The sequence below is a fragment of the Rhizobium sp. BT-226 genome, from assembly GCF_025847085.2.
In the GTDB taxonomy this organism is placed as follows: Bacteria; Pseudomonadota; Alphaproteobacteria; order Rhizobiales; family Rhizobiaceae; genus Rhizobium; species Rhizobium sophorae.
This window is the reverse complement of record NZ_JAOYTI010000001.1, coordinates 1,061,171-1,283,362: the sequence shown is the minus strand read 5'-3', so window position 1 is coordinate 1,283,362 and position 222,192 is coordinate 1,061,171. Positions and strand designations below refer to the sequence as shown.

The window sequence follows — 222,192 nt, the reverse complement described above, 5'->3', positions numbered from 1 at the left end:
GCCGGATCGGACGGAGCCATGGCCTCGGGAAAGGTCAGGCTCAGCGTTCCAGCACCACTCGGCCTCTATCTCAGCGAGCGGCTCGGCGATCTTCTTGCCGCCCATCCGAAGCTCTCGGTCGAACTTATCTTCAGGGAGCTGGGCTCGGATATGATCGAGGAGCGCCTGGATCTCGAAGTGCGCTTGGGCCAGGTCGCCGACAGCAGCCTCGTCTGCCGACGGATCGGCTGGACGACCGCCTTCCTCGTTGCAGCTCCCGCCTATCTCGCGCGCAGGGCGGCTCCCCGCGCACCGAAGGAGATCAAGGATCATGAATGCCTGTGCTACAACAGGGCAGGCGAGGCCAATACCTGGTCCTTCTCGAACGGTTCGGAAGACATATCGGTCCGGATCTCACCGCGGCTGACCGCCTGCAATGCGGTCGCCATTCACCGGGCTGCCCTTGCCGGAGCGGGTCTTGCGGTGCTTTCGCACATCATCGCGATGCCCGATATCGCCGCCGGCCGGCTGGTCCCCGTGATGAAGGATTTCCAGCCGAGCCGGCTGCCGGTTACCGTCGTCTATCCCTCGCGGCGCAACATGCCGCTGCGCGTCAAGACGGTTCTGGATTTTCTCACCGAGGCTATGGGGCAGGACCCGTCGATGTGCGCCAGCGGCGCGGACCGGCAGTGGAACTGATGATCGTCCGGCCGGGCGATTTGCGGTTTTCCGCCTTGCCTAAAGCCCGCGAATCCTGCCAAGTCCTGCGATCATGCAATTTGCGCCGCAACAAGATGAAGCCCTGAAGGCTGTTTCGAAATGGCTGAAGGAAGGGCGCTCGCCGCTCTTTCGCCTGTTTGGCTATGCCGGAACGGGAAAGACGACGCTTGCCAAGCATTTTGCCGAAAATGTCGATGGCGACGTGCTGTTTGCCGCCTTCACCGGCAAGGCGGCACAGGTGCTGCGCTCGCGGGGCGCCTCCAACGCCCGGACGATCCATTCGCTGATCTACCGGCCGCGCGGCGAGGAGGCGGTGGAAGACGAGGAAACAGGCAAGACCTCGATCGCGCCGATGTTTTCGATCAACCGGCAAAGCCCGGTCGCGAAGGCGGCGCTGATCATCGTCGACGAATGCTCGATGGTGGACGAGGCTCTCGGCAAGGACCTGATGAGCTTCGGCACGCCGATCCTGGTGCTCGGCGATCCCGGCCAGCTGCCGCCGGTCACAGGCGGCGGCTACTTCACCAATCAGGATCCGGACTATCTGCTCACCGATATCCACCGCCAGGCGCGCGACAATCCGATCATCAAGCTCGCCATGCAGGTGCGCGAAGGCAATGAGGTGATGTACGGCGATTACGGCACGGCCAAGGTGATCTCGAAGAACGAGGTGACGCAGCAGCTGGTGCTCGATGCCGATCAGGTGCTCGTCGGCACCAACCGCACGCGGCGGCGCTACAATCAGCGCCTGCGGGAGTTGAAAGGCTTCAATGCCGATTATCCGCAGACCGGCGACAAGCTCGTCTGCCTCAGGAACGATCCGGCCAAAGGCTTGCTCAACGGCTCGCTCTGGCAGGTGATGACCTCGTCGAAGGAAACGACGAAGCCCGGCATCAATCTTCTCGTCCGTCCCGAAGACGATGACATGGACCGGGGGGCTGCCAAGATCAAGCTGCTGAAACAGGCCTTCGAGGATGTCGAGGGTGAGATCCCCTGGAACACCCGCAAACGCTACGACGAGTTCGACTATGGCTATGCGCTCACCGTTCACAAGGCGCAGGGTTCGCAATGGAACGATGTCGTGCTCTTCGACGAGAGCTGGGCGTTTCGCGATACCCGGGAACGCTGGCTCTATACCGCGATCACGCGCGCGGCGGAGACGCTGACGATCGTCCGCTAATCCCAGTCGCACCCGCGGCCCGGTCGCATTCGCGGTCTGGAGTGGTAAGGAAGAAACGGTGGCGGCCGTGTCTTAGGCGGATGGTACTAAGCCTGCACGATGCCGAGCAGAACCGCCTTGGCGATGGCCTGGAAGCGGTTGTTGGCGCGGAATTTCAAGATGATTCCGGCTTCGAGATCCTTGGTCTCGTCATGTTTCAGGTCGAGTGCCCGGGCGATGCGTTGTGTGGAATAGCCTTCCGCCATCAGTTCCAGGCAACGCCGTTCCTGCGGGGTCAGGCTGGCGCTGTCCTGATTGTCGTTCAACGGCGGCTCTTCGATGCTGCCGTCGAAATCCAGGAGGTCGCCGACCTGCTGGAGCTGGCGGTGCAGCGTCGACATCTCGGCCGTCAGTTCGCGCTTGCGCACCTGCAGGGCCTCGCGGAACATCGCCTCGGCCGATTCCTGCGAATCGGCGTTGCGGAGTTCGTCCATCAGTTCCTGGATGACGGCGATCGGCATGCCGGTTTCGCGGCAGACTGTAATGACGGCCATGCGCATCACGTCGTCCTGGCCGTAGACCCGCATCAGGCCGATACGGTTGGCTGAAATCAACCCTTTCTCTTCATAGAAATGCAGTGTCCTGTGCGTAACGCCGAATGCGTTTGCCATATCGGCAATGGGCACCGGACCGTCCGGTAGATCCGGCGGCAGCGCGGCCGAAGGCAGAAACCGGTATTTCGACCGGGCCTCCGAAGCGATACCGGCGGTGGCAAACAGGCGTTTGGAACCGTCTGGCATGAACCCTCCTGGGGCATGTTGTTGCACCTCATGCGGTTTTGCCAGTTGCTTCCCATGCGCGGCGAGTGGGGTTTCCTCTAGGCGTTCTTCTCAGTGGGAAAGAAGCAGTACGCGGCGTACTCTATGCGATACGATGTCCACGTTATGCGTGAACGATCTTTTTTATAAGTGCTAAAAATAATCTCTTTTAAATGGGATAGCAACTTTACCGGCATATTTTGCCGGGGTTCTTGGGTGTGTTGCACAAAAACATGTGCTGCACTGCGGGATCTCGCGGTCCTCTTTAAAGGTGACGGGATTTACTATCTGCGGTACGCGTGCTGCAAATGCTCAGCGTAATTTCGGCGCTCATCAGCGATTGGCATCGCACCCATTTGTGAATCTCGTTGGCCATCGCCGAGCACTTGGCTTAAAAGCATGGCCTCCCATTTCCGTGACCGATGGATCTCGCCATGCCCGCCAAGCTCTCCGTGAACCTCAACGCCGTCGCCATGCTGCGCAACCGGCGCGACCTGCCCTGGCCGAGCGTCGAAGCGCTCGGGCGTATCGCGCTGAAATCCGGTGCGAGCGGCTTGACAGTGCATCCGCGCCCCGACCAGCGCCACATCCGCTTTTCCGACCTGCCGGTGATCCGCAACCTGATCGACGACGAATTCCCCAAGGCCGAGTTTAATATCGAGGGTTATCCGACCGAGGAATTCTTCGAACTCTGCGCCGGGGCGGCCCCCGAGCAGGTGACGCTGGTGCCTGACGATCCCGCCCAGGCGACCTCCGATCACGGCTGGGATTTCCGCAAGCACCAGGCGTTCCTGACCGATGCCGTCGCGCGGTTGAAGACGATGGGATGCCGGGTGTCGCTGTTTGCCGATGGTGACGGGGACGCACAGGCGGTTGAGATCGCCAAGGCGGTCGGCGCCGACCGGATCGAGCTCTATACCGGTCCCTATGGTGGCTGCTTCGACGCGCCGGAGCGGGCCGCCCCGATCCTCGAAGCGCTCGGACGGACGGCCGATGCAGCCCTTGCAATTGGCCTCGCCGTCAATGCCGGCCATGATCTGACAGTGGAAAACCTGCCGGCGCTGGTGAAGCGCATTCCCGCTCTTGCCGAGGTTTCGATCGGTCACGGGCTGACCGCCGATGCGCTGGAATACGGCATGGCGGAAACCGTGCGGCGCTTCTGCCGGGCCTGCGGGCAGACGGTTTGAGGGGGCGTTGCCTTCAAGACTGGAAGCGGGTTCTTACGCTTCTGACTGTGAGTCACACAGCACGTCTGAAAGGAAGAGTCTCCCGCGCCCAAAGACTTGGGCGCGCTGGATTCCTGTGACAGGCACAGGAATGAGGGTGGGAGAGGTAGCGCTTCCCATAACCTTTGTCTCAATGCAGACGGGAAATCTTGGCGAAGGCGCTCAATTCATCCTCCCTCATTTCTGTGCCTGTCACGGGAATCCAGCCACGGCGCGTCGGCGCCGTGAATGACTCATCTGACGTGATCAGAGATCCAGAATCGGAGTATGCTGCATCCCCGCGGCAAACGCAGGAATGCAGCATACAGGCTCAATGGCCTCCGGCATTGCCTGAAGCCGTCAAAGCAGCTCTGTGCTCCGCGAAGAAATCCTTCAGCGGCTGCGGTTGTTTGCCGGTCAGCTTGGTGAAATCTTCGGTAATGATGGCGAATTTGCCGGCGCGAGTGTTGGCGTCGGCCGACACCAGCATGTCGGCGACGAAACCGGGAAGGCCGGCGCCGCGGATGCCCTGGCCGAGCTGTTCGTCATTGACGTCGACCACTTCGAGCGGCTTGCCGGCGACATCCGAGACGATGGCGGCGATCTGCCTGTTGGTCAGCTGTTGCGCGCCGGTCAGCGTATAGGTGGCGCTCTCGGAGGTGCCGGAGGCAAGGGCCGCGGCGATCGCCAGCGCGCAGTCATTGCGCGAAATGGTCGAGATCTTGCCGTCGCCGGTGGCGCTGTACCATTTGCCGCCCTGGAGATTGTGCGGCATGCCGTGCAGATAGTTGTCGTGATACCAGGCGTCACGAATGATCGTATAGGCGATGCCGCTGGCCTTGATGGCGTTTTCGCTGCCGAGGTGGTCGGGCGCGAAGGTGACGAGCGAATCGTCGGGCGCCGGCATCGAGGTATAGGCGATGTGCTTGACGCCTGACTTGACGGCGGCCGCAACGGCGCCTTTGTGCTGGGCGAGACGCTTGCCGGGAGTGTCGAGCGCGTCGGTGCTGATGATCAGCAAGCGGTCGACGCCGGCGAAAGCCTTCTCCAAGCCGGCGACGTCATCGAAATCGGCCTTGCGGGTAACGACGCCCTTCTTCTCGAGATCGGAAAGCTTTTCGGGGCTGCGCGTCGCTGCAACGATGTTGCCGGGGGCGACCTTGTAGGTCTCGATGAGGTGATGGATGACACGCTTGCCGAGCTGCCCGGCAGCGCCGGTGACCAGGATGATTTCGCTCATACGTCGTTTCCTTCTGTGCTGTATTGGCTGTGTTGTGCCGGTGGTCTCAAAAAGAGAGTAACACTAGAATAGGAATTGACTTGGCGGTGTAAAGGAGGCAGTTTTTCGGCTCTACGTTACCAAAAGGGAACCAGCAGATGAGCGGTGCGGTCGTCAGTCTGAAGAACAGGATGCCGGGCGCGCGGCGCGAGATCGATCTCGCCGGTCTCGATTTCGGCAATTGCCCGGTCAGAGACATGATGCAGCAGATTGGCGGCAAATGGTCGACGCTGCTGCTCGAGGTTCTGGCGGCCGAGCCCCATCGATTCGGCGAGCTGCGGCGTATGCTCCCCGATATCTCGCAGCGCATGCTGACGCAGACGCTGCGCGATCTGCAGAGGGACGGGTACATCCATCGCGAGGTCTTCCCGACCAAGCCGCCGAGCGTCGAATATTCGATGACCGAACTTGGACGTTCGCTCTACCAGCCGCTGTCGCAGCTTCTGAACTGGGCGGAAGCGAACCATGATGCCGTTCGCGCCGCCCGTTCGCGATTCGATTCCGCCGATAGTTAGGCTTCCTTGCCGCGCTCTTCCGTGAGGAAAAGCAGGAAGGCCAGCGCTGGAAGGGCGAAGCCGATCCAGGCGGTCATCGTCCAGCCGCCGGTCGCATAGGCCCAGCCGCCGACGGCCGAGCCGAGTGCGCCACCGGAAAAGAAGGTGGCCATGAACAGGCCGTTGAGCCGGCTGCGATGTTCCGGGTTCAAGCCATAGATGGCGCGCTGGCCGCAGACGAGATTGGTCGTCACCCCGAAATCGAGCATGATCGCGGCTACCGTCAGCAGGATCAAGGCGGCGAGCGAGCCATCGCTTGCGAAATGGCTGATCAAGAAGGACGCCATGCCGAGCAGCATGGCAAGCGTCGAGGCGATCCTCGTCATGCCGCGATCGGCAAGCCGGCCGGCGATCGGCGAGGCGACGGCGCCTGAAGCACCGGCAAGCGCGAAGAGGGCGATGCCGTTCTGCGTCAGGCCGAAGGCCGGGCTCGCGAGCAGCAGAGGCGTCGTCGTCCAGAACAGGCTGAAGGCGCCGAACATGCCTGCCTGATAGAGGGCGCGGCGCTGCAGCACCCGCGAGGTCAGCGCCAGCTGGGCCATAGAGGCGAGCAACTCGCTATAGCGCAGCTTCGTCTTCGGCAGGCGGACCGGCAGGTTGGCGCGCAGGACGACGGCGAGCACAATCATCAGCCCCGCGGTAACGTAGTAGACGACGTGCCAGGAAGAGGCTTCGGCGACGAAACTTGCGAAGGGGCGCGCCAGCATGATGCCGCAGAGCAGGCCGCTCATGACGTTGCCGACGACCTGGCCGCGCGTTGCATCGGGCGCCATGTTGGCGGCGAAGGGAACCAGGACCTGAACTGCGACCGAGGAAAGGCCGATAGAGAGCGAGGCGACGAGGAAGGCCGTGGGTGTCGAGGACAGCGCCGCGCCGATGAGCGCAACGGCCGAGACGGCGATCAGCATCAGCACCAGACGGCGGTTTTCGGTGAGGTCGCCGAGCGGCACGATCAGCAGCAGGCCGAGGCCGTAGCCGATCTGCGTCAGCGTGACGATCAGGCCGGTGGCGGCAGGCGTGAAGCCGAGATCGGCACTGATCGGGCCGGCAAGCGGCTGGCCGTAATAGAGATTGGCGGCCACCAACCCGCAGGCGGCAGCAAAAAGGAAGGTGAGCCAGGGGGATAGCGCCCGGGGAATGGACTCATCCGGCGTGGTGGCTGAAATGCTCATCGGAAGCTCCGGTCTTCAAGATTGAAAGGATTGAATGCAAAAATGCTAGCTGCGGCCACCCGATCCTTGACCGAATGCCGGTATTTCTCTCGTCCACGGTGTGGACTGTTCAAGTCACGAGCTTCATCGCGGCTTCGGCTGCGGCGACCATCTCCAGCCTGCTGCGTCCTGTCTTGCCAATCACGCGCAAGCCCTTGGTAAAGCAGAGAAAGGTAAGGGCGGCGGCATCAGGGTCCACCGTCGTCGGGACGGTGCCGTCGGCCTGGCCGATGCGGATGAGACCAGCCATCAGCTTTTCGTCTGCGGCGAAGGCAGTTGCAACGTGGGTGGCCGTTTCGTCGTCGAGCAGGGCGAAATCATTGGCGCCGCCGACGACGAGGCAGCCCTTACGACCAGCATCGCCATGGGATAGTTCCGTATAATACATCACCATCTGGAAGACTTTGTCGCGGCCTGTTTCCGCCGACGCAATCATCGCTTCGAGACGCCGCCGGCCGAGTTGGCGATAACGACCAAAAGCGGCGAGGAAGACGCCGCGCTTGTCCTTGAACGCCTTGTAGATACTGCCAGAGGCGAGGTCCATTGCCTCGGTCAGATCGCTGATCGACGTAGCGTGGTAGCCGCGTTCGGAAAAGACCCGTAGGGCCGAATCCAATGCGGCGTCCATATCGAACTCGCGCGGACGACCACGGCTGCGGGTTTTTTCATCTGATACGAGGCTGTCAACGGTCATGGCGCCTAATTAGGGAACGAACGTTTCCAAATCAAGTGAAATTTCTGCGGCGCAGCAAATTCAGAGATCGAGCACCCAGTTCTGGCCGTTCGCCTCGGGGCCGAACATGCGATGTCTCTCCTCGGAGACAAGACGGAAGCCCGCCTTGACGTAGATGGCGCGGGCGGTCTCCAGCATATCGTTGGTCCAGAGCGAGAGTTCGCGGTAGCCTTTCTCCCTGGAGAAGCGGATGCATTCGTCGACCAGCAGCTTGCCGAGCCCGAGGCCGCGGGCTGCCTTGTCGACATAGAGCAGGCGGAGCTTGGCGATGCCGTCGCCGCCATCGGTGACGAGGACGGAGCCGACATTGACGCCGCCGCGTTCGGCGATCCAGCAATATTCCTTGGCCGGGTCGAAGTTGGCGAGGAATTTTCCGGCGACCTCGGCGACCAGCGCCTCGAAGCGCAGATCCCAGCCATATTCTTCTGCGTAGAAGCGGCCCTGGCTCTGAACGATCCAGCCGATATCTCCGGCGCGGTGGGCGCGGATGATGGCCGGTGCGGGCTTTGCCGTGGGGTCGAGGAGGGCGCGGATGGTGTGCATCGCGGAGACCGCTGCCTCCGGCTCGCTGCTGGCAAGATTGTCGAACCGGGCGGCGATCTGCGCATTGGCGCGCCGGCCGAGTTCTTCGAACTGCTCTCGTCCCCGATCGGTGACAATGATGACCTGGCTGCGCAGGTCGGCTGGATCGGGGCTGGTTTCGATCAGCCCCTCGGCGCGGAAACGCTTGAGGATGCGGCTGAGATAAGCGGCGTCGAGATGCAGGTCGCGGGCTAACGCCACGGCGCTGACACCGTCATGCGAGCCGATCTCGAAGAGGACGCGGGCATCCGTCAGCGTGAACGAGGTGTCGAGATAGGCCTTGTTCAGCAGGCCGAGAAAGTTCGTATAGAAGCGGTTGAAATCGCGAGCGGTTTCGATAAGGGCGATATCGGTCATGATGATCTCCAAATGGAGATCCTGGTCAGACTGCTGACGAACCGTGCTCTTCACTCGGCGTCATCCTCGGCCTTGTGCCGAGGATCTGCTGCGCCCGTTGCAGATGCTCGGGACGAGCCCGAGCATGACGAAAGAGGTGTTGGCCGACTTTGTCAGCAGTCCGGCAAAGATCTCCAGATGGAGATCTTGTCCTGCATTTAGTGGACTGAGTCAACTAACATGGCAATATCAGGCGGCTTCCTCTTCTGCTGCCTCATCCATTCCCAGCGCGAAATCGACCGCCGCGCGCGCATGGATCGCGGTGGTGTCGAAGCCCGGCAACGGTAGATGGTCCGGATCGAGGATCAGGCAGATTTCGGTGCAGCCGAGGATGATGCTGTCGGCGCCGTTCTCGACGGCGCGAGCGATGACATCGAACAGTTTTTGACGCGAACTGTCGAGCACCTTGCCGGCGCAGAGTTCGTTGAAGATGATGTCGTGCACGGTCGTGCGGTCGCCAGCATCGGGCACCATGATATCGAGGCCAAGGCTCTTCATACGGTCGCTGTAGAAGCCGTGTTCCATCGTGTAGCGGGTCGCAAGCAGCAGCGGGCGCTTGTAACCGGCCGCATGCAGCGATTTCGCCGTCTCATCGATGATGTGGATCAGTGGCACGGAGATCTTGTCTGCAACCTTGCCGGCGATCAGATGCATGGTGTTGGTGCAGATGAGGATGCAGCCGGCGCCGGCAATCTGCAGGCGCAGAGCCACATCGGCGAGGCGGTGGGCAGCCATATCCCAGTCGCCGGCCTTCTGAAGGGCGACGATCTCCTCGAAGTTGATCGAATGCAGGATGAGTTCCGCCGAGGCGAGGCCACCCTTGCGGTCACGCACCATCTCGTTGACGAGGCGGTAGTAGACCGCCGAACTTTCGAAACTCATGCCGCCGATCAGGCCGATCGTTTCCATCTCTTCATGCTCTCCATGCTTCTGAACTTTCGAAAATGATGCCGCACTCTCGACGCGGCGTGTTTGCTTTGTTTGTCTCTCTCGTCATCTATGTGATGGAATTTTGCGCCATTTTATGAAATCATGCAAAAAATAGGCGAGAGGTAGATGTTCGACACATGCTTGATGATCGCGACAGACGCATTCTGGACATGCTGCAAAAGGATGCGGGCATATCCGTGACCGATCTCGCCGAGCGCGTGGCGCTTTCGATATCGGCCTGCTCGCGGCGAATCCAGCGGCTGGAGGAGAGCGGCCATATCGCCCGGCGCATCGTCGTGCTCGACCGGGAAAAGATGGGCGTGCCGACGACAGTTTTCGCGCTGGTCAAGACGGCGCACCATTCCGACGAATGGACGGAAAGCTTCCGCAGGATCATCAGTGACATTCCCGAGATCGTCGAGGCGCACCGTTTGACCGGCAATCACGACTATATCCTGAAGATCGTGCTGCCGCGGGTCGAGCACTACGACGTGATCTACAAGCAGATCGTCCGCAAGATCGAGCTTTTCGATGTTTCAGCGTCGATCTCGATGGAGCATCTGAAGGGCGGCACGGCGATCCCCGTCGGATATGCCGATTGAGCAAGCTCCACCGACCGGGATGCAGGGGAGCTATGCCGAAACGGCAGTTGCAACCTTCGCGGCGAAGGCCACATTGGCTTTGAGCGAAATGGCGCAAAGGGGTAGGTCATGAGCGATCATCATGTCGTCGTTGTCGGCGGCGGTTTCGGCGGGCTGCAGCTCGTCAACGGGTTGAAGGGGGCGGGCGTCAAGATCACGCTGGTCGACCGGCGCAATCACCATCTCTTCCAGCCGCTGCTCTATCAGGTGGCGACCACCATTCTTTCCACCTCGGAGATCGCCTGGCCGATCCGCCGCCTTTATGCCGACCGGCCTGACGTGACGGTGCTGCTCGGCGAGGTCACGGGCGTCGACAGCGGTGCGAAGACTGTTTCCTTACGCAACGGCATGACTCTTGGTTACGATACGCTGGTGTTGGCGACCGGAGCGACGCATGCCTATTTCGGCCATGACGAATGGGAGCCGGTGGCGCCCGGCCTGAAGACGTTGGAGGACGCGACGACGATCCGCCGGCGCGTGCTGCTCGCCTTCGAGAAGGCGGAGATGGAGGCCGATCCTGCCGTGCGCGATGCGCTGTTGACCTTCACCATCGTCGGGGCCGGGCCGACCGGTGTCGAGCTGGCCGGCATCATTGCCGAACTTGCGCATTTCACGCTGCCCAAGGAATTCCGCAACATCGATACGCGCAAGACCCGCGTCGTGCTGGTCGAGGCTGGCCCGCGGGTGCTGCCGACCTTCGCCGAAGAGCTTTCGGCCTATGCGCAGAAGGCGCTGGAGAAACTCGGGGTCGAGATCCATCTGGGCCAACCGGTGACCGAGTGCAACGCCGACGGCGTGAAGATCGGCGAGACCTTCGTTCCCAGCCGGACGATCGTTTGGGCAGCCGGAGTCACCGCCTCGCCGGCGGCGCGGTGGCTTGGTGTTGCAGCCGACCGGGCAGGGCGCGTCGTGGTCGAGAAGGATCTGAGCGCGCCTGGTCTGCCCGACGTCTTCGTCGTCGGCGATACCGCCTCCGTCATGCGCGAGGACGGCAAGCCGGTGCCCGGCATTGCGCCCGCCGCCAAGCAGCAGGGCGGTTACGTCGCCAAGGTCATCCGCGCCCGCATATCCGGCAAACCCGCGCCGGCGCCCTTCCGCTACTGGCATCAGGGCAGCCTGGCGACGATCGGCAAGAGTGCTGCGATCATCGATTTCGGCCGGATCAAACTGAAGGGCTGGATCGCCTGGTGGATCTGGGGCCTTGCCCATATCTACTTCCTGATCGGCACCCGCTCGCGCTTCTCCGTCGCCTGGAGCTGGCTGTGGATCTATCTGAGCGGCCAGCACAGTGCCCGGCTGATTACGCAGAAGGAGACGATGCGGGAGGAGGGGTAGGCTCCTTTTCGGTCAAGCCAGAGGACCGAAATGACGCAAGAGCATGCCGTGTAAGCCCCCTCTGGCCTGCCGGCCATCTCCCCCACAGGTGGGGAGATTTGCTAGACGCAATGGTTTCCCCAAACAATCAGCGCCCAGCGCAGCGAAACGATAGATGGGCAGGAAGCGTGCGCCACTTGTAGTCTCCCCATCTGTGGGGGAGATGCCCGGCAGGGCAGAGGGGGCCACGGCACGCCGGTCCAGGAAACCAGCCATGAGCGCGCCCACGCTTTAACGCCATACGCCCGCTTGACATATCTCCACACTCACCCTTAGCATTCCGCCCGCGTCTCCTAACCACCGGGAGTTACGCATCCAGCTGTCCTGTCATCAGGTAGAGGTTCCAATGCGCCGATTCACTTCTCACGAAAATCACATTCGAAATTCTGAGATGTTGGTGGTTCATGCGCACTTTGAATCTGAGCATCCTCGCCCATGTGGATGCAGGCAAGACTAGCCTTACCGAAAGATTGCTTTTTGATGCCGGCGTTATCGACAAGCTCGGCAGCGTCGATACCGGCAATACACAAACGGACACTCTCGAACTCGAACGGCAACGCGGCATCACGATCAGAGCCGCCGTGGTGTCGTTCACGATCGGCGACAGGATCGTCAATCTGATCGACACGCCCGGTCACCCGGATTTCATCGCCGAGGTCGAGCGGGTGCTCGGATTGCTGGATGCCGCGGTCGTCGTCGTTTCGGCGGTCGAAGGCGTACAGGCCCAAACGCGGGTGCTGGTGCGGGCGCTGCGGCGGCTTGGCGTTCCCTTCATCTTCTTCATCAACAAGGTCGATCGTCTCGGCGCGCAATATCAGGACGTACTGAAGGCTCTTGCCAGCCAATTGCTCGTTCGCCCCATCGCCATGTCTTCCGTGATCGATGCCGGCAGCAGGCTTGCCAGGGTCGAGGCGTTGGCTCCCGGATGCGAACCGCTTTTCACGCCGCTCTGCGAAGCACTCGCGGAGAATGACGAGGCGCTGCTGGACGATTACGTCTTGACGCCCGATCGCCTGACGGCGGATAGGCTTGAGTGCTGCCTGACCGATCAGATCGCCAGCGGTCTGGTGCATCCTGTCTTTGCAGGTGCGGCAACGACCGGCGTCGGCGTGCCGGCCCTGACATCGGCCATTGCGACGATATTGCCCGGCCGGCGCCTCGATCCGGACGGGCCGATTGCCGGAACAATCTTCAAGATCGAACGCGGCTGGGGCGGTGAAAAGCTGGCCTATATGTATATGACGTCAGGCACGGTCCGGCTGCGGCAATATCTGGATTTGCCCAAAGGCCCGCATAGAGTGACCGCGATCGAGGTTTTCGAGGCCGGCAGGGTTCATGGCGCGGCGAGCTTCCGCGCCGGGCAGATCGCGCGCGTAAGCGGCCTTGCCGGCGCGCGCATCGGCGATGCGGTGGGCGGCGACCTGCTCGCGGGCGGCCGGCCGCAGTTTGCCCCGCCCAGCCTCGAAACCCGCGTCCTTGCCCGGCGGCCCTCCGACAAGGCGGCGCTCTGGCTGGCGCTGAACCAGATGGCCGAACAGGACCCGTTGATCAATCTGCGCCGGAACGACGATGCCGACGAAATCTTCGTATCGCTCTATGGCGAGGTGCAGAAGGAGGTTGTCCAATCGACCCTGCTGACGGATTTTGGTCTCGAGGCTGGGTTCGAGGAAAGCACGGTTATCTTAGTGGAAAGGCTTGCGGGAACCGGGGAAGGGCTGCAGATCCTCTTCAAGGAGCCCAATCCGTTTCTCGCCACCGTCGGTCTACGGGTCGAACCGCGTAGAGAAGGGGCAGGCAACAGCTTTGCACTTGAAGTGGACGTGGGCCAGATGCCCGCCAGCTTTTACAGGGCGGTCGAAGAAACCGTGTTCGAGACGCTGAAGCAGGGCGTTTTCGGCTGGCAGGTCATCGATTGCCACGTGGCGATGACGGCAGCCCGGCACAGCTCGCCTGCAAGCACCGCCGCCGATTTCCGCCAGTTGACGCCTTGGGTGCTGGCAGATGCGCTGTCGGCCGCGCAAACCGTCCTATGCGAACCGATCGACCGCTTTCATCTCGAAGCGCCCGCGGAGAGCTTGAGCGGCTTGCTGACCCTGCTTGCGAAATCCGCCGCGACGACGACGGATTCGGCGATCGTCGATGGCGTCGCTCGGCTCGAAGGCACTATGGCGTCTCAGATGATCCAGAGCGTCCAGCAGCAATTGCCGGGCCTGACGAGCGGGGCGGGGACCATGGAAACCGCTTTCGATCATTATGCCCCGGCCGCCGGCCCGCCGCGCTTGCGTGGGCGTTCGGGGCCTGATCCGTTCAATGGTGCGGAATATCTGTTGCGTCTGCGGGGGAGTGTGTGAAGGGTGCGATGGGTGCCCGCAGAGCACGGGTATGCCGTGTGGTTACCCCCTCTGCCCGGCAGGGCAGAGGGGGTGCCACACGGAACGCCGGTACCGGATTCAGCTGTCGCGCGGCCGCACCTCAGCATGAGGGCGTGTGGAGAATGCCGGTATCAAAAAAGGCGGCCCTTGCGAGCCGCCTTCCATTTCCTCAAGCCGCCAGCGAGGCGATGTCGATAACGAAGCGGTAGCGGACGTCGCTTTTCAGGACGCGTTCATAGGCTTCGTTGACCTGCTGGATGTTGATCTTCTCGATCTCGGAGACGATGTTGTGCTCGCCGCAGAAGTCGAGCATTTCCTGGGTTTCCTTGATCGAGCCGATCATCGAGCCGGAAATGCTCTTGCGGCCGGGGATGACCGAGAACGCATGCACGGGGATCGGGTTTTCCGGGGCGCCAACCACCACGAATGAACCATCCACCTTCAGGAGGCCGAGATAGGCATTCCAGTCGATCTCGGCGCTGACTGTGCAGATGATCAGGTCGAAAGAGCCGGCGAGCTTCGTGAAGGTTTCGGGGTCGTTGGTGGCGTAGTATTCCTTGGCGCCGAGCTTCAGCCCATCTTCCTTCTTGGAAAGGCTCTGGGACAGAACGGTGATATCGGCGCCCATGGCGGCGCCAAGCTTGACGCCCATATGGCCGAGACCGCCCATGCCGACGATCGCGACCTTCTTGCCGGGACCGGCATTCCAGTGGCGCAGCGGCGAGTAGAGCGTGATGCCGGCGCAGAGCAGCGGCGCGGAGGCATCGAGCGGCAGATTGTCCGGAATGGACATAACATAGCCTTCCCTAACCACGATCGAGTCGGAATAGCCGCCCTGGGTGCGTGTCTTGCGGTCGGCTTCGAAGTCGTTGTAGGTGCCGGCGAGCCCGGGCATATACTGTTCCCGATCGAGGTCTCGCTCGGCGCAGCCGATGCAGGAATCGACGAAGCAGCCGACGCCGACGCGATCGCCGACCTTGAATTTGGTCACATCGGAACCGACAGCCGAGACGATGCCGGCGATCTCATGGCCCGGCACGATCGGATAGACGGCGTTCTTCCATTCGTTGCGGACAGTATGGATGTCCGAATGGCAGATGCCGGCAAACTTGATGTCGATAACGACGTCATCGGGGTTCGGGTTGCGGCGTTCGAAGGTGAAAGGGGTCAGCGGCTTGGAAGCGTCGGTCGCGGCGTAGCCTCTTGCAATAGGCATGGGAACCATCCTTTTCGATTGTGGTGGGGGTTGAAAGAGATGGTGGACTATCGCCCGGAACTGCGTCAGAGGGTTAGAGCGATCCTCTCAGCTTTTTGCACGATCCTGCAAAAGTGAGGCGCAGGCCTGTTTGCGAAATGGCCAAGGCACTCTAGATAAGAGCGGTATCGCCGGCGTCAGACAGTTGACAGAAAGAGTTGCCGCATGACTTTGCCCTTCAGCCCCTATCAGGAAATTGTCGATATCGCGATGCGCTTCGCGGCTGGTGACGGCGAGTTTACGACTGATATCGGCAATCTTCACATCAGCCGTCGGTCCAAGCCCAGCGATCCGCTGCACAGCAGCTACCGGCCCTGTTTTGCCTTTGTGCTGCAGGGGGCCAAGAGCCTGCGCCTCGGCACGGAACTTATCAGCTACGGGACCGGGGACTATCTGCTGACCTCGCTCGACCTGCCGGTCGCCTGGCGCGTCACGGAGGCAAGCCCTGAGATTCCGCATCTCTGCCTGGGGCTGGCAATCGACTCGGAAAAGCTGCTGGAGTTGCTCAGCCGCATCGATATTCCGCGCCCGGCCGCCCATACCGACGGGCAGCGCGGGATGGCGGTGAACGTCGCTCCGCCGGAGCTTCTGGATGCCGCCGTCCGCCTGCTGCGCTTGCTCGATCGTCCAGGCGACATTCCGGCGATGGCGCCGCTGATCGAGCAGGAAATCCTCTATCGGGTGCTGACTGGGCCGGATGGCGCGCGGCTGATCAACATCGCCACAGCCGACAGCCACAGCAACAGGATCGCCCGCGCCGTTGCCTGGCTGAAGGAGAATTACGCGCGGCCGCTGCGAATCGAAGATCTTGCCGAGCGCGTCAATATGAGCGTGTCATCCTTCCACCATCACTTCAAGTCGGTCACGGCGATGACGCCCGTTCAATATCAGAAGCAGCTTCGCCTGCACGAGGCGCGCCGGCTGATGCTGGTCGAGCGGCTCGACGCCGGCACGGCCGGCCATCGCGTCGGTTATCAGAGCCCGTCGCAGTTCAGCCGCGAATACAGCCGACTCTACGGCGCTTCGCCGGCCCGCGATGTCGACGGCGTGCGCGAGATGATCGCGGCGGAATAGCGCTGAGGACGCCAGCGATGCCGGCCGGCCATTAAAGGATGTTTGACCTTTCCGGGCTAGGCTGGCGCCAAACATCAAGCAGGCACCGACGTCAGCATGACGCAAGCACCGTTACTTTCAATCGTCGCGCCTTGTCACAACGAGGAGGAGGGGCTGCGTGAGTTCTGCCGCCGCGCCGCTGCTGCAGCGCAGAGTGTCACTGGTGATGCTTTCGAACTCATTCTCGTCGATGACGGCTCATCCGACCGCACCTGGGAGATTATTTCGGATCTGGCGGCTCATATACCGCAGGTGCTCGGTGTTCGTCTTCTGCGCAATCACGGCCACCAGCTGGCAGCGACGGCGGGTCTTTCCGCGTCGCGGGGCGAGCGCGTGCTTTTGATCGATGCCGATCTTCAGGATCCGCCCGAGCTGCTTTTGATGATGATGCCGATCATGGAGCGCGGCGCCGACGTCGTCTACGGTCAGCGTACGCGCCGTCAGGGCGAAAGCTGGTTCAAGCTGGCCTCCGCTTCGCTTTTCTACCGCGCTTTGTCCAAGCTCGCTTCCGTAACCATTCCGCGCGATACCGGCGATTTCCGGCTGATGCGCCGGCGCGTCGTCGATATCCTGCTGGCGATGCCGGAGCGCGATCGCTTCATCCGCGGCATGGTCAGCTGGATCGGTGGCAGGCAGGTGGCGCTCCCCTACGAGCGTGACGCCCGTTTTGCCGGCACGACGAAATATCCTCTGCGAAAGATGATCAATTTCGCTCTCGATGCGATCACCAGCTTCTCGACGACGCCGCTGCGCATCAGCACATGGCTTGGCATGATGAGCGCGGGTGTCGCGATCGCGTTGCTCGTCTACACCTTCATTCGCTGGCTGCAAAGCGAGACGGTGACCGGCTGGTCGTCGATCATGGCCGCGGTCAGCGCCTTCAGCGCTATCCAGCTGATCTGCATCGGCATCATCGGCGAGTATCTCGGCCGTCTGGTACAGGAGAGCAAGAAGCGGCCAATGTTCATGGTCGAGACGATCGTGCGCGGCAGTGAACAGGCAGAATTGTCGATCGCTTTCTCGGAGATGAGCGCCAGCGACAAGCGCGCCGCGCTGGGTGCGGCCTTTGCATCCGAAGAGCCGCCGCGCTCGCAAAAGAACAGCCGGATCGGATAATGGACCGGATTGCCGCGCCTGCTGTGGCCGCAGCCGGGCCTGAGGAATCGATCGCCAGGCAGGATTCCACCGTTGCGATCGTCGCTTTCGTCGGGCTTGCCGCGGCTTTGGTTCTCCTGTTTCCCTTTCCGCCGGTTCTCGATTACGCCAATCACTACGCCCGTATCTGGCTCCTTTCGGGCGGGATCGGCGAGCAGCCGTTTCCTGAGATCTATGCAGTCGATTGGAACCGCACCTTCACCAATGTCGGGATCGACGTTCTGGCCACCTGGCTGGGGCCGCTCGTCGGTGCCGACAGGCTTGCGCGGGCTTTGCTTTTCCTGGCGATCCTGCTGCCGCCGCTCGGGGCAATCGGCCTGCACCGCGCGCTTTTCGGCGGCCGTCACCATTGGCAGACCGCCATGCTGTCGCTTAGCTGGTGCGCCACCATGATCGGCGGCTTCATCAACTTCCAGATCGGCCTCGGCATGGCGCTCGCCTTCGCCTGCGTCGATCTGCAGCTGCAGCGCAGAAATCCCGCCCTGGTCTTTGCCTGGCGGCTCGCCGCCGCGCTGCTGCTGACGGTGATGCATCTCTTCGCGCTTGGCTTCTATATAGCGATTGTCTGCGGCCTCGAATTTTCCTGGCGCATCGATATCGTGCGATCGAAGGCGGCTCTGATCAGGCTCGCCGGCCGGTTGGCGCTGGCGCTCGGCGCCTGCGTCCTGCCGCCGCTCGCGCTCTATCTCCATACGGCGGCTTTGCCCAACGCCGGCGGCGACGGCCTTGGCCTTGCCTGGAACGACGGCATCGTCCTGATCGTCCTGAATCTGCTCTCCGCCATCACGACTTATGTGCCGGTGGTGGATGTCGTGCTGGTTCTGCCGTTGATCCTCATCTCCACGCGTGCCGTCCGCGCCGGTGACATCCGCATCCATGCGGGGCTTGCCGTCGCCGCCTGCGGCCTGCTGCTTCTGTCTTGTGTTTCGCCTCGCCACATGCTCGGCACCGGATGGATCAGTTGGCGCTTTCCGATCATGACTGCGCTCGTCGCCATGGCGATGGTGTGCCCCTTCGCCAATCTCACGCGCCGGCAGGTGCTGTTGCTGGCGCTCGTCATCAATCTTGCGGTCTTCGGCCGTACCGGCTGGGTCGGCTGGAACTGGTGGCTCGCACAGAAGGACGTTGCTGCCGTCGAAACTGTGCTCAAGAAAGTGCCGCCCAGTGCGGCCGTGCTGCCTCTTGGACATGAGCCTGAGACAGTGAGCGACCTTGCCCACTCCAACCGGCATTTCGCCTGGGGACTGGACACCTTTCGGCATCTGCCGACGCTTGCCGTGCCCTTCTCGCATGCTTTCGTGCCGACGCTCTTCACGGCAATAGGCAAGCAGCCGCTATCCGTTCTGTCGCCATGGTCCGAGATCGCGGTTCCCGAGGGCAATCTGCTGTCGATCGGCGTGCTTTCATGCCCGGCAATGATGCAGGAATATAGAAACTTTACGCCTTACCTGTCGGATTGGCGCAGACGTTTCGATTTCGTCCTCGTCGCCAATGCCGATATCCCCGACCGCTATGTCGACACCTTGATGCCGGCGGGCCTGACGCTGCTCGAAGATGCGGGTTTCGCAAAGCTTTACGCAATCGACAAGGCGATGCCGGCGGAGCCTCTCTCAATCCCCATCGGCTGCGCCAGGGCGTCGTAGGTCGGGGCTCTTCGTGGACCGATTTGCCTCTGGACGATTGGGTCATGATTGGGGCCGCCATCCGGCTTTCGGGTGAGGCGCTAGTCAGCCGGGGAATTTAAGCGCCTTGTCGGCACGGCATTTGGCGAGCTTTAGCTGGCGGAAGGAGAGGATGCGGGTGATGCGGTCCTTGCCATCCGTTTCCACATTCATGCAGGCGCATGCATAGCCGTAATTGCCGTTGGTTCTGACATAGTCATGTTCGGAGATGTCGGAGATCAGCTCCATGCCTTCCACTTCGCCGGCATCGTCGCCCTGGGTCATGATCGTCCAGGTGTTCTCCGCGTCCTCCAGCCACCAGTTGGCGGGCGTCGGATTCTCGATTCCAGCCGCAGCGCGTTTCGGCGGCCCGCGCATTGGCTGCGACGACAAGAGCTGCGATCATGACCGCGGCGGCTATCCGGTATCTCATTGCCTTTTCCCCTCGACAAACATCAGTTGTTGATCGCGATGATCGCCCAATGGCTCGCCTCGCAGGCGTTGTCCTCGCAGATCGCGCCCATCCAGACGGCGCCGCCGGCCAGCATGACGCCGTCGCTGTTGACGAATAGATCCTCGTATTGCTGGCGTCCTACGGCGCGGCGCGTTTCCGGCGTCACGAGATCATCGAAATTGTCGATGAAATCCTCAGCGCTCTCGACGTCGTAGCTCTCGCCATTGGCCTTGACCGTCAGCGGGTATTCGGCAAGGCCGGCGATGGTCTCGGCTTCGCCCGAGCGCATCGCCTTGACAAGCTGGCGCAGCGGCCGGTCGAAGCTTGCGGCATCGCCGTGCAGTTCCTCGATGCGGTTATAGACGTCGCTGTCGGACTGCGCGAGAGCGCTTGAGCCGGCAAGGAGAATTGCTCCGAGCAGGAGAAGATCTGCAGAAAGGCGTGACATCGAAGCCTCCGGGCAAATGGCGTAGCGCGACATTATGCGATCGCCGAGGATTCGCGCCTATCCAATTCTGGTCTTTCATCGCGGTTTCACGTATTAAAAAAATCTATCCAGGCTTCTTGACGACCTGATCGGTTTATCGCATAAACCTCACGAACCGTACCGTACGGTACGTATATGGGAGCTATGATCGTGTCCGTCGATACCGCAGAGCCGAGCGAATTTTCGCCGCGCCAGAACGCCGTTCTGGAGCAGGCGCTGCAGTTGCTCGTCGATGGCGGCGAGAAGGCGCTAACGACTTCGGGCGTGGCGCGTGCTGCCAATTGTTCGAAGGAAAGCCTCTACAAATGGTTCGGCGATCGCGACGGGCTACTATCGGCGATGATCGCCTATCAGGCGAGCAAGGTGCGTACCTTCGAGCGCAACGGCGAGCGGCTGACGGCGGCGAGCCTGCATGACCATGTGGTCATTTTCGCGCGTGACCTGCTGGAGGTGCTCGCCGGCGACGTCTCGCTGGCGCTCAACCGGCTGGCGATCGGGCAGTCGAACCGCGACGGCTCGAAACTCGGCAAGCTGCTGCTCGAGCGCGGCCGTCGCCAGATCGACCGGCGCGCCATGGCGCTGATCGACGCCGGCAAAAGGGCAGGGCTCCTGCGTTTTGCCGATGCCGACGAGGCTTATCACACGCTTTACGGCCTTGTTGTCTCCGACCTGCATGTGCGCATGCTGCTCGGCGAACCAGGCCTCAAGGATACCGCACGCCAGGCGGAGAGGGCGGTCACCGCCTTCCTCAGGCTTTATGGCACGGACAAGGTTCTGGCGGAGATGCCGGTTCTCGGCTGATTCCGCTTTAATGACAGTCAACAAGACAAGCAAAGGGAAGGAACTTCAAATGCGCGTCTATTACGATCGTGATGCCGATCTCAACCTCATCAAGGCCAAGAAGGTCGCCGTCATCGGCTATGGTTCGCAGGGCCGTGCCCATGCGCTGAACCTCAAGGACAGCGGCGCCCAGAACGTCGTCATCGCACTCAAGGCCGGTTCGCCGACCGTCAAGAAGGCCGAAGCCGATGGCTTCAAGGTCATGACGGTTGCCGAAGCTGCCGCCTGGGCGGACCTGATGATGATGGCGACCCCGGACGAACTGCAGGCCGACATCTACAAGGCCGACATCGCCGGCAACATCCGCGATGGCGCCGCCATCGCCTTCGCTCACGGCCTCAACGTTCATTTCGGCCTCATCGAGCCGAAGGCTTCGGTCGACGTCGTCATGATCGCACCGAAGGGCCCGGGCCACACGGTTCGCGGCGAATACCAGAAGGGCGGCGGCGTTCCCTGCCTCGTTGCCGTTCACCAGAACGCTTCCGGCAATGCGCTTGAACTCGCTCTCTCCTACGCCTGCGGCGTCGGCGGCGGCCGTTCGGGCATCATCGAAACCAACTTCCGCGAAGAGTGCGAAACCGACCTCTTCGGCGAACAGGTCGTTCTCTGCGGCGGTCTCGTCGAGCTCATCCGCGCCGGTTTCGAAACGCTCACCGAAGCCGGTTACGCGCCTGAGATGGCTTATTTCGAGTGCCTGCACGAAGTGAAGCTCATCGTCGACCTGATTTATGAAGGCGGCATCGCCAACATGAACTACTCGATCTCCAACACGGCCGAGTGGGGCGAATATGTCTCCGGTCCGCGCATCATCACTGCCGAGACCAAGGCCGAGATGAAGCGCGTCCTCAAGGACATCCAGACCGGCAAATTCACGTCCGATTGGATGCAGGAATACCGCGCCGGCGGCTCGCGCTTCAAGGGCATCCGCCGCCTGAACGACAGCCACCCGATCGAAGAAGTCGGCGCCAAGCTGCGCGGCATGATGCCCTGGATCGGCAAGAACAAGCTGGTCGACAAGTCGGTCAACTAAGCGGTTCTGGTGAAACAAAACTGGGAGGCCGGAGTGAATGCTCCGGCCTCTTTTGCTATTGTTGCTTCGGTTGTCGAAGCTGGCATTCGCGCTTTGTCCAGCATTTCTGAAATATTGATCCCATCTTCGCTGGACGCGAAGCGGAGCAAATTCTCGCTGCTCTCAAATCCGCGCTATTGCGGGCGATAGATGCGGCCAACTGTCGTTATCGAACTTGCCCTATACCGGCCTAACGCCGCTTGTGCGATCGTCGTCCAACGCCGCTGCTATCGGCGACTGTTTTCGGCCTTGAACGGACAAAATGGTAGACCTCAAGGGAGTGTGTCCCACCTTCCAAAACCTTGAAATGCACCAACGGCTAGTTGAAGGAAGACATGATTTTTCGCTTTTATATCACCAGAATTACACAAGGTAGCGCCACCTTCATCCGCAAGCGCTGACGGCGGAGGAAAGCGTGCTGATGTGCAACATTTCGCGACGAGTGGTATACTGAAGCTCTGATCGGTGCCGATTAAGCCGCCTTGCTGGATGAGCCTTCTTATAACTTTTCTTCAGGTTGTTGAATAATTTTTCTGCTATCGGCCAGAGCTAGCGATGAGTTAGTTCTTCCACATGACCACGCCCTGCACTATATCTTCTTCGAAGCAGAGGATGGGCACTGATTTGGAAAAGTTCTCTTGGATAGTCGAGCGCTCTGAGGCGTTGAGACCCAATTTCGATGTCCCCGTGCTCGAAACAGAAGATTTTGTTGTGTTGCCATCACTGGGCAGTTTGGTCGCAGGTTGGGTTTTAATCATCCCAAGACGGGCCATGCCAAATCTTTCGATGTTATCCCCGCGTGAACAGAGGGAGCTTACAGCACTGGAGGAGCGGCTGACCCAGGCTTTAACGCCGTTTGGAGGCAAGCTGTATGCTTTCGAACACGGCGGGCCATATGGAAGCGTTGTGAATTGCGGCGTAGACCAGGCACATTTGCATCTTGTCCCGCTGCAGTTTGATCTTTTCGCTGAGGCTCTGTCCTCAAAAGAGATTGAGTGGCAGACTCTGCCGCGATTTAGTTCGATTGTACCGGAGCCTCAGAGCGACGAATACCTTTCTGTCGCGAGCTTATACGATGGTCGAGTCGCGTTTGGCCGCCCAATAATGCCTCAATCGCAATGGTTCCGAAAGCTTATTGCTCAGACGCTTAATGTCGGTACGTGGGACTATAAGTCTTTTCCAGAAATCCCGGTGATTCATCAGACAGCGCATGTGTTGTCTGGGGCTGCGAATGACAGATAGCGCTTCGGGCGATTTGAAGCGTGATCCTGACGACGGACGCGACAAAGGCGAGTGGGTTAGTAGATACCCATTGGCTGCGTGGTTCCAGATCTTTGTCGAATTGATTTATCTCCTCGTCCTGTTAGTCGCACTAAGCAGCGCGCTTCTTTATATTGGTGTGTGCATTACCAACGCGGACAGAAAATCATCCTTTGTATCAATGTCATTGTTTGCGCTGGTTGTTCACCGCGAGATGTTGCAATGGGTCATTGTGACTATCGCTGGCGGCATCGGCGGCGTAGTTTTTGACTTGAAGTGGCTTTACCACTCTGTCGCACGAGGGCTCTGGACTAGAGATCGCGGGCTTTGGCGGCTGCTTGTGCCGATGATATCCGCAGTAGTTTCGGTATTCTTAGCATTTATTATAGTATCGGGACTTCTTCCTTTTTTCAAAAGCGAAGCGTTCCGAACGACCTATTTTGCCTTAGGGTTTGGCTTCATCTTCGGCTATTTTTCTGACAATGTTATCGCCGCGCTGCAGAATTTTGCACAGAAAAATATCGGCACCACAAACACAGAGCCCAGGCCTCACGATTAAATGCTTGAGACACCCTCCGACAGAGCCACAGGGATCGGCAGAGAGTACGAGAGATTTCAAGCTCATTGTCGGGAATTTGGGGCTAAGTCAGCCGGGTTGGCAATTGTTCCTGCTGCGTGGACACCACCATATATAAGCATTTGTTCTGCATTATATGAACTGTGGAAACAGAACAAATCATCAATCTCTCTTGACACGCTGAAATCTGGATTAAAAATTTGGATGGAGGACGCCCGAAAGGGCCTATGCGATGGTTTTATTGTTCGATCAAGCGGTGTGAACGAGCATATGTCAGATCGCGGTCAGTTCAAGTCAATTGAAATACCTATTAACGCGGATTCCGACCAAGTAATCGCCTCCGCCTACGAAATCTTTGAACACGCTGAATCCCGCGGCGCCGAACAAGCAGTGGCCATTGTCCTACAGGTTTTCCTTAAACCTGACGGCGCTGGGCACCTTTCAAACGAGATAAGGTTAACGCCAACACGAAATCAGTGGGTGTATGAAGCTGCGCTTCCAGCCTGGGCCGCTCCAAAAGGCCTAAATTCCAAGTTCGCGCCCCGCCCCGATCCTCATGCACCGCTTCGCGTGAGAGGCGTGGTAGCCCATGCAACAATGCGCTCAGTCGGCCAATGGATCAACGAAACCGTCGCTCCTCGTGCTCACGTGGAGTGGATTATCTCGAGAAAGCAGTTTTGGATAGTGCAGCTCGATCTTGAGTGGCATCAACTTGATACGGGTGTCGATCCAACGGTATTCAGAAAGGCGGCAAATCGAAGCTTGATCGATTGGGATGCGGCTCGCGTCTTCGAACACCATATCGTCGGAACAAAGACCCGGTGGAAGAAACTTCAAAATCTAGAAGAATTCGATTTCGATGGGGAAAGCAGCCCCAGGCTTTATCTTGCAACAGCGGATCGGGTGGACGCGGCTCTAAATTCAAATCCCATCGAGTTGGTAAAGGAAATCGACGCGCTCTCAGCGGGTAAGTGCGTCGTGCGAATGGAAGTTGTTTCAAAGAAAATCTCATCGTTCAATCTTCCGCGAACCGACACAGTAAATGGAACCCGTGCAATATCGTGGCTCCGAGAACGTATCGAACGGTATCGGAACGATGTTGATAGCCTAGAAGACATTGCGTTTATTCTTCACGCATTTTTGCCCGCGTTCGCGGGCGTCTGGGCGTATGCCAACCCCGGTGAGCCAATTGCGTTCGTTGATGCGCTGTGGGGTCTTCCCGACGGTCTTCAAGTTCTTCCGCATGACTCTTATCAAGTAGATGTGCATCATAGTGTAGTATCTGCGAAACGAATACGATACAAACCTCGTTTCCTCTGCGAAATGGATGATGGAACTTGGCGCTATGTCGACGTCCTGCGTTCTAAGAGTCGATCCTCCACCTTGAGTGATAAGGATGCCATTGAAATAGGTATACGGACTTCGGCTATAGCTTCTAAGCTTAACCAGCGGGCTCAGATTATGTGGTTTGCAGGGGTCGATTCGGAATATGGCGTCGGTCGGAACTTACCCTGGTTCAGAGCGCGGGAAACTGTCGATCCAGCACCGCGTCAGGCCACGAAATTTCCCTTATACAAGGTCTCCAATTTCAATGATTTGAAAAATATTCCAAATACTCCCGTGACGTTAAATCTTAATCCGGAAGCCGAGCTAATTCGTCAGGACAATTTCTTGGACGCTGTCATCGAAAAGGCAAGCGAACGGCGGCTACCTGTAGAAATTCATGGATCGACTCTGAGTCACACTTACTACCGCCTCTTTAATGCTGGCGTAGCAGTTAATCCCCCATCGTTCGGCGAGTATTCCAGAACACGCCGTCGCAAAGTATTCGGAAAGCTAGTGCGGGATAAAATTCCCGATCGAATCAGAGTTGGCGGCGAACTGGTTAAGCAAGCCTATCTGCCTAAATCGGAACTTTCGACTGCCTTGCTCGGCAAATTTATGGAAGAAGTGCGAGAACTCCATCTGGCAAATGGATCGATCAATGTTGCCGAAGAGCTCTCTGATATAGCGGAGATTTTGCGATCGTACGCCGCCAATGCCGGCATTGATTGGGAGGCAGTCGAAGAAGCGCGAGACAATAAAGCAAAGTCCAGAGGGAGCTTCACCGAACGTCGCGTCCTGATTGAGACGTCTTTTTCTAAGCCGAGAGCTCCAGTTGACCAACGGCAAGAAATCAGTCTTCAAGAAATGGAAACTCCTTACTCTGTTGGCAAAAACGGGGTAGTTTTCCCTTTTTGGTCTCTTTTTAGCACATTCTCAAGTGCTCGAGTTAATACTGACGACGGCGATATATTTGTTTCCGTACGGCTTGAGGCTCGCGGCCTTCTATTTACAGTCGAGCAAATCAGGAGAGTCGAGCCTACGGAGGAGCAATTAAGTCTCTTCTAATAAAGGTGTCAGTTGCTAAACCAATTCGCAGCCATCGCGTCAGCCGAAATTGGAGTCCCTCCCTTAGTTCACAGTCGACTGCATTGCGCGCGCCTATGCAAGCCCGGCGAGGAAGGCATCGAGCTGCTGCTTCGGCAGGCTGCGTGCCCGCTTGGCGTTTGTCTCATAGAAGGCGGAGGTGCAGTCAAGAGGCATGCTGTTCGGCCGATCGCGGGCGTCGGTTGGATTGAAGATGTCTTTCAGGAAGCCGGTCGGCGTCGATGATGTCAATGACGACAATCCCTTCCGATGTCACCCGGTAGAAGGCGACGTGGCGCATGTGGAGGAGGCGGCGGAGGCCAGCGCCGAGTTCGTCGCACTCTTCTCCCATGGAGGGAGCATGCGAAAGAAGCACGAAAATCCTGTCCCAGTCGAGAAGATAGGCGTCTGCCTGCGCCTCGCCGAAATTGAGGCAAGCATATTCGTCGATGCCTGATAGCACGGAGTACGCGGTTCGGGTCAGCCTATAGGTGGTTGTCACGCAGCTTTGCCTTCGTTTCCGACAGGATGTCGGGAATGCGTCGCTCGCTCGGGCCGCTTTCCTCAGCCTGTCTCAGAATGTTGCGCAGTTCCTCGTCGTCAAGTTTATGATGGAGCTGATCCTTCAGAATAAGCTCCGCCAGGAATGCGCCGGCACTGCTGTATCTGCCGCTTGCGACACGGTTTTCGACGTATTCCGCCAGATGATCCGGAAGCGAGATCGTCATTTTCGCCATTGGATTCGGTGCCGCCTGCATATGCCGGTTTTCAGCCATTCCAGATGCCAGATTATCATTTCCCAGTTTGTGATAGAAGCGTTGTGCCGCGCCGTCGAGGGCTTGGGTCACATGCGGATCAGTCTTTTTATCGATATGGATGACGCGTTCGAGATCCTTGAAATGGGCGTCGCAGGTCAGGATATCGGCAGCATGGCGTTCCGCGGTCGCAGAAATGATCGCGTCGGTGGTGGCGCGTTTATGGGCTGCCGCGACGAGGGCAATAGATCGCCAGTCCGGCGGCTTTGCGGGCGATGCGAAGAGCGGCGCCCCCCACCATGTCGGTGTTGACGCCGCCGTTGCGTGAAACGTCTGGAGTTCAGGCCGGGACAAGGCGCGTCCAGCCGCGCTCATCGTTCGTTACGCCTTTCTGCAGGCTGACGAGCTGCTGGCGCAGTTCGCTGGTCAATTTGCCGGTCTGTCCGTCTCCGACCAGAAACTCGCCGCCGGCATGTCGAACCAGGCCGATGCCCGCCAGGACCGCAGCAGTGCCGCAAGCGAAGGCTTCGACGAGCTTGCCGCTGGCAGCGTCGGCCTGCCATTCCGCGAAGGAGTAGGGACGCTGCTCGACGCGCAAGCCCTTTTCTCCAGCGAGCACGATCACCGAGGCCCGGGTGATGCCCGGCAGGATCGTGCCGCCAAGAGGCGGGGTCACCACCGATCCATCATTCATCACGAAGAAGACGTTCATGCCGCCGAGTTCCTCGACCCAGCGATGCTCTGCTGCGTCCAGGAAGACGACTTGATCGCAATCCTTCTTCGCGGCTTCCGCTTGCGCCACGAGGCTGGCTGCGTAGTTTCCGCCGCATTTTGCAGCACCGGTGCCGCCGGCGGCGGCACGGGTGTATTCGGTCTCGACCCATAGGGAGACCGCCTTCGCACCGCCTTTGAAGTAGGCGCCGACCGGAGAGGCGATGATGCAGAAGACATATTCCTGAGCCGGACGAACGCCCAGGAATGCTTCGTTGGCGAACATGAAGGGGCGCAGGTAGAGGCTGGCGTCGCCGGATGGAATCCAGGCCTTGTCAACGCGGACCAGCTCTTCGACCGCCTTCAGGAAGAGTTCTTCGGGCACAGGAGGCATAGCCATGCGGGTCGCCGACTGCGCGAAGCGGCGGGCGTTCTCTTCTGGCCGAAAGAGCAAAATCCGGCCATCGTCTGCCTTGTAGGCTTTCATGCCTTCGAAGATTTCCTGAGCGTAGTGCAGCACAGCGCTCGCAGGATCGAGCTCCAGAGGACGCCTCGGCGTAACCTTCGCATCGTGCCAGCCCTTGTCGGCAGTCCATCGTGCCAGGACCATATGATCGGTGAAGACCTTGCCGAAGCCGGGCGTCTCCAGCGCTTGGATGCGGTCGGCGTCGGAGACGGGAGACTTGTGCAATTCGATTTTGATTTCAGGAACGGTCGTCGTCGCGGTCATTGCTGGCACCTTGATAGTAAATTGAATAGTGGCGGCGACACTACTGCCGCCGGACCGGTCTTGGAAAGGTCTGAATCAGCCGGTTTCGGCATCGATCAGAGGAATAATCGCTTGGAGTGGCTGACGTCGAGCAGCAAATTCGGGATCGAGCGTCTTCGATATGGGATGGCGTCTACACTTGTCATCATGACAAGAAAATAGGTCAGCATTATTGACATAATTTCCGCCGCATGGTTTGTCGACGGTATAGAAAATACGAGGAAACCCCATGCTGAACTGGGACACCATGTTTGCGTCGCGCTCGTCGCGCATGCGCGCATCCGAGATTCGCGAACTCTTGAAGCTTCTCGACCGGCCCGACATTATCTCTTTCGCCGGCGGCATTCCGGATCCGGCGCTCTTTCCCGATCAGGAATTCAAGCAGGCCTATGCCGATATCTTCGACGGCGCCGCTGTCAACGCGGCGCTGCAATATTCGGTCAGCGAGGGCTACAAACCGCTGCGCGAATGGCTGGTCGGGCAGATGGCGACTCTCGGCATCCCCTGTGACCTCGACAATGTTTTCATCGTGTCCGGCTCGCAGCAGGGCCTCGATTATCTCGGCAAGCTCTTTCTGTCGCCTGGTGATACCGCGCTCGTGACGTGGCCGACCTATCTTGGCGCGCTGCAGGCCTTCAACGCCTATGAACCGGCCTACGACCAGCTGACGCCGAACGGCAACCGGACGCCCGAGTCCTACCGCGCGTCCGCTTCCGCTGCCGGCGGCAAGGTGAAGTTCGCCTATCTCTCCGCAGACTTTTCCAACCCGACCGGCGAGACCGTCGATCTTGACGGCCGCAACAAGGTGCTGGCGCTCGCCGAAGATCTCGACATCGCCGTCATCGAGGATGCGGCCTACCAGTCGCTGCGTTACGACGGCGAGCCGATTCCGCCGATCCTGGCGCTCGAAATCGCCGAGAAGGGCCATATCAACGATACGCGCACGATCTATTGCGGCAGCTTCTCGAAGACGCTGGCGCCCGGCCTTCGCGTCGGCTTCATCGTCGCCAATGCGTCCGTCATCCGCAAGCTGGTGCTGATGAAGCAGGCGGCCGACCTGCATTCTTCGACGATCAACCAGATGGCGATATCAGATGTCGCCGAGCGCGGCTTCGACGCGCAGGTCGCCAAGATCAAGGCTGCCTACATCAAGCGTCGCGACTGCATGCTGGCCGCCCTCGACAAATACATGCCTGAAGGCACCAGCTGGACGAAGCCGGAGGGCGGCATGTTCATCTGGATCACGCTGCCGGAGGGCATGGACGGCGCCAAGCTGCTGGCGAAATCGCTCGAAACCGCCAAGGTCGCCTTCGTGCCCGGCAAGGCGTTTTTCGCCGATGGTTCCGGCGCCAACACCTTCCGCGTCAGCTTCTCCTGCGCCAACGAGCAGATGATAGAGGATGGCATCGGCCGCCTGAGCGCGCTGATCTCGGCCGAAATCGGCGGCTGACTCCAGCCGCCCGGCTGACGGATCAAGGGCAGGGCGCCGATCAGAAGATTGTCGTCCAGCCTTCGTTCGCCGTCTCGCTCTTGCCGTAGCCGACCCGATCAGCAACGGCGCCGTCGGTATTGCGCAGAATGATGTCACCGCCCCGGTTGGCAAGCTGCGGGCCGCCGGCTGCGGCATCGAGCGCTATGGTGCGCAGCTCGCCTGCGCTCAGCGATCCCGACAGCGTCTGGGTCCTGCCGTTTTCGTCCTCCAGCTTCCAGCCTTCGAGCGATGCCTCCATGTCGGAGCGGTTGATGATCGTTACCGTTTCGGCCTCGGTGCCGCCTTCGCCGTTGACCGGGTTGATCAGCGCGGCGACGATGCGCAGCGACGAGGCGACGATCGGCTGCGGCCGGCGTGTGCCTTCGCCGCGGCCCTGGCCGCCACGGCTGTCGGAAACCGGATGGCCGGTCGCTGCATCGGTATTCCAGTTCTGCGACTGAAAGCAGAGGAAGATCGCCGCCCATTCGTCGGTATCGTTGAAATGGACGAGCAGCGCGCCGTCCTGGTTCGGCCCGTTGGTGGCCTTGAAGCTGCCGCCATCGCCCTGGTTCATGTGGATGTCGTGGATGCCGTTGCCCGGCTCGAAATCGAAATATTGGTCGGGCTTATTGTGCTCGGGGCCCCAGGCCTCGCCGAAGGCATAGAAATGGATGTCGGAATCGGCAATGCCTTCCTCGACGATCGGCTCGATGAATTCCCTGAGATCGTTCTTCGGGCCGGAGAGCTGGAAGGGCGCGACATTCATGTCCTCGCGCTCGATCAGCCCGCCGCGGACGTAGTCGATCGCAAGCTCCGGACGGTCCTTGCGGATGTCGGTCAGGCCCATCGGCAGGGCTTCGAGCGCGTCCGTCAGTGCCGGATGCTTGAAATCGACGATGTTGGCATAGAGCAGATCGTGCGGCGACATCTTCGAGCGGACATTCAGCGCGATCCGGTAGCTGACGCCGTCCGCCTCGATGCGGATCTCGATATGGGGATCGTTGTCGTCGTCGAGGGCGAGTGCGCTCGCCGTGCCCTTCAGGACCTTGTAATTCTTCAGCATGGAGAACCTCGCGGGGTGGCGGGATCTGACGGTAACACGGCGAAAGTGCATCTTTTGTGACGGCTAAAGTATGGCGCGATCTTTCAGATTCGCCTGCCACACTTTAGGTCTTTGATTTGAGCATGTCGTGGTCGCAAAACCGCTGCACACTTTTGCGCGACATGCTTTGTCTTTCGCCGTGCAATGCTTGATCCGCTATCGCCTATTGCTGCAGATGCGGACCGAAAAGCTCGAGATCGGCTTCACCAAGCCTGTCGCTAACCGTGTTCAACTGGTGCCAATAGGGATAGATCACCGGCGGCAGGCTGACCGCGTCGAGGCGCTTACGCTCCTCGCCCGTGAGTTTCAGCTCGGCGGCGGCGATGTTGTCGCGGAACTGGGCTTCGGTGCGACCGCCGATGATGACCGAGGTCACCGCCTTGCGGCCGATCAGCCAGGCGAGCGCCACCTGTGCGGCCGAGACGCCGCGTTCCTCACCGATCGCGACCAGCGTCTCGACGATATTCCAGAGGCGGTTCTCGTCGCGGATCGGCGGTTCGGTCCAGCCGGCGAACTGGCGCGTACCTTCGGGCGCTGCCTGGTTGCGGCGATGCTTGCCGGAGAGCAGACCGCCGGCGAGCGGGCTCCAGACCAGCACGCCGAGACCCTGGTCGATCGAGATCGGCAGCAGTTCATATTCGGCGTCGCGGGCTTCCAGCGTATAGTGGATCTGCTGGCTGACAAAGCGCTGGTACCTGTGCTCGTTGGCGATGCCAAGCGCCTTCATGATGTGCCAGCCGGAATAATTCGAGCAGCCGACATAACGCACCTTGCCCTGCCTGATCAGGGTGTCGAGGGCTTCCATCGTCTCTTCCAGCGGCGTCTGGCCGTCCCATTCATGTACTTGGTAAAGGTCGATGACATCGGTCTTCAGGCGCTTGAGGCTCGCCTCGCATTCGCGGATCAGGTGGTAGCGCGACAGACCCTGGTCGTTCGGGCCGTCGCCCATACTTAAGCGGGCCTTGGTGGCGAGCAACACGCCTTGCGGCCGCTTGCCGGAGAGCACGTCACCGATGATGTTTTCGCATTCGCCTGATGAATAGGCATTGGCGGTGTCAATCAGGTTGATGCCGGCATCGATGCACATATCGATCATTTTTTTCGCCTCGGTGATGCCGAGATCGCCGACCATCTTCGCCCAACCGACGCCGCCGAAGGTCATCGTGCCCATGGTCAATGTCGAAATCTTCAGGCCGGAACGGCCAAGCAGACGATATTCCATTGAAACTCCTCCTTTAAACGAGGCTGACGTACCTCAACGCTCAGAGATGGCAATGGCGGCGCGTTCACGGCTGCGTGAGACTTAGCAAGATTCTGAGCGCCGGCATCTTCCGGCCATGCGGCGGCTATGGCCGATCACGAGCCGAGCGGCAGATCGTACAATATGTCATCGGCTTGTCGACGGAAATCGTCCTGGCAGTCGACGCCTGGAGGCCACGTTAGCTCTCCTGCTTGTCCTTCTTGTGAATATTGTCACGAAGCGAAGCGATTGTGTTTCGAATCTTGCTGACAGCCTCGGCGTCGAGACCGACAGCCTTGCCGATGCAGTCGAACACATGGGAGGCACGGCTCTTGAGGGCCAGTCCCTTCTCCGTCAGGCGCAAGAGCACCTGGCGCTCATCGGCGGGATTTCGGTTGCGGGTGACGAGGCCGACATTTTCCAGCCGCTTCAGCAACGGAGTGAGGGTGCTGGAGTCCAGAAAAAGCGTCTCGCCGAGATCCTTCACCGTGCGGTCGTCCCGCGCCCACAAGGCGGTCATGACAAGGAATTGCGGATAGGTGAGTTCCAGCTCGTCGAGCAGGGGACGGTAAAGCTGGTTAAAGGCGTGGCTTGCCGAATAGATCGAAAAGCAAAGCATTTCATCGATCTTGGGCACGTCAGCGAGATCATTTGATGTGATGTCTTTCATGACGCTCTCCTTTCACCCCAATATAATTTGTGCGCGATCTGTTTGCAAGCTATTGACTCGGCAGCCGAGACGGCCTAGTTAGATTGTGTACAAAGAAATCGCGGACAAATTATATACCAAACACGGAAAACTGCAGAGGTTTGCTGCGTCAACAGATGCGCAAGCAGGTGAAGTCCCTTGTGGCTCCCAATTCGGCTCCTTTGAAACTCAACCGACGAAAGGAAATGACAAATGTTCAAGTTTGCTGCCGCTGTCGCCCTGGCGGGCGCTCTTCTTTCCGGTGCTGCCGTTGCCCAGCCGGCCAAGCCGACCGTGGTCCTCGTCCATGGCGCTTTTGCCGATTCATCTAGCTGGAACGGCGTCGTCGAAATCCTGCGCAAGGATGGCTTTTCTGTCGTGGCAGCCGCTAATCCGCTGCGCAGCGTTTCCAACGACGCTGGCTATGTCTCCGACGTGGTCGGCAGCATTGCCGGCCCTGTGGTCCTTGTCGGTCACTCCTATGGCGGCCAGGTCATTTCGACCGCGGCCAACGGCCACGACAACGTCAGGTCGCTGGTCTATGTCGCGGCCTTCGCCCCTGATGCAGGGGAATCGGTTGCCGATCTTGCCGGCAAGTTTCCGGGCGGCACGCTGAGCGGAGCGCTGGCGGCCCCGGTAAAGCTCAGCACCGGCGGTGTCGATCTCTATATCGACCAGGCGAAGTTCCATGATCAGTTCGCCAGCGACGTGCCGGCCGAGCAGGCGGCCCTGATGGCGGCTGCCCAACGTCCGGTCACCGAGGCTGCCCTGACCGAAAAATCCGGCGAGCCCGCCTGGAAGAGGTTGCCGTCGTGGTTTGTCTACGGCACCGGCGACAAGAACATCCCGGCCGCAGCCCTTGGCTTCATGGCCGAGCGGGCAGGCTCCAAGCGGACCGTGGTGGTCGATGGCGCTTCCCACGTCGTGATGGTGTCGCATCCCGAGAAGGTGGCGGAACTGATCGAAGAGGCTGCAAAGTAATATTCGATCCGAGGGGCGTGGCCCGGATGCTGTGAGCCTGATCATTCGGCTTGAAAATGCCGCCGTCGTTAAAGCCGGGCTCAGCCCGTTCCATTCGATGCCGACACAGCAGCCCTGGAGTGGTTACGACTGCTCGATGACAAAGCAGTGGTGCAGGGCTTGGACTAACCGACGCGCCCTGTCACATCTCTGTCAACGATCCCTAATAAGGGAGGGTGACGCAATTCCGAGGACCCCTCCCCATGAAAACGATCGTTTCCGCCGCAGCCCTTCTCGCCGCGAGCCTCTTTGCCATTCCGGCTTTTGCTGCAAACCTGGTTCTCTATACCAGCCAGCCGAACGAAGACGCGCAGGCGACGGTCGATGGCTTCATGGCCGCCAATCCCGATATCAAGGTCGACTGGGTGCGTGACGGCACGCCGAAGATCATCGCCAAGCTGCAGGCCGAGATCCAGGCCGGCAACCCGGTCGCCGACCTTCTCCTCATCGCCGACGTGGTGACGCTGGAGCGCCTCAAGGAAGAGGGCAAGCTGCTCGCCTACAAGTCGCCGGAGGCCGCAGGGTACGACGCCACCCTTTACGACGCCGACGGCTACTATTACTCGACCAAGCTGATTACCACGGGCATCATGTACAACACCTCGGCGGCGATGAAGCCGACGAGCTGGAAGGACCTGACCAAGCCGGAAGCCAAGGGCCTCGTCACCATGCCGAGCCCGCTTGCCTCGGGTGCGGCCCTCATCCACGCCCAGACGCTTGCCGCTGTTCCCGGCCTTGGCTGGGATTTCTACAAGTCGCTGCAGGCTAACGGCGCGATCGCCGCCGGCGGCAACGGCGCCGTGCTGAAGTCGGTCGCCTCAGGCGAAAAGGCCTACGGCGTGGTCGTCGACTACCTGCCGATCCGCGAGAAGGCCAAGGGCGCTCCCGTCGAATTCGTCTTCCCGAGCGAAGGCGTGTCCGCCGTCACCGAGCCGGTCGGCATCCTCGCCAGCAGCAAAAATGCCGATGCCGCCAAGAAGTTCGTCGATTACGTGCTCTCCGAAAAGGGCCAGGAAGGCTTCCTGAAGCTCGGCTACATCCCGGCCCGCAACGGCATGAAGCTGCCGGAAGGCTTTCCGGCGCGCGACACCATCAAGGTCCTGCCGATCAAGGCGGCCGAAGCATTGAAGAATACCGACCAGGATCTCAAGACCTTCTCGGGCATCTACGGCTCGAACTGATCCTTTCATGCACGGATACATCAAAACCGGAAACAGCCAGCCCGCCTGGCTGTTTCCTTTTGTCGTCATCATCGTCCTGATCCTCAGCGTGCTGCCGCTCGCCCGCCTCGCCATGGTCGGAATAGCGGCCTTCGCCGATGGCGGCGTGATCACGGTTTTGAGCGAGAGGTCGCTGTGGTCGGCGACCTATTACACGATCGTCACCGCCATTCTGGGCACGATTATCTCGCTCGCTATCGGCTGCCTCTTCGCCTTCCTGCTGACGCTGACCGATATTCGCGCCAAGGGGCCGCTGAGCTTCTTCTTCGTGCTGCCGATGATGATCCCGCCGCAGGTAACGGCGCTGGCCTGGGTGCAGATGTCCGGCCCCTCCAGCCCGCTGTTGAAGGCGCTGCACATCGCCCCGCCACTCGGCTCGCCGCAGCCGCTCTATTCGGTGGGCGGCATCGCGCTGCTTTATGGCGTCCAGCATGCGCCGCTGGTCTATCTGGCGCTTAGAGCCGGGCTGATGACGCTGCCGCGCGACGGCGTAGAGGCAGCACGGCTTTCCGGCGCCTTCAGCTTGCGGGTATTCCGCGACATCATCCTGCCGCTGTCGCTGCCCGGCATCATCGCTGGTGCGGCGATCTCCTTCGTCTCCTGCACCGGCAATTTCGGCATTCCGGCCATTCTCGGCATTCCGGCCTCGATCTTCACGCTGCCGACGCTGATCTTCACCAAGTTTTCCGCTTTCACCAGCCGCACCTTCGGTGATGTCGCCGTGCTCTCGGCGATCATCGCCATCATCTCGGTCGTCGGGCTGATGATCCAGGACCGGGCGCTGCGCGGCCGCGACTACCGCGTCATCGGGTTATCTGGGGTGAGTGCGGCCTTCGAGCTCGGCGCCTGGCGCCTTGCTTTCACATCGCTCGTCTGGGCGATTCTGTTCTTCATGCTGGCCGCACCTTTCTTCGCGCTTGTCGCCGGCGCGCTGGTGCCGGCCTATGGCGTGCCGCTCACTTTCAAGACGATGTCGCTGCATGCCTTTGAGGAGATCCTGTTCCGGCAGGCGGTGACGCGCACCGCCTTTATCAATTCGCTGTCGCTCGCCGGCGCGACTGCGCTTTGCCTCCTCGTTATAACGGTGCTCGCAGCCTACACGCTGACGCGGCGCAAGGATGCGGCTTCCCGCATCGTCTCCAGCCTGATCGAGATACCCTATTCGCTGCCCGGCATCGTCATGGCGGTTTGCTTCATCCTGGTGTTCGCAGCACCGATCCCGTTCCTGCACGTCTCGCTCTACGGCACGATCTGGATCATCCTGATCGCCTATTTCTCCTCCTTCTTCGCCGTCAGCCTGAAACCCGTGGTCAGCGCATTCCACCAGCTCGATCCGGCTCTGGAAGAGGCCGCACGGCTTTCCGGCGCCGGCTTCTTCCGCCGGCTTGCCGATATCATCGTGCCGCTGATTGCGCCGGCCGCCGGCGCCTCCGTCATCCTCGTCTTCCTGATCGCCTGCAACGAGCTGACGATCTCGGCGCTGCTCTGGTCGGCCGGCACCCAGACGCTCGGCGTCGCCATCTACAATCTCGATGACAGCGGCAGCTCGGACCTTGCTTCGGCGCTCTCGGTGCTCGTCGTGCTCATGGTCGTCGTGCTGATGCTGCTGCTCGAACTTCTGGCCAAACGACTGCCGAAAGGAGTGGTCCCATGGCGAGGCTGATCCTCAACCAGCTCGGCAAGGATTTCGGCACCGGGCGCGCGGCCGTCAGCGGTTTTTCGCTCGACGTGCGCGAGGGCGGCTTCCTGGCGTTGCTCGGGCCTTCCGGTTGCGGCAAGACGACAGTGCTGCGGATGATCGCCGGTTTCGAGACGCCGAGCGACGGCTCGATCCATCTCGGCGAGAGATTGCTTGCCGATGCCGCGCAGTCGCTGCCGCCGGAAAAGCGCAACATGGCGATGGTCTTTCAGTCCTACGCGCTGTGGCCGCATATGAGTGTTGCCGACAATGTCGGCTATCCTCTCAAAGTGCGCGGTATCTCGGGCGACGCCTACCGGGCGAAGGTGCGCGACGCGCTCGGCACCGTCCGGCTCGCCGACTACGCCGAACGACGCCCGGCCGATCTCTCCGGCGGCCAGCGCCAGCGCGTGGCGCTTGCCCGCTGCCTGGTGACATCGCCTGACGTGGTGCTGCTTGACGAGCCCCTTGCCAATCTCGACCGGCACCTGAAACAGGAAATGGAGGAGACTTTTCGCGAGTTCCACCAGCGCTCGGGCGCGACGATGATCTATGTCACCCACGACCAGAGCGAGGCGATGGCGCTCGCGACCGACGTCGCCGTCATGTCGGAAGGGCGGCTGCTGCAGGTGGCGCCGCCGGCCGAGATCTACGCGCGGCCGGAGGGGCGCATCGTCGGCGGGCTGATCGGGCGGGGTACGATCGTGACGCTGCCGCGTGCTGCTGGTGACAACAGGGCCTTTGACTGGCAGGCGCTGGAGCCGATGTTTGCCGGTGCCGCCGTTAGTACTGCCGACGACGACCGGATGGATGTCCTCGTTCGGCCGGAGGATGTCATCGTCTCTTGCGAGAATATTGCTGCCGGCGCTGGGATCGCGGCGACGGTCGAGTCCGTTCTCTTCGAGGGCGAGCGTTATGCGCTGAAGCTTATCCTCGCCGGCAGTCAGGTGCTGCGGGCCTATTCCCGCTTTCCCGTCCGGACGGGTGACAGCCTCAGGCTATCGGTGCGCGCGGCGTGGCGGCTTTGAGACACCGCGCCACGCCAGTGTCATTCGCTCTCCGAAAATTGCCAGCGGATGACACGGCAGTTGCCGGTTTGCTTTCTGCAGCTGCGGATCGCCTGGCGCTGGGCCTCGCGGCCATCATAAGCCCAGCCGGAGCCCCAGCCGCTGCGATGGCCGACGGCCACCGCGCCGCAGCCGTTTCGGAACCAGATAGCGATGCGACAATCGTTGGCGCTGCTGTCGCAATTGCGCCGGGCAACGGTTTCGGCGTCGCCGCGATTGTCATAAGCATAGGACCAGCCGATGGCGCGGGTCGACGGCGAGTAGGCAATGGCGCCGTAGGTGTCGGCAAGGGCCGCGCCGGCGAGGGACGTCAGAACCGCAAACGATGCAAGAACCCGCTTCATGAAATGCCCCCGCGCCGGAACGACGATTGTCCTCTACGGAGAACTATCCGAGGCTTGCGGCGGAATGTCTGCGGCCCAAGTCACAAGCAATCGCCTCTGGGGCTCCAAGAGGAGTGATTATTCGCATATTTCTTGGCCTGCCATCTTTTCCCGCGGCTATTGCCGGATAAGGTACTGTCCGCAACCGGATCCTTCCCATGTCGCTTCGCCTCGCCACCTTCAATGTCGAAAATCTTCTCACCCGTTTCGATTTCACCGGCTTCCGAAACCAGCTGCGCCAGGATCGCGTCATCAAGCTTTTCCAAGTGTCGAGCGAGGGTGTGTACCAGCAGCTCGAGCAGGCGCGGGTGATCGCTGCAACCGATGACACGCGGCAGATGTCGGCCCTTGCGATCGCCGACGCTGACGCCGATATCCTCTGCCTTCAGGAAATCGACAGCATGGCTGCCCTTCAGGCCTTCGAATACGGTTATCTCTTCCGCATGGTCGGAAACGGCTACCGGCAGAAATACCTGGTCGAGGGCAATGACAGCCGCGGCATTGATGTTGCCGTGCTGATGCGCGAGGAAACGCGCGACGGCCAGAAGATCGAACTCAGGGATATTAGAAGCCATGCGATGACGACCTATCGCGATCTCGATCTGTTCAATGAGGAGCTGGCGCTCACCAACCGCATCGACGACAAGATCTTCAAGCGCGACTGTCTGGAGCTCGACCTTCTGGTCGGCGGACGGCCGTTTTCGCTCTACGTCGTGCATTTCAAGTCGATGGGCAATCCGCGCGACGGGCTGGACGGGCGGCAATCGACGATGCCGATCCGCCGAGCCGAGGCGCGCGCCGTGCGCCGCATCATCGAGGATCGCTTCGGTGCGGAGCAAGCCGGTACGAAGAGCTTCGCCATCTGCGGAGACATGAACGATTATCAGGAGCGTGTCGATGTCATCGGCCGCCGGGGCACCGGTTATCGCTTCGAACATCAGACCGAGACCGAAAGCGCGCTCGACGTTTTCAGTAGCGACGGCTTTGCCGAAAATGTCGTGCGCCGCCGCGAACCCCTCGACCGCTGGACGCTCTATCACGCGCGCGGGCCGCAGGAGCAGTGGCTTTGCCAACTCGACTATCTCTGGCTTTCGCCAGCACTTGCCGCCCATAATGCCGGCCGCCTGCCCGAAATCATCCGCAGCGGCCAGCCCTACCGCACCATCTTCCCGCCGGGGCAGGAGGTGGAGCGTTATCCGCGCACCGGCTGGGACAGGCCGAAGGCGTCCGATCACTGCCCCGTCGTCATGACACTGGATCTCCCTTGAGAGCGAACATGAAAACCAATTTGAACGTGAATTTTCCGAACAGCGATTTTTCCGATGATTTCGCCGGCTGGCCGCCTGAGGCCACCGTCTTCCCGATCGCCGGCGTCGATCTGCGCGTCCTGCCCGGAACCCATCCCTTCGTCCTTGCCGAGGAAGCGGCGATCCGCGAGAACTGGGCCAAGGAAACGGCCGCCAACCCGGCGCTCTTCGATGGGCGCCTGGTGTTCCAGCAGCAGATATCGCTCGGTGAAGACGGGATTTCGGGCGAGGGTTACGTCACTCCCTTTTCCGCTTTCATGTGGTGGCGCCGCCAGCCGCAGCGCCAGGGCGGCTTGCACATCTTCGCCTATCCGGTGCTCGAAAGCGCCGATGGGGCGTTGGTGGCGATCCGCATGGGCGCCCATACCGCCAATCCCGGCCAGGTCTATTTCGCCGCCGGTTCGCTGGAGCCGGAGGATATCGTCGACGGGCGTTGCGACATCGAGGCCAATATGCGCCGCGAGGTCCATGAGGAAACCGGATTGGATCTGGCCCACGCGGTGGCGGGGCAGGGGCTCTACGCCAGTTATTCCAGGCGCACGGTAACGCTCATGCGGCTCTTCCGCTTCGACATGACGGCGGACGAGATGGTGAAGCGGATCGAGGCCCATATGCTGGTCGCCGAGGACAAGGAGATCGCCGGCGCGGTGGCGATCCGCTCGGCCGATGCCTCGGCCCATCCCTATAATGTCGCCATGCTGCCGGTGATTGAGTGGTATTTCGGCAAAGGTGGTGTGTGAGGGATAGAGGTCAAGATACCATGGGGTGAGCCTCTCGAACGCACCGTGTCCGGATTCCTGAGCGCCGGCGTGCCGTGGGACACCCCCCTCTGCCCTGCCGGGCATCTCCCCCACAGGTGGGGAGATCGGCTGGGCGCAGAGGTTTCCCCAAACAACTAAAGTATCGTGATTGTCGCTGCCTTCAGAGAGGGAGCAATGGTCAAGCCTCTTGCCAATCTCCACCCTTGTGGGGGAGATGCCCGGCAGGGCAGAGGGGGGTGCCACACGGCGTGCCCTCTCTATTCCTGTGACAGCCGCGCGTTCGCACACGCTCCAACGCCGCTCTCCCGAAAAACAAAATCGATTTTCATTAACGATCACGCATAAATCCGAGACTACCGGCGTCTCCTGCCGGGGATGGGTTGTTCTTAGCGGACTTAGCGCCTTGCACTCGCTCGCGTGGTCGGGCAGGTTGGCGGCGCGATGACGATTCAAGGAGGCCGATGTGGCGCGAAGCTACAGCGTCTATGACGTGTTCACTGATCGAAAGCTTGCGGGCAATCCGCTGGCGGTGATCTTCGACGGAGACGATCTCAGCGACGAGGCGATGCAGGCGATCACCCGGGAGATCAATCTCTCCGAGACCGTCTTCGTGCAGCCTTCGACCAATCCAGCCTATGCGGCACGGCTGAGGATATTCACGCCGGGGCGCGAGCTGCCCTTTGCCGGCCATCCGACGGTCGGCACGGCGGTGGCGCTGGCCGAACGGGCGCATGGTGATGCGACGCGCGATCTCGTCTCGGTGCTTGAGGAGAATGTCGGGCCGGTGCGCTGCGCGGTGCGGCTGAGAGAGGGAGAGGCGAGCTTTGCCGAATTCGACCTGCCGCGCAAATCGCAGCCGGCCACCATGCCGCTCGATAAGCTCGGCATCGCCGATGCGCTATCGCTGAAGGTGACCGAGATCGGCTTCGAAAATCACGTCCCGTCGATCTGGAGCGCCGGCGTTCCCTTCCTGCTCATTCCGGTGCACGACGTCGGAGCCACGCAGCGGGTGGAATTCGATCCGCAACTGTGGGAAAAAATCGTGCCCTTCGTCGATGGCGCGCTTGCCTCGGCCTATGTGTACTGCCGTGGCGGCGTCAACCACGTGGCGAAGTTCCATGCGCGCATGTTCGCAAGCGGCATGGGTATCGTCGAAGACCCGGCTACCGGCTCGGCGGCGGCCGCACTCTCCGGCGCGATCCACCATTTCGACCGGCTGACGGACGGGCATCATCCGATCATGATCGAGCAGGGGGTCGAGATGGGCCGGCCGTCCTTCATCCACCTGCATATCGATGTCGACGGCGGGGCGATCTCCAACGCCCGGATCGGCGGCCAGGCTGTGCGGCTGGCCAGCGGCACGCTCGACCTTTGATTTGATCAGCGCTAGGGACGCTCTATCACTTTGAATCCGCGCATAATCCTCTCCGAAAATTGATTCCGACTTTCGGGGTTATGCGCTGCATTTCAGCCATGCCGAAAAATCTTCGCGATTAACCAAAGAAATTTCGCCGATGCGCTGGACAAGCCTGCCGATCCTGTTTATACGCCCCGTCACACCGCGCAGCCAAGCGCGAACGGGTGATTAGCTCAGTTGGTAGAGCAGCTGACTCTTAATCAGCGGGTCGTAGGTTCGAGCCCTACATCACCCACCAAATCTCTTGAAAAATTGATGTTTTCGAATTCAGGCCGGATTTTCCGGCCTGCCGAAAACTATTCCGGAGCGGGCGGAATGGTTCAGGTCCTCGCAGACCTAGCCGCGTCGATCCTCGCGCTCTATTTCCTCTCTCGTAAATGGAAGGGGTCCATGAGAAGCATCATTTTTGCCGTCGCCTTGTCTCTCCCGTTGCCGGTCTTTGCCGCAGGCCCGATCGAGGTCAAAGCAGGCGATCACAGCTGCGGCGAGCTTGCCCAGATCATCCGTCAGAATAAAAAGGTTTTTGTCCGCATCGGTTTCGGTGGCCGCAGCTTCCGCTATCCGCCGGCCCAATGCAGCATGGGCGAAAAGCGCACCACGACCAGTTTTCGCGATGCCGAGGGAAAGCAGTGCATTCTCGATTATGCCTGCGTCTTTGACCCTGCGTCGCCTTATAATTTTCCCTAGCGCATTTTGCTTTGTGCGTCCGAAAGGGCGCATGGCGTTCTTGGCGCTTCCTGTTGACACAGGGATCGAGCGGGAAGTGCATGCGGCTGTGCTCAGACGTACAGTTCACAGGGTTCCCGCACTGGCGGCACGCGGTGCGATGCTCTAACTTCGCTCTCTCACATTCAGGAGTTTCCATGAAAAGCGTTGTTCTGGCCGTCGCACTGTTGTTTCCGTCCGTCGCTCTTGCCGTCGAGGCGGTGGAGGTCAATGCCAGGGATCACAGTTGCGAAGAGCTTGCGCAGATCATCCGCAAGGACAAGGCGGTTTTCGTACGCATGGGCTTTGGCGGCCGCAGCTTCCGCTATCCGCCGGCGAGGTGCAATCTCGGCGACAAGTACGACACCGCAAGAGTAAGGGATGCCAATGGCAAGCTTTGCCTCCTCGACTACGAGTGCGTGTACGATCCACAGTCCTTCTATAACAGGATCCCGAAATAATATCCCGATCCCGGCGTTTCCAATAGGGTCAAGAAAAAAGGCCGGGCGAAACTCGCACCGACCTTCCTCGATCAGTCTCGATAACGGCTGCCAGTACATCCGTGGTCAGCCGTTAGAGACAGATATGATATCCCTTAAGTAGGGTTTGCTTAAAATTCTTCAAGATCTCGCGGCAGAAAGGAAGCCGGCTGGGCCGGCTTCTTTCGGCCGAACAGCGGTTACTGCTGGGCAGGGGCAGCCGGCGGAGTGGCCGGTGCGGGTGCCGGTGCAGGCGTTGCGCTGTTGTCAGTCGGAGCGATCGGCTTGGCCGGCGCCGGCTCTGATTGGGTTGTGGAGGCTGTCGTGTCCGGGGATGTGCCGGGGGTGCTCCACTGCGAATAGGCGAATGCAGCGACAGCGATCACGGCCAATGCAGCGACCCAGACAACCCAGGTATTATTGCTGCGCGCGCTCGGCGTGGTGCGCAGATCCAGATTTGGGTTCAGCGGGCGGTTCGGGTCGTTGGCATTATTGGGGTCGTACGTCATGGTACTTTCTCCTCTTTCGGTGACAGAAGAATGCGGAAGCGGGCATTTTGTTCCGTTCTGGGCCGAAGCGCTTGTGCTGATTGGCTTTTCCTACGCATTATTCTCGCTTTACTGGCGCTCCGTGCATTCGCGGCTTTGCCGTTCACCCCTCATCTGCCGGGGGCGACCGGCAGAGACCCGGTGGTAGAGCTGCCGGGTGATCGGGTGCGTTCGTGGATGGCAGGCCGCCGGTGGACGGCAAGCCGCCATGGCGCAAGGCGCTTGACACCACGGGGTCTGTTTGCGAATGATTTCTGCATGGGGTCGCGATCACCCCACGAGGCGTCATGCTGAAGAATCGCGTCCAGTAAAACCGATCAACGGAGGGACGCGTCATGCCGTCATTTCTCGAAATTTCCCCTGACAAGCTCAATCGCCTTATCGGAACCCCCGGTGCGCCTTGCATTATAGACGTTCGCACCGAGGAGGATTTCGCGCTCGATCCCCGTCTGGTGCCTAGCTCGATCCGGCGGGGTCACGCCGAGGTCGGGTCCTGGGCGGGCAGCATCGATGCCGATGCCGTCGTCGTGGTCTGCCAGAAGGGCGCCAAGCTCAGCCATGGCGTCGCCGCCTACCTGCGCCATGCCGGGATCGACGCCGAGAGTCTCGAAGGCGGCTTCGAAGCCTGGGTCGCGGCGGGACCTGTCGTGCCCGAGGAGAAGCTGCCGCGCCGCGACGTGGAGGGACGCACCGTCTGGGTGACGCGGGCGCGACCGAAGATCGACCGCATCGCCTGTCCCTGGCTGATCCGGCGCTTCGTCGATCCGAGCGCCGTATTCCTGTTCGTGCCGGCGCCTGAGGTTTTAGCCGTCAGCGAGCGCTTCGGGGCGGTGCCCTTCGATATCGATGACGTGTTCTGGAGCCATCGCGGCGAACTCTGCACCTTTGATGTCATGGTCGAGGAGTTCGGGCTGGCATCGGAGCCGCTCCTGCGCCTGGCGCGGATCGTCAGGGCGGCGGATACAGCAAGGCTCGATCTCGCGCCCGAGGCGGCAGGCCTGCTGGCCGCCTCGCTCGGCCTCTCCAGGATGTATTCCGACGATCTGGAACAGCTCGAGGCCGGGATGCTTCTCTACGACGCCTTCTTCCGCTGGTGCCGCGATGCGACCGAGGAAACCCACAACTGGCCCGCGCCGAAGAAGAGGGCATGAGATGGTCGAGATGACGGATAATGCGCCCGACGGCAAAATGGCGGAGGAAGACGCGGGAGAGGGGCATCATCACGGCGTCTCGTTTGGCGAGGCCTTCAGGGTGTGGCTGCGCGTCGCCGCCCTGAGCTTCGGCGGCCCCGCCGGCCAGATTGCCGTCATGCACCGGATCATCGTCGACGAGAAGCGATGGATCGGTGAGCATCGTTTTCTGCATGCGCTGAATTATTGCATGCTGCTTCCCGGACCCGAGGCGCAGCAGCTCGCCATCTATATCGGCTGGCTGATGCATCGGACAGTGGGCGGTCTCGTCGCCGGCCTGCTCTTCGTACTGCCTGGGTTCCTGTCGATCCTCGGTCTTAGCTATATCTACGCGGCTTACGGCAATGTCGGCATCGTCGCCGGCCTGTTCTTCGGGCTGAAGGCGGCGGTGCTTGCCGTCGTCGTGCAGGCCGTCATCCGCATCGGCGGCCGTGCGCTCAAGAATCGCGTCATGGTCGGTATCGCGGCTGCGGCCTTCATCGCCATCTTCTTTCTCCATGTGCCGTTCCCGCTGATCGTGCTCGCGGCCGGCATTGCCGGCTTCCTCGGCGGCAGGTTCGGGCTTGCCGCCTTTCAGACGGGTGGCGGCCATAAGGCCGGAAGCGGCCCGGTGCTGTCGGATGCCGAGTCGGCGCTCGGCGAAGGCGTACCGGTGCATGCGCGCCCGAATCTCGCCTGGTCGCTACGCATCTCGGCCGTGCTGCTTGCCCTCTGGCTTGCTCCGCTGGCAGTGCTCTATGCAACCTTCGGTGCTGACAACGTTTTTACCGAAATCGGCCTTTTCTTCAGCAAAATGGCGGTCGTCACCTTCGGCGGGGCCTATGCAGTGCTCGCCTATGTCGCACAGGAGGCCGTGCAGCATTTCGGCTGGCTGAAACCCGGCGAGATGCTGGATGGTCTCGGCATGGCCGAGACGACGCCCGGGCCGCTGATCATGGTCGTCCAGTTCGTCGGCTTCATGGGCGCTTACCGCGATCCGGGAGCGTTGAACCCCATGCTTGCTGCAACCCTTGCGGCGATATTGACGAGCTGGGTCACCTTCGTGCCCTGTTTCCTCTGGATCTTCCTTGGCGCGCCGTTCATCGAAAAACTGCGCGGCAACATTGCGCTCGCCGGCGCGATGTCGGCCATAACAGCGGCGGTGGTCGGGGTTATCCTCAACCTCGCTATCTGGTTTGCCCTGCACACGCTGTTTGCCGAGGTTGCGACCGTCCAGCTTGGCGGCTTGCGGCTCGATATCCCGGTGCTGCAATCGGCCGTGCCGGCAGCAATGGCGCTGTCTGCCGCTGCGGCGATAGCGATCTTCCGCTTCAAGGCTTCCGTGATCGCGACGCTGCTAGCCTGCGCAGCCGCGGGAATGCTCTGGACGCTGGCGGTGAATTAGGCCTCTGCCCCATCCGCAGGAATGCGTGTCGCAAGCATCTTGTCGATACGCATGCCGTCCATGTCGAGAACTTCGAAGCGCCAGTTGTCGAAGACGAAGGTTTCGCCGGCTTCGGGTATGTGCTGGAGTTGATGCAGCGCGAAGCCCGCCAGCGTATGGAAATCGGCATCCGGACGATCGCGCAGGCCGAGCCGTTCGAAGGCGTCGAAGGCCGGCATCATCGCATCGATCAGGAGCGATCCGTCTTCCCTGACGACGATATCGGGTTCTTCGTTGGATCCCGGCAGGTCGCCGGCGATGGCTTCGAGCAGGTCGGTCTGGGTGACGATGCCTTCGAGGCTGCCATATTCGTCGATGACGATGGCGAGGCGAACGGGTGAGGCCTTGAAACTATCGAGCACGCGGACGACCGAGGTCCCCTCATGCAGCACCAACGGCTGCTTCATCACCTCCATCGGCCGGATCTTGCCGCCGTCGAGAACCTGGTCGAGAAGGTCCTTCTTCAACACCATGCCGATCGGCTCGTCGATCGAGCCGCGGGCGACCAGCAATTGCTCATGGCTGCATTCGCGGATGGTCTTCAGGATTTCGGCCTCGCTGTCGTCGGCATCGAACCATTCGATATCGAGACGCGGGGTCATGATGTCGGAGATCGGTCTGTCGCCGATGTTGAACACCCGCTCGACGAGCTGCTGCTGCACCTGGTTGAGAAGGCCGGCCTCCTGGCTCTCGGCGACCAGCAGCTTGAGCTCCTGCGGCGAATGGAACGACGATTCGCCGGTTCCGGCGCGAAGACCGACGCCCCGCAGCACCATGTTGCCCATGCCGTTCAGGACAAAGATCGCCGGCTTGAACAACACCAGGAACAGACCGAGCGGACGCACTACGGCAAGCGAAGTGGCCTCGCTACGCTGAAGCGCCAGGCTCTTCGGCGCGAGCTCGCCGAGCACGATATGCAGGGCTGTGATGATGACGAAGGCGATGACGACGGCAACAGTATGCGCGCCCGCCGTCGCCCATTGCCCGGGCAGCCAGGACAGCAGCGGCTCGATCAGGTGGGCAAGCGCTGGTTCTCCAACCCAGCCGAGGGCGAGCGACGAGATGGTGATGCCGAGCTGGGTGGCTGCAAGGTTGGAGTCGAGATTGTCGACGGCGCGCTGAAGTGCCGAGGCGTTCATGCGGCCTGCCGCAGCGAGTTCGGCGACGCGGCTACGCCTGACCGACACCAGGGCGAATTCGGCGGCAACGAAGAAGCCATTGGCGGCGACGAGAAGAAACACGGCTAGTATCCCAACATAGTCGGAGAGCCCGCCGGCGGAATCGGACATGTTTTCCCTGCCTTCGAATTGATGGGAATCCGAAACTACACGCTCGCACACCGGTGGCAAGGCGTTCCGGCTAGTCCTGGGGCGAGAGATGCCGAAGCCGGGCTGCCGTAATCGAAATACTGCGTCGATTTGCGATACTGGCCGAAAAATGCGTGGCAAACCGCGGGACCGGGATCATGCGTGCGGTTCACCGATGCGAAGCGTAAAACGCTTGGTGAACCGCATGACCGACGCCGCCCCATTCACCTCTTGGGCGCTTCGAAGAGTTCGATCGGGTTTCCGGCCGGATCATCGAGCAGGATCTGCTTGCCGCCGATGCCCTGCACGATCTCGTTGCGGAAGCGCGCACCGGCCTGGCGCAGCGTGGTGACTTTCGCCTCCAGGTCTCCGACCTCAATCTGGATACGATTCCATCCGCCAGGCTCCGGCTTTCGCCCGTCGGGCATTGCTTGAGATGCTCCGCCCGGTCCCGTCATGCCGCTGACGAACAGACGAAAACCGTCCCTGGTCAGGATGGCGAAACTCGGTGCGGGACGAAGCGCGACGGAGAAGCCGAGATGTCTTGTGTAGAATTCCACCGCGGCGTCGACGTCGTCGACGATGTAGCGCATGCTGATACCGGGCATGTTTTCCTCCATTGTGGTCTTCGTTGTCTCGATCTGATCGTCCCCTCGCGGGACATGCAGAATTCTCCTGTTCCCAAGATCGAAACTCGATTATGCGCCCGTTTCAATTTTTTTTATGTATCTCGTTATGCCAAACCGCTGAGCACCTTTAGGCGAGACTAGATCGAATCGAGAGCATGCCGCCTGCCGCCAGCAGTAGGACAACCCTCCACGGCCGCACCTTCTAGGCGATTAGCAGCAGAGGCCGAAGGGATTCAGAGGACGAAGCCAACCGGCCGCGCCAAAACCTCGATCACCGTGTATGAGTTTAATCTAAAGTATAAGCTTGGACCCGTAGCTATTGGATTCCATTACAAAAGTTTAATTTATACTTCAGTTTCGGTTCATCTTTTCGGCCCTAGTTTGGTTACGCGCCCAACACGAGGAACCCCACATGAAAAAGATTTTTGCAGCTCTTCTTTCCGCCTCCTTCCTTCTGTCCCCGATGGTTGTTTCCCAGGCCAGCGCCGACGATCATCGCCGTCCGCCTGTCGTCGTGCATAAGAAGGTGGTGGTCAAAAAGACGGTCGTCCGGTCGCATTGGAAGAGGGGATACCGCGTCAATGCCAGCGAACGTCGCCGGTTCTCCGATGTCAACGACTACCGCCGCTACCGGCTGGCGCCCCCGCCGCGCGGTTATCGCTGGGTGCGGGCCGATAACGACTACCTGCTGATCGGCGTCACCAGCGGCACCATCTCCAGCATTATTGCCGGTCGCTGATCGGTCGATAAATCAGGAAGGGCGGCTTCGGCCGCCTTTTTGACTATGGGAGGGCGCGCAGCCGTTTCGCGCCCTTCCTCCTCTTCTTGAACTGGCGGCGGTTATGACCCGCTTCAGGGTTGCCTGCGTGACGGCATGACCCGTTCAGCAATGATGCCGAGAAAACCTCTTGGTCTTCCGACTTCAGCGTCGGTATCCTCCTCATGCGTAAGCGGATGAAGCCCTTCGATCGGCGGCAGTGGTTCGCATTCGGTACAGACGCAGAGAGTGCGTTTGATTGCCTTCGCCTTCATGCCGCCTGCCTGTTCCAGCTGGCGAAAGGATCGGGCAGATCGCGCCAGCGCTCGGGCGCGAAGGCCTCTGTCCTGATAAGACAGGCGTCGAGTTCCTTTCTGATCCAGGCTTCGTCCATGGGATCGGCGCCGATGAAGACGATTTCCTGGCGGCGGTCGCCCCAGACGGGGTCGAGATAGGGGCCGATGGCGCGCATGAAGGCCGGTTCCTCAGGCCATTGTTCGCGGGGTACGGCTGCCCACCAGAGACCCATCTTGCCAGTGCGCACGATCGCGCCCGCCTGGCTGATCTCGCCGACATGATGCGGGCGGGTCGCCAGCCAGAAGAAGCCCTTGGCGCGCACCACGCCCGGCCAGCTTCGGTCGAGGAAGGCCTGCAGCTTTGCCGGGTGGAAGGGCCGCTTCTCGCGATAGACGAAGGAGCGAATGCCATATTCCTCAGTCTCCGGCACGTGATCGCGGAAGCCGTGCAGCTCCTTGTACCAGAGCGGATGGGTCTCGGCCTTGTCGATATCGAAGCGGCCGGTGCCGAGCACGTCTTTCAGGGCGACCTTGCCGAAATCCGCCTCGATCAGCTTTGCATCCGGGTTGAGGCCGGTGATGATCTTGCGCGCGGCGTCGCGCTCATCATTGGTTGCCGTGCCGATTTTGTTCAGCACCACGACGTCGGCGAATTCGATCTGCTCGACCAGCAGGTCGACGATGGTTCTGTTGTCGCCGTCGCCGGCCGTTTCTCCGCGGTCGGCGAGGAAATCGGCTGAGGCGTAGTCGGAAAGCAGGTTGGCGGCGTCGACAACGGTCGCCATGGTGTCGAGCCTTGCGACGTCGGAAAGGCTTTGGCCGTTCTCGTCGCGGAATTCGAAGGTGGTGGCGACGGGCAGGGGCTCTGCGATGCCTGTGGATTCGATCAAGAGGTAATCGAAGCGGCCCTGATCGGCGAGCTGGCGGACCTCCTTCAACAGGTCGTCGCGCAGCGTGCAGCAGATGCAGCCATTGGTCATCTCGACCAGCTGCTCCTCGGTGCGCGAGAGATTGGCGCCGCCGTCGCGCACCAGCGTGGCGTCGATATTCACTTCGCTCATGTCGTTGACGATGACGGCGACACGCAGGCCCTCGCGATTGGCGAGGACGTGGTTGAGCAGCGTCGTCTTGCCGGCGCCGAGAAAGCCTGAAAGCACCGTGACCGGAAGCCTGTTGTCCATGGGAACCTCATTGCTATTAATGTTATATCATTACATATGGAGTGCCGAAAAAAGGCGGAACGGGGTCATCCGCCTCTTTCCGCCTCAGCTCTCTCCGCGAGACCGCGCGGCAATCATGCGCCGGAGAGGCAAGCCTTCATGCTGTCGGCGATGCCGCGCATGAGGGTGAAGTAGAGATCGGGGCCGGCCTTCAGCGTCGCCGCTTCCGGGTCGAGCACGCCTGACTTGGCTTTCGTGCCTTCGGTGACGACTTTGACGAGGCGCGGCTCGAACTGCGGTTCGGCAAAGACGCAGGTTGCGCCGAGTTCGCCGACCTTGCGGTGGATTTCAGAGACGCGCTCGGCGCCGGGAATAGTTTCCGGACTGACGGTGATCGAGCCGGCGACGCGGATGCCGTAGCGGTGCTCGAAATATTGGTAGGCGTCATGGAAGACAACGAAGGGCTTGTCCTTGACGGGGGCGACGGTGGCGGCAATCTCCTTGTCCAGCGCCGTCAGCCTATCATCAAGCGCCTTGGCATTGGCCTGGTAGGTCAGGGCATTGGCGGGATCGGCGGCGACCAGCGTCGTGGTGATTACCGCGGCCATCGCCTTCGCATTCATCGGATCGAGCCAGAGGTGCGTGTCGAAGGCGCCGTGCCCGTGGTCATGTTCTTCATGATCATCATGATGGGCGTGGCCATCATCATGTCCGGGTTTGGCGGCATCGTGATCATGATCATGATCATCGGCGGAGGCGCTGTCGTGGTCGGCGTCGTCATGCGGCTCGAAGGCGCCGCCTTCGCGGAAGGGCAGCCTGGTCAGATCAGGCGCCTTGTCGAGCTCGACGACGCTGGCGTTCGAGCCTAGCGCCTCGAGCGGCTTTTCCAGGAAAGCCTCCAGGTTCGGGCCGACCCAGAAGACGACCTTCGCCTCCTGCAGGGCACGCGCGTTCGATGGCTTCATGCTGTAAGTATGCGGGGAGGCGGCGCCATCGACGATCAATTCAGGTTCGCCGACACCCTGCATGATCGCCGAAACCAGCGAATGGATCGGCTTGATCGAGGTGACGACGACGGGCGCATCGGCTGCCTGCATGGCGCCGGAAAAGAGCAGGGTGGGGATCGCCAGGACCGGGATTGCGAGGGCCGGCATTCTGAGGGCCAAGATTTTGAGGGCGGGCCCCAAGGCGCGTTTCATCAATATGCTCCGCTTGAATTGCAGTCGTTATGTTATTACATCAATTGCGTTATGCTATAACGTGTGCAATAGCAGGACGCAACAGCACTTTCGGAAAATTTGATGCTCTCTCCCGCAAAGACCTCCGCTGGTATCAGGGCCGAACCGCTGGTTTCGCTTGAAGATGTCGGCATTCTGCGCAACGGCCGCTGGCTGGTGCGCGGCGTCGATTTTTCCGTCGCGCGCGGCGAGATCGTCACGCTGATCGGGCCGAACGGCTCGGGCAAATCGACCAGCGCCAAGGCGGCGATCGGTGTGTTGAAGCCCGACGAGGGCAGGGTGGAGCGCAGGGCCGGCCTCAAGGTCGGCTATGTCCCGCAGAAGCTGTCGATCGACTGGACCCTGCCGCTTTCGGTGCGCCGGCTGATGACGCTGACCGGCCCGCTGCCGGAGCGCGACATGCTCTCGGCGCTCGAATCCGCCGGCATCGCTCACATGCTCGATGCCGAAGTGCAGCATCTTTCCGGTGGCGAATTCCAGCGGGCGCTGATGGCCCGGGCGATTGCCCGCAAGCCGGATCTGCTAGTGCTCGACGAGCCGGTGCAGGGTGTCGATTTCTCCGGCGAGATCGCCCTCTACGACCTCATCAAGTCGATCCGCAATGCGACGGGCTGCGGCATCCTGCTGATCTCGCACGACCTGCATGTCGTCATGGCCGAAACCGATACGGTCATCTGCCTCAACGGACATGTCTGCTGCCGCGGCACGCCTGAATCCGTCAGCCGCAGCCCGGAATATGTGCGCCTGTTCGGCAGCCGGGCGGCGCAGACGCTGGCCGTCTACAGCCATCACCACGATCATACGCATCTGCCGGACGGTCGGGTGCAACATGCTGACGGCACGGTGACCGATCATTGCCACCCCGACGACGGCCATCACGCGCATGAGCATGGGCATGCCGGTCATGAACATGGTCACGATCACACCGACCATGCCCATCCGCACGCGCATGTAGCGGGAGAGCGCCATGTTTGACGATTTCTTCGTGCGTGCCATCCTTGCCGGCGTCGGCCTGGCGGTGACGACGGGGCCGCTCGGCTGCTTCATCATCTGGCGGCGCATGGCTTATTTCGGCGATACGATCGCCCATTCGGCGCTGCTCGGCGTCGCATTGTCGCTGCTCTTCGAACTCAACCTGACACTGGCTGTCTTCGCCGTCGCCGCCCTCGTGTCGGTGCTGCTGCTCTTCCTGCAGAAACGCCAGGCGCTGTCGGCCGATGCGCTGCTCGGCATTCTCTCGCATGCCACACTCGCGATCGGCCTCGTCATGGTCGCCTTCATGAGCTGGGTGCGGATCGATCTCATCGCCTTCCTGTTCGGCGATATCCTTGCCGTTTCCACCACCGATATCGCGCTGATCTGGGGCGGCGGGCTGTTCGTGCTCGTGGCAATGGCCTGGCTCTGGCGGCCGCTCTTGGCTGCGACCGTCAATGCCGAGCTCGCCGAGGCCGAGGGGCTGAAGCCGGAGCGGGCGCGGCTGTTCTTCATGCTGCTGATGGCCGTCGTCATCGCCATTGCCATGAAGATCGTCGGCATCATGCTGATTACCTCGCTGCTGATCATTCCGGCGGCTGCGGCCCGGCGCTTCTCGCCGACGCCGGAGATCATGGCGGTGCTCGCCTCGCTGATCGGGGCGGCGGCCGTCGTCGGCGGGCTGTTCGGCTCGCTCACCTACGACACGCCCTCCGGCCCCTCGATCGTCGTCGCGGCACTGATCCTCTTCATTCTCAGCCTGCTTCCCGTCAGGCGCCACCGCGCGGTCATGCAAGGACAAGGCTCATGACGACACCGCAATTGACCAAGAACCAGTCGCTGGTCTTCGACGTGCTCGAAAAGGCCGAAGGGCCGCTCAGCGCCTATACCATCCTCGACAAGCTGCGCGACCACGGTTTTCGCGCGCCGCTGCAGGTCTACCGGGCGCTGGAGAAGCTGCTCGAATATGGCGTGGTGCACCGGCTCGAAAGCATCAACTCCTTCGTCGCCTGCGCCCATCCGGGCGACGACTGCCACAGCCACGGCATCGTCGCCTTCGCGATCTGCGAAAGCTGCGGCCAGGTGACGGAGTTCCACGACCACGAGGTCGACCACCGGCTGATGGAATGGGTGCGCGGGCAGAAGTTCAAGCCTGAAAAGACGACGATCGAGATCCGCGGATTGTGCGAGGCCTGCGCGGCGTAAGCTTCCTCGCATTCGCTAGACGATCGCCTCGCGCTCACCGAAAGGAGTGTCGTCATCAAAGTCGTGGGTGCCGATTTGGTTGTTCCGCCTTTTCTTCGGCGTCTTCCAGTTCTTACGATATTGCATTCCGCTATCTTTACCTGAGAATCCAAGCCAGGGGCGATCGCGTGACGAAAACAGAACTCGCGGAGATATACCGCGGCTACATCGCCTGCTTGAACAGACAGGACTGGCCCAATCTCGGGCAGTTCGTCGGCGACGATGCGGCTCATAACGGCCGGCGGCTCGGGCTGTCGGGTTACGTCGCCATGCTCGAGCAGGACTTCGATGAGATTCCCGATCTCTATTTCAAGGTGCTGATGCTGCTTTGCGATCCGCCATACATCGCCTGCCGGCTCGGCTTCGATTGCAGGCCGAAGGCAAAATTCCTCGGCCTCGATGTGAAGGGCAGGCGCCTTTCCTTCACCGAGAACGTCATTTACGAATTTCGCGGCGGTAAGATCGTCGAGGTCTGGTCGGTCATCGATAAGGCGGCGATCGAGTCCCAGCTTGCGGGCTCGAATTGATCGCGCGGATCAGATGATGGCGACGCGCTCGCCGAAGGGCGTATCGTCGTCGAAATTGCGGGTGCCGATTCGATCGCTTTCGCCTGACAAGACCGGCTGTTCCGCCTGTTCGCCGGCCTCTTCGCCGTCGTCCGATGTCGCATGCCCGTGCCGCTTTTGCGGGTGCTCCTCTTCTTCGACGATCAGATCCGCGTGCGGGATGAGACCGCTTGCGGATTCCTTCTCTATGGCCTTCTTCACCACCAGTTGATCGGCGGTGATCTGCGACTGGCGGGCGGCGACCCAGGCATTGTCGGGTTCGGAGCCGATCGAGGTGCTGGTGCCGACCTTGGTGGGTTCGGACGCGGCGGTGGCGGAGATGGGGTTGATCGCATCGACCATGAGATTCTCCTGCTGGAACAGGATGATTTTAGGCCGGATCGGTCTAAACCTGAATCCTGTTCTAAATTAAATAGTTAGAGCATGATGTTATCCGAAAACGGCTTACAGTTTTCGGCATCATGCTCATGGCGAAGCGGCGAACCAGCCGCCCGCTTCCCGGGATGAAAACGGCGCGGTCTTCGGGCCAATCAGGGAGACATATCGAGCCCGCGCCGAAAAACACAAGGGGACATTGACGTGACTGCCACCTCGGACAATGACGAAATCGGTAGCAGGTTGCGGAAAATTCGACGAAGAATTGTGTGCACAAGTGGGTGCTCGGCGCGTGGTTAATGTAAGAATCGGAAACACTTTGTGACTAAGTGTCTCCAAAAGCAGCGTTTTTTGACTTGCTGCGCGCGAAGACATGACGGATATTGTTTAAACGTTGAGGAAGCCGTCATGATCAGAATGATTGAAAACCCTGCCGAACTGGCTGGCGAAGATATCACCGGCAAATATATTCTCCGGAGGCTGAACTATCACTGGTTCGCCTACGGCAAGGCGGCTATCGTAACCGCCTGCAAGGGAACGATCCTGCATCTCGAGCGGGAAGAGACGGTCTATTCCGAGCGTTGGGGACGTCGCGCCTATACGGGCACCGGCAGACGTTATCCCGGCGGCATCTGTCCCATTTCTGCGGTCGCCTGCGTTTGCGACACGCCAGACGACGTCAACGCCGTCATTCAGCTGGATGTCGAAGCGCAGGACGAATTCTATCAGCTGATCGCAAAGGCCGAAGCCAGGGTTCAGGCTCTTGCCTCCTCTTCACGAAACAGCCAGTTTCTCGAAGCCGCCGAGTAAGGCTGCTCCTTTCCGAAACCCGCCTGAGCCGTCATTGCGGTGGCGCCGGCATGGCGCTGTCGCTCGGATCGCTCTATGCTCCAGGCGTGTGGTGAGCAGCACTAGGCAGGCGCCCAGCTACCCGCCCCGTCCTTCGAGGCTCCGGCCTTTGGCTTCCGCGCATCAGGATGAAGGCTGATCGGCGTGCCATACCGCGAAGACGACGATGTGCTTTGCCGCTAGGAAGGTTACCGGCGCGCCTTGCCGCGGCACCTCCCGTCGAACCGGGCTGCAACCTCTCTCCAGCCTCATCCTGAGGCGCCCCGAAGGGGCCTCGAAGGGCGGGGCTGGCCGCCACCTCTGAGTCGCCGGCGTCACCCGATCTGCCGGAGATCACGGGCGAAGCGTTGCCAGTTGGTGATGTAGCTCTCGGCCGAGCGGCGGATGGCTTCGACCGCCGCTTCGTCGAGCTGGCGCACGACCCGGGCAGGCGCCCCGACGATCAGCGAATTGTCAGGGAATTGCTTCCCCTCCGTCACCAGCGCATTGGCGCCGACGAGGCAGTTGTTGCCGATCTTCGCACCGTTCAGGATGGTGGCGCCCATGCCGATCAGCGTGTTGTTGCCGATGGTGCAGCCGTGAAGGATGGCATGGTGGCCGATGGTGCAGCCTTTGCCGATCGTCAGCGGGAAGCCCATGTCCGTATGGGCCATCACGCCTTCCTGGATGTTGGTGCCTTCGCCGACGCTGATCTTCTCGTTGTCGCCGCGCAGCACGGCGCCGAACCAGATGCCGACATTCTCGCCAAGCTCGATCTGGCCGATGATGTTGGCATCCGGGGCGATCCAATAGAGGCCGGCGGCGGGCAGTTTCGGCGTCGATCCGCCAAGCGCGTAGACGGGCATCGCTTCCTCCTCAGACGACCTCGACCGATAGGGTGGCGACGCCGTCGATGCCGCAATTGATGCGATCGCCCCTGGCCACCGCGCCGACGCCGGCGGGCGTGCCCGTCATGATGATATCGCCGGGTGCGAGAGTGAAGAGCTTCGACAGTTCGGCGATGATCTCCGGTACCTTCCAGATCATCTGGTTGAGATCGCCGTCCTGCACACGCTTGCCGTTCTGTTCCAGCCAGATCTTGCCTCCAGCGGGGTGGCCGAGGCGGCTTGCCGGAACGATCGGCGAGATAGGGGCGGAATGTTCGAAGGCTTTGCCGACCTCCCAGGGACGGCCAAGCTTCTTTGCCTCGCCCTGGAGGTCGCGGCGGGTGAAATCGATGCCGACGGCGTAGCCGTAGACGCAGTCGAGCGCGTCCGCTGCCTCGATGTTTGCGCCGCCTGATTTCAGCGCCAGCACGCATTCGACCTCGTAATGCACGTCGTTCGACAGCGACGGATAGGGAAAGGCCTTGCCCGCCGGCAGCAGGTTGTCGGCATTCTTCTGGAAGAAGAAGGGCGGCTCGCGACTGGGATCATGGCCCATCTCGATCGCATGGTCGGCATAGTTGCGCCCGACGCAATAGACGCGGCGCACCGGAAAACGCTCGGCGCTGCCGTCCACCGGCAGCAGTACCGGTGCTGGACGCGGAATGACGGTGGCGGGATGGGGCATTGGCGGGTTCTTCCTGTTTCGAGTCTTGCTTTGCGGGTCATATTAGACGGAAATCGGCGCGTCGGGGAAGCGTCCTTGGCCGGCGCATTGACGCTATCACTATCCAGCGGTAGCGTTACCGCCATGAGCAGGACTTTTGCAGTTTCGACGACGTCTACGACCACCGCATCGCGGTGGGTGGTAGACGCGTGAACTGAATTCCGTTCATTGCTGTTGAAGCCAACCCGCCGGATACGAGCGGGTTTTTTGTTACCGCTCGTCTCCCGTATTCGAGGACGAGATCGTGGACGACATCCAGAAACATGTTCTTGCGGAGCGGGCGCTGGCCGTCGCCCGCCACTGCATCGCCAGCCGCTATCCCGGGGGCCGCATTCGCCTATGTCGCCGGCTCCATCATGCGGGGCGAAGGCACCACTTTTTCGGATATCGATCTGGTCGTCGTGTTCTCGTCGCTCGAAAGAGCATGGCGGGAGTCGTTCACCGCGGATGGTTTTCCAGTCGAGGCCTTCGTCCACGATCCGCAGACGCTGGCGCATTATCTCCATCAGGACGCAGACAGCGGCTATCCCATTATGGCCAACATGGTCGCGACGGGCTGTATAGTGGGATCGGATATCGACAGCGCAGGTGTCATACAGGCAAAGGCGGCAAGCATGCTGGCGACGGGGCCGAAACCTCTTGCCGGCGAAAGCTACGACATGCCGCGCTATCAAGTCACCGATCTTGCTGACGATCTGCGCGGCGATCGCCCGCCCGCAGAAGTCGCCGCCATCGCCGCACTTCTATACCAGAAGCTCGCGGACCTGATCCTGATCGGACGCGGCGCCTGGACCGGCCGCGGCAAGTGGGCGCCGCGTCTTTTGAAGAAGCTCGACGCGCATTGGCAGCCGAATTCGACGCGGCGTTCGCGCTGGCGGGGCAGGGCGACGGCGCCCAATTCCTGGCTTTGGCCGACCGGGAGCTTGGCTTGCATGGCGGCCGTTATTTCGAGGGGTATAGGCAGAACGCGCCGCTGGAAGCGCGCCGCCTGGAATAATTGGTATCGGTCACGTTGCCGCGTTTTGAAAATTGGACGGAAGATGCTTGAGAACGAATTCAAAGGTGCCTTGCAGTCTGCCGTGAGGCGCACCGCCAGATTGCGCCTCAGGCCTCCTGTGGATGGGGATGCCGATTTCCTGACCCGACTTTTTTCGCGGTCGGAATTGGTCGCACACCGACCGGTGCCTCGTCCAGACTCGCCGGAGGAAAGTGCAGCGCGGCTTGCGCGCGATATCGGGCATTGGAAAGATCACGGGTTCGGGCGTTGGGCGGTCGAGTCAAACGGTGTGCTGATGGGGTTCGGCGGTGTGACCGTTTCCAAAGAATTCGACGGCCTCAACCTTTCATATCATCTGCAACCTGAAAGCTGGGGGCATGGCTATGCCACGGAATTGGTCAGGGAGTCCCTGACATTTGCCTTCGATGATCTGCAGGCGGATCGGGTGATCGGATTGGTTCGCACCGCCAACGCCGCTTCAAGACGCATTCTCGAAAAATGTGGCTTCGTCTTCGAGCGCGAGGTGATGTTGCACGGAGCGCCGACCAACATGTACGCCACCGGCAGTTTCCGGACTTAAGCGGCAAGCGCCAATCGCATCGGCACAAGCTTCACGCTCGCGAGGTCATCCAGACACCCACCAATGTCACTGCCAGTCCGATGAACATCGTTGCCGTCAACGGCTCGGAAAACAAGGCCCAGGCCCATAACATGGTGACGGGTGGGCTAAGGTAGATCGCGGCGCTGACCTGCGCCACCGGGAACAGTCGAAGACTGGTGTAATAGACCGAATAGGCGGTAAAGGTTGCGATCAGCACGAGCCATGTCATGCCAATGGCGAAATCGACGGTCTTCGGCGGGATCATGTTGCCCTGCATGACGGCGCAGAACGAAAACAAGGCCGAGCCGGTCAGGGTCTGGATGCAAAGGCTCTGATGGACAGGCATATGCTCCTCGCGCCGCCGTCTGTAGAGAACGGAGGCGAGGGCGAAAACCAGCATCGAGCCGGCCGTCAGCCCATAGGCCCAGAGCGGGGCCTCGCCGAAGCTGAGGCTTTCGAGCGAAACGAGCAGAACGCCCGCCACGGCAATCGCCGTTCCCAGCCATTGTCGCCGCGTCAGCCGCTCGCCGAGGAGAGGTTGCGACAGGCAGGCAATCGCCAGCGGCAAGAGGTCGGCAATCAGCGCGACCAGCCCCGTCGGCACGCGCTGCTCGATGGCGAGAGCGAATCCACCGAGATAGAGGAAGACCGACATCACGCCGAACAGCATTTGCCCCAGCACACTGCGCAGATGCATCCTCGGCCCGATGGTCAGCGCGAAGGGCAGCAGTATCAGTCCCGACAGAAGGGTGCGCCAGAACAAGACCAGGATGATGCTCGCCTCCTCGCTGGCATAGCGGATGCCGACGAAACCGGAACTCCAGCTGATCACCAGAAGCGTCGCCAGCGCGGGCCAGAGGAGAGGGTGTCGTCGCGGCTCGAGCAGAGCGATAGTTTGATCTGTCATGGCATACTCATTTCGATAACGATCTGCTCCGGCATAAATCAGGCAAGCCGCTATCACACATGACAAATTTCGATCATGACATGACAGAGCTATCGCATTATCGATGATGACTTGTCAGGCCGGCCAGCTCCATGCATAGGTTTTGCGACACAGTGAGCAGAGGGCGCCTCCGTGACCGAACTCAACAGCCGACGATTGGAAATAGACGCGTTGCGGGTCCTGTGGTCCGTTCGCCGTCACGGTGGAGTCACCCGCGCCGCCGAGGCGCTCGGTCTGTCGCAATCGGCCGTCAGCCATAAGATCAAGCGGCTCGAGGTCAGCCTTGATTGCGACTTGCTCAGCCGCAAGTCAGGCGCGGCCATGTTCACCGCGGCCGGCGAGGACTTGCTCGATTATGCCGAGCGTATCCTTGGCCTTCATGACGAAGCGCTTCTCAGCCTGACGAAAACGCCGCTCGCAGGGCGCATCGCGCTGGGGCTGACCGAGGACACGACCTGCACGGACCTTGCCCGCATATTGGGCCGGTTTCGTCATCTCCATCCCAATGTCGCGGTGCGCACCAAGGTCAGAATGAGTCTGGTCCTCAGGGCGATGCTGGAGCGGGGAGAGCTCGACGCTGCGATCGTCCAGATCTTTGCCCATGAGGTCCGCCCGACCGATATCGTCCTTTTCCGGGAGCAGCTCTACTGGGTGAAGCATGCTGACTTGCCTCTGCCGCCGAGTGGTCCCATTCCATTCCTGTCTTTCGACGACGAATGCTTCTATCGCCAATGGGCACTCGATATCGGCCAGGATGACGACACGCTTCTCGAGACGGTGTTTGAATGCGCCAGCGCCGCGGGAATCGTCTCGGCGGTCACCTCAGCCTTGGGTGTGGCGCTTCTGAACGGGCGCCACCTGCGCCCCGCGATGGATATCATCACCAACCGCCTGCCCACGCCTCCCGCCCTGGCCTATGTGGTGCGTCGGGCCCGTAAGGCGCGAAATCCTGCGCTCGATACGCTGGTCGCCGAAATCGAAAATGAAGTCAGTCGTTACGGCGGCCTGACCTTGGCGAGCTGATTTGCCGCATTAGGACGGAGAGCCGCCGGTGGCATTCGCTCTCTGAAAATGATGGTTATTCCTCACTGGACTCGGCCAACGCATCCCGCATGATCGCGTAATAGCCGGCAAGCTCGGGGATATCGACGGCCAGCCTGTCGAAGGCGGGGTCGGATGGCGCAAGCGTGCCGGCGTATTTCGCCTCGAGCAAGGCCCGATGGGCGGCAAGGGCTTCGGCTTCGGCCTTGTGCACGACGGTATAGACAGGTGAGGGGACGGTGCGGCCCTTGACGATGATGCGGTCGAGTTCGACGACGATGTAGGTCTCAGTGACCAGCCTTGCGGTCTCCTCGCCGAGCAATAGCGCCACGCCATAATTCTTCGAGGCGCCTTCAAGACGCGAGGCGAGGTTGACGCTGTCGCCGAGGCAGGAATAGTCGAAGCGGCGGGTCGAGCCCATATTGCCGACGATGCATTCGCCGGTGTTGATGCCGACGCCCATCTTCAACACATGCGGCCTGACGCCGCGCATCGCCGCCTCTCGCTCCAGCTCGCGGTTAAGACTCGATATCGCCGCCTGCATGGCAAGCGAGGCTTTGACGGCGTGCAGGGCATGGTCGGCATCGTCGAGCGGCGCGTTCCAGAAGGCCATGATGCAATCGCCCATATATTTGTCGATCGTCCCGCCATGATCCATCACCACGTCGGAAAGCGGCGTCAGCAAGCGGTTGATCAGGCCGGTCAGCTGCTCCGGATCGTCCTTCAGCGTTTCGGCGATGGTGGTGAAGCCACGTACGTCTGAGAACAGCACCGAGAGGGTGCGCCGCTCGCCGCCGAGCTTCAGTTGCGAGGGATCGCTCGACAGGCGCTTGACGAGATCGGGCGAGATATATTGGGCAAAGGCGCGGGTGATTTGGCGCTTGTTGCGGCGCTCCTCGGCAAAATCGAAGGCGGCCTGGCCGAAGACGACAGAGATATAGGCGACCGTCGGGCCAAGCGGCGAGACGAAGATATGGGCTAGCCGCATACCGGCGGCACTGACGGCGGCGAAGGCAAGGAGGGCCGCCGCGCTCGTCACGATCGTCAGCCATCCCGTCGAGCGCCAGACGGTGGTGGCGGCCAGCAGCACCGATATCAGGATGCAGGCAGCAACCGTCGGCAGCCGGGCTTCGGCGATCGACAGGCCGCTGCGGATATTGTCGTAGATCGTCGCCTGGATCTCGACGCCGGAGACGAGCTTGCCGGTATGAACGGTGTAGGGCGTCGCAAAAGCATCGACGCCACCCTTGTCGATCGCCGGCGCATTCTGCAGGCTGAGGCCGACCAGCACGACACGGTCCTTGAAATAATCCGGCGGCAGCAGGTTCTTCGGGTCGAGCGCCTGGTAGTAGGAGACGGTGGGATAGCTGCGGGCCGGGCCGAAGGACTGGATGAGCCGGCCGGCGGGCAAAGCCTCGGGGGCCACGCCGGCGACCTTGGCCAGCATGGCGGCAAAGCCGTCCTCATAGCCCGGAATGCGCCGGAAGGTGCCGTCGCCGCTGAGTTCGACGGAGGCGATGCCAGTCACGGCACCTGCCTCGGTCAGCTGCGGCAGCGGTGTCGCACGGATCAGTTGCGAGGCCTGCGGCGTCTCGATCAACGTCTCGTCGCCGGCCAGGACGACATCCGGGCCGACGGCCCTGACGATCGCCGCGTCATTATCGGGGTTCGAGGGCTCGGCCATGATGATGTCGAGGCCGATGACGCGGGCGCCGGCGGCGCGCAGCTGGCTGATGAGCTCGGCATGCAGGCTGCGCGGCCAGGGCCATTGCGCGTTGATATCGGCAAGCGAGGGTTCGTCGATCGCGACGATGACGGGTCCGCCGGGTGGCGGACGGGGATCGTCGACGGTCGAAAGATAGTCGAAGCTTCGGAGCTCCAGAAGTGACCAGGCGGGCAGGCGCGACAGCAGCGAGATGGCGATCAGCGTCGTCAGCGACAGCACTAGGAGCCTGAGATGGCGGCTCCTGATCTGCCTGGCCTGCCGAGACTTGTCCCGCACCCGCATCAGAAACGGACTTTGAGCGTGCCCTTGAAGGCGCGGCCCCAGCCGGGCACACCGGGGGTGATCTCGAAGTCCTCGTCGAGCAGGTTATAGGCGGCCGCCTCCAGCTCGACGCGCTTGTCGAACGGTTCCCAGACCAGATGGGCGTCGAGGCTCCAGTAATCGTCCAGTTTCGTGCCGAACCGATCGCCGTCACGCTCGCCGATGTAATTGGCGGCCACCGTCGCCTTGACCTTGGCTTCGTTGACCCAGGTCAGCGCAATCTGCCCTGAATTCTGCGGTATAAAGGGAAGGGGGCCGCCGTAGATCGGCTCAAGCGGATCCCTGTTTTCCGAATCCATATAGGCGTAGGTGGCCGAAAGACCGAAACCATGGCCGAGCGCGACGTTGGCAGTGACGGCAGCACGATCGATGCTGCTGCGCGAGATCGGCAGGCTGGTATCGGAAGGAAGCGAGATCAGCGGCATATTGACCGAGAAATCGTGCAACTCCTGATGCTGATACTCGACCGAAGTGAAGAAGCGGTCGGTCCATTCGGCATCCCACTGCAGCGCGACCGTATCCGTATAGCCTCGCGGATTGGTAGAAAACTGGTTGGCCTGCAGCCCGAGTACGCCGATCGGGGCAAGGGTCGGCACGGTGGTATCAAAACTTTGACGCATGAAGGCGGCACGCAGCCAGTGGTTTTGAACCGGCGCCCAGGCGACGCCGAAGCGTGGCTCCAGCCGGCTGATATCGATGCCGTCGCCCTCCAGACGTGTGACGAACAAGGCGTATTCGCCCTTGAGGTCCGGCGTGATCTCATGCAGCACATCGACATAGGCACGGCCGATATTGACGGTGTTGCTGGTGGTGGTCGGACCTTCGATGATTTCCGGGATGAGCGGAACGCGGGGAACGAGTTCATGAAGGCGAGAGGAGGTGGTCGTGCTTACATCGATCCAGCCGCCTTCGATACCATACCGCCAAGTCAGCGGCCCACTGCCGATGGAATGGCTGAGAGCCCCGATATAGGTTTTGGAGGAAGTGTCCTCGCTCCCGCTCAGGACAGGAATAATGTCCGGGTCGGGCAGGGGTAAAATCGGGGCATCGTCGACTTGAAGAAAAGTTGCCGTTCGCGACTTGGTCTCCGAATAGAGAACTGCACCGTTCAATATGTTTTCATAGGCAAAGGTGTGGCTCCAGCCGAGGCCAGCATTGGTTACCTCGTTGTCGACATCGCGGCCGACATATTCGGGCAATACCGTCGTCCTGATCGGAATGCCTGCCAAGTTGAACAGATCCGTCAGCGTCGTGCCCTGCGTCTCAGCGCTCAGTGTTCCATCATTCTTGCCGTGGTTGACGAAGGCTACCACGCGATCATCAGGCGTGACTGTTGCCGTCAGATAACCGTTGGCGCTCAGCAGCTTGTTATCCGTCTGGACTCCGCCGAAATCCCGGTAGTCGCGGTCGAGGGCCAGCTCTTCCCAGGTCAAGTTGCCATAGAAGCTGATCGGGATCGTCTCGTTGGAATAACCCTGGATATCGGCCTCGCCGATCCGCCTCGTATGCCCGTCGACGCTGTTGATACCGCCGCCGAGCGAACCTTCTATGAAGGGTACATCGAAGAGCGATGCCGAGCGCGAACGGCCAGAGAGCATGTGCGGAGAGATCAGCAAGCCCTGGATAAAGGATGAGTAGCTCGACGCGTTGCCGCGGTTTTGGATGATATTGTCGTCGCTAAAGTTGGTTGCGTTGACGAAAGGAAAGATGCTGCCCTTGATCGACTGGTCGATATAGCCGCTGCCTTTGAAGGGATCGAAAACCGCATCGCCGTAATAGCGGCCCCAGGCATCCAGACCCTGCAGGCGGAAGGCGTCGTTCAGCGTCGAGCCGGCGCTCGCATTGGCGCCGAGGCCGCTGTAATCGCCGCCGCGGGCGCGCGAGCGGCGCAGGAATTCCTGCGCGTTGCGGATCGCCCCATCCGAATCGTAATCGTCGATATCGATCGCGGTGCGGAAGGACGAGATGACGGGATCGTCGTCATCGAGACGGTCGGCGTTGTCGAGCGCCTGCTCGGAAGGGAGCCGGTCGCCCTTTTCGTAATGGGCGGCTGCGAGCATGAACTGCGATTGCGAATGCGCGGGATTGGCAGTGCTGGCGGCGAGCAGATCCGCCAGCGCCTTGTCCTTTTCGCCGATTTGCAGGTAGTAGCGGCCGCGGGCAAGCAGGGCGTGATCGAAGGAGGGGTCGAGAGCGATCGCGGTGTCGATTTCACGCTTGGCTTCCTTCATGCGCCCCTGGTCGAGATAGAGGATCGCGAGGTTCGAGCGCAGCAGCGGGTCCTGCGGATCGAGCTCGATCGCCTTCTTGAATGCCTTTTCCGCTTCGCCATTGGCATCGCGCGAACTCTGTAGAAGACCGAGCGAATTCAGCGTGCCCGATGCGCCGGGGGCGAGCGCGATGGCGCGGTTCAGGTCCGCGAGCGCGCCGTTGATATCGCTTTCATAGCTTGCCTTGTAACCCGCACGGGCGGAGAGCGCCATCGGATGATCAGGGTCGAGCGACAGCGAGCGTTCTATCGCTTCCTTCATCTGCTCACGGTCGCCGGTGAGCTCCGCCAACTGGGCGCGGACCGCCGGCAGGGTCGGATCATCGGGATAGCGCTGCTCCGCTTTCTTGATGATCTCGAGCGCTGCGCGCGGGTTTTTCAGGAAGCCTGTCGTATAGGCCTCCATGATCGCGCCATAGGGGCCAGTGGTGTTGGCCGGCGGCTGTTCGGCATGGGCGGGGTCTGCCAGCGAACGGGCGAAATAGCCGCCATATTGGGCCATGTTGCGGCGTGTGGGGTCGAGATGCGGCAGGGCCTTCTGGAAGAGCTTGGCGGCATCGCCATAACGCTTTTCCGAGCCGGCGATAGTGGCGTCGATCAGATCGACGCGCGCCTGCTGGGCTGTCGTCAGTTTGCGGTCGCGGACTTTCTTCAGCGTTGCGGCTGCGGCCTGGCGTCCGTCGAAGGCGCTTTGCACTTCGGCAAGTTCCAGCCAATCTTCGGTGGTGCGGCGCTCCGGCGGCAACGCCAACAGGCGGCGGCGCTCCGTCGCCATGCGGTCGGCCCGCAGCGGCGACGTCGGCATCAGGTCGAAGCCGTCTCGCAGGTCCAGATAGAAGAGCATCTGTTCGCGGTCATCGGGATTGACGCTGATGATCTTGGTCGGTGCCTGGCCGATGGTGGCGACCGCCCCTTCGCCCTCGTTCACCTCGACGCTGCCCTGCGGATTGCTGAGCGCCACGCGGCCTTCGAGCACAATCATCGAAGTCTTGTTGCCCTCGACCGTCATGGTCCAGTCGGTGCCGCGGATGGCGGCTGCGGCGGCCGGTGTTTCCACTGTCAGGCCCTGGCCGCCACGCTCGGCGCGTGCCCAGATGGTGCCGGATTGGAGATTGAGCACGGTATCGCCGCCGGCCGCCATCTTCTTCACCTGCAGCGAGGAATTCCTGCCGAGGCGGACCTGAGTGTGGTCGGAAAAGACGATGGCGAGCTGGCCGTTGGCATTGGTGCGCAGCACGTCGCCGGTCAGGAGATCCTGATTGATGTCGACGACACGCCAGTTCGACACGTCGATGAAGCGGACTTCCTCGCCGATCTTGCGTGCGATGACAGAGCCGGCGACCGGCGTAGCGCGCGGCACGGGATCGGCCATTGCCGGCAGCCCGAAACCGGGCACCGCAAACGCCAGCACCATCCCGATGCGACAGATGTTACTTGAATAACCCCGCATGTCCTCGACCCCATACCCCGCTTCCCCTTTGTCCGTGTAGAGTGGAAAAGTCAAGCATGTTGCACACGTGTTCTTGCTTTCGTTCCAAAGTGTACTATCAGGGATACACTTTAGGGGTGGAGTATTCACGTGAGCGAATTCGAAAATGCGACCGAGGTTATGCTGAGCAAGCCCTCAAGCGGCGATATCGGTGCCGAGTACTTCGATCATATCAAGAAAATCAACGACATATTTTATGATCAGATCAAGATATCGGACCAGAAGGCTGCCTATATCTTTACTTTCATGCTCGCCTTTCTGGTGAGTTCCAGCGAGGTGAGGGCAGTCTTCAGCCTGGCGCGGTATACCGGCGGCACCCCGGGCAGCATGCTGTTCTCCGGCCTGCTTGCCGCAGCCTCGGTCTTCTCCATCCTGTCGGCCATCCTCGTCGTGCTGCCGCGGCGTTTCGGCACTTCCACCTCGCTCTTTTGGGGCGCATGGCCCGATCATCGCGACATGTTCTTCGAGGCCGCCCTTCGCCGCGACGAGCGCTACCTCTTCGATCAGTACCTCGAAAACGCCAACACCCTTTCCGCCATCGCCCGCAGCAAATATCGCTGCGTCACCTTTGCGTTCCGGGGACTGATGGTAAGCGTGATCGCCTATGTGCTGTTGCTGGTGGCGGTGTGAGGGAGTAAGCGGCGAAGCCAGCGAATGCGCTAAGCGCAGGCGGCCAAGAATGCAGGGCGCGCCAAGGCGCGCCCGCCTGTTCAATCTTCGATTTCGAGAACGAGCTCGAGCTCGATCGGCACGCCTAACGGCAGGCTGGACACGCCGAGGACGATTCGGCCGGAGAGTTTGTCTTCGCCGAAGACCTGGAGCAGCATTTCGGATGCCCCGTCGGCGACCTTTGGGTGGTCGCGAAAATCGCCTTCGGTGGCGATGTAGACGCCGAGCTTGACGACCTTCGCCACCCTGTCCAACGAACCGAGATATTCCCTGGCGGCCGCAAGGGCGCTAAGAGTCGCTGTCTCGGCGGCCTTCCTGCTGTCTTCGGCCGTCAGCGCGCCGCCGACGCGGCCGACATAGCGGGGCTTGCGGTCGACGACCGGCAGCATGCCGCTGAGGAAGACCAGCTTGCCGGTTCTGACCGCCTCGACATACGCGCCCAAGGGCGTCGGCGGTGGGGGAAGGGCGATGCCGAGGTCCTGCAGCCGCCGTTCCGCGCCGGCTGCCTGCGCTTTCCGATGGTCTACCATTTGCCCAGATGTGCGCCGCCGTCGACGTGCAGCACCTCCCCGGTTACACGCGGCGCTTCGGTGAGGAAGACGACCGCATCGGCGATCTCCTCGACGTTGGAAATGCCTGCCATCGGCGACAGTGTCTTCAGGAAGTCCTTCGGATTGTCCTTGTGCAATGGCGTGTCCACCACACCGGGAGCGACGATATTGAAGCGAATTGCCTCGTCCGCATATTCCATCGCCAGGTTCTTGGAGATGGCGTTGATGCCACCCTTTGTCATCATTGAGACTGAGGCGGAGAAACCGGCGATCGGATGATCGGTCAAGGGGGTGGTGACACTGACGACGCTGCCGCCCGTTTTCTGAGCCAGCATCTGCCTGACGACCTGTTGGGTCAGGTGGATGAAGCCTTCGAGATTGGTCGAGGACAATTTCTGGAAGTCGGCCATCGTGAACTCGACGAACGGCTTGGCCAGAAAAATGCCGGCATTGTTGACGAGCGCGTCGATCGAGCCGAAGCGATCGATTGCGGTCCTTGCCACCCGCGCCGCGGTTTCGGCATCGCCGATGTCGCCATCGACGAGCGCCAGCCTGTCCGAGGCGTCAAAAGCCTCCGAGGCACTGACCTGGCGCGAGGTGGCGACGACATTATAGCCGCGCTGGATGAAGGCGTTGACGAGGCCGGCTCCGATACCCTGGGAGGCGCCCGTGACGATGACTGTTTTTCTCGTAGTCATGTTGAACTCCATAGATCTGGTTCGGGCAACGCGGGCCTTGCTGCTGCAAGGCGGGGGTCGCTCGAGATGGGGCTGCTGCGAATGCGCCTCCATCGGGTTGTGGTTGTTTTCGCAAGGTGAATATGGCGAAAACTCCATTCCCCGATTAGATGGAAATATCTGGATTCTCTTTTGCATCCATGCAAAAATACGCGCATGGCCGATCTGAACGACATCGCTGTTTTCGTGAAGGTAGCGCAGTATGGCAGCTTCAGCCGTGCTGCCCGCTCCCTCGGCATGCCGGTATCGACCGTCAGCCGGAAGGTGACGTCGCTGGAGGAGCAGCTCGGCGTGACGCTCATGCAGCGGACAACCCGCAAGCTGAGCTTGACCGCGCAGGGCCGGGCCTATTACGACAGGTGCAGCGAACCGCTCGCCCATCTCCTCGACGCCGAGCAAGCGCTCACCGAGACACAGAGAAAACCGGAAGGTCTGCTGAAGATCTCGGTGCCTGTCATCTTCGGGCAGGAGGTCTTCTACGAATTCATCTCATCCTTCCTGAAGACCTATCCCAATATCCAGGTCGATCTCTTCGTCACCAACCTGTTTCTCGATCTGATCGCCGAGAATGTCGATCTCGCCATCCGCTTCGGCGAACTCAAGGATTCCTCCATCGTGGCGCAGAGGCTCGGAAAGAGCGTGCGTTATCTGGTTGCCGCGCCGGACTATCTGAAGGGCAGGGCGCTTCCCTCAAAGCCGGAAGACTTGAGGGACCATCACTGCGTACTCTTGAACGGCCGCAACGGCGAGGCGGAATGGCATCTCGTCAGCGGCCGCAAATCGGTCGGCGTGCATGTCTCCGGGTCAATATCGAGCCGGGATTTCGACGCGGTCAGCGCTTTCACTTATCGCGGACACGGGATCGGATTGTTGCCCTCGACCTATTGCGACGAGCAGATCAGAAAAGGCGAACTCATCCGCCTGCTGCCGGACTGGTCGTCCGAGGAAATTTTCGTCCATACCGTCTATCCCACCCGCCGCTTCCTGCCCCTGCGCCTGCAGGTCTTTCTCGACGCGCTGAAGGCATGGAAAAGCCCCCTGTGGCTTCCCTTACACTGAGAACACCGGCTCTGCGCCACCAAGAGAGCCGGCGTCAGATGGATGCAAAAAGCAGCGTTGGGACGTGTCCTTCGAGGCTTCGCTTGCGGGCTACGCGCCGCAGGATGAGAGGCGTTGAAGGGTGCCGCGGTTGCCCTTCACGTCGCCTGAGCCAAGCCATCACCGAAAATTGAAGCTGCGCGGGTGGCGTGACGTCCTGCGTTGGTCAAGCTGTGCTAGAGTTCGCAGGCTTGGATGGCGCGGGGATTTGCCGATGCTGACGACGCTTGCGGTGCTCATGGGTCTTTCTGCCGTCGTTCCGGCCGCCGGAGCCGGCGCAAACGAGGTCGACGTGACGCTGGTGCTTGCCGTCGACACCTCGCGGTCGATGGACTTCGAGGAGATCGGCATCCAGCGCGAGGGTTATGTCGAAGCGCTCAAGCACAAGGAATTCATCGACGCGGTGAAGGGCGGGCTGACCGGGCGCATCGCCATCAGCTATTTCGAATGGGCGGGCTATGTCGTCCAGGATTCCGTGATCGACTGGCAGGTGATCGAGACGGAAGAGGATGCGATTGCTTTTGCCGATAAACTCGAAGCCCGGCCGATTGCCACGCAGCGGCGCACATCGATCTCCACCGCGATCGCCCAGGGCACCAGCATGATCATCGCCAGCCCCTTTCAGGGCCGGCGCGAGGTGATCGATGTTTCCGGCGACGGCCCGAACAATTCCGGCAATCCCGTGACGCCCGCCCGCGACAGGGCGGTGGAAGCCGGCATGATCATCAACGGCCTCGCCATCATGCTGCGGCCTTCCGATGCGCCTGACGGGCTCGACAAATATTACGCCGATTGCGTGATCGGCGGTCCCGGCGCCTTCGTGCTGCCGGTGCGTAAGATCGAGGATTTCGCCGTCGCCGTGCGCCGCAAGCTGGTGCTGGAGATCAGCGGCATTTCCCCGCCGGCGACGGTGCAGAAAACAGCCGGCGCCGAGACGGGTACCGACTGCCTGATCGGTGAGAAGCAATGGCGGGACATCTTCGACCGTTGATGCCAGAACAGGATGATTTTAGGCCGGGTCGGCCTAGAATCTCAATCCTGTCCTGAATTACATAGTTAGAGCATGATGTCGTCCGAAAACCGCGCACACTTTTCGGCATCATGCTCTACCGGGTCAACGCGCCGAAGTTATATCAGTCAGTATCTGGTAAGCGGCAGAGACGCGGTCGTCGTTGGGATAGTTTTTGTTGGCCAGAATGACGATGCCGAGCCGCTCTTTCGGGATGAATGCGACATATGCGCCGAAACCATTCGTGGAACCGGTTTTATTGATCCACACATCGTCGCGCGGTTCCATCGCCGGCGTCAGTTGCTTGGCGGATATGGTCTTGAGCATGGCGCCGGAATTGTTGTCCATCAACGTCGTCAACGTCGCGGGATAGGAATACTGTTCCCAAATAAGGTCTTGGGTCATCGCGCCGACGTCGACGTATCCCTTGTGCGTATTCGTGATCGCCCGCTGCAGCTTATCGTCCAGCTCGACCAGACCCATGTTCGCGTCGATGAACCGGATCATGTCGCTTGCTGTGGATTTCACTCCATAGGCCTCGGACGAAAGAATGGCAGGTGTCATCCGAGCCGGCTCACCGGTTCGCTTGTAGCCTTGGGCATAGTCGACCATCCGCGATTTCGGCACATCAATAAACGTGCTTTTCAATCCCAGGGAGGGAAACAATTGGTCTTCCATAAGAGCTGCGAAATCTTTGCCCATGCTTTTTGCCGTTATATATCCGAGCGCGCCGATGCTTGGATTGGCGTATGTTCGGTGCGTTCCGGCGGCATATGATGGTTTCCAGCTTGCGAGATACTCCATCAGCTGCTTTTCGGTTTTGACTTCGTCGGGAAATTGCAACGGAAATCCGCCAGCCGTATGGGTGCCCAAATCCTTCAGCACGATATCGCCGAACGGCTTTCCCTTCATCGACGGAAGATATTTGCTTGCCTTGTCCGACAGCGAGAGTCGGCCGGTCACGTCCGCGTAGGAAGTGAGGGTGACTGTAAAGGTTTTGCTGATCGATCCCAGTTCGAACATGGTCACCGGGGTGACGGGCCTGCCTGTCTCCTTCGACTCGACGCCGTAGTTGAAAATGTGGTCCTCTCCGTCAACGGCGATGGCAACGGCCATGCCCGGAATGCCGTATTTATCCATGATCGGCTTTACCGCTGCGTCAGAGATGGCTTTCAGTTTCAGTTCGTCAGCCGCAAAGCCACTTGTGGAAATGCATGTCGAGACCAATGCGGCCGATAGAATTCCTATCCAATCACGCGTCATTTCTTCATCCTCTAAAAGCAGCTTCATCAGCGCAAAGGCGCATGAGGACGGCATTTAATGGCACTGTTTTACGGCAGCAAACGATGATATCTCGGAGGAGATCCAAGAAAATCTAGGGCTAAGATGGTTCGGCAATTCCTCCCTTTAAATGGCTTGAGAGCCTTCGAAGCATCGGCAAGACATCTCAGCTTCACCCGGGCCGCGATCGAGCTTTGCGTTACTCAGGCCGCTGTAAGCCAACAGGTCAAAAGCCTGGAGAAACGATTGGGGGCTGCCCTTTTTCAGCGTCTCCCAAGAGGCTTGAAAATTACTGCAGAAGGCGAGGCTCTTTTGCCGACCCTGACCAATTCCTTCGATCAGATGGCGATCACGCTGGACCGGATTGAAGCCGGGCAGGTTCGGGAATTGCTGTTCCTGGGTGTGGTCGGGACGTTTGCCGTCGGCTGGTTGTTGCCAAGGCTTTCGGATTTTCAACAGCAGCACCCGTTTATCGATGTGCGCGTTTCGACAAACAATAATCGCGTCGATATGGCGGCCGAGGGACTGGACTTTGCCATTCGCTTCGGCAGCGGTTCCTGGCACGGCACAGAGGCGCTGCGTCTGTTCGACGCTCCGCTCTCTCCTTTGTGCACGCCCAAATTGGCCGAGCGTTTGAGGTCGCCTGCAGACCTGGTCGAGGCGACGCTTTTGCGGAGCTACAGGGCGGACGAATGGAGCACCTGGTTTGCGGCAGCGAACGTTCCTCCGGCGGCGCAGATAAACGCAGGTATCGTCTTCGACTCTTCCCTCGCCATGATGGAGGCGGCCCTGCAAGGACTGGGGATCGCTCTGGCGCCGCCGTCGATGTTTTTCAGACATCTATCCTCGGGGGCAATAAGACAACCTTTTCCTACGACCATATCGTTGGGGAGCTATTGGCTAACCCGACTGCAATCGAGGCCGCCAACAGCGGCCATGCTCGCATTTTCCGATTGGATAACGTCGCAGATGTCTTCCGCATCGCAATGACGGCTTCCGGCGAGCCTGGGAACTCCTCCGTCATGCTCCACCGCTACGCCACACAGATGCCCGGCACGGCGACCTTCTGGAAGAGATGCGGGGAGGCGACCGCCGAGGACGGATAGGCCGAGAGCTTCGCCCGAAACTCCGGATGCGAGAATGCCGCCCGGAAGTCGGCGGTCGATTCCCAGACGGCATAATTGAGATAAGCAGGGCTTTCACCGATGGCGCGGTGCATCTGGGTCGAGATAAAGCCCGGCTGCCGTTTCATGAAGGCCGCATCGGCCTGCCAGGTATCAAGGAAGGCTTGCTCATCGGCCTTGTCGAGCGTGAAGAGGTTGATGAGGATGATCGCGGAGGCATCGATCGCGATTTGGCGATCGATTGGGAAGGCAGGGTCCATCGGGCGCATGAGCGACATGGTCGACTCCATCTGGTTTGGTTACATGATGTCAATCTGGTGATACGGATATATTCACTTTGACACTATGATGTCAATATAGCTATATGGTGACAAATGGATGAACTTCAACGGACCCCGGCCGGAACAGCCTTGACCGACCTTATTCTGGATCTCTTCCGGCTCAACAACCGGATGATCAACGCGGGCGACAAGCTCGTCGACGGGCTCGGCCTAACCAGCGCCCGCTGGCATGTGCTTGGCACCGTCGTCACAGCAGGCCGGCCACAGCCGGTCGCTTGGTTGGCGCGCGACATGGGGGCCAATCGCCAGAACGTCCAGCGCATCGTCAACGATCTGGAGAAGGAAGGACTTCTGGCGTTCCAGCCCAACCCGCACCACCGACGGGCACAGCTCGTCGTGCTGACGGACAAGGGGGAACAGGCATACGAAACCGCCATGCGTCTGCAGGCCCCCTGGGTCGACATGCTCGCGGAAGGGCTTCAGGTCGAGGATCTCAAAACCACGCATGCCGTCATGAAGGCGCTGCGCAGCAAACTGGAAGGACATGGAGATGTTGAAGAGCAGGCCTGATCGCTATGGCGCAATAGCGGTCTCGATCCACTGGCTGAGTGCGGTTCTGATCCTGGCGCTGCTCGGCTCCGGCTTCCGGGCTGCCAATGCCATGGACGCCGCGACCAAGGCCGGGCTGTTGCGTTTCCACATTCCGATGGCCGTCGTCGTCCTGCTTCTCACGGCTCTTCGCATTGTCTGGTGGTGGCGTTTCGATCGCAAGCCTGCGCCGGCGCAGGCATTGCCTCGCTGGCAGGAGCGCCTGGCAGGCTTTGTCCACGTCGCCTTCTACATTTTCATTCTCGGCATGGTCGCCAGCGGTATCGGGATGATGATCCTCAGTGGCGCTGCTCCCGCCATCTTCGGGGCAGCCGGCGCCACGCTGCCTGATTTTACCGCCTATCCGCCGCGTGGCCCGCATGGGTTCGGCGCCTTCCTGCTTGTCGGCCTGCTGGTCTTCCATGCCGGTGCCGCGCTCTATCACCAGTTCGTCCGCGGCGATCACCTGTTGCGGCGGATGTGGTATGGCGGCTGAGATCCCGGCACCGTCGATCTCCAGTGGCTCGATGTCTGATGTCTGGCTTCTCGAAGATCTTTCGGACGGCCATGTTCGGGCCTGGCTCAGGAGACGCAGATCGCCAAGCCGAGCCGGCAAGGAGCTGGCCAGTGCCACGTCCAATTCGCTGATCAACGGTCAGCGGGACCGGCTCGACGGTTGGTGACCGCCGTGCACCAAGAAGGCGCGATGAAGCGCCGCGCCGATGCCGCCGAGACGCTTCTCAAATGATGTCACCGTCTGCGTGATGCCGCCGCCCTTGCCTACAAGGGCAGCTGCTTGCCGGCCTGTTCACTGACCATGTATTCGGCGTACCAGTCCGGCCAGTTCTCGTCGTGTTTGCCGCCGTTTCGCTTCTCGTGTTCGCCGTGCGCGGTCGCCGCACGGCGCATGGCTGACGCAAGATCGGTTGAGTTGGCGAATGTCGTCCCGTCGGCGTCGATGCGTCCTGGCAGGCGCGTGGTGACTTCCTGGAACAGCCAGCCGTTGCCATCGGGATCCTTGAAGGAGGCAAAAGAGCGGTAGCTGCGGTGATCGGGATCGCGGCCGGCAATGCGGAGCCGCCCGAACAGATAGGGTTCGTCCTTGCCGGCATAGACGCCGGCCGCGTCATGGAACACTTCGCTGACCTCGACGCCGCGGGCGATGAGATCGCGGCGGGCGGCCTCGATGTCGGAGACGATAAGATAGAGCCCCTGGGCGGAGCCGGGGGCTGCGGCGGTGACGTTCTTGCCGAAGATGATCGCGCAGCCGGAGCCGGGCGGGGTAAACTGGATCACACGGAAATCGGCATCATTGGCGAAGTCGGCGTCGAGCCGCCAGCCCAGGCCGTCGTAAAAACGTTTGGCGCGGTCGACGTCGGAAACGGGGATGACGACCACCTCGAGCTTGGTGTCGACGGGCCGTGTATTCGGGGTCTCAATGGGGGTTTCACTGCGCATTGCATTGCTCATCTTCAGCTCCTTGGGGTTTTGGATGCGTTAAGAATGGCGATACATGTCACCGCCAGTGGACCACAGCGCGGTGAGGGCGTCGAATCAATTATTCTATCGGTATTGAGTGGTCGACGGCGGGTTGACCCCGCCGTCTTCATCGGCTGTTGTTCTTCTGCTCGTCGAGCCGCTTTCACGCAGCGAGAGCGGCGCGGGTTTTGCCGATCGTCAAAGCCGCCTTTGCAGCCTCGCGCCCTTTCTCGACGAAATGTGCGCGGTAGATCTGTTTGTGGTGCTCGGTTTCTTGATACTGATGCGGCGTCAGCGAAACCGACAGCACCGGCACACCGGTATCCATGCCGGCGCGCATCAGCCCATCGACGACAGCCTGGGCGACGAATTCGTGACGGTAGATTCCGCCGTCGACGACGAAGGCGGCGGCAACGACAGCGGCATAGCGCCCGGTTGCCGCAAGATCGCGCGACAGCAGCGGCATCTCGAATGCGCCGGGAACATCGAACACATCGATCTGCTCGGGCGGAATAAGCTGATGGAACCCATCAAGGGCGCGGTCGACGATGTCGGCATGCCAGCTGGCTTTGACGAAGGCATAGCGGGTGGGTGTCACGGTAATCTCCTTTGGCGAACAGACACATCACCCAAGGCGATCACGAACGTCCCCGACAGCCGCAAGGGCGGCAGGAACGCACGTTCTCTTTCATCCGGACTATGACCGTCGGCTCAGGCATCTCACCTGATCTGCTGACCCTTCCGAAGAAGGCGCTCGCGGGCTCGCAATCTAAATTGCATACCGCCGGTAGGGACTTGCACCCCGCCCTGAGAACGGCGCGAACAATAGGGGGAAGGTGACGGGCTGGCAATAGGCCGAAATGCTTCGCGGCCAATGCAGGATCGGGGTCCCGACGCGGCGATTTCGTGTGTTGGTCGATCGCGACGGGCAAGCCCTCTTGCGGAGGATGGGCTTGCGCCTACATGCTGTGCGTGAGGACATTCACGTCAGAATAGCACGGCAGGACAGGCTGCGCCGTCTCCACCGGAGACGGGCAGGGCCGTGGAAACCACGGGAGAGTGAGATGCAAGACCCATTCGTCGTCCACCGTGAGGCGCATATCGCGGCGCCGCCGGCCGCGGTGTTCGCGTTGATGACCGACCCGGAAAAGATCCTGCGTTGGATGGGAACGGAGGCGCAGGTCGAGCCGCAGCCAGGCGGGCTCTATCTCGTCAACGTTACCGGCGCCCGCTTTGCGCGCGGCTCGTTTCGAGAGGTGGTGCCGGTTCATCGCCTTGCCTACAGCTTCGGCTGGGACGGCAGCGAGGTGGTGCCGCCGGGGTCGAGCCTGGTCGAGATCGATCTGATCGAACAGGGAGGCGGAACGCTGCTGCGGCTCACCCATAGCGGCCTGCCGAGCGCCGAGCAATGCGCCGGCCATGCGGAGGGCTGGGCACATTATCTCGGACGGCTGACCGAGGTCGCCGCCGGTCGCGATCCGGGTCCCGATCCTTTTTACGGCAGGACATGAACAATTTTTGCGGGCGGCGGGGCGGCTCTGAAGCGCTTGCCGTTGCGACAACAGCGGTCGGCGAGCGTTCGGACCGGCCGTGCGGAAGCGCTTCTTTTTCTCCCGCAAACATGAACGCGCAGTTCATCTCCAGTTCAATTTGGCGGTCATAAGGTATGGACGGCTGGATTGAAATGGAGTTCTCGATGAAGGCACTTTCTATCGCGGCTGCCTTGCTCGCTGGCAGCCTCTCGTTCGGCACAGCGCAGGCGATGCCGATTGGGACAATCAATGTCCAGAGCAATATCACAAAGGTCGACTACGCCTGCGGTCGCGGCTGGCATCTGACGCGCTGGGGCGAATGCCGGCGAAACTGGCGCCGCCCACCGCCGGTAGCTTTCTACGGTGGTCCGCCTCGCTGGGGCTGGGAGCGGCGTCACCGGGATTGGGATGGCCCGCGCTGGCGCCATGAGAGGCGCTGGGATCGCGACCGCCGTTGGCGGGATGATTACTAAACGTCTCGCTTAAAGCGCGTCGCGTCAAACCGGCGTCATGCGACGCGCTTTAAGTCTTTGATTTATGCATGTCGTTGTCCCAAAACCGCTGCACACTTTGGGCGACATGCATTAGATGGAGATGGACGAAGGCCGGAGCGATTTTCGCCCGGCCTTTTCTGATGAAACGCTTCGCCGACGCTGCCTGGCAACGTTCTCCGGATTGGTCCGATATGCTCAAATCTTGCTGACGAGCCAGTACTTGTCGTCGATCAGTTCTTCGAGCTCTATGGGATCCTTGACGCCGAATTCGAACCATTCGACGAGTTCCTTCGCCTTACGGCTGCTCTCGTCCGCCGTCAGCTCGACCTGATATCTTTCGCACCATCGCCGAAGGATCGACGTCAGCAGCGTCATGTCATTCCCATCCAGCGGATCTTTCGGCCAGAATATCGTACCCATCGCACCCCTCAATCACACGATGACGAACGACCTTATAATGGAATCAAAGCGGCGCAAGTTTAAAGTGTCCATTTTTCGTTTTCCACCGCGGTGAATGGTTTTCGACAGGGGCGTGCTGTCAATGTCGGGCGTCTGCGGGCGGACGCGCTCGAGACAACAGGCTGATCGATGGAAATGTCCTGACGAATGCCTCGAGAGGCGTCCTGACGGACGTGCGGGATGTCGGTTTGTCGACAACCCGGGGATGTCCTTGCGGCTGCACCGCAGGGCGTGCCATGATCACGGTATGGATTTGCCATCTCCCCTTGCCTGGCTGGTTGACGAGGCCGGAGCCTCGCCCGGTCCCGAACGGTTTCTGGCCGAACTCGGGCGCCGGCTGCTGGCCGACGGCCTGCCGCTTTCCGGCGGCACGTTGACGCTTTCGGTGCCACATCCGATCATTGCGCGGCGCACCTGGTTGTGGCGGGCCGAGACCGGTGCTGTCATCGAGGCGCTGGCCTTTGCCGCAGCTCCGCAGAGCAAGGCCGGGCGCGACTGGCTGACCGCGCTCGGGCCGGTATGGGAGGAGCGAAGAGGGCCTTCGCAGGATAGTCCTATGCTCGGCTGGGCGGGTATCGACAACGGGGCAGGGGCCGGCGGATTCGCTCCGGCCGAAGCCGACCGGCTGCGCGAGGTCGCGCGTTTTGCCGCCGCACCGCTCGCAGCGCTCGCGGCGCGGGAGGCGCGGGCAGCCCTGCTCGAAGCCTATCTCGGCCGGCGTAGTGCCGCCCGGGTGCAAGCCGGCGAGCTTGCCCGCGGCACCGGCGAGACCATCCGTGCCGCTCTTCTCTGCGCCGATCTGCGCGATTTCACCGCGCTTTCGGAGGTGACCGAGCCGCATGCGATGATCGCCACATTGGACGCTTGGTTCGATCGTGTGGCAGGCGCCGTGCACGCCTTCGGCGGCGAGGTGCTGAAATTCATGGGCGACGGTGTGTTGGCGATCTTTCCGGTCATGGGCGCTTCCGACGATGCGGGAAGGGTGGGCCACGGAGACCGGGAAGCCTGCGAGGCAGCCCTCAGGGCGGTTGCTGCCAGCCGTGCCGGCATGGCCCATCTCGACCAGATACGCCAGGCGCAGGGGCTGGCGCCGCTGCCCTTCGGCGCGGCGCTGCATTTCGGCGAGATCCTATGGGGCAATATCGGCGCAGCCGACCGGCTGGACTTTACCGCCATCGGCCCCGCCGTCAATCTCGTCAGCCGGCTGGAAGGACTTTGCAAGCCGCTCGGCCGAAGCGTGCTGATCTCGGGCGCGGTTGCAGCGAATACGGCGACGGCCCTGATGCCGCTCGGAGAGCACAGCTTGCGCGGCATTGCCCAGCCTTGCGCGGTCTTCACCCAGCCGGAAAATTGAGCCGCAAGGCAGACCGGGTGCCGCGTATGGGGCGTTTTCCTGCCGGCCGCAACTTTGTCCAATCCCGGAAGCGTGCAAGAGAATCATGATTGTGAAACTCCGCTTTTTTGGCTAAAGCCTGTCCGCACATTGGACGGGAGGTTTCACGCATGGCTCGATACGCACGCACATTTTTCTCTGCTCTGGGGCTGTCTGCAATTCTGATGGCAGGGGCCGCTCAGGCCGAAGAGGGCAAAAAAGTCTCGATCGTTGACGACCGCGGCGTCACCGTCGAAGTCCCGGCGCAGCCGCAGCGCATTGCCTCGATTTCCTATTTCGCCGATGACGTCGCCCTGGCGCTCGGCATCAAGCCGGTCGCAAGCACCTACATGACGGCGCGTCGCGAGCCAGACTTCCTGCTTGGTCTGACCTCTGAGATGAAGCAAATCGGCCAGCGCGCCAAGCCCAATCTCGAGCTTCTCTCCGAGGCGAAGCCGGATCTTATCATCGCGATCCGCCGTTATACGGTCGGCAACGCGGCGCAGCTACAGAACATCGCCCCCTATGTCGCTTACAATATGGAACTGCTCGAAGAGAGCTACGGCGAAACCGCCGCACTTTCGAAGCTGCTCGGCAAGCCTGAACGCGGCGAGCAGCTGAATACCGATTTCCGCAAGCATCTTGCAGAATTTGCCGCAAAGGCGCCGAAGGATATTCATCCGCGCTTCATGATCATGTGGGGCGGCGCAACGCCTTTCGCCTTTCACACGGAAAACACGTCGGCCTCGATCGTGGCGGCGATTGGCGGCGACAATATTCCTGGGCCGAAGACCCCGGGCGGCGAGTTCGGTATCGATCTCAGCCTCGAAACCATGCTGGAGAAGGACCCCGAGGTCATCTTTGTCTATGATTCCGGCCCGGATCGCCCGCATGAGAGCAATCCTATCTGGTCGCAGCTGTCGGCGGTCAAGAACAACCGGGTCTTCTATGTCGGCGACCAGTGGGTCGAGACCAATGGCCCGATTGCCCGCGAGATCGTTCTGCGCGAGGCGGCACATTATCTCTATCCCGACACGTTCCCGGCCGTTGATGTGAGGGCGGAAGCTGCCAAGTTGATTCCCGCCGAACTGCAGAATTAAGCTCAGGACAAGACCTGTGATGGGCCCCCGGCAATCGACTCTGGCTATAGGGCTCATCGTCGCCGCCTCCACGCTGGCGGTGATGTTTGGGTTACTGGTCGGTGCAAAGCCGCTTTCGATCGAGACTGCGGTCCGCGTGCTTCTGGTGCCTGACGGGAAAATCGAATCCATTCTGGTCTGGACGCTACGCCTGCCGCGCAGCCTGACGGCGGCAGCCGGCGGGGCGGGGCTCGCCGTCTCCGGCTACGTGCTGCAGACGTTGACGCGCAATCCTCTTGCCGACCCCGGCATCACCGGCGTGACATCGGGGGCGGTTGCGCCGATCGTCTGCTGTTTCGTGTTCGTCCCCTGGCTGTCGCCTGCCTATTATCCCTTCATCGGTCTTGCCGGCGGGCTTGCGGCTGCCTCGGTGACATTCTGGGTGTCGCGCGGCGGGCGGGGGCGGCCCTTGCAGCTTGCGCTCGGTGGCGTCAGCATCTCGCTCTTCCTCGGAGCGATCACCACCTATGTGCTGCTGCTGACCGGCCCGCAATCGGCATCGCTGCTCTTCTGGCTTGCGGGCGGCTTCCAAGGGCGCACCTGGTCGCACCTCTTCTACATGCTGCCCTGGACGATTGCCGGTGTCGTCGGTGCGCTCGTTTTCCGGCGCGTGATCGGCATGTTCATGCTGAGCGACCATGCGGCCGCCGGCATGGGGCTGCAGCTCAGCCTGTGGAAACCGCTCATCCTTGTTCTCGCTGTCATCCCGGTCGCGGGCGTGGCGCCTATCGCCGGGCCGATCGCTTTCGTGGGCCTTGCCGCTCCGCATATCGCCCGGCTCATCAAGCCTCGGGGCATCGGGTGGGAGATCGGATTATCCGCCGCCCTCGGTGCGCTGATCGTCACGGTCGCCGACGTTGTTGCCCGCAGCGTCGCCATTCCGCGCGAGCTGCCGGTTGGCATCATCACCGCGCTGCTTGGCGGTCCCGTCTTCATTTACCTCGTCCAGCGCGGACAGCTGACCCTTGCAGGTGAGACGCGATGAGCGCCCCGGCCTCCATGCCGGCTGCTTCCGCGGCTCTATGGATGTTTCCGGCGCTCGCTGCGTTGGCGATTCTGTCGCTTGCCGCCGCGATCTTCCTCGGTGTCGCCGACATTCCTCTGGGGGATGTCGCGGCCCTGCTGACGGGCGGTGGCTCATCCGAAGCGCGTTCCATTATCCTTGATATCCGGCTGCCGCGCATTGTCACCGGCATTCTGGCCGGCATTCATTTTTCGCTGGCGGGATATCTGCTGCAGACCATCACCCGCAATCCGCTTGCCGATCCGTCGTTGATGGGCGTGTCGCAGGGGGCGACGCTGTCGGTGACGATCTTCCTGCTGTTCACCGTCTATGTCTTCCAGCCCGGTTCGAACACGCTGGCCGAACTCCCGGTCGCTTGGCTGCCGGCTGCGGGCCTTGCCGGCGGTCTGCTCGCCGGCGGCGTCATCTATCTGCTTGCCTTTCGTCTCGGCTTGAGTGCCCTGCGCATCACGCTCTGCGGCGTGGCGGTCGGCGCGGTGCTGCATGCGTTGGCGACCGGCCTCATCGCGGGATGGGGGTCGGCCCGCATCGAGATCATTCTCGAATGGCTTTCGGGCAGCCTTTACGCCCGCAGCTGGGATCACGCGTTCTTCCTGCTGCCGTTCACGATCGCCGGACTGGCCATGTTGCCGGTCATCTACCGTCCGCTGATGCTGCTGCAGTTCGATGCGCCCGTCGCCCGGTCCTTCGGGCTTTCCTATCGCAGGCAGTTTTCGGTCGTTCTGATCGTTTCCTGCGTGCTTGCGGCGAGCGCCGTCGGTGCCGTGGGTCCGGTCGTCTTCGTCGGTCTCATCGTGCCGCATCTCGCCCGCTTCCTGGCGGGAAGGAATTTCATCCTGTCGCTTGCCCTGACGATCGTGCTCGGCGCCATCATCGTCACGCTCGGCGATCTCGCCGGCCGGCTGCTGGGGCAGGCGGAGGAAATCCCGATCGGGGTGGTCACTGCTGTTTTCGGCGTGCCGCTTCTGCTCGCGCTGCTGCGCAAAACCATGTGAGGCCGAAAATGCCATTGTCCTGCTCCGACCTGTCGGTGATGTACGGCCAACGAAAGGCTCTCAGCAGCTTCAGGCTTTCGCTTGAAAAGGGCGAGATACGGGCGCTGATCGGCCCGAACGGCTCGGGCAAGAGCACGGCGCTGCATGCGCTGGCAGGTCTGATCAAACCGGCGAAGGGCAAGGCGTCGCTGGACGGCGTTGCAGTCGCCTCGATGTCGCGCCGCATGCTGGCGAGAAGGCTCGCCTTCCTGCCGCAACAGCCAACCGCACCCGACGAGATGACCGTCGCCCAGCTCGCACGGCAAGGCCGCTATCCGCATGTCGGCCTGTTCCGCTCCTATGACAGTGGCGATGAGAAGGCGATCGAATGGGCGCTCGAAAGCACCGGACTTACAGGACTTGCCGATCGCAGCCTTCGGGAACTGTCCGGGGGCGAGCGGCAAAGGGCATGGATATCAGCCGCCCTTGCGCAGGAAGCGGAGATCCTGTTGCTCGATGAGCCGACGTCCTTCCTCGATATCGGCTACCAGGTCGAAGTGCTTGACCTGGTGCATCGTCTGAGCCGGGAAAAGGGCGTCACCGTCGTCATGGCGATCCACGATATCAACCAGGCAATCGCCGTCAGCGACCGCATCTCGCTGCTCGAAAAGGGGCAGCTCAGATTTGACGGCGCGCCGCGCGAACTCGCCGAAGGCGACCTCGTTCAGGAAATCTTCCGCGTCAGGGGCCGTTTCGTCCAGGTCTCGCCCGATAGCCCGCCGCATTTCGATGTCGAGCTGACGAGGCTTCAGCGGGCTGACGCCAGCCCTAGAGCCTTTCCGGGTTAGATTGAAGCATTCTGTTGGCTCAAACGGAGTCGGATGGTCGACCGGCCGGCGCGCGTCGTAGCCCGGCTCTACGGCCAAGCCGGCCGGTCGATCAGGCGGCCCGTTTCAGAGCCAACCCGAAGGGCCGGGCATCTTTCCGCCAGGATCAGAGGCGATCGGCTCGGACGTACCAAGGGGTATGCCCATCGCCAATCGCCTCTGCCCTGACGAAAACCTGCTACGGCAGAATGCTGCAATCTAACCCGGAAAGGCTCTAGCGCTTTACCAGCCTGAAGACGATCTTCGTCTGGGTATAGTAAGTCAGCGCATCGGCGAAGTTCGGCGTCCATCCGTCCGCGACGAAGGGGATGAAGCCGTCATATTCGAGCTTGCGGGCCGAAACCTGAAAGCCCGCCTTTTCGAAGGCGCGGCCATAATCGGTGATCGATCGATCCTGAACGACAGTGTTCGTACGGTTGGCGACGAGGGCGCGCCATTTTGGCCAGAGCGGGTTGTCGGTATGGCATCCCGTCACCGCATAATAGACGCCGCCTGATTTCAGCGCCCGCAAGATATCGGCGGCGTGGGCGTCGATATCGGGAACGAGGTAGATGACCTCGTGGCTGATGGCCAGATCGAATTCCTCAGCCCAGCCTTCCAGCCGGCCTCCGATCTGGTGCTGGATCGGCAGGTTGCCTTTCAGCGTCTCGGCCTTGGCGACGGAGGTTTCGGCGATATCGATGCCGAGCGCCTTGCGGAACGGACGTATCGCATAGAGGTGCCGCAGCAGGCGCCCTGATTGCAGCCGAAATCAAGCACGCTCTTGTCGGTGAGGTCCCGCTCGGGGATGAGCTCGATCAGGTGGCGCCAGATGGGTGCATGCCCATCGGCCATCCTGTCTTCGGCATCGGGATCGATATACCAGGTGTCGATGTTTTTCTGCGCTTCCTCAGCCATCCTCTTGCCCCTCGCGTCATGCCGATCACGGTGAGGGTCTTAAAATGCGTGGTCATGCTTGGCTAGATCAGAAGCCGGTTTTCGAGCGCCTTCCACAGCCGTCAAATTTTTTGCAAAGAAAAGTTTGCAAAGATATGTTTGCGATTATATGCTTCGCGCATGAAACATCCCCACACCAAACTCGCAGATGCCGCCGGTGCCCGCACCGTTAGCCGGGTCGTGCCCGAGCCGACCGCGCTGAAGGCGCTGGCGCATCCTGTCCGACTGCGCATGCTCGGCATGCTCAGGATCGATGGGCCTGCCACGGCGACGCAGCTTGCCGGGCGGCTCGGCCTGAACAGCGGCGCGACGAGCTATCATCTGCGCCAGCTTGCCCATTACGGCTTCATCGAGGAGGCGCCGCATGCTTCGCGGCGCGACCGCTGGTGGCGCGCCAGCCATGAGCTGACCTCGGTGCCGCCGAGTGAAGCCGAAGGGGAGGCGCTCGATCTCGACATCGCCTTCAACCAGGCCGCACTCTCGCTGCAGGTCGGCCAGATGCAGCAGGCGCTGGAGGAATATGCCGAGCTGCCGGCCGAATGGCGCAAGGCGACGGCTGCCGACGACATCATCATCCCGATGACGGCGGCACAGGCCGAGGCCCTGACGAAACGGCTGCGCGACATCATCCTGGAGGCCATGCGGGCGGCCCCGTCGCTCGGGGAGGCGGCGTCGCAGGAATCCGGCATGGTTCCCTTCTATGTCATGTTGCACGCCTTTCCCTATCCGGGCCGCGTTCCGCATCGCGAAGGGGAGGATAAGCAATGAGACGGCGCGGGCCGTTCCTGGCGCTCGCGGCTGCCGAGACATTCTCGCTCTCCGGCACGCGGCTTTCGACGATCGCAATTCCCTGGCTGGTGCTGAGCACGACGGGCAGCCCGGTGCTGACAGGCCTGACGGCAATGATGGAGATGCTGCCCTGTGTCATCGCCAAGGCGCTCGGCGGACCGCTGATCGACCGCGCCGGTGCCAAGAGCATCGCCATCATCTGCGACACCGCCTCGGTGCTCGTGGTCGCTCTGGTGCCGCTTCTCGATCTCTTCGGCATGCTCGGCATGCCGGTGCTGCTGCCGCTCGTCTTTGCCATGGGCGTGCTGCGCGGCCCCTCGGATGCGGCCAAGCAGGCGATGGTTCCCGATATCGCCACACTCGCCAATGTACCACTCGAACGAGTGACCGGCGTTGCGAGCGCCATCGAGCGGCTGGCCTCGACGGCGGGTGCGGCCGGCGCCGGTGCTTTGATCGGGCTGGTCGGCCCCGGCCAGGCGCTGCTCGTCAATGCCGCGACCTTCGCCGCGGCCGCGCTGATCGTTGCCGCGGGCATACCCGGGACGCGACGCACGCCTGCGCCCGAGACTCGACCGGTCGAACGGGCTTCCTATATCGAGGATCTGCGCGAAGGCTGGCGCTTTCTGCGAGGCGATGCCGTGCTCGTCAGTATCGTCGCCATGGTGGCGGTTACCAATCTCTTCGACCAGGCCTATCATGCCGTGCTGCTGCCGGTGTGGACAAAAGATGCCGGCCATGGCCCGGAGCTGCTCGGTGCGATGTTCGCCGCCTTCGCCGGCGCCTCGATCGCAGGCGCGGCGATTGCCGCGGCGATCGGCGAGCGCATGCCGCGATTGATGGTCTATACGGTGGCCTTCCTCCTGACCGGTTTTCCGCGCTTTCTCGTTCCGGCGCTGGACGCGCCCATCGGCCTCGTCTTTGCGACGCTCGCCATCGCAGGATTCGCGTCGGGCTTCCTCAACCCGATCCTGTCGGCCGTCATCTTCGAGCGCATCCCCAAGCCGCTGACTGGTCGCGTTACCGCATTGAACACCGCCCTCTGCTTCGCCCTCATCCCTTTCGGCGGCCTCGCCGGCGGCGCGCTGATCAGTACGCTCGGCCTTGCCGCGGCGCTGTTCCTGATGGGGATTGCCTATCTCGCGGCAACGCTTGCGCCGCTGGCACTGAAGAGCTTTCGCGGGTTTGACAGGGGCCTCGCCTGAAGCGTCCAGCTCTAGCCGCGCCCAAGCTCCTCGACCATCAGATCGATGAAGCGGCGGACACGCGGTTCCAGCAGGCGCTTGTCGCGATAGAGCGTGACGATCTTTGCGTCGTCGGTTTCGAGGTCGGCCAGGATCTGCCGGAGGCGGCCGGCAGCGAGATCGTCGGCGACGAGAAAATCGGGAAGCAGCGCGATGCCCAGTCCCGCCAGGGCGGCGTCGCGGATCGCCTCTCCGCTGTCGAGCCTCAGGCGGCTACGGCCCTGCGCCTTGATCCAGGAACCGCCTTCCCCGCGAAAGCGCCAGCCCTGCCTTTGATTGCGGCCGGCGAAGATCAGGCAGTCATGGACCGCGAGATCGTCGATGCCGCGCGGCTCGCCGCGCTCAGTGAGGTAGGACGGCGAGGCGCAGAGCCGCGCCTTATAGGTGGCGATCACGCGCGAGACCAGGCGGGTGTCCGACACCGTTGCCGTCGCGCCGATCCGGATCGCCAGATCGAAGCCTTCCTCGATGATGTCGGCCGGGCGATCGGTGAAGCTCACTTCGACCTGGATGTCGGGCCAGGCCCGAAGATATTTTTCAAGCAAAGGCAGCACGACGAGCCGCCCGAAGGCATCGGGAACGGTAAGCCTGAGAACGCCTCGCGGCGTGCTGTTCTGCCCCGCCACGCTCGCCTCCGCCTCGTCGACCGATGCCAGAATCTGCAGCCCGCGTTCGTAGAACATCCGGCCTTCGTCGGTCAGGCTCAACGTCCTCGTCGTGCGGTTGAGCAAACGCGCGCCGAGCCGGTCTTCAAGACGGATGACGGCCTTTCCTGCCGCCGAACGGGACAGGCCCATGGCCTGGCCGCCGGCGATAAAGCTTCCGGTATCGACGACGGCCATGAAGATCAGAATATCGTTCAGGTTCGTACGCGGCATCAGGCAACTCGAGCGGTTCGGCTACAGCCATAAGTCGGTCAGTCATGGGATCGATTCAAGGTTCCGACCATCAACGTCCAACGCGGCAGTAAGGTTCGACCGCTTCGCTTCTGTGTCGACATCCATTCGTCAAACAACCTGCTGTAGCAGCCATCGCACCGGATCGCCGGTCAACAAGGGTGGCCGGGGCACGACAAACAGGCAGGAAACGGACATGGCCGCCAATGCCGGCTCACGCGCGGCCGGCATCGACGTCAGACGATCCGGGTTCTGCCGAATAGGCCCTGGAAAGCCGGACTACAGCATATCGCCGAGACTCCAATGGTTATTCCATCGGACGTCGATCTCGTCGTCGACATTCTGATATCTTATGTCGGTGGAGAGGCGCAGCCGCCGGCTGCGGTCCTGGTTGGTGGTCGAGGCGTGGATCATGTAGGGCGAGTGGAGCACCACGTCGCCGGCCTCATAATCGGCGGCGAGCCAGCGGGTGTCGAAGCGCTCCGCCATATCGGGCAGATCCTTCGAGATCCAGCCGCCTTCCGCCATGTGGCGGTTATAGGCGCTGATCCGCTCTTCCGCAGAAAGATCGCCGCTTGCGGCCCGGAACTCGGCCTCCATCCTGACGCCCAGCGCGTGCGAGCCTTCGAGATAGACCAGGCCGCCCATCTCGGTGGGGATGTCGCCGATCGGAATCCAGGCCGTCACCAGGCGGCTGGTGCCGCCGCGGAGATAGACGAGATCGTAGTGAGCCGGTGTGGCCATCGGCGTTCCCGGCTGGACGAAACGCATGATCTTGCGCTTGTGGAGATAGGAGATGCCCTGCAGCAAATCGTCCATGAAGCGGGTGAGTGGCGGTTGCGCGCAGAAGCCTTCATAGGCGGCGGAGCGGACGAGCGACATCAGGCGCCTGTCCGCCAGGCTTTTGTCGAAGCCACCGGCAGACGCCAAGCCCAGCGAAAAATCGCTTCCGGGCTCGACCAACCCGGTTTCGGCGAGGCGTTCGAAGACCCAGCGGCGGAAATCGATCACATCGGCCCGCGGCAGAAGGCCTTTCAGCCAGACATAACCATCATCCTGATAGCGGCGCCGGATGGCATCGATGCCGATGCCGGGATCGGTCGGCGCGAGCCAACCGATCCGCTCCGCGGGCAAGGTTCTGCCATTTGCGGCAAGAGGAAATTCCATCTTGCGAGATTGTATGACCTCCGCAGCAATTGACATTTCACTCCTCCGTCGCTTGAGTTGACTTGTCATCAATTACCTGATCCGGCATGCCAACCGACATAGAGAAAATTCATAGCTGGACTTTTCGCTCACCATGAGAGACGCCGAGGCCGTCTATAGAACGCCGCTCGGCGCGGCCGGCGGACTGGCAGTCACCGGCAGCGGCAGGCAGCATGCCCGCCGTGCGGTGACGGATCGGAAACTACCGAGTTTTGCCGTCGTGCTGGTGGAGCGCGGGCAGGGTTGGCTGGAAACCGCCGCCACCGGCCGCATGAGCCTGACCGGACCTGCACTGTTCTGGCTGTTTCCCAACCGCGTGCATTCCTATGGCCCCGACGAAGACGGCTGGGACGAGCGCTGGGCGCTTTTCGAAGGGTCGTTCACGCGGGACTTCGTGAGGCTGAGGATCATCGCGGAGCGACATCCCGTCGTGGCCCTGCACCATCTCGACGAGGTGGTGCGGCTCTTCGGCAAGCTTCACGCCGATCTGCTTGACGACACCAACCTCGGGCAGGCGTCGGCGGCATTGATGCTGCATCGCATCGTCATATCAGCCGCCAGACAGGCAAGCGGCGCGGCTGATCGACGCCAGGAAAGGCGGGACATGGCCGACATTGTGGAAACGCTACGGCGGCGGGCGATGCAACCGTTGGACCTCGCAGCCTTTGCCGCCGAGCACGGCATGTCTCCGGCCACGCTGCGCAGGCGGTTCACGCTCGAGACCGGACTGCCTCCCAAGGCATTTCAGCTTCGGGCGCGCATGGACCATGCCAAACAACTATTGGCAACCACCGACGAAAAGATCGAAACGGTGGCTGCCATGATCGGCCTGGATGACCCGTTTTATTTTTCGCGTGTCTTTCACGAACGAGAGGGCTGCAGTCCTCGCGAATTCCGTGCGAGATATCCGCAGGTTTGAGAGCCGACAACCGTGGCCGGGGCGTCAGCGCCAGCCGAACGCCGAGGCAATTTGGGTCAGGATCGCTTCGATGAGTCTTCTCGTCGATGAAACCGATCTTGTCACCCTCGTCATTGCCGTGCCGAAATAGGCACGGTCGCGGTCGTCGACCAGCGCGAAGATGGCGGCTGACCCAGGAGCCCGGCTGCCGTATCCCGTGTTCACGAAGTCATGTATGATGACGGAGGGTTGGAGACGGTCTTTGATCGCCTAGGAAAAATTTTCGCCGCACCATTAAGTGCAGGCCCGATACCGGGTGGAAGGTTTCGTTGTCCGATCCGTGAACGTCCGGCTTCGCTCTATCGCGGAGGTTCCGGACCGGGAGGGGAAAATGACTTCCAGCGCATCGAATGTCGATCTTGCGCCGTCGAGACCGTCCATTGTCCATGCGGCGGTTCAACTGGGACTGGTCGCCCTTCTGGTCTATGTCTGTGCCAGGATCATATTGCCGTTCGTGGGCATTCTGCTTTGGTCGGTGATCCTGGCGGTCATGCTTCATCCCTTGCATCGGCGCCTGTCCGGCCGGATCGGCAATCGCTGGTCGGCATTTCTCATCGGGATTGTCGGCGTTGCCGTCGTGCTGGTGCCCATGTTCGTCGTGGTCACATCGCTTGGGTCTTCCATTTATTGGCTTGTTTCCGGCTTGCAGAACCACAGCTTGACAATTCCGCCGCCTCCGACGTGGCTTGCCGACCTGCCGGTGGTCGGAACGAAGCTCTCGGAGAGCTGGTCGCTCACTGTCGCCAACTTGCCCCAGGCACTGCGTCAATATGGTGAGATGCTGAGCAAGCCCGCCGCGTGGCTTGCATCTTTCGCTGGAGGCCTGGCCGCCGGTGGGCTGTCCTTCGTTCTTTCCATCACGATCGCTGCCGTGCTTGTCGCTTATGCCAGGGGGGCTGCGGCATTCGCCCTCAGTCTGCTGGAGCTCGTCACCAACAGCAAGGCGCGGGGTGCCCGGCTCATCCATCTGACTGCCACAACGATCCGGGGCGTGGCGGTCGGCGTCGTCGGCGTGGCGGTGATCCAGTCGATGCTCGTTGGCGTCGGCTTCTTCGCCATCGGCGTTCCGGCGGCCGGCGCTCTGACGCTCGTCACGTTTCTCCTGGCAGTCGTACAGATACCGCCGCTGCTGCTGACGCTGCCCGTCATGGCTTATGTCTTTGCCACGGAAGCGACAACACCGGCAATCATCTTCGCCATATGGTCCTTGGTCGCCGGGCTGAGCGACAATTTGCTCAAACCACTGATGCTCGGCCGTGGATCGGATGTGCCGATGCCGGTCATTTTGGTCGGCGTCATCGGAGGGATGCTGGCCGACGGCCTTCTCGGCATATTTGTCGGCCCCGTGCTGCTGGCCGTCGGCTACGTGTTGCTGATGGAATGGCTGCAGCAGCGCTCGCTCGAGGACGGACGCCAGATCGAAGGTCCGGCCCCATGATTACAGTTATCGGTCTCGGCCTGCTTGCGATGTCGATCTGCCTCGCACTCCAGGCGTTGGCTTCAGTGTTGGCCGTGCGTTATTTTGTTTACGCTCGCGCACAGCCCATCGGCCGAAAGCCCAGGCGGATGATCTTCCTGCAATTTTCGGTTCTGATGATCGTGCTCATGCTGGGCAATATCTTCCAGGTCGCTTTTTGGGCACTGCTCTATCGTGTGCTCGGTGCCTTCGAGGACTTCGAAACGGCAATGTATTTTTCGGGCGTCACCTTCACGTCGCTTGGTTATGGCGACGTGGTGCTTGACGGCCGTATCCGGCTGCTTGGGCCGCTGCAGGCAGCCAATGGGCTCATGATGTTCGGGATCACAACGGCCCTGTTTTTCTCGGCTATCCAGCACGCCACGGGGAAACTGACAGCGACAAATCGAACCGCGCATGAGCCCTAATGCAGGTCGCCTAAAAGTGTGCAGCGGTTTTGGGACAACGACATGCAGAAAAATAAAGATCTAAAGCGCGTCGCATGAATCCGGTCGAACGCGACGCGCTTTAGAGTGCTGGAGCCTTGCCGACGAAGACGGCTTGCCCGGGACATTAGCGCCAACCCATCGCAGGCGCGACATGGGTCAGGATCGCTTCTATGACATGGGCGTTGTATTCGACGCCGAGCTGGTTGGGGACGGTCAGCAGCAGCGTGTCGGCCTCGGCGATCGCCTCGTCTTCGGCGAGCTGCTTGATCAGGGCATCGGGTTCGGCGGCATAGCTGCGACCGAAGATCGCCCGGGTTTTCTCGTCGATGAAGCCGATCTTGTCGCCCTCGTCGTTGCCGTAGCCGAAATAGGCGCGGTCGCGGTCGTCGACCAGCGCGAAGATGCTGCGGCTGACTGAGACGCGCGGCTGGCGCGTGTGGCCGGCTTCCTTCCAGGCCGCGCGGTATGCCCGGATCTGGTCGGCCTGCTGGACATGGAACGGCTCGCCCGTCTCATCGTCCTTCAGCGTCGAACTCTGCAGGTTCATGCCGAGCTTGGCCGCCCAGACGGCGGTGGCATTCGAGCTCGCGCCCCACCAGATGCGCTCGAGCAGGCCCTCGGAATGCGGCTCGAGGCGCAAGAGGCCGGGCGGATTGGGAAACATCGGCCGCGGGTTCGGCTTGGCAAACCCGTCGCCGCGCAGCACTTCGAGGAAGACTTCGGCATGGTGGCGGGCCATGTCGGCGTCGCTTTGGCCTTCGGGTGGGGCGTAGCCGAAATGGCGCCAGCCATCGATCACCTGTTCGGGCGAACCGCGGCTGATGCCGAGCTGCAGGCGGCCGCCGGCAATGAGGTCGGCGGCACCGGCATCCTCGGCCATATAAAGCGGGTTCTCGTAGCGCATATCGATGACGGCAGTGCCGATCTCGATCCGGTTGGTTCTAGCACCGACGGCTGATAGCAGCGGGAAGGGTGCGGCCAGCTGTCGGGCGAAATGATGCACGCGAAAATACGCCCCGTCAGCCCCGAGCTCCTCGGCCGCCACCGCAAGCTCGATCGACTGCAGCAGCGCATCGCCGGCGGAGCGTGTCTGCGACTGGGGTGAGGGCGTCCAGTGCCCGAACGAGAGGAAACCGATCTTCTTCATGCTGATGCCGCACCTTGATCCGTTGTGTCTGGGGTTGATGGGTCATGGCATAATTTCGGCCCGAAAGACAATCGGAACCGGATGAGTTCGGCGTATCACTTCTGCGGCATTGGCCTGCCATCCGCCGCTATAACCGACAGAGAGATTGTTACGCCGCGCTAAACCCCTGACATAAACGCGTGTTACAGCCCCCGCCGGCTGCGGCGTGAGCATGGAGTTTTGATGGACCAGCGCAGGGGCTCCTCCTTCGAGGAAATCGACGTCGTAGCAAATTACCGGTATCGTCCGCCTTATCCCGATGCCGTCTTTCGAAAGCTTCTGGCGATCGCTCCGCGGTCGGAGCATCTGCCGGATATCGGTTGCGGGCCGGGGAAAATCTCCCGCCCGCTGTCAAGTTCGTTTGGGAGTGTCACGGCGGTCGATCCTTCCGTGCATATGATTGCGCTGGGCAGATCGCTGCCGGGCGGCGGGGCTGAGAATATCCGCTGGATCGAAAGTTTCGCCGAGGATTTCCCGACCGATGGCCAACGCTTCGATCTGACTGTCGCAGCAGCCAGTATTCACTGGATGGATCATGCCAGGCTGTTTCCGCATCTTCTGGCGAATGCCGCGCCAGGCCATGTCATGGCGGTGGTTTCCGGCGACGACCCGTTCGAGCCTGCTTGGCAATCGGATTGGCATTCATTCCTGGGGAAGTGGGTTCCTGAGGTGACCGGCCAGCCTTTCGATCACGGCAGACGGTCCGAGGGCATGCGCAGCTACCAGAGCTATCTTGACCCGCATGGCAGCGAGGACTTCATATCGAAGCATCCCTTCGAGCAATGCGTCCAGGATTTCGTATCCTGCCAGCATTCGCGCGACACCTTCGCACCTTCGAAACTCGGCGATCGTATCGCAACCTTCGACGCGGAACTCTCTGAATTGCTACGCGCCTATTCGAATCATGATCGGTTGAGCTTTGTCGTACGCACCAGGATTGTCTGGGGCGAAATCAAGCTGATCTGACAAGAGAAGATGTTTGGATTGGGCGTACGGCTTGCTCCCTCTTCTCCCCAGCGGGGAGAAGGTGGCCCGAAGGGTCGGATGAGGGGGGCCGCACGGCACGCCAGTCATTATTGCCCTTCGCTTACGCTCCGCGCATTCACGGCTTCGCCGCTCACCCCTCATCGCCTCGCTATCGCTCCGGCACTTCTCCCCGCTGGGTAGAAGAGATTCGTCGCAGTGCTGCGCCCTCTCTCATCCCCGGTCGCGGGCCATGTGTGAGGCCTGCGACCGGATTCTAATCGGCGTCCCTAACGCGCAGCCTGAAACGCCACCTGGCCGTTGTTCAGGAAGCACGTCTTGTCGAACAGTTTCAAGTCGAGCGGGTTCGGCAATCTGATATCGGCGATATCAGGCAGGGGCTTTTGCGATCGCTCGTAGGATCGGTCGATCTGGGAGATGAAAACCACGATCAGGCCGCGCTCGCGGGCGAAAGCCTTTAGAGTGCGGACCTGGACGGAGAGTTCGGGGTTCTCCCGCTTCTGGTCGAGCAGCTGAAGATAGTCGATGACGACGAGCGTGCCGCGCGGTGCGGACGCCAGTCTCTCGGCGATGTAGGCGGAGCTGATAGCGTCGGAGCCGTCGAATTCGAACAGACGCTCGAATTGCGCCCGGTCGACGCCGATGGCGCGGAAGCGATCGACAATATCCTCCTCCGTATATTCCAGCGAGAAGAACACACCGGGACGGCCTGATTTCATCGCCTCGACGGCGAGTTCGAGGCCCATCAGGGTCTTGCCGTGACCGGGCCGGGCGCCGACGAGCAGGAGATCGCCAGGCAGCAATTGCTGAAACAGCTTGCCGGCGGGTGCTTCCGCCGCTGCTTTTGCCGCAAGCAGGCTCCAGCCGCTGTAGCCTTCGTCCTGGGCCATGCGGTCGAGTGCCTGGTGCAGCGGTATGCCCTCGGCGCGCGACAACGCCTTGGCTTTACGTTTGAGGTGATAAATAGGCGCAGACATCTTCATTCACAAACCTCCTATTGCGAGCGGTTTCCGCAATCCCTCCTTATGCAAGATGCTCGAACAGTCGGTTCGGTTTCAGGTGGCCCCGCATGAAATCTGCTTTCCCGGTGGAGGGAGGAGGCGTGGGCTGCGCCAGAATCAGATCATAGCGCAGGACCGGCCGGGCGAAAATCGCCTGCGTCGAGTGAGGGCGAAAAACTGTGCTTCCCGCCCACCGCCGCTTGCTCATCGATTTCCTCAAGCAAAAGCAGAGGGAATTGCCGTAAGCGGCTGGGCGGGAGTCGGTTTCGGATGCCGAGGAAGCGGCGGGTTCAATAGTAGGCCGATTTGAACGGGGTCACTGCGGCACCCATGGCCGAGGCGTCGCTTGCGATTTCGGAGATGACAAGCTTCGGGCGGGGGCGCGGCACGCCGTAGCGGGGGCGGTCGTAGATCTCGGTCCGGTCGATCAGCATCTGCGCCAGAGCGTAAGGGACCTGACCGCCGAAGATGATCGCCTGCGGGTCGTAGATCGCCCAGATCGCATTGATGAGGCGGTTATAGGCCGGCGTCACTTCATCAACCCATTCTGTCACTCCCGGCCATTTCGGATCGAAATGCTTGCGCATATAGCTGATCGAGGGAACGTCGACGCCGTTGCGGTTGAGTTTTTCGATCAGGTACTGCAAGGCCGGCCGGCGTTTGTTTTCCTCGGCGTCGTAGATGCCTGAGAATTCGCCGGCATTGCCGATGCCGTTATGCAGCAGTTCGCCGTTGGTGATCAGGCCGCCGCCGAAGCCGTAATTGAAGCTGAGATAGGCGAAGTGCTTCATGTAACGGCCGACGCCGAACATGGATTCGGCGATGGCTCCCGTCTTGGCGCCGTTGTGCACCCAGACCGGCTTGTTGAAAAATTCCGACAACAGCGGCCCGAGCTCGATCAGCGACCATTCATGCAGCGGCAGCGGCGCATTGAAGCGTGTGCCGCTGACGTGAAAGCCGGCAATGGCAAAGCCGATGCCGAAGAAGGCCTCTTCGGAAAGATTGTTCGCCCTCTGGTGTTCGATCAGCTGCTCGCGAACGAGGTCGAGCGCCTGGGCCATGGTGCGTTCGCGTAGGGCGATGCTGCTTTCGGCCAGCACATTGCCCGATATATCCATCAGGCAGATGCCGATCACGTCGGTGTTGACAGAGATGCCGCAGGAATAGGCGTAGCGGCCGTCGAGCCTTAGCGTCGGGCTCGGCTGGCCGCGGCCGGCGCCGGGCTTCGGCGAGCCGAAGGAAACGATGCCGCGCTCCTCCAGCTGGTCGATGATGCGGTAGACGGATTGCTGGGTGAGATTGGTGTGGGCGGTGACTTCCGACCGGGAAAGGCCGGGATTGCGCCAGATCAGCTTCAGCAGGTCGCGCTCGTTCGAGGAGACGACGCCGCCGCCTTCGCGCAGGAAGTGCGGCGCGATCAGCGGCTCCGGAAAATAGGCCATATCAAACACCTCCTTCGTCAAAAAATTACTATCGAGGTGTAGTAATTATTGTTGTATTCCTGGCCACTTAGCTCATTCACCCTATAGCAGCAGCATCGTTCCGCGACAAGTGTCTTGTAGGCGTCACTAAATTGTTACACGCTGCTTGTAATAAAGTTCCGTCACGGTGCCGGGCATGAACCCGGCTATCAAAACAGGCGAGGGCAAGATGAAGATTTCCATTCTGGCGGCTGCGGCCGCGCTGATGGCGGGCGCGTGTTCTGCGCAGGCCGCCAATATCGAATTCTGGTACGGCAATACCGGCGCCGCCGAAAAGGCGATCCAGGATCAGTGCGCCGCTTTCAATGCCGCGCAATCTGCGCATCACGTCACCTGCGTCGGCCAGGGCAGCTATGAAGTGTCGATGCAGAAGGCGATCGCCGCCTTCCGCGCCCATAACCATCCCGTCCTCATCCAGTTTTTCGATGCCGGCACGCTCGACCTGATGCTGTCGGATGCCGTCGTGCCGGTCCAGGATGTGCTGCCGGACGTCAAGTGGGACAATTACATCGCCGGCGCACGCGCCTATTACGAAACATCAGGCGGCAAGCTTTTCGCGCAGCCCTATAATTCCTCGACGCTGCTCTTCTACACCAACAAGACCGAGCTTGAGAAAGCCGGCGTCACCACGACGCCAACGACCTGGGAAGAGGTCATCGAGGCCGCCCGCAAGCTGAAGGCTGCAGGTCATGAATGCCCCTTCACCACCGACGGCGATACATGGCGCGTGCTCGAGCAGTTTTCCGCCCGCCACGGCCTGCCGATCGCCTCAAAGCATAACGGCTTTGACGGCCTTGACGGCGAATATGTGTTCAACACCACCTTCGCCGCCAAGCATCTGCAGAACCTTGTGGATTGGCGCAAGGAAGGGCTCGTCAAGCTCAATGCCGATACCAAGGCCGGCAACTTCACCGCCGCCTTCAACACCGGCGAATGCGCGATGATGGAGAATTCTTCGGGTTCCTATACCGCCTCGGCCAAGGCTTTCGAAGGCAAGTACGAGATCACCGTCGGCCTGGCGCCGATGTACAAGGGCTATGAGCGCCACAACACGCTTGTCGGCGGCGCCTCGATCTACATCATGAAGGATCACGATAAGGCCGAAGTCGAAGGCGCCAAGGCCTTTCTCGACTTCGTGCGCCGTCCCGAGCAGCAGATGTTTCTGACCGCCGCCACCGGCTACGTCCCCGTCACCAACGACGTGATGGATGCGATCGCCAAGAGCGGCGAGGCGAATTCGCCGAAATATGCGACGGCCGCCCTCGGCATCCAATCGATGAACCAGCCGCGCACGCCGGATACGCGCGGCATCCGCCTCGGCTTCTACGTGCAGTTCCGCCAGGTGTTCATGGAAGAAACCCAGAAGGCATTCGCCGGTGGTGAGACCATGCAGGTGGCGCTCGACAATGCCAAGAAACGCGGCGACGAGCTGCTGCGCCGCTTCGAGCAGACCTACAAGGGCGTGAAGCTGCAGTGATCCCGACATCCCACGCACGGGTGTGCGCCCCAAGCGCTCCCGTGCGTCAGGCACGGGGCATACGCCCGTGCCGGTCTTCCAATGCAGGGTTTTCCATGACGTCGGAATCTTCTCTCTTCAGCCATCGCTGGCTGCCGCTTCTGCTGGTGGCGCCGCTCATGCTGCTGATCGCGCTCTTTTTCTACGTGCCGGTTTTTCAGGCCTTCTACTGGTCGTTCTTCCTCGAGCGCCCGTTCGGCGGCGGCTCGATGTTCGTCGGCTGGGATAATTTCGCGCGGGTACTCGCAGATCCCGAATTCTGGGAGGCCGGCTGGCGCACAATCATCTTCATGGTCACGGCATCCACGCTTGCGGTGCTGATCCCGCTGATCCTTGCGCTCGCGGCCGACCGGAAGATCCGCCTGGCGCTGCCGGCGCGCAACGTGCTGATCTGGCCGAAGGGGGTGGCGGGCGCTTCGATCGGCGTCGTCTTCGCCTTCATCTTCAATCCCTTCGTCGGCATGCTGGCGCCGCTCAACAGCGCTTTTCCCGGCATATGGGCGCCTGGCATCGACGGCACGGATGCCTTCATCACGCTGATTGCAGCCCATGTCTGGGGCGGCATCCCGTTCAATTTCGTCATCCTGCTCGCCGGCCTGCAATCCATCCCGAAGACCATGCAGCAGGCAGCGGCGATGGATGGGGCAGGGCCGTGGCGGCGCATCTTCGATGTGCAACTGCCCCTCATTATGCCGCAACTCTTCCTGACGCTGGTGCTCGAATTCACCGAAAGCGTTACCTCGGCCTTCGCGCTGATCGATACGATCACCGATGGCGGCCCGGGCGGGGCGACGACGCTGCTTGTCTACAAGATCTACACCGACGGCTTCAGCGGATACGACCTCTCCGGCGCCTCGACCCAGACGGCGATCCTGATGGTCTTCGTCGTCCTTCTCACCGCCGCCCAGTTCCTGCTGCTTGGCCGGCGCATCAACTACGAGCGGTGACCCATGATCGAAAACGCACGTTCCCTCAACATCGCAGCCAGCCTCGTCCTTATCGTCGGCATCGTCTATATCCTCGGGCCGCTCTATCTGACGCTCGCCACCGCCTCGCAATCCTACGAATTCATGCTGCGTAACGGGCTTGCCTGGTATCCCGGCGACCAGCTCCTTTCCAACATGGCGCGGGTCTTCACCGAGACATCAATCCCGGTCCAGATGCTCAACAGTCTGGTGGTCGCCTCTGGCGATGCACTCGCGACCTGCGTCCTGTCTTTCCTGTCGGCCTATGCCATCGTCTATTTCCGCGTCCGCTGGGCGGGCGTGGCTTTTGCGCTGATCCTCGCGACCATCATGTTGCCGATCGAGATCCGCGTCATTACCACCTACCAAGTGGCGTCGAATGTGTTTTCGCCGGTCAATGCGCTGCTTGATGTCACCGGGCTTAACGGCTTGATAACAGGAGTCTTCGGCGCGCCGGTCCATCTCGAATTGAGCGTGCTGAACACGCATTTCGGCCTGATCGCGCCGCTTGTGGCGCATGGCACCGGCACTTTCCTGTTCCGCCAGTTCTTCCTCACGCTGCCCAAGGATCTGTTCAAGGCGGCGCGGATGGATGGGGCAGGGCCGATCCGCTTCCTCTTCGACATCCTGCTGCCGCTGTCGCGCACCAGTTTCGCCGCGCTCTTCATACTGACCTTCCTCGGCGGCTGGACGCAATATCTCTGGCCGCTGGTCGCCGCCTCGACGCCCGATATGCAGACCGCCGTCGTCGGCCTGGCGCGGCTCGTTCCAGATGCCGAAGGAGAAATCCCCGATTTCCCGATGATCATGGCCGGCGCCGTCATCATCTCCATCATTCCGCTGGCGATGATCGCGCTCCTGCAGCGCTACCTCGTCCAGGGCCTGGTTCTCACGGAGAAATAGCCATGAACGCCATCGACATGGCCATCCGCGCCGCTGCGGCAAACATCACGCTCTCAGGCGTCAGCAAGGCCTATGACGCCGAGACCGTCGTCATTCCGCCGATGGATGTCGAGCTCAGGGCCGGCGAATTCACCGTCGTGCTCGGTCCCTCCGGCTGCGGCAAGTCCACGCTGTTGCAGATGATCGCCGGGCTGGAGCGGGTGAGCGGCGGCACAATCGTCATCGGCGGCCGGCAGGTGCAGGATCTGGAGCCGAAACATCGCGGCTGCGCCATGGTGTTCCAGAACTATGCGCTCTATCCGCATATGAGCGTCTTCGACAACATCGCCTACAGCCTCAAGGTATCAGGCATGCAGAAGGCCGAGCGCATCGAGCGGGTCGGGGCGGTGGCGAAGATGCTCGGCCTTTCCGATTATCTCGGCCGCAAGCCCGGGCATCTCTCCGGCGGCCAGCGCCAGCGCGTCGCGATCGGCCGCGCCATCGTGCGCGAACCCGGCGTGCTTCTATTCGACGAGCCGCTTTCCAACCTCGACGCCCAACTCAGGCACGACATGCGCGTCGAACTGGCCGATCTGCACCGGCGCATCGGCGCCACCACCGTCTTCGTCACCCATGACCAGGTGGAGGCGATGACGCTTGCTGATCGCATCCTCATTCTCAACAAGGGCCGGATCGAACAATTCGACACGCCGAAGGCGATCTATCACCATCCGGCCTCGGTCTTCGTCGCCAGATTCATCGGCGCACCGCCGATGAACATCCTGCCGGTCACCGGCGACGGCGCCGTCCTCCGGCTCGCCGACGGGCAGGTGGTGGCGCAAGCGCGGCTCACCGGCGCCTATCAGCTCGGCATCCGCCCCGAGGATATTCTGATCGACGGCGGGGCCAACGGACATGTGGTCACGTCAGCTTTGCGTTTTCGCGAGGATCTCGGCTCGCATTCGATCCTGGCAGCCGAGCTCGGCGGCTCGGTAGTCAGGATCGCCACGCCCTTCGGCGCTGAAATACCGGATCATAGCCAACTCTTTCTCAATCTCCCTGCCTCCCGCCTGCATCTCTTCGATGCGGAGAGCGGCAAGGCCATGCCAGGCGCATTCGGCGCAAACTAAAGGACATCCCCATGAAATATATCGACCACATTGCCGACCCGTCGCGCCCCTGCGCCATTGTCGCCCATCGGGGTGCCTGGCATCAGGCTCCCGAAAACAGCCTTGCCGCGATCGAGAATGCGATTGCCGGCGGCTATGACATCGTCGAGGTGGATATCCGCCAGAGCGCCGATGGCGTGCTGTTCATCCTGCACGACGACACGCTCGAACGCATGGGCGGCATCGACCGCGTCCCCAAGGAGATGACGATCGCCGAGATCACCAGCCTGCGGCTGCGCATGGCCGATGGCGGGCCGGACCAGCCGTTCACGACGCAGACCATTCCAACGCTGGAACAGGTGCTCGAAACCGTGCGTGGCCGCATCTTCGTCGATCTCGATCTCAAGGACCTCGAGATGATGAGCATCGTCGCCGCCAAGGTCAAAGAGATGGGCATGGCCGATCAGGTCGATCTCAAGGCTCGCGCCGACACGCCGGAGGCGCTGGCTTGGCTCGCCAGGCAGTCCGGCATCGACGGCATTCCGTTCATGGGCCAGGCGTTCTTCAGGCTCGGGAGCGCCGAAGAGACCGCCAAGGCAGTCATCGCGGCGCGCCCCTTCATGTGCGAAGCCAAATTCGATGAGTTGGAGACGTTGGCCGGCCAGCACGAGCGCCTGCGCAACGCCGGAATCTCGCTTTGGGTCAACACGCTCGATCCGGTCTCCTGCTGCGGCCTGACCGACAGTGCGGCACTTGAAGATCCCGATGCGATCTGGGGGCGGATGATGGCGGCCGGCATCAGCGTCATCCAGACCGACCAGCCGGCGGCGCTCAAGGCCTATATCGAGGCGCGCCGCGGATGAGGAATGTGTCGGACGACATATTCTCCGCCGTGATGGAGGATATGCGCCGGGCGGCGGAGGCAGAGATCCTGCCCCGCTTCCTCGGCGTCACCGCCGAGGGTATTCGCACCAAGACGGCGCCCGACGATCTGGTGACCGATGCCGATCTCGGCGCCGAGCGGCGGCTCACCGAAGCGCTGTCGGCGCACTTTCCCGAGGCGCTGCTGGTCGGCGAGGAAGCGGTTTCGGCCGATCCCGCCATTTTGACGCGGCTTGGCGACGCCGATCTCGCCATCATCATCGATCCTGTCGACGGCACCTGGAATTTTGCCCACGGCCTGCCGCTGTTCGGCATGATCGTGGCGATCGTCTCCGGCGGCGAGACGGTGGCCGGGCTGATCCACTATCCCGTGACGGGCGATTTCCTTGCCGCACGGCCGGGGCAGGGCGCTTGGCATATCGCCCGTGATGGCACCAGGACCCGGCTCAGCGTCGCGCCGCCAGGGCCGATCGGGGAAATGCACGGCTTCGTGCCGCTGCATATGTTCCCCGCCGAGGCGCAGCCGGTCTACGCTCGGAGCCTGTTGCACTTTTCCCGCACCACCACATGGCGCTGCTCGGCCTATGAATACCGGGCGGTGGCATCAGGGGCGATGAGCTTTTCGCTCAACGCCGAGCTCAAACCCTGGGACCACGCCGCCGGCGTGCTGATCCATCACGAAGCTGGCGGCTACGGGGCATTGCTCAGCGGCGAAGCCTATCGTCCTGCGATGGCCAGGGGCCGGCTGCTGCTGGCGCCGGATGTGGAAAGCTGGGAGGCGATCCGGCGGGGTTTTGTCGAGGGGTGATAGCTCGGCGCGCTGGCGGAAAGTCTGGCAAGGGCACTCACTCAAAGCAGACGAGCCGCAAGACACTACCCCTCACCTAACGGGGCGGGGGACTTGCCATGCGACACGTGAATGGAAGGAGCGAGGTCACGGCAGGCGGATGAGGGATTTTATTTTGTGCCGATAGCGGTCGCTCGAACGTCGTAACGACTAGCGGAAACCTGAGCGGATTAGTATCGTCGCTTAGCGGCGTTACGCCACTCGCATGACAGGGTGATCGTATCAAGGCGCTTCACTACTCGCCAGAGGCGGCATGAAAATCATAGATAATACAACGACGTCCCGTGCAATCGGCTGTATTCTCGGTCAACTGGCAGGAGATGCGCTTGGCTCCCTGGTGGAGTTTCAGGCACCCCAAGAAATACGCCAGAAGTATCCCCATGGCGTTCGCGAAATTCATGATGGCGGCACATGGAACACCATTGCCGGTCAGCCAACTGATGACTCCGAGATGGCGCTGGCTTTGGCCAGATCGATTGTCGCGGAAGGCGCATACGTTCAAGACGCTGCCCGAAGGGCCTATGAAGACTGGCTAGCATCCAAGCCTTTCGACATTGGCCGGACGGTATATAATGGAATTCGCTACGAGCCTGACCACCAAAGCCAAGCCAACCGTGCGCTCATGCGCGTGTCACCTCTCGGCATTTTTGGATCTCAGTTTCCAACCGAACAGGTCGGTTTGTGGGCGGAACAGGACGCCATCATCACACATCCGAACCTCGTGTGCCGGCAGATCAACAATCTCTTCGCTCGCGCGCTATCGTACGCAATTGCCGAAGGCCCGACGCCTCGAGATGTTTATCAGACGATCAGAAAATGGTCCGATGAACTTGGTGTTGATCACAGCATTCGTGATGCAATCGCCGCCGCCGAAAAGGAACCGCCAAAGGACTTCGTGAATCAGCAAGGCTGGGTCCTGACCGCGTTTCAGAATGCCATTTTTCAATTGCTGCATTCGAATTCCTTGGAGGACGGCGTAGTGAGCACCGTCTCAAATGGTGGCGATACCGATACGAACGCAGCGATTGCCGGAGCTCTGCTCGGTGCGATTCATGGAGAGTGTGCAATTCCCAGGCGATGGCGTGAATCGATACTTTCCTGCCGACCATACGAGGGAAACCCAAAGGTCGCGCATCCAAGGCCTGAACTATATTGGCCGGTTGATTGCATCGAGCTGGCCAGCCAGTTGTTGAAGAGAGCTGGCTAGCAATGCTGACCCATCCGCGGATCGGCTCCTCGACGGCCGATGCGGCGATCAATATGTGAACTCAAGCCAAAGGCGAGGCAATTGCCGTAAGTGCCGGGAAATGAGTCGGATTTTCTGTCGGCAGTATTGAGATCCGCCGCACGATCCGGACTTCACCTGGCCCCCGACAGGCGCTAAAAATTAAGCATGCGCTACACGTTCGCCATAGGAGATATCCACGGCTGTATCGATCCGCTGAACAGGATGATCGATCGGATCGAGGCTTATGCGTCTGAAGGGACCGTCGTCTTCGTTGGCGACTATATTGATCGCGGGCCTGACAGCAAAAGCGTCCTCGACCGGATCATCGCCGGTCCATCGGACCCGTGGAGATGGATCTGCCTGAAAGGCAATCATGAGGATATGATGGTCGCTGCCTATGCCGACGGTCAGAGCAGAGCCGTGTGGCTCGGCAACGGCGGGCTGGAGACCGAAATATCCTATGGCGGCAGAGTTCAGCCCCAGCATTTGCAATGGGCGGCTGGTCGTTCGCTCATGCATGTCGACCGGCATCGCATCTTCGTCCATGCCGGCGTCGATCCGGCGTTTCCGCTGGAACAGCAGAGCGAGGACGATCTTCTCTGGCTACGGTTCCCTCCCGGTTGGTCCAGCGACTATTGGGGCAAGCATCTGGTCCACGGCCACACGCCGTCGCTGTCCAACCCGGTGACAACAGGAAACCGCACCAACATCGACAGCGGCTGCGTCTTCGGCGGCAAGCTCTCCTGCGCGGTCTTCGACGACGGTGTTGCCGGCGGGCCGATCGACTTTATCGAGGTGAGGGCATGAACTTGGTCGCTTTGGTAAGGGGGTAAGGCCGGACGCGGTTGAGCGGAAGTGAGGCTTGCTCCCTCTTCTCCCCGCTGGGGAGAAGAGATACCGGCGCCGTCGCGGCGCGTGATCGGTGGCTTATGCCCGCCAGCCGGCGGCGAGCCGTAGCCAGGGCGCCAGGTGGAAGCCGCTCATCAGCAGGTACATCGGCACCATTCCGCCCATCGCGAAGGTATCCGGCGTCGTCGTGCAGATCATGTCGGCGCTGCCAGTGGTGGCCGTCAGCAGCGCCATGACCGCGAATGTCGGGGCGGCGGCGAGCGACAGCCAGTTGGCGCTGTGGGCGGCGATCCGGCCGCCCGGGCTTGCCATGCCACTGCTCGGCTTAGCAGCTGATCCGTCTGCTGAGGCGGCCAGCGAGAGCCATTCGGCGGCGTTGAGAGCGGCGTTGCCGTCGCCTCGCTCTGGAGTGTGGGCGGAGAGCAGCATCGGCGTCATTCCTTGCCGTAGCGATCGTGATGGCGCCACCAGATGCCGGTTTCGTTGCGGCCCTTGGGTGCGCGGTCGAGCCATTGATACATGCCCCATAACCCGTCCAGCCCGCGCGCATAGCTGGAATAGCTGTGGTAGACGGCGCCGTCGATAAGCTCGAAGGCGCTGACGCCCGGCCGGTCGCGGGTATAGGTGGGAACGTCGGTGCCGGTCATGGCGGCGATCTGAGCGATCGGGGCTTCGCTGTCGCGGGGCTGCCACTCCTGGACAGTCCTGCCTGGGAGCGGTTCGGGAGCGGGCGGTTCGCGGCGGTAATTATAGTCTACCTCGCCCTGGTGCTGCTGCTCGGCAGAGAACCAGACGCTGAAATCGCCGTTGAAGTCGCTGCCGAAGGAGGAGGCCCAGGGAAAGCTCCAGTCCATCCGCCGCTTGAACGCTTCGAGCTTTGCGAGCGGCGCGCGCGAGACCGCCCAAAAGGCGACATCGTGGTTTTCAAGATGGACGAAAAAGCCGTTGAAACCGTCGGCGATCGACGAGCAGGACGGGCATCCCGCTGTATAATCCGGCCCGAACATGAAGTGATAGACGAGAAGCTGTGAGCGGCCGCCGAAGAGATCCTTTAGCGAGATGTTGCCGTCGTCGGTGTCGAAGCGGTATTGCTTGTCGATCCTGACACGCGGCAATTGCTGGCGCTTGATCGCCAGCGCGTCGCTCTGCCGGGTCAGTTCCTTCTCCTCTTCGAGCAGATCGAGCCTTGCTGCCAGCCACTGCTGGCGTGTTGCGTTCAGCTGTGCCGTCATGGGTCTTCTCCTTTGCCTGTCTCTCGTCGTAGCATCCGGCGCAGGCTTGCTTGCCGGTCGACGACAAATCTAAGGCCGAGTGGGGAAATGGCGGGAGTGACAAGTGTGACGGGATTTGAATGGACTCGCTGATCACGGCGGCGGCGCGAGCGCTGGCAACAGGCGATGCGCTCGGCGCGCTGAAGCGGGTGGCGCTGCGCGACGATGCGCCCGCGCTGGCGCTGCGTGGCATTGCGATGGCGCAGCTCGGTGATCTGGTCCGTGCCAAGGCGCTGTTGAAGAGTGCGGCGCGTGCTTTCGGCCCAAGGGAGGCGATGGCGCGAGCCCGCTGCGTAGTCGCCGAGGCCGAGATCGCGCTGGTCTCGCGCGATCTCACCTGGCCGCCCAAGGCGCTGGAGGCGGCGCGCAAGGTGCTCGAAGCGCATGGCGACAGGGTCAATGCCGCCCATGCCAGGAATGTCGAGCTTCGCCGGTTGGTGCTGATCGGCCGGCTCGACGAGGCTGAGCGGGCGCTGGAAACACTTGACCCGACGCCGCTGCCGCCGGCGGCAAGGGCTGCCCATGAGCTGGTGGTTGCGGGCATCGCGATCCGGCGCCTGCAGACGAAAGCGGCGCGAGCGGCGCTTGACCGGGCGAGACAGGCGGCGCGCGAGGCCGACATGCCGGTGCTGACGGCGGAGGTGGAGAATGCCGCCCGCGTGCTCAGCGCGCCGGTGGCGCGGCTGATCTCGCGCTGGCGGGAAAGCCCGCTGCTGCTCGAGGAGGTGGAAGAGCTGCTTGGTTCGGGCACGCTCGTCGTCGATGCCTGCCGCCATGTCGTGCGCGACGATCAGCTTTCGGTGTCGCTGGCAACGCGGCCGGTGCTTTTCACGCTCGCCCGGACGCTTGCCGAAGCTTGGCCGGGGGATATGGCCAGGGGTACGCTCATCGCGCGCGCCTTCCGCGGCAAACATGCCGATGAATCGCATCGTGCCCGGCTACGCGTCGAGATCGGCCGGCTGCGTGCCGAGCTGCGGGCGCTCGCCGAGGTCTCGGCGACGAAACGCGGCTTTGCGCTTTCGCCGCGCCGTGCCGGAGAGATCGCCGTGCTGGCGCCGTTGGTCGAAGGACAGCATGGGGCGGTGCTCGCCTTTCTCGCCGATGGCGAGGCGTGGTCGAGTTCGGCGCTGGCGATCGCGCTCGGCGCCAGCCCGCGCACCGTGCAGCGGGCACTGGATTCACTTGCGGAGGAGGGCAAGGTGCAATCCTTCGGTCGCGGGCGGGCGCGGCGCTGGATGAGCCCGCCGCTTCCCGGTTTCCCGACGATCTTGTTACTCCCGGGACCTCTGCCAAGCGACTAGTATGGCCTGACTGACGAAGATGGCCCTGGTCAACGGGCAAACAGGATGGAAGAGATGAAAAAATCGGCTGCGACGATCATCCGTGAATATGGACCCTTTCCCGGCGCCGAGCGCGTCAACGGCGTCACCTTCGATGGTGAGCATGTCTGGTTCGCCTCCGGCGACAGGCTGAACGCGCTCGATCCTGCAAGCGGCGAGGTGGTGCGCTCGATCGAGGTTGCGTCCCATGCCGGTACGGCTTTCGATGGAGAGTTCCTCTATCAGATCGCCGAGGATGTCATTCACAAGATCGACCCGAAGTCCGGTCGTATCCTTTCCACCATCCCGGCGCCCGGCAATGGCGGCGATTCCGGCCTTGCCTGGGCCGAAGGCTCGCTCTGGGTCGGCCAGCACCGCGGCCGCAGGATCCATCAGATCGACCCGGAAACTGGCAAGATCCTCCGCACGATCGAATCCAACCGCGTCGTGACAGGCGTCACCTGGGTCGACGGCCAGCTTTGGCACGGAACCTGGGAGGGCGATGACAGCGACGTCAGACGCATCGACCCCGAAACCGGCGAGGTCCTGGAGCGGCTGGAGATGCCCGAGGGCACCGGCGTCTCCGGCCTCGAATCCGACGGTGCCGACTGCTTCTTTTGCGGTGGCGGCGCCAGCGGCAAGGTCCGCGCGATCAGCCGGCCGAAGTGAGCGCCCGCGCCACCGGGGTGAGCGCGATGCGCCACTGTGGTGAGGCCCGGTCCCGCAAAGCGGGCCGAACGCCCTGAGCTATGCGAAGGGCCGGGAGAGGCAAAAAGGAGACAAGGCGAGTTGTCGATGCGGCGTGGGCAGCGGGCGGCCAGCCGCTGCAGGGAAAGCAAGTGCTGCGATGTTTCGGCTACCGTCAGTCGGATGGCCGATCCACGGCTTTGCCTTCATGGCCATTTTCAGCGCCCAAAGACCATCATAATTCCTTAACATTCGTCAATTGTAATCGCGATTTAGTTGCGGATTCGACAAAACGTGTTTTAAATCAATCTAAAAGAGCATTTTTGTGAGGCGGCATTATGCGGGCGGGCGATGTGTTTCATAGGACCAGCCAGCAGAAGCGCCTGTCAGCGATCTGCCTGGCGGCACTGAGCCTTGGCTGCTCGTTCGCAGCGCCCACTTCAAGAAGCGCGGGAAAGCATCGGGAGTTCAAAGGGCGGCACCTTGTCCTCCTGACAGCATGTGGGGTGGTGCTTATGGCCCTATCCGCCGGAACGGCCTCGGCCCAAAATTGGATCGGAGCAACAAGCAGTGACTGGACTGACGGGAGCAATTGGGCGGGCGGTATAGCTCCCAGTGCCGGTACAACCGTCAATCAGTACGATTGGCGTACCGTCCTAGGGGCCTGCCATCCTCGGTGTCACTGGGCCGGTCAGCGTCTCGGTAGGGGCAACACAAGTCGGCCAAGGGGGACCAGCGCACGGCATTTTGACGATACAGAATAGCAGCACCCTGACAAGCACGGGCTCGTCGCGGCTCGCAGCTGCGGCTGGGACCACCGGCATCGTCACCGTCACCGGCCCAGGATCGCAGTGGAACATACCCGCGGGGACTTTTTTTGTTGGTTTTTCGGGTACTGGCACACTCAACATTGAGAACGGCGGGCAAGTTACGGCGGGAGGGGGCACGACCTTGGGCAACCTCGCTGCAGGGTCCGGCACGCTCAACATCACAGCCGGTGGCACATTGCAGACCCTATCCTTGCGGGGCGGCTCCGGCGCGAGCCAGGCCAATTTCAACAATGGCATCCTGCGCGCTACCGCCGCTAACGCGACCTTCATCAACGGATTTTCCGGCAGCGAGCTCAATCTGCTCGCCGGCGGGCTGACACTCGATACCAACGGCTTCACCGTAGGCACCGACGCCGCGTCCGGGTTCACCGGCGTCGGTGGCCTGACCGTCACCGGTGGCGGTGTCTTCAGCCTGCTGGCGAGCAGCATTTATACCGGCGAGACGCAGATCGATTTCGGCAGCAGCCTCGCCCTTTCCGGCGCCGGCGCCGTCGCCAATTCCAGCCGGGTTGTCGCCGACGGCGCTCTTGACGTTTCCGGGGCAGCAGCCCCGACCATCCAGAGCCTGGCCGGCAGCGGCACCGTGCTGCTCGGGCCCCAAACCCTGACGATCGCTAATGCCAACGACACCTTCGCGGGCGTGATCGGCGGCACGGGTGGGCTGACCGTCACCGGCGGCAGCCAGACGCTTTCGGGCGTCAACACCTATACTGGCGCCACGACGGTGAGCGGCGGCCGGCTCGCCGTCAATGGCTCGATCGCCAGCCCGGTCACGACATCGGGCGTCGGTATTCTCGGCGGCACCGGCACGATCTTCGGCGATGTGACCAATGCCGGCGTGGTGGCGCCGGGCAATTCCATCGGCACGCTGACGATATCAGGTAACTATATTGGCAGCGGCGGCACTCTGGAGATCGAGAGCGTGCTCGGCGACGATACTTCCGCGACCGACCGCCTCGTCGTCACCGGCAACACATCAGGCACCACCGATGTTAAGGTGACCAACCTCGGGGGCGGTGGCGGACAAACCGTCGAAGGCATCAAGATCGTCGATGTCGGCGGTACGTCGGCCGGCACCTTCTCGCTGCTCGGCGACTATGTGTTCGAGGGCGATCAGGCCGTGGTCGGCGGCGCCTATGCCTATCGACTTTACCAAGGTGGCGTCAGCACGCCTGCCGATGGCGACTGGTATCTGCGCTCAGCCATTATCGATGCCGCAGGCACCGCGACCGGGCCGCTATACGCGCCGAGCGTGCCGCTCTACGAGGCCTATGCCGGCGTGCTGCAGAACCTCAACGAATTCGGCACGCTGCGCCAGCGCACCGGCGGCCGCGAAGTGGACGGTGGCCAATCCGCCGCCCAGAACGACCCTTCCAAGGCGATCTGGACCCGCATCGACGGGACGCATTCGCATTTCGAACCGGAGACTTCGACGACGGGCACCGAATATGACGTCGACAGCTGGACGCTGCAGGCGGGCGTCGACGGAATGCTGCACGAAAGCGGGGCAGGCATGCTGATCGGCGGGCTCAGCTTTCATGTCGATACGGCCTCGGCAGACGTCTCTTCGCGCTTCGGCAAGGGCGACATCGACACCACAGGCTACGGCTTCGACGGCACCTTGACCTGGTACGGCAACAGCGGCTTCTACATCGATACGCAGGCTGGCGTGACCTGGTACAGCAGTGATCTCAAATCCTCGACGCTTCACACCACGCTTGCAGACGACAATGACGGCTTCGGCTATGGGTTCAGCGTCGAAGCCGGCCAGAGGATCGCGCTGACCAACCAGTGGTCGCTGACGCCGCAGGCGCAGCTTGCTTATTCCTCCGTGCGTTTCGATGACTTCACCGATGCCTATGGCGCCGCCACATCGCTCGACGACGGCGACAGCCTGACCGGCCGTCTCGGCATCTCAGCCGATTATGACAGCGACTGGAAGGATGGCTACGGAAAGATCAGTCGCTCGAAGCTCTACGGCATCGCCAATCTCTATTATGACTTCCTCGACGGCTCGGATATCGATGTCTCGGGGACCAAGCTTATCAGTGAGAACCAGGCGCTCTGGGCCGGCCTTGGCATGGGCGGCTCGCTCAGCTGGGCGGACGACCGTTATGCCGTCAACGGCGAAGCCTTTGCCCGCACCAGCCTCAAGGATTTTGGCGACAGCAACGCCGTCGGCGCCAAGGTTGGGTTCAGCGTGAAGTGGTAGCGGGATGGCTACCGGAGGGCCTAGGTTGGAAGTCGACATCAAGGGGCAGGTTGTCAGAATTTCCATCGAGCGAGCAATTGATTTCATCATGTAACGATCTACTTTCGCGGCAGTGTCGACGCTTCGGTGTCGGTCGAGGGCTGTACGCAAAGCCGGTGCAACTGTGGGGGAGAGACCTTGAAACATCTGCGCACGACGCTCGGGCCCAAGAGCAAATCCGAACTTGGGATGATCCTCCCGCACGAGCACGTCTTCGTCGACCTCAGGACGCCCGACCAACCCGGTTATGCCGAAGCTAAGATCGAAGACGTCGTTCGGCTGATGGCCCCCGAGATCGAGCGGATCAAAAAGCTCGGGGTGACGGCACTGGTCGAATGTTCGACGGGCGGCGTCGGACGCCGTGCGGATATCGATCTTGCCGTGTCACTTGCGACGGATTTTCCGATCGTCGTTCCCACCGGCAATTACCGCGAGCCCTGGATCCCCGAATGGGTCCGCCATGCTTCCGAGAAGGAGCTGGAGGCGTGGATGCTTCGCGAGCTGACGGAGCAGATCGACGAGACCGGGTTCCAGGCAGGCTGGATCAAGCTCAGTGCCGGCGATGATGGGATGACGGCGCTCGAGACGAAAATCCTGCGGGCAGCCGCGCGCGCGGCGGCGCAGACAGACGCCGTCATCGGCAGTCATACGATCATGGGACGGGTGGTCATGGATCAGCTCGATGTCATCGAGGCGGAAGGCTATCGGGCCGACAGGTTCATCTCGATCCACACGCAGGAAGAAAAGGACTTCGGCTATAATGTCGCCGTTGCCGATCGGGGCGCCTGGATCGAGTATGACCATGTCGGCCGGGCCGGGGACAACGAGGTGGCGGAGCTGGTGATCAAGGCGCTGGATGCTGGCTGCGGCGACCGCCTGTTGCTAAGCCATGACCGGGGCTGGTTCGATCCGGCGCTGCCGATGGGCGGGACACCCAAGCCTTACACCCATCTTTCCACGGTCTTGCTGCCCGAGTTGAAACGGCGGGGCATAGATGACGGCACACTGGTGCGCCTGACCCACGACAATCCGTTCGAGGCTTTCGCCCGATAGGGAAGTGGCCGGGCACGATCCGATATCATCTACCCCAATTGGCTTGTCTCTGTTACTAGACGCACATCGATCTTGCGACATGTTCGTCGATGGCGGAAATGATCTCTTCCCAATCTCCGGGATGAAGTTCGTGGCCGCCACCTTCGATCTTCACGAACTTCGCATCTTTCACAGTCCGCGCCAGTGTCTCTCCGTGCGTCGGCGGAAAGACCGGATCAGCGGTGCCGTGAAGGACGAGAAGCGGCACGTTCATCTCGTCGAGCCGGCCCCGCCATGTCTCGCCGATCTCAAAGAGGACGCTGTGGTTGGTGGCGCTCAGATAGCCTCCGGAGCGGTCGAAGTCCCGTTCGAGGAAGGCTCGAGTTCCGGCTTCGTCGAATGGACGTGCCATTCCGGCGGTCAGGCGCAAATCCTCGACCAGGTACGCGACCGCGTCCGCCCGGTCCGACCAGTCCGCCTCCACGGCCATATGTTCCAGCCAGGCCTCGCCGCTCGGAGGGAAATGGGATGTGTCCACACCGACAGGCGAGGTACTGATCGCCGTTAGGGAAAGCACGCGTTCCGGGCTCTTCAGTGCGGCCACCTGCCCGACCATGCCGCCGAGGGAAAAGCCGACGATATGAGCGTTCGGGATTCCGTAACCGTCGAGCACGCGGAAGACGTCATCGGCGGCGTCCTCGAAAGTGTAGCCGGGCCGACCGGGCGGATATTTGGTCGAAAGGCCGGCATCGCGCTGGTCGTAGCGGATCACGAAGCGACCCGGTTCGGCGAGCCGGCGGCAGAATTCCTCCGGCCACCACAGCATCGACGCCATTCCGCCCATGATCAGAAGTAACGGCGGGTGGTTCGGATTGCCGAAGCTCTGCGTCGCGAGCTCGACCCCGTCCGTGCGGATCATCAGCGCACTCATGCCAGGCCCTCGCGGTGCAGCGCGGCTTGCACCGCCGGCCGTTGTTCGATCCGTGCGATGTATTCGCCTAGCGGCTCGGGCAGAGTGAATCCGAGTTGAGCTGCGCCCCACGCGAGTTGGAAAAGATAGGCATCGGCGACCGTGAAGGTCTCTGCGAACAGATAGCCCCGCTCAAGTCGGCCGGCGACGAAGCCGAACCAGTGCACTATTTGCTGGCCCGTCGGCTCCCTGACTTCCTCCGGAAGCGATAGATAGGTGGGAAAGCGCTTGTGAATCTCGGTCGCGATAAAGCTCAGCATCTCGAGCAGGCGGACGCGGCCCAGATGACCCCGCGGTGCAAGCTCCGGTGCGCGGTCGGCGATCCAAGCCAGGATGGCAACATTTTCGGTCAGCACCTCACCATCGTCGAACATAAGGGCGGGCACGTAGCCCGTCGGATTGATGTCCATGTATCGGCCGCCCCCTTCAATCAGCTTCGTCTCTAGGTCGACCTTGACCAGGTCGAATTGAATTCCAGCCTCCAACATGGCGATGTGGTCCGCCAAGCTGGAGAATCCGGGCGCAGAGTAAAGTTTCATCCAACCGTTCCTTCCTTCGTTTCATCTGCCCATGGTCCAAGAAGAGGTGGTCAGGCGGTTACCCGATCAGATGTCCTCTTCATGTCCGCATCTGTGGCTAAGGTGGGGGGTGCCGCATCGGGCATATTGAGTAGGACCGGTTTGAAATGCACGTCCGGGGGCAGAAAAATCCAGTCGAACCGACTGAGTGCGTCTAGTCGGCGGCGCTCTGCATCAACCGCAACTCTGCCTTTGGAAGGCCAGCCTGCTGGTGTTTACTAACCGTCGGGATCGGGCAGCCTGCTGCCGGTTGTACACATGGGATGATTATGGCTTCATCTCTGCAATCTCGAATTCCAGATATCGGAGCATTTTGTGTCGACTTGCCGTAAAAGGGCGCGGTTTTCGGGCAGAACCGCAGAACTCAATTCCATGGAAAGCGCTTTCCGAGATGTCTGGCGGTCGGCAATGTTGCACTCTTCTCGGGGCGGAAGCAGGCGGCGGAAAAAGCCGGCCGGTCGACGAGTTCGCCGACCGACTCTCAGGCCGGGCCTTGATCCTAAAAGGTGGGTGCATTGAGCAACGGGAATCGGCCTTACCTTACGCGCCTATTACAGCTCTATTGCATGAATTGGTTCGTCTGCTGGAGCTTTTCAGAAATCGACGGCGATACCAGAATCTATCAGAAGCCGCGCTCATCGAACAGAAGCGCCATGCTGATCGCATCGATGAACCGGCCATCGATGCGCGCCGCACGCCGGACGATGCCTTCGCGGGCAAATCCCATCTTTTCGTAGAGAGCGATAGCACGGGCGTTGTCTTCGTAAACATCGAGTTCAACCCTGGCGAAACCGCCTTTCCGTGCGGCTCTCAATGTCGTCTCGATGAGCCTTCGTCCGAGACCCTTGCCCCGATAGGCGGGAAGGATCCCCATTCCGAGGTTTCCGCGATGGGCGTGCGACGGGAAAAAATGCCGGCTGATGTCGCACCAACCGACGACCTGGTTCTGCGCGACGGCACCGAATTGCGGATTGCCCTTCGCAATCATGCCCATCACGAACTCACGCGTTTGCGGCAGGGGAGTTGCTTCCAGCATGGACAGGTATTTTTTCTCCCGCGCGACCACGTCGAGCGCATGATGAAAGCTGTCGATATGGGCGGCAGCGATCGGCTCGATCCTGATGCCTGACGTATCCGACGATGCTGCTGCATCCATGTGCTTCTCCTTCAAGGTCGCGAAATGCCTATAGGAGACATGCCGCAGACCCGCACGGGAGCGCATAATTCACGGTCCGTCAACCTTTGCGTGTCAATTTCCAGGTAAGGGGCGCCATCAAAAGGTTGCAGGTGTTGAAGGTCAGGCTCACATCCCACATTACGTTCGTCTTGGTAACGCTCACCTGCGCTGCGGCTGTGTTGCTGTGCGGATTTGCATGGCTCGCGGCGGTGAAGGTCGATGATCTCTCGTTGCGCCGGCAGGCCGACTTCGTCGGCCAAGGATTGGAAGAGCAGATCGCGGCACTTCCCCGGGAGCAGGAAAGCGTCACCAAATGGGATGACGCCTTCCTTTATGCCAAGCAACGGAACCATGAATGGCTGCTCGACAATGTCGGGCGGTGGACGAGCCGGTATTTCGGGCACGACAGGACCTATATCTTCGACGATACCAATCGCCTGATGTTTGCGTTCCGCGACGGCGCGGATGCCATGCCGCCGCGGCTCGGTGACGACGACGGCCGAGACGTGACCGCTCTCGCCGGTGAGATGCGCGCCGTTCTCGTTGAGCGGGCTGCAAAGCCCAGCGCCGAAGCGCTCGGTCAACTGGCCGCGGTTCGGACGATCATAATCGGCAACAGACCGGCGATAGCAAGCGTGCGTCCCATTCTGCCGAGCTCGGCCAGGATGCAGATCGAGGCGGGCCAGGAGTTCATCGCCATCTCGGTCAAGTTCCTCGATGGAAAGGCTGCCGAAAGCATCGCCCATTATGCGCGGCTCGAAGGCCTACATTTCGCGCCTTCGAAAAGTGAAGACGAACGGGCGCAAGTGCCTGTGTCGTCCCATGACGGCGGCACGATCGGCTATCTCGTGTGGCCGCCTATCCTGCCGGGATTCATGCTGCTTCGGCAGATTGCGCCGGCGGGGCTCGGCTGCCTGGCGCTGTTGATCGCCGTCGTTTTCTGGCTCGGACGAGGTCTGCATCGCACTTCGCTGACCCTGCTGGATAGCCAGGCGCAGCTCACCCATCACCGCAACCATCTGGAAGAGATGGTGGCCGATCGAACGGCCGAGATCGAAAGGCAGAGAGAGGAACTGGACCGCCTGCTGGTGCACGAACGCCAGGTGAATGCGCTCCAGCGCCAGTTCGTCGCCATGGCTTCGCACGAGTTTCGCACGCCGCTCGCCATCATCGACGCCGCCGCCCAGCGGCTTTGCCGCTCGACGACCAACGTCAGCGGCGATTACGTTCACGAAAAAGCCGGCGTGATCCGAAGCGCCGTCGTGCGCATGGTCGATCTGATGGAGAGCATCCTCGCCAGCGGTCGGCTCGAAACCGGACAGATCACACTGAAGCGCAGCGAAGGCGATCTGAAAGCCCTGCTCGTCACCTGCTGCGACAGGCAGCGCCATCTCAGCCGCACGCATGTGTTCCATCTCGATCTCGAGCCCATACCGGATGTATTGACGTTCGACCGCAGCGCGATGGAACAGGTCTTCACCAACCTGGTTTCGAACGCCGTCAAATATTCGCCCAACGCGCCTGACATTCATGTTCGCGCCCGGGTCGACGAGAAGACGGTGGAGATCGCCATCTCCGACAGCGGCATCGGCATGGATGCGGAGGATCTGCCGAAGCTGTTCCAGCCCTATTACCGCGCCCGCAGCGCGACGGGCATTGCCGGAACCGGCATCGGCCTCAACGTCGTCAAGCAGGTCGTCGAACTGCATGGCGGCACCGTCGAGGTGACGAGCGAGCTCGGCAAAGGCACAACATTCACCATTCTTCTGCCAATAGAGTTTCTGTTGTCGGATCAACAAGTCGCAGCTTAAGGAAGAGCTCATGGTTACAGTCCTGTGCATAGAAGACGAAGTCGAGATCCGGAACCTCCTCGTCGAAGAATTGAGCGAAGCCGGCTACAAGACGCTCGAGGCCTCGAACGGCGCCGAGGGACTGGAAGTGATCCTGTCGAAATGGCCCGATATCGTCATCAGCGACATTTCGATGCCTGTGATGGACGGGCACCAGCTTCTGGCGGAAATACAGATCAATCACCCGGAGCTTTCCAACATTCCGTTCATCCTGTTGACGGCGCTGACCGACCGGGAAAACACGCTGGCCGGCCTGCGTGGCGGAGCGGCGGATTATCTGACGAAGCCGCTCGACTTCGATCTGCTGCTCGCCAAGCTCGAAGGCTGCGTGACGCGCCTTGCCAACGACAAGGCGGTTCACCGGTCATTCTGACGTTTGACGGTGGGACGTGCGTGCGGGCTGCGCGACATATCCCCGTTCCACGCCTTGCGCGATTTTGCCATTGCCGGTTCAGCCGGCAATGGTTTTCCTGATGGAAGACGATCTTTCAGCAGATGGTTGTTCTCAATGGGCCGGCATCGAAGATCGCGCAATGGCGCTGCGGCCGCATTCCTATTCGAGAAGCCGGTAGACCCCGTGCTCCGTGTGGCCGGCCGATCGTTCCTCCGGCTCAAGCCGTTCTGCGAAGGGCGTAGGCGCTTTGCTGCGCGGTCTCGTTCAGATTGAACTGCCTGATCAACTGGCGAAGCGTGGCGCCTTCGTCGGCAAGCGATGCGGAAGCGGCGCTTGCCTCCTCGACCATGGCGGCGTTTTGCTGCGTGGTCTGGTCGAGACTGTTGACTGCCGTATTGATTTCCGCCAGCCCGACGGATTGTTCCCGGGCGGAGACGGCGATTGCCTCGACATGGTGGTTCATGGCAACGATCAGCTCGCCGATGGTTTTCAACGCTTCGCCGGTTTTCGAGACCAGTCCGACGCCGGCCGCGACTTCTCCCGCCGATGCCTGGATCAGCGTTTTGATTTCCTTGGCCGCCTGCGCGGAGCGCTGTGCCAGTTCGCGGACCTCCTGGGCCACCACGGCAAATCCCTTGCCTGCCTCGCCGGCGCGCGCGGCCTCGACACCGGCATTGAGGGCCAAGAGATTGGTCTGGAACGCGATCTCGTCGATCACGCCGATGATGTTGGAAATCTGGCTGGAGGATTGCTCGATCCGGCTCATAGCCCGGACCGCCTGGCTGACGATCTCACCTGATGTCGTCGCACCGGCGTTCGCCTGCGCGGCCACCTCGCGCGCTTCCTCGGCGCGCTTGGAGGCGGATGCGACATTGGCTGTGATTTCATCGAGAGCAGCGGCTGTCTGTTCCAGTGCCGCTGCTTGTTGTTCGGTTCGTTTCGCCAGGTCGTTTGCGCTATTGGCGATTTCATTCGAGCCGCCGTCGATACTGACGGCTGATCCCGCCACTTTGGCGAGGGTCTGGCAGAGCTTTGCCACGGCGCCGTTGAAATCCCGGCGCAGGCCCTCGAAATCCGCATCGAAAGGCTCGCTGATCTGAACGGTGAGATCGCCGCCGGCAAGTTGTTTCAGGCTCTCTGCCAATCCATTGGTGGCTTGTGCCATGGCCGCAGCCCGCGCGCGCTCGGTTTGCTCGCGGCGCTGCCGCTCGGATTCCGTCAGCGCCCGGTTCGTTTCGATATTTTCATCGGCTCTGATCTTGGCAAGCGCCGTCTGCCGAAAGACCTCCACCGCGCCCGCCATCGCGCCGATTTCGTCCGTGCGGCTGGAATAGGGGATCTGCGTGCTGGTGTCGCCGGCGGCCAGGCCGGTCATCGATTGCGTGATCTTCTTGATCGGACGCGAGATCTGGATTGCTACATAGGAGATCGCGCCCGCGACGACCGCAAACACCAATGCCGTCAATGCCCAGGTCGTCCAGAGAATGTTCGAGTAGGTCGATTGGCTGCTTTCGTAGGACGCCTCGGAGCCATTGACGTTGATCGTCAGCAATTCATCGGCCAGCTCTTCCGCGCGGTCGACGAATGGCTCCATGTCGGAATAGAAGATCACCTTGGCGGCATCGTTGTCGTTCTTGCGGGATTTTTCCAGCATAGGCTCGGACGATTTCTGGTAGCCGGCGGCCTGCTCTTCGATCTGCTGCAGCAGTTGGGCTTCGCGCGGCGAGGATATAAGCGGCCGGTAGGCTGCAATCGCGTCGACAAGCTCGGTGCGCTGAGAGGAAATCTGTGTTTCTGCGGCGGCGATGGCCTGGTCGCTGATCGACATGATATGGTTGGCGTAGTCGAACTTCATGCGTTCCAGCTCGAAGCCGATATTGCGGGCTACCGAAACACTCGGCAGCCAGTTCTTGGCGATTGCCGTCGTATCCTGGTTAACCTGCTGCACGCTCCTGAGAGAAAACAGCGCGAAAATCAGGAAGATCAATGCAAACGCTACATTGATGATTATCAGCGAGGTTCGAACCTGCGGCTTGCGCATGCAACACCTTCCTGGAAACAATGATCAGGCCCAAGTTTTTAGACTTGTCGATCGTTTAGGGTGTGCGAATTCTAACATTCTGTATTTAAAGAAAAATGAATGTATGTATGAGGCGCGGCGGGTCAGGCGGTGCGTCCGCTGCGCCTTAGCGGATGGCGCTGGTACGAGGACGGTTGTCGCCGAAGAGGGCCCTTTGCGTCTAATTCCTCTCTTGCGTCAAGATATCGCCGAGCACCTCGAAGACACGAGGATCGAGCGTCTGAGATATGTTGAAGCGCATGAAATTCGTTGCCGATTGCGACAGGCTGAATGCGTTTCCGGGAGCCAGAACGATCCTCTTTTCTAAGGCGGCCCGCGCCACATCAGCCGCATCGATGCCATCGGGCAGCCGGCACCAGAGGAACATTCCGGCCTGCGGCTCCAGCCAGGGCTCTATGCCGAGATTCTTCAGCCGGGCCGAGACCTCGCTCATTGCCCGGGAGAGCCGGTGTCTCAGCGTCTCCATATGTTTGCGATAGCTGCCGTCGCTCAAGACGTTCAGCACTAGTTCCGCCGTCAGCCGGCCGCCGCCGAAGGAGGTGGCGATCTTGAGGTCTGTCAGGCCGTCGATCCATTCGGGCTTCGCCACGACGAAACCGCAGCGGGCCGAGGCCGACAGGGTTTTCGAGAAGCTGCCGATGTGGATGACCCGCTCGAGCCCATCGAAGGCGGCAAGGCGGGGCGCCGGCGTGTACTCGAAATCGGAAAAGATATCGTCCTCGATGATGGTCAGGTCGAACTGGTCGGCGAGTTTTAAAACCCGGTGAGCCGTAACGGGAGACAAGGTTGCGCCGGTCGGATTGTGGATGGCGGAGTTGGTGATGTAGAGCCGCGGCCGCTCATCGGCGACGACTTGTGCAAACAGCTCTATATCGGGACCGGATGGTGTGTAGGGCACGCCGACGATCTTTGCCCGATGGGCGCGCAACAGCGCATGGAAATTGAAATAGCAGGGATCGTCGACCAGCACCGTGTCGCCGGGTTCCAGCAGGAAACGGCAGAGCAGATCGATTGCCTGCGTGCCGGAATCGGCCAGCATGATTTGGTCCGGGGAGGCTTCGATCCCCCGTTCCCCCATGCGCCGCGAAATCAGCTGACGCAGTTGCGACAAGCCGAGCGGCGAGCCGTAATCGGCAAGTGCTGCCCCGTCGGCGCGGGCAAGCGTTCTGAGCCCGCGGCGCATGCCGTCCCCCGGCAGCCAGGAAGGCGGGAGCCAGCCGCATCCCGGCTTCAGGTCCGCTTCTCCCGCCTCCAGCGATTGCCGCGATATCCAGAACGGGTCGACGGCGCGGTCGAGCTTCGGCCCGGCCTCGGCAAGCGCAAAGGGGGCTGCCTGATTGGCGACGTAGAATCCCGAGCCCGGTCTTGCCAAGATCGCGCCTTCGGCAACCAACCGCTCATAGGCGTCGACGACGGTCGATGTCGACAGCTTCAACGTCGCGGCCAGCCCCCGCACAGATGGTAGCTTTGCGCCCGGCGTCAGGCTGCGCCCGGCGATGCGCTGCCTGATCGTCGCGGCGACCATCTCCGCGCGTGTGCGTCCTTCGTTCATCCGTATTGCTTCCTGCACCATTACAGTTTCGCGAAATTGTAGCAGACTGTGACTGTCCTAACCATCCGTGTTGGCCGATAAGAGCTAGAGAATGAAGGAGTGCAGCGCATCATGGAGCGCGAGATGGACCGCATGGCATCGGGATGGATCAATGGTTTTATCGGGGTGGTGATCTTCAGCGGATCGCTGCCGGCGACGCGCGTGGCGGTGATGCAGTTCGATCCGGTCTTCCTCACCGTGGCGCGCGCGGCGATCGCCGGCTTTCTTGCGCTCGGCCTGCTGATCGCTTTTAGAGAGAAGCGGCCGAGCCGGCGCGACATTCTCTCCCTGGCGGTCGTGGCGCTCGGCGTCGTGGTCGGCTTTCCCCTATTGACGGCACTGGCGCTGCAGCACGTCACCTCCGCTCATTCGATCGTCTTCATCGGCCTGCTGCCGCTCGCGACCGCGACCTTCGGTGTGATCCGCGGTGGAGAACGGCCAAAGCCGGCATTCTGGCTGTTCTCCGTCCTCGGCAGTGCGCTGGTGGCGGGATTCGCATTGGTGCAGGGCCTGACGGCGTCGCCGGTCGGCGATCTGCTGATGCTGGCGGCTGTCGTCGTCTGCGGCCTCGGCTATGCCGAAGGCGGCAGGCTTTCGCGCACGCTCGGCGGATGGCAGGTGATTTCCTGGGCGCTCGTGCTGTCGCTGCCGGTGACGGTCGCAGTCGCGCTTTTGCATCGGCCGGCGACCTTCTCCGGCATCGAAACGCCGGCGCTGCTTGGCCTGGCCTATGTCTCGCTGTTTTCCATGCTGATCGGCTTCATCTTCTGGTATCGCGGCCTGTCGCAGGGCGGCATCGCCGCCGTCGGCCAACTGCAGCTGCTGCAGCCGTTCTTCGGCTTGGCGCTCGCCGCAACCCTGCTGCACGAGCCCGTGACCTGGGCCATGCTCGCCGTCACCGTCGCCGTCATCCTCTGCGTGGCCGGTGCCCGCAGGTTTGCGCGGTAGGCCTGTCAGTCGCTTTGCAGAGGATAAGTTTAGGAGGGCGAGACCGCTACCGCTTCGCCAATTCGGCCGTGAAGTCACTCAGCATCTGAGCATGACGAGATCGAATCTGGTTTTGGGCTGTCGTAGAACTCCCCTCCAACAAACCAACTCATGTCTCTTCAATATTGAATCCATAGGCTCGCTCGACGAGCGCAATACGGATTTCATACCGAGTATACCAATCTGACCGACCGCGATTTTGCGCCTCAACGTGATCGACGACGGATTTCCAGGCTCGAATGCTATCCTCATCCTTCCAATACGAAATCAGTATGCCGAAACCATCTGCCCCGCGAGCACTTTCGAAGCCGAGATAGCCGGGCTGCTGTTTTGCAAGTTCCGTCATCGCATAACCCATCTCGCCATAGCCGTTGTCGACCTTTGTTCGTTGAGATGAAAAACTGACCATATAGTATGGCGGTTCAGGCAAAGTGGCGGTGGACATTTGAGCTCCGATCCGTTGCTATGAACGTCATCATGCGCGGCTCAGCACCGCAATGCTCTCGGCATACTGCGAAAGCGAGTAATCTTGGACGCGGCGGATTGCCGTTCATCGTGAGGTAATCCGCCATGGCTGCCCTGATATCGGAGCGCGGCCGCCGCCCAAGATATGCGGCGGGCTGATGCGCGACAAGGGAATGACACGTCCAACTGACGGGTTTTGTTTTGGCTTGGCGGGATGATCGTGTCAGCCTGCGCGATCGGCACACGCCGACATGGCAAACTGCAATGACAGTGATCGCGACAATTCCGCGAGCTGTCCTGAATTCAGACGGAGGCACCGCAATGACCGAAACGGGTCGGCTCCTTGGTTCGGGTAAAGAGGCAGAGGTCTTCGAATATGGGGCCTTGGCGCTGAAGCTGTACAGGCAAGCCGCCTCCAAGGCGTCGTCATTCAGGGAAGCCGCGAACCTGTCGATCCTTGAGAGGCTCGCGCTGCCGGCGCCAAAGGTCCACGCGGTCGGCGAATTCGATGGGCGCTGGGGCGTGTTGATGGATCGCGCGCCCAGCTTCTGTTTTGCCGACCAATTCGTCTCGACGGCAGGAAGAGCGCCGCTTGAAGACATGGCGCAACTGCATCGAAGCATTCACGAAAAACCCGGCGACGGGTTGCCGTCTCTCATGGCCAGGCTTTCCGCCAGGATCCGGCGAGCCGAGGGGCTGGATCCTGCGTCCAGAAAGCGGCTCCTGTTGGAACTCGATTCCCTTCCGGATGGCGACAGGGTGTGTCATGGCGATTTTCACCCCTGGAATATTCACGGGTCGGGGCAGGGGTTTATGATCGTCGACTGGCTCGACGCCTGCTGTGGCAATCCTCTGGCCGATGTCTGCCGAACATACCTCCTGTTGCACCATGCGGTGCCGGACAGGGCGATGGGCTATGTCGAAGCTTACGCCTCTGTCACCGGATCGGAGGTCAGCAGCATTCTGGCCTGGCTTCCCGCGATTGCCGCCGCCCGGCTGACGGAAGGCGTTGCAAACGAAAATGACGAGCTATTGCGGTTGGCTGGCCTGAGCCCATAACTGTCGAAGCTCCAGCCAAGCGTTGGTCTCCGCTTTGCGCGAAGCCGCCATTGCGGCCGACTATCGGCCTGGCTGATCTATTCGCTGTTTCCTCGGCCCTTTGCTTCCCTCACCAGGTCCGGCATTCCATCGTGCGGACCGAGGGCATGGGTTGGATGGTCATCCCACCAATCATTATGCAGTGGTCGACGGTGAGGGTGGAGTGGATAGAAGATCCGGTTTTCGGCCTTGTGGCGCTCGCCGACGACGAGGAGATGCACTTCGGCTTGCGTGTTGTTGAGGAAACTATGGGCGATCCCGGTGCCGGCAGGAAATCCGACGGCGTCGCCGGGCTTCAGCCGATGCAGATGGCCATCGAGCCAGACGTCGGGCTCGCCTTCGATGACATAGACGAATTCTTCCTCGGCGCTCTCGGCATGCGGAAAGGATGTACGCCGGCCGGGCGGCAAGCGCTCATGATGAATGCCCAATTTTGCCAGGCCAAAATAGCGTCCGAAGGGCGCACCGATGCTCATCAACTCGTCGTCTTCGTCATAGTGCGAGTCGTCAGGCCGTTCGATCTCGCTCCAGTGGACGACAAAGGAGGGGCGCTCCGACGTTGCCATGGTAATCCTCCTGATGTGAGAGGTTCAGATGATTGAGGACACGGACATGCTGCCGTGAATGGAAGGCGACCGCAAGGGCAAAACGGTGGCTCCAACGCAAGCGGCGTGGCCGTCCGTCGGCATTCGGCCCGGGGCGCCCTTCGCGCTAACCCCGTCTCGGTAAACGGGTCGAAGGGAGTTGCCATGCGAGGGCGGAAGCTTGATCCGAGGATCCCTGCCACGGCAGCTCCCGATCCGGACGAAAATTTCTACAAACGGCTCACTTGGCGGGCACGACGAGCGGCGCCCCTTTGCGAACGATGTAGGTTGCCAATTCCGACGCCTTGCCGCTACCGACGTTCTTTGCCGAGTGAACGACGCCGGAGGGAATGAACAGGGATTGGCCGGCCTTCAGGGTCACCGGCTCACTGCCTTCGAGCTGGTATTCCAGCGTGCCCTCGAGGACGAACGCGACTTCCTCGCCGGGATGCGAGTGGTTCGGCGCGAGAACGCCCGGGGCGATATCGACGCGGACCTGAACGACCTCGTGGCCGGGCACGTCGATATCGTTCTTGATGAGATCGGTGCGCTGGATCGGCTGTTCCGCATGTGCCGCTGCCGCGCCGCCGAGAACAAGGGCAAGCGCCATAGCCTGGATCATTTTCATGTCGTCATCCTTCCTGAATTGACCATTTGTCGGCTCATTGGCCGCATCGGGATTTAAGTCGATGATTGAACCAGGGATGTGTCGGCAAACCCGCATTTTTGTAAGCCAGTGTATCTGCGGCGCGGCGGCGTTGGTCTGCTCTGACATGGTCCTGTTTGGAGGCGGTGCGGGGTTGGCGAGACCGCCAACCCAATCTCCCTCATCTCTGTGCTCGTCACAGAGATCCAGTGCGCCCAGGTCCCTGGGCGCGGGAGACTTGTTCTTGCAGCAGAGTCAATCACGGCGCGGGCGCGCCGTGGCCGGATTCCTGTGACGAGCACAGGAACGTGGGTGACGCCGTTGCCTGAATTACGCCGCCGACGACGAACCTGCGGTCATGACACTCGCCAAGCTGGCAATGTCCGTAATGCCGCCGGAGGATTCGAAGTCGAAGATTTTTTGGGTGACGAGGGCGGCCGCCCCCCGAGCCCAGGAATTGTCCTCCCAGTCGGGCAAGAGCGGCGGGGCGGTTCGGAAGGTCCGGGCGGAAAGCGCTTCGCGTAGCGGCGTGAGGAAAGGGTCGCCGAGGGAGACGGCTTCGCCGCCGGCGACGATGACTTCGGGATCGGTAATGTTGACGAGATTGGCAAGAGCGGTGCCGATGCCGCGGCCGGAATCGGCGACGAGGGCGAGGGCGGCGGCATCGCCTGATGCGAGCGCAGCCGACAATTCCGGCAGTCCCAGTTCCTCGCGGCCGGTCGCTTCCCGCCAGCGTCGGAGCATCGAGATTTCGGAGTGATAGGCCATCAAGCAGCCGCGCTTGCCGCATTCGCAGAGGCGGCCACCTTCCTCGAACAGCGTGTGGCCGAACTTGCCGGCGGCACCATTGGCGCCGCGATAGAGCTTGCCGTCGATGACGAGCGCGCAGCTGATGCCGACGCCGACGGCGAGAACGGCCATGTTGCGATGCTGGCGGCCGAGCCCGAAGAGCTGCTGGGCGATGGCATAGGCATTGGTGTCGTCCTCCAGCCAGACCGGGACATGGACGCGGCTGGCGACTAGCGAGGCGAGGGGGACGTTATCCCAGCTGAAGCGGTGGCTGCGCACGCAGGCCGTCTGTTCATGATTGATGACGCCCGGCATGGAGATGCCGATGCCGGCGAGCTTCGCGTTCGGCCGGCCGGCGAGTTTCACCAGTTCGGGCACGGTACCGGCCAGCAGGTCGGCGACCTTATCGGGGTCGTGGCCGTCGAGGCTTACCCGCATGGCGGCGACGGGGTTGGTGGCAAGGTCGGTTGCCACGCACTCCACCGAATCGATCATCAGCTTAAAGCCGACAGCGAGCGCGTGCTCGTAGTTGATATCCACCGGGATCGGACGGCGGCCGGTGAGGCCGGGTACGGTCTTCCCTTCGATGACGATGCCTTCTTCCAGAAGATCGGCGACGACGAAGGTGACTGCGGCCGGGCTCAAGCCAATGACGGTGGCGATATCGGCGCGGCTCCTCGGCCCCTCGCGGCGGAGGAGGTTGAGGATGAGGCGTCGGTTCATGGCTCTCGCCGTGGTCTGGTCGCCTTTCAGCTTCACGATGCATTCCTTAATTTTGTAAATTAATTATTGCGGGCTGGTTCGATCTATGCATAAGTTTGGCCGCCGATCAACTGAGCCAAGCGGATTATACGCCTTGGGATGACGGATGGATCGGCGCGTTGAATGCCTGATCGAGCGCTTCAAGGAGGAGGCCGCTTGGGCCAGGCGGTGTCGATCGATCAACTGGGAGGAATTCAATGGCATTTTCGAAGCAATTTCCGTCAACCACCCGCAGGAGCTTCCTGAAGGGTGCGGGCATGATGTCTGCCACGGCGGTCACCGGCAGTTTTCCGATCCCGGCGATCGCACAGGCCCAAGAGGTCACGATGATCTCGGCCGAAAACAATGGCGCTGCGCTCGACGCGCTGAAGGCGATTGCCGCGGGCTTCAGCAAGGAAGCCGGCGTCAACGTCGTCATCAACAATATGGACCACGAGGCCCACAAGACGGCCATTCGCAACTATCTCGTCGCCGGCGCGCCCGACGTCTGCTCCTGGTTTTCGGGCAACCGCATGCGGGCCTTCGTCAAGCGCGGTCTGTTCGACGATATCTCCGACCTTTTCGATAAGGAAAAATACAAGGACGTGCTCGGCGCGACGGCAGGGGCCGTCACCGAAAACGGCAAGCAGTACGGCCTTCCCACAGGCGGCACGCTCTGGGGCATGTTCTATCGCAAGGATGTGTTCGAGCAGCATGGCCTGACCGTGCCGAAGACGGCCGAAGAGTTCATGGCCTATGGCGACAAGTGCAAGGCCGCGGGCATCACGCCGGTCGCGATCGGCACCAAGGAATTGTGGCCGGCGGCCGGCTGGTTCGACCAGATGAACCTTCGCGTCAACGGCCTCGACAAGCATATGGCGCTGATGAACGGCGAGATGAGCTATCTCGATCCCGCGCTGACGGCGGTTTTCGACCAGTGGGAGGCGATGATTTCGAAGGGGTTCTTCACGGAAAACCACACCTCTTTCGGCTGGCAGGAGGCCGCGGCGCTCCTGGCGCAGAAGAAGGCCGGCATGATGAACCTCGGCGCTTTCCTGCGCTCGGCTTTCACCGCCGAAGATCTGCCGCAGCTCTCCTATGCGACCTTCCCGGTGCTCGACGCCAAGGTCGGCCACTACGAGGAGTTCTCGGTCAACTCGATCCACATTCCCGCCAAGGCCAAGAACAAGCAGGGCGCGCGCGAATTCCTCGCCTATTTCTACAAGCCGGAGAATCTGGCGGCCTATCTGGAGCCGGCCGGCAACGTGCCGCCGCGCAGCGATCTGCCGCCGAGCAAGGATCCGCTCGTCAATATCGCCGTCGAGACGATGAAGACGGTGCAGGGCACGTCGCAATATTACGACCGCGACAGCGACCCCGACATGGCGCAGGCGGGGCTCGTTGGCTTCCAGGAGTTCATGGCCAAACCCGACCGGCGCAAGGCCATCCTGACCCGCCTCGAGGGGACGCGCAAGCGGATTTATAAGATTTAAGGGGCGGCTCTCGGCCGCTCTGTCTGTTGGTAAGCCGCGCCCCTCACTCGACGTCATCCTCGGCCTTGTGCCGAGGATCTACTGCCCCATCGAACGGAGGCAGATGCTCGGGACAAGCCCGAGCATGACGGAAGAGAGGTTGGCGGCCTTTGTCATCAGACCGAGGGCGTCACTCCGCTCCTAGCGATGCCCGCCCTTCACTCGACGTCATACTCGGCCTTGTGCCGAGGATCTGCTGCCCTATCGACGGGGAGGTAGATGCTCGGGACAAGCCCGAGCATGACGAAAGGAGGGGTTGGCGGGCTTTGACAGCGGCTTGAGGGGCGGCAAAGCCCATACGAATAAAATGAGGCTCCTGAAATGCAGACATTATGGCGCCGCCAGCGTTGGTGGCTGACCCCGACTTTGCTCATCGCGCCCGCGATCGTGCTGTTCTTCACGGTCATCCTGCTGTCGGCCGTCAGGAGCCTCTGGATCAGCCTGCACGACTGGGATGGCTTTGGCCCGATGGTGTGGATCGGCTTTGGCAATTACGTCGAGCTTTACAACGATCCGCAATTCTACGTGTCGCTGAAGAACAACCTGATCTGGCTGGTGATGTTCATGGCGGCACCCCCTCTCGGGCTCGCCATCGCGCTGCTGGTCAACCAGAAAATCCGCGGCATGCGCTTCCTGAAGTCGCTGTTCTTCATTCCGCTGGTGCTCGCCTCGGTGACGGTCGGTGTCGTCTTCACATGGGTCTATACGCCGGAGTTCGGCTTGCTCGCACTGATCTTCAGGGCGTTCGGGGCGACGGCGCCGGCGGTTCTCTCCGACGAGCATTTCGTCACTTTCGCCATCGTGATTGCCGCGCTCTGGCCGCAGATCACCTTCTGCATGGTGCTCTATCTCGCCGGCCTCAACAATTTGAGCGAAGAGCTGATCGGGGCAGGGCGCGTCGATGGGGCGAGGGGCTTGAACATGTTGTGGCACATCGTGCTGCCGCAGCTGACCCAGGTCACCTTCATCGCCATTGCCGTCACCGTTGTCGGGGCGCTCAGGTCCTTCGACATGGTGTCGGTGATGACGAACGGCGGCCCGTTCGGTTCGTCCTCGGTTCTCGCCTACCAGATGTTCGAACAGTCGATCTTCTCCTACCGCTTCGGTTACGGCGCGGCGATCGCCTCGGTGCTGTTCGTGATCATGGCCGCCTTCATCGTCTGGTACCTCAGCCGCATCATCCATACCGAAGAAAGGGGAGGCTGATGTATCCTCGTCCCATTTCCGATGCCGCCATCTGGCAGCGCCGCCTCTACGTGCTCGCTGTCGTCATCATCCTTCTGCTCTGGCTCTGCCCGCTGTTTGCGATCATCCTCACCTCGTTCCGCTCGACCGAGGATGTGATGGGCGGCAATCTGTGGGGATGGCCGACCGGCATCGGCGTCATCGACAATTATACTGATGTTTTCACTCAGACGCCGATGGCCCGCTACTTCCTCAACAGCCTGACGATCACCATTCCCTCGGTGATCGGAGTGCTGGTGCTCTCCACGCTCGCCGGCTATGTGCTATCGCGCTACCGCTTTCCCGGCAACATGCTGATCTTCGCGCTGTTCGTCGGCGGCAATTTCCTGCCGCACCAGATCATGATGATCCCGGTGCGCGACCTGATGGTCCGGCTCGATCTGATCGATACGACCGCAGCGCTGATCATCTTCCATGTCGCCTTCCAGACCGGCTTTGCGACGCTGTTCATGCGCAATTTTATCGCGGCATTGCCCGATGAACTGTTCCAGGCGGCCCGGGCGGAAGGGGCGTCTCCCTTCCAGACGCTATGGCATGTGGCGATCCCGCTGGTGCGGCCGGCGCTTGCCGCACTCGCCATCCTGATCTTCACCTTCATCTGGAACGATTACTTCTGGGCCGTGGTGCTGACCGTCAGCGACAGCGTCAAGCCTGTGACCGCCGGCCTTGCCAATCTTCGCGGCGAGTGGGTCTCGGCCTGGAACCTGATTTCCGCCGGCACGATCGTCGTCGCCGTGCCGCCCGTCGTCATGTTCTTCCTGATGCAGCGGCACTTCATCGCCGGCCTGACGATGGGGGCGGTGAAGGGATGAGCGATCTCCTAAAGTTCCAAGTTTCAACAGCAGAGAGCCAGGACGCATGACCAGTCTCGAACTCCGACAGATCAACAAGAATTACGGCGCCTATCATGCGCTGCGCGGCATCGATCTTTCCGTAGCGCAAGGCGAGTTCATCGTCATGGTCGGCCCCTCCGGCTGCGGCAAGTCCACTCTTTTGAAGACGATCGCCGGCCTGGAGGAGATCTCCTCCGGCCAAATCCTGATCAACGGCCGCGACGTCAGCAAACAGGAGCCTGGGGACCGCGGCATCGCCATGGTCTTCCAGTCCTACGCGCTCTATCCGCATATGACGGTGGCGGAGAACATGGGCTTCGGCTTGCGCATGGCCAAGCGGCCGAAGGCCGAGATCGAGGCGGCGGTGGCGCGCGCAGCCAGGATCCTGAGGATCACCGACCAGCTGGAGAAACGGCCGAAGCAGCTTTCCGGCGGCCAGCGACAGCGCGTGGCGATCGGCCGGGCGATCACCCGTTCGCCCGACGTTTTCCTATTCGACGAGCCGCTGTCGAACCTCGATGCAGCACTCAGAACCCAGATGCGTGTCGAGCTCAGCAGCCTGCACGCCGAGCTCGGCGCCACCATGGTCTATGTTACCCACGACCAGGTGGAGGCCATGACCATGGCAAGCCGGATCGTCGTCTTGAACCAAGGGGTGATCGAGCAGGTCGGCTCGCCGCTCGAACTCTACCGCAACCCAGACAATCTCTTCGTCGCAGGCTTTCTCGGCGCCCCGCGGATGAACTTCCTCGGCGTTACCGTCGACGACGTGTCCGGCCGCAATGTCACGGTTTCGGCGCCGGGCCTCGTGCCGGTGACGGTGGAACTGGCGGAGGCGACGGTGCTGGCGAAGGGCGCCAGCCTGACGCTCGGTGTGAGGCCGGAAAACATATCGGTGGTCGCCGACGCGGCCCAAGGCGGGGCGATCAGCGGTGCGGTCCGACTGGTCGAGCATCTCGGGCGCGAAACCATTCTCTATGTCGACGCCGGAAACCTCAGGACCATCGCCTCGGAGAGCGGCACCGGCAATATCACGGTGCAGCTGAGTTACGTGGCGCCCTTTGCCGCCGAGCAGAAAGTGGCGCTGAAGCTCGACGCCCGGGAACTCTATCTCTTTTCATCCGATGGCGGACGCACGATCAGCGCCCGCAAAACCATCCTCGACAGATAATCACAGGAAACATCACCGTGTCCGACAAGACCCTCTCCGTATGGAACCCCGTCAAGACCGACCGCTTCCTCGTCGGCGCGCCGCACTATCCCGAGCATGTCGACGAAAGTTACTGGGAGCGCGACGCCGAGCGCATGGCGAAGGCCGGCTTCAACGTGGTCAGAATGGCCGAATTCGCCTGGCACATTCTCGAGCCGAAGCTCGGCACCTACAATTTCGATCTCTTCGACCGCGCCATATCAATGCTCGGCCGCTACGGCATCGACACCATCATGTGCACGCCGACCGCCACGCCACCGCGCTGGCTGACCGTGGCCCATCCTGAAATTTTACGGGTCGACGGCAAGGGCAGGCCGATGAGCCACGGCTCGCGCCAGCATTGCGACACGGCAAGCCCTGTCTTTCGCGAGCACAGCCGGCGTATCACCAAAGCGATGGCCGAGCACTATCGCGACAATCCTTTTGTCGTCGGTTGGCAGACCGACAATGAGCTGAACACCAGCATGCCGGAGAGCTTTTCCCAGGCGACGCTCACCGAATTCCAGGCCTTCCTCGCCGGCAAATACGGCGAGATCGGCAAACTCAACGCGGCCTGGGGCGGCGATTTCTGGGCGACGGCCTATGACAGTTTCGATCAGGTGGTGCTGCCGATCGAATTCGGCCCGACCTTCCCAAGCCCCGGCCATCTGCAGGATTACCACCGCTTCCTCGCCTTCTCGACGGCGCGTTTTCAGCACGACCAGGTCGAGATCCTGCGCGATGTGAAGCCTTCCTGGTTCGTCTTCCACAATCTCGGGGGCTTGAGGGATATCGATTTCCGCGGCCAGTTCAGCAAGGATCTCGATTTCGTCGGCTACGATATCTATCCGCTGCTCTATGACGAGTTCCAGCGGCTTGGAAACCACGCCAAGGTCCAGGCATTGCATCTCGATATCTGCCGCGGTTTTTCCGGCAACTACATCGTTCCCGAGCAGCAATCGGGCTTCGGCAGCCAGCCGGGTTTCTGCACGCTGACGCCGGAGCCGGGCGAACTGCGCCGCATGGCGCTTTCCTCGGTCGCGCATGGCGCTGACGGGTTGATGTTCTTCCGCTGGCGCCCCGCGCATTTCGGCGCCGAGATCTATTGGATGGGCATTATCGACCATGACGACGTCGCCCGCCATCGCTATGACGAGGCGAAGCGCTTCGCAACGGAGATGACCGCGCTGGCGCCCAAGATCCTCGGCACCTATGTGCGCATGGATGTCGGCATCGCCGGCTCCGATTTCGACAATCAGGAAGCGCACAAGACCTATCCGATCGGCCTGCCGAGCCCGCAGGACGATGCGATTCTGCTGCATCAATATTGCTATGACCGCGGCATCGCCTGCGGCTTCATCCATCCCGAGGACGATCTTTCCAAGCTGAAGCTCTTTTATGTCCCCCATTGGGTGATGTGGAAGGACGAATGGACGGCGAGGCTCGAAGCCTTCGCTGAAGCAGGCGGCACCGTCGTCATAGGCGCACGCACCGGCACCCGCAACGAGGACAACCACGTCATCCGAGAGACCGCGCCGGGCACTGCGCTTTCGAAGCTGACGGGCGTGCGCGTCGAAGATTTCGGCCGCCTCACCGCCCCTGGGGCCAACGGCCTCTTCGACGTGATGGAGCGCTCCGGCGGCCTTGTCATTCCGCCGAACAAACCGGCCGAGAGCAACCGCCGCCAGCGCCGCTTCAAGATCGGCAACCGCGAAATGACAGCCGGCCATTTCTACGAAAACCTCACCATCGACCCCGACGTCGAAGTGATCGCCGCCTGGTCCAACCGCTACGCCGAAGGCCAGCCGATGGCGACCTCCCGTAAGGTGGGCAAGGGGCAGGTGGTCTATCTCGGCACCTATCTCACGCCTGAACTGACCGAGGCGCTGACCGAACGCCTGTTTGCACCTGCTGGCATCGAACCCCTGGTCGGCGGGCTGCCGGAGGGCGTAGAGGTGACGATGCGGATGAACGACGAGCGGCGGCTGCTGTTTGTGCAGAATTATATGGATCAGGCGGTGACGGTGGGCGGGGTGCCGGCGGGGCGGGATCTGCTGGATGGGGAGAAGATGGTGGCGGGGAGGCTGGAGCTTGAGGGGTATGGGTGTGCGATTTTGGAGTTGGAGGGTTGAGGGGATGACGGCAGGCGAACGGTCGATAGAGGAGGGAGCGGGGAGGCGAGCTTTCCGCGACCGCGAGAGCCGTGATTTCGCTGCGTCGCAAAGCTGACGAGACAAACTGCTCTGGACGGCGGTGAAAGGATTTGCAATCCACGTCGATTAGGCCTCCTCGTGCTCTTCCTCCTCGCCCGATTTGATACCCCAGATAATATCGAAAAGACTTTTCGCCTTCGTCTTACCGTGAATGAGTTCGCCAATTTGGCGACTCCAATCACGATCGTTAACCTTCTGGGAGAACACCGCCCAAGCACCTTGTAGCTTTTCCTTCGTGCTATCAGCAGCATTGCGGATGAAATCCCCGAGCTTCTTCCTCCCGAGATCCTGAAAGGCTTCTAGCGCAACGAGATTGTTGCCCTCGACGGCTGAGCAGAGGAGATGCCGAACAAGGTTGTCTTTCTCCGCACTAGTGAAACGATCTCCAGTGCTCAGCATTTGCGCAAGGATCTTGGGGAAGCTGCGAGTAGCAATCCCGAGTGTGTCAACGCTGACATCCTTTAAATTTTCGCGCAACGTTCGGAAAAAGTCCGGTTGGAACCTCTTGTCTATCGCGTCCAGCAAAAGATCATAGTTGACAGTGGAATCAGACGGTGAAATTCGGCCGCCAAGAATGGACAACAAGAACTCACCAAGCATCGACCTGAAGTTTGTATCCGTGAACTCCATACCAGATGTATTGATCTTCGCGGACAGGATTTGGTATGTCGCGTCACCCATCGAGAAGTGTTGGGGCCACTCGCTTGCCGGGATCTCATACAGTAGTTTGGCTACTCGAACGTGGAATTTGTCCCAGCGATCTTCCTCAAGTCCGAACGAGTCTTTAATAAGCTCAACAGGGCAGGCGTCGAGCTTGATCTCGGCCAAGTTCGAATCGGATATTTTCGTGTGAAACCGCTTCAAAAACAGCAGGAAATCTTTACCGAGCAAATCGCGGAGATAGATGTAGCTTTCCGACAAGATGGAGAAATTAAACCTTGGGAGTTCACCCTCGGTTAGAGCTGCTACTATAATCGGGGGCAAGAGCGTGTTGCCTGGAGTGGTTTTGGAGACGGTAATAAGCCCAGTTACAATAGCTGCCCCTTTCGCGAGCGACGCAATCGTTGAATTCTGCTCTGGAGACAGCGCCAGCGATCCCTCAAAGAACTGCTCGAACCAATCGTATTCAGCCGAACTGACAGCTGTACGCGTCCCGTTCGGTGTGGCTTTGGTCGGTGTAGGCAGGCCGTCAGAAACAAACCATTGCAGGGCTAGGAACATTGTCGACGCGACAAGAAGATCGTCATTCTTCTGCGCCACGCTCCGCAGGTTGATGTAGAACTGCACTTCGCCGAAAAGCTCCGCCATCGCCCCGACGCCTCGTGCGGCCTTTGGCAAGAAGGCGTTGAGTTCAGCCAGCAACGCCAATCGTGAGCGAAAGTGGTCCCCGTCGATCTCGTCTTCGACCAAGTGGGCTCCAATCGCCCTAATAACCCCCACCCACTGTTCATTCGTGACCAGGCCGGTCCTGATAAAAAACTTCGAGCGCCTTTCTGGATGCCTCTGGATATTCTGTTGTTAGTGACTGAAGGACTTCAGGTTCCTTGGATACATCTGGCCGCTGGTATTTTAGCCCGAAATCGACCCCCTGAGCGCCGGCACTTGCTGCCACTCCGAACATAAACCGCGGATCTCTTGACATAGAGCTATTACCGATGGCTCCGTCAAAAACGTCGGACGCGCTGCGAGAACTGAGAGCGGCCTTCAAATGCCCCAGATACGCTGCCCAATTCTGACCGTGCTCGACAGTGAACGGCGTGGGGTCTGCGGAGGGTTTGCTCACTGCCGCTAACAGGTTTGCGGTAAGTGCCGGAAGCTGGTCTTTCTCGGCAAGTTCATAGATCCTGAGTAGCGGCTTGTATTCCTGCTCGATCAGTGAAATTGGCGGACTATCACGGAAAGCGTCGACGAGGGTCTTCGATGTGTGCTTCGTCGAATCCCCGTCATGGGTAGCCACGAGATCCGCGAAATTGCTGAGCACAAAACCGAATTCCTTGCTACTACGCCAACCTTCGATATTGTCCTGCAAGACGTCGTTTACCCGGATATCGAAGCCCGGGGCCTTGGAGATCGCAAGAAGTTCCGCGTTTGATTTCGCGGCTGCAGCTTCCCGGATCTTGTCATCCAGCAATAGCTGCAATGCCAGCTGCGGCTCCACATTAAAGATCATCGCAGCGAGATTTAGGTCGAGCTCTATATCGGCCGCTATCGCCCTAACCCTCGTGTCGATCGAATTAGACTTCGTGACAAGCTGAGGGTTCTTCTCGAGATCATCCTGATAGGCGATATACACCGCCACGGTCGGCAGCTTGAACCTTCTATCATGAAGAACATAAATGCCCGTAAGCTCGTTGATAAAGGAGATGATCTGTCTCGGGGTGGCGTAGCCTGCTTCGCTTTTGAGAATTCGGTCGAAGATCAGGTAAACGCGAAACAGGTCATCGGGCGATGTGAAGTCCGGAAGCGCCTGGCTGATTTTATCCATGAAGAACTCGCGGGAGTTCGACATGACGGGCGGGGAAACTGTAAGTATTTCATCGAACGTCTTGGAGAATATCTCTCGGGACGCGAGCGATGAAATGGACGCCCGCTCGATATTCATATCCGTTTGCGCAGAACCCTTCTTGTCAGATGTGGGTTCTTTGTATCCCTCTTCGATCATACGACGGTCGTAAGGTACGATAGCAGTAACAGGATTCGAGCTGCCTGACTTTCTTGCCAGCGGCCCGCTCGAGAATACAGCGCGGACCTGGGCCCAATACTCATTTATCTCCTTCCGGGGAAGTCGATCGATGTTGTCCAGCACAAGCACGACACGCGACTTCTCGGACTGGATCTGGCTTAGGATCTCTCGAAGAATGCTCTGGAACTCGAAATCGTTGGGATCGGTCTCACGAATATACTGCGTAACCTTCTGATCCTCGTACTGTTTGGAGCTGATGAGAAGGACCCGCGAAAGCTGCTCCCGGTATTTTGATAGTCCGGATCGCCAATGACTCCAGTCCCAAGTTCCCGAAGAACGGACCGCGCGCCAGAGTGCCAGGAGGAATGGAATGACCACCAGCGCACCTAGCAGCTGAGCTGGCTTCGTCCAGATAAACGCGGAGCGAGGTTTCACTTCATCGAAGACCTGCTTTGCCCAGATGTAAAATAGTGGGAGGAGCGGAACCAGCACCACCACGATGACACCCCACCAGTCCAGGATCGACTGATTGTTCGACTGAACCTGTCGGATCTTTCCTTTGACCTTCCGCTCGATCTCCTCGAGCGGTTTCTCTTCCTTTGGAAAGGTTACCTTGGCCCAGTCCAGGAAGTGTTCGAGAAAAGACCGCCGGAATGAAGAGCCTTGAGATTGCCAGATGTCGAAGGCAAAGAAGCTGAAAGTGACACCCGTTTTCTTACCTTCGAGCTCGAGTTTTTTCCGTGCGATCTCGACAACCGTCGATTTGCCACTACCCCATGGCCCGTCCAGTCCGATAGCGCGGTCCTTGCCGCCGAAACGCTTGATCGCACTGACGAGGGCCTCAGCCGTCCGGTCGTGGCCCTTCCCCCGAAACATATCCTGCCCCGCAGGCTCATCGTAAATAATATTCCGGGTTGCGGGCTTCGTGGTCATTTCGAGTTTTCCAAAAATAAAGTTGGGTAGGTGCAAAATGAAAATAGAAGTTGCTTCGAGTTCCGACAATAATTCACGCAGGGGTTACGGCGGATAATCACAGTTTTCGTCGTTGTCAGTGCGTCACGAGCAATTGCGGATTTCTTCCTCGTGGCGGGCAGTGTGCATGGTCGCAAGATGTATGAGATCATGCGTTACTGGGATGACAATCTTCCTGAATGGAGTGCGGAGGAGCAGGCCTTCGCGGCGGCGTGGCGTGCCGGCCGGGCGGGATTTGCTGGATGGGAAGAAGCCGGTGAGAGGGAGGCTGGAGCTGGAGGGTGAGGTTGCGGCGTGCCTAAGGGCGATATGTGACAGTGTGTCGAGTGTGCTGGCAACGGGATCTCACGATCAATCAGTTGCCCCAGCCAACTTCGAACCGATCAAATCGAACTTCGCTCAACGGCTGGTTGGAGGGGCTCAGCCTTACCGAACGAAGAACGAGATGAAGCTCGGGGGAATAGTATTGTTCGAAAATAATCGGAGGCAATCCTGTCAGTTCCAGACGGCTGTTAATGGCCCAAACCTTGTAGGAACAAGATGAAATCGGTTCCTCTCCCAAGCCGTCGAACCGAATAACAGTCGTGCCCGAAACGGATTTTTTGCCATTGATGAAAAGCGTCGTGTCGGATTGCCAGTTCTTCTTCTGTGGCAGATCGTCCAACGCAATCGCATTCGCGTATTTCAGCTCATGCTTCCCGTTGGGACCAACTCTCTTTTCGACGAGCAAGGGGTGCAGATATACAGCCGACACCGGCTGCAGTGAACGGTTACGCTCCACCAGCTTTTGTTCGGTGAGACGCGGACCGTCCGGCTTGTAGAATAGGGAAAGGAAAGGCACTTCTCTGGTCAGCAGCACGCCCTGTTTGGTCTCATTGGCGGTTAAGCAATTGCCAAAGGCTGGCACCGCTAAAGTTATTCCGACCAGTAGCGACAAACTTCTTAGCAAGATTGACATTCGAGGTACCCCCTTATCCAAATCCGCTACCATGCTGGGATGAAATTGCTCCATCTTGGTCAAGCCGTCCCGGCATCGCCACGGCGTAGTGTTTCATGAGGCTTCAGCACAAATGTGTTTTGGGGATAGGATTGTGGAATGAAACAGCTGCTTACGACAACCTTGCTGTTCATTTTCACTGCTCTGGCGAGTGCGCATGCTTGCGCGGTGCCCCGGCTAGTTTTCTCTGGTCTGTTCGAGGCTGATGTCATCATCCGCGGGACTTTCATCAACTATGAAGTCCTGAAGATGCATTCGAAGGCGCGGGTGACGTTCGAGGTAAGGGAGATTTTGAAGGGCAGTGCCGGACATGGGGAACTCTCTGCCATCTGGGAGCATTCGAATGTCCCTGATCGCTGGAATGGCCCCAAAGATGCTATCGTCGCCTTGCGGCGGAGTGGATCTGCCGAAGCGGACTATGTGATCGTACAGCCAAGATGCGGCTTAGCAGAGATATCTGGAGCGAAGGATAAACGCACCATCGTGAGAGTCATCGGCAGAATGAGCAAATAAAGGCTAGCAGTATGATGCTGAACCAGGCCGGCGCTGACCATGTGAAAGAGGCGTTTGCCGATCTGAAAGCTGAGCTGGCCGATGCGTAAAGGCCGATGAGGAAGGCTGGGGTCGCCGAGGGAATTAGAGCCGCCGGGGCAATTGGGACTGTGGGGAAATTGCAAAAAAAGAGCATTTCCGCACTCAAACAAAACGGAAATGCTCTCTTAGTTTAGTGCGGAGCTATACTTGTCAGCTCCACACTGCTCGCACCTGAATTCGCGGCTATTCGTCTGATGTCGCCGGCGCGGCGTTCTCCAGCGAGGTGCGAATTTGATCGATCTTCCCATTTGCGTCGCCAACCCCGAGAATGGTTTTGGCCTGGTTCAGAACCGCCGGACTGACTTCACCGGTTTTCGTTGCGGAAGCCAATGCGTCCTCCAGCGCCTCGTCCCCCAACAGAGGGTCATCGGGTGCGGGCTCGGTTCCATTGTCGAGTTCGTATTGGGCATAAGCCACGGCATAGGCCGCGATGGCGGTCATGCGTGGGTCCGACGTATGCATCAACGCCTTGTAATTCCGCTTCAGAGAGTTCAGGCCCGCAAGTTGCGCCGACAGGTTTTTCTCTTTCGTGACGGTTTTGGTCTTGTCAGCCTTGGACTTGCTGCCTGCTTCGGTGGATTTGCCTTTCACGCCTGAGGATTTGGCGCTGCCATGGGTTGCACCGCTGCGATGGTTTGAACCACTGCCCTGGTTGCTGCTGCCGTGGCTGCCGCTGTTTCCGTTGCCGCCGCCGTTGCCACCACCATTTCCGCCGCTGTTGCCGCCGTCCTTTGCGAGCACTGTTATGTCGAAGCCTGCAATGGTTGCCGGGCTTGCTGCAAGGGCCAGCGAGAGTGCGGCCAAGGACGCCAAAGTTGCTATCCGCATCATTTTCCTCCGGATCGGATCATCAAACGCGGTGTCGGTGCATCGCGCTTGAGAGGTCAGAGGTTAGACCTTGATTGCATCTTCCACATCGGTCCGAGGTCCGATGTCGGTCGGACTATGGTCCTAAACAAATTGAAATACTTAACAAATCCACATCATCAGCCGGGCGCCGGCGTGAGGCGATATCTGTGCGGTAAGCGAAGACTGATGCTTTCACGCAAGCGTCCCGATTGGGCCGAAGGAGAAATTACGCCAAGCGCAGATCGACAAGCGGGTGTAATTTCTTGAGATTCGGCAGGGATTTCGCTTGCCAAGGATATTGGCTGGTGCCTTTGACGACGAGCAGGAGGTCGCCCATCTTTCTGGCTTCGATCGTCAGCTTGGCCAGGAGATTTATGCCAGAGGAATTGAGGAACTCGAGACCCGTCAGGTTGAACGTCACCTGTTTGTGCCCCTCATGGAGCAGGCCTGATATCAATGAGTAAATGGGCGCATAGGCGTCCGGTCCCGCCAGCCGGAACACGCCATCGAAATAGACCTCGTTTTTCTCAGCCCATACACGGAAGTTTTCGTCGCTGATTTCCATTCTTCGCTCACAGATTGGAGGAGGGCGGCATCGCCACAGCTGCAGTCGTCGTCAGTATGATACGCTCGTCATTATTGCCTTCGAATGCCCATGCCATTTTTGCGTCGTAGTCGCTCAGAAGGGTAAGCAACCCCAAGCCCGAACCGCTTTCTGCCGATATGGCATTGGTTTCGATTTGCTCAAGAAGAAGTTCCCCGGGGTCCCTCGATTGAAGGCGATGCAGCAGTTGCTGAAAGCGAAAGGATGTCACGCCATCGATCGTGTTCTTCACCCTAATGAAAAAAGTACCGTCGAATATGCCGGCTTCAATGAGGATCTCCCCAGGCTGTCGAAACTTAACGGCATTTTCGATCAACTCATTGCTGAGATATCCGATGTCATGATGCGCCTGCACATAGTCTTTTCTTGAACGAGAATATCGCAGAGCCATGACCTCCGCTATAAAGTCCGAAGTCATTCCTGAATGCTTCCATCCAAGCTGAAGCGGTCCGTCGCTTAAGGTGAGGCGAGTACTTGAATCCAAGCTTATGCCCGCCAGAGATTCGATACCATATACCGTTGGCGTCATGTCTCACCTATGTCGCACTGCGAGAAGCGTGATGTCGTCGTAAATCTTCTGCGATCCGATGAAGAGCATCAATGTCGCTACAATTCCGGAAACGACTTTCTCGGCGCTTTGATCCTTCAGGCGCAGTGCTTCGCGGCACAGACGTTCGATGCCAAAGAGTTCTCCAGCGTCGTTTTCGGCTTCTGTCACACCATCCGTATGCAGGAGTATGAGGTCCCCCTTCTCGAACGCTATTTCGCGGGTTTTAATGAACGCGGAAATATCGGCTTCCAGCCCGATCGGTATCCCCAGATCCATGGTGTCTATGCGTTCGATCTCACCGTTTGCCCGCACGACGACAACTTCCTCGTGTTGTCCCGACAGGATCATCTCTTTTCCGTCGTAGTCAAGAAACGCCAGAGTGAGATGTTTGTCGATTTTCGTCCTCACTATATTTTTGAACAAGGCGCTGTTCAGGTTCGTGAGAAATTTGACGGCATCGGTGTTTCCCGCTTCCTGCAGGGCACGGGCGACGGACTGAACCATCAACATCAACACGCCGCTTTCGAGCCCATGTCCGGTGACGTCGCCGATGCCGATCTTCAACCGGCTTCCGTTCTTCAATACGTCATAATAATCGCCGCCGACTTCTTCCGCAGGTCTCATATAGGCGGCGATCTCGAGCGCCTGAAAGTCCTCAAGCTCCTGATGCAGCGGAAGAACCATGAGCTGGATTCTCTCGGCGACGGCCAGCTCTGTTCCAAGACGTCTATTTTCTCGCTGGAGCTGTGCGTTCAGGGTCGAAATCTCTTCCTTGGCATCCTCGATCTGAGCGGTTCGCTCCTCGACGAGCTGTTCGAGATTTTCCGTGTGATAGCTGATCTCCTCGGCCATCCGATTGAATGCTTCACCGGCCTCTCCGACCTCATCTTTGCTGGCGATGGCCACCCTGACCGAATAATCCTTCGCCTGAATCCGCTTGGCGGCATCTGCAAGTGCACTGATTCCGCTCGTTATTCGTTTCGAAACCGCAATTACTGCTATAGCCACAACAAGCAGTGACATTAGGATCGCCAGGATTTGGTAGATCACGATCCGGTTGGTAGCTTCCGAAATTTTGGCTTGGGCCGCATAGAGGGAGGCCTGGATTTCTCGTTCAGGCACAACTACTCCAAGAGACATCGCCTCCTGCCGAACCGGGCCGCTGGACCAGAGATTGGTCGCGGGGAGTTTCTTGACGATAACGATATAGGGGACCTCGTTACCCTCCTGCTGCAACAACAAATGTTGGATGCCCAGTTCGCGATCAAGGGCCAGTTTTGCTATCGCAGGCTGGGAGCTTCCCTTCAGGGAGCGCTCCAGGCCGGTCAAGGCGCTGGCTCCGCTCGCATCGCTCGCAGAACGCAGACCGAGGGTTTTTTCTCCTGTGCTGTTGATCGCCACAACGTTTCCGTCGGACATTGCGAGAAATCCAAAGCCGGACTGGGCCACTTTCACATTCTCAACAATCTGCGCGAGCTGGTCGAGTGTGATGTCCGCGCCAGCCGTCCCGGCGACATCCTGCCGGTCGGCTGTCCACAATGGATGAAAGAAACTGACGATCAGCTTTCCGGTAATGGCATCGGTATATGGAGCGGTCTGCGTGATATCGTCGGCGACCGGCCGCGTTTTCGCGTCCTTGGCCCAGCTCTGCCAGGACTCGTAAAGCCCGGGGAAAAAGAAGTCCCAGAAATCGGCTTCGTTGTGCCCCGAATAAAGGCGATCGAAGGTTTGAGCCTGGTCTGTGTAAGGCGCCGTCCTGAAGATTGGCCGTTCTTTCGGTCCGATGTAGTACATCTGCAGCTTGGAAGCGCCGTGCTGCAGCAGGCTCGGCGCAACGATGTCGAGAACCGCGCTCGTCTCTAGATCGCGCTGGATGTCGGGTTTCGGCCGATGGTCAGGTCCGAGCAAGTAACCCCAGACGCTCACAACCGAAGCGGAGCCGGGCAGGTTCTGAGACCATTTTCCCTTCTCGTCGTAAACAAGGCTGACGCTGCCGGGAGATGTGCGGGCGATCGCCGCGCCGACGTCGGAATTGCGCTCGGGATCGTCGATCTGCGCCTGGAGCACACCCGCCAAGGTGCCGACATCGTTATGAACCTGCCTCAGGAGCAGACTCACCTGTGCCGCGGTGGAATCGGCATATGTGCGGATGTATTCCTGGCTTGCTGCTTCAAGACCCTGCCCGACTTCGAGGGTCGCGTCGCGCGACAACCTCTGAACGTTCCAAAGCGCCAGTCCACCGCTGACCAGCAAGTCAAAGAGAACGGCTCCACCGACGACCAAGATGAACTTCGCCCGAAACGAGCCTAGTCTTGCCGGTCTTTTCGAGGAGCTCCCGTCCATCACAGCGGCTTTCGGCCGGAAGCTGCCCAGATCGGCCAGCCTGCATAACCCTTGGGGTGAAGCGCAGCAAAGACATGATCTTTGAATCCTTGCCGGAACCTGCGAATGAAATCTGACGAGTCGCCCCGTCGAACGGCCATCTCACCCGCGTAGACATTTTCCCAAGCTTCGATGATGTCTGCGAAGTCCTGGGGATCTCCGTCAAGATTCGTGACCATAAAGGAATCAACCTTGATGTTATCGAACCCTGCATCGGCGAGGAGGTGGCGGCTTTTCGGCCCCATCTCGACATCCATGTCGAAGTGCTTGAACAGTTTGGCGACTTCTTCGTAAGTCCATTTTATGGAATCAGCATGCGGCTCGCCGAGACAATGCGAGTTTTTTTCGTTCGTGATGTAGACACGGCCGCCAGGCTTGCAGATGCGGTAAAGCTCCCGCAGGAGCATCTCGGGACGGTTGAAAATCTGCAGCGAATGACGGCAGGTCACAAAGTCGAATTGATTGTCTCGCAGCAGCATTTGGGAAGCGTCACCATAGGTGTATTCGATTCCCTGCAGATCGAAGTCGGTGGCGACCCTGCGCGCATATTCGAGGCTGCGCACCGAATGATCCAGTGCGACAAGGCGTGCCGGTTTAAATTCCCGTTGAACCAAGGCCGCGAAATCACCTATTCCGCAACAGATATCGGCGATGACAAGACCGCTGCGCAGGCCGTGGCGCGGCAGCAATTCGCGTTCGTGCCTCCATGTCATTTTCGTCTGGGTACGGAGAATGGGAATGAAAGTCTCATCCTCGACAAAGCTCTGGCCCGGATAGAATGCCGAATCGTAGACCTCGACCGACAAGTTTGGTTGTGATGCCGCAAGCGTTTGGAATAACGAGGTCGACCATGCCACCACGCTCGACGTAATGATGACGATCTTCCGCTCCGGTCTGGTCCGGCAGCTTGCCGCGAGAACATCGGACAGGGCGGCGAAGGCGGTCATGTTGATGTGCGTCAGACGTTTGACGTTGAGGTAAACGACCCCGCCGTATTTTCCCAAACTTTGCTGCACCAGCTCGAGCGCATCGCCAATCTCGGCGGGACTTTCGGGCCGCATCTTGCCAGACAGCACCAGCTCCTGATTTGTCGGATCAAAATAAACCGTAAAGGGTCGCAGCAGCAGGTTCATCGGAAGTCCTCGGCCGAGGGGAAATCCGCAATGATCTGAATCCCTTGTCCGCCGTCTTTCTCAATTCGGATAGCGGCGCGGAATATTGTTGCCAAATCGCTGAGCAAAACCGTCCCATCGGATTTCATGACCAAGTATCCAGACTCGGTATCGGGGACAGGCAGGTATTCGGCTGATCTCGCATTCGTGTGTTTGCGGCCAAATGCTTCCTCGCCGGGGAACGCAATTCTCAGCCGATTGAATGCCGCGCTCCGATAGAGACTGAAACGTATCCTTCCCAGGTCACTTGTTGAACGGAAAGCGAGCTCAATGAGCTCGTTGGCCGCGACGGAAAGAAAATTCGAATATCGAGCGGGATCGTGGTGACCCTGGCCGAGAATGTCCGAGAGATATTCCGTAATCCGGTCGCAAAACTGCCATCGAGATTTGAACATCGCAACGTTCATTTCCAGCGATACCATCGGCGCAAATGCATGGTCATCGAAGCCAGGTGCTTCCTCTTCCAATAGACCCTCCATTCGTTTGCCTGCGGCGTCAGGTTGATGCATGCCAATCACGAAAAACACGGCGAAATCGGTTGTTCACTGCTGTAGGGCGTGGCTTAGGGATGTTTCCGCCCGGGTGATGAACTCGTCAATGGCTTCGACTGGAAGCGGCCTGCTCACCAAATAGCCTTGAAGCCTGTCGCAGCCCACACCGCGCAACCATTCCGCCTGGCCTGGCGTCTCAACTCCTTCGGCTGTCACCTGCATGTCGAGGTCATGTGCGAGGTTAACGATGCAGCGGACGATTGCCTGGCTTTTCAGATCGCTTTCGAGGTCGGTGATAAAATATTTGTCGATTTTGATCGTGTCGAAAGGGAATGTCTTCAGATAGCTGAGCGAAGAATATTCGGTCCCGAAATCATCAAGCGAGATTCTTATCCCCAGCACGTTGAGAGTATTCAGGGTGTCGATGTTGTTGACGGTGCGCTCAAGCAGCACGCTTTCGGTTATCTCAAGCTCCAGACGGTCGGGTGGCAAGCCGACTAGGTCGAGCGTCTGGGATACCCGATCGGTGAGGCCGCTTGTCAGGAATTCAGCCGCGGACAAATTGACCGCAACTAGGTAGTTCTGCGGCCACTTCATCGCCTCGCGGCAGGCCTGCTCTAAAACCCACGCACCTATTTCCGGCATCATTCCATCGGCCTCGGCCATCGGGATAAATGCCGCTGGCGGAATTTTTCCAAGCAGGGGGTGGTGCCATCTCAGCAATGCTTCGAAGCCGACAACGCAGCCGCTCTCGGCGATGGGTTGGTACTCGACAGAGAACTGCTGTTGGGCCAAGGCCATGCGAAGGCTGCGGCGCAGCAGTTCGCGTTGCTCCAGCGATTCAAGCATCGAGGGATCAAATGCTTTTGCCCGGCCGCGTCCGTCTTTCTTGGCGGCATAGAGTGCGAGGTCGGACGCTTTCATAAGCTGCTCTGGACTTGTACCGTCCGATGGAGCGGCAGATATGCCGATGCTGGTGCCGACGAATACCGCAATGCCATCTATCGTGAAGGGCTTTTTGAATGCAGCAACCAAATCTTCTGCTAGTTGGTGCCCTTTGGCCGGATGTCCCGAGCCCAAGGAAATGACGGTGAATTCGTCACCCGCCAGTCGATAGGCTCTGTCATCGCTGGTTAGGCAGCCTTGAATACGCCTTGCAGCAGATTGAAGAACCTTGTCGCCAGCCGGGTGCCCAAGCGTGTCGTTCACGGGCTTGAAATCGTCAAGGTCGAGTTGCATCAGAGACAGGATCTCATCAGAGCCTGCGGTCTCCCGTAGCAACACAGTCAGGTCTTCGCCGAACTGGCGTCGGTTCGGCAGTCCGGTCAGCGGATCGTGGGTGGCCAGATGCAAAAGGGTTGCACGCTCATCGTCAAGACTTTCCTCGGACCGAACCACGGCAAACAGATCTCCGATCCGATAGATCGTCAGTCCGTGCGACACTGGCGTGCCAAGATCACCCGATATTCGCAAAGGCTGGGCACTGTCGCCCAATGAACGGAGGGCGAGCGTAATCGCCGATTTGTCCAAATCTGGAAAATGCTCCCAAAACGACGCTGCTGGTTTGACAGAAGCAGGCAACTCGTTGCCCAGCAAATTCTCGACGGGATTGAAGTCGCGGTCAAAGAACAAAAGCCGATCGATCGAGCTCAAAGCTTTTGCCTCCGTTTGTCCGAGGGCCGAGGGGGCCGCACGAATTTTCCGCATGTTTGAGGCTCTCCCTAGGCCAAATGTCCTAACCAGATATCGTAGCAGTTCGACTCCCACACAACTTGCGCACGCTGAAATTTACATTAGGCATTTCTGATTAACAACCCCCAAACCGCTGCGCAATTCGCTCACGGATGGCTCATAATGCCTCTCTATCATCGCTGCCTATCTGCATCCATCATCTCGGCGGCGACCCTTCGATGGGCTGCGGACACGAGATCTCACACACCCGATCCGCACTCCGTCATGAACCAGTCGATGAAGCGGCGGACCGGTTTTTTCGCCCAGCTGTTCGATATGACGTAATAACCTTGGTTTTCTGCCGTCGCGATATCGGAAAGCACCAGCAGGTCGCCGCGTTCGATCTCGCGGCGGAACACTTCGACAGGGCAGAGCGCCACGCCGTGGGCGGCGATCGCGGCAGTCGCCAGCATGTTGAAATCCTGGAATATCGGGCCGCGGAGCAGCTCCGGCGCTTTCTGGCCGGCCTTGCGGAACCATTCCTTCCAGCCGTCGACGGATTCGTCGTGCAGCAGGTCGGCGCCGGCGAGCGAGACGTCGTCGATCGCCCAGTTGCGTTTGGCGAGGTAATGGGGGCTGGCGACAGGCTGGTTGCGGCGGGAGAAGAGCAAGCGGCTTTCCCTGCCGCCGCTCAGATCCTCGCCCATGGTGATCAGCACGTCGAGGCTCTCGTCGTCGAAGCGTTCTTCGGCGCGGGCATAGACGATCCTGACGTCGAGATCGGGGTCGCTTTCCTGGAAGGCGGGCAGGGCAGGGACGAGCCAGCGCGATGCGATCGAGGGAATGCAGCCGACGGTGATGGTGCGCATGTCGTGATCGCGCCGCATACTGCCGGTCGCATGCGCGATCGCCGCCAGCGGTCCGGAGACGGCCCGGTAATATTCGCCGCCGGCTGCGGTCAGCGTAATGCCGCGGCCCGATTTCTGCATCAGCTTGCGGCCGAGCCAGGTTTCCAGATGCTTGATCTGATGGCTGATCGCCGCGTGAGTGACGTGCAGCTCGTCGCCCGCCTTCGAAAGGCTCATCAGGCGGGCCGTGGCTTCGAAAGCGCGCAAAGCGTTTAACGGCGGCAACTGCATTTGTAAAATTTCCTCACAGATGACGCAGAAATCATCATTTGAAAATGCCAGTTATTTCAATAGCTAATTGGTGGGGGCGATGAAAATGAATCATCGCTGCATCTTTAATAAATTATCAGGGGAATCGACGATGTTCGTCAGAAATCTGAAAGAGGTGGAGCTCACCGAGCGTTTCGTCGACTGGGGAAACGGCACGAGCCATCGGCTGCTGACCAAGGACGACGGCATGGGCTTTACGGTGTGCCATACCGTCGTTCGCGCCAATAGCGAGGCCCTGCTTCAATACCGCAATCACCTGGAGGCCTGCTATTGCATCAGAGGCGAGGGCGAAGTGGAGGATATGGACGGCAACGTCTTTCCGATCCGCGCCGGCGATATCTACGTGCTCGACAAGCACGACCGGCATTATCTGCGCGGCGGCAAGGATCAGGATCTCGTTCTCGTCAGCATCTTCAACCCGCCGCTGACGGGCACCGAACGGCACGACCTGAACAATAAGAGCGGATCGCAATACTGAACGAGAGCATGATGCCGAAAAGTGTGAGCGGTTTTCGGACGACATCCTCTTCTAGCCGATCTCTTCGTCGACTGCCGAGATGGAAAGCAGGGCCCGGCAAATGGCGGGCGCTGCTTCCGGCGCGAACGGCAAGGCATCCGCACCCTATTCGTGGCGACTTAAGCGCTGCGCGCAGCCTATTGCTGCGGCTGTTGTTGTTGCTGGCCCGGCGGCGGCGTGCCGATCTTTTCCAGAACCTTCTTGGCCAGAGCAGGGTCGCTCTGGGCGGCCGTCAGGATCGACGAGTATTCCTCGACGGAGATGTCGGGAGAAGCTTGGACGGTATCGACCATCTGCTTCTTGGCCTCCTCCTGCAGCTGTTGCTTGGCAGCCTCGTCCTTGGTCGCGCCGATCTTGGCTGAATATTCCTGTCTCACCTTGTCGACCTGCAGATAGGCAACGGCGAAGGCTTCGATTTTCTGATCGCTGACGGGGGCGGCCGCACCGTTGCCGCCGGGCTGTCCCTGCATCGGTGTCTGGCCTTGCGCCGGCGGCTGCGCCTGTGCCGGCTGCTGTTGCGCCTGGGCCATGTCGACAGCGGATGCCGGGCTGAAAGCAAGCAGACTGAAGACTGTCGCGCTCAATGCTGCGACAGATGTGTAACGAGTGATCATATTCATTCCTCTTCAAGTGCATGATTTGATTGGCAGCAAGACCGCCTCGGTCGATCGCTCAGCCACTCAAAGGCTGGGCGAGGTCGCGACGATGGAACCTTTAAGAGGGCACGGTGCGGCGGTAACGGGGCGATTTGCTGACGATTGAGCGGCGGCTTTGTGGCCGTCGGCATTCGACTGATACGGGAAATTCCAACGCGAGCCGGTCAGCCTGGGGTTCTCAGACCGTCCTTTGCAAGCGCGGTGCGCCTTTGCGAGGGGGCGGGGGAGCCAATGCCGGTGTCACGGCAACTGCCCAATCTTGTCTGCGTCTGCTGCGGAGAATAAGCTGATGGGATGATCAAACAGGTTCTCTTCGTCCAAGGCGCCGGCGAAGGTGTCCATGACCACTGGGATGACAAGCTCGTGGCGAGCCTTAAGCGCGAGCTCGGCGGAAACTATGTTGTCCGCTATCCCCGAATGCCCGGCGAAGACAATCCCAGCTTCTCTGCCTGGAAGGCTGCGCTGATGAAGGAATTTGCCTCATTGGAAGACGGAGCAATGCTCGTCGGCCATTCGTTCGGCGGCACCATCTTGATCCATGCGCTTGCCGAGCAGCCGCCGACACCGAGGTTGGGCGGGCTATTTCTCATCGCCGCACCCTTCATCGGCGAAGGCGGATGGCCGAGCGATGACATCGGCGATGCCGAGGATTTCTCGGGGTCCCTTCCGCCCGGCCTTCCCGTCCGTCTCTATCATGGGACTGATGACGACGAGGTGCCCACGGCTCACGTCCATCTGTACGCGAAAGCGATTCCGCACGCCGTGGTCCGCACGCTAGACGGCAGGGATCACCAGTTCAATGATGACATGAGCGAGGTCGCCCGAGATATCGTTTCGTTTTGTTAGGCTTTCACTTAAGCAATTCTATCAAACATCACGCGAGAAAGCTTGTTTCCCAGCGGAGCCGCTCTATGTGCTCACCCGTTTCAGCATGAGATCTGCAGGCAGTATTCACCGTAAAACCGGATGCCGACGGCGTTGTCCGCCGGCCGGCTTTGAAGGAGCTGAGCAATGAAAATTCTCATGGTTCTCACATCGCATGATCAACTGGGAAACACCGGCAGGAAGACGGGTTTCTGGCTCGAGGAACTCGCCGCCCCTTACTTTGTTTTCCGTGGCGCCGGGGCCGACATCACGCTCGCTTCGCCGAAGGGCGGCCAGCCTCCACTCGATCCGAAGAGCAACGAATCGGCATTCCAGACGGAAGACACGCGACGGTTCGAGCGAGACCAGGCGGCAACTGCTGCGCTCGCCAACACCCTGAGGCTGTCCGACATCAAGCAGGCGGACTATGACAGCGTGTTCTTCCCCGGCGGGCACGGCCCGCTTTGGGATCTGACGAACGACCGCAATGCGCTGTCGCTCATCGAGGATATGCTTGCGGCGGGAAAACCCGTGGCGCTCGTTTGCCACGCACCGGGAATCCTGACGAATGTGAAGGCAGCGGATGGAAAGCCCATCGCCAAGGGTCGTGCCGTCACGGGATTCACCGATTCCGAAGAAGAAGCCATGCACCTCGTCGAGGTCGTTCCCTATCTGCTCGAGGACGTGCTGAAGGAGCAGGGCGCAAAGTTTTCGAAGACGGGGGATTGGGGCGTGCATGTCGTCCAGGATGGCCTGCTGATCACCGGCCAAAACCCGGCTTCGTCAAAACAGGGCGCCCGGACGCTGCTCGACACCTTGAGAAAGCAGGCCGCGGCTTAAGGGCTTCGGCCTTGGGCACGATGGCCACCCACGGGGAGGCGAGATTTCCTCACTCGGCTCGTGCCCACGTGTCGATTCAAAGAGTTAGAGCGTCCTTGTGCGTCCGCAGGGACGCTCGGCGATCTAAGGCCGTGGAGAGCCAACGCAAAAGTTCGAACATGGGATGAGAGGCGCCTGACATGACGGGGAAATATACGGGACAATGCGCTTGCGGCGCAGTGAGATTTGCCTTCGACACGGACCCGAACTTCGTCGCCAACTGCCATTGCCTGGACTGTAAGAGGGCGACGGGCGGCGAGGCCGCGACGTTCTTCGCCGTGCCGCAGGAAGATTTCACCGTGATCGGCGGCAGCCCGAAGGCGTTTCATTATATCGCCGATTCAGGCAAGGGGCTCGACCGCAACTTTTGCCCCGATTGCGGCGCCCGATTGTTCAGCAGCAACCTGGAGAGCTTCCCGGGCCTCGTCTTCGTGACGCTCGGCAGCCTGGACCGGCCCGAACTGATCAAACCGGGGGTCGAGATGTTCACCAGGCGGCGGCTGGCCTGGGCAAGACCGCTCGATGTTCCGCAGTTCGATGGCATGCCCGGCTGAGCCGCCATAGCCCGAGCAATTTTTCTTGAAGAAAAATTCGATCCGGTGTCGGATCAGCCAAGCCACGCCCGTCCTAGGTTCGTCCATTCCATAAATCCAGAAAGGATCACGACCATGCCGAGTACCATACGCTTGCACCGCGTTCTGGCGACCAGCCCGGAGAAAGTCTACCGCGCATTCCTGGAGGCCGACGCGCTTGCCAAGTGGCTTCCGCCGAACGGCTTTCTCTGCACCGTGCATCATTCGGAGCCGGTCGTCGGCGGCACGTTCAGAATGTCTTTCCGCAACTTCACGACGGGCAATAGCCACGCCTTCGGCGGCGAGTATCTCGAGCTCGTCCCCGGCGAACGCCTGCGCTACACCGACAGGTTCGACGACCCCAACCTGCCGGGCGAAATGGAAGTCACCGTGACGCTGAAGAAGGTTTCGGTCGGCACCGAGGTGGATATCGTACAGGCAGGCGTGCCTGACGTCATTCCGCCCGAGGCTTGCTATCTCGGCTGGCAGGAGTCACTGCAAAACCTCGCCAGGGTCGTCGAACCCGACATCCAGGAATAGCGTGAGGACCGCGCCGGCCGGGCGATAATTGCCCGGCATTGGCGCCGGCATCGGCGACATCAATCAATCCTCATGCCGCGTTTGGCGAGCGCGTTGCGGGCGGCCGCAGCGCCCCAGTCGTCGGAAAGGTCCTGCCCGTCGATTTCGGTTTCGGCGATCGGCGTTGCCCGGATCAGCGGCACGGAGCCGAAAGGCAGGCCGTCGATGCGCCCGGCGTCGCGGCTCAGCATGATGCGGGTCATCGGGCGGTAATCCTCGGTCAGCCGGCAGAACAGGATGGCCCCGTGCTTCTCGACATCGCGGGCTACACGATAACCGTCTGCCACGAGGTCTCCGATGTTGATCAGCAGGTTCGCCCAGTTTTCGATCCCGGCCGCATCCAGTGTCTCGGCATCGAATTCCATGAAAAGCTCGCATTCGACGCCGTTCTCCGGCTCGGATATGCCGGCCCAAGGGGTCGACAGCCCGTCGGTGACCAGCGTCAGCCTTCCCGGCGCATGGATGGTGAGGATGCGGCGATGCGGGCCGAACCATTTTGTCTGGGCATAGATATTGGTCGTTGCGCGCTCGACGGCAAAGTCCTCCTGCAGCGTGCCACGGCTCTGCCAGAAGACGCGCCGGACAGCTGCAGCGGTCTCGTAGATCGGGTCGTCGGGGCCGCGCGGCACGATCGTCTGGTCATAGCTGGTTTCGAGCGTGATCTTCGCCTGCATGAACGGAAATTTCGGCTTCTTCCAGCGGATCACCACCTTGTTGAAACGCGGCACCTCTGAGGCTTCGAGCTTTTCGACGACATCCGCGATGATGTCGAGCGGATGCCTGGAATCCTCCGGGACATGCTTTCCCTCGGCATCGAGGTAGCCGCCCGTCCGGGAGGAGTGCCCCGCCTGCATCGTGGTGGCGGTCCAATCGCCGCTGACCGCGCCGGCCGGCGCCTTGCCGAGAGCCGGGGCAAGTTCCCGGATTGCCTCGTCAATCGAATAGGATGCCACGTCCCCCTCCGCCTTCGCCCAAAGATCATATCCCCAGCGGCCGATCGGCCGCGAGCAGAAGCTAGCGCGGAGGCGTCGACGATCAATAGCGGCAGCATCGATCGACGCAGTACTTTGCCGGGATTGCTCTATGCGCCGCAGAGCCTTCTGAATGCGCTCATGGCGGCGGCTGCTCGCGCGCGGATATTCTCGTCCGACGGTTCCGGCAGCGTGCGGTTCACCCGCCTGATCTGCAGATCGCCGATGAGCAGGCTCAGAAACCATTCGGCCGCCACACCTGCCGATGGCGCCGCCAGCGCTGCCGTTTCAAGGCCGCGGCCGATCAGCTTCTCGATCAGCGGAAAGACGCTATCGCGGCCGGCGGCGGCGATCGTCGCTCCCAGTTCGCCGCTTTCGTCGGCGGCGGCGGCCCGGTTCAGGGAGATTGCCTTGTCGCCGAGCAGCATCGAAAGCAGGATCGGCGCGACATGCGCGAGGGTTTCCAGGGGATCCACGTCGCCCCTTATCGCCGCATCGAGGGCCGCTTTCGTCGCCCCGGCATTGCTTTCGACCATCGTCTTGAACAGGCCATTCTTGTCGCCGTACCAGCGATAGAGTGTTTCATTGGAGGCTTTCGCCGCCTTGGCGATGTCGAGCATCGACGTGCTGCGATAGCCTCTTTCCTTCAGAAGCTCGTAGGCCGCCGTCTCGATCTCGGCTTGACGCCTGGTCTTCGTGTCTTCCCGCATTCCGGCCACTCGCATCGTCTTGACGGTAACCGTACAATCTTATACGCCTAAGTAAAGGCGTATAAGATTGTACGGATTTGGAAGAAAAGCGATGCGCAGCACGGTTCTGGGACTGTCGGTAACATCGGTCGTCTTCTCAGGGGCGATCTTCGGCTTCTTCTACGCCTGGGTCTGTTCGACGATGTGGGGGCTCGACCGAGCCGATCCGCGGGTTGCGATCGCGGCCATGCAGGCGATGAATGCCTCGGTCCGCAACGCGGTGTTTTTCCCGGCCTTCTTCCTGACGCCCGTTATTCTCGGGCTGACTGCTGCAGCCGCGCATTTTAGCGGCCGCGGAGCGGCGGCTTTCTGGTTCGGCGCGGCGGCGGCCGTCTATCTGGTTTTCGGGCTGATGCTCACATTCACGGTGAACGTACCGATGAACGAGGCACTGGCCGCCACTACCGTCCCTGGTGACATCGCGGCGGCGCGGGAGATCTGGCGGGACTATTCGCCGCGATGGCAGGTCTGGAACCAGGCGAGGGCGCTGGCTTCCGGAATAGCCCTGGCTTTTGCAGCTTTGGGAGTGGCAAGGCTGTGACCGCTTCGCCCCGATCACACCGAAGACGCTCGGCGGTCAGCGGATTCGAGAGGCGAGGCTTGCATCGATAGGCGCGATCTCGGAAAAGAACGTCAAGCCTCGTTCCTTCAGCACTTTGACCGTCTCGGCGGCGGCGGTGCTCGGATGTCCTGCGAAGGGAGGCTCTGGTGCATATTCCATCTGCAGCTGGACTTCCTTGGCCAGCTCAACGCCGCCAAGCTCGGCCAGCAGGCGAAAGCCGAAATCGATACCAGCGGTAACGCCGCCGCCCGTCAGCCGGTTTCTGTCCAGGACCACCCTGTCTTCCGCGGCGAGCGCACCAAAAACCGGCAGCCGGTGGAGCGAGGCCCAATGAGTTGTGGCCCTGTATCCGATCAGCAAGCCTGCCGCCGCAAGCACCAACGTACCGGTGCAGACGGCGGTCAGGAACCTGCATTGCGGCGCCTGCTGCCGCAGGAACTCCAGGAGACCTGGATCCTGCATGGCATCCACATGTCCCGGTCCGCCTGGCACGACGATGATGTCAAGCTGAGGACAATCCATATAGGTCAGGGTGGGAAGGATACTGAGGCCGCTCGCACTTTTGACAGGCCGGAGCTCATGACTGAGGAGTTGGCAATCGGCGCCGGGCAGGCGCGTCAGAACCTCCCACGGCCCGGTGAGATCCAGCTGGGTCAGGTCAGGGAATAAGACGAACCCGATGCGGGTGACTTCCATTGCGCGGCTCACCGAAATCTCCCATCTGCAATGCGGTCGCCCAAGGCGACTCCTTCGACCGGAGTATTTCCGTTTTTCTCCCAGTCACGCAAAGTTTGTCTTCTGTTTTGCGCAATCCCGGAGGCAAAGCAGCTTCCAAGCACGCGCTCCTGTCGCTCATGTGCCCTTGATCATGGGGGCATTTCCCTTTCACGATGTCATGCGCCCAGGTTTCTGGGCGCAAAGGAAGTTTAATGCTTGGAGAAAATGAGGCGCGCCTGCGGCGCTTATTTGCTTCCGTCGTTCGGCCGCGCCTTGGCGCTGTCGTTGTTGGTCGACGAGGCGGTTTTTCCGTCCGGTTGCTGCCCGAAATATGTGCCGCCGAGATGGCTGAAGTTCACGGACGTTGGTCTTGCTCATTTTCGGCTCCCTTTCGAGGTTCACGACCTCTGGACAACCGATCACGGGCGACACTGTTCCATATTTTCCGGGAACCCTTCGTCCGGCCGCGTTCCTCCACTATGAGATTCCTCGCCGTCATCGCTGCCGCCGCTGCGTCACGCTTGCCTCGATCCGGTAATGGCGGGAACACTTGGCGATCTTTCCGGTTTTCCCTTCTCAACAAGGAGAAACGAAGATGGGCATGACGACCCCCAAGGACGGTGCACCCGGCACCACCGATCAATCCCCCCGCTGGGAAGGGCCGAAGGAAAACACCCCGCGCGGCTATCTCAAACCCAAGGACGATCCGGACAAAAACCGCGATGCCAACGGCGAGAACAATAGCGACCCCGAGATGAACGACATCTCCGACGCGCTGAAGCAGAAAGGCGAGTGACATGGGCAATCCGAAAAAGGACGCCGCCGGCCAGTTCGCCAAGTCCCAGGCCGATAGGAAGAGCACTGGTGTTGCCAGCGCCAAGCCGACCGTGATCACCGGCTCGGAGGATGCCACGGTGAACAAGAACCCGCCGGGCAAGAAGGCGGGGAAGGACTGGGACATCAACTACGATCCCGCCGATATGAACGAGGGGCGCATGCGCTGAGTGCTCCCGACTTGCGGCATGCTGATGTCGGCGCGCCCGCCTCGTCCTTCGAGGGGGGCCTCAAGGATGGCTCTCTTGGGCTGGTGACCAAGACAAGGCTACCCACCAAAATAAGCCGGGTGGTCGATATCGGCGAGCAGGCCGGGCTCTGCCGGCTGCCAGCCGAGGAGGGCGCGGGTGTGGGCGCTTGATGTCGGCACGTCGAAACCTGCAAACATTCCGAACCAGCCGAAATGCTCTGCCGCCTCTTCCCGCGACAGCGAGACGGTCGGCACGTTGAGCCGCTGGGCGATGAGCTCGGCGATCTCCCGGAATACCACACCTTCTTCCGCCACCGCCAGGAACGGACCGCCGACAGCGCCGCGCTCCAGCGCCAGGCGATAGACGCGGGCGGCATCGAGCCTGTGCACGGCCGGCCAGCGACTGGCCCCGTCGTCGATATAGGCGGAGACGCCCTTCCGCCGGGCGGTATCGATCAGGATCGGCACGAAGCCGTGGTCGCCGTGGCCGTGCACCGAGGGCGGGAGCCGGACGGTGGAGGCGCGCACGCCGCGGGCGACAAGCGATACTGCGGTGATTTCGGAGGCACGGGGATAGGTTTCGGTCGAAGGCATCGGCGGGTCCTTCTCGGTGCCGATGCGGCCCGGCGCGTGGCCGAGGCCTGCCGTCACCAGCAGCGGACGGCTGGAACCGCGCAGCGCTTCGCCGAGCGCTTCGATGGCGCGCCGGTCGGCGGCGCAGTTTTCGGCGAATTTCGAGAGATCATGGTTGAAGGCCGTGTGGATGACGCCGTCCGCCCCGACCGCGCCGCGTTGCAGACCCTCCAGGTCGTCGAGCGTGCCGCGCTGGACTTCTGCGCCCGATGCCGCCAGTTCGGCCGCTCCCTTGTCCGAGCGGGCAAGACCAAGCACCTGGTGGCCGCCGGCGATCAATTCATTGACGACGGCCGAGCCGACCCAGCCGGTCGCTCCAGTGACGAATACGCGCATGTCGATGTCTCCTGATTTGAGGCGACAGATATCGGACGGGCTGCTATCATGGTAAAGTAGTGATCTTATCATGGTATAAAAGCTAACAGGATGAGCGCATTCACCACCTCGGACAATCGGCTAGGCGCCTATCTCAAGGACCGTCGCACCAGGCTCGATCCCGCCGCCCTCGGCTTTGCGGCTGAGCGCCGCCGCACGCCCGGGCTTCGCCGCGAGGAGGTGGCGAGCCGCGCCAGTATCAGCCCGACCTGGTACACCTGGCTGGAGCAGGGGCGCGGCGGCGCGCCATCGGCCGACGTGCTCGACCGGATCGCCCGCGCCCTGATGCTGACCGATATCGAGCGCGAGCACCTCTTCCTCATCGGCCTCGGCCGGCCGCCCGAGGTGCGCTACCGCAAGGAGGAGGGCATCACGCCGCGATTGCAGGGCGTGCTCGACGCGCTGGACCCGAGCCCGGCGCTGATCCGCACCGCGATCTGGGACGTGGTCGGCTGGAACCGGGCGGCGACCGTGCTGCTCACCGATTACGGCGCCCTGCCGCCGGAAGAGCGCAACGTGCTGCGCTTCATCTTTCTCGATCCGCGCGTGCGCGCCGCCCAATACGACTGGGAGAGCGTCGCCCGCTTCGTCGTCGCCGCCTTCCGGGTGGATGCGGCGCGCGCGGGCGCGGCCACCGAAGTGGAGCCGCTGATCGACGAACTTTGCCACAAGAGTCCGGAATTCCTCGCCATGTGGCGCGACAACGACGTGCGCACCCACGGCGAGGGCGCCAAACACATAAAACATCCCGTGCTCGGCCTGCTCTCCTTCGAATATTCCGCCTTCCAGGTGGACGGCCGGCCCGATCTCAGCATGGTGGTGTACAATCCGGCGACGGCGGAGGATGTGGAGAAGATCAAGGGGTTGGTGGGCGTGAGCTGAGCGGGTGTGTGAAGGGCAGTTTGGTTGCGTTATCGCTCTGTTGCAGTGGAGCTTCTTGGCTCTCACTCCCGCCGTGCCTGAAACGGTTGCGACGCCACTCGAGCGCAACGAGTAACCAAAAGGTCAGGAAAACATAAAAGAGGAACATCCGGATGATCGACTTCCAGATAAGCGAATGAATAGAGTCATATATCCGGTACGCTATCGCCGAATAACGTCCGTGAGATTGATCGTTGAAGCCGTCGAAAAAATCTGGTTGCCAATGAGGAAAACGGTGATGAAGGCCATCCCTAGCCAGGCCCTGGAAGCCGTTCGCTCTTCCCACGGGCTATAGATCAGGGCCACACATGCGAAGGTCGCAAAATATAAGGACAGCATGGATCGTGTGGCAAAAAATACGCATTGCTGGCTGTTCGAATGCCCAAGCTTTATGAGTTGCTCATAGACCGTAATGTTCTGGTGCCAGAGAGCTCTCAAAAACCAGATGTCCCGAAAATAGCAAACGCCTTGTGTGGGGAAGCGCGACGTCAGCACCCAGGTCGTCACCGACAAAAGTACCAGCGACCAGAACCAAATGCCGATTACCTTTCTTCTGCGTGCAATTTCTGGGTTGCCCTGCTCAGGCATGATGTTTTCCTCAATCAAAGCGAGTGGTAAGTTCTGAATATCCGGTTGTCAATGAGGTTACGACGTCGCCCTCAATCCGGACAAATCTGCAGTCATGCTGTGAATCGACGCGCGCAAGATTTGAGCCGCGCGGATAGGGATTTCAATGAATTAATATCGTGCCGCGTGGTGTTATCGGCTTCGGCGGCATAATGTCCGATAAGGAGAAGTTTGCCAGTTCTGATCTGGTCGTAAGGGGCCGCATGAAATCGGTGACAATTGTCGTCTTTGAACCTCCTTAGAAATTGTCCTGCTTCATCCTCTGCCGTCCCCTAATGCTTTAGGTGTGCAGCCTGTGGCGGAGCCTCCACGCATGACAAAGCTGTGAGAAGCTAAAATACTACTCCTACTAGAAAATTCATTGACCTGCCCGGTCTCGGCTGCTTTCTTTCCGATAGACCAAGGCGAATGGATCTTGAAGGAGATATCCAATGACAGTGTTTGCAAAACCTGTGGCGGTCGACGATGTCAGGAGCGCTTCCGAGAATGAGGTGATCTCAGGCAATCTGCTGGAAAATGATCTGGCCGGGGGCTCCGGCAACATGTTTCTCAACTTCTTCGACGGCGAGAGGGTGCTTGCCAAGAAGGATGGTGCGATCACCGATATCGAGGGTGAATACGGCACGTTCCACGTCAAGGCCGACGGCTCTTACACCTATACCCTGAACGAGGCCGCCACGGCGGGCTTCGTTGAGGGAATGATGCTGACGGAGACGATCGGCTACAAGATTTCCGACGGCTCCGGCAATACCGATGTCGGTCATTTCACGCTCGACATTCACGGGGTCACGAGCCCGCCGGTCGCGGTCGATGACGCCTTCTCCTTCCGCGAAGGAAGCGAGATGGCGCGCAACGTGCTTGCCAATGATCACGCGGGAGAGGCGGGCACGCTCTTCCTGCGTTCGGTCGAGGGCACGAGCATTCCTGCCGGTCAGGGGCAAGGGCAGACGACCGACGTGGCGGGTGAATTCGGCACCTTCCATTTCGCAGGCGATGGAAGCTTCACCTACGATCTCGATCCGGCCGTGAAGGCGGGTCTCAACGACGGTGAGCACGTCACGGAGAAACTCCAATATTACAAGGTCTCCGACGGCGCCGGTCACGCCGATGCCGGCGTGATCACCCTGACCGTTGACGGCGTGACGGACGGGAAGTCGTTGAACACCAATCGTGTCGAGGTCCAGGCGGATGTGGTGCGCCCGTTCCTGGACCATTACGAACTCCAGGGGGTCGCGGTCGATCCGCTAACGGGCAAGTATTACGTCAGCTCCGGCAATGGTTTCCCAGACGATTCCATGGTGAGCATTTACGACAACGCCTCCGCATTCGAGGCCGGCAACGCCAGCGGCGCCATCTCTCTCGGCGACTATGACAAGGGCGAATATGACATCGGCGGAACCTATTTTTCGGTCCGCAGCGGCGAGATCATCGGAAGAACCAACGAGGCTAGAGGCGAGGAGGACCCTTTCCCCGATCAGACCTATCTCGCAAAGTGGGATGCTGCCGACGGATCGCTCGATCAGAAGGGCGACCCGATCCACGGCCTTGTCGGCAAGAACGGGGCGGGTACGTTCGACTGGGGCGGATTCACGGCCGTCAATACGATGCAGGATTCGACCGGCATTTACGTCGTCGGCCGCATCGATGATTCCACCTGGCAAGTCTCCAAGATCGATCCCGACACGCTGAACCCGATCGAATCCAAGACCTTTTCGGCCGGCGGGCTCGGATACGGCTTTGCCGTCAACGGCACGTTCTTCTTCGGCGATTCCTCCAGCAGCGAGCATATCGGCACGGCATTCGACTTTGCGACCGGGGTCAAGACAACGGTCGATGTCAACATCGCCATACCGGGAGACGACTCCACCACCAACGTGGTCTATGACTCAGCGGCGGATAATCTCTACCTCACCAACAGCATGACCGACGAAATCGCCGTGGTGCACAACGTCTTGGACAGCCTGTTCGTCTAGCGCATCGGCCCGAAAATCGGAATCGGTTTTCGGAAAGCACGATGCGAGCATTGAAAGCGGTAGAGCGTCCTTTGTGCGTTCAAAAGGACGCACGGCGCTCTAGAGCGGTTTAGCTTTTAACGAAAGCGTAGGACGCTCTAGCCTTTGTTTTTACGCAATTCCGGACGGAAAACCGCTTCGCACTTTTCCTGGAATTGCTCTAGTGGGCCTTAACCGCTCGAATGCCGACGCCGCCCCGCCCGTTCTCTTCACGGCGGGGCGTTTAATCGGCCGGAGCCTCGGAAACGAAAATCAGCAGAGTATTGCAGCCGCGCTATTGCAGTGTGCGCGTCTGAAGCTGCTCGGCGGCGTGAGGCGCGGATGCGGGCAGGGGGCTGCCTTCCAGGCCGGTCGCCACGACCGAGACGCGGAACTTGCCGTCGAGGCTGCGGTCGAAGATCGCGCCGACGACGATATCGGCGTCTTCCTGCACTTCGTCACGAATGCGGCTTGCCGCCTCGTCCACTTCGAACAGCGTCATATCCGAACCGCCGGAGATCGAGATCAGCACGCCCCTGGCGCCCCGCATCGAGATATCGTCGAGAAGCGGGTTGGCAATCGCCGCTTCCGCCGCTTTCATTGCGCGGCTCTCGCCGGAGGCTTCGCCAGTGCCCATCATCGCACGGCCCATGCCGCGCATGACCGACTTCACGTCGGCGAAATCGAGGTTGATCAGGCCTTCCTTGACGATCAGATCGGTAATGCAGCCGACGCCGGCATAGAGCACACGGTCGGCCGTCATGAAGGCATCGGCGAAGGTGGTTTTTGCATCGGCGATGCGGAAAAGGTTCTGATTGGGAATGACAATCACCGTATCGGCTGCCTGGCGAAGCGCCTCGATGCCGACTTCCGCAGTCCTCATGCGGCGGTTGCCTTCGAAGGTAAAGGGCTTGGTGACGACGCCGACCGTCAGGATGCCGGCCGCACGCGCGGCGCGGGCGATGACAGGTGCAGCACCCGTACCGGTGCCGCCGCCCATGCCGGCGGTGACGAAGCACATGTGCGATCCGGCCAGGTGATCCATGATCTCATCGAGCGACTCTTCGGCAGCCGCATGGCCGATCTCCGGCAGCGAACCGGCGCCGAGACCCTCAGTCACATTCGCGCCAAGCTGGATGCGGCGCGTCGCCTTGGAGGTGGCCAGCACCTGAGCATCCGTGTTTGCGGCGACGAATTCGACGCCTGCCAGGTTTTCCGCGATCATATTGTTGATCGCATTGCCGCCACCGCCACCGACGCCAATGACTGTAATATGCGGCCGTAGTCCAGAAATGCCGCTCTTGGCGTCCGTCATCGCGCTCTCCTTTGACGCTTCGTTCATGCCCACCCTCGTTTGCGGACGGCGAATCGTACGTCACGATACGCGAGCAACAAGGCAGAGGCGAGGCGAAAGACGTCTCGGCGAGAGCGATGATGATCGGCACGGGGGCTTGGTGCTGGTTTGAGGGACGGCGCCGTGGCAGCCACTCCTTCAGTTGGATGCGTGGACCGGTTTCGGCCTATGAATTGGAACCAGGATCGCACCCGTGCTGTTTAATTGTAAGACGCGCGGAAGCGCCGATAACAGGGACGCCGATCGCGGGAGAGCCGGCCTATCTCGGCAGTGGAGGAGCACGACATGCAAACGACCCGATCGAAAGAACTGGCGGATGAATATCTGCGGCTTGGCGGCAAACGGCTGGCCAAGATCGATGACAATATCGTCAAGATCCGCCACTGGGAGGATGACACGCCGGAGGCCGAGGCTTTCTGGCAGAAGAACATTGAGCCGCTGGATGAGCGGCGCCGCGTAGAGGTCGAAACGCACCTTCCTACGATCAACGACCGTTGATCGCGAATCAACGACGGGTGATCGCGGCGATTTCCAGGAAGCCACTATCGATCGCGCCGGCTGTCCAGTCCGCGCCGGTGCGACAGGCGGATCGTGCATCCATCCCTACGAGATCGCTAGGGAAACGCGTCAATGATGCTTTCATTCAAAATATGGAAGTGTTCGCCCATCTTGCTGACGCGAACGCCAGCGTTCGAACCAAGATAGAGATAGACGCATTCCTTCATTTCCGAGCACAATTTTTGGATTCGCTCTTGCCAGGCTGCGGATTGCTCGCCGCTGGGCAAGGCAATCTCATCACTCTCATCGTCTCAGCTTCATTATCATCCGAATGCACAGCCTGCTTGACTACACTGTCAAAGTCGCCATCTCCGATCGCAGCACGGCGGCGATCCGGCCGCTCAGGTCTTCGTCATCCTCGACGAGCAGTACGCGCGTGGGGCGGGGCTTCATCTCCGGCGACAATGGCGCTCTCGCCAGCCAGGATGAAGCTATCGCCGTCCAGGGACGCTTCGACGACGGCTTCGTGCATGCGAGCTACCTCGTTCGCCAGGATGGACGAACCGAAGCGCTGCGTCCGCCGAAAGGTCCGCCGCAGAGACGGTTTGGAGATTTCGATCACAGGCCCTGTCGGCGTGAACCAAAGCCGCGCTCCGGTGTTTACAGACACTCCCTATAACTCCGAAAGGAACGCTTCCCATGCAACGACTTCTCCTATCAGGCCTTGCCCTTGCCGCACTGGCCGGCACCGCTTTTGCCCAACAGCCGCCCGCTCCGCCATCCGCCGGGAGCCCACCCGCCGCGGTCCAACCCGGCTCGCCGCCCCCGTCCCCATCTGCTCCTGATGACGATGAGCAGATGATGGACCGGCCGGATGCGAGGCCGGGAGATCGCTCCGATTACCGCTGGCATGGTCGGAGAGGCGACATGGGCTTCCATGGTTTCCGCGGTCATCGCCCGCCACCACCACCGCCGTCCAAGGCAGCCCATTTCCGGATTGAGGATGGGAATACCCGGATTGATCTCAAATGCGCCGAGGACGAACCGATGAAGGCCTGCGCCGATCTGCTGCTGCAGGTGATGGACCGCCTGCAGGGGCAGGACTGATCATCGTCGCCTGAGGCGGGTGCCACACGATGATGCAACCGTCCGCGATTTCTCGCGGGCGGTTTTTGTGGGTTTCTCGAAGACGTCAGCGACTGAGGGCTTCGGCTCAGCGGCGTTATGACGCCAGGCGAAACGTCCCCCTGCGCATAGCCTCGATCACCGTGCGCAACGTGTCTTCCCTGTCGTGCCCCTCCGTGGAGACGACATGTTGCTCGAACGGGCCAAGTGACGAGAATTGCTGATGGAGCTCCGCAATAGGGCCGGGATCGGTCAGCGTGTCGCCGCCACGCTCCCGGCAGCGCCGGATGGCGATATCGAGCGGCGGGCGCAGAACCACATAGTGGAGGGGTGCCGCGATTTTCCGGAACGGTTCCAGGAACCACGGCCCGACGATGCCGTCGACGACGACGAAGTAGCCCCCGGCGGCATAGCCTGACGCCGCCTTCGTCAACACGTCGACGACGACGATATTCTGTACATGCGCTTCCGGCAGATAGGGCGGGATCACGCCGTTCTTGATGAAATGCCAGAAGTCGTCGGAATGAAGATGGACCTTCGGCGAGCCGGGCTCGCTGGCGAGCGCCTCGGCCGTCGTGGTTTTTCCGGAGCCCGGTGGCCCGGTGAGAATGAGAACTTCGCCCGTGTGATCCATAGCATGGCAATTTCGCACGAAGCAGCATCGTTTCGCAATTAGCCGATAGGGGGTCGGTAATAGCCCGGCATCCCCCTTCGTTCCGAAGAAGCCGCTGAAGCGGCAGCTACTCCGGCAGTCCCGCCATTCTGAGAGCCTCGATATATCGATTGCGATCGTCCGGTCGCCGGAATGGTGGCAGCACGTCTGCGAGATTCGAAAGCCGAAGGGCAGGGTCCATGAGGCACAGGCGGGCAATCGTTTCCCCGGCTTGAGCAAGCCGCCCGGCCATGGCCTGGCCCGCTGCCATCACGCGCATGGCGCTTGGGTAGTTCGGCTGGTGGCGTAGCGATTTTCCCGCCCAAGAGGCCGCGTCGTCATAGTGGCCGGCGCAAAAATGCGCGAGCCCGGTGTTGAACTGCCAGGCAAACAAGCGCGGATCCAGAGGGCTTAGGCGCATGGCAAGGGCTGCGTGTTCCACGGCCTTATCGGGCTCACCGAGGCAAGCCTTCACCCAGCTGCTGACGCCGAGCGCAGCGGCCAGGTTCGGGTTGAGAAAGACTGCGCGATCGATGCAGGCCGCACTGTCGTCAAGGTCACCGCCGACATAACCGATGACATATCCGCCGTAGGTGAGCGCAACCGCATCGTCCCAGCCGAGTTCGACCGCTCTCCGGGCCAGCCGGGTGGCTTCAGCAGTCTCGTCTGCGGGATGGAGCATCCAGCCGTTGCTCTTTCGCGTAGCATAGCAGCGTGCCGCCCGGGCATGGGCTACGGCGAATTCCGGGTCACGCTCGATCGCCTTCATGAACAGCCGCAAGGCCTCGTCGATGACCGATCGGTTGGTGACCGTCCGGTCGAAGGCCGCCAGGCCGCGGAGATAGTAGTCGTAAGCGTCGAGGCTCTCGGTCGGCTTGCGTTTGGCACGCTCGATCTCAGCCTCCTCCACTTTCGGCGTTATGGCGCCGACGATGCTCGAGGCGACCTGATCCTGAAGATCGAAGACATTCGCCAAGGTTCCGTCAAAACGATCGGCCCAAAGATGTGTACCGGTCGACGTGTCGATGAGCTGCCCGGCAATGCGCAGGCGGTCACCGGTCCGGCGCACACTTCCTTCGACCACATAGCGTACGTCCAGCTCGCGCCCGACCTGCTTTATGTCGACCGCCTGACTTTTGTAGGTGAAGCTCGAATTCCGGGCGATGACATAGAGGTGGCGGAATTGAGCAAGCGCGATGGTGATGTCTTCGACGATGCCGTCGGCGAAATATTCCTGCTCCGCATCGCCGCTCAGATTCTGAAACGGCAATACGGCAACCGAGGGCCGGTCGTGATGTTTCGCAGGGGCTGAGAAGGCCTGTGGCTGCGGCACGAGGTCGAGGCCCGGTGTGGTCCGCCGATGTTCCGATCCCTGCCGCGACTGCAGTGAAGCGGCCAGGGAGGAGGTCTCTGCCTCGGGTGCTGCCTGAAGATGCTTCTTCAAGAGCGCCCGGCAGGCTTCGTATTGGCGCAAGGCCGCGTTCTCGTGACCCCTGAGAGCGTGGATCCGCATCAGCGCCCGATGGGCGGCCTCCATGGTTGGGTCCGCAGCGAGCAGCCTTTCGGCCAGTCCTTCGCAGGTCGATTCTTCTGCGGTGCCCGGCTCGGAAAGCGCGTGGCTCAGCCGCTCCACTAGTTGCAGCGCCTTGCGTTGATATGTGCTCCGATACGGGCCGAACCACTCGTCCAATTCGTCCGGAATGGCCTCGCCTGCCAGCACCTCGCCACGGTAGAGATCGGCGGCGAAGGCGAGATCGGCCGTCCGGCCGGCCTCCAGTTTACCGTCGAAGGTCGAAATGTCGGTTTCTTCAGGACCTGTTATCAGCGCGACGGTCTCCTGATCCCCGTCGATGTAGACGGTGGCATCTTCGCCGGCCGGAAACGATCGCCGGATATCGACCAGCGCCTGGCGCAGACTATTGCGGGCCTGCTCACTGCTTCGTCCCGGCCAAAAGGTCTCGGAAAGCAGTTCCCTGCGATGGCCGCGGGGGCCACCGAGCACGAGGGCAGCAAAGAGAAGCGACGTCTTGCGCGTGGTGAAGCGAACCTGCCGATGCTCCGGTGAAGTCACTTCGAGGCCACCCAGCAACCTGATGCGCACAGATTGTCCCCCCGATTTCGACTGCCGCCGCAGAATAGCATCTCGGCAAAGAGATTTAACACCGATTTAGCGGCGGCGTGTCGAAGTTTTCCAGGCCGTTCACGCTCAGCCGAACAGCCGGAATACGCCCGCGTGTCAGGCTCCCGCTTGCAAATCTCACAAATGGGAGACTGAAAATGACTCACACGGAAACGCATGCCGGCATCAGCGCGTCAGAAAGACAGGTGTTCGGGTCCGGGCCGAACAGCGTCGCAACCATCGCCGCCGCCCTGAGGGCGTGGCGGCGGGCCGTCGTTAGACGGAAGGCATTGGCAGAGTTGACGCCCGACCAGCTGAGGGACATCGGTTATCCGCAGGCCAACCGACCCGTACTCGAAATCAAAGCAGGGCTGATGACAAAGTTGATGTCGATGCGGTAGTCGGAACGTACCACCGCGCGGACGCACCGGCTGCTGGTCGAGCGGCCGGAAAGAGCTTACGGCGGGCGGCGTTGGCAGGATATCGAGTGGGCTTTGTCTGTTTTTCCGCTGCCGGGATTCAACTATGATGGGGCGATGGAACGATAGGGAGGGCACGGCATGATCGATCATATCACCATTGCAGTGAGTGACCTTGAGAAGAGCAAGCTGTTCTGTGAACGCGCTTTCGAACCTTTGGGTTATCGCCTCTCCTTCGGGAAGGAGGGCGTGTTCTGGGCCTTCGATGTCGGCGGCAGCCTGTTCGAGATACAGCACACCGACGACAAGCCGCCTCTGACGCGTCTGCACGTTGCCTTCCGGGTCCAAAGCAGGGCGGAGGTCGACGCGTTTTATCGGGCCGCGCTCGAAGCCGGTGCTGGGGACAATGGGGCGCCCGGCCCGCGGCCGCAATATAGCGAGAACTATTATGCCTGCTTTGTTCTCGATCCCGACGGATACAATATCGAAGCCATGATCGACGTGCCGGCGCCGCAAGGGTGACGACGTGAGCGTGGCCCAAAGCCTGTAATCAAGAGGGAGGTGGATATGTCGAGTTTCAGGAACGTCGTCGTCTCTTTGCCCGGCAAGGAGCGCGTGGCGAGGACGCCGTTTGGCGCGAGGATCGTCATCCATGCCACGGCCGCCGAGACCGGCGGCGCGCTCGGGATGTGGGAAACCTTCACGCCGCGCGGTCACGGTCCGGCTCCGCACACGCACACCCGGGAGACGGAAGTCTTTCGGGTCATCCGCGGGCTCTATCGATTCCAATGCGGCGACGAGGCGTTCGACGCGCCTGTGGGAACCGTCGTCGTTCTGCCACCACATGTGCCGCACAGCTGGCGAAACATAGGCGACGAACCCGGCCAGATGTTCGGCACGGTCACGCCAGGCGGTTGCGAGCAAATGTTCATCGATATTGAGGCTTTTGGTGCCGATACGCCTGAGAAAATCGCGGTGATCGAAGCGCGACTGGGGATCATCAACGACATCACGCTGGCCCTCGGATTGACAGGCCTGCAACCGCGCTGATTGATCATCAGGATGTCGATCGGAACCAGATCAGCCTCGTGCCCGCCACGCGGCCGGTGGGGTGCCGAAGCTGCGGGAGAAAGCGCGGTTGAAGGCGGCTTCGGTGGCGTAGCCGGCGTCATAGGCGATCGCCGCGATCGGCTGGCCTGAGGTGGCGAGTGCGACGCTTGCGAGATAGAGCCGCCAGTCCCGGATATAGCGGATCGGCGATGTCGAAAGCATCGCCTGGAAGCGTTCGGCCAGCGCGCTGCGCGACATTCCCGATGCCGCCGCCAGTTGCTCCAGCGACCAGTCGCGCCTGGGATCGTCGTGGATCAGGGAGAGGCAGCGCGACAGCGCCGGGTCGGCGAGCGCTGCCAGCCAGCCGATCGCATCCGGTTCGGCCATCATGATCTGGTGGCGCAAGATCTCGATGAAGAGGATTTCCGTCAGTCGCGGCAGCATCGAGACGCTGCCGGCGCGTGGCCTGTCGACCTCCTCGACCATCTGGCGGATGGTGGCGCGCAGCCAGTCGCCGTCATTGGCGGCTCGTGTCCTGACATGGATCAGCTTGGGCAGCGCTTGACGAAGCGGCGCGAAGCTCAGCCCGTCCCATTGCAGATAGCCGCAGAGCAGCCGCACGCCTTGTGTCTCGTCGCCGTAACGCAGCACGGGAATCTCACGCCATGGCTTCTGCGGCAGATCGCGGGTCGGCAGGACCAGCATACCGTCTCTTCCCGCGCCGAGCTGATGGCCGGTGCCGAATGGGAAGACCAGCACGTCGCCGGCCTCGAGATCGGTCTCTTCTCCTTCCGTCTTCAGCCAGCAGTGGCCCTTCACAACGATGTGAAACGGCATCGTGCCCGAAGCCTTCGCCGAAAGGCTCGCTAAGGCCGGCGTGGCATCGGTCTGCCAGTCGCCCGTCGGCATGAAGCAGAACTGCAGCGATCCCGAAAGGCGGATCGTCGACAGCAGTGCCGACAGCACGTCGTCGCGTGCGACACCCGCAGCATCTGGACTTTCGGACAAGGCTTCACGCATTCCGGCCAAATACGCGCGCCGCGCGCTCTCCTATCATCAGTGCATTCAAACCCAATGAGAGGAGAATACTATGCAAACTCAAAGCGACAAACTGGTCGTGCTCGTGACCAAGGGCATCGAATCCGAACTGTCCTCCGTCGCCTTCACCATCGCCAATGGCGGCATCACCGCCGGGCTGAAGGTCTCGGTATTCCTCACCAGCACCGGCATCGACCTGGTGCGCAAGGGCGGCCAGCGCATGACGCATGTGCCGCCGCTCGATCCGCTGGCGAGCCTGATCGAGAATTTCCAGCAGCGCGGCGGCACGATATGGGCTTGCCCGCCCTGCGTGACCTCTCGCGGTTATACGCAGGAAGACTTGCTCGACGGGATCGTCATCGTCGGCGCCAGCGCCATGCATGCCGAGATCAAGGAGGGTGCTGCGACGCTGTCGTTTTGACCGGGGAGAGCAGGGTCGGGCGGGCGTCGAGGAGCGTCTTGCGCCGGCATGCTCTAGTTTTCCTGATCTGCGGCATTCTTGGGCTCAGAAATATACTTGTGTGATTGGGTCGATATACATGCGATACTGTATGGCGAGGGCGACGCGAGGCTTTCGGGGGCTTTAATGACATGCGTGAAGGTCAATGAACTGCTATCGGTGGCGGGGCAGCCCGACGCCGCAGCCTTCGCCGCTTTCGCCGCAGACGGCTTTGCCGCCGTCATCAATGCCCGGCCTGATGGCGAGGAGCCGGATCAGCCGGGCAATACTGCGGAAAAGGCGGCGGCCGCTGCCGCCGGACTTTCCTACGAGTTCGTGCCGGTGAAAGGCTCCGAGATTACCGAGGCCGATATCTTCGCCTTCCAGGCGGCGATGGCCGAGGCCAAGGGACCGGTCGTCGCGCATTGCAAGAGCGGCACGCGGGCGCTGACGCTCCATGCGCTGGGCGAGGTGCTGGACGGGCGGATGAAGAACGGGGATGTCGAAGCCTTCGGTCAAAACCTCGGCTTCGATCTTGCCGGCGCGCGCCGCTGGCTGGAGAAGCGGGCAGCGCAGACGCCTCATGTGAAGGCCTTCTTCGAGTCCCGCACCTGCAGTGTGCAATATGTCGTTTCCGACCCGGCGACGAAACGCTGCGCCATCATCGACCCGGTGCTCGATTTCGACGAGATGTCAGGGGCGACGGGCACAGCCAATGCCGATGCCATTCTCGTTCATATCGAAAGCGAGGGACTGACGGTCGAGTGGATCCTCGACACTCATCCGCATGCCGATCATTTCTCCGCTGCGCATTATTTGCATGAGAAGACCGGCGCGCCGACGGCGATCGGCATCCATGTCACCGATGTGCAGACGCTCTGGAAAGAGATCTACAACTGGCCGGCGCTTAAAACCGACGGTTCGCAATGGGACCGGCTGTTTGCCGATGGCGACACGTTCGAGATCGGTGCGCTTAAAACCCGCGTGATGTTTTCGCCCGGGCACACACTCGCCTCGATCACCTATGTGGTCGGTGATGCCGCCTTCGTGCACGATACGATGTTCGCGCCGGATTCCGGCACGGCGCGCACGGATTTCCCGGGCGGCAGTGCGAGCGCCCTTTGGCACTCGATCCAGGCGATCCTGTCGCTGCCCGAGGAGACCCGCCTCTTTTCCGGCCACGACTATCAGCCGGGCGGCCGTCACCCGCGGTGGGAAAGCACCGTGGCCGCCCAGAAAAGCACCAATCCGTATATTGCAGGCATCGATGAGGCCGGTTTCGTGGCGCTGCGCCAGGCGCGCGACCGCACGCTACCGAAGCCGAAGCTGATGCTGCACGCGCTGCAGGTGAATATCCGCGGCGGGCGGCTGCCCGAGCCGGAGGAGAATGGCCGGCGGTATTTGAAGATCCCGTTGGATGCGCTGTAGGAGGCGGCCGGCGCCGGCAACCGCCGCATCGTTCAAAACGCGTTTTCTATATGGGTCCTAGCGAAGTCATCCCCCACGAATAGCAGCCGACACCCATGTTCCCTAGCTACTTCATAGGCAAAGCAGTCGCCGAAGTTCAGGCTTGCGGGGTGGGCGCCTTTGCCCCAGGTGCGGTAGGCTTCGGCGATGCGGCGGGCGGAGGCGGGGGTGACGGCGACGACTTCGAAGCCGAGGCCGTCGATCAGCTGTTCCATTTCATCGCCGACGTTGCGGCGGGCCGAGACGATCAAGGCTTCGGCGACCGTGCCGGCAGAGATCAGGAGATCGTCTTCGGCTTCGAGGACGGCAATCAGGGCATCGGCTTGCGGTTCGCCAAGCACGATCGCCATCAGGGCGGAGGTGTCGACGGCGATCATTCGGGCAGGCCGTCATCACCATAGAGGAAATCCTGGCTGCGTGCGGCCGGCGGCCCGTCGGCGGCTTTGGCAATGGCGGAGGCCCGCACCGCTTCCATGAGCGTCCGGCGGGATTTCCGATCGGGCGCTGCCCTCACCGGAACCAGTTTCACGGCGGCATGACCGTGCCGGGTGAGGATGACCTCGTCCCCGGCTTCGGCACGCCGGACCAACTCGGTCAACTGCCCCTTGGCATCCGTGACAGACACTCGCATCGTTTGCACTCCCCAGGACCGGTGCAACTCGGTTTCTTCTGGAAAGTTAGACCATTCACTGGACCGCATCAACGGACAATTTTCGGAGCTCACAGACAGCGCTGCTTTTCGCCGTGATATCCAAGACCGATCGCTACCGACAGTTTGCGCACCGAACGGCGGCGTGGAGCCATGCGCGCGATGTATTTATCCGCCGGTGGCGTGGCGCCTTCGGAATAATCATTGACGGCGGGCGGGCAGGCGACGTAATTGGGCGCGACGGTTCCCTGAAGATGACTCCAAGGGGATTAATAGGGAACACGGTGAGGACGACCCAGCAGGGACCGAGACCGTGGCTGCCCCCGCAACTGTAAGCGGATTGTCGATCATCTCAGGAGTGGCCAGCGACTGGCCATCTCTGAAGGGCTCATGGCCCTGCCACTGCGAGATATCGCGGGAAGGAGGATGAAACGACGGATATCCGCAAGCCAGGAGACCTGCCGTCAATCACGATCCAATCAACCGGGCGGGGATGCCCGGACAAGGAACAGATATGATTGACCTGCTGAACCTTCGCCGAATTCGGGCATGCATCCGTCTCGATTGGGCCTCCTGCGGCTAGTGCACGCCTAAGCGTGCTTTCGGTCCGCGCACATGCGCGGAACAGCCGTGATTTTTCCCTTCATCGAGGTTTTCCATGCGCCAGATTCTCGCCACCATAACATTCGCCTTCGGGCTCGCCGGCCTTGCGGCACCCAGCCTTGCCGCGACCCGATATCCGTTGACCATCACCAATTGCGGCCAGCAGGTGACATTCCAGAAGGCGCCCGCCAGGATCGTTTCAATCGGCCAGGGCATGACCGAAGTACTCTTCTCGCTCGGCCTTGCCGACAAGATCATTGGTACGGCCGTCTGGGTCGGACCTATCCTGCCGCAATATGCCGAGGCCAACAGCAAGATCAAACGTCTCGCCGACAATGATCCGAGCTTCGAATCCGTCGTCGGGCAGGAGCCGGACCTGGTGACGGCCGAGTTCGAATGGCATGTCGGCGCCCAGGGGTCCGTCGGCAAGCGGGAGCAGTTCAAGGATCTCGGGATCAATACCTATCTCGCGCCGGCCGATTGCGTCGCCAAGGTCAACACCGATGGCGGCGACGGCGTGCGTCGGGAACTGTTCACGATGGAGCTGATCTACCGAGAGATCGCCGAGCTCTCGGAGGTGTTCGACGTGAAGGAGCGCGGCGATGCGCTGATTTCCGAGCTGAAGGAGCGCGAGGCGGATGCCGTCGCTTCGATATCGGGCGCCTCGGGCAAGAACCTGCCCGTCGTCTTCTGGTTCTCCAGCAAGGAGGTCAACGGCGACGCCTTCATTGCCGGCAAGAACAGCGCGCCTGCCTATATCCTGAAGACGATCGGTGCGAAGAACGTCGTCACCACGGAAGAGGAATGGCCGCTGGTCGGTTGGGAAACCATCGCCCAGGCGAACCCTGCCGTGATCGTGCTCGCAACCATGGACCGCCGCCGTTACGCCGCTGACGATCCCAAGGTCAAGGTCGATTTCCTCGAAAACGATCCTGTGACCAAGGAACTGGACGCGGTCAAAAACAAACACTTCGTGATGATGGACGCGCAGTCGATGAACCCGACGATCCGCACGATCGACGGTATCGAGACATTGGCGAACGGCATCAAGTCCTTCGGCCTGGCGCAGTGAAGGCAATGTCGGTCAGGCAACAGGGATGGTGGGCGCTTGGCGCGCTCACCATTGCGGCACTTCTCCTGCTCGTGATGATGATCAGTCTTGCCGTTTCCATCGGCGAGATCGCGATCCCGCTTGCGACCACGGCGGAGGCTGTTTCGAACCGGCTGTTCGGAACGAATTTCGAACTCAGCCGCATCCACCAGGGCATCGTCTGGGATTATCGTCTGAGCCGCGCGCTCGTCGCCGCCAGCATCGGCGCGTCGCTCTCGCTGTCCGGCGCGATCCTCCAGGCGCTGCTGCGCAATCCGCTGGCCGAACCCTATGTGCTCGGCATCTCCGCTGGCGCCTCGACGGGCGCCGTCTGCGTGATGATCCTCGGCTTCGGCTATGGCGTTCTCGGCCTGTCGAGCGGCGCCTTCATTGGTGCGGTCATTGCCTTTCTGCTGGTCGGCATCCTGGCGACGGGTGTGGGGGGAACCGGCGAGCGCATCATCCTGTGCGGCGTCGCCGGTTCGCAGCTTTTCAATGCGCTGACTTCCTACATCGTGACGACATCGGCGAATGCCGAGCAGGCGCGCGGCATCCTGTTCTGGCTGCTGGGTTCGCTCAGCGGCGTGCGCTGGCCCGATGTCTATCTGTCGGTGCCGATCGCACTTACGGGTTTCGTCATCTGCATGGCCCACGTGCGGGCGCTCGACGCCTTCGCCTTCGGCACGGATGCCGCCGCCTCGCTCGGCATTGCCGTACGCCGCGTCCAGATCGTGCTGTTCGCCATGACGGCGGCGATGACGGCAAGCGTCGTCAGCATGGTGGGTTCGATCGGCTTCGTCGGCCTCGTCATCCCCCATGCCGCCCGCTTCCTCGTCGGGCCAGCGCATAGGCGGCTGCTGCCGGCGACGGCGCTCGGCGGCGCGATCTACATGATCGGCGCCGATATCGTTTCGCGCATCATCATCCCGCAGCAGATCCTGCCGATCGGGGTCGTCACCGCGCTCTTCGGCGCACCGGCCTTCGCCGTCATCCTCTATCGTGTGCGGGGGAAGGCATGAGCATCAGCATCGACGAGGTGAGCTTTGCCGCCGGCAATATCGTCATCGTCAATGGCGTCAGCCTGACGGTGGAAAAGGGCAAGGTGCTCGGCCTGCTCGGGCCGAACGGTTCCGGCAAATCGAGCCTTCTCAGATTGATCTGCCGGCTGCGCAAGGTTCGCAGCGGCATCATCCGGCTGGGTGCCGATGACATTTCCTCGCTGCCGCGCGCCGCACTTGCACGTCGCGTCGCCTTCGTCGAGCAGCAGTCGACGACCGATACGCAGTTGACCGTGCGCGACGTGGTACGGCTCGGCCGCACGCCGCATCGCGGGCTGTTGTCGTCCTGGTGCGCAGGAGACGACGCCGCCGTCGACGAGGCCCTTTCGCGGGTGGGTATGCAGGAGAGGGCGGGCCAGCTCTGGCAGACGCTGTCGGGCGGCGAGCGCCAGCGCGTCCATATTGCGAGATCCCTGGCGCAGGCGCCGAGCGAATTGCTGCTCGACGAGCCGACCAACCATCTCGATATCCAGCATCAGCTCGACATTCTCTCGCTGATCTCGAAGCTCGGCATCACCTGTATCGTCGCGCTGCACGATCTCAATCTGGCGGCGATGTTCTGCGACAGGCTGGCGGTGCTTCAGAAGGGCGAGGTCGTTGCCTCCGGCGCGCCGGAGGAGGTGCTGACGGAGGATATGATCGGCCGAGTCTTCGGCGTTCGTGCCCATGTCCAGAAATCGGCCGTGCACGGCCGGCATCATATCCAGTACGTCATGGATTGAGGTGGCCTTTTCCGGGCCTGGCGCCGTGCGCTCGTCGCAAGGCAGCCGGGACAGGCGCTGTCTTAGGCTTGAGGCGCCGGAAACCGCATTGCCTCCCGCAACAGCTTGATGACCTCTGAGACCGATGGCCCGCTGACGGGCGGCGGCTTCGCGCGTTCGCAGAATTCTCGCCAGACAAACAGCGTCAGTTCGGCGCCATCCGTTGCGGTTTCCCCCGGTCCCTCTGCAAAATTATCGAGCAGGCGATATCGAGTATCCTTCCAGAACAACTCCTCCACCCAGTCATATATCGGGATCATATGGAAATGGATTGGATAACCGGGCGCGTGCCCGTATCGACCGATATAGACGCGCTGTGCATTCAGTTCCCGTTTCAGGACGCTCTGAGCCTTTGCGAGCAACGGGCCGAATTCGGCCAAAGCATCTTCCGGCAAATCCGACAGATCGTTAGTGTCGGTCTTGGAGCTGATCATGAGATAACCGGGAAGGGCGGAGTTCATGCGGTGGTTCACAAGCCATCCGACCGTCTCGGCAACATGAAAATGTTCAGGAATCTCCAAGCGCTGCCTCTTTCCGCTTTCGCAAATGTCCTATTTACTTCTGAGGCCGCCTGTTTCGGCCCAGGTCGCCTCACCTTCGCCGTCTGCGCAAATGATGGGTTTCCATCCAACGGCTGTTTTCCTTCGTGGTCGCTGCCGCGAGATTCCCGAGGAAGGCAATGGGTTGCGCCTGATATTTGCCACGGCGCAAGATAGGTGACTTTGCGATGGCTGCAAAGCGCATCCGAGATATGACCAAGGCCGATCTCCGGGCGCCCTACGGTGCGAGATCGACATGGTGGGCGCCGTGCGGCAGCGGCACGCGGCCGAGCCGATTAAGCGTCGGCCGGTCGCCTTTTTCGACGCGGAAGACTTCGAGCCCCGGGCCGGCCTCAGGCCCTGCGCCGTCATGGCCCTGGAACACAGTGGCGAGGAAATGGTCTCCCGTGTCGTCGAAGGCGCCGCCTTCCGGAAGGGAGCCCTCGAAGGGATAGTCGGCGAGCTTCGTCATGGCGCCGGTTGCCGGGTCGAAGCTCAAAAGGGTGACGCTGGCGTTGCGGTGGAATCGGGCAGAGCCGGGCGGGAAGGCCGTGCCGCGCATGTTGACGGTGGCGACGAGCCGGCCATCCGGGCTGATGGCGATGCCCTCGGAGGAAAGGTCTGTCTCGGCGCCGCCGCGGAGATCGTGACGGGCCGATTGCGGCGATGCTGCGGGATCGGCGAGCCTGATGACGCTGATCGTCGACGGTGTCTGCGGAATGCGGCCCTCCAGGTTTTTGGCGGCGAAGTTCCGGCCCCAGTTGGCGGTGAGATAATGGCGCCCATCCGGCGCGAAACGGCCGACGAAGGGATCGGCGCCAACCTCGACGACATTGCCCCAGGGGCGCAGCATGGGCGCGTCGTCGGCCCCGGTGACCTCGAAGAAGGCGACCCGGTTTTGCGTGTTGATGTTGACCGCCAGGAAACGGCCTGAGGGATGCCAGTGGACGTTGGTCGCGGTCACGCCGCCGCGTGGGTTCGGCGCCGATCCTCTCACCTCGAGGTCGGCGAGGTCGAACCGGGTGAGGCGGCCGAAGCGACCGTCGCGATAGGTGACGATCTGGACGAAGCTCGCCTCCGGCGTGTTGGAGACGACGGCAACGCTCTCTCCATCAGGGCTGAGTGACAAGGCCTCGGGGAAGGCTTCGATCTCCACCGTGTCGGAGAGGCGGAGTGCTGCGCCGTCCGAAAGGTCGACCGCGAAGAGACGCCGGCCCGGCGGTAGGTCGCTGACACTGTTGCCGCCCTCGGGACGTTCGCCCAGCCTTTCCGTGACGAAGGCGGTTTGCCCGTCTTCACTGAGGGCTAGGATTTCAGGCGCCGAGGTCACCGAATTGGAGATCGGTATCGAGCCGGTGACGATCTTGTCGCTGCGCGGAGACATAATCGTCAACAGGTCGCGATAGCCGGCTTTTTGCGGCGCAAGCTCAGCGGTGCCATAGGTTCGGGCGAGGAAATCGCCGTCGGAGATGACGGCGATCCGGCTCGCCGAAATGCGGCTGAGAATACTGGACGCAGCCTGGGCGTCCTCGGCGGCCTGCATGCTCTGTGGTGCGGCGAGGCCGAAGCTGATGGCGAGCGTTGCAGCGGCGAGGATTGGTCCTTTCATGATCCTGCTCCTTGTTGACGGTCCTTTGAAAATGCCGCCGTTGCTGATAATTTTCCAATTGCAATCCTGCCGCCTGTGATAGGTATTTTGCATCAGGAGGTTGTCTTGGATATCCGCACGCTCGCCTGTTTCGTGGCCGTTGCTGAAGATCTGCATTTTCGCCGTGCGGCGGAACGGATGAATCTGACGCAGCCGGCGCTCAGCCAGCGGATCCGGGCGCTGGAAGGAGAGGTCGGGGCCGATCTCTTCGAGCGTGACCGCCGCAGCGTGGCACTAACGCCGGCGGGAGCGGCCTTCCTCAGTCCGGCTCGCGAGGCGGTGCGGCAGGCTGGCATAGCGAAGGCGGAGGCCATGCGGGCGGTGCGCGGCGAGGTCGGGCGTCTGCGGCTCGGCTTCACACCCATTGCCTTTTACGGCGTGCTGCCGGAGGCGGTGCAGGCGTTTCGTGCCCGCTACATGCAGATCGAAGTCGATCTCATCGAGATGAGCTCGCCTTTGCTGGAAACCGCCCTTGCATCGGGTGACATCGACCTCGGCGTGCTGCATCCGCCGCTGACGCGCGATCTGATCATCTACCCCCTGCCGGACGAGCCGTTCGTGCTGGCGCTTCCGGCGATGCACCGGCTGGCGGGGCAGCCGGTCATCCGCGTCGCCGATTTGGCCGGCGAGCCCCTGCTGCTTGCGCCGCGGGCGATCGGCCCCAGCATATACGACCGTGTGATCGCCCTTTTCAGCAGCGAGGGCATCAGCCCGCTGATCGTCCAGGAGGTGACGCCGATGACCACGCTGGTCGGCCTGGTCGCGGCCGGAACCGGCCTCGGTTTCGTTACCGCAGGCATCGCCCGGGCGGCCCGGCCGGGCGTCGCCTATCGTCCCGTTCTGCCTGAGCCGCCATCCCTGCCGATTGCCGCCGCATGGCGCCAACCTGCATTGTCCGCCAGTGGCGAACACTTCCTGGAGATTGTGAGAGGGTTGGTTGTGGAAGGAGCCGCATCGGGGGGAGGCCGATCCTGAGATGCTCGGGTCAAAGGCAGGAGCCTCGAAGGTCCAGGAGAGCCGTGGCGGCGTAGGGCGCTTCGGTTGCCGCGGATTTGCTCTTGCTGTTCCAGCGCCGGGGTCCCTGCCGTTGCCAATGCGCCAAAGTCCAAAAGCCTCATCCCATAGAGGCTTGTCGTCATATCCGCCAACCGCTATCTGGTGCTGACCCAGGCGGACCCGCCGAAAACGACAAGGCCTTTCATGATCCCCGATTTCCTCGTCACCCATTCCGGTGGCTTCCATGCCGACGAACTGCTGTCGAGCGTCATTCTGACTCGGCTTTTCCCGCAGGCGCGTATCGTCCGCAGTCGGGCGCCGGAATGGATCACGCCGGGCGAGGACCGCATCATCTACGATGTCGGCGGCGCCTATGACCCTGCTGCCGGGATATTCGATCACCACCAGCGCGGCGCACCGTTGCGCGAAGATGGCCAGCCCTACAGTTCGTTCGGCCTGATCTGGAAGCATTATGGCCGCGATTATCTCGCAGCTTCCGGCCTTCCCGAAGCACATGTCGAGGCGATGCATGGCTCTTTCGACGCCAGCTTCGTGCTGCCCGTCGATCTGACCGACAATGGCGCGCTCAGCCCCTCCGGGCCGTTGGCCGGCTTGACGCTGCCGGTGCTGTTGGAAACGCTGAAACCGGTCTTCGACGATGCCGACCCTGCGGCCGACGACCGCGCCTTCCATGCCGCCCTTGCCATCGCCCGCAGTTTCGTCGAGGCCAGGATCGCCCAGAGTGCCGCGAAATTGCGGGCCGAGACGATCGTGTATCGGGCAATCGAAGCCGCGGGGCAGGGGCGCGTTCTGGAATTGCCGAGGGGCATGCCCTTCCGTCCTGCCATCGTCAAGGCGGGCGCCGATCACCTGCTGTTCGTCGTCCATCCGCGCGAAAAGGATTGGTGCGTGACTGGTATCCGCCGCGCCGAGGAGGGGTTTGAACTCAGGGCCGACCTGCCGGCGGCCTGGGCCGGGCTCACCAATGGCGCGCTGGAAGCAGTGTGCGGCATAGAGGGCGCGAGCTTCTGCCACAACGGCCGCTTCATCGCCGCCGCCAGGACCCGAGAGGCGGCGCTTTCCATGGCCGAGTTGGCGGTAAAAGAGGCGCTTTCGGGGCGTAGTTAAATGGCGGCAGTTGAGGTTGCGTGAGGCCGGTATCATATCCAGTCCCGGCGACAGGTCGCTGATCCTGTTGCCGCGCTCCGGACGTTCGCCCAGCCGTGACGAAGGCGGTTTGCTCGTCTTCGCTATCCGGCCTGCAATGTCGCCATCTTGGCGCCGAAGCCGATGAAGACCACGCCTGTCGCGGCTTTCAGCCAGCGCTGGAAGCGCTGGTTGCGCGCTGCTCTGGCGAGCCTCGCAAAGAGCATGACCATCGAGCCAAACCAGATGACGTTGAGGCTGGCATGGACGGTGACCAGAAGGAAAGCCTCGCCGATCGCGGCCCGGCCATTGGCATCGTGATGGATGAACTGCGGGAAAACCGCGAGGTAGAACATCGACACCTTCGGATTCAGGGCGTTGGTGAGGAACCCCTCGAGGAAGGCGCGGGGGAGGTGCCTTACCTTACGGGAAGGGGCCACTGACGTTACGGCAGCATAACCGCGCCAAGCGCCGACCAGCGCCTTGATACCGATCCAGCAGAGATAGGCGGCGCCAATTATCTTGACGACGAGGAAGGCCTGCGCCGACTGCGCCAGCAGCAGGGAGATGCCGCAGATCGACAGGGTGCCGTGCACATAGAAGGCGGCGACGAAGCCGGCAATATTGGCGAAACCGGCGCCACGCCCCGAGGCCGGCACCGTCTTGGCGATGAGGACGCCGTTAGGCCCGGGGGAAATGATCAGCAGCGAGGTGACGAAAGCAAAAGACAGAATTTCAGCAATCGACATTGCGCGCTTTTCCTAGGCTGGTTTCGAGGGCGGCTTTGAAGCCGACGGTCAAGTATGTCGTCGCCGATACCGGCGTCAATATCCAATCCTCTAGGGTGACGGACCCTCCCGGGAGGACGGGAACAGGCCTGGCCCGCGTCCCAATTGTGGAACCGATTGACTTGCTGCCGCGAAGGACTAAGCTTTAAGTCATACAACCACTACCCACACGCGAGAGATTGCGGAGAGTGCAAGTGGCTGGCAACCTTGAGGAGGATGGGGTTTGCCGTGGATTACCGTGTTGTTCTGCTGATCGCCACAGCCATCACTGCCCTTTCCCCCGGCAATGCCGGGGCGCAGGAGGGTGATGCGACGGCGGGTGCCACTGTTTTCAAGAAATGCGTGACCTGTCATGTCGCTGATTCCGATACGAACAAGGTTGGTCCGTCGCTGAACAAGTTGTTCGGGCGAAAGGCCGGAACACATCCTGGTTTCGCCTATTCGACAGGCATGAAGGCGGCCGGCGACGGCGGTCTCGTCTGGGACGAGGCGACGCTGCGCGACTATCTGCACAATCCGAAAGCGAAGGTTAAGGGCACGAAGATGGCCTTCGTCGGCGTGAAGGACGAGCAGGAGATCACCAATCTCATCGCTTATCTCAAACAATATTCTCAGTGATGGGCATATTCCCAGTGACGGGCAATACTCCAAATGGCGGCTCGCGGCTGGGGCGCATGCCTAAATTGCCGTAATTGCCGATATTTTCTATCTGTGCGATAATAAACACGGACTTTTTGCGGAATGCGGTTTCACGGGTCAACCTGCTCGAGGAGGAGCGGACATGGCTGTCGTGCTGATCCTCGTCCTGATTGTCGTCGGCTCCGTGCTGTTCCATGTGCTGAGCCCGTGGTGGTGGACGCCGATCGCGTCCAACTGGACCTATATCGACACCACCCTCGTCATCACCTTCTGGATCACCGGCATCGTCTTCGTGGCGGTGGTTTCGTTCATGGCCTATTGCGTCTTCCGCTTCCGGCACAAGCCGGGCAACCGGGCACATTACGAGCCCGAGAACCGTAGGTTGGAATTGCTGCTGGGAGGGGGAACGGCGGTCGGCGTTGCGGCGATGCTGGCGCCTGGCCTCATCGTGTGGAACCAGTTCATCACGGTGCCTGCCGATGCCGCATCGGTCGAGGTCGTCAGCCAGCAGTGGCTGTGGAGTTTCCGGCTGCCTGGAGCCGACGGAAAGCTCGGCCGCGCCGAGACGCGCGACGTCACCCCCGAAAACCCGCTCGGCCTTGATAAAAACGACGCAAGCGGCCTTGACGACGTCATCATCGAGGGCGGCGAACTGCATCTGCCGATCGGCAAGCCGGTGCATATATTGCTGCGCTCTGTCGACGTGCTCCATGATTTCTACGTGCCGGAATTTCGTGCCAAGATGGACATGATACCTGGCATGATCACCTATTTCTGGTTCACGCCGACGCGGACAGGGACCTTCGACATCCTCTGCGCCGAACTCTGTGGCGTCGGCCATGGGCAAATGCGCGGCACCGTCGTCGTCGACGAGGATGCGGACTACCAAACCTGGCTCGGACAGCAGCAGACATTCACCCAGTTGACGGCGTCATCGGGAGAGATGCCGCCGGCAAACTGAACCCCGCAGCGGTCGTAGACCGCTGGGAGACGTAGGGGAGAGAGATCATGGTCGAGATTCCATCCGACAGAGCAGACGCCATCCCCTCTGCCGAAGTCGAGGATGTCGAGCTTTATCATCCGCACAGCTGGTGGACGAAATATGTGTTCAGCCAGGACGCCAAGATCATCGCCGTGCAATATTCGGTAACGGCCATCGCAATTGGCCTAGTGGCGCTGGTGCTCTCCTGGCTGATGCGGATTCAGCTCGCCTTTCCCGGATATTTCTCCTTCATCGATGCCGATCACTATTACCAGTTCATCACCATGCATGGCATGATCATGGTGATCTATCTCCTGACCGCGCTCTTCCTCGGCGGCTTCGGCAACTACCTCATTCCGCTGATGGTCGGCGCGCGCGATATGGTGTTTCCTTACGCCAACATGCTGAGCTATTGGATTTATCTGCTCGCAGTGCTGATCCTCGCCGCGGGCTTCTTCGCCCCCGGCGGCCCGACGGGGGCCGGTTGGACGCTCTATCCGCCACAGGCCGTTCTCTCCGGCACGCCGGGCGGCAAGGACTGGGGCATCCTGCTCATGCTCACCTCGCTGATCGTCTTCATCATCGGCTTCACCATGGGCGGGCTGAACTATGTGGTGACAGTGCTGCAGGGGCGCGCGCGCGGCATGACGCTGATGCGCATGCCGCTCACCGTCTGGGGCATTTTCACCGCGACCGTGATGGCGCTCTTGGCCTTTCCCGCCCTCTTCGTCGCCTGCGTCATGATGATGTTCGATCGCCTGCTGGGCACGAGCTTCTTCATGCCTGCCATCATCGAAATGGGCACGCAGCTGCAGCACGGCGGCGGCAGCCCGATCCTCTTCCAGCACCTGTTCTGGTTCTTCGGGCATCCGGAGGTCTACATCGTCGCGCTGCCGGCCTTCGGCATTGTTTCGGACCTGATCAGCACGCATGCGCGCAAGAACATCTTCGGCTACCGCATGATGGTCTGGGCGATCGTCATCATCGGCGCGCTCAGCTTCGTCGTCTGGGCGCACCACATGTATGTCAGCGGCATGAACCCGGCCTTCGGCTTCTTCTTCGCCACGACGACGCTGATCATCGCCGTCCCAACGGCGATCAAGGTCTACAACTGGGTGCTGACGCTCTGGCGCGGCGACATCCACCTGACCCTGCCGATGCTCTTTGCGCTCGCCTTCATCGTCACCTTCGTCAATGGCGGGCTGACGGGCCTGTTCCTCGGCAACGTCGTCGTCGACGTGCCGCTGTCGGATACGATGTTCGTCGTCGCGCATTTCCACATGGTCATGGGCGTGGCGCCGATCCTCGTCATTTTCGGGGCAATCTATCACTGGTATCCAAAGGTGACGGGACGCATGCTGAACGACGTGCTCGGCCATATCCACTTCTGGATCACCTTCCTCGGCACCTATGCGATCTTCTTTCCGATGCATTATCTCGGTCTGCTCGGCGTGCCACGCCGCTACTTCGAGATGGGAGAGACGGCCTTCGTTCCGCCTTCGGCCCATACGCTGAATATCTTCATCACCGTCATGGCGCTGATCGTCGGGGCCGGGCAGATGGTCTTCCTGTTCAATCTGGTCTGGAGTCTTTTCCGGGGCAGGGAGTCCGGCGGCAATCCATGGCGGGCAACGACGCTCGAGTGGCAGACGCCGCAGACGCCGCCTGCCCACGGCAACTGGGGCAAGGATCTGCCTGTCGTCTACCGCTGGGCCTATGACTACAGCGTGCCCGGGGCGGCCGAGGACTTCATTCCGCAGACGGTGCCGTCAGGCGGCGGCGTCACAAGGGAGGTCCACGCATGAACGTCATGCTGATCTTCCTTGCCGCAGTCGCCGCCATTATCTTCTGGTGGCTTTCCGGGCAGCGGTTGACCTCGAAGCCATGGCTCGAAACCGGGTCGGTGCAGCTGCCGGGTCATGACGGTGCCGAGCGGCAAAGGCTGCCGGCGCCGGCAGTGAAAATCGGGCTCTTCGTGTTTCTCGGCGTCGTCGGCGCCGTCTTCAGCCTTGCCGTCAGCGCCTATTTCATGCGTGCGGCGTCGGCGGACTGGTGGGCGACACCCGTTCCGCGGCTGCTTTGGGTGAACACCGCAGCACTTGCCTTGAGCAGTGCGGCGCTGCAATGGGCGAAACGTGAAGCGCAGCACGACCGCATGGAAAGCCTGCGGCCGGCGCTTGTGACAGGACTTGCGTTTGCCATCTTCTTCCTCGTCGGACAGATCCAGGCATGGCGGGAGCTGACGGCGGCCGGGTATGTGCTGGCCGATAACCCTTCCAACAGCTTCTTCTACATGCTGACCGGGCTGCACGGCCTGCATATCCTCGGCGGGCTTGCCGTGCTCGCGCACACGACGGTCAAGGCATTTTCAACGGCTGTGGCGCCGGACAGGCTGCGCCTCAGCGTCGATCTTTCCGCCATCTACTCGCATTTCATGCTCGCCGTCTGGCTGTTGCTCTTCGCGCTCTTTGCCGGATGGGCGAATGATTTCGTCGATCTCTGCCGCACACTTCTGAATTAGGAGATTTGCAGATGGCACATCCTGTCCAGACACACGGTGAGCCAGGCCTCAGCCCAGCCGGCCTGCGCGGTGTCGCCGCCGATTTCAGCTCGGATCAGCGTGCCTTCAAGACCGCCTCCTGGGGCAAGGCGATGATGTGGATCTTTCTCTTGAGCGACACCTTCGTCTTCGGCTGTTTCCTGATTGCTTATATGACGGCCCGGATGTCGACGCCGGTTGCATGGCCCAATCCGAGCGAGGTCTTCGCGTTGCATATCGGCGGCCAGGACGTTCCGCTGATCCTGATCGCGATCATGACTTTCGTGCTGATCTCGAGCAGCGGCACCATGGCGATGGCGGTCAATTTCGGCTATCGCCGCGACCGCCGCATGACGGCGATGCTGATGCTGCTCACGGCCCTCCTCGGCGCAGGCTTCGTCGGCATGCAAGCCTTTGAATGGACGAAGCTGATCACCGAAGGCGTGCGACCCTGGGAGAACCCGTGGGGGGCGGCACAGTTCGGATCGACCTTCTTCATGATCACCGGTTTTCACGGCACCCACGTCACGATCGGCGTCATCTTCCTGCTCATCGTCGCCCGCAAGGTCTGGCGTGGCGATTTCGACGTGGAACGGCGCGGCTTCTTCACCAGCCGGAAAGGCCGCTACGAGGCCGTCGAGATCATGGGCCTCTACTGGCACTTCGTCGACCTGGTCTGGGTTTTCATCTTCGCGTTTTTTTATCTGTGGTGAGGTCGTCATGAACGAGACAACGGCGCATGCGCAAAGCCAAACGGTGCATGTACAAACACACACCGGACAGCAGCACCCGATCCGGCTCTATCTCTTCGTCTGGGGCCTGCTCTTCGTGCTCAGCGCCTTATCCTACATGGTCGATTATCTCGGCATCCAGGGTTATCTCAGGTGGACGCTGATCCTCGTGTTCATGATGCTGAAGGCCGGGCTGATCGTCGCCGTCTTCATGCACATGGCCTGGGAACGGTTGGCGCTCGTCTACGCCATCCTGCTGCCGCCGCTGCTGGTGCTGGTTTTCGTGGCGCTGATGGTATCGGAAGCGGACTACACGATCTTCACCCGGCTGGCATTCTCTGGGGCGGGGCCGTAGGCATCGGATGCGATGACCTTTAAATAGATTCCTGGTCGTCCAGCGAGTCGTTGAAAGGCATCCAACAGAATGCAGTGGCTTCTCCAGCAGTTCGAAGATACTAGCAAGCTGGCCGAGGCGCTCGACCAGCTTGGAATCTCCTACACATGGCACAAGGTCGTACCGTTCGTCGGCGAGCTCATCCCCGAGCCGGTCGTTGCTGATCCGGGTTCAGTAGTCATGTTCGGCTCCTACACGCTGTGGAAGAACGCCGAAGCGAACGGTTACCGGCCGGGTGTCTTCAAGCTGCGTCCTTTCGTTCACGAACAGGTGTGGCATCCTTACCTCCTCAACGGCGCTGATGCGCTGTTCCTGACACTCCGGGATGTCCCCCAGCGTCTGGCGGATGACGGCAGGGACTGGTTCCTGCGCCCGGTCGACGACAGCAAGGAGGAGCCCGGCAATGTTAAATCGACCGGCGAGATCATCCGTATGGCAGAGACGGTGCTGGCGCTCGACGAAGATGAAATCCCGAACGGATCGCTTCGTCACGACACGCTGCTGATGCTCACCGAGCCTGTTCGCATCTTGCGCGAATGGCGTCTTTGGGTGGTCGACGGTCGGATCGTCACCTATTCGCTCTACAAAGAGGGATCGCGTGTCGTCCACCGCCACGAGATCGATGACGATGCGCTGGACTTCGGGCAGCGCATGGTCGACATCAATCCTGGCTACTCCCAAGCTTATGTCATCGATATCTGTCGGACCGAAGAGGGACTGAAGCTGCTTGAGACGAATTGCCTCAACGCCGCCGGGTTCTACGCCGCAGACCTCGTGAAGCTGGCGGCGGCGATCGACGGCCTGGCCCGCGACTGACGTCTTCCCGGCGAGGCGAGGGCGCTGGGGAGAATGAGCGCCCGACTGTCCCACCCGGAGGCTCCGTGTGGCTGGGGTTTTGTTTCATCACGTACAGGGCTGACCCCAGGGTGCGCCCGCGTTCGCCGATGTCTCACACGGCAAATCGGGAGAGCGTCAGCCTTGCCGGGCTGCTGCGATGAAATCGGCCGACTGGCAGATCAGCGCATCTCCCTCTATCTGCGGAAGAAATCTGTACACGTCGTCCGACATGGCATAAGCGGCATTACCCCGCAGACCTTCAGAAGAGAATATCTTCTGTTGCCGATCGATCGCTCGGCGGCTATGTTGCCGATGTCGGAAAAGGCATGACTTGGTGTGGTTGGCCCAAGTCCTTTCGGAAACGAAAGCTCTGTTCCTTGCCTCGCGCATGAGTTCTCCACGACGAACAACGGACGCTGTTCAAGCGTCCCATTGTTCGTCCGTGTGGTTCTCAAAACGACGAACTGCTCCGGTCGAACGACCATAAAGGAGTAGTTCATGCCCGATTTTCTCATGATTCATGACGTTGTGATTTCAGGTGCAGGTCCGGTCGGTCTGTTTCTGGCCTGCGAGCTGCGGCTGGCCGGCCTCTCGGTGTTGGTGCTGGAGCAGGCCGAAGACCCGCATTCGCCGTTGAAGCGGCTGCCGTTCGGCATGCGCGGCCTTTCCGCGCCAACCATCGAAGCCTTCTACCGTCGCGCGCTGCTGGATGACATCATGGCGCCGAAGCGCGAAAAAGATCAAGCGACTTCAGCGCATTGGATGCAGCAGCCGCGTCGCCCGGGCGGGCATTTCGCCGGCATTCAGTTCTTTCACGACACCATCGACACCTCGACGTGGCCCTATCGCCTGCCAGGTCCGGCCGGTACCAGCATGGCGGTCGAGATGGAGCACCTCGAATCCGCGCTGGCCGCCCACGCAAGCGCGATGGGTGTCGAGATCAGGCGCGGGCTCGGTGTCGATGGCTTCGACCAGTCGGGCGAAGGCGTGACCGTTCGCGCGGGTGGCCAGATCTTTCGCGGACGATGGCTCATCGGTTGTGACGGCGGGCGCAGCACCGTGCGCAGGGCAGGCGGCTTTGAATTCGTTGGCACCGATCCGGAGTTCACCGGCTATTCCGTTCAGGTCGAGATGGCCGATCCGGAGAAGCTCGCCCCCGGCCGCCATTACACGCCAACAGGCATGTATACCTACCAAAAGCCCGGCACCATCGCGATGGTCGATTTCGACGGGGGCGCGTTTCACCGAACGCAGCCGATTACGCCGGAGCATGTGCAATCGGTGTTGCGGCATATTTCCGGCGCCGATGTCACGGTGACGGGCCTTGAGCTTGCCACCACCTGGACGGATCGCGCCTATCAGGCGACGGCTTACCGCAAGGGCAGGGTGCTGCTTGCGGGTGATGCCGCGCACATCCATTCCCCGTTGGGCGGCCAGGGCCTGAATCTCGGGCTCGGCGATGCGATGAATCTTGGATGGAAGCTTGCAGCGACGATCCGCGGCGATGCGCCGGAGGGCCTGCTCGACAGCTATTTCTGCGAACGGCATCCAGTTGGAGTGCAGATTCTCGACTGGTCGCGCGCCCAGGTCGCACTGATGCGGCCGAGTCGGAGTTCGCGCGCGCTCGAAGCCATCATCCGCGACCTGATCGACACGCGTGACGGCGCGACATACTTTGCCGAGCGCGTCTGGGGTGTGTCTCTCCGCTACGATCTTGGCGGCAGTCACCCGCTGGTGGGCCGCAGCGCTCCCGATTTCGAGCTGGCCAACGGGACGAAGCTCGCCGATCACCTCAGGCAGGGCAAAGGCCTGCTTTTGGACTTTGACACCGGTGCACCGCTGCAAGCGCTGGCAAGCCGCTGGAATGGGATCACCTATGTCGCCAGTGACGCCAGGGCTCGGCTGGGGCTGAGCGCGCTGCTCGTGCGCCCCGATGGCTTCGTGGCGTGGACTGGCGAGGCTGCGCCTGACGATGAGGAAGCCGCGCAGGCCGCATCGCGGTGGTTCGGCAAAGCCTGAAACTGTGACTGGGGCAATCGATACAGGTCTCGGAAAGGTTCTTCAGCCTTATCAGTCCGGTAAAGCGTCACGGAGGTTTCCCGCCGATCGGTTTTCGGCGGGTTTGCAGATGTTGTTCGGCAACGTGTCCGTACTCTTCCCGGCAAGGCGGCGACGCTGTAGAGTGGCGATGTGCCCGACCGTACCGCCCGGAGGCTCCTTATGGCTGAGATCCTGTTGTTCCATCACGCACAGGGGCTGACCCCGGGTGTGCGCTCGTTTGCCGACGATATCAGGGCAGCCGGTCACATCGTGCACATGCCTGATTTGTTTGACGGGCGCACGTTCCCAAGCATCGAAGCGGGGATCGCCTGTATCGGCGAGATCGGATTCGACGCCATGCGGGAGCGCGGCGTGCGCCTCGCCGACGACTTGCCTGCCGGGCTCGTCTATGCCGGGTTCTCCTTCGGTGTGCTGCCGGCGCAGAAGCTGGCGCAGACACGGGCCGGCGCCCGCGGGGCTCTGCTCTTCTATTCCTGTCTGCCGATCAGCGGCGAGTGGGCCTTCGGACCCTGGCCGGCCGGCGTTCCGGTGCAGATTCACGGCATGGACAATGACCCGATTTTCGTCGGCGAGGGCGATATCGATGCCGCCCGCGAGATCGTGGAGAAGGTCGACGACGCGGAGCTTTTCCTCTACCCGGGCGATCAGCACTACTTCGCCGACAGCTCGCTGCCGTCTTATGACGCGGATGCGACCGCGCTTCTCACCCTTCGCGTGCTCGAATTCCTGAATCGCGTCTGATCCAGGCATTCCGCGGGGATCCGATTTGGCTCCGGTATAGCCGTCCTCAGATAGATGCCGTTCATCCTGCAGCGCGGCTTCGGTGCGGAGCGGGCTATTCGGACACCACGCAGAAATTGTTGCCTTCGGGATCATTCAAGACCGTGTATCCATCCGCTTCGCGGACGAAGGTCGCGCCGAGCCATAGAAGCCGCTCTACCTCCCTGGCCCCATCGGGGGTGGCAATATCGAGATGAAGCCGGTTGCGGGCGGGACGTTCCCCTGAGCGAAGCTGGAAGCAAAGGCGGGTTCCGGGACCTTCGACCATCACGGTGGGGTCAGTCTCGGGTGTCAATCCGAGAGCGGCCAGGCGGGTCAGTTCGTCGTCGTCATATGGCATCACCTCGTAACCATCGAGCGCCTCCGCCCAGAAGCGGGCGACACGCGAGGGAATGTCGCAATCGATGACGATTTCTTTCAGCCTTGCCATGGAACCCTTCAAAAATTGTTGGGCCGGCGATGGCAAACGCGTTCGACGACCGCGCCGGCGACTGCCGGCAGCAATGCAAAAAGCACGAGCTGCGGTGTCTCCGACAGCATCAACAGGCGAGATATGAGAAAGGCGACCAGCAATCCTGCCAGCGCCCCGGCTGCATAGGGCAGATAATCCTTCAAGAGAACCTCCGTCTTGTGCTGATCTCAAACAGAAGGGGCATTATTGGCTTGAGATAGAGATCTTCGCGGTATCGGCAATGGCTGGTTGCGGCCGAACCTCACGTTGTCCGATCGGCTTATACGGAATGGCACCACGTTGGTTTACGGGACAGGTCGATCCAAACGACGCGAGCCGGTGTACGTGTTTTGCAGGAGACGACCGATTTCTTTCGCGCTATGAAGACTGACCGCATATCCCGCCACATCCGACACCGAGGTCCTTCCCATGGCTTTGAAAATCCTTTTCGTTGGCGGTACCGGCCAGATTTCATATCCATGCGTCGAGCGCGCCGTGGTTCAGGGCCACCATGTCAGCGTCTATAACCGCAGTTTGAGAGGCAACCCATTGCCTGCGGGGGTTACCGCGATCGTCGGCGATCTCGCGGCACCCGGCTATGCGGACTTGGCCAAGGCCAATTATGACGTCGTGTGCCAGTTCATTGCCTTTACGCCCGATCAAGTTGCGCGTGACATCGATGTGTTTGCCGGGCACTGCGGCCAGTACATCTTCATCTCTTCGGCTTCGGTCTATGAAAAGCCGCCGCGTCACTATGTGATTACCGAGCAGACACCGGCTATCAACCCCTATTGGCGCTATAGCCAGGACAAGATTGCCTGCGAGACGCTGCTCAAGAACTCCGAGAATCCCGCCTGGACCATCGTCCGTCCCAGTCACACTGTTCGCACCGGCCTGCCCATCATGATGGGTGACAGCGACGTCATGGCGAGACGCATGCTGGACGGCGAGCCCACCATCGTTGCGGGCGATGGCCACACGCCCTGGACACTGACCCGCTCGGTTGATTTCGCGGTACCCTTTGTCGGGCTTTTCGGCAAGCCGGCGGCGTTGAACGAGATTTTCCATATCACCTCCGACCGCGCCCACATCTGGAACGATATTCAGACGGCGATCGCCAGAATGTTGGGCGTCGAGGCCAAGATCGTACACGTGCCGACGGACACCCTGGTCCGGTACAATCCGGAGTGGGTTGGCCCGCTGCGGGGCGACAAGGCATGGTCGGCGATCTTTGACAATTCAAAGGTCAAAAGCGTGGCGGGCGACTTCACCTGCGCCGAGAGCCTTGATGAAATTCTGGCGGAGCCGATCGTGCATCTCAAGCAGCGCCTGGCCAAGAACCGTCCGCCAAGGGGCGATCTCGATGCTTTGGTCGATCGGATCTGCGCAGCACAAAGCGCTCTCGGCTAGGCAGCTCGCAGTAGAGCAACTTCATGGCAATGCCGCTCACAAAAAAATCTCAGCCTAAACGCGTCCTAAAACATGATGGAGGTCGCGCCGGCTGAGGATCTCGGCAATGATGGCCATCCATTCGCCACTCCGATCCTATCAGGCCATGCTGTTCATTCCGCTTCCCTTCGTCGTTGCCCTTCTGCTGCTCATCCTCTTCGTTGCCGTCCTCAGGCGCGACGAGGAGGCGCAGCCCAACCTGCCGTTTCTGGCACTGATTCTGCTCGCCGTGCTGCAATCAGCCCTCTCCGGCCTGCGCTGGGGCTACGGGGTGCAGGCGGTGGGCGTGATCATGCCTGTCACCGCGGCGATGGTGCCGCCGCTTGCCTATGCCGGGGTTTCGAGGCTGGTAAGGACGAGCCGGCGGCCGCTGCCGACGCGCATTGCACTGCATGCGGTGCCTGCCACGGTCATCCTGCTTTTGATGGCGTTCCGGCGGGATGCGATCGATCTCGCGCTGGTGCTTGTTTTCGTCGGCTATGCCTTGGCGATCCTGCTTCTGATGCGGCCGGGCGCGGATGCGCTTCGGCTAGCGCCCTTCGAGGGAGCGGTGCCGGCCTATCGGGCAATCATCTTCGCGGCGGCGGCGCTGTGCCTGTCGGCCTTGGTCGATATCTTCCTCTTTTTCGATTTCACATGGGCGCATGGCGAGCATGCGCTGACGCTGATCAGCGTCAGCAATCTCGCGGTTCTCGTCATCCTCGGCATCGCGGCAGCCGCCGCCAGCCGAAGCCGGGTGCCGGCCGAGGCGGTGGAGACGGTGCTGAAGTCCGAAACGACCGAGGACAAGGAGACGATCGCCACGGTCGATGCGCTGATGGAGGCAAGGAAACTCTATCGCGACGCCAATCTCAATCTCGACCGGCTGGCCCGCAAGGCCGGCATTCCCGCCCGCCAGATCTCGGCGGCGATCAACCGGGCGATGGACAGGAATGTCTCGCAATATGTCAATGACTACAGGATCGACGAGGCCTGCCGGCTGCTTGCTGCGACCCAGAAATCGGTGACCGAGGTGATGTTCGAGGTCGGCTTCCAGACCAAGTCCAACTTCAACCGCGAATTCCGCCGCGTCACGGATATGACGCCGCTTGCCTGGCGTGAGAGGAAGGGCGGATCCGGCGTCTCTTCGGCTTCGCCCTGAAGTGACGCCTGTCCTCTCTCCAGCCTCATACTGAGGCGCCCGGTAGGGGCCTCGAAGCACGGGGCTGGCCGCCGGGCGCTTCACACAGCCAGATGCACACAATCACCCGCCCTCGTGGTTCGAGACGGCCCTTCGTTCGTCACTGCAATCGATTCACTGGATCGATTGCTCCGCTTCGCGGATCGCTTCTCATCCTCACCATGAGGGCTGACCCGGGTGCCTTGCCGCGCCAAGTACACAATCGCGATCGAGGACTGTCAGAAACGCGTTCGAGGTCGCGGTTTTGTTGCCGTTGGTCATTCTGGCGGCATGAACACGACATCAGAACATGACCGAGACCTTGCCGCCAAGTTGAGATCGCTTTCGATCGAGCCCGCGGCCTTCAAGACGGAACCGCCGGATCGTCAGGCCCGGCGGCGGGTGATCCCAGGAGCAATGCTGGCCCTTGTCGCGACGGCATCGCTGGCGGTGGCGCTTCTCTATCGGCCCGAAACGCTGGAGCGCATCGAGACTGTGCTTGCGGGTCTCATAGGCGAGGACGAGGCCGCAATATCCGTCGATGGAACCGACGTGCCCGCCGCCGGTCCTATCCGGGCGCTGCCCTCAGATACCCCAGAGGAGAGGGGATTGCCAACCCGGGAAGTCACCGGCTCCGGCTACGTCGTGGCGCCCGATATCGCTACCGTCTTTTCCAAATATGAAGGTCGGATCGTTGCCGTCGAGGTCGAGGCGGGCGACAGGGTCGTACCAGGCCAGGTGCTGGTGCGGCTCGATGATGCCGGCGCCCGCTTTGCGCTTCAGGGAGCCGAGATCGCCCGGCAATCGGCGGAGTTGGCGCTGGCGGCGAAGACTATTGAATTGGCGCAGGCGCGGTCCTCCCTCATGCGCACCGAGCGGCTGGCCGGGCGCGATGCGATGTCGGCGCAGACGCTGGAGGAGGCGAAGACGGCGTTCGACACTGCCGAAAATGCCGCCCTGCAGGCACGGCAGGACGTGGCCAAGGCGGATCTCGATATCGACAGGGCGCGCGAGCAGGTGGAAGCGCTGACCGTCCGGGCGCCGATATCAGGCACCGTCACGCGACTTACCGCACATGTCGGCGACACCGTGCTGTCGAGAGAGGACAGCGTCCGGGAGAATGAAAGCCTGCTTGCGATTGCCGACATGGCAACCATGGTCATCGATGCCGACGTGGCCGAGGCGAATATCGCCTTGATGCGGTCGGGGTTGTGTGGCGAGGCGGTGCTCGACGGCTTTCCCGACCGGCCCTTTGCGGTCGAAATATCGAAGATCGCGCCAATGATTTCGCGGGAGAAGGGGACAGTGACGCTACGCCTGGCACTCTCCTCGCCGCCGTCAGACATGCGTCCCGCCATGGCCGCGCGCATCCGCCTTCTGGTGGGTGAGGCCGGGGATAGCACAGACCATCAGCAAGGAGCAGAGCGATGACCGACACTCAAGAACCCTATATCGCGCTTCGCGGCGTCAGGAAGGCATTCAAGATCGGCGCGGAGACGATCCCGATCTTTTCCGGGCTCGACCTTTCCATCATGCGCGGCGATTTCGTCGCCGTTATGGGGCCGTCGGGTTCGGGGAAATCGACGCTGCTCAACATGCTCGGCGGCATCGACAGCCCCGACGGAGGGGAGATCAGGGTTGGCCGCAGCCATCTCGAGCAGATGGGCGAAGGCGCCAGAGCCGCCTGGCGCGCACACAGCATGGGCATCGTCTTCCAGTTCTACAACCTGCTGCCGATGCTGAATGCGGGCGAGAATATCGAGCTGCCGCTGCTGTTGAAGCCGCTCAAGCGCAAGGAGCGGCGCGCGCGCGTCGAGACCGTCATGGGTCTGGTCGGGCTCTCCGGGCGGCAGCGGCAGTTTCCATCCAGCATGTCCGGCGGGCAGCAGCAGCGTGTCGGCATCGCCCGCGCCATCGTCGGCGATCCCGACCTCTTGCTCTGCGACGAACCGACCGGCGATCTCGACCGGAAATCCGCCAATGATATCCTCGAGATGCTGGACTTTCTCAATCGCGAGCTTCAGAAGACCATCATCATGGTCACGCATGATCCCGAGGCCGCCTCCTTCGCCCGGCGCACGCTGCATCTCAACAAGGGCGAATTCGCCGAGGGGGCAGACCGATGACCTTCTTCGAACTCATGCGGCGCAATGCCTGGCGCAAACGGCTGCGCGCCGTGCTGCTGATGTTTTCCGTCGGCATCGCCTTCCTGATCTATGGGCTGACGGCGAGCTTCGTCAGCGGCAGCCAGGGGGCGGCAGGCGCCAGCGACAATCTGCTCGGCGTCTTTAACAAATCGGGCCGGGGGCTGCCGCTGCCCTTCGCCTATCTGAACAGGATCGCGGCCGACGGCGATGTCGCCGCCGTCGCCTATACCGCGCGCATGCGCGGTTTCGTCGAGGTCGCGAAGAATGTGGTCGTCGTCAGCGCCGTCGATCCGAGCGCGATTGCCGCCGCCAATGGCAAAGAGCTCGGGCTGACACCGGAGCTGATCGCCGCGCTCGAAGAGGGCGGCGACCAGGTGCTGGTCGGCAGGGCGTTGGCCGAGGCGCAGGGCTGGTCGGTCGGCCAGCGCATCGGCGTCACCAGCCAGCTTATGAAGGAGGACGGCAGCCGTGATTGGGGTTTCGTGATCGCGGGTATCTTCGAGGGGGCCGATGCCAGCACCGACACCTATTTCATGCTCGCTCGCTACGACACGATCAATGCGGCCCGCGCCCGCGACAAGGATACGGTCGACGCCTTCGTGGTGCGCCCGCGCCAGGGCGTTTCATCAGGCCTGCTCGCGGCGCGAATCGACGCGCTTTTCGCCAATTCGGCGGCTCAGACCAGGACGCAGTCGGAAAAGCAGTTCCTCGAGGCCTTTCTCCGCCAATTCGCCGATGTCGGCCTGATCGTCAGCCTCGTCGTCGGCGCCGCTTTCGTGACGATCCTGATGATCGCTGTGAACACCATGCTCTTTGCCGTGAGGGAACGCCGCTTCGAAATCGGCGTCATGAAAGTGCTCGGCTTTTCCGGCGGGCGGATCATGGCGCTCATCCTCGGCGAGACGCTGTTCATCTTCGCCGTCGGCGGCGCGGGCGGGCTCATTCTCGCCAAGCTCGCGACGCTCTCGATCGGGCCGGCATTCGGCCTCGTCTTCAGCGCCGATGTGCTGCTGAAATCCGTCGCGATCATTGTCGGTCTCGGCCTCATGACCGGGCTGTTGCCCGCCTTCAGCGCCATGCGGCTGCCCATCGTCAACGCTTTCAGGACGAGATAATCCAATGTCATCAGCGCTCAAGCAGACCTTTCTCATGATCAGAATCAACCTCGGCAGCCTGCCCAGGCGGCTGTGGATCTCGCTGTCGATGGTGCTGTCGGTCGCCCTTGTCGTGGCGGTACTCGCAGGCTTCCTGGCGATGGCGCGCGGCTTCGAGGCCGCGCTTGCCGGGGCCGGCTCGCCCGATGTCGCCGTCATCCTCGGCGGCGGCACCAACCAGGAGACCGGCTCGGATGTGCCGGCCGAGGCGATCCGCGGCCTTGCCGCCATGAGCGGCGACACGGGGATTGCCCGCGACAGTGCGGGCGGGCTGGCGCTGTCGCGCGAGACCGTCGTTCCCGTCGATATCAGGGCAAGCGACGGTGCCGACCAGACGTTGTCGCTGAGGGGCATGGACGTGGCAGGCCCGGGTTTGCGCGAGCGCGCCCGGCTTTCTGAAGGGCGGTTGTTTTCGCGCGGCGCCCGCGAGATCGTCGTCGGCGCCCGCATCGCCCAGACTTTCTCCGGCTTTGCCGTCGGTGAGACGGTGCGCCTCGGCGCGGTCGACTGGAGGGTCGCCGGCCATTTCACCTCAGGCGGCAGCGCCTTCGAATCCGAGATCTGGGCGGATTTGGAAGCGGTGCAATCGGCCTTCGACCGGCACGGGCAGGTGCAGAGCCTGCGGGTGCGGCTCGATGGCGGGAGCGATGCCGCGAGCGCATTGGCGACGTTGCGCGCACGCCTGTCCGGTCTCTCAGGTCCGCCCCTCACCGCCGTCTCCGAGGCCGATCTCTATGCCGCGCAGGCCGAGCGCACCGAGAGCCTGATCCGCCTGTTCGGCTGGCCGATTGCGCTCTTGATGGCGGTCGGCGCCACGGCCGGGGCGTTGAATACGATGATGAGCTCAGTCTCCGACCGGACCGTCGAGATCGCCACGCTGCGGCTGCTCGGTTTCGGCCGCCTGCCGGCCTTCGCCGCGACCTGGATCGAGGCCGTGCTGCTTTCCGTCGCGGGTGCGGCGTTCGGCATCCTCGCCTCCCGTCGTGCCTTCGACGGCTGGCAGGCAAGCACGATGGGCGCCAACAACACCAAGATGGCCTTCCAGCTCGACGTCACCCCTGACGTCATCCTGACGGCGGGTTTGCTGGGTCTTGCGATCGGCATCATCGGCGGCGCGCTGCCGGCGCTTGCGGCGACGCGGTTGCCGCTGAGGGCGGCGTTACAGGCGAGGGGGTGAAATCGCGCCGTGGGGGGCCTCGAAGGACGGGGCCGCTGCGGCGAGTTGGAGTGCGTTGCCGCCCAGCCGTCACCGAACGATGCGAGCCCCGATTTATGCAATTACAGTGCCAAAAGTTTTTCGGACAGGTTGCAGCTTTCCGGTATCGTATCAGACCTGCGCGATTGCCTGTGGAATAAGGCCCGCGAGCCCGCGCTCTGCCCCATTGACAACATCTTATCGCCTTCTTGCCGTGGCGGGTTGCCCCCGCCGCATCCGATCGGCCGATCCTGGTCGATCCCGGCGGCGACATAGCGATCCGACGAACAGGGCAACATGGCGATATGACAGTCTACTATGTGAACTCAGCAACTGGCTCCGACCGCAACAGCGGAACGGGCCAGAAATCGGCTTTTGAGACTTTGTCCAAAGTGGAATCCTTGAAGCTGAAACCCGGCGACAGTGTGCTCCTTGCCAAGGGGAGCGTGTTCAACGAGCAGTTCGATATCAAATATTCCGGCAGCGAGAGTGCGCCGATCAAGATCGGCAGTTACGGGACGGGTGCGGCACCCGTCATCCACAGCAGCGGCGACGGCATCCACAGTCTCTATGCCTCGAACATCATCATCGAGAACCTGAAGATATCGAATATCGGCGGTGCCGGCATCTATGGCGGCAATGTCACGAACTGGACGGTCCGCGACGTCGAGATCGCCAAGACGGGATTGTCGGAAAACGCAGGCGCCGTCACCTTCCGGAGCAGCAAGAACGTCACGTTCGAAGACAGCAAGATATCGGGCGTCAAGGGCGACGGCTTCTGGATCGAGAAGGTCGCCGGCGTCAAGCTTCTCAACAACACCGTGACCAGCGCGAACGGTTCGACGGCCGATGCCGTGCAAGTGAACGACAGCAGCAATATTCTAATCAAGGGCAATCATCTCGACCAGACGCATGCCAGCAGCCCCAAGGGCGTGATCGCGCTGGTGCGGGACACGAATGTCGTGGTTGAGGACAATGTGCTCACCGGCGGCGGCTTCGGCATCAGCGCGCAAGCGGGCAAGAACGTCGCCATCCGCGACAACGACATATCCGGATACCACGGTTACAGCTGGTCCTTCGCCGTCGGTCTCGGCGACCAGGGCAATGCGCGGGACTATGATATTTCAGGGAACCATATTCATGACGGCGCATGGGGCGTTTCCGTCAGTGCCCCCAGCGGCACCAGCTATACCCGCACGAATATCAAGGTCCACGATAACGTCTTCGACGACCTCTCGCAGGCGGCGCTGAAGGTCGACAGGCCGGCATCCGGCTCCTTCTACAACAATACGATCGAGACCGGCACCAAGGCCACCAGCATATCGCCGGCCATTGCCGACGCGCATACCTTCACGGTCAAAGGCAACCATACGGTCGCCAATGTCGAGACCGCGCTGGCAAGCCCGGTTGCGAAGACTGCGGCAGTGATGGAGGCCTCCGCGGATCCGGCGGTAATCGCCGTCCATGACAATTTGAAGATCTTCACCGATACGGGCGACGCCCATCGCGGCAATCTCCTCGAAAACGACAGCTCGGACAATGACACCCTGGTGCTTCGGCGCTTCGGGGAGGAAACCGTCGGCAAGCACGGGCTGACGCTGACCGGGGAATATGGTGAGATCCACGTGGACCGGGAAGGCAACTATGCCTACACGCTCGATGAAACGAAGCTCCCTGACCATAGCGGACATGTGAGCGAGTCGTTCAGCTACGGGATCAACGATGGAAGCTCGCACCATAGCGACGGGGATACGCTGACCGTCTTCATCCATCTGGATGGCTTGCTGAGCTGAGGTGAATGTGCCGGGAGCCGGCGCGACGCCGGGAGGCGTTCCTTCCGGGGAAGCGTTGCTCTCGCCATCAAATGGCTCCGCAGTGTCCCTCATCCGGCTGCCGCCGGGTGAGGGTAAGGGGCTGCAATACGGCCTCAACCTTTCCGGCTTGCGACTGACCTGAAACAGGACGCCTCACCTCTGCGACCATACGTCGCCGAGGTGTACGGTTGTCATTCATTAACCTTTCGGTCGTTATTTAGTAGATTGTTTTCGTATAAGTTGTCATTTCCAGGATACGCCTCCGCCAGGCGTTCTCGGGACCAAGGCAGACCCACAGGGTCTGCTGACCGTCGTGAGGGCAATATCGAAGGCCTTTTGACATGGCCTTTAGCCCCGACCGCATCCGATCCACGCGTCGCAGCCGATTCAGACGGCTGCGCGGGCAATTCGAGAACAAGGCGATATGGCAATCTATTATGTGAATCCAGCGACAGGCTCCAACAGTAACAATGGAACGAGCGAAGACACGCCGTTTGCATCGTTCTGGGCGGTGGAAAACTTGAAGCTGCAGCCGGGCGACAGCGTGCTGCTCGCCGCCGGAAGCGTGTTCAACGATCAGCTTGACCTTAAATACTCCGGCAGCGTTACGGCTCCGATTACGATCGGCAGTTATGGTGTCGGCGATGCGCCGGTCATCCATAGCCCCAACGACGGCATCCACAGCCTCTATGCCTCGAACATCGTCATCGAGAACATCAAGATCTCCGACACTGGCGGTGCGGCCATCTATGGCGGCAGTGTTTCGAACTGGACGGTCCGCAACGTCGAGGTCGATCACACCGGACTGGCTGGCAAGTCAGGTTCGATCACCTTCCGGACCGGCTCGAACATCACCATCGAAGACAGTACGATCAACGACGTCAACGGCGACGGCGTCTGGATCGAAAAAGTCAACGGCGTCAATTTTCTCAACAACACCGTCACGAACGCCCACGGCACCGCGGCCGATGCCGTCCAGATAAACGACAGCAGCAATATCGTGATCAGCGGCAATTATCTCGACCAGACGGGCGCCGCTACGCCGAAGGGCGTCATCGCGCTCGTTCGGACCGTAAATGCCTTGGTCGAGGACAACGCGATCATCGGCGGTGGCTTCGGGATCGGCGCTCAAGCCGGCACCAACGTCGCTATCCACGACAACGATATTTCAGGCTATGGCGGCTACAGCTGGTCCTACGCCATCGGTCTCGGCGACCAAGGCAATACGCGGGACTACGATATATCGGGCAACTATATCCACGATGGCGTATGGGGCGTGGTGGTCAGCGCCGCCGGCACGACCAGCTACGTTCGCGAGGGTATCGAGATCCACAACAATGTCTTCGACGACCTGACTCAGGCAGCGCTGAAGGTCGACAGGCCGGCATCCGGCTCCTTCCACGACAATGTCATCGCCAGCGATGTCAAGCCCTACAGCATATCTCCCGCCATCATCGGCGCGAACACCTTTCCCGTCAGCAACAACACGACGCTCGACGAGGCCCAGGCGACGATGCTTGCGAACAGCGATAGTCTCGCCGTCGGCGATACGACGCACACGGACACGGCGCCTGCGCTTGTCGCAACCCATGACAGCCTGAAAATTTCCTCCGATCTGGATGGCGCCCATTACGGCAATCTCCTCGAAAACGACAGCTCGGCCAATGGAACCCTGCTGCTTCGCCGCTTCGAGGGCGAATTCGTCGACAAGGACGGCGTGACGCTAACCGGCCAATACGGCTCCATCCATGTCGACAGTGACGGCGATTACACCTACACGGCCGACGCGGCAAAGCTCGCCGGACTCAGCGGAGACGTGAGCGACACCTTCCACTACAAGATTTCCGATGGGACTTCACTGCATTTCGACACGGATACGCTGAGCATCTCCATCCATGTGGATGACCTGCTGAGCTGACAGGGATGCCGGCAGCAAATGGCGTTGCATCATCGCGGGCCTTCCGCCCAGCACTTGCGAAGTCATTGATCGCCGAGCAGGATCTTGATGACGTCGACTTCGATTTCCGCGCAGATTATCTCGTATTCGGTGATGATTGCGGGATCGGCCGATCTATCCCGGCGCATGCGATCGAGGACGGCGCAGGCTTCGCCATAGGTGCCGCACAATTCGTAAAAATGGGGCTGGCTCGCCGCGGCCGCTCTGATCGTTGCCCGCGTCGCAGGCAGCCTCATCATCAGCCTGGCCAGGCCTTGTTCCGCGACTTGCCGGGTGATATGGGCTACGCCTTCTTTCCTGACCATGCCATCATTCCTCGCTGCCTGTGTTTTCCGATCCAGGGGGTACGCAGGACTCATCCCCGGAGTAGTACGCAGGAATGCCGCATCTGGTTTCATGCCGGATGAAGGATTGTCGGCGCTACGCTGCAAACAGCCGGTGCTACCAGCGCAGGAGGCGGGGGCCGAGCAGCGCGCCGATTGCGCCGGTCAAGAGGATGCCAAGCGAATACCAGAGGGTGACGAAGGGCAGGCCGTTTTCCGTACAGAACCAGGAATAGACCCAGGCGCCGGATGCGCCGGCGGCAATGCCGGCGATGAAGCCTGTGATGCCGAGGTTGCTCGGGGCGCCGCTACGGAGAACCCAGGTATTTGCGATCAGGATCGGCATGGCAAAGGCAAAGATCAGCAGCGGGCAATGCAAGGCGGAGGAGCCGAGCACCAGCATGGGGTAGCTTGCGGCCGGCGACAGAGCGAGTTGAATGACCGCCATGACGGCGAGGGCGAGTATGATGGCCGCGGCAATCCCGAAAAAGCGGCCCTCCGAGCCATCCGGCCGGGACAGGCGGTAAACGGCCGCGAAGGCGGCGATTGCAAGCAAGGCATTGTAGGCGGACTTGATCCAGAAGACCGGCAGCATCAGCGCCTGCGCCATATCGGTGCGAAGGCCGAGGACGATAATCATCAGTAGCAGCGAGACTGCCAGAGCAGGCAGGATGGCGAGCGCGAAGCGGCGTTCGAGCGCATGCCTCGGCACCGGCTTCAGATCCCGGACAAGGCTGTCGATCACGTCCTCGGTCTCTCTCACATCCCACCTCGCAATCTTGCCGCCAGCGCCTTGATGCCCCTGTGAACGCCGACCTTGACCGCCGATTCCGACTGTCCGGTGCGGCTTGCCGTGTCGGCCACCGACTGCCCCTCGAGCTTGACCTGACGGATAAGCTCCTGCTGGTGCTGCGGCAGGCCGTTCAGCAGCCGTTCGACATCCATGCGCGCTGCAATCGCATCCTCCCTGAAGTCGTCTTCGATCTCCTCGTCCAGTTCCATTTCCGCCTTGTACCGGCCGCCATGCTTTCGGTGGTGGTCGATCAGCTTGTAGCGGGCAATCGAGAAGAACCACGCGGTGAACGGCCGCCCCCTGTCATAGGTCGCCCGGCGCGCATGCAGCGCCAGCAAGGTCTCCTGCACGAGATCTTCCGTGTCGGATTTCGCCGTGGTGCCGATCCGCCCGCCATAATAACCGACGAGCAGGGTTCGCAACGTCACGAGCAGACGCCGATAGGCTGCCTCGTCCCCGTCGAGGGAAAGAAGCATCAGCATCTTCAGTGCTTGTTCCGAATGGGCGCTCGTCATGTCGTCTGCAATATCATTCGGGTGGATGACGCTTTCGTTACAGGCGGGTTCAAAAAACTTCCGCCGGCAATTCAAAGTTTACAGCGTCACTTGCGCGTCTCCAAAAGCCGCGCGGCGCTGTAGCGCTATCACATAAGCGTGAGGCTGTAACCGCCTTCGCAAAGCGATCGAATTCAGGACTGTGAGCCGTCGGCGGGTGCCGGCGGACATGTCAATCGATCCGAGGAGACCCTCATGACCAAGATCCTTTCCAGCCTTGCCGCCTGCACCTTCGTCATCGGCCTGTCGCTTGCCGGCGCCGCCAGCGCCCAAAGCAGCGATGCCATGAAGAAAGACAGCATGAAGACCGACACGATGTCGAAGGATGCGATGTCCAAGGATGCGATGTCTAAGGACGCAATGGCGACCGGCAGCACCAAGGCCGACTGCATGCACAATGCCGGCATGGAGAAGGACACGATGAAGAAGGACACGATGATGAAGGCCTGCGACGCGATGAAATAAGCTTTAGCCGCGGCCGCTGAAACTATTTGGCCGGCGGCCGCGTCCTTTCTCGCGAAGACCTTTCACGCCGATCCGGAGGAACTACAATGGCCACGACCGATGCCGGCATGGCGAGCGGACGCACGCTCTTCTACCGCCATGGCCTGCTGGTGCGCCTGTCGCACTGGGTAAACGTGCTGTGCATGACGGTGCTGCTATACAGCGGCCTGCAGATATTCAACGCCCATCCGGCGCTCTATTGGGGCCAGTACGGCGCCGACAACGATCCTTCCTTCATTTCCATGGAGGCGGAACAGGAAGGCGATGCGCTGAAGGGTGTGACGCACTTGGGCGGATTGAGCTTCGATACGACGGGCATTCTCGGGGTTTCGAATGTCGACGGCGAGGCTACGGTGCGCGGTTTTCCGAACTGGCTGACCTTGCCGAGCTACCAGGATCTGGCATCGGGCCGGCGCTGGCATTTCTTCTTTGCCTGGCTGTTCGTCATCAACGGCTTCATCTATCTCGCCTATGGTTTCGTCAGCCGGCATTTCCGCCGCGATCTACTGCCGGCGGCCGAAGAGCTGAAGCCTTCGCATCTCGGCCATGAGATCGTCAGCCACGCCCGGCTGCGCTTTCCCAAAGGGGCCGAGGCCCGCCACTACAATACGCTGCAGAAACTCGCCTATGTCGCCGTGATCTTCGTGCTGCTGCCGCTGATGATCGGGACGGGGCTTACCATGTCGCCGGGCTTCAACGCGGTCGCGCCCTGGCTGCTCGATCTGTTTGGCGGTCGGCAATCGGCCCGCACGCTGCATTTCCTGACCGCCTTCTCGCTCGTCGCCTTCGTCGCCGTGCATGTGGCGATGGTGCTGGTCTCGGGCGTGTTCAACAATTTGCGTTCGATGATCACCGGCTACTACGACATCGGGCAGGGAGGAAAGTCATGAGCCGCATCATCACCAGGCGTCGCTTCCTGATCGGCGCGACCATGACGGCATCTGCGCTGGGGCTCGCCGGCTGCGATGCCCTCGTCGAAAACGATCGGACGAAATCGGTGTTGAAGATCGCCGAAGGCCTCAGCATGAAGACGCAGCGCTTCCTGCTCGGTGACGACGCGCTCGCCCGCGAATTCACCGAAGCCGATATCTCGCCGACCTTCCGCGCCAATGGCACGAGCATGCCCGACAATGCCCGCTATATCGACTGGATGAACCAGCGGTTTTCGGGCTGGAAACTCGAGGTCGGCGGGCTGGTCGACAAGCCGATGCAATTGTCGCTGGCGGAGCTGAAAGCCCTGCCGGCTCGCACGCAAATCACAAGGCATGACTGCGTCGAGGGCTGGAGCGCGATCGGCAAATGGACCGGCGTGCCGCTCGGCGCGCTGCTGCAGGCGGCGGGCCTGAAACCCGAAGCCCGCTACATTGTCTTCCAATGCGCCGACGAATATGAAAAGACGCTCGACGGCAGCGGTTGGTATTACGAAAGCATCGATCTCGTCGATGCGTTTCACCCCCAGACGATCCTTGCCCACACCATGAACGGCCGCGATCTCGAAGTCGCCCATGGCGCGCCTCTGAGGCTCCGGGTCGAGCGCCAGCTCGGCTACAAGCAGGCAAAATACCTGACCGGCATCGAAGCCGTCGCCGATCTCGGCCAGCTCTACGGCGGCAATGGCGGCTTCTGGGAGGATCGCGGTTATGAATGGTATGCGGGCATATAGTCCCAAGCGACATGCCGACTGACGCTTTCCTCGTGTCGGGTTCCACGGCCGGAGAGGTCGTCGTGATCGAGGGTGCGCAGCCCGGCCGCTGCCGCGCTCAGGCAGAGAGGCCGATGGTGATGGTGGCGGACAGCACGCCGCTATCGAGCTTTTCGAAATCGAACATGTGGTCGGCCGCATCCTCCGGGATGAGGCCGTCCTCGTCGTTGCGCGTATCGCGGGCAGGGCGTCCGAGATAGTCGGGATGCTCGCCGTAGATGATATCGCTCAGCACATCGTCGAAATAGATCTGGCTGACGAGAAGCTCCTTGCCGTCGACGAGGATGCGGCAATGAACATGCGGCGTGCGGCCTTTGTACCATCCCGGATAGGCCGTCAAAAAGCTTGCCTGCCCCTTGGTATTCGTCAGCTGGCGGCCGCGGAAAGCGAGCCCGCTGATCGCCTCGGCATCGCCGAAGGTGCACATCTCAGCAGCCTCGCGGCCGGAATAGATGCCGCGACGATCGGTATGCCAGATTTCGATATCGGCATTTTCGATCGGCCGGCAGTCGGCGGCGTGGACGAGCCGAACGGCCAACCGCAAAGGCAGCCCGGCCTTTCCTTCCGAGACGTCCTGACGGGCAGGAATATTGTTGACATGGCAGGGGCCAAGGGTCTGGGCGATGGTCACGACGCAATTCGGACTGCCGCGGAAGAGCGGCTCGGGCAGCTTTTCCAGGGTCACCGCCTTTGTGCCGCCGGTCAGGAAATCCGTTCCCTTCCAGTCGAAAGTTTTGGCCGCAACAACGACATGCCGCCGCGGCCAGACCGCCACCGCAGCCACGGATGATGCGACAATGGCCGCACCTCCAAGCACAAGTGTCCGCCTCTTCATCTGTCTTCCTTTGCCTCAAGACGCAGGATTTAAGGAGGATGCGCAGAAAATTCCAATTAAATCCACGCCATGATCGGCGGCAACGAGATCATCTGCATCTAATGCCGTCGAGACGGCAGGTGGGTCTCGAACGGCCACTACTGTTTGCAGCCGGATTGACGGGAAAGCGTATTCTGACGATGTTTGCAAATGGACGGTTGCTCCGAGGCGCCCATTGGGTTCCTGTCGCGTAAAAGATGCTGTAAAGCATTGAATTTCCTGATAGTTCTATCTTGCATCGATTCCGCTTTTAACTATGCAGTAGGCATCAAGATTCATTTCCGAGCCAGGGCAGAGTCATATGGAACCAACCCACTTATTCGAGCTCGTCATCGCAATGTTTCTTGCGATCATCGCCCTGCAATATGCCGCCCACCGGCTCGGACTGCCGCCGTCCGTCGCGCTCCTGACCGGTGGCGCCTTGCTGGCGTTCGTGCCGGGGTTGCCGGCGATATCAGTCGATCCGGAGCTGGTGCTCGTCATCTTCCTGCCGCCGCTCCTGATGGACGGCGCCTGGGCCATCGCGCTGGCGCGGTTGCGGCGCCATATGATCGGTATCGCCTCGCTGGCCGTCGGCGCTGTGTTGTTCACCTGCGCGGTGGTGGCCGTCGTGGCCCATCTTATCTTTCCATCGCTTCCCTGGGCAGCCTGCGCGGCCCTTGGCGCGATCGTTGCCCCCCGGACGCGGTCTCGGCGCGCGCCGTGCTCGAGCGAGTCAGGCTGCCGCGGCGGCTGCAGATCCTTTTGGAAGGCGAGAGCCTGCTCAACGATGCGAGCGGCCTGGTTCTTTTCCGTTTTGCCGTTGCCGCCGCCGCAACCGGAGCCTTCAGCGCGGGGGAGGCAGTCGGCAGCTTCCTCGTGCTGGCGCTCGGCGGCGCCGTCGTCGGCGTCGTTGTGGGAACGGCATGGGTCAAGCTCGTTCGGCGTCTCGGTGACGAATATCTGATCATCGCAGCCACGGTGCTGCTCGGCTGGATTTCCTATCTGCTCGGAGAGCTGCTGCATGTTTCCGGCGTCATCGCCACCGTCACCACTGGCCTGATCGCGTCCTGGCACCAGCACACCGTATTTTCGGCCGCAACGCGCATGCGCGGCACGTCGTTCTGGACCGTGATGATCTTCCTGATGGAAGCTTCGGTTTTCACCTTGATCGGGCTCTCGCTGCGGGATGTCGTCGAACGCGGCGGCGGCTTGACCACGGTGATCGCGACGATGGGGCTGCCGATGCTGGCGATCCTCGTCACACTCGTGGTCGCGCGCTTTGCCTGGATCTTCGCCTCCGATCTCGTCATCAGGTTCTGTGCAGCCCTGGGGGTGACGCGAGCTCAGCCGCTCGGCGCTGGCGGTGCGACGGTTCTCAGCTGGGCAGGCGTGCGCGGCGTGATCACGCTCGCCCTGGCGCTCAGCCTGCCGGAGGGGTTCCCAGGCCGTGACTTCATCCTCGCCACGTCCTTCGCCGTCATTCTCGGAACCGTGCTCGTGCAGGGCACGACATTGGGGCGGGTGATTGCCTGGGCGCGGCTGGTGGAGACGGAGACGGAAAGAGCGCGCCTGACGATGAGCCAGGCCGAAGCCGCCATGGCGCAGGCGCAGTTCGGGACCGTTCAGAGCCTGGCATATGACGCGGAGGGGAAACTCATCCATCCGCAATTGCTGGAGCGCTACCAGCGCCGGGCGACAGCGATCGTCGACTATGCCGAGAGAACCGAGCACTACATACCGGTGCTGCATGCGCATTTCGACGTCATTCTCGAAGCGGTTGCCACGGGACGCCGGGAACTCATTCGCCTCCATCGCGCCGGCGACATCGACGACGAAACGTTGGACGAGCTGGAACGGGATCTCGATCTCGAGGAGCTAAGCGCGATCTCGGCCAAGGCGTGACTTCACGGTCCGCTTTCACGGCGATCGGCGGTCAGGCCCGTCCGTCACGATACTCACTGCGGCGGGTCACTATGGCTGCTTTGGCGGGTGTTTCCGTCTTCGGCAACGATGGTTGCCCCAACATGAATCCAACCCAATTGCTCCAGCAGTTTGCGCGAATTCCTGAGATCGCCGGAATTGAATCCATCCGTGAACTGACCATAAACAGGTTCGAGAACCCGCCTGGCCTCGGCCGGCGCGCCTTTGTCATGCAGCAGTGATGCGAGATCATGGGCCGCACGCAGCTTCCAGGCGAGGCAACCGATCTCGCCGGCGGCCTGCAAGGATTGCCGCAGCGTGGCCATCGCATCGTCGTCGCATCCGTATGCCCGCTCGGTCGCCGCCCGGAGGCGCAGAATCTCGGGCAGGATCCACCGTTCCGGATAAACCTGAAAAACATGATCGAGCGTGCGCGTGGCGTCGTCCCATTGGCCGATTGCAACCATCGCATTGGCGAGCATCGCATAGTAACTGTGATGACCGACCTGAAATGAGCCTCTCCTGAGATTGTCGAAGGCGGCCCGTAAGCCTTCGGATGAAGGGCTAGCACCGGTCAGAGCGTCGATGGACGCGCTGTAGCAATCCGCTATCGGAATCCACGCCGCCATGCCGTGACGATCGATGGTGTTCTTGAGATGGTCCGTATAAAATCTTGCCATCGCATAATCATGGCATTCGTGCATCGTCCATATGATGCCGCGCGCAAGAGCATGCGTGAGAGTCAGCCCGTGGCCGGTTTCCATTGCATCGCGCGCCGCTTTCTCGATGACGCGTAGGGCGCGTCCGGGCTTGCCGATGAGCCAGCAGAGCGCGCCTCGCTGGACTTCCATATTGGTCTTTTGATGGATGTGAAAGCGCGGCACGGCGCCTTCGGAATGATCTCGCATCTCCTCGCAAAGCTTCATCAGTCGTTGGTAACCCGCTTGGAATTTGCAGTCGAGGACGTCCCATACCGCGCGAAGCAGTTCCTGCTCCCACAGTGCAGGCCGGTCATTGGCGCGAATGGCGGCGTCCCGCATCGCCTGGAGTGTCTCCAGCACGGCACTTTGGTGGCCAGTCAGAACCGCAAAGGTCGACAGGGCTCCCAGGGCGCGGCATTCGGCGCTGGCATCCGCCGTCTCGCGAGCCAGCTGGATCGCTGTTTCGAACAAGGCAACGGTTTTTCCGGGATCGTCTGAGAGATAGGTGCTGACCGTCGCCAATCCCAAGACCAACGTCAGCTTCAACGCGGTATCGGCGCAGTCGATACGGTCGAACTCAATGAGCGCCCGCTCGCAATTCATGCGGGTCTCTTCTCCGAGAGACAGTTCATGCCACAGGGGCAATCCTGCGGCGACGAGTTGAATGCCGAGCAGCGGATCGCCCGAGTGGTCAAGCGCCCAATCGAGCGCCTTGCGCAGATCGTCCGCCCGGCCGCCATAGGTCGCATGCCACCGACGCGCCGGCATCGTCGCGTGCTCCGCACCAGCGCGGGTGAGGATCTCGAGCTGAAGGCGCGCGTGACTTGCCGATACCGCACCCAATTCTCCCTGACTGTCCAGCAGATCGCCGGCAAAGGCGCGCGTACTGTCCAGCAGGCGATGCCGGAGTTCACCGAATGTCTGATCGACGCTGAGCATCGACTTGGCACTCAGGCCGGCAATGGCGTCGAACGTGGCGCTCGGTGCAAGGCCAAGATGCGCGACGACGCGAACCGCCGCGTCAGTGTCGAAGGAACCTGCAAAGATCGAGATCGCGCGAAGGACGGCGGCCTCGTCGCTGGTCAGCAGCGCGTAGCTCCACTCGAGCGTGACGAGAAGGGTCCGTTGCCGCAAGGGACCGCCGGGACTGTCCCGCCTCAGAGTGCGAAATCGATCATCGAGTTCCTCAAGTACGGTGCCGGCGCTGCGGCCGGCCAGCCTAGATGACACCAGCTCGATCGCAAGTGGCGCGCCATCGAGCCGGCGGCAGATTTCGGCGATCGCCCGCGCGTCCTTGTCCTCGACACGATAGCCTGTCTTCTCGAACGCCCGTGCGGCCAGCAGCTGGGGCGCAGAGTATAGCAAGACGTCCCGGGCCGTGTCTGCGTGATCAGCAGGTGGGACTTCCAAGGGGGCGAGCCATACGACCTTCTCGCCGCGTGCGCGCAACACCTGGCGGCTGGTTGCCAGGATCCGGATGTCAGGCGTTTGCGCTAGCACGACGTCGCAGATATGCGCCACGGCATTGAGGACGTGCTCGCAGGTGTCGAGGAGGAGCACGGCCTTCCGCCGGGCCAGGATCGACACGATCGCCTGAAGCCTGTCGTCGCCGTTCGAACTTACCCCCAGGGCTGCGGCCAGTGACGAGGTCACGAATTCCTCGCTCGCGACCCGGGCGAAATCGACGAAGGCCACGGAGCCGCCGCCCTCGTCCTCGAAGAGTTGAGCGACAGCGACGGCGACAGTCGTCTTTCCGATCCCGCCGGCGCCGACGATCGTCGTCAGGCGGTTATTGGCCAGCATCTCGCGCAGTTCCGCAATCTCTGCGTCGCGGCCAATGACCGTGCCAAGCTCGGGAAGCGGCGCAGCTGCGGCCACAGGCAGATCCGTCTTGCCTCCGGTTTCCTCAGGCGGAGCGTCGGTGCCGAGCCAGTAACCCCGACCGACGACTGTGGTGAGATATTCGTGAGAAGGGGAGAATTCGCGGAGCGCACGCCTGAGATAAGCGACCGTTACCTTCAAATTGCTTTCGTGGACGAAAACATCGGGCCAGGCAGCCTCGAAGAGCTGTTCCTTCGTGACCAGCTCGCCCTTCTTCCGGGCAAGCGCCAGAAGAACATCCATTGCCCGGCCACCGAGATGGACTTCCTCACTCCTGCAGAACAGTTTGCGATGTCGTGCGTAAAGCCGGAACGGACCAAAATCCACGACCTCGTTTGGTTCCGCCGGTTCCATGTCAACAAACCGCTCCTGTCCTGCGGACTTCGCAGTGGTCGTGCAAAAGAGCTTGGTTGCGCCAAGTAAAGTCGTCCATCGAGCCGGATAACCCCCATCTCAGACAAGTGACCTACTAGCAACGCGAAGAGTCGGCATGCCGAAAAGCTGCTCATACTATCATTATCGCCGTTCGGTTACGAGCGCATGTCTGCCGGTCGACTTGCAGCCCGCCCTCGGGACGCGTGGATTTCCGGAGTCTACGGAAATTAACCTCCTTTAACCGATGGCCGTTGCCCCATTGGAGTAGAGTTGCATCGGCGGCGTGGCGAATGGGTCGCTCCGCAGAGGAGGCAAACACATGACCAAGGGAACAGTGCTCGTCGTCGGTTCAAACGCCACCCAGATCGAGATCCAGGGCGGGGGTGCCGGACCGACGGGTCAATATCTGAACGAGACGGTCGTGCCCACCATGGCGCTCGTTGAAGCCGGTTATGCCGTCGTGCTGGCCACGCCGAACGGCAGGAAGCCGCATATCGATGAAGTTTCGGATTCGGCCCAGCATTTCGGCGGCGACGAACAGGCCTATCAACGGGCTCGAACATTCTTTGCGCGGGACGCCTCAATGAATGAGGTGCGCACGCTGCGTTCGGTGCTCGAGGAAGGGCTGGAGAATTACGCCGGGGTGTTCGTTCCCGGCGGCCAGGCGCCGGTCGTCGATCTCATGCAGGATGGCGAACTCGGCGAGATTCTACGGCACTTCCACGCGCTCAAAAAGCCCACGGCCTTCCTCTGCCACGGCCCGATCGCGTCGCTCGCGGCCCTGCCGAATGCCAAACAATTTCGCGCTGCCTTGATCGCCGGTGACACGGCCAGGGCATCGGAACTGGGAAAAGGTTGGCAGTATGCCGGCTACAAGATGACAGTCTTTTCGGCCAGCGAGGAGAAGCCCATTGAGGAGAACATCCTTCACGGCAAGCTGTACTTCACGATGCCCGATGCGTTGCAGACGGCGGGCGGCCATGTAAGCACCACCCCGGTCGACTTCGAGCCTAATGTGATCGAGGACCGCGAGCTCATCACCGGCCAGAACCCGCGGTCCGACCATCCGCTCGCCGCGAAGCTCGTCGCAGCGCTCGATCGCGCGAAGGCGACCGTCTGAGCGTTCAGCGGCCTGCACCCGCGCGCAAAAGTCGAAGGACCTCGATCATGTCGGCGCATGTCAAGATCACCGCAATCCTCACTGCCCGGCCGGACAAGGCCGAAGGGCTGAAGGCGCTGCTCCTCGGGATGGCGCCGCATTGTCGGTCAGAACAGGGCAATCTGCGGTGGGATATCTGGCAGGACCAGTCACAGCCCAGCCGCTACGTCCTCGACGAACTCTACCGTGATACCGCCGCCGTCGCAGCGCATCGCGAGACCCCGCACTACAAGGACTATCGCGCGCGGATTGAGGATCTTGCAGACCGCTCTGCGTTGGTGCTGAGCCCGATCGAGGTTGAGGATTTGCGCCCGTAGCCCCGAGATCGGTACGCGTTCGTTGATGTCGGCTGCACGCCCCCAAAACAGCAAAGGAGAACGGATATGAAAGCGGCTCGCTTGCATGAACTTCACAAACCTCTCGTCCTCGAGGACATACCGGTCCCCGACATTCAGCCCGATGAAATTCTCGTCAACGTCAAGGCCTGCGGCATGTGCCGGTCCGACGTGCAGCTCGTCGACGGCTATTTCCACAAATATGCCGATATTCCGCGGCCGATCACGCCAGGCCATGAGATCACCGGCGTCGTGCGCAAGATCGGCGGCGACGTGCCGAGGTCAGAGTTCAGGGAGGGCGAGCACGTCGTCGTCGCACCTGGATGGGGCGACGGCACCTGCCGTCATTGCCAGGTGGGCAATACGCATATTTGCGCGAACGTACGCTGGCCGGGCTTTGGTCTCTATGGCGGATTTGCGGAGTTTCTGCCGGTGCCGGCCCGCTATCTGATCAAGGTGGACAGAGGGTTGAAATTTGAGGAAATCGCGCCGCTCACCGATGCGGGCATGACACCTTATCGCGGTATCAAGAAACTCCGCGACGCCGGCGCGCTCGGCCCCGACCGGGTGCTCGGCATCTTCGGCATCGGCGGGCTCGGCGCTTATGCGGTGCAGTATGCCAGGCTGCTTGGAAGCGGCTCGACTGTCGTTGCCTTCGGCCGCAATCCCGAAAAGCTTGCCGTCGCCACGGAGGACGGTGCCGACCACGTCATCGGCATCAAGAACAAGACGCCTGCCGATGTTGCTGCGGAACTCAAAAAGGCGACGGGCCAGGATCATCTCGATGCCATCATCGACTGCACAGGTGCCCCTGAGGTGATACAGCTGGCAACCGGCCTGCTGGGGATCAGCGGCCACTATGTCGATGTCGGGCTGGTCGGCGACCGAATCGACATTCCGCTCTTCCCCCGGGTCTCTCGCGAGCAGACCATTCAAGGCTCGTTCTGGGGCAACAACAACGACCTCAGCGAGGTGATGACGCTGGCCGCCCAAGGCAAGATCCGCCACACGATCAAGACCTTCGGGTTCGAGCAGGTCAATGAGTATATCGACCGACTGAGAGCGGGAGATATCGTGGGCAGGGCCGTCATGACATTCTGAGGTGCTCGCCCACGTTGGGTAGGGGTGCGGACGGAGCGCGCGGCGAGACACCTCAGCAAAGCGCATCCCTACGTCGATCGGGCCGTTTGGGAAGCCGATCCCGAGCGGGCTCCACAGTGCGAGTTGATACCAAGTGTAGGGATGAATTCCCTTGATGCTGGCTGTTCTTCGACATCATGCCCTAGATGGCAATCTGCTCGCCGAGTTCGACGACGCGGTTGGACGGCAGGTTGAAGTAATCGGAGGGATCGATGGCCAAGCCTTCCAGCGCCATGAATATGCGCTCCTGCCAGGCGGGCAGCCCGGTATTCGGCGTCCTGACGAGGTTCCGGCGGCCGAGATAGAAGGAGGTCCTCATGATCTCGAACTTGAAGCCGCCCTCACGGCAGAGAGCCAGCGCCCGGGTGACATCAGGGTCGTCCATGAAGCCGAAGGTGATGTCGAGGCGCACGAAACGCGGCGAGAGCTGGCTGATCCTGATGCGGCGGCTGTCGGGAACATAAGGTTCGTCCTCGGTCCAGACGGTCAGGATGACATTCTGTTCGTGGAGCACGTGATTGTGCTTGAGATTGTGGAGCAGAACATTCGGCGTGCGATCCGGGACGCTGGTCAGGAAGACTGCCGTTCCCGGAACAGTGACCGGCGAATGCTCCGACTTTCGTTCGATCGACCGGATGAAGGAATCGAGCGGGATCTCGTTGTTGGCGCGCAGTCTCTTCAGATAGGCCTGTCCTCGGGTCCATGTCCACATCAGGATCATGATCGCCAACGCCAAGGCGACCGGAACCCAGCCGCCGTCGTGGATCTTTAAAAGGTTGGCCGCCAGGAACAGGACTTCGATGATGAAGAGCGGCAGCAGCAGGACGGTGGCGAGCACGAGGGAGTAGCCCCAGACGGCCCGGAGGAACTGGAAGACCAGCATGGTGGAGATCACCATGGTTCCGGTCACGGAGATGCCATAGGCCGTCGCCAGCGACTCGGAGTCGCCGAAGGAAAAGATCAACATCAAGACGCCGACCAGCAGGAGAAGATTGACGCTCGGCACGTAGATCTGGCCGGTGTTGGTTTCCGACGTGAACTTGATCCTGAGCCTCGGCAGGAAGCCGAGGTGAACCGCCGAGCGGGCCAGCGAAAATGCGCCTGTTATCACCGCCTGGCTGGCGATGATCGTTGCCATCGTCGCCAGGATAACCACCGGCAGCAAGGCCCAGTCGGGATACATCAGAAAGAACGGATTGGTAGCCGTTTCGGGATGGCTAAGAACCAGCGCGCCTTGGCCGAGATAGTTCAGGAGCAGTGCGGGAAAAACGAGCACGAACCATGCCATCTGGATCGGCCGGCGCCCGAAATGCCCGAGATCGGCATAGAGCGCTTCGGCGCCCGTGACCGTCAGAAAGACGGCGCCGAGCACGATGAGGCCGACGCTGCCGGCATGGGTGAGGAACAGGAATGCATTGATCGGATTGAGCGCCTCCAGAATCCTCCAGTCGTCGCCGATATGGATCAGGCCGCCCGCGGCCATGGCCAGAAACCACAACACCGTTATCGGCCCGAAAAAGATCGAGACGGCGGCGGTTCCCTTGGACTGGACGGCAAAGAGAACGATCATGATCGCAGCTGACGCCAACGGGACGTAATCGGCAAAGGCCGGCGTGACCAGTTTCAGGCCTTCCAGCGCCGACATGACCGACAAAGCAGGCGTGATCATCGCATCGCCGATGAAGAGAGCCGCTCCGATCAGGCCGGCGAAGAAGAGCACCGGCACGTTTCGCCCCATCTTCTTCATCAGGAGGGCGAGAAGCGAAAGCGTGCCGCCTTCGCCGTCATTGTCCGCCCTGAGAAGGAAGAGCACATATTTGAAGGTCACGATGATCGTCAGCGTCCAGACCATCAGCGAAATGAGACCGATGACCTCGGCTTCGTGTACGCCATCGGCGGCAAACGGCCTCAGCGCCTCGCGAAGGGCATAGAGCGGGCTGGTGCCGATATCGCCATAGACGACGCCGACCGCGCCGATGACCAATCCGACAAAGCCCTTCCGGCCGGCGCCATCCCCCGTCTTATCCATATGCGTCGACGTCATGGTTCCCCGCTCATGCCATTTGCCTATGAGCACAAACATATGCCGCATTGCGGAACGGCAAGCAAATTGATGCGGGTGCTAATTTTTTTATGACGGGCGGAGGCAGATCTGGGCGTGGGAAGGATGGCGTTGCGATCCGTTCAAACCTCGTTCGCATCCCCTTGTGATTGCGCTTTCGCATGGTAATAAGGATGCATGACCTGCGCCCGGACCCTTTCGAGCTTCTATTACACGCTGCTCCCATAGAGAGCGGCGCAAGGTCATATTCCTGACACTCGAGACGCCGCACGGTCGGCGGCACGTGTGTCAACAGAAGGTCTCCGGCCTCATCGGCCCAAATGGAGATCCTCGTGATACTATCCTCTCAGCCTACCGGACCTAGGTCCGACTTTCTTCGCACTTTGAGCGAGCGCGGCTTCCTGCATCAATGCACCGACTTAGGAGCACTCGACAGCTGGCTTTGTTCAGGAGCCGGCACCGCCTATAACGGGTTCGATCTCACCGCCGACAGCCTGCATGTCGGGCATCTCATTCCGATCATGATGCTTCGGTGGTTCCAGAAGACGGGTAACAAACCCATCGCTTTGCTCGGCGGTGCGACAAGCCGCCTGGGCGATCCGAGCTTGCGCGACACGTCACGCCCTTTTCTCAGCGAAGAGCAGATCATGAAAAACCTGATCAGCATCCGGTGCGTCTTCGAGCGGTTCCTCGCTTTCGGGGATGGCCCGGCCGATGCGGTGATGGTCAACAATGCCGATTGGTTGGGTGGGCTCAACTACCTCGACTTCCTGCGCGATGTCGGACCGCATTTTTCAGTCAACCGGATGCTCACATCGGAGAGCGTGCGCCAACGGTTGGAACGAGAGCAATCGCTGTCATTGCTGGAATTCAACTACATGGTCATGCAAGCCTACGACTTTCATATGCTCGCAGAAAACCGCGGCTGCCTGCTTCAGCTTGGTGGGTCAGACCAATGGGGCAACATCGTCAGCGGCGTCGAATTTGGGCGGCGGATCGGTGGACGCGCTCTGTTTGGATTGACTGCTCCACTGCTGACGACATCGTCGGGCGCGAAGATGGGCAAGAGCGTTTCGGGGGCGGTTTGGCTGAACGCCGACCGGTTGTCGCCCTATGAGTTCTGGCAATTCTGGAGAAATACGGGGGATGCCGATGTGGGGCGTTTTCTCAGGCTGTTCACCGAGTTGCCCTTAAGTGAAATTGCCCGCCTTGAGGTGCTTCGGGATTCCGAGATCAACGAAGCAAAGAAGATACTTGCGGACCAGATCACCAGCTTGTGCCATGGGACAGATGCGGCAGCGCAAGCTTCCGAAACCGCCCGGCGCACCTTCGAAGCAGGCGAGGTGCCGGCTGGCCTCCCGACGGTCAGGCTCCCGGATAGCCGTCACAGCACCTTTCCGCTCGTCGACGCCATGGTCGTTGCCGGGCTTGCTAAGTCGAAAAGCGAAGCACGTCGATTGATCGTCGGCGGCGGTGTGCGGGTGAACGGCGACAGTGTAAACGACGAAGCAACGCAGCTTGGTCACTCCGACGTTCAGGATGGTGTCATCCGGCTGTCCGTCGGCAAGAAGCGACACGTCCTCCTTCAATCGGCAGTGGCGCCACCATGCTGACAGGGGCTGTCAGCATGGTGGTCGACAATGCGGGAACCGCGGGTTTCTGAGCCAGTCGCCATTTCGTCGGAATGTCCAGCTATCCCACTGGGGATAGTTGGACTTCAATCCCGCCAATCGGAGCAGAATCCCCGAGATGAAGCCGCACCATCGTATTTTCTTCATTCAGTTTGCCGTGGCCCTTTCCGTGGGTGCGTTTCTTTCGCGGCTGCCTGACATTCAGATCAAATATAGCCTGACCGAAGGAGAGCTGGGACTTTTGCTCGCTATCATGTCGCTCGGGGTTCTCTGCGGGTTGACGTTCTCGGCGAGGTTCATCGAGAGGCTTGGTGCGCGCACAACGGCCTTCGTCACCGTCTTCGGTGCGGCGTTGTTTTACGCACTGATCCCCTGGATGCCTTCTGTTCCCCTGGCGATGCCATTGTTCTTTATTGCCGGCATTTTCGCCGGCGCATTCGAGATCAACGCCAATATCGAAACCGATCGCCATGAGGCGTTGCTCGGGTACCGCATCATGAGCCGGGCTCACGGCATGTGGAGCCTCGGATTCTGCATCACCGCCCTTGTTGCCGCCGGCATGCGGCAGGCCGCCGTTTCCATCGAACTGCATACCTTCATGGTCCTGGTGACGGTTTTGATTGCCGGGTCGATCGTTTTCTCCGGGATCGAGAATGCGCCTCGGCGGCAGGACGCTCACCCCGGCGATGCTCCGCTCGTCGCTTTTCCCACGATCGGGCTGCTTCCCCTTTGCCTCATAGGCGCAGCTCCGCTTCTTGCCGAAGGCGCAAGCGTCGATTGGTCGGCGATCTATATGCGCGACGTATTCGCGGTCGAACCCTTCGTCGGCGGGCTCAGCGTGGCCATTTTCTCCTCGTTCATCGCCATCGGACGGCTCGGCATGGACTCTGTGATCGACCGCTTCAATCCACGCCCCGTCGCAATAACCCTCCTCGGGATCGCGGCCGTCGGTCTTGTCTTGGTTGCGACGGCGACACATCCTGTTGTCGCGCTCGCAGGCTTTGGCCTGACGGGTATCGGCTGTTCTTCGGTCTATCCGCTTGCCATTTCTGCTGCGGCCCGCCGCACGGATCGACCTGCACCCGTCAACGTTGCAGCGCTCGGGCAGACGACGTTCCTTGTGTTTTTCGCCGGGCCGCCACTGCTCGGTTTCGTTGCCGAACACTTCGGCATCCGCTTTTCGTACTGGGCGGTCGTGCCTGTTCTCGCCGCAGCACTGCTGGTCACCAGGGCACTTGCCGCGGATCCTGCCCCGGTCACAGGCCAACCCGAACCGGCGCAACCACACGGTTGACACGCCACGCCGGCCTCCGCTGTCCTACGCTCGTTCGCGTCCGCAACCGGAGGGGCAACCTCCGGCTTTTGTTGGTGAATTGGGCGAGAGCGATGTATTTCCCATTACGTCGAAGTATTATGAGCGGCCATCGGGAAATATAGCTCGTATAGGTGAGGAGCTAATTCCGCGCATTATCGTCAACTCTTGGCGAATGGTTTTGCTGCTCAAGCATTGCGACGCAGTCCATCTCGTCTGAATAGACCTGGTTGGGATGGCGAAACTTCCAGCCTTCGATCCAACAAAACCTATGTTTTGCGGGGTTTGCGATGGTGGCGTCCGGCCAAAAGGCAGGCTCGCCTACGGAGCTTCCGCGCCTCGCTTCGGACAAATTTCTGCCGCCAAAATGCCAGTATTAGTTGTTTCTAAATCACGCCATAATTCGCATCTACGTTGCCGCGCCTGTTTTATTCTTCGCCACATTTCGGAATTTCAACATTATACAAACAATGGTGGGTAACTATGAAGGTTATTCTCGTCATCGTCCTCACGGCGCTTGCCGTGCCCTGTGAGGCAGACATGCTCGTTACGGCGTCCCGATACAAAAGCATGCACGAACGCTCCATCTCTTTCCTCAGCATCAATCCGCGCAGGGTATCGTGGTGCGGGGCGTTCCTGGCCTTTGTCGCCAAGCGATCTTCGCGGCAACCGCCGCCCAACCCCAACATGGCGGCGTCCTGGAGGAAGTTCGGTAAGCCGGTCGGCGTCCGCTCCGCCAGGCGAGGGGATGTCGTGGTGATTCGCACCGGCCGGCGCTTTCATGTGAGCCTGTTCGATCACATCGATCAGCGCCGGCAGTACGTCTACCTGTTCGGCGGCAACCAATCCAACCGGGTCCAGCTGTCGCGCTATCGCGCCAGCTCGGTGGTCGCCGTGCGACGATGATGTTGGGTGAGAACCGGGGTGAGAACTCACCCTCCTCCAAACCTCGGTGGCGGCGGGAAAACAGGCCTTACGCCTTGCGCGCCCTGATGTGGAGGAAGATCGGCGCGATGCGGGTATCGGCGACTATTGGCTCGGCGAGCGCCACCTCGACTGACGCCATGGGCTCGCCGAAAGCTTCGATCGTCAGCCCCGCTTCGACGATCATCGACACCCAGGTTGACAGCGTCCGGTGAAAACGCGGAATGGCAAAGGGCGTCAGCGTCGCCCGTTCTTTCTCGGGGATGGAGGAAAAAATCCAGTGCTCGACCCGGCCGTCGCTCTCGTCGAAATAATCGGCGATCTCAACGGCTACGGGCTCGCCGGCCTGATTGCGGATGTTGCGGCGCGTCGGCGGCACAAAGCAGGGATGCAGGATCGAAAATTGCAGGAAGCCGCCCGATTTCAGGACGCGGTGGATGCCCTTCAGCACCTGGCTCTGATCGGCCATGTCCATCATCGACATGAAGGCGGTGACGAAATCGAAACTCGCCTCCGGGAAATCGATGCTCTGGCCGTCGCCGAGCACGTAAGCAATGCCGAGCGGCGCTTGCGTCTCGGTCTCGCGGGCATAACGAATGAAGGTCGGAGCGATGTCGAGACCGATCATGCGGGCGCCGAGGCGAGCGACGGCGCGGGTGTTGGAACCTTCACCGCAGCCGAGATCAAGCCCGGCAAGGCCTGCGACCGGCGGCAGCATCTTCAGAAAGGCCGGCGTGTTCAGCGCGTCGCGATACTTGTCGTAACCGGCGCGGCTATAGATCGTCCAGGTCTCGGCATTGCTCTCCCAATGGGCGGCGACATCATTGGCGTTCATGGCTCTCCTCCTTGCTCGATCGGGATGGGCGGGGAGCTATAGGCGGAGCGGGTGACAATGGGAAGACAGTGCTAAACGGATAGCGTTAAAGCAACCCCGTCGCATGAAATGGATTGAGGGAAGGGAGGCGTGAAGCTGTCATTTCGTTTCGATCGCCTTCTCGTTTCGACGTCGTCGGTCCGAACAAAAGATCAGCCAAACGAACACGACAACGACCGTAACGCAGGCGAATGACATAAAGCCACTAAGCCACATCACGGTCACGGCATCCTCGCACTGATTGGCATCAGGACAGCCGCGCGAGGAATAGTCAGCCCATGCCGCTAGGCCGAAGAAGCTGAAGATGAGAAACAGCGGTGCTGCGCAAACCGAAATCAGCACTGGCACTACGATGGCGCCCATTCTGGCCGCGGCATGCAGCCTGTTTCCTCTGCGCATCCTGATTCCTCAACCGAGAAGAGAAGACCTAGGCTTGCCCGAAAACGTGTCAATAGTCGATGCGTAGCATTCGTTACTGCGTCAGGGACTGGATACTGTCGTAGCGGACCGTGTACTCATCGGCCGTGCCTTCATCATAGACCTTCGCCAAGGTGGCTTGGAGATCAGGCGAGTAGAGCACGCTCAAGACGTCGACCTGCTCGTTGCCATTCTTGGTCACCTGCTTGATCCTGAGCACCTTGTATTTGCATTCCCCGAGACTAAAGGTTTCCTGTCCGGCGACGGTCAGTTCCAGGTTCCAGCGCGTATCGGCAAGCTCGTTTGGGCCGAGCTGCACGAAAGCAATGTTGGCGCGCGCACCTTTCTTCAGCGGAACGATGCGGCTGAGATCGGACAAGGGGTGCATCGCATATTGTTCGCTTTTGCTGAACCGGGCCAGATCGAACAGGCCGGCAAACGAAAATACCGTCTGCTGCGATGAGTCGCTGAAATGATTGACTGATTTGACGATCTGCCCTTCCGCCTTGCTGAACTCGCTCCGTGCACCGCCATTCTCAAGCACGAAACCCCTACCGGCCGTGTCGGCTGACGGACAATCGGCTGCATGAGCGGCAACAGGCAGAAGGGCGGCAATGAACAACGAAGCAAGGCGGCTTTTCATCATGATTTTTCGCTTCCGATAAGCTGGATCGTCATGGTTCTTCACCTTCTGATCGCGTTTGACCGGCTGGCAATACCGGAGCGCGTGGGAACTGTCACGAAGCTGATTCCTGCGGCGGGAACTATTCGCTGTTTGCGTTAATGGCCGGGGCTTTGCGCGGACTTGGCATCGGGTTGCGTCAGCCGCTGCTGAAACTCTCGAAGGCGGTGATTTTGCGGTCGCATGAGCGGGCTTAGAGATACCGGGGTACCTTCACCTTCAGCAGTTGCACGAGCGTAGGATCCATGAAATCGTAATCGTCGGGAATATCTAGGCATATCAGCCGCTTGCCTTTAAGAGCTGACCGGTATTGCCCTGGACTTTCGTACGGTGGGCCTTCTCCATGACGAAGACGATATCGGCCCATTCGATCAGCTCGTTCGATAACGGATTTTCGGCATCATTGTTCGTGCCGGCCGAGGAGACTTCGATATCAGGCCAGCTGGCGAAGACCTGTTCGGCCGTCGGGCTGCGAAGCTTGTTCTGACTGCAGACGAACAGGACGTTTTTCACGGTTTCTCTCTTCAAGTGAACAGAGCCGGCGATAGCACAATTCCGTGTCCCAGCGAACCAAGGCAGTAGTTGCGTCAGCCGCCGCTCACACTCTTGAATGCGGCGATGATGCTTTGGGCGGCGAGTTGGGCCTCATTTGATGTCGTCTGGAAATTGGTGACGGAGAGGCGCAGGACGTCGCGGCCGCGCCATTTGGCGCCGCCGGCGAAGATCATGCCGTCTGCCTGGATTTTTTCGATCGTCTTTCGGGTCAACGCGTCGCCTTCTTCGGAGGGCAGGTCCGCTCCGAAGCGGATGACAAGCTGGTTCAGTGTCACCTCGTTCAGAATGGCGATGCCCGGTTGTTGCGACAGGAGATCGGCCACCAGCCGAGCCGAGGCACAGCACTGATCGATAAGGGCGGCGATGCCGTCGCGGCCGAGATGTTTCAGCATCGCCCAGGTGGCAAAACCGCGCGCCCTTCTCGAAAGCTCGGGCACGTAGTGTGAGGGATCGCGTTCGCCTTCGCCGGCGAGCGGCAGGTAGCTTGCGGCGATCGTCATGGCGCGGCGATGGGCGAGTTCGTTGCGAACGATCGCATAGCCGCAATCATAGGGCGTCTGCAGCCACTTGTGGCCGTCTGTCGCCCAGCTGTCGGCCGCTTCGATGCCGCGGCTGAGGTGGCTGGTCTTCGCTGACGCCTGCGCCCAGAGCCCGAAGGCGCCATCGACATGCACCCAGGCGCGCTTCGCCTTCAACAGTGGGATGATGGTGGCGAAATCGTCGAAGGCGCCAGTATTGATCTGCCCCGCCTGGAGAATTGCGATGACCGGTCCAGAGACCGTATCGAGCGTGCCCGCCAGCGCGGCGCGGTCTATCCGACCTACCGGATCGGTGGGCAGGCGCAGCACGCGATCATGGCCGAGGCCGAGGAACTGAAGCGCGGAGAAGACGGTCGTGTGGGCGTCGTCGCCGATCAGAACGGTAATCTCAGGCGCCCCGAACAGGCCCTTTGCATCGGCATCCCAGCCCACCTGGCGCAGTACCTCGCCGCGGGCGGCGGCAAGGCAGGTGAAGTTCGCCACCGTCGCGCCGGTGACGAAGCCGACCGAGCTTTCGGCCGGCAGCTTCAGGAGATCGAGAAGCCATCTCGCCGCGACGGTCTCGACTGCGGCCGCGGCCGGGGCGGCGGCATGGTTTCCGGCATTCTGGCCCCAGGCGCTGGTGAGGAAATCGGCGGCGACGCCGACTGGATGTGAGCCGCCGATGACCCAGCCGAAAAAGCGCGGCCCAGTGGTTGCATGCAGCCCGGGTTCGGCGCCGTGCGAGAGACGCCTGATGACATCAAGCATATCGGAACCGGCCGCCGGCAGCGGCTCTTCGAAACAGGCAAGCGAGGCTGAGTAGTCGTGGATGGGCATATGGCGGGCGGGCGCTGCCTGCCGGAATCCTGCCGCAAGGCGGGCGGCTTCCTGAAACAGAGATGCAATGGCCGTCATGCGGATCCCCCTGCCGCCACCGATCCTAGAGGGACTTACCCTCGAAAGCAGGCTGCCGGCACACACAATCTAGCCCATATCGCCGAGGCTGTCTTCGCCTGGCAGATCTCGGATCTGGGTTCCAGGGCCCTCCCTCGGCCTTGCCGAGACCTCAAGACAAATTGAGCATCGGGGAGGCGCTTCCTAAATATCTACAATAACTACCTTATCCAGTGTTGTCCATTTCTCAAATTTTGCGGCTCTTGTTGAAAATGATTGCCTTCGCTGCAAGTATCGTTCAATGATGTGGAAATATCATTTGCGCCATTGTCAAGTTGGTGCTGCCAATCAGCGAGGGATATGCACTGAAATATTTCCTTCTCTACGCGCTGACATGCACGTTGGTCGGGATGGTTCTTCTCTTTATTATCCATGAAGTTGTACCTTTCACGATCGACAAGCCAACCGATCAATCGGTGGTCGGCTCAACTGATGAGCCAGCCGGCGGCCCAACCGAGCAATCGGTCCGACCAACCGGCGAGCCGGTGCCCAGGCGAACAACAGATCAATCCGCCGTCCAGCCAGCCGATCCCTTGGTTGTCCGATCCACCGGCCGGCCGGTCGACGGGCCAGCCCGTGAACCGGTGGTCGGGCCAACCGGCGAACCGGCTACGAGGCCGCCCGATCAATCGGTGGTTAGTCCGACCGGCGAACCGGTCGTCCGGAAGGGTGGCCGGCTGGGGAGTCCGGCGCAGTGACCGGCGCCTGAGATGACGGATTTCCGTTCGATTTCGTAACTTCGAGCATATGCTGAACTATGAAGCTTCCCTGGTTGACGGCTGGGACCATCTGTATTGAGAGTACCTCTCATCTTGCAGGAGGTCCCGATGGATGGAAGCGGCACGACGATCAGGCATATCCAGGCAGACGAAGTGGAGGCTTTCCGGCGCATCCGTCTGGAAGCGCTTCGTACCGAACCGTCCCTCTTTGCAAACCGCTACGAGGACTGGGAGGCTCTTTCTCTCGAGGAGTGGCGCAATCGCCTGAATGAGCCGGTTTTCATCGCTTTTCAGGGTGACGAACCCGTTGGCATAACCGGCCTAGTTCGACAGCGGTC

General features: G+C 61.1%; 215 protein-coding genes, 1 tRNA gene, 11 pseudogenes and 2 riboswitches (2 of these 229 only partly in view). Of the genes and pseudogenes, 133 read left to right on the top strand and 94 right to left on the bottom strand.

Annotated features, from left to right (window positions below):
- Together OIU37_RS06570 and OIU37_RS06565 are read left to right on the top strand one after the other, a co-directional pair.
- Positions 1-678 carry the 3' portion of a LysR family transcriptional regulator gene (locus OIU37_RS06570; protein WP_180694617.1) on the top strand. It extends 246 nt beyond the left edge of the window, so only the last 678 of its 924 coding nucleotides appear in the window; its start codon lies beyond the left edge, outside the window; it ends in the stop codon at positions 676-678.
- A 73-nt stretch (positions 679-751) separates the two neighbouring features.
- The gene (locus OIU37_RS06565; protein WP_003541249.1) at positions 752-1,879 is read left to right on the top strand and encodes an ATP-dependent RecD-like DNA helicase; all 1,128 of its coding nucleotides are present in this window, start codon (positions 752-754) and stop codon (positions 1,877-1,879) included.
- An 86-nt stretch (positions 1,880-1,965) separates the two neighbouring features.
- Here the strand turns inward: OIU37_RS06565 and OIU37_RS06560 are convergent, their stop codons facing one another.
- Entirely contained in the window at positions 1,966-2,658 is a 693-nt protein-coding gene (locus OIU37_RS06560) for a MerR family transcriptional regulator (RefSeq protein ID WP_180694618.1), read from the bottom strand.
- 452 nt (positions 2,659-3,110) lie between these two features.
- On the opposite strand from OIU37_RS06560, the gene OIU37_RS06555 reads away from it, so the two are divergent.
- The gene (locus OIU37_RS06555; RefSeq protein WP_264256572.1) at positions 3,111-3,863 is read left to right on the top strand and encodes a pyridoxine 5'-phosphate synthase; all 753 of its coding nucleotides are present in this window, start codon (positions 3,111-3,113) and stop codon (positions 3,861-3,863) included.
- A 349-nt stretch (positions 3,864-4,212) separates the two neighbouring features.
- Here the strand turns inward: OIU37_RS06555 and OIU37_RS06550 are convergent, their stop codons facing one another.
- Positions 4,213-5,121, bottom strand: coding sequence for an SDR family oxidoreductase (locus OIU37_RS06550; RefSeq protein ID WP_264256570.1), 909 nt, complete (start codon positions 5,119-5,121; stop codon positions 4,213-4,215).
- A gap of 137 nt (positions 5,122-5,258) precedes the next feature.
- On the opposite strand from OIU37_RS06550, the gene OIU37_RS06545 reads away from it, so the two are divergent.
- Positions 5,259-5,675, top strand: a complete 417-nt coding sequence (locus tag OIU37_RS06545; RefSeq protein ID WP_182209475.1) for a helix-turn-helix domain-containing protein — start codon at positions 5,259-5,261, stop codon at positions 5,673-5,675.
- Here OIU37_RS06545 and OIU37_RS06540 read toward each other — a convergent pair.
- From OIU37_RS06540 to OIU37_RS06525, 4 genes are all read right to left on the bottom strand, one after another.
- Complete coding sequence (locus OIU37_RS06540) at positions 5,672-6,886, bottom strand: MFS transporter (protein WP_264256569.1); 1,215 nt, start codon at positions 6,884-6,886, stop codon at positions 5,672-5,674. The genes OIU37_RS06545 and OIU37_RS06540 overlap by 4 nt on opposite strands.
- 109 nt (positions 6,887-6,995) lie before the next feature.
- Positions 6,996-7,619 (bottom strand): TetR/AcrR family transcriptional regulator, encoded by a 624-nt coding sequence (locus OIU37_RS06535; RefSeq protein ID WP_264256567.1) that lies wholly within the window; start codon positions 7,617-7,619, stop codon positions 6,996-6,998.
- Between the two features lie 60 nt (positions 7,620-7,679).
- Positions 7,680-8,597, bottom strand: coding sequence for a helix-turn-helix domain-containing GNAT family N-acetyltransferase (locus OIU37_RS06530; RefSeq protein ID WP_240602866.1), 918 nt, complete (start codon positions 8,595-8,597; stop codon positions 7,680-7,682).
- Between the two features lie 228 nt (positions 8,598-8,825).
- Complete coding sequence (locus OIU37_RS06525) at positions 8,826-9,545, bottom strand: aspartate/glutamate racemase family protein (RefSeq protein ID WP_240602867.1); 720 nt, start codon at positions 9,543-9,545, stop codon at positions 8,826-8,828.
- Between the two features lie 158 nt (positions 9,546-9,703).
- Between OIU37_RS06525 and OIU37_RS06520 the strand changes: the two genes are divergently transcribed.
- The 3 genes from OIU37_RS06520 to OIU37_RS06510 all read left to right on the top strand — a co-directional run bounded on the left by OIU37_RS06520 (position 9,704) and on the right by OIU37_RS06510 (position 13,932).
- A complete protein-coding gene (locus tag OIU37_RS06520) occupies positions 9,704-10,168 on the top strand; it encodes an Lrp/AsnC family transcriptional regulator (protein ID WP_168310066.1) in 465 nt (154 codons plus the stop codon).
- A 108-nt stretch (positions 10,169-10,276) separates the two neighbouring features.
- On the top strand, positions 10,277-11,542 hold the full coding sequence (locus tag OIU37_RS06515) for an NAD(P)/FAD-dependent oxidoreductase (protein WP_240602868.1): 1,266 nt from the start codon (positions 10,277-10,279) through the stop codon (positions 11,540-11,542).
- Positions 11,543-11,985: 443 nt separating this feature from the next.
- Positions 11,986-13,932, top strand: coding sequence for a translation factor GTPase family protein (locus tag OIU37_RS06510; protein WP_264256565.1), 1,947 nt, complete (start codon positions 11,986-11,988; stop codon positions 13,930-13,932).
- Between the two features lie 190 nt (positions 13,933-14,122).
- Here the strand turns inward: OIU37_RS06510 and OIU37_RS06505 are convergent, their stop codons facing one another.
- Positions 14,123-15,169, bottom strand: coding sequence for an NAD(P)-dependent alcohol dehydrogenase (locus OIU37_RS06505; RefSeq protein ID WP_171603987.1), 1,047 nt, complete (start codon positions 15,167-15,169; stop codon positions 14,123-14,125).
- 204 nt (positions 15,170-15,373) lie between these two features.
- Between OIU37_RS06505 and OIU37_RS06500 the strand changes: the two genes are divergently transcribed.
- The 3 genes from OIU37_RS06500 (at position 15,374) to OIU37_RS06490 (ending at position 19,119) form a co-directional block, all read left to right on the top strand.
- Complete coding sequence (locus OIU37_RS06500; protein WP_182209468.1) at positions 15,374-16,282, top strand: AraC family transcriptional regulator; 909 nt, start codon at positions 15,374-15,376, stop codon at positions 16,280-16,282.
- 96 nt (positions 16,283-16,378) lie between these two features.
- Entirely contained in the window at positions 16,379-17,437 is a 1,059-nt protein-coding gene (locus OIU37_RS06495; protein WP_264256564.1) for a glycosyltransferase family 2 protein, read from the top strand.
- Positions 17,437-19,119: a hypothetical protein gene (locus OIU37_RS06490; RefSeq protein ID WP_264256563.1), complete on the top strand. Its 1,683-nt coding sequence runs from the start codon at positions 17,437-17,439 to the stop codon at positions 19,117-19,119. Before OIU37_RS06495 ends, OIU37_RS06490 begins: the two co-directional genes overlap by 1 nt.
- Before the next feature lie 84 nt (positions 19,120-19,203).
- Here the strand turns inward: OIU37_RS06490 and OIU37_RS06485 are convergent.
- Positions 19,204-19,570, bottom strand: a pseudogene (locus OIU37_RS06485) (DUF4087 domain-containing protein).
- 22 nt (positions 19,571-19,592) lie between these two features.
- A complete protein-coding gene (locus OIU37_RS06480; RefSeq protein ID WP_264256560.1) occupies positions 19,593-20,072 on the bottom strand; it encodes a hypothetical protein in 480 nt (159 codons plus the stop codon).
- A 141-nt stretch (positions 20,073-20,213) separates the two neighbouring features.
- Between OIU37_RS06480 and OIU37_RS06475 the strand changes: the two genes are divergently transcribed.
- The 5 genes from OIU37_RS06475 to OIU37_RS06455 all read left to right on the top strand — a co-directional run bounded on the left by OIU37_RS06475 (position 20,214) and on the right by OIU37_RS06455 (position 26,215).
- Positions 20,214-20,879, top strand: a complete 666-nt coding sequence (locus OIU37_RS06475; protein WP_020050738.1) for a TetR/AcrR family transcriptional regulator C-terminal domain-containing protein — start codon at positions 20,214-20,216, stop codon at positions 20,877-20,879.
- A gap of 49 nt (positions 20,880-20,928) precedes the next feature.
- On the top strand, positions 20,929-21,948 hold the full coding sequence (gene ilvC, locus OIU37_RS06470) for a ketol-acid reductoisomerase (protein ID WP_003560822.1): 1,020 nt from the start codon (positions 20,929-20,931) through the stop codon (positions 21,946-21,948).
- Between the two features lie 651 nt (positions 21,949-22,599).
- On the top strand, positions 22,600-23,229 hold the full coding sequence (locus OIU37_RS06465) for an HIT family protein (protein WP_264256552.1): 630 nt from the start codon (positions 22,600-22,602) through the stop codon (positions 23,227-23,229).
- Entirely contained in the window at positions 23,219-23,806 is a 588-nt protein-coding gene (locus OIU37_RS06460; protein WP_264256550.1) for a hypothetical protein, read from the top strand. The genes OIU37_RS06465 and OIU37_RS06460 overlap by 11 nt, the downstream gene beginning before the upstream one ends.
- On the top strand, positions 23,807-26,215 hold the full coding sequence (locus OIU37_RS06455; RefSeq protein WP_264256549.1) for a nucleoside triphosphate pyrophosphohydrolase: 2,409 nt from the start codon (positions 23,807-23,809) through the stop codon (positions 26,213-26,215).
- Between the two features lie 96 nt (positions 26,216-26,311).
- Here OIU37_RS06455 and OIU37_RS06450 read toward each other — a convergent pair.
- The 5 genes and pseudogenes from OIU37_RS06450 to OIU37_RS06430 all read right to left on the bottom strand — a co-directional run.
- Positions 26,312-26,410, bottom strand: a pseudogene (locus OIU37_RS06450) (SAM-dependent methyltransferase); the annotation flags it as partial.
- A complete protein-coding gene (locus OIU37_RS06445; protein WP_011652706.1) occupies positions 26,400-26,735 on the bottom strand; it encodes a type II toxin-antitoxin system RelE/ParE family toxin in 336 nt (111 codons plus the stop codon). The gene OIU37_RS06445 and the pseudogene OIU37_RS06450, both read right to left, overlap by 11 nt.
- Positions 26,719-26,970 carry a type II toxin-antitoxin system ParD family antitoxin gene (locus tag OIU37_RS06440; protein ID WP_264257455.1) on the bottom strand — a complete coding sequence of 84 codons (252 nt, stop codon included), beginning with the start codon at positions 26,968-26,970 and terminating at the stop codon, positions 26,719-26,721. Before OIU37_RS06440 ends, OIU37_RS06445 begins: the two co-directional genes overlap by 17 nt.
- A gap of 123 nt (positions 26,971-27,093) precedes the next feature.
- Positions 27,094-27,222: pseudogene (locus OIU37_RS06435) on the bottom strand (PIN domain-containing protein); the annotation flags it as partial.
- A 106-nt stretch (positions 27,223-27,328) separates the two neighbouring features.
- A complete protein-coding gene (locus tag OIU37_RS06430) occupies positions 27,329-28,429 on the bottom strand; it encodes a branched-chain amino acid aminotransferase (RefSeq protein ID WP_264256541.1) in 1,101 nt (366 codons plus the stop codon).
- Positions 28,430-28,697: 268 nt separating this feature from the next.
- On the opposite strand from OIU37_RS06430, the gene OIU37_RS06425 reads away from it, so the two are divergent.
- Positions 28,698-29,918 (top strand): PLP-dependent aminotransferase family protein, encoded by a 1,221-nt coding sequence (locus tag OIU37_RS06425; RefSeq protein ID WP_264256539.1) that lies wholly within the window; start codon positions 28,698-28,700, stop codon positions 29,916-29,918.
- Positions 29,919-29,958: 40 nt separating this feature from the next.
- Here the strand turns inward: OIU37_RS06425 and OIU37_RS06420 are convergent, their stop codons facing one another.
- From OIU37_RS06420 to OIU37_RS06410, 3 genes are all read right to left on the bottom strand, one after another.
- Positions 29,959-31,002 carry a DUF2278 family protein gene (locus OIU37_RS06420; RefSeq protein WP_264256538.1) on the bottom strand — a complete coding sequence of 348 codons (1,044 nt, stop codon included), beginning with the start codon at positions 31,000-31,002 and terminating at the stop codon, positions 29,959-29,961.
- 202 nt (positions 31,003-31,204) lie between these two features.
- Entirely contained in the window at positions 31,205-32,263 is a 1,059-nt protein-coding gene (locus OIU37_RS06415) for an aldo/keto reductase (RefSeq protein ID WP_264256536.1), read from the bottom strand.
- Between the two features lie 217 nt (positions 32,264-32,480).
- The gene (locus tag OIU37_RS06410; protein WP_180694637.1) at positions 32,481-32,951 is read right to left on the bottom strand and encodes a MarR family winged helix-turn-helix transcriptional regulator; all 471 of its coding nucleotides are present in this window, start codon (positions 32,949-32,951) and stop codon (positions 32,481-32,483) included.
- A gap of 231 nt (positions 32,952-33,182) precedes the next feature.
- Between OIU37_RS06410 and OIU37_RS06405 the strand changes: the two genes are divergently transcribed.
- The 4 genes from OIU37_RS06405 (at position 33,183) to OIU37_RS06390 (ending at position 37,915) form a co-directional block, all read left to right on the top strand.
- The gene (locus OIU37_RS06405) at positions 33,183-33,950 is read left to right on the top strand and encodes an alpha/beta fold hydrolase (RefSeq protein WP_182209457.1); all 768 of its coding nucleotides are present in this window, start codon (positions 33,183-33,185) and stop codon (positions 33,948-33,950) included.
- A 242-nt stretch (positions 33,951-34,192) separates the two neighbouring features.
- On the top strand, positions 34,193-35,170 hold the full coding sequence (locus OIU37_RS06400; RefSeq protein ID WP_240602885.1) for an ABC transporter substrate-binding protein: 978 nt from the start codon (positions 34,193-34,195) through the stop codon (positions 35,168-35,170).
- Positions 35,171-35,177: 7 nt separating this feature from the next.
- Complete coding sequence (locus tag OIU37_RS06395; RefSeq protein ID WP_264256533.1) at positions 35,178-36,872, top strand: iron ABC transporter permease; 1,695 nt, start codon at positions 35,178-35,180, stop codon at positions 36,870-36,872.
- The gene (locus OIU37_RS06390; RefSeq protein WP_264256531.1) at positions 36,860-37,915 is read left to right on the top strand and encodes an ABC transporter ATP-binding protein; all 1,056 of its coding nucleotides are present in this window, start codon (positions 36,860-36,862) and stop codon (positions 37,913-37,915) included. The genes OIU37_RS06395 and OIU37_RS06390 overlap by 13 nt, the downstream gene beginning before the upstream one ends.
- A 20-nt stretch (positions 37,916-37,935) precedes the next feature.
- Here the strand turns inward: OIU37_RS06390 and OIU37_RS06385 are convergent, their stop codons facing one another.
- Positions 37,936-38,298 carry a DUF4189 domain-containing protein gene (locus tag OIU37_RS06385; RefSeq protein ID WP_180694642.1) on the bottom strand — a complete coding sequence of 121 codons (363 nt, stop codon included), beginning with the start codon at positions 38,296-38,298 and terminating at the stop codon, positions 37,936-37,938.
- A gap of 197 nt (positions 38,299-38,495) precedes the next feature.
- Here OIU37_RS06385 and OIU37_RS06380 point away from each other — a divergent pair, with 197 nt between their 5' ends.
- The 6 genes from OIU37_RS06380 (at position 38,496) to OIU37_RS06355 (ending at position 42,988) form a co-directional block, all read left to right on the top strand.
- Positions 38,496-39,605, top strand: coding sequence for an endonuclease/exonuclease/phosphatase family protein (locus OIU37_RS06380; RefSeq protein ID WP_180694643.1), 1,110 nt, complete (start codon positions 38,496-38,498; stop codon positions 39,603-39,605).
- A gap of 8 nt (positions 39,606-39,613) precedes the next feature.
- Positions 39,614-40,384 carry an NUDIX domain-containing protein gene (locus tag OIU37_RS06375; RefSeq protein ID WP_180694644.1) on the top strand — a complete coding sequence of 257 codons (771 nt, stop codon included), beginning with the start codon at positions 39,614-39,616 and terminating at the stop codon, positions 40,382-40,384.
- A gap of 484 nt (positions 40,385-40,868) precedes the next feature.
- A complete protein-coding gene (locus OIU37_RS06370) occupies positions 40,869-41,780 on the top strand; it encodes a PhzF family phenazine biosynthesis protein (RefSeq protein WP_171603966.1) in 912 nt (303 codons plus the stop codon).
- A gap of 204 nt (positions 41,781-41,984) precedes the next feature.
- A tRNA-Lys gene (locus OIU37_RS06365) sits at positions 41,985-42,060 on the top strand.
- A 152-nt stretch (positions 42,061-42,212) separates the two neighbouring features.
- Complete coding sequence (locus tag OIU37_RS06360; protein ID WP_171603965.1) at positions 42,213-42,509, top strand: hypothetical protein; 297 nt, start codon at positions 42,213-42,215, stop codon at positions 42,507-42,509.
- A 176-nt stretch (positions 42,510-42,685) separates the two neighbouring features.
- On the top strand, positions 42,686-42,988 hold the full coding sequence (locus tag OIU37_RS06355) for a hypothetical protein (protein ID WP_028740913.1): 303 nt from the start codon (positions 42,686-42,688) through the stop codon (positions 42,986-42,988).
- Between the two features lie 218 nt (positions 42,989-43,206).
- Here OIU37_RS06355 and OIU37_RS06350 read toward each other — a convergent pair whose 3' ends face one another.
- Positions 43,207-43,515, bottom strand: coding sequence for a hypothetical protein (locus OIU37_RS06350; protein WP_128401574.1), 309 nt, complete (start codon positions 43,513-43,515; stop codon positions 43,207-43,209).
- Positions 43,516-43,889: 374 nt separating this feature from the next.
- Between OIU37_RS06350 and OIU37_RS06345 the strand changes: the two genes are divergently transcribed.
- Positions 43,890-44,705, top strand: coding sequence for a sulfurtransferase/chromate resistance protein (locus OIU37_RS06345; protein ID WP_180694645.1), 816 nt, complete (start codon positions 43,890-43,892; stop codon positions 44,703-44,705).
- A gap of 1 nt (position 44,706) precedes the next feature.
- Positions 44,707-46,128 carry a chromate efflux transporter gene (gene chrA / locus OIU37_RS06340; RefSeq protein ID WP_180694646.1) on the top strand — a complete coding sequence of 474 codons (1,422 nt, stop codon included), beginning with the start codon at positions 44,707-44,709 and terminating at the stop codon, positions 46,126-46,128.
- Here chrA and OIU37_RS06335 read toward each other — a convergent pair.
- Complete coding sequence (locus OIU37_RS06335; RefSeq protein ID WP_180694647.1) at positions 46,125-47,456, bottom strand: hemolysin family protein; 1,332 nt, start codon at positions 47,454-47,456, stop codon at positions 46,125-46,127. The two genes, chrA and OIU37_RS06335, sit on opposite strands and share 4 nt — an antisense overlap.
- 242 nt (positions 47,457-47,698) lie before the next feature.
- The gene (locus OIU37_RS06330; RefSeq protein WP_180694648.1) at positions 47,699-48,082 is read right to left on the bottom strand and encodes a VOC family protein; all 384 of its coding nucleotides are present in this window, start codon (positions 48,080-48,082) and stop codon (positions 47,699-47,701) included.
- 433 nt (positions 48,083-48,515) lie between these two features.
- Here OIU37_RS06330 and OIU37_RS06325 point away from each other — a divergent pair, with 433 nt between their 5' ends.
- A complete protein-coding gene (locus OIU37_RS06325; protein ID WP_180694649.1) occupies positions 48,516-48,842 on the top strand; it encodes an RcnB family protein in 327 nt (108 codons plus the stop codon).
- 113 nt (positions 48,843-48,955) lie between these two features.
- Here OIU37_RS06325 and OIU37_RS06320 read toward each other — a convergent pair whose 3' ends face one another.
- The 3 genes from OIU37_RS06320 to znuA form a co-directional block, all read right to left on the bottom strand.
- Positions 48,956-49,135 carry a hypothetical protein gene (locus OIU37_RS06320; protein ID WP_246812981.1) on the bottom strand — a complete coding sequence of 60 codons (180 nt, stop codon included), beginning with the start codon at positions 49,133-49,135 and terminating at the stop codon, positions 48,956-48,958.
- Complete coding sequence (gene zigA / locus OIU37_RS06315) at positions 49,132-50,337, bottom strand: zinc metallochaperone GTPase ZigA (RefSeq protein ID WP_180694650.1); 1,206 nt, start codon at positions 50,335-50,337, stop codon at positions 49,132-49,134. The genes OIU37_RS06320 and zigA overlap by 4 nt, the downstream gene beginning before the upstream one ends.
- 113 nt (positions 50,338-50,450) lie before the next feature.
- On the bottom strand, positions 50,451-51,515 hold the full coding sequence (gene znuA / locus OIU37_RS06310) for a zinc ABC transporter substrate-binding protein ZnuA (protein ID WP_182209447.1): 1,065 nt from the start codon (positions 51,513-51,515) through the stop codon (positions 50,451-50,453).
- Between the two features lie 102 nt (positions 51,516-51,617).
- Here znuA and OIU37_RS06305 point away from each other — a divergent pair, with 102 nt between their 5' ends.
- From OIU37_RS06305 to OIU37_RS06290, 4 genes are all read left to right on the top strand, one after another.
- Positions 51,618-52,529 (top strand): metal ABC transporter ATP-binding protein, encoded by a 912-nt coding sequence (locus OIU37_RS06305; RefSeq protein WP_182209446.1) that lies wholly within the window; start codon positions 51,618-51,620, stop codon positions 52,527-52,529.
- Positions 52,522-53,337, top strand: a complete 816-nt coding sequence (znuB, locus tag OIU37_RS06300; RefSeq protein WP_171603954.1) for a zinc ABC transporter permease subunit ZnuB — start codon at positions 52,522-52,524, stop codon at positions 53,335-53,337. The genes OIU37_RS06305 and znuB overlap by 8 nt, the downstream gene beginning before the upstream one ends.
- Positions 53,334-53,732, top strand: coding sequence for a Fur family transcriptional regulator (locus OIU37_RS06295; RefSeq protein WP_011652680.1), 399 nt, complete (start codon positions 53,334-53,336; stop codon positions 53,730-53,732). Before znuB ends, OIU37_RS06295 begins: the two co-directional genes overlap by 4 nt.
- A gap of 167 nt (positions 53,733-53,899) precedes the next feature.
- On the top strand, positions 53,900-54,298 hold the full coding sequence (locus OIU37_RS06290; RefSeq protein WP_264256492.1) for an ester cyclase: 399 nt from the start codon (positions 53,900-53,902) through the stop codon (positions 54,296-54,298).
- A 9-nt stretch (positions 54,299-54,307) separates the two neighbouring features.
- On the opposite strand, the gene OIU37_RS06285 is transcribed toward OIU37_RS06290, so the two are convergent.
- Positions 54,308-54,679 (bottom strand): hypothetical protein, encoded by a 372-nt coding sequence (locus OIU37_RS06285; protein ID WP_182209443.1) that lies wholly within the window; start codon positions 54,677-54,679, stop codon positions 54,308-54,310.
- A gap of 441 nt (positions 54,680-55,120) precedes the next feature.
- Here OIU37_RS06285 and OIU37_RS06280 point away from each other — a divergent pair, with 441 nt between their 5' ends.
- Complete coding sequence (locus OIU37_RS06280; protein ID WP_180694656.1) at positions 55,121-55,522, top strand: hypothetical protein; 402 nt, start codon at positions 55,121-55,123, stop codon at positions 55,520-55,522.
- Positions 55,523-55,875: 353 nt separating this feature from the next.
- On the opposite strand, the gene OIU37_RS06275 is transcribed toward OIU37_RS06280, so the two are convergent.
- Positions 55,876-56,406 carry a gamma carbonic anhydrase family protein gene (locus OIU37_RS06275; RefSeq protein WP_264256489.1) on the bottom strand — a complete coding sequence of 177 codons (531 nt, stop codon included), beginning with the start codon at positions 56,404-56,406 and terminating at the stop codon, positions 55,876-55,878.
- A 10-nt stretch (positions 56,407-56,416) separates the two neighbouring features.
- A complete protein-coding gene (locus OIU37_RS06270; protein WP_240602900.1) occupies positions 56,417-57,112 on the bottom strand; it encodes a fumarylacetoacetate hydrolase family protein in 696 nt (231 codons plus the stop codon).
- A gap of 283 nt (positions 57,113-57,395) precedes the next feature.
- On the opposite strand from OIU37_RS06270, the pseudogene OIU37_RS06265 reads away from it, so the two are divergent.
- Positions 57,396-58,148 (top strand): annotated as a pseudogene (locus OIU37_RS06265) (nucleotidyltransferase domain-containing protein).
- 43 nt (positions 58,149-58,191) lie between these two features.
- Positions 58,192-58,728, top strand: a complete 537-nt coding sequence (locus OIU37_RS06260; RefSeq protein ID WP_180694659.1) for a GNAT family N-acetyltransferase — start codon at positions 58,192-58,194, stop codon at positions 58,726-58,728.
- A 31-nt stretch (positions 58,729-58,759) separates the two neighbouring features.
- Here OIU37_RS06260 and OIU37_RS06255 read toward each other — a convergent pair whose 3' ends face one another.
- Positions 58,760-59,656, bottom strand: a complete 897-nt coding sequence (locus OIU37_RS06255) for a DMT family transporter (protein ID WP_180694660.1) — start codon at positions 59,654-59,656, stop codon at positions 58,760-58,762.
- A 171-nt stretch (positions 59,657-59,827) separates the two neighbouring features.
- Here OIU37_RS06255 and OIU37_RS06250 point away from each other — a divergent pair, with 171 nt between their 5' ends.
- Positions 59,828-60,718 (top strand): LysR family transcriptional regulator, encoded by an 891-nt coding sequence (locus OIU37_RS06250; protein WP_180694661.1) that lies wholly within the window; start codon positions 59,828-59,830, stop codon positions 60,716-60,718.
- A 55-nt stretch (positions 60,719-60,773) separates the two neighbouring features.
- Here OIU37_RS06250 and OIU37_RS06245 read toward each other — a convergent pair whose 3' ends face one another.
- On the bottom strand, positions 60,774-62,744 hold the full coding sequence (locus OIU37_RS06245) for a CHASE2 domain-containing protein (RefSeq protein WP_180694662.1): 1,971 nt from the start codon (positions 62,742-62,744) through the stop codon (positions 60,774-60,776).
- Positions 62,744-66,502 carry a FecR domain-containing protein gene (locus OIU37_RS06240; RefSeq protein WP_180694663.1) on the bottom strand — a complete coding sequence of 1,253 codons (3,759 nt, stop codon included), beginning with the start codon at positions 66,500-66,502 and terminating at the stop codon, positions 62,744-62,746. The genes OIU37_RS06245 and OIU37_RS06240 overlap by 1 nt, the downstream gene beginning before the upstream one ends.
- Positions 66,503-66,631: 129 nt before the next feature.
- On the opposite strand from OIU37_RS06240, the gene OIU37_RS06235 reads away from it, so the two are divergent.
- Positions 66,632-67,171: a Pycsar system effector family protein gene (locus tag OIU37_RS06235; RefSeq protein WP_168312892.1), complete on the top strand. Its 540-nt coding sequence runs from the start codon at positions 66,632-66,634 to the stop codon at positions 67,169-67,171.
- A gap of 80 nt (positions 67,172-67,251) precedes the next feature.
- Here OIU37_RS06235 and OIU37_RS06230 read toward each other — a convergent pair whose 3' ends face one another.
- Together OIU37_RS06230 and OIU37_RS06225 are read right to left on the bottom strand one after the other, a co-directional pair.
- Complete coding sequence (locus tag OIU37_RS06230; RefSeq protein WP_180694665.1) at positions 67,252-67,740, bottom strand: RidA family protein; 489 nt, start codon at positions 67,738-67,740, stop codon at positions 67,252-67,254.
- Positions 67,734-68,459, bottom strand: a complete 726-nt coding sequence (locus OIU37_RS06225) for an SDR family NAD(P)-dependent oxidoreductase (RefSeq protein WP_180694666.1) — start codon at positions 68,457-68,459, stop codon at positions 67,734-67,736. The genes OIU37_RS06230 and OIU37_RS06225 overlap by 7 nt, the downstream gene beginning before the upstream one ends.
- Before the next feature lie 195 nt (positions 68,460-68,654).
- On the opposite strand from OIU37_RS06225, the gene OIU37_RS06220 reads away from it, so the two are divergent.
- Positions 68,655-69,557 carry a LysR family transcriptional regulator gene (locus OIU37_RS06220; RefSeq protein ID WP_171603943.1) on the top strand — a complete coding sequence of 301 codons (903 nt, stop codon included), beginning with the start codon at positions 68,655-68,657 and terminating at the stop codon, positions 69,555-69,557.
- A 253-nt stretch (positions 69,558-69,810) separates the two neighbouring features.
- Positions 69,811-70,587 (top strand): DUF1194 domain-containing protein, encoded by a 777-nt coding sequence (locus tag OIU37_RS06215; protein WP_171603942.1) that lies wholly within the window; start codon positions 69,811-69,813, stop codon positions 70,585-70,587.
- Between the two features lie 123 nt (positions 70,588-70,710).
- Here OIU37_RS06215 and ampC read toward each other — a convergent pair whose 3' ends face one another.
- Positions 70,711-71,868 carry a class C beta-lactamase gene (gene ampC, locus OIU37_RS06210; RefSeq protein ID WP_180694667.1) on the bottom strand — a complete coding sequence of 386 codons (1,158 nt, stop codon included), beginning with the start codon at positions 71,866-71,868 and terminating at the stop codon, positions 70,711-70,713.
- A gap of 123 nt (positions 71,869-71,991) precedes the next feature.
- On the opposite strand from ampC, the gene OIU37_RS06205 reads away from it, so the two are divergent.
- Positions 71,992-72,876 carry a LysR family transcriptional regulator gene (locus tag OIU37_RS06205; protein WP_171603038.1) on the top strand — a complete coding sequence of 295 codons (885 nt, stop codon included), beginning with the start codon at positions 71,992-71,994 and terminating at the stop codon, positions 72,874-72,876.
- 43 nt (positions 72,877-72,919) lie between these two features.
- Here OIU37_RS06205 and OIU37_RS06200 read toward each other — a convergent pair whose 3' ends face one another.
- Positions 72,920-73,288, bottom strand: a complete 369-nt coding sequence (locus tag OIU37_RS06200) for an antibiotic biosynthesis monooxygenase (RefSeq protein ID WP_180694668.1) — start codon at positions 73,286-73,288, stop codon at positions 72,920-72,922.
- 96 nt (positions 73,289-73,384) lie between these two features.
- Between OIU37_RS06200 and OIU37_RS06195 the strand changes: the two genes are divergently transcribed.
- From OIU37_RS06195 to OIU37_RS06185, 3 genes are read left to right on the top strand one after another with little or no spacing between them, the layout of a single operon-like run.
- Positions 73,385-73,861 (top strand): MarR family winged helix-turn-helix transcriptional regulator, encoded by a 477-nt coding sequence (locus OIU37_RS06195; protein WP_180694669.1) that lies wholly within the window; start codon positions 73,385-73,387, stop codon positions 73,859-73,861.
- A complete protein-coding gene (locus tag OIU37_RS06190) occupies positions 73,842-74,375 on the top strand; it encodes a cytochrome b (protein ID WP_180694670.1) in 534 nt (177 codons plus the stop codon). The genes OIU37_RS06195 and OIU37_RS06190 overlap by 20 nt, the downstream gene beginning before the upstream one ends.
- On the top strand, positions 74,365-74,562 hold the full coding sequence (locus OIU37_RS06185) for a hypothetical protein (protein ID WP_264256475.1): 198 nt from the start codon (positions 74,365-74,367) through the stop codon (positions 74,560-74,562). Before OIU37_RS06190 ends, OIU37_RS06185 begins: the two co-directional genes overlap by 11 nt.
- A 97-nt stretch (positions 74,563-74,659) precedes the next feature.
- Here OIU37_RS06185 and OIU37_RS06180 read toward each other — a convergent pair whose 3' ends face one another.
- Together OIU37_RS06180 and OIU37_RS06175 are read right to left on the bottom strand one after the other, a co-directional pair.
- Positions 74,660-75,349: a VOC family protein gene (locus OIU37_RS06180; RefSeq protein ID WP_180694671.1), complete on the bottom strand. Its 690-nt coding sequence runs from the start codon at positions 75,347-75,349 to the stop codon at positions 74,660-74,662.
- Positions 75,350-75,521: 172 nt separating this feature from the next.
- Entirely contained in the window at positions 75,522-75,956 is a 435-nt protein-coding gene (locus OIU37_RS06175) for a 6,7-dimethyl-8-ribityllumazine synthase (RefSeq protein ID WP_077978672.1), read from the bottom strand.
- Positions 75,957-76,034: 78 nt separating this feature from the next.
- Positions 76,035-76,177: riboswitch (FMN riboswitch) on the bottom strand.
- A 245-nt stretch (positions 76,178-76,422) separates the two neighbouring features.
- Between OIU37_RS06175 and OIU37_RS06170 the strand changes: the two genes are divergently transcribed.
- Both OIU37_RS06170 and OIU37_RS06165 read left to right on the top strand, forming a co-directional pair.
- Positions 76,423-76,869, top strand: a complete 447-nt coding sequence (locus OIU37_RS06170; protein WP_180694672.1) for an SRPBCC domain-containing protein — start codon at positions 76,423-76,425, stop codon at positions 76,867-76,869.
- Between the two features lie 185 nt (positions 76,870-77,054).
- Positions 77,055-77,363, top strand: a complete 309-nt coding sequence (locus tag OIU37_RS06165) for a GCG_CRPN prefix-to-repeats domain-containing protein (RefSeq protein ID WP_171603031.1) — start codon at positions 77,055-77,057, stop codon at positions 77,361-77,363.
- Between the two features lie 216 nt (positions 77,364-77,579).
- On the opposite strand, the gene OIU37_RS06160 is transcribed toward OIU37_RS06165, so the two are convergent.
- On the bottom strand, positions 77,580-77,804 hold the full coding sequence (locus OIU37_RS06160) for a hypothetical protein (protein WP_180694673.1): 225 nt from the start codon (positions 77,802-77,804) through the stop codon (positions 77,580-77,582).
- 286 nt (positions 77,805-78,090) lie between these two features.
- Between OIU37_RS06160 and OIU37_RS06155 the strand changes: the two genes are divergently transcribed.
- The 5 genes from OIU37_RS06155 to OIU37_RS06135 all read left to right on the top strand — a co-directional run bounded on the left by OIU37_RS06155 (position 78,091) and on the right by OIU37_RS06135 (position 83,200).
- Positions 78,091-79,197 carry an adenylate/guanylate cyclase domain-containing protein gene (locus OIU37_RS06155; RefSeq protein WP_180694674.1) on the top strand — a complete coding sequence of 369 codons (1,107 nt, stop codon included), beginning with the start codon at positions 78,091-78,093 and terminating at the stop codon, positions 79,195-79,197.
- Positions 79,198-79,346: 149 nt separating this feature from the next.
- Complete coding sequence (locus tag OIU37_RS06150) at positions 79,347-80,315, top strand: ABC transporter substrate-binding protein (protein ID WP_264256463.1); 969 nt, start codon at positions 79,347-79,349, stop codon at positions 80,313-80,315.
- Positions 80,316-80,334: 19 nt separating this feature from the next.
- Entirely contained in the window at positions 80,335-81,339 is a 1,005-nt protein-coding gene (locus tag OIU37_RS06145; RefSeq protein ID WP_180694676.1) for an iron ABC transporter permease, read from the top strand.
- Complete coding sequence (locus tag OIU37_RS06140) at positions 81,336-82,373, top strand: iron ABC transporter permease (protein ID WP_180694677.1); 1,038 nt, start codon at positions 81,336-81,338, stop codon at positions 82,371-82,373. Before OIU37_RS06145 ends, OIU37_RS06140 begins: the two co-directional genes overlap by 4 nt.
- A gap of 8 nt (positions 82,374-82,381) precedes the next feature.
- The gene (locus OIU37_RS06135) at positions 82,382-83,200 is read left to right on the top strand and encodes an ABC transporter ATP-binding protein (protein ID WP_180694678.1); all 819 of its coding nucleotides are present in this window, start codon (positions 82,382-82,384) and stop codon (positions 83,198-83,200) included.
- 253 nt (positions 83,201-83,453) lie between these two features.
- On the opposite strand, the pseudogene OIU37_RS06130 reads toward OIU37_RS06135, so the two are convergent.
- Positions 83,454-84,136: pseudogene (locus OIU37_RS06130) on the bottom strand (class I SAM-dependent methyltransferase).
- Between the two features lie 159 nt (positions 84,137-84,295).
- On the opposite strand from OIU37_RS06130, the gene OIU37_RS06125 reads away from it, so the two are divergent.
- Together OIU37_RS06125 and OIU37_RS06120 are read left to right on the top strand one after the other, a co-directional pair.
- Positions 84,296-84,943, top strand: a complete 648-nt coding sequence (locus OIU37_RS06125) for a helix-turn-helix transcriptional regulator (protein WP_180694679.1) — start codon at positions 84,296-84,298, stop codon at positions 84,941-84,943.
- Positions 84,940-86,166, top strand: a complete 1,227-nt coding sequence (locus OIU37_RS06120) for an MFS transporter (RefSeq protein WP_171603021.1) — start codon at positions 84,940-84,942, stop codon at positions 86,164-86,166. The genes OIU37_RS06125 and OIU37_RS06120 overlap by 4 nt, the downstream gene beginning before the upstream one ends.
- A gap of 11 nt (positions 86,167-86,177) precedes the next feature.
- Here OIU37_RS06120 and OIU37_RS06115 read toward each other — a convergent pair whose 3' ends face one another.
- Positions 86,178-87,083: a LysR family transcriptional regulator gene (locus OIU37_RS06115; RefSeq protein ID WP_171603020.1), complete on the bottom strand. Its 906-nt coding sequence runs from the start codon at positions 87,081-87,083 to the stop codon at positions 86,178-86,180.
- A gap of 297 nt (positions 87,084-87,380) precedes the next feature.
- Entirely contained in the window at positions 87,381-88,304 is a 924-nt protein-coding gene (locus tag OIU37_RS06110) for a phytanoyl-CoA dioxygenase family protein (RefSeq protein WP_180694680.1), read from the bottom strand.
- A gap of 97 nt (positions 88,305-88,401) precedes the next feature.
- Between OIU37_RS06110 and OIU37_RS06105 the strand changes: the two genes are divergently transcribed.
- The 3 genes from OIU37_RS06105 (at position 88,402) to OIU37_RS06095 (ending at position 91,149) form a co-directional block, all read left to right on the top strand.
- Entirely contained in the window at positions 88,402-89,226 is an 825-nt protein-coding gene (locus tag OIU37_RS06105) for an AraC family transcriptional regulator (RefSeq protein ID WP_180694681.1), read from the top strand.
- A 370-nt stretch (positions 89,227-89,596) separates the two neighbouring features.
- Positions 89,597-90,703 carry an AI-2E family transporter gene (locus OIU37_RS06100; RefSeq protein ID WP_264256454.1) on the top strand — a complete coding sequence of 369 codons (1,107 nt, stop codon included), beginning with the start codon at positions 89,597-89,599 and terminating at the stop codon, positions 90,701-90,703.
- The gene (locus tag OIU37_RS06095) at positions 90,700-91,149 is read left to right on the top strand and encodes a potassium channel family protein (protein ID WP_171603016.1); all 450 of its coding nucleotides are present in this window, start codon (positions 90,700-90,702) and stop codon (positions 91,147-91,149) included. The genes OIU37_RS06100 and OIU37_RS06095 overlap by 4 nt, the downstream gene beginning before the upstream one ends.
- A gap of 145 nt (positions 91,150-91,294) precedes the next feature.
- Here the strand turns inward: OIU37_RS06095 and OIU37_RS06090 are convergent, their stop codons facing one another.
- A complete protein-coding gene (locus tag OIU37_RS06090) occupies positions 91,295-92,317 on the bottom strand; it encodes an LLM class flavin-dependent oxidoreductase (RefSeq protein WP_180694683.1) in 1,023 nt (340 codons plus the stop codon).
- Between the two features lie 222 nt (positions 92,318-92,539).
- Here OIU37_RS06090 and OIU37_RS06085 point away from each other — a divergent pair, with 222 nt between their 5' ends.
- On the top strand, positions 92,540-93,322 hold the full coding sequence (locus tag OIU37_RS06085; protein WP_264256453.1) for a trans-aconitate 2-methyltransferase: 783 nt from the start codon (positions 92,540-92,542) through the stop codon (positions 93,320-93,322).
- A 287-nt stretch (positions 93,323-93,609) separates the two neighbouring features.
- Here the strand turns inward: OIU37_RS06085 and OIU37_RS06080 are convergent, their stop codons facing one another.
- Together OIU37_RS06080 and OIU37_RS06075 are read right to left on the bottom strand one after the other, a co-directional pair.
- Complete coding sequence (locus OIU37_RS06080; protein ID WP_180694685.1) at positions 93,610-94,323, bottom strand: DNA helicase; 714 nt, start codon at positions 94,321-94,323, stop codon at positions 93,610-93,612.
- 308 nt (positions 94,324-94,631) lie between these two features.
- The gene (locus tag OIU37_RS06075) at positions 94,632-95,783 is read right to left on the bottom strand and encodes an ROK family transcriptional regulator (protein ID WP_180694686.1); all 1,152 of its coding nucleotides are present in this window, start codon (positions 95,781-95,783) and stop codon (positions 94,632-94,634) included.
- A gap of 208 nt (positions 95,784-95,991) precedes the next feature.
- Here OIU37_RS06075 and OIU37_RS06070 point away from each other — a divergent pair, with 208 nt between their 5' ends.
- The 8 genes from OIU37_RS06070 (at position 95,992) to OIU37_RS06035 (ending at position 104,058) form a co-directional block, all read left to right on the top strand.
- Positions 95,992-97,299, top strand: coding sequence for an extracellular solute-binding protein (locus OIU37_RS06070; RefSeq protein WP_180694687.1), 1,308 nt, complete (start codon positions 95,992-95,994; stop codon positions 97,297-97,299).
- Positions 97,300-97,394: 95 nt separating this feature from the next.
- Positions 97,395-98,285 carry a carbohydrate ABC transporter permease gene (locus OIU37_RS06065; protein ID WP_264256452.1) on the top strand — a complete coding sequence of 297 codons (891 nt, stop codon included), beginning with the start codon at positions 97,395-97,397 and terminating at the stop codon, positions 98,283-98,285.
- Between the two features lie 3 nt (positions 98,286-98,288).
- Positions 98,289-99,206 carry an ABC transporter permease subunit gene (locus tag OIU37_RS06060; protein WP_180694689.1) on the top strand — a complete coding sequence of 306 codons (918 nt, stop codon included), beginning with the start codon at positions 98,289-98,291 and terminating at the stop codon, positions 99,204-99,206.
- A gap of 2 nt (positions 99,207-99,208) precedes the next feature.
- Entirely contained in the window at positions 99,209-100,315 is a 1,107-nt protein-coding gene (locus OIU37_RS06055; RefSeq protein ID WP_264256450.1) for an ABC transporter ATP-binding protein, read from the top strand.
- Between the two features lie 11 nt (positions 100,316-100,326).
- Positions 100,327-101,157: a glycerophosphodiester phosphodiesterase family protein gene (locus tag OIU37_RS06050; RefSeq protein WP_264256449.1), complete on the top strand. Its 831-nt coding sequence runs from the start codon at positions 100,327-100,329 to the stop codon at positions 101,155-101,157.
- Positions 101,154-101,984, top strand: coding sequence for an inositol monophosphatase (locus OIU37_RS06045; RefSeq protein ID WP_264256448.1), 831 nt, complete (start codon positions 101,154-101,156; stop codon positions 101,982-101,984). Before OIU37_RS06050 ends, OIU37_RS06045 begins: the two co-directional genes overlap by 4 nt.
- Before the next feature lie 292 nt (positions 101,985-102,276).
- Positions 102,277-103,230, top strand: a complete 954-nt coding sequence (locus tag OIU37_RS06040) for an ADP-ribosylglycohydrolase family protein (RefSeq protein ID WP_264256447.1) — start codon at positions 102,277-102,279, stop codon at positions 103,228-103,230.
- A 186-nt stretch (positions 103,231-103,416) separates the two neighbouring features.
- Complete coding sequence (locus OIU37_RS06035; RefSeq protein ID WP_180694694.1) at positions 103,417-104,058, top strand: metallophosphoesterase family protein; 642 nt, start codon at positions 103,417-103,419, stop codon at positions 104,056-104,058.
- Positions 104,059-104,178: 120 nt separating this feature from the next.
- Here the strand turns inward: OIU37_RS06035 and OIU37_RS06030 are convergent, their stop codons facing one another.
- Complete coding sequence (locus tag OIU37_RS06030) at positions 104,179-104,529, bottom strand: hypothetical protein (RefSeq protein ID WP_240603129.1); 351 nt, start codon at positions 104,527-104,529, stop codon at positions 104,179-104,181.
- A gap of 5 nt (positions 104,530-104,534) precedes the next feature.
- A complete protein-coding gene (locus OIU37_RS06025) occupies positions 104,535-105,332 on the bottom strand; it encodes a DUF899 family protein (RefSeq protein ID WP_240602927.1) in 798 nt (265 codons plus the stop codon).
- A gap of 119 nt (positions 105,333-105,451) precedes the next feature.
- On the opposite strand from OIU37_RS06025, the gene OIU37_RS06020 reads away from it, so the two are divergent.
- The 4 genes from OIU37_RS06020 (at position 105,452) to OIU37_RS06005 (ending at position 111,511) form a co-directional block, all read left to right on the top strand.
- A complete protein-coding gene (locus tag OIU37_RS06020) occupies positions 105,452-106,672 on the top strand; it encodes a helix-turn-helix domain-containing protein (protein ID WP_240602928.1) in 1,221 nt (406 codons plus the stop codon).
- A gap of 54 nt (positions 106,673-106,726) precedes the next feature.
- Complete coding sequence (locus OIU37_RS06015) at positions 106,727-107,359, top strand: PQQ-binding-like beta-propeller repeat protein (RefSeq protein ID WP_264256445.1); 633 nt, start codon at positions 106,727-106,729, stop codon at positions 107,357-107,359.
- 765 nt (positions 107,360-108,124) lie between these two features.
- Positions 108,125-110,419, top strand: coding sequence for an autotransporter outer membrane beta-barrel domain-containing protein (locus OIU37_RS06010; RefSeq protein ID WP_264256444.1), 2,295 nt, complete (start codon positions 108,125-108,127; stop codon positions 110,417-110,419).
- A 177-nt stretch (positions 110,420-110,596) separates the two neighbouring features.
- A complete protein-coding gene (locus OIU37_RS06005) occupies positions 110,597-111,511 on the top strand; it encodes a phosphotriesterase (RefSeq protein ID WP_264256442.1) in 915 nt (304 codons plus the stop codon).
- A gap of 55 nt (positions 111,512-111,566) precedes the next feature.
- Here OIU37_RS06005 and OIU37_RS06000 read toward each other — a convergent pair whose 3' ends face one another.
- Both OIU37_RS06000 and OIU37_RS05995 read right to left on the bottom strand, forming a co-directional pair.
- Positions 111,567-112,421 (bottom strand): alpha/beta fold hydrolase, encoded by an 855-nt coding sequence (locus OIU37_RS06000; protein WP_264256441.1) that lies wholly within the window; start codon positions 112,419-112,421, stop codon positions 111,567-111,569.
- Positions 112,418-112,999 (bottom strand): glutathione S-transferase N-terminal domain-containing protein, encoded by a 582-nt coding sequence (locus OIU37_RS05995; protein ID WP_264256439.1) that lies wholly within the window; start codon positions 112,997-112,999, stop codon positions 112,418-112,420. The genes OIU37_RS06000 and OIU37_RS05995 overlap by 4 nt, the downstream gene beginning before the upstream one ends.
- A gap of 354 nt (positions 113,000-113,353) precedes the next feature.
- Between OIU37_RS05995 and OIU37_RS05990 the strand changes: the two are divergent.
- A pseudogene (locus tag OIU37_RS05990) lies at positions 113,354-113,621 on the top strand (AAA family ATPase); the annotation flags it as partial.
- Positions 113,622-113,660: 39 nt separating this feature from the next.
- Here the strand turns inward: OIU37_RS05990 and OIU37_RS05985 are convergent.
- On the bottom strand, positions 113,661-114,194 hold the full coding sequence (locus tag OIU37_RS05985) for a GNAT family N-acetyltransferase (protein ID WP_264256437.1): 534 nt from the start codon (positions 114,192-114,194) through the stop codon (positions 113,661-113,663).
- Positions 114,195-114,280: 86 nt separating this feature from the next.
- Here OIU37_RS05985 and OIU37_RS05980 point away from each other — a divergent pair, with 86 nt between their 5' ends.
- Entirely contained in the window at positions 114,281-116,026 is a 1,746-nt protein-coding gene (locus OIU37_RS05980; RefSeq protein ID WP_264256435.1) for an ATP-binding protein, read from the top strand.
- 10 nt (positions 116,027-116,036) lie between these two features.
- A complete protein-coding gene (locus OIU37_RS05975; RefSeq protein ID WP_129420090.1) occupies positions 116,037-116,438 on the top strand; it encodes a PleD family two-component system response regulator in 402 nt (133 codons plus the stop codon).
- 238 nt (positions 116,439-116,676) lie between these two features.
- Here the strand turns inward: OIU37_RS05975 and OIU37_RS05970 are convergent, their stop codons facing one another.
- Positions 116,677-118,500 carry a methyl-accepting chemotaxis protein gene (locus tag OIU37_RS05970; RefSeq protein WP_264256433.1) on the bottom strand — a complete coding sequence of 608 codons (1,824 nt, stop codon included), beginning with the start codon at positions 118,498-118,500 and terminating at the stop codon, positions 116,677-116,679.
- A 199-nt stretch (positions 118,501-118,699) separates the two neighbouring features.
- A complete protein-coding gene (locus OIU37_RS05965) occupies positions 118,700-120,112 on the bottom strand; it encodes a PLP-dependent aminotransferase family protein (protein WP_171602996.1) in 1,413 nt (470 codons plus the stop codon).
- A gap of 102 nt (positions 120,113-120,214) precedes the next feature.
- Between OIU37_RS05965 and OIU37_RS05960 the strand changes: the two genes are divergently transcribed.
- On the top strand, positions 120,215-121,078 hold the full coding sequence (locus tag OIU37_RS05960; protein WP_171603077.1) for a DMT family transporter: 864 nt from the start codon (positions 120,215-120,217) through the stop codon (positions 121,076-121,078).
- Between the two features lie 148 nt (positions 121,079-121,226).
- Here OIU37_RS05960 and OIU37_RS05955 read toward each other — a convergent pair whose 3' ends face one another.
- Complete coding sequence (locus OIU37_RS05955; RefSeq protein WP_171602995.1) at positions 121,227-121,562, bottom strand: antibiotic biosynthesis monooxygenase; 336 nt, start codon at positions 121,560-121,562, stop codon at positions 121,227-121,229.
- Positions 121,563-121,903: 341 nt separating this feature from the next.
- Here OIU37_RS05955 and OIU37_RS05950 point away from each other — a divergent pair, with 341 nt between their 5' ends.
- On the top strand, positions 121,904-122,641 hold the full coding sequence (locus OIU37_RS05950) for a phosphotransferase family protein (RefSeq protein ID WP_171602994.1): 738 nt from the start codon (positions 121,904-121,906) through the stop codon (positions 122,639-122,641).
- A gap of 77 nt (positions 122,642-122,718) precedes the next feature.
- Here the strand turns inward: OIU37_RS05950 and OIU37_RS05945 are convergent, their stop codons facing one another.
- The 3 genes from OIU37_RS05945 to OIU37_RS05935 all read right to left on the bottom strand — a co-directional run bounded on the left by OIU37_RS05945 (position 122,719) and on the right by OIU37_RS05935 (position 125,458).
- Positions 122,719-123,246, bottom strand: coding sequence for a cupin domain-containing protein (locus tag OIU37_RS05945; RefSeq protein WP_171602993.1), 528 nt, complete (start codon positions 123,244-123,246; stop codon positions 122,719-122,721).
- Positions 123,247-123,505: 259 nt separating this feature from the next.
- Complete coding sequence (locus OIU37_RS05940) at positions 123,506-123,892, bottom strand: cupin domain-containing protein (protein WP_171602992.1); 387 nt, start codon at positions 123,890-123,892, stop codon at positions 123,506-123,508.
- Between the two features lie 348 nt (positions 123,893-124,240).
- A complete protein-coding gene (locus OIU37_RS05935; RefSeq protein ID WP_171602991.1) occupies positions 124,241-125,458 on the bottom strand; it encodes an ROK family protein in 1,218 nt (405 codons plus the stop codon).
- Between the two features lie 200 nt (positions 125,459-125,658).
- Here OIU37_RS05935 and OIU37_RS05930 point away from each other — a divergent pair, with 200 nt between their 5' ends.
- The 5 genes from OIU37_RS05930 to OIU37_RS05910 all read left to right on the top strand — a co-directional run bounded on the left by OIU37_RS05930 (position 125,659) and on the right by OIU37_RS05910 (position 132,371).
- Positions 125,659-126,933, top strand: coding sequence for an ABC transporter substrate-binding protein (locus tag OIU37_RS05930; protein ID WP_171602990.1), 1,275 nt, complete (start codon positions 125,659-125,661; stop codon positions 126,931-126,933).
- A 360-nt stretch (positions 126,934-127,293) separates the two neighbouring features.
- Complete coding sequence (locus OIU37_RS05925) at positions 127,294-128,178, top strand: carbohydrate ABC transporter permease (protein WP_171602989.1); 885 nt, start codon at positions 127,294-127,296, stop codon at positions 128,176-128,178.
- Positions 128,178-129,029, top strand: a complete 852-nt coding sequence (locus OIU37_RS05920; protein WP_171602988.1) for a carbohydrate ABC transporter permease — start codon at positions 128,178-128,180, stop codon at positions 129,027-129,029. Before OIU37_RS05925 ends, OIU37_RS05920 begins: the two co-directional genes overlap by 1 nt.
- Before the next feature lie 46 nt (positions 129,030-129,075).
- Positions 129,076-130,221: an ABC transporter ATP-binding protein gene (locus OIU37_RS05915; protein WP_182209398.1), complete on the top strand. Its 1,146-nt coding sequence runs from the start codon at positions 129,076-129,078 to the stop codon at positions 130,219-130,221.
- 17 nt (positions 130,222-130,238) lie between these two features.
- Positions 130,239-132,371 (top strand): beta-galactosidase, encoded by a 2,133-nt coding sequence (locus OIU37_RS05910; protein ID WP_264256430.1) that lies wholly within the window; start codon positions 130,239-130,241, stop codon positions 132,369-132,371.
- Positions 132,372-132,518: 147 nt separating this feature from the next.
- Here the strand turns inward: OIU37_RS05910 and OIU37_RS05905 are convergent, their stop codons facing one another.
- Both OIU37_RS05905 and OIU37_RS05900 read right to left on the bottom strand, forming a co-directional pair.
- Complete coding sequence (locus OIU37_RS05905) at positions 132,519-133,862, bottom strand: hypothetical protein (protein ID WP_264256429.1); 1,344 nt, start codon at positions 133,860-133,862, stop codon at positions 132,519-132,521.
- Between the two features lie 37 nt (positions 133,863-133,899).
- Positions 133,900-136,068 (bottom strand): KAP family NTPase, encoded by a 2,169-nt coding sequence (locus tag OIU37_RS05900; RefSeq protein ID WP_264256427.1) that lies wholly within the window; start codon positions 136,066-136,068, stop codon positions 133,900-133,902.
- 153 nt (positions 136,069-136,221) lie between these two features.
- Here OIU37_RS05900 and OIU37_RS05895 point away from each other — a divergent pair.
- Positions 136,222-136,326: pseudogene (locus OIU37_RS05895) on the top strand (dihydrofolate reductase); the annotation flags it as partial.
- Between the two features lie 136 nt (positions 136,327-136,462).
- Here the strand turns inward: OIU37_RS05895 and OIU37_RS05890 are convergent.
- Positions 136,463-137,065 (bottom strand): hypothetical protein, encoded by a 603-nt coding sequence (locus tag OIU37_RS05890; RefSeq protein ID WP_264257454.1) that lies wholly within the window; start codon positions 137,063-137,065, stop codon positions 136,463-136,465.
- A 138-nt stretch (positions 137,066-137,203) separates the two neighbouring features.
- On the opposite strand from OIU37_RS05890, the gene OIU37_RS05885 reads away from it, so the two are divergent.
- Positions 137,204-137,617 (top strand): hypothetical protein, encoded by a 414-nt coding sequence (locus OIU37_RS05885; RefSeq protein ID WP_240602950.1) that lies wholly within the window; start codon positions 137,204-137,206, stop codon positions 137,615-137,617.
- Between the two features lie 264 nt (positions 137,618-137,881).
- Here the strand turns inward: OIU37_RS05885 and OIU37_RS05880 are convergent, their stop codons facing one another.
- From OIU37_RS05880 to OIU37_RS05845, 8 genes are all read right to left on the bottom strand, one after another.
- A complete protein-coding gene (locus OIU37_RS05880) occupies positions 137,882-138,526 on the bottom strand; it encodes a hypothetical protein (protein WP_264257453.1) in 645 nt (214 codons plus the stop codon).
- Positions 138,527-138,773: 247 nt separating this feature from the next.
- The gene (locus OIU37_RS05875) at positions 138,774-139,112 is read right to left on the bottom strand and encodes a hypothetical protein (RefSeq protein ID WP_017961073.1); all 339 of its coding nucleotides are present in this window, start codon (positions 139,110-139,112) and stop codon (positions 138,774-138,776) included.
- 7 nt (positions 139,113-139,119) lie between these two features.
- Positions 139,120-139,680 carry a hypothetical protein gene (locus tag OIU37_RS05870; protein WP_264256420.1) on the bottom strand — a complete coding sequence of 187 codons (561 nt, stop codon included), beginning with the start codon at positions 139,678-139,680 and terminating at the stop codon, positions 139,120-139,122.
- Positions 139,681-139,683: 3 nt separating this feature from the next.
- Positions 139,684-142,047: a SpoIIE family protein phosphatase gene (locus OIU37_RS05865; RefSeq protein WP_264256418.1), complete on the bottom strand. Its 2,364-nt coding sequence runs from the start codon at positions 142,045-142,047 to the stop codon at positions 139,684-139,686.
- Positions 142,044-143,216, bottom strand: coding sequence for a class I SAM-dependent methyltransferase (locus tag OIU37_RS05860; protein WP_180694723.1), 1,173 nt, complete (start codon positions 143,214-143,216; stop codon positions 142,044-142,046). The genes OIU37_RS05865 and OIU37_RS05860 overlap by 4 nt, the downstream gene beginning before the upstream one ends.
- Positions 143,213-143,722, bottom strand: coding sequence for a hypothetical protein (locus tag OIU37_RS05855; RefSeq protein ID WP_180694724.1), 510 nt, complete (start codon positions 143,720-143,722; stop codon positions 143,213-143,215). The genes OIU37_RS05860 and OIU37_RS05855 overlap by 4 nt, the downstream gene beginning before the upstream one ends.
- 75 nt (positions 143,723-143,797) lie before the next feature.
- Entirely contained in the window at positions 143,798-145,453 is a 1,656-nt protein-coding gene (locus tag OIU37_RS05850) for a bifunctional diguanylate cyclase/phosphodiesterase (RefSeq protein ID WP_264256417.1), read from the bottom strand.
- A gap of 224 nt (positions 145,454-145,677) precedes the next feature.
- Entirely contained in the window at positions 145,678-146,556 is an 879-nt protein-coding gene (locus tag OIU37_RS05845) for a LysR substrate-binding domain-containing protein (protein ID WP_264256416.1), read from the bottom strand.
- Between the two features lie 130 nt (positions 146,557-146,686).
- Between OIU37_RS05845 and OIU37_RS05840 the strand changes: the two genes are divergently transcribed.
- Positions 146,687-147,073, top strand: coding sequence for an ectoine synthase (locus OIU37_RS05840; RefSeq protein ID WP_130710439.1), 387 nt, complete (start codon positions 146,687-146,689; stop codon positions 147,071-147,073).
- Positions 147,074-147,249: 176 nt separating this feature from the next.
- On the opposite strand, the gene OIU37_RS05835 is transcribed toward OIU37_RS05840, so the two are convergent.
- A complete protein-coding gene (locus OIU37_RS05835) occupies positions 147,250-147,732 on the bottom strand; it encodes a DUF4168 domain-containing protein (RefSeq protein ID WP_180694727.1) in 483 nt (160 codons plus the stop codon).
- A gap of 330 nt (positions 147,733-148,062) precedes the next feature.
- On the opposite strand from OIU37_RS05835, the gene OIU37_RS05830 reads away from it, so the two are divergent.
- The 4 genes from OIU37_RS05830 (at position 148,063) to OIU37_RS05815 (ending at position 150,623) form a co-directional block, all read left to right on the top strand.
- The gene (locus OIU37_RS05830) at positions 148,063-148,614 is read left to right on the top strand and encodes an alpha/beta fold hydrolase (protein ID WP_171602976.1); all 552 of its coding nucleotides are present in this window, start codon (positions 148,063-148,065) and stop codon (positions 148,612-148,614) included.
- 165 nt (positions 148,615-148,779) lie between these two features.
- Positions 148,780-149,472, top strand: a complete 693-nt coding sequence (locus OIU37_RS05825) for a type 1 glutamine amidotransferase domain-containing protein (RefSeq protein WP_171602975.1) — start codon at positions 148,780-148,782, stop codon at positions 149,470-149,472.
- Positions 149,473-149,651: 179 nt separating this feature from the next.
- The gene (locus OIU37_RS05820) at positions 149,652-150,065 is read left to right on the top strand and encodes a GFA family protein (protein ID WP_171602974.1); all 414 of its coding nucleotides are present in this window, start codon (positions 149,652-149,654) and stop codon (positions 150,063-150,065) included.
- A gap of 114 nt (positions 150,066-150,179) precedes the next feature.
- Positions 150,180-150,623, top strand: coding sequence for an SRPBCC family protein (locus tag OIU37_RS05815; RefSeq protein WP_168312623.1), 444 nt, complete (start codon positions 150,180-150,182; stop codon positions 150,621-150,623).
- Positions 150,624-150,682: 59 nt separating this feature from the next.
- Here the strand turns inward: OIU37_RS05815 and OIU37_RS05810 are convergent, their stop codons facing one another.
- Both OIU37_RS05810 and OIU37_RS05805 read right to left on the bottom strand, forming a co-directional pair.
- Positions 150,683-151,615: a hypothetical protein gene (locus OIU37_RS05810; RefSeq protein ID WP_171602973.1), complete on the bottom strand. Its 933-nt coding sequence runs from the start codon at positions 151,613-151,615 to the stop codon at positions 150,683-150,685.
- 128 nt (positions 151,616-151,743) lie between these two features.
- A complete protein-coding gene (locus OIU37_RS05805; protein WP_171602972.1) occupies positions 151,744-152,343 on the bottom strand; it encodes a TetR/AcrR family transcriptional regulator in 600 nt (199 codons plus the stop codon).
- A 91-nt stretch (positions 152,344-152,434) separates the two neighbouring features.
- Between OIU37_RS05805 and OIU37_RS05800 the strand changes: the two genes are divergently transcribed.
- Positions 152,435-152,923, top strand: a complete 489-nt coding sequence (locus tag OIU37_RS05800; RefSeq protein WP_171602971.1) for a DUF1772 domain-containing protein — start codon at positions 152,435-152,437, stop codon at positions 152,921-152,923.
- A 36-nt stretch (positions 152,924-152,959) separates the two neighbouring features.
- Here OIU37_RS05800 and OIU37_RS05795 read toward each other — a convergent pair whose 3' ends face one another.
- Positions 152,960-153,640, bottom strand: coding sequence for a DJ-1/PfpI family protein (locus OIU37_RS05795; protein ID WP_264256407.1), 681 nt, complete (start codon positions 153,638-153,640; stop codon positions 152,960-152,962).
- A gap of 616 nt (positions 153,641-154,256) precedes the next feature.
- On the opposite strand from OIU37_RS05795, the gene OIU37_RS05790 reads away from it, so the two are divergent.
- Both OIU37_RS05790 and OIU37_RS05785 read left to right on the top strand, forming a co-directional pair.
- Positions 154,257-154,457: a hypothetical protein gene (locus OIU37_RS05790; protein WP_168312621.1), complete on the top strand. Its 201-nt coding sequence runs from the start codon at positions 154,257-154,259 to the stop codon at positions 154,455-154,457.
- Between the two features lies 1 nt (position 154,458).
- The gene (locus OIU37_RS05785; protein WP_129420129.1) at positions 154,459-154,665 is read left to right on the top strand and encodes a hypothetical protein; all 207 of its coding nucleotides are present in this window, start codon (positions 154,459-154,461) and stop codon (positions 154,663-154,665) included.
- A gap of 98 nt (positions 154,666-154,763) precedes the next feature.
- Here OIU37_RS05785 and OIU37_RS05780 read toward each other — a convergent pair whose 3' ends face one another.
- Positions 154,764-155,654 carry an SDR family oxidoreductase gene (locus OIU37_RS05780; protein WP_264256405.1) on the bottom strand — a complete coding sequence of 297 codons (891 nt, stop codon included), beginning with the start codon at positions 155,652-155,654 and terminating at the stop codon, positions 154,764-154,766.
- A 90-nt stretch (positions 155,655-155,744) separates the two neighbouring features.
- Between OIU37_RS05780 and OIU37_RS05775 the strand changes: the two genes are divergently transcribed.
- Entirely contained in the window at positions 155,745-156,575 is an 831-nt protein-coding gene (locus OIU37_RS05775) for a helix-turn-helix transcriptional regulator (protein ID WP_264256403.1), read from the top strand.
- A gap of 201 nt (positions 156,576-156,776) precedes the next feature.
- On the opposite strand, the gene OIU37_RS05770 is transcribed toward OIU37_RS05775, so the two are convergent.
- A complete protein-coding gene (locus OIU37_RS05770) occupies positions 156,777-157,202 on the bottom strand; it encodes a hypothetical protein (RefSeq protein WP_264256401.1) in 426 nt (141 codons plus the stop codon).
- A 470-nt stretch (positions 157,203-157,672) separates the two neighbouring features.
- On the opposite strand from OIU37_RS05770, the gene OIU37_RS05765 reads away from it, so the two are divergent.
- The gene (locus OIU37_RS05765) at positions 157,673-159,214 is read left to right on the top strand and encodes an Ig-like domain-containing protein (protein ID WP_264256400.1); all 1,542 of its coding nucleotides are present in this window, start codon (positions 157,673-157,675) and stop codon (positions 159,212-159,214) included.
- A gap of 313 nt (positions 159,215-159,527) precedes the next feature.
- On the opposite strand, the gene ftsZ is transcribed toward OIU37_RS05765, so the two are convergent.
- A complete protein-coding gene (ftsZ, locus tag OIU37_RS05760) occupies positions 159,528-160,547 on the bottom strand; it encodes a cell division protein FtsZ (RefSeq protein ID WP_264257452.1) in 1,020 nt (339 codons plus the stop codon).
- Between the two features lie 324 nt (positions 160,548-160,871).
- Between ftsZ and OIU37_RS05755 the strand changes: the two genes are divergently transcribed.
- The gene (locus OIU37_RS05755; protein ID WP_168312616.1) at positions 160,872-161,084 is read left to right on the top strand and encodes a hypothetical protein; all 213 of its coding nucleotides are present in this window, start codon (positions 160,872-160,874) and stop codon (positions 161,082-161,084) included.
- A 369-nt stretch (positions 161,085-161,453) separates the two neighbouring features.
- Here OIU37_RS05755 and OIU37_RS05750 read toward each other — a convergent pair.
- Positions 161,454-161,537: pseudogene (locus tag OIU37_RS05750) on the bottom strand (DNA-binding response regulator); the annotation flags it as partial.
- Positions 161,538-161,556: 19 nt separating this feature from the next.
- On the opposite strand from OIU37_RS05750, the pseudogene OIU37_RS05745 reads away from it, so the two are divergent.
- Together OIU37_RS05745 and OIU37_RS05740 are read left to right on the top strand one after the other, a co-directional pair.
- A pseudogene (locus OIU37_RS05745) lies at positions 161,557-161,763 on the top strand (hypothetical protein); the annotation flags it as partial.
- A gap of 20 nt (positions 161,764-161,783) precedes the next feature.
- Entirely contained in the window at positions 161,784-162,191 is a 408-nt protein-coding gene (locus OIU37_RS05740; protein WP_264256393.1) for a hypothetical protein, read from the top strand.
- Positions 162,192-162,306: 115 nt separating this feature from the next.
- On the opposite strand, the gene OIU37_RS05735 is transcribed toward OIU37_RS05740, so the two are convergent.
- Together OIU37_RS05735 and OIU37_RS05730 are read right to left on the bottom strand one after the other, a co-directional pair.
- A complete protein-coding gene (locus tag OIU37_RS05735; protein WP_180694733.1) occupies positions 162,307-162,843 on the bottom strand; it encodes an AAA family ATPase in 537 nt (178 codons plus the stop codon).
- Positions 162,844-162,949: 106 nt separating this feature from the next.
- Positions 162,950-164,962, bottom strand: a complete 2,013-nt coding sequence (locus OIU37_RS05730; RefSeq protein WP_264256391.1) for a BTAD domain-containing putative transcriptional regulator — start codon at positions 164,960-164,962, stop codon at positions 162,950-162,952.
- 176 nt (positions 164,963-165,138) lie between these two features.
- Here OIU37_RS05730 and OIU37_RS05725 point away from each other — a divergent pair, with 176 nt between their 5' ends.
- The 3 genes from OIU37_RS05725 (at position 165,139) to OIU37_RS05715 (ending at position 166,449) form a co-directional block, all read left to right on the top strand.
- The gene (locus OIU37_RS05725; RefSeq protein WP_180694735.1) at positions 165,139-165,381 is read left to right on the top strand and encodes a DUF1127 domain-containing protein; all 243 of its coding nucleotides are present in this window, start codon (positions 165,139-165,141) and stop codon (positions 165,379-165,381) included.
- Positions 165,382-165,540: 159 nt separating this feature from the next.
- On the top strand, positions 165,541-165,921 hold the full coding sequence (locus OIU37_RS05720; protein ID WP_264256388.1) for a VOC family protein: 381 nt from the start codon (positions 165,541-165,543) through the stop codon (positions 165,919-165,921).
- Between the two features lie 45 nt (positions 165,922-165,966).
- Positions 165,967-166,449 carry a cupin domain-containing protein gene (locus tag OIU37_RS05715; RefSeq protein WP_264256387.1) on the top strand — a complete coding sequence of 161 codons (483 nt, stop codon included), beginning with the start codon at positions 165,967-165,969 and terminating at the stop codon, positions 166,447-166,449.
- A 30-nt stretch (positions 166,450-166,479) separates the two neighbouring features.
- Here the strand turns inward: OIU37_RS05715 and OIU37_RS05710 are convergent, their stop codons facing one another.
- A complete protein-coding gene (locus OIU37_RS05710; RefSeq protein ID WP_264257451.1) occupies positions 166,480-167,469 on the bottom strand; it encodes an AraC family transcriptional regulator in 990 nt (329 codons plus the stop codon).
- 70 nt (positions 167,470-167,539) lie between these two features.
- Between OIU37_RS05710 and OIU37_RS05705 the strand changes: the two genes are divergently transcribed.
- Together OIU37_RS05705 and blh are read left to right on the top strand one after the other, a co-directional pair.
- The gene (locus tag OIU37_RS05705; RefSeq protein ID WP_129420144.1) at positions 167,540-167,908 is read left to right on the top strand and encodes a DsrE family protein; all 369 of its coding nucleotides are present in this window, start codon (positions 167,540-167,542) and stop codon (positions 167,906-167,908) included.
- A 165-nt stretch (positions 167,909-168,073) separates the two neighbouring features.
- On the top strand, positions 168,074-169,354 hold the full coding sequence (gene blh / locus OIU37_RS05700) for a bifunctional sulfur transferase/dioxygenase Blh (protein WP_264256384.1): 1,281 nt from the start codon (positions 168,074-168,076) through the stop codon (positions 169,352-169,354).
- Between the two features lie 32 nt (positions 169,355-169,386).
- Here blh and OIU37_RS05695 read toward each other — a convergent pair whose 3' ends face one another.
- Together OIU37_RS05695 and OIU37_RS05690 are read right to left on the bottom strand one after the other, a co-directional pair.
- Complete coding sequence (locus tag OIU37_RS05695) at positions 169,387-169,770, bottom strand: type II toxin-antitoxin system VapC family toxin (RefSeq protein WP_264256382.1); 384 nt, start codon at positions 169,768-169,770, stop codon at positions 169,387-169,389.
- Positions 169,767-170,024, bottom strand: a complete 258-nt coding sequence (locus OIU37_RS05690) for a type II toxin-antitoxin system Phd/YefM family antitoxin (RefSeq protein ID WP_168313910.1) — start codon at positions 170,022-170,024, stop codon at positions 169,767-169,769. Before OIU37_RS05690 ends, OIU37_RS05695 begins: the two co-directional genes overlap by 4 nt.
- A gap of 242 nt (positions 170,025-170,266) precedes the next feature.
- A riboswitch (cobalamin riboswitch) is annotated at positions 170,267-170,523 on the top strand.
- A 177-nt stretch (positions 170,524-170,700) separates the two neighbouring features.
- Between OIU37_RS05690 and OIU37_RS05685 the strand changes: the two genes are divergently transcribed.
- The 3 genes from OIU37_RS05685 to OIU37_RS05675 are packed head-to-tail and all read left to right on the top strand — an operon-like array spanning position 170,701 to position 173,515.
- Positions 170,701-171,717 (top strand): ABC transporter substrate-binding protein, encoded by a 1,017-nt coding sequence (locus tag OIU37_RS05685; protein WP_264256381.1) that lies wholly within the window; start codon positions 170,701-170,703, stop codon positions 171,715-171,717.
- Positions 171,718-171,722: 5 nt separating this feature from the next.
- Positions 171,723-172,754, top strand: a complete 1,032-nt coding sequence (locus tag OIU37_RS05680) for an iron ABC transporter permease (RefSeq protein ID WP_276314749.1) — start codon at positions 171,723-171,725, stop codon at positions 172,752-172,754.
- The gene (locus tag OIU37_RS05675) at positions 172,751-173,515 is read left to right on the top strand and encodes an ABC transporter ATP-binding protein (protein WP_171602954.1); all 765 of its coding nucleotides are present in this window, start codon (positions 172,751-172,753) and stop codon (positions 173,513-173,515) included. Before OIU37_RS05680 ends, OIU37_RS05675 begins: the two co-directional genes overlap by 4 nt.
- 62 nt (positions 173,516-173,577) lie before the next feature.
- Here the strand turns inward: OIU37_RS05675 and OIU37_RS05670 are convergent, their stop codons facing one another.
- Together OIU37_RS05670 and OIU37_RS05665 are read right to left on the bottom strand one after the other, a co-directional pair.
- The gene (locus OIU37_RS05670) at positions 173,578-174,075 is read right to left on the bottom strand and encodes an HIT family protein (protein WP_171602953.1); all 498 of its coding nucleotides are present in this window, start codon (positions 174,073-174,075) and stop codon (positions 173,578-173,580) included.
- A gap of 256 nt (positions 174,076-174,331) precedes the next feature.
- Positions 174,332-175,702, bottom strand: coding sequence for a hypothetical protein (locus tag OIU37_RS05665; RefSeq protein WP_264256380.1), 1,371 nt, complete (start codon positions 175,700-175,702; stop codon positions 174,332-174,334).
- 105 nt (positions 175,703-175,807) lie between these two features.
- On the opposite strand from OIU37_RS05665, the gene OIU37_RS05660 reads away from it, so the two are divergent.
- Both OIU37_RS05660 and OIU37_RS05655 read left to right on the top strand, forming a co-directional pair.
- On the top strand, positions 175,808-176,716 hold the full coding sequence (locus OIU37_RS05660) for a LysR family transcriptional regulator (RefSeq protein WP_206679705.1): 909 nt from the start codon (positions 175,808-175,810) through the stop codon (positions 176,714-176,716).
- Between the two features lie 225 nt (positions 176,717-176,941).
- Entirely contained in the window at positions 176,942-177,865 is a 924-nt protein-coding gene (locus OIU37_RS05655) for an MYG1 family protein (protein WP_180694744.1), read from the top strand.
- 122 nt (positions 177,866-177,987) lie between these two features.
- On the opposite strand, the gene OIU37_RS05650 is transcribed toward OIU37_RS05655, so the two are convergent.
- Positions 177,988-178,632, bottom strand: coding sequence for a LysE family translocator (locus OIU37_RS05650; RefSeq protein ID WP_264256379.1), 645 nt, complete (start codon positions 178,630-178,632; stop codon positions 177,988-177,990).
- A gap of 267 nt (positions 178,633-178,899) precedes the next feature.
- Here OIU37_RS05650 and OIU37_RS05645 point away from each other — a divergent pair, with 267 nt between their 5' ends.
- The 9 genes from OIU37_RS05645 to OIU37_RS05605 all read left to right on the top strand — a co-directional run bounded on the left by OIU37_RS05645 (position 178,900) and on the right by OIU37_RS05605 (position 187,595).
- Positions 178,900-179,289, top strand: coding sequence for a cytochrome c family protein (locus tag OIU37_RS05645; RefSeq protein WP_240602978.1), 390 nt, complete (start codon positions 178,900-178,902; stop codon positions 179,287-179,289).
- A 163-nt stretch (positions 179,290-179,452) separates the two neighbouring features.
- Positions 179,453-180,271 (top strand): cytochrome c oxidase subunit II, encoded by an 819-nt coding sequence (locus tag OIU37_RS05640; protein ID WP_168313137.1) that lies wholly within the window; start codon positions 179,453-179,455, stop codon positions 180,269-180,271.
- 47 nt (positions 180,272-180,318) lie between these two features.
- On the top strand, positions 180,319-182,097 hold the full coding sequence (gene ctaD, locus OIU37_RS05635; protein WP_171602947.1) for a cytochrome c oxidase subunit I: 1,779 nt from the start codon (positions 180,319-180,321) through the stop codon (positions 182,095-182,097).
- The gene (locus OIU37_RS05630; protein WP_264256378.1) at positions 182,094-182,813 is read left to right on the top strand and encodes a cytochrome c oxidase subunit 3; all 720 of its coding nucleotides are present in this window, start codon (positions 182,094-182,096) and stop codon (positions 182,811-182,813) included. The genes ctaD and OIU37_RS05630 overlap by 4 nt, the downstream gene beginning before the upstream one ends.
- An 11-nt stretch (positions 182,814-182,824) precedes the next feature.
- Positions 182,825-183,544 carry a heme-copper oxidase subunit III family protein gene (locus OIU37_RS05625; RefSeq protein ID WP_264256377.1) on the top strand — a complete coding sequence of 240 codons (720 nt, stop codon included), beginning with the start codon at positions 182,825-182,827 and terminating at the stop codon, positions 183,542-183,544.
- Between the two features lie 7 nt (positions 183,545-183,551).
- Positions 183,552-183,917 carry a cytochrome C oxidase subunit IV family protein gene (locus OIU37_RS05620; protein ID WP_264256376.1) on the top strand — a complete coding sequence of 122 codons (366 nt, stop codon included), beginning with the start codon at positions 183,552-183,554 and terminating at the stop codon, positions 183,915-183,917.
- A gap of 69 nt (positions 183,918-183,986) precedes the next feature.
- Positions 183,987-184,772, top strand: a complete 786-nt coding sequence (locus OIU37_RS05615; protein WP_264256374.1) for an ATP-grasp domain-containing protein — start codon at positions 183,987-183,989, stop codon at positions 184,770-184,772.
- Between the two features lie 519 nt (positions 184,773-185,291).
- Complete coding sequence (locus tag OIU37_RS05610) at positions 185,292-186,812, top strand: FAD-dependent monooxygenase (RefSeq protein WP_264256371.1); 1,521 nt, start codon at positions 185,292-185,294, stop codon at positions 186,810-186,812.
- A gap of 201 nt (positions 186,813-187,013) precedes the next feature.
- On the top strand, positions 187,014-187,595 hold the full coding sequence (locus OIU37_RS05605; protein WP_264256369.1) for a dienelactone hydrolase family protein: 582 nt from the start codon (positions 187,014-187,016) through the stop codon (positions 187,593-187,595).
- 94 nt (positions 187,596-187,689) lie between these two features.
- On the opposite strand, the gene OIU37_RS05600 is transcribed toward OIU37_RS05605, so the two are convergent.
- Positions 187,690-188,064 carry a VOC family protein gene (locus OIU37_RS05600; RefSeq protein ID WP_264256367.1) on the bottom strand — a complete coding sequence of 125 codons (375 nt, stop codon included), beginning with the start codon at positions 188,062-188,064 and terminating at the stop codon, positions 187,690-187,692.
- An 8-nt stretch (positions 188,065-188,072) separates the two neighbouring features.
- Positions 188,073-188,249 carry a hypothetical protein gene (locus tag OIU37_RS05595; protein ID WP_171602939.1) on the bottom strand — a complete coding sequence of 59 codons (177 nt, stop codon included), beginning with the start codon at positions 188,247-188,249 and terminating at the stop codon, positions 188,073-188,075.
- A gap of 265 nt (positions 188,250-188,514) precedes the next feature.
- On the opposite strand from OIU37_RS05595, the gene OIU37_RS05590 reads away from it, so the two are divergent.
- The 8 genes from OIU37_RS05590 (at position 188,515) to OIU37_RS05555 (ending at position 198,921) form a co-directional block, all read left to right on the top strand.
- Complete coding sequence (locus OIU37_RS05590; protein ID WP_264256365.1) at positions 188,515-189,495, top strand: SDR family oxidoreductase; 981 nt, start codon at positions 188,515-188,517, stop codon at positions 189,493-189,495.
- A gap of 106 nt (positions 189,496-189,601) precedes the next feature.
- Positions 189,602-190,675, top strand: coding sequence for an AraC family transcriptional regulator (locus tag OIU37_RS05585; RefSeq protein WP_264256363.1), 1,074 nt, complete (start codon positions 189,602-189,604; stop codon positions 190,673-190,675).
- A gap of 216 nt (positions 190,676-190,891) precedes the next feature.
- Entirely contained in the window at positions 190,892-192,124 is a 1,233-nt protein-coding gene (locus OIU37_RS05580) for an efflux RND transporter periplasmic adaptor subunit (RefSeq protein ID WP_264256362.1), read from the top strand.
- The gene (locus tag OIU37_RS05575; protein ID WP_264256360.1) at positions 192,121-192,819 is read left to right on the top strand and encodes an ABC transporter ATP-binding protein; all 699 of its coding nucleotides are present in this window, start codon (positions 192,121-192,123) and stop codon (positions 192,817-192,819) included. Before OIU37_RS05580 ends, OIU37_RS05575 begins: the two co-directional genes overlap by 4 nt.
- Positions 192,816-193,955, top strand: coding sequence for an ABC transporter permease (locus OIU37_RS05570; RefSeq protein WP_264256358.1), 1,140 nt, complete (start codon positions 192,816-192,818; stop codon positions 193,953-193,955). Before OIU37_RS05575 ends, OIU37_RS05570 begins: the two co-directional genes overlap by 4 nt.
- A gap of 4 nt (positions 193,956-193,959) precedes the next feature.
- Positions 193,960-195,171, top strand: a complete 1,212-nt coding sequence (locus OIU37_RS05565) for an ABC transporter permease (RefSeq protein WP_264256357.1) — start codon at positions 193,960-193,962, stop codon at positions 195,169-195,171.
- A gap of 323 nt (positions 195,172-195,494) precedes the next feature.
- Positions 195,495-196,982, top strand: coding sequence for a right-handed parallel beta-helix repeat-containing protein (locus OIU37_RS05560; protein ID WP_264256355.1), 1,488 nt, complete (start codon positions 195,495-195,497; stop codon positions 196,980-196,982).
- 445 nt (positions 196,983-197,427) lie between these two features.
- Positions 197,428-198,921 (top strand): right-handed parallel beta-helix repeat-containing protein, encoded by a 1,494-nt coding sequence (locus tag OIU37_RS05555; RefSeq protein ID WP_180694760.1) that lies wholly within the window; start codon positions 197,428-197,430, stop codon positions 198,919-198,921.
- 62 nt (positions 198,922-198,983) lie between these two features.
- Here the strand turns inward: OIU37_RS05555 and OIU37_RS05550 are convergent, their stop codons facing one another.
- The 3 genes from OIU37_RS05550 to OIU37_RS05540 form a co-directional block, all read right to left on the bottom strand.
- Positions 198,984-199,265: a nodulation protein gene (locus tag OIU37_RS05550; protein WP_171376971.1), complete on the bottom strand. Its 282-nt coding sequence runs from the start codon at positions 199,263-199,265 to the stop codon at positions 198,984-198,986.
- A 136-nt stretch (positions 199,266-199,401) separates the two neighbouring features.
- Positions 199,402-200,046, bottom strand: a complete 645-nt coding sequence (locus OIU37_RS05545; RefSeq protein WP_180694761.1) for a DUF1109 domain-containing protein — start codon at positions 200,044-200,046, stop codon at positions 199,402-199,404.
- Positions 200,043-200,591: a sigma-70 family RNA polymerase sigma factor gene (locus tag OIU37_RS05540; RefSeq protein ID WP_182209351.1), complete on the bottom strand. Its 549-nt coding sequence runs from the start codon at positions 200,589-200,591 to the stop codon at positions 200,043-200,045. The genes OIU37_RS05545 and OIU37_RS05540 overlap by 4 nt, the downstream gene beginning before the upstream one ends.
- A gap of 234 nt (positions 200,592-200,825) precedes the next feature.
- On the opposite strand from OIU37_RS05540, the gene OIU37_RS05535 reads away from it, so the two are divergent.
- From OIU37_RS05535 to OIU37_RS05525, 3 genes are all read left to right on the top strand, one after another.
- Complete coding sequence (locus OIU37_RS05535; protein WP_018485766.1) at positions 200,826-201,095, top strand: pentapeptide MXKDX repeat protein; 270 nt, start codon at positions 200,826-200,828, stop codon at positions 201,093-201,095.
- Positions 201,096-201,181: 86 nt separating this feature from the next.
- Positions 201,182-202,024 carry a cytochrome b/b6 domain-containing protein gene (locus OIU37_RS05530; protein WP_182209350.1) on the top strand — a complete coding sequence of 281 codons (843 nt, stop codon included), beginning with the start codon at positions 201,182-201,184 and terminating at the stop codon, positions 202,022-202,024.
- A complete protein-coding gene (locus OIU37_RS05525; protein ID WP_264256347.1) occupies positions 202,021-202,797 on the top strand; it encodes a molybdopterin-binding protein in 777 nt (258 codons plus the stop codon). Before OIU37_RS05530 ends, OIU37_RS05525 begins: the two co-directional genes overlap by 4 nt.
- 97 nt (positions 202,798-202,894) lie before the next feature.
- Here OIU37_RS05525 and OIU37_RS05520 read toward each other — a convergent pair whose 3' ends face one another.
- The gene (locus OIU37_RS05520) at positions 202,895-203,671 is read right to left on the bottom strand and encodes a protocatechuate 3,4-dioxygenase (RefSeq protein ID WP_264256346.1); all 777 of its coding nucleotides are present in this window, start codon (positions 203,669-203,671) and stop codon (positions 202,895-202,897) included.
- Positions 203,672-204,011: 340 nt separating this feature from the next.
- On the opposite strand from OIU37_RS05520, the pseudogene OIU37_RS05515 reads away from it, so the two are divergent.
- Positions 204,012-205,594: pseudogene (locus OIU37_RS05515) on the top strand (Na+/H+ antiporter).
- 53 nt (positions 205,595-205,647) lie between these two features.
- Here OIU37_RS05515 and OIU37_RS05510 read toward each other — a convergent pair.
- Positions 205,648-208,548 (bottom strand): winged helix-turn-helix domain-containing protein, encoded by a 2,901-nt coding sequence (locus OIU37_RS05510; RefSeq protein WP_264256344.1) that lies wholly within the window; start codon positions 208,546-208,548, stop codon positions 205,648-205,650.
- Between the two features lie 340 nt (positions 208,549-208,888).
- Here OIU37_RS05510 and OIU37_RS05505 point away from each other — a divergent pair, with 340 nt between their 5' ends.
- From OIU37_RS05505 to OIU37_RS05495, 3 genes are all read left to right on the top strand, one after another.
- Positions 208,889-209,689, top strand: coding sequence for a type 1 glutamine amidotransferase domain-containing protein (locus tag OIU37_RS05505; RefSeq protein ID WP_182209346.1), 801 nt, complete (start codon positions 208,889-208,891; stop codon positions 209,687-209,689).
- Between the two features lie 47 nt (positions 209,690-209,736).
- Complete coding sequence (locus OIU37_RS05500; protein WP_171602923.1) at positions 209,737-210,045, top strand: putative quinol monooxygenase; 309 nt, start codon at positions 209,737-209,739, stop codon at positions 210,043-210,045.
- A gap of 66 nt (positions 210,046-210,111) precedes the next feature.
- Positions 210,112-211,164: an NAD(P)-dependent alcohol dehydrogenase gene (locus OIU37_RS05495; protein ID WP_182209344.1), complete on the top strand. Its 1,053-nt coding sequence runs from the start codon at positions 210,112-210,114 to the stop codon at positions 211,162-211,164.
- A 181-nt stretch (positions 211,165-211,345) separates the two neighbouring features.
- On the opposite strand, the gene OIU37_RS05490 is transcribed toward OIU37_RS05495, so the two are convergent.
- Positions 211,346-213,247: a potassium transporter Kup gene (locus OIU37_RS05490; protein ID WP_180694769.1), complete on the bottom strand. Its 1,902-nt coding sequence runs from the start codon at positions 213,245-213,247 to the stop codon at positions 211,346-211,348.
- Positions 213,248-213,585: 338 nt separating this feature from the next.
- Here OIU37_RS05490 and tyrS point away from each other — a divergent pair, with 338 nt between their 5' ends.
- The 3 genes from tyrS (at position 213,586) to OIU37_RS05475 (ending at position 217,114) form a co-directional block, all read left to right on the top strand.
- Positions 213,586-214,878, top strand: a complete 1,293-nt coding sequence (gene tyrS, locus OIU37_RS05485; protein WP_372353412.1) for a tyrosine--tRNA ligase — start codon at positions 213,586-213,588, stop codon at positions 214,876-214,878.
- 136 nt (positions 214,879-215,014) lie between these two features.
- On the top strand, positions 215,015-216,190 hold the full coding sequence (locus OIU37_RS05480) for an MFS transporter (RefSeq protein WP_264256343.1): 1,176 nt from the start codon (positions 215,015-215,017) through the stop codon (positions 216,188-216,190).
- 501 nt (positions 216,191-216,691) lie between these two features.
- On the top strand, positions 216,692-217,114 hold the full coding sequence (locus tag OIU37_RS05475; protein ID WP_240602998.1) for a TIGR02594 family protein: 423 nt from the start codon (positions 216,692-216,694) through the stop codon (positions 217,112-217,114).
- A 67-nt stretch (positions 217,115-217,181) separates the two neighbouring features.
- On the opposite strand, the gene OIU37_RS05470 is transcribed toward OIU37_RS05475, so the two are convergent.
- From OIU37_RS05470 to OIU37_RS05450, 5 genes and pseudogenes are all read right to left on the bottom strand, one after another.
- The gene (locus tag OIU37_RS05470; RefSeq protein ID WP_264256340.1) at positions 217,182-217,967 is read right to left on the bottom strand and encodes a class I SAM-dependent methyltransferase; all 786 of its coding nucleotides are present in this window, start codon (positions 217,965-217,967) and stop codon (positions 217,182-217,184) included.
- Between the two features lie 138 nt (positions 217,968-218,105).
- Positions 218,106-218,369: a hypothetical protein gene (locus OIU37_RS05465; RefSeq protein WP_240603000.1), complete on the bottom strand. Its 264-nt coding sequence runs from the start codon at positions 218,367-218,369 to the stop codon at positions 218,106-218,108.
- 109 nt (positions 218,370-218,478) lie between these two features.
- The gene (locus OIU37_RS05460; protein WP_246813164.1) at positions 218,479-219,069 is read right to left on the bottom strand and encodes a hypothetical protein; all 591 of its coding nucleotides are present in this window, start codon (positions 219,067-219,069) and stop codon (positions 218,479-218,481) included.
- A 229-nt stretch (positions 219,070-219,298) separates the two neighbouring features.
- Positions 219,299-219,618: pseudogene (locus tag OIU37_RS05455) on the bottom strand (low molecular weight protein tyrosine phosphatase family protein).
- A 74-nt stretch (positions 219,619-219,692) separates the two neighbouring features.
- Positions 219,693-221,096 carry an aspartate aminotransferase family protein gene (locus OIU37_RS05450; RefSeq protein ID WP_264256337.1) on the bottom strand — a complete coding sequence of 468 codons (1,404 nt, stop codon included), beginning with the start codon at positions 221,094-221,096 and terminating at the stop codon, positions 219,693-219,695.
- 314 nt (positions 221,097-221,410) lie between these two features.
- Between OIU37_RS05450 and OIU37_RS05445 the strand changes: the two genes are divergently transcribed.
- Positions 221,411-221,833: a hypothetical protein gene (locus OIU37_RS05445; protein ID WP_240603004.1), complete on the top strand. Its 423-nt coding sequence runs from the start codon at positions 221,411-221,413 to the stop codon at positions 221,831-221,833.
- A gap of 129 nt (positions 221,834-221,962) precedes the next feature.
- Positions 221,963-222,192 carry the beginning of a GNAT family N-acetyltransferase gene (locus tag OIU37_RS05440; protein WP_264256335.1) on the top strand. The gene runs 277 nt beyond the window's last position, so 230 of the gene's 507 nt are visible here — the first part of the coding sequence; its start codon is at positions 221,963-221,965; its stop codon lies off the right edge, out of view.

Excerpts from the sequence above, each read along its gene's own strand:
- OIU37_RS06565 (WP_003541249.1), top strand. The coding sequence starts at position 752 with ATGCAATTTGCGCCGCAACAAGATGAAGCCCTGAAGGCTGTTTCGAAA.
- OIU37_RS06560 (WP_180694618.1), bottom strand. The coding sequence starts at position 2,658 with ATGCCAGACGGTTCCAAACGCCTGTTTGCCACCGCCGGTATCGCTTCG.
- OIU37_RS06555 (WP_264256572.1), top strand. The coding sequence starts at position 3,111 with ATGCCCGCCAAGCTCTCCGTGAACCTCAACGCCGTCGCCATGCTGCGC.
- OIU37_RS06550 (WP_264256570.1), bottom strand. The coding sequence starts at position 5,121 with ATGAGCGAAATCATCCTGGTCACCGGCGCTGCCGGGCAGCTCGGCAAG.
- OIU37_RS06545 (WP_182209475.1), top strand. The coding sequence starts at position 5,259 with ATGAGCGGTGCGGTCGTCAGTCTGAAGAACAGGATGCCGGGCGCGCGG.
- OIU37_RS06540 (WP_264256569.1), bottom strand. The coding sequence starts at position 6,886 with ATGAGCATTTCAGCCACCACGCCGGATGAGTCCATTCCCCGGGCGCTA.
- OIU37_RS06535 (WP_264256567.1), bottom strand. The coding sequence starts at position 7,619 with ATGACCGTTGACAGCCTCGTATCAGATGAAAAAACCCGCAGCCGTGGT.
- OIU37_RS06530 (WP_240602866.1), bottom strand. The coding sequence starts at position 8,597 with ATGACCGATATCGCCCTTATCGAAACCGCTCGCGATTTCAACCGCTTC.
- OIU37_RS06525 (WP_240602867.1), bottom strand. The coding sequence starts at position 9,545 with ATGGAAACGATCGGCCTGATCGGCGGCATGAGTTTCGAAAGTTCGGCG.
- OIU37_RS06520 (WP_168310066.1), top strand. The coding sequence starts at position 9,704 with ATGCTTGATGATCGCGACAGACGCATTCTGGACATGCTGCAAAAGGAT.
- OIU37_RS06515 (WP_240602868.1), top strand. The coding sequence starts at position 10,277 with ATGAGCGATCATCATGTCGTCGTTGTCGGCGGCGGTTTCGGCGGGCTG.
- OIU37_RS06510 (WP_264256565.1), top strand. The coding sequence starts at position 11,986 with ATGCGCACTTTGAATCTGAGCATCCTCGCCCATGTGGATGCAGGCAAG.
- OIU37_RS06505 (WP_171603987.1), bottom strand. The coding sequence starts at position 15,169 with ATGCCTATTGCAAGAGGCTACGCCGCGACCGACGCTTCCAAGCCGCTG.
- OIU37_RS06500 (WP_182209468.1), top strand. The coding sequence starts at position 15,374 with ATGACTTTGCCCTTCAGCCCCTATCAGGAAATTGTCGATATCGCGATG.
- OIU37_RS06495 (WP_264256564.1), top strand. The coding sequence starts at position 16,379 with ATGACGCAAGCACCGTTACTTTCAATCGTCGCGCCTTGTCACAACGAG.
- OIU37_RS06490 (WP_264256563.1), top strand. The coding sequence starts at position 17,437 with ATGGACCGGATTGCCGCGCCTGCTGTGGCCGCAGCCGGGCCTGAGGAA.
- OIU37_RS06480 (WP_264256560.1), bottom strand. The coding sequence starts at position 20,072 with ATGTCGCGCTACGCCATTTGCCCGGAGGCTTCGATGTCACGCCTTTCT.
- OIU37_RS06475 (WP_020050738.1), top strand. The coding sequence starts at position 20,214 with ATGGGAGCTATGATCGTGTCCGTCGATACCGCAGAGCCGAGCGAATTT.
- ilvC (WP_003560822.1), top strand. The coding sequence starts at position 20,929 with ATGCGCGTCTATTACGATCGTGATGCCGATCTCAACCTCATCAAGGCC.
- OIU37_RS06465 (WP_264256552.1), top strand. The coding sequence starts at position 22,600 with ATGGGCACTGATTTGGAAAAGTTCTCTTGGATAGTCGAGCGCTCTGAG.
- OIU37_RS06460 (WP_264256550.1), top strand. The coding sequence starts at position 23,219 with ATGACAGATAGCGCTTCGGGCGATTTGAAGCGTGATCCTGACGACGGA.
- OIU37_RS06455 (WP_264256549.1), top strand. The coding sequence starts at position 23,807 with ATGCTTGAGACACCCTCCGACAGAGCCACAGGGATCGGCAGAGAGTAC.
- OIU37_RS06440 (WP_264257455.1), bottom strand. The coding sequence starts at position 26,970 with ATGGCGAAAATGACGATCTCGCTTCCGGATCATCTGGCGGAATACGTC.
- OIU37_RS06430 (WP_264256541.1), bottom strand. The coding sequence starts at position 28,429 with ATGACCGCGACGACGACCGTTCCTGAAATCAAAATCGAATTGCACAAG.
- OIU37_RS06425 (WP_264256539.1), top strand. The coding sequence starts at position 28,698 with ATGCTGAACTGGGACACCATGTTTGCGTCGCGCTCGTCGCGCATGCGC.
- OIU37_RS06420 (WP_264256538.1), bottom strand. The coding sequence starts at position 31,002 with ATGCTGAAGAATTACAAGGTCCTGAAGGGCACGGCGAGCGCACTCGCC.
- OIU37_RS06415 (WP_264256536.1), bottom strand. The coding sequence starts at position 32,263 with ATGGAATATCGTCTGCTTGGCCGTTCCGGCCTGAAGATTTCGACATTG.
- OIU37_RS06410 (WP_180694637.1), bottom strand. The coding sequence starts at position 32,951 with ATGAAAGACATCACATCAAATGATCTCGCTGACGTGCCCAAGATCGAT.
- OIU37_RS06405 (WP_182209457.1), top strand. The coding sequence starts at position 33,183 with ATGTTCAAGTTTGCTGCCGCTGTCGCCCTGGCGGGCGCTCTTCTTTCC.
- OIU37_RS06400 (WP_240602885.1), top strand. The coding sequence starts at position 34,193 with ATGAAAACGATCGTTTCCGCCGCAGCCCTTCTCGCCGCGAGCCTCTTT.
- OIU37_RS06395 (WP_264256533.1), top strand. The coding sequence starts at position 35,178 with ATGCACGGATACATCAAAACCGGAAACAGCCAGCCCGCCTGGCTGTTT.
- OIU37_RS06390 (WP_264256531.1), top strand. The coding sequence starts at position 36,860 with ATGGCGAGGCTGATCCTCAACCAGCTCGGCAAGGATTTCGGCACCGGG.
- OIU37_RS06385 (WP_180694642.1), bottom strand. The coding sequence starts at position 38,298 with ATGAAGCGGGTTCTTGCATCGTTTGCGGTTCTGACGTCCCTCGCCGGC.
- OIU37_RS06380 (WP_180694643.1), top strand. The coding sequence starts at position 38,496 with ATGTCGCTTCGCCTCGCCACCTTCAATGTCGAAAATCTTCTCACCCGT.
- OIU37_RS06375 (WP_180694644.1), top strand. The coding sequence starts at position 39,614 with ATGAAAACCAATTTGAACGTGAATTTTCCGAACAGCGATTTTTCCGAT.
- OIU37_RS06360 (WP_171603965.1), top strand. The coding sequence starts at position 42,213 with ATGAGAAGCATCATTTTTGCCGTCGCCTTGTCTCTCCCGTTGCCGGTC.
- OIU37_RS06355 (WP_028740913.1), top strand. The coding sequence starts at position 42,686 with ATGAAAAGCGTTGTTCTGGCCGTCGCACTGTTGTTTCCGTCCGTCGCT.
- OIU37_RS06350 (WP_128401574.1), bottom strand. The coding sequence starts at position 43,515 with ATGACGTACGACCCCAATAATGCCAACGACCCGAACCGCCCGCTGAAC.
- OIU37_RS06345 (WP_180694645.1), top strand. The coding sequence starts at position 43,890 with ATGCCGTCATTTCTCGAAATTTCCCCTGACAAGCTCAATCGCCTTATC.
- chrA (WP_180694646.1), top strand. The coding sequence starts at position 44,707 with ATGGTCGAGATGACGGATAATGCGCCCGACGGCAAAATGGCGGAGGAA.
- OIU37_RS06335 (WP_180694647.1), bottom strand. The coding sequence starts at position 47,456 with ATGTCCGATTCCGCCGGCGGGCTCTCCGACTATGTTGGGATACTAGCC.
- OIU37_RS06330 (WP_180694648.1), bottom strand. The coding sequence starts at position 48,082 with ATGCCCGGTATCAGCATGCGCTACATCGTCGACGACGTCGACGCCGCG.
- OIU37_RS06325 (WP_180694649.1), top strand. The coding sequence starts at position 48,516 with ATGAAAAAGATTTTTGCAGCTCTTCTTTCCGCCTCCTTCCTTCTGTCC.
- OIU37_RS06320 (WP_246812981.1), bottom strand. The coding sequence starts at position 49,135 with ATGAAGGCGAAGGCAATCAAACGCACTCTCTGCGTCTGTACCGAATGC.
- zigA (WP_180694650.1), bottom strand. The coding sequence starts at position 50,337 with ATGGACAACAGGCTTCCGGTCACGGTGCTTTCAGGCTTTCTCGGCGCC.
- znuA (WP_182209447.1), bottom strand. The coding sequence starts at position 51,515 with ATGAAACGCGCCTTGGGGCCCGCCCTCAAAATCTTGGCCCTCAGAATG.
- OIU37_RS06305 (WP_182209446.1), top strand. The coding sequence starts at position 51,618 with ATGCTCTCTCCCGCAAAGACCTCCGCTGGTATCAGGGCCGAACCGCTG.
- znuB (WP_171603954.1), top strand. The coding sequence starts at position 52,522 with ATGTTTGACGATTTCTTCGTGCGTGCCATCCTTGCCGGCGTCGGCCTG.
- OIU37_RS06295 (WP_011652680.1), top strand. The coding sequence starts at position 53,334 with ATGACGACACCGCAATTGACCAAGAACCAGTCGCTGGTCTTCGACGTG.
- OIU37_RS06285 (WP_182209443.1), bottom strand. The coding sequence starts at position 54,679 with ATGGTCGATGCGATCAACCCCATCTCCGCCACCGCCGCGTCCGAACCC.
- OIU37_RS06280 (WP_180694656.1), top strand. The coding sequence starts at position 55,121 with ATGATCAGAATGATTGAAAACCCTGCCGAACTGGCTGGCGAAGATATC.
- OIU37_RS06275 (WP_264256489.1), bottom strand. The coding sequence starts at position 56,406 with ATGCCCGTCTACGCGCTTGGCGGATCGACGCCGAAACTGCCCGCCGCC.
- OIU37_RS06270 (WP_240602900.1), bottom strand. The coding sequence starts at position 57,112 with ATGCCCCATCCCGCCACCGTCATTCCGCGTCCAGCACCGGTACTGCTG.
- OIU37_RS06260 (WP_180694659.1), top strand. The coding sequence starts at position 58,192 with ATGCTTGAGAACGAATTCAAAGGTGCCTTGCAGTCTGCCGTGAGGCGC.
- OIU37_RS06255 (WP_180694660.1), bottom strand. The coding sequence starts at position 59,656 with ATGACAGATCAAACTATCGCTCTGCTCGAGCCGCGACGACACCCTCTC.
- OIU37_RS06245 (WP_180694662.1), bottom strand. The coding sequence starts at position 62,744 with ATGCGGGTGCGGGACAAGTCTCGGCAGGCCAGGCAGATCAGGAGCCGC.
- OIU37_RS06240 (WP_180694663.1), bottom strand. The coding sequence starts at position 66,502 with ATGCGGGGTTATTCAAGTAACATCTGTCGCATCGGGATGGTGCTGGCG.
- OIU37_RS06230 (WP_180694665.1), bottom strand. The coding sequence starts at position 67,740 with ATGGTAGACCATCGGAAAGCGCAGGCAGCCGGCGCGGAACGGCGGCTG.
- OIU37_RS06225 (WP_180694666.1), bottom strand. The coding sequence starts at position 68,459 with ATGACTACGAGAAAAACAGTCATCGTCACGGGCGCCTCCCAGGGTATC.
- OIU37_RS06220 (WP_171603943.1), top strand. The coding sequence starts at position 68,655 with ATGGCCGATCTGAACGACATCGCTGTTTTCGTGAAGGTAGCGCAGTAT.
- OIU37_RS06215 (WP_171603942.1), top strand. The coding sequence starts at position 69,811 with ATGCTGACGACGCTTGCGGTGCTCATGGGTCTTTCTGCCGTCGTTCCG.
- ampC (WP_180694667.1), bottom strand. The coding sequence starts at position 71,868 with ATGACGCGTGATTGGATAGGAATTCTATCGGCCGCATTGGTCTCGACA.
- OIU37_RS06205 (WP_171603038.1), top strand. The coding sequence starts at position 71,992 with ATGGTTCGGCAATTCCTCCCTTTAAATGGCTTGAGAGCCTTCGAAGCA.
- OIU37_RS06200 (WP_180694668.1), bottom strand. The coding sequence starts at position 73,288 with ATGTCGCTCATGCGCCCGATGGACCCTGCCTTCCCAATCGATCGCCAA.
- OIU37_RS06195 (WP_180694669.1), top strand. The coding sequence starts at position 73,385 with ATGGATGAACTTCAACGGACCCCGGCCGGAACAGCCTTGACCGACCTT.
- OIU37_RS06190 (WP_180694670.1), top strand. The coding sequence starts at position 73,842 with ATGTTGAAGAGCAGGCCTGATCGCTATGGCGCAATAGCGGTCTCGATC.
- OIU37_RS06185 (WP_264256475.1), top strand. The coding sequence starts at position 74,365 with ATGGCGGCTGAGATCCCGGCACCGTCGATCTCCAGTGGCTCGATGTCT.
- OIU37_RS06180 (WP_180694671.1), bottom strand. The coding sequence starts at position 75,349 with ATGAGCAATGCAATGCGCAGTGAAACCCCCATTGAGACCCCGAATACA.
- OIU37_RS06170 (WP_180694672.1), top strand. The coding sequence starts at position 76,423 with ATGCAAGACCCATTCGTCGTCCACCGTGAGGCGCATATCGCGGCGCCG.
- OIU37_RS06165 (WP_171603031.1), top strand. The coding sequence starts at position 77,055 with ATGAAGGCACTTTCTATCGCGGCTGCCTTGCTCGCTGGCAGCCTCTCG.
- OIU37_RS06160 (WP_180694673.1), bottom strand. The coding sequence starts at position 77,804 with ATGGGTACGATATTCTGGCCGAAAGATCCGCTGGATGGGAATGACATG.
- OIU37_RS06155 (WP_180694674.1), top strand. The coding sequence starts at position 78,091 with ATGGATTTGCCATCTCCCCTTGCCTGGCTGGTTGACGAGGCCGGAGCC.
- OIU37_RS06150 (WP_264256463.1), top strand. The coding sequence starts at position 79,347 with ATGGCTCGATACGCACGCACATTTTTCTCTGCTCTGGGGCTGTCTGCA.
- OIU37_RS06145 (WP_180694676.1), top strand. The coding sequence starts at position 80,335 with ATGGGCCCCCGGCAATCGACTCTGGCTATAGGGCTCATCGTCGCCGCC.
- OIU37_RS06140 (WP_180694677.1), top strand. The coding sequence starts at position 81,336 with ATGAGCGCCCCGGCCTCCATGCCGGCTGCTTCCGCGGCTCTATGGATG.
- OIU37_RS06135 (WP_180694678.1), top strand. The coding sequence starts at position 82,382 with ATGCCATTGTCCTGCTCCGACCTGTCGGTGATGTACGGCCAACGAAAG.
- OIU37_RS06125 (WP_180694679.1), top strand. The coding sequence starts at position 84,296 with ATGAAACATCCCCACACCAAACTCGCAGATGCCGCCGGTGCCCGCACC.
- OIU37_RS06120 (WP_171603021.1), top strand. The coding sequence starts at position 84,940 with ATGAGACGGCGCGGGCCGTTCCTGGCGCTCGCGGCTGCCGAGACATTC.
- OIU37_RS06115 (WP_171603020.1), bottom strand. The coding sequence starts at position 87,083 with ATGCCGCGTACGAACCTGAACGATATTCTGATCTTCATGGCCGTCGTC.
- OIU37_RS06110 (WP_180694680.1), bottom strand. The coding sequence starts at position 88,304 with ATGTCAATTGCTGCGGAGGTCATACAATCTCGCAAGATGGAATTTCCT.
- OIU37_RS06105 (WP_180694681.1), top strand. The coding sequence starts at position 88,402 with ATGAGAGACGCCGAGGCCGTCTATAGAACGCCGCTCGGCGCGGCCGGC.
- OIU37_RS06100 (WP_264256454.1), top strand. The coding sequence starts at position 89,597 with ATGACTTCCAGCGCATCGAATGTCGATCTTGCGCCGTCGAGACCGTCC.
- OIU37_RS06095 (WP_171603016.1), top strand. The coding sequence starts at position 90,700 with ATGATTACAGTTATCGGTCTCGGCCTGCTTGCGATGTCGATCTGCCTC.
- OIU37_RS06090 (WP_180694683.1), bottom strand. The coding sequence starts at position 92,317 with ATGAAGAAGATCGGTTTCCTCTCGTTCGGGCACTGGACGCCCTCACCC.
- OIU37_RS06085 (WP_264256453.1), top strand. The coding sequence starts at position 92,540 with ATGGACCAGCGCAGGGGCTCCTCCTTCGAGGAAATCGACGTCGTAGCA.
- OIU37_RS06080 (WP_180694685.1), bottom strand. The coding sequence starts at position 94,323 with ATGAAGATGTCTGCGCCTATTTATCACCTCAAACGTAAAGCCAAGGCG.
- OIU37_RS06075 (WP_180694686.1), bottom strand. The coding sequence starts at position 95,783 with ATGGCCTATTTTCCGGAGCCGCTGATCGCGCCGCACTTCCTGCGCGAA.
- OIU37_RS06070 (WP_180694687.1), top strand. The coding sequence starts at position 95,992 with ATGAAGATTTCCATTCTGGCGGCTGCGGCCGCGCTGATGGCGGGCGCG.
- OIU37_RS06065 (WP_264256452.1), top strand. The coding sequence starts at position 97,395 with ATGACGTCGGAATCTTCTCTCTTCAGCCATCGCTGGCTGCCGCTTCTG.
- OIU37_RS06060 (WP_180694689.1), top strand. The coding sequence starts at position 98,289 with ATGATCGAAAACGCACGTTCCCTCAACATCGCAGCCAGCCTCGTCCTT.
- OIU37_RS06055 (WP_264256450.1), top strand. The coding sequence starts at position 99,209 with ATGAACGCCATCGACATGGCCATCCGCGCCGCTGCGGCAAACATCACG.
- OIU37_RS06050 (WP_264256449.1), top strand. The coding sequence starts at position 100,327 with ATGAAATATATCGACCACATTGCCGACCCGTCGCGCCCCTGCGCCATT.
- OIU37_RS06045 (WP_264256448.1), top strand. The coding sequence starts at position 101,154 with ATGAGGAATGTGTCGGACGACATATTCTCCGCCGTGATGGAGGATATG.
- OIU37_RS06040 (WP_264256447.1), top strand. The coding sequence starts at position 102,277 with ATGAAAATCATAGATAATACAACGACGTCCCGTGCAATCGGCTGTATT.
- OIU37_RS06035 (WP_180694694.1), top strand. The coding sequence starts at position 103,417 with ATGCGCTACACGTTCGCCATAGGAGATATCCACGGCTGTATCGATCCG.
- OIU37_RS06030 (WP_240603129.1), bottom strand. The coding sequence starts at position 104,529 with ATGCTGCTCTCCGCCCACACTCCAGAGCGAGGCGACGGCAACGCCGCT.
- OIU37_RS06025 (WP_240602927.1), bottom strand. The coding sequence starts at position 105,332 with ATGACGGCACAGCTGAACGCAACACGCCAGCAGTGGCTGGCAGCAAGG.
- OIU37_RS06020 (WP_240602928.1), top strand. The coding sequence starts at position 105,452 with ATGGACTCGCTGATCACGGCGGCGGCGCGAGCGCTGGCAACAGGCGAT.
- OIU37_RS06015 (WP_264256445.1), top strand. The coding sequence starts at position 106,727 with ATGAAAAAATCGGCTGCGACGATCATCCGTGAATATGGACCCTTTCCC.
- OIU37_RS06000 (WP_264256441.1), bottom strand. The coding sequence starts at position 112,421 with ATGAGTGCGCTGATGATCCGCACGGACGGGGTCGAGCTCGCGACGCAG.
- OIU37_RS05995 (WP_264256439.1), bottom strand. The coding sequence starts at position 112,999 with ATGAAACTTTACTCTGCGCCCGGATTCTCCAGCTTGGCGGACCACATC.
- OIU37_RS05985 (WP_264256437.1), bottom strand. The coding sequence starts at position 114,194 with ATGGATGCAGCAGCATCGTCGGATACGTCAGGCATCAGGATCGAGCCG.
- OIU37_RS05975 (WP_129420090.1), top strand. The coding sequence starts at position 116,037 with ATGGTTACAGTCCTGTGCATAGAAGACGAAGTCGAGATCCGGAACCTC.
- OIU37_RS05970 (WP_264256433.1), bottom strand. The coding sequence starts at position 118,500 with ATGCGCAAGCCGCAGGTTCGAACCTCGCTGATAATCATCAATGTAGCG.
- OIU37_RS05965 (WP_171602996.1), bottom strand. The coding sequence starts at position 120,112 with ATGGTGCAGGAAGCAATACGGATGAACGAAGGACGCACACGCGCGGAG.
- OIU37_RS05960 (WP_171603077.1), top strand. The coding sequence starts at position 120,215 with ATGGACCGCATGGCATCGGGATGGATCAATGGTTTTATCGGGGTGGTG.
- OIU37_RS05955 (WP_171602995.1), bottom strand. The coding sequence starts at position 121,562 with ATGTCCACCGCCACTTTGCCTGAACCGCCATACTATATGGTCAGTTTT.
- OIU37_RS05950 (WP_171602994.1), top strand. The coding sequence starts at position 121,904 with ATGACCGAAACGGGTCGGCTCCTTGGTTCGGGTAAAGAGGCAGAGGTC.
- OIU37_RS05945 (WP_171602993.1), bottom strand. The coding sequence starts at position 123,246 with ATGGCAACGTCGGAGCGCCCCTCCTTTGTCGTCCACTGGAGCGAGATC.
- OIU37_RS05940 (WP_171602992.1), bottom strand. The coding sequence starts at position 123,892 with ATGAAAATGATCCAGGCTATGGCGCTTGCCCTTGTTCTCGGCGGCGCG.
- OIU37_RS05930 (WP_171602990.1), top strand. The coding sequence starts at position 125,659 with ATGGCATTTTCGAAGCAATTTCCGTCAACCACCCGCAGGAGCTTCCTG.
- OIU37_RS05925 (WP_171602989.1), top strand. The coding sequence starts at position 127,294 with ATGCAGACATTATGGCGCCGCCAGCGTTGGTGGCTGACCCCGACTTTG.
- OIU37_RS05920 (WP_171602988.1), top strand. The coding sequence starts at position 128,178 with ATGTATCCTCGTCCCATTTCCGATGCCGCCATCTGGCAGCGCCGCCTC.
- OIU37_RS05915 (WP_182209398.1), top strand. The coding sequence starts at position 129,076 with ATGACCAGTCTCGAACTCCGACAGATCAACAAGAATTACGGCGCCTAT.
- OIU37_RS05900 (WP_264256427.1), bottom strand. The coding sequence starts at position 136,068 with ATGACCACGAAGCCCGCAACCCGGAATATTATTTACGATGAGCCTGCG.
- OIU37_RS05890 (WP_264257454.1), bottom strand. The coding sequence starts at position 137,065 with ATGTCAATCTTGCTAAGAAGTTTGTCGCTACTGGTCGGAATAACTTTA.
- OIU37_RS05885 (WP_240602950.1), top strand. The coding sequence starts at position 137,204 with ATGAAACAGCTGCTTACGACAACCTTGCTGTTCATTTTCACTGCTCTG.
- OIU37_RS05880 (WP_264257453.1), bottom strand. The coding sequence starts at position 138,526 with ATGCGGATAGCAACTTTGGCGTCCTTGGCCGCACTCTCGCTGGCCCTT.
- OIU37_RS05875 (WP_017961073.1), bottom strand. The coding sequence starts at position 139,112 with ATGGAAATCAGCGACGAAAACTTCCGTGTATGGGCTGAGAAAAACGAG.
- OIU37_RS05870 (WP_264256420.1), bottom strand. The coding sequence starts at position 139,680 with ATGACGCCAACGGTATATGGTATCGAATCTCTGGCGGGCATAAGCTTG.
- OIU37_RS05860 (WP_180694723.1), bottom strand. The coding sequence starts at position 143,216 with ATGAACCTGCTGCTGCGACCCTTTACGGTTTATTTTGATCCGACAAAT.
- OIU37_RS05850 (WP_264256417.1), bottom strand. The coding sequence starts at position 145,453 with ATGCGGAAAATTCGTGCGGCCCCCTCGGCCCTCGGACAAACGGAGGCA.
- OIU37_RS05845 (WP_264256416.1), bottom strand. The coding sequence starts at position 146,556 with ATGCAGTTGCCGCCGTTAAACGCTTTGCGCGCTTTCGAAGCCACGGCC.
- OIU37_RS05840 (WP_130710439.1), top strand. The coding sequence starts at position 146,687 with ATGTTCGTCAGAAATCTGAAAGAGGTGGAGCTCACCGAGCGTTTCGTC.
- OIU37_RS05835 (WP_180694727.1), bottom strand. The coding sequence starts at position 147,732 with ATGAATATGATCACTCGTTACACATCTGTCGCAGCATTGAGCGCGACA.
- OIU37_RS05830 (WP_171602976.1), top strand. The coding sequence starts at position 148,063 with ATGATCAAACAGGTTCTCTTCGTCCAAGGCGCCGGCGAAGGTGTCCAT.
- OIU37_RS05825 (WP_171602975.1), top strand. The coding sequence starts at position 148,780 with ATGAAAATTCTCATGGTTCTCACATCGCATGATCAACTGGGAAACACC.
- OIU37_RS05820 (WP_171602974.1), top strand. The coding sequence starts at position 149,652 with ATGACGGGGAAATATACGGGACAATGCGCTTGCGGCGCAGTGAGATTT.
- OIU37_RS05815 (WP_168312623.1), top strand. The coding sequence starts at position 150,180 with ATGCCGAGTACCATACGCTTGCACCGCGTTCTGGCGACCAGCCCGGAG.
- OIU37_RS05805 (WP_171602972.1), bottom strand. The coding sequence starts at position 152,343 with ATGCGGGAAGACACGAAGACCAGGCGTCAAGCCGAGATCGAGACGGCG.
- OIU37_RS05800 (WP_171602971.1), top strand. The coding sequence starts at position 152,435 with ATGCGCAGCACGGTTCTGGGACTGTCGGTAACATCGGTCGTCTTCTCA.
- OIU37_RS05795 (WP_264256407.1), bottom strand. The coding sequence starts at position 153,640 with ATGGAAGTCACCCGCATCGGGTTCGTCTTATTCCCTGACCTGACCCAG.
- OIU37_RS05790 (WP_168312621.1), top strand. The coding sequence starts at position 154,257 with ATGGGCATGACGACCCCCAAGGACGGTGCACCCGGCACCACCGATCAA.
- OIU37_RS05785 (WP_129420129.1), top strand. The coding sequence starts at position 154,459 with ATGGGCAATCCGAAAAAGGACGCCGCCGGCCAGTTCGCCAAGTCCCAG.
- OIU37_RS05780 (WP_264256405.1), bottom strand. The coding sequence starts at position 155,654 with ATGCGCGTATTCGTCACTGGAGCGACCGGCTGGGTCGGCTCGGCCGTC.
- OIU37_RS05775 (WP_264256403.1), top strand. The coding sequence starts at position 155,745 with ATGAGCGCATTCACCACCTCGGACAATCGGCTAGGCGCCTATCTCAAG.
- OIU37_RS05770 (WP_264256401.1), bottom strand. The coding sequence starts at position 157,202 with ATGCCTGAGCAGGGCAACCCAGAAATTGCACGCAGAAGAAAGGTAATC.
- OIU37_RS05765 (WP_264256400.1), top strand. The coding sequence starts at position 157,673 with ATGACAGTGTTTGCAAAACCTGTGGCGGTCGACGATGTCAGGAGCGCT.
- ftsZ (WP_264257452.1), bottom strand. The coding sequence starts at position 160,547 with ATGACGGACGCCAAGAGCGGCATTTCTGGACTACGGCCGCATATTACA.
- OIU37_RS05755 (WP_168312616.1), top strand. The coding sequence starts at position 160,872 with ATGCAAACGACCCGATCGAAAGAACTGGCGGATGAATATCTGCGGCTT.
- OIU37_RS05740 (WP_264256393.1), top strand. The coding sequence starts at position 161,784 with ATGCAACGACTTCTCCTATCAGGCCTTGCCCTTGCCGCACTGGCCGGC.
- OIU37_RS05735 (WP_180694733.1), bottom strand. The coding sequence starts at position 162,843 with ATGGATCACACGGGCGAAGTTCTCATTCTCACCGGGCCACCGGGCTCC.
- OIU37_RS05725 (WP_180694735.1), top strand. The coding sequence starts at position 165,139 with ATGACTCACACGGAAACGCATGCCGGCATCAGCGCGTCAGAAAGACAG.
- OIU37_RS05720 (WP_264256388.1), top strand. The coding sequence starts at position 165,541 with ATGATCGATCATATCACCATTGCAGTGAGTGACCTTGAGAAGAGCAAG.
- OIU37_RS05715 (WP_264256387.1), top strand. The coding sequence starts at position 165,967 with ATGTCGAGTTTCAGGAACGTCGTCGTCTCTTTGCCCGGCAAGGAGCGC.
- OIU37_RS05710 (WP_264257451.1), bottom strand. The coding sequence starts at position 167,469 with ATGCGTGAAGCCTTGTCCGAAAGTCCAGATGCTGCGGGTGTCGCACGC.
- OIU37_RS05705 (WP_129420144.1), top strand. The coding sequence starts at position 167,540 with ATGCAAACTCAAAGCGACAAACTGGTCGTGCTCGTGACCAAGGGCATC.
- blh (WP_264256384.1), top strand. The coding sequence starts at position 168,074 with ATGACATGCGTGAAGGTCAATGAACTGCTATCGGTGGCGGGGCAGCCC.
- OIU37_RS05695 (WP_264256382.1), bottom strand. The coding sequence starts at position 169,770 with ATGATCGCCGTCGACACCTCCGCCCTGATGGCGATCGTGCTTGGCGAA.
- OIU37_RS05690 (WP_168313910.1), bottom strand. The coding sequence starts at position 170,024 with ATGCGAGTGTCTGTCACGGATGCCAAGGGGCAGTTGACCGAGTTGGTC.
- OIU37_RS05685 (WP_264256381.1), top strand. The coding sequence starts at position 170,701 with ATGCGCCAGATTCTCGCCACCATAACATTCGCCTTCGGGCTCGCCGGC.
- OIU37_RS05680 (WP_276314749.1), top strand. The coding sequence starts at position 171,723 with ATGTCGGTCAGGCAACAGGGATGGTGGGCGCTTGGCGCGCTCACCATT.
- OIU37_RS05675 (WP_171602954.1), top strand. The coding sequence starts at position 172,751 with ATGAGCATCAGCATCGACGAGGTGAGCTTTGCCGCCGGCAATATCGTC.
- OIU37_RS05665 (WP_264256380.1), bottom strand. The coding sequence starts at position 175,702 with ATGAAAGGACCAATCCTCGCCGCTGCAACGCTCGCCATCAGCTTCGGC.
- OIU37_RS05655 (WP_180694744.1), top strand. The coding sequence starts at position 176,942 with ATGATCCCCGATTTCCTCGTCACCCATTCCGGTGGCTTCCATGCCGAC.
- OIU37_RS05650 (WP_264256379.1), bottom strand. The coding sequence starts at position 178,632 with ATGTCGATTGCTGAAATTCTGTCTTTTGCTTTCGTCACCTCGCTGCTG.
- OIU37_RS05640 (WP_168313137.1), top strand. The coding sequence starts at position 179,453 with ATGGCTGTCGTGCTGATCCTCGTCCTGATTGTCGTCGGCTCCGTGCTG.
- ctaD (WP_171602947.1), top strand. The coding sequence starts at position 180,319 with ATGGTCGAGATTCCATCCGACAGAGCAGACGCCATCCCCTCTGCCGAA.
- OIU37_RS05630 (WP_264256378.1), top strand. The coding sequence starts at position 182,094 with ATGAACGTCATGCTGATCTTCCTTGCCGCAGTCGCCGCCATTATCTTC.
- OIU37_RS05625 (WP_264256377.1), top strand. The coding sequence starts at position 182,825 with ATGGCACATCCTGTCCAGACACACGGTGAGCCAGGCCTCAGCCCAGCC.
- OIU37_RS05620 (WP_264256376.1), top strand. The coding sequence starts at position 183,552 with ATGAACGAGACAACGGCGCATGCGCAAAGCCAAACGGTGCATGTACAA.
- OIU37_RS05615 (WP_264256374.1), top strand. The coding sequence starts at position 183,987 with ATGCAGTGGCTTCTCCAGCAGTTCGAAGATACTAGCAAGCTGGCCGAG.
- OIU37_RS05610 (WP_264256371.1), top strand. The coding sequence starts at position 185,292 with ATGCCCGATTTTCTCATGATTCATGACGTTGTGATTTCAGGTGCAGGT.
- OIU37_RS05605 (WP_264256369.1), top strand. The coding sequence starts at position 187,014 with ATGGCTGAGATCCTGTTGTTCCATCACGCACAGGGGCTGACCCCGGGT.
- OIU37_RS05600 (WP_264256367.1), bottom strand. The coding sequence starts at position 188,064 with ATGGCAAGGCTGAAAGAAATCGTCATCGATTGCGACATTCCCTCGCGT.
- OIU37_RS05590 (WP_264256365.1), top strand. The coding sequence starts at position 188,515 with ATGGCTTTGAAAATCCTTTTCGTTGGCGGTACCGGCCAGATTTCATAT.
- OIU37_RS05585 (WP_264256363.1), top strand. The coding sequence starts at position 189,602 with ATGATGGCCATCCATTCGCCACTCCGATCCTATCAGGCCATGCTGTTC.
- OIU37_RS05575 (WP_264256360.1), top strand. The coding sequence starts at position 192,121 with ATGACCGACACTCAAGAACCCTATATCGCGCTTCGCGGCGTCAGGAAG.
- OIU37_RS05570 (WP_264256358.1), top strand. The coding sequence starts at position 192,816 with ATGACCTTCTTCGAACTCATGCGGCGCAATGCCTGGCGCAAACGGCTG.
- OIU37_RS05565 (WP_264256357.1), top strand. The coding sequence starts at position 193,960 with ATGTCATCAGCGCTCAAGCAGACCTTTCTCATGATCAGAATCAACCTC.
- OIU37_RS05560 (WP_264256355.1), top strand. The coding sequence starts at position 195,495 with ATGACAGTCTACTATGTGAACTCAGCAACTGGCTCCGACCGCAACAGC.
- OIU37_RS05555 (WP_180694760.1), top strand. The coding sequence starts at position 197,428 with ATGGCAATCTATTATGTGAATCCAGCGACAGGCTCCAACAGTAACAAT.
- OIU37_RS05550 (WP_171376971.1), bottom strand. The coding sequence starts at position 199,265 with ATGGTCAGGAAAGAAGGCGTAGCCCATATCACCCGGCAAGTCGCGGAA.
- OIU37_RS05540 (WP_182209351.1), bottom strand. The coding sequence starts at position 200,591 with ATGACGAGCGCCCATTCGGAACAAGCACTGAAGATGCTGATGCTTCTT.
- OIU37_RS05535 (WP_018485766.1), top strand. The coding sequence starts at position 200,826 with ATGACCAAGATCCTTTCCAGCCTTGCCGCCTGCACCTTCGTCATCGGC.
- OIU37_RS05530 (WP_182209350.1), top strand. The coding sequence starts at position 201,182 with ATGGCCACGACCGATGCCGGCATGGCGAGCGGACGCACGCTCTTCTAC.
- OIU37_RS05525 (WP_264256347.1), top strand. The coding sequence starts at position 202,021 with ATGAGCCGCATCATCACCAGGCGTCGCTTCCTGATCGGCGCGACCATG.
- OIU37_RS05520 (WP_264256346.1), bottom strand. The coding sequence starts at position 203,671 with ATGAAGAGGCGGACACTTGTGCTTGGAGGTGCGGCCATTGTCGCATCA.
- OIU37_RS05510 (WP_264256344.1), bottom strand. The coding sequence starts at position 208,548 with ATGGAACCGGCGGAACCAAACGAGGTCGTGGATTTTGGTCCGTTCCGG.
- OIU37_RS05505 (WP_182209346.1), top strand. The coding sequence starts at position 208,889 with ATGACCAAGGGAACAGTGCTCGTCGTCGGTTCAAACGCCACCCAGATC.
- OIU37_RS05500 (WP_171602923.1), top strand. The coding sequence starts at position 209,737 with ATGTCGGCGCATGTCAAGATCACCGCAATCCTCACTGCCCGGCCGGAC.
- OIU37_RS05495 (WP_182209344.1), top strand. The coding sequence starts at position 210,112 with ATGAAAGCGGCTCGCTTGCATGAACTTCACAAACCTCTCGTCCTCGAG.
- OIU37_RS05490 (WP_180694769.1), bottom strand. The coding sequence starts at position 213,247 with ATGACGTCGACGCATATGGATAAGACGGGGGATGGCGCCGGCCGGAAG.
- tyrS (WP_372353412.1), top strand. The coding sequence starts at position 213,586 with ATGGAGATCCTCGTGATACTATCCTCTCAGCCTACCGGACCTAGGTCC.
- OIU37_RS05480 (WP_264256343.1), top strand. The coding sequence starts at position 215,015 with ATGAAGCCGCACCATCGTATTTTCTTCATTCAGTTTGCCGTGGCCCTT.
- OIU37_RS05475 (WP_240602998.1), top strand. The coding sequence starts at position 216,692 with ATGAAGGTTATTCTCGTCATCGTCCTCACGGCGCTTGCCGTGCCCTGT.
- OIU37_RS05470 (WP_264256340.1), bottom strand. The coding sequence starts at position 217,967 with ATGAACGCCAATGATGTCGCCGCCCATTGGGAGAGCAATGCCGAGACC.
- OIU37_RS05465 (WP_240603000.1), bottom strand. The coding sequence starts at position 218,369 with ATGGGCGCCATCGTAGTGCCAGTGCTGATTTCGGTTTGCGCAGCACCG.
- OIU37_RS05460 (WP_246813164.1), bottom strand. The coding sequence starts at position 219,069 with ATGATGAAAAGCCGCCTTGCTTCGTTGTTCATTGCCGCCCTTCTGCCT.
- OIU37_RS05450 (WP_264256337.1), bottom strand. The coding sequence starts at position 221,096 with ATGACGGCCATTGCATCTCTGTTTCAGGAAGCCGCCCGCCTTGCGGCA.